The organism is Nitrosopumilus sp., assembly GCF_025698945.1.
Classification (GTDB): domain Archaea; phylum Thermoproteota; class Nitrososphaeria; order Nitrososphaerales; family Nitrosopumilaceae; genus Nitrosopumilus.
Genome location: NZ_JAILWM010000001.1, coordinates 167,367 through 392,255 on the forward strand (window position 1 = coordinate 167,367; position 224,889 = coordinate 392,255).

Genomic DNA, 224,889 nt, shown 5'->3' on the forward strand with positions numbered 1-224,889 from the left:
GGTTCTTCCATTTATAATGGAACAAGCTGAGGCAATGAAAGATGCAATTCCTGCATTTAAGGCAGGTCAACCTGTTGGAGATGGTATTGGACCTATGATTGTAGGAAAAATGATGCTTCCTTGTGAAAAAGAGATAGTTGCATTTCAAACAATTCTTGCAAAAACAGAATATAAAGAGCGAAATCTATTTCTATTAAAAGCTGAAGGACCTGGTTCTACTGTTGGAAGACCGGCCGATGCTTTGAAGGAAATTATTTCTAAAAATAAAATTGATGCAATAATTATGATTGATGCTGCGTTAAAGATGGAGGGCGAAGATTCTGCTACGATTGCACAAGGTTTTGGTGCAGCAATAGGTGGAATTGGAACAGAAAAATTCCATATCGAAGAAATTGCAACCACCAACAACATTCCGGTATTTTCTATAGTCATTAAACAATCAGTTAAAGAGGCAATCACTTTGATGACAAAAGAAATTGCGGATCAAGCAGATAATGTTTTATCTCAAGTTTATGAGATGATTGATGAAAATACCAACTCAGGTGATTCTGTATTGATAATAGGTGTTGGCAATACATCTGGGGTGCCTCAATAATGTTCTCAAAGAAAAAAATCACTATTGCTTATTCTGTTGAAAAATGTCAAAAATGCGGTATGTTAAGAAAAAGAAAATTTTCTGAAGGTGATGTTTTATTTGATATTTCTTCTAAATGTTCATCTTGTAATGGAACAACTAGAATAGAAAAAATATTTGCTGAAACCCTAGAACAATAAATTTTTAATTTGTCCTGAATTTTACATTACACTTTGGGCAAAACCATGACGTGTCTTCTCCTTGCTCTTTAAACATAAAACCTGCACATTTTGGACAAGGGCTTATCTCATCACTCATCTTTATTCTTTTTTTTAAATTGCCTTTGTTGTAATGGTTACTCCGTTCTCATTTGGAATGAATGTGTGTTCTGCTTGGGCAACTCTTTGCTCATTTACTTCAATTAAAACAGGATAGGCCTGAACAGCTTTTTTCTTTATTAAAAATCCTAATAACTCTCTAGCTTTTTTCTCATCCCATTCTTTTGTTAACCATCTTAATGCAAATGGTAGCATGTTGAAGTTATTCCAAATGAAATCTAGTAATTTATCTGCCTCATCATTTTTTGTTTTCTTTCGTGAGTTTAACGCAAAAATGTTTTTAATTTGTCCATTTCTAACAAATCCTCCACCTTGTTCAGTTGTAACAAAAGGCTCACAAGCATATGCTGAATTTGATGATAACGTAAATCCTCCAATTGACCAAATATTTGGAATTGATTTTCCCGCATGTATTGTATATTGCTCTAAGGAATGTCCGCTAAGATTTGCAATTGGTTTGTATCCCATTTGTTTTATTGTAGTTTCAATGGTTCGTCCAACATCGCTTGCTTTTACCCCTTCTTTAATCATCGACATTGCATTTCCCAATGCTTCTTCTGCAGCTTGCACTAATCCATCATACTGCGCATCATAACAAACAGTAACCGCTGTATCTGCAATGTATCCGTTAATTTGTGCACCAAGATCAATTTTTACTAAATCTGTATCTTTTATTGTAATTGGGTCGTTTGGTTCTGCAGTATAGTGCGCTGCAATTTCATTAATGCTTGCATTTACTGGAAATGCACATTTGGCACCTCTTTTTTTAATTTCACTTTCTACTTCTTCACAAATGTCAAAGACTGATTTTCCAATCCAGTCTTTGACTCTGACATTTTCTCTAACCTCTGCTGCAATTTTTCCTGCTTTGATATAGTCTTCAGATTGCACGTTTTTGATCCTTTGACTGCCTTTAAAATGATTATCTGTGAAGCTTAAATTGGGCGAGTTTCTGGGCTTACTGGGATTGTGGTCTAGCTTGGTATGATTCTGCGTTTGGGACGCAGAGATCGAGTGTTCAAATCACTCCAATCCCACCACTTAATTATTTTATAACCAAAAGCAATCTAATCTAATTGCCGAGCAATGAAGATGAGTTAGAGAATTGACTTTGATATGAAGTAAACTAATGGCACTGAGCTCCGGCATCTTTTTATCAATTCTTCAATTTCTTGATTCTATTGAAATTTGAAAAACGCGATATTGTTTTGATAGTTGGATTATTTCTTTTCATGATTGGGTTGATGCCCTTTATGGCTCCAATTTATGCTGCCATTATTGTAACTTTGATGTATTTTGGCATCAAATTCTATGTGGGCAAGAGAAAACAATCAATAACTCGTGAAATTGGTGAAGGCATTTGTTTAGAGTGTGGCGCTAAAATCGTAGAAACAAAATGCCCAAATTGTGACTATGCTAAGGAATAACTCCTACGTATGCCTTAATACTGAAAAAATAGATATTTTTTCATGGTTTTAAGATATATCACTTTAACAACTAGCTCAACTTTTCCTCAATTTCATTCTAAAATGAGTCCAATAGTCAACCAAATTAGGAAAATCATATGAAAAGCACTCTGTTAATTCTATTTTCAATAGTCTTACTTGCTGGAGTTCTAATTCCGGTATATGCTCAAACAAATCCTGATCATATTGTGATAAATGAGGTTGAGATTAATCCTCCTGGAGATGATGCGTTATCTGTCTCAGAATGGGTAGAGCTTTACAATCCTACAGACTCTGCTGTTGATTTGAGTGGTTGGAAGATTGCATCTACTACAGTTCTTAAAAAAACTATGACAATTCCATCTGGGACAATAATCAAACCAGGACAATTCTTGACATATTCGTATCAAAGTTTGTGGTTTACTGATTCAAATGAATCAGTAGAACTTCGGGATGTAAGTGGCACTGTAGTTGATAAAACTCCTATACAATCTGATATCTTTAACGATTTTAAATCCTGGCAGAGGATCTATGATGGATATGATTTAGATAGTTCTGCTGATTGGAAATTTGCAACTTCTACTGCTGGTTCTTCTAATGGTAAACTTGTAGTAAATCAAGATACAAACGAAGTAACAATAACTGTTTCATCTGATAAACAATCATATCTTTTTGGTGAGACCGCTATCATAAAGGGAACTGTTTCTAAAGAAGTCTTTATTGTAAAACCCACATTTCAACCTGAACCAATTTTAGTTAAAATTTCTGGTCCTAATTATGATAAAACTGTGAGTTTGTATCCTGATCTTAATCGAAATTATAAAACAACACTTAGTCTACATCAAGTTCTTGGAATTAATGAAGGTGTTTACAATGTATCCGTTAGTTATGCTGGTGCGATAGCAAAAACAAATTTTTCAGTTGGACATAAAATAATTGAACAGACTTTAAAGACTGATGCAGAACTTAGTATTTTTTCCGATAAATCACAATACATGCCAGGCCAACTAGTATCAATAACTGGATTCACATCAAAAGTAATTCCATTTGAAGGAATGAAATTAACTGTAAAAGATTCTGAAGGAAATTTAGTATCTGAAGGAAATCTATATCCTACTAAAGACAAATTTGCAACTAGTGTTTATCTAACTACTGTTAAACCTGTATATGGAACCTACCAAATCACTGCTGAATATTCTGGCAAATCGGTTGTTTCAACTTTTGATGTTGTAAAGGACATCAAGGAGGATGTCCCAATTTCATTATCGACTGATAAAAAAGCATATGGTTTAGGTGAGCAAGTTAAAATTTCTGGTAGAGTAAACCAAGTCTGGATTAGCACATTGGATTTGGAAATAATTCAAACTAAACAATCTATTGTTACCTCTGGAAGTGATTCAGGATTCAAAATTTTAGATAGTGTTCGAATAATGGGTGATGGTTCTTTTACGTATGCTTTTACAATTCCTGATAATAAAATCCGATTAGGTGATTACAAGATCACAGTTTCAAAAGAAATTGGTTCAGCAACCACCGTGGTTCATTCAGTTACAAACCCTGCTGAATTTATTGCAACAAATGAGCCTCTTACTGTAAATTCTGACAAGGAAGTATATGCATTTGGAGAAAGTATCAAACTAAATGGTTTCATTCAAGATCCTTCTGCTAATTCAAGTTATATTGCAGGTACCCCTATAAAAATTTCTATTTCGCACCAAGACGGTTCTCCTCTTGAAATAGTTGGACTTCCATCTACAGCAAAAACTAGAACCAGTGGAGGTGTTGTTGTAGCATATGATTTTACGGCAATTCCTTCCCTTTCTGGTAGCTATTCTCTTGATATTGCTGTATCAAAAAATATTTTCACTGTTGGAAACTATGTAATTAAATCTCAATATGCAGGACACACTGCAACTAAGACTTTTTCAATTATAGATCCTCTTGCAATTAAGGATGGTCCTCAAATATCTCTGGATAAAGAAGTTTATGGCTTATCTCAAACCGTCACCCTAAATGGATTGTTTCCTCCAACTGGAGACACTGCTGTTAAAATTACTTTGACCAAACCTGATGGTACAAAAGTACTCTCTGGTGCAACAATTAATGCTCAAAAATTCTCATGGACTTGGAAAACACCAATTGCTGACAAAGTTCAAAGTATTAAAACTGAAGATGCTAAAAATTCATTGAGCACCAATTTTGGTGTATATAAAATTAAAGTGGCTACTAGTAGTTACAGCAAAGATCTTTTCTTCAAAGTTTCTATAGATCCTCAAAATGATTCATTATCTGATACTCCTCTTTTTGTAACTACTGAAAAATCTCTCTACAAAGCAGGCGAAAAACTCAAAGTTCTTGGAAATGTGATTAAACGAGTACAAGGTGATGAAGGATTAGTGGTTCCAGATAGAGTTACTATTAAAATCCTTGATGGTGTTTTTCCATACAAGCAAATTCTAGAGTCTGCAGTTTATCCTAATCAAGGTGGAGAATTTAGTAGTTTCTTTGATTTACCAATAACTGTATTTAACGAAGGAACATATTCGGTAAAGGCTGTTTACAATAATGCAAAAGCTGAGTCTACATTTAGTGTAGCTAATGACTTTTCCTTTGGAAGTGATGCATCATTGACTTTATTATTAACACAAGATAAACCAGAATATTATCCAGGTGACACTGTAGTAATTAATGGCAAACCCAACAAATTGATCTATCTTGAAAAATATGATGTGAGTATGATTAAAAAATCAACAACAGAGATTACATGTGGGGCATTTTATTGTGGCAAACATACAGGTCCAATAACTACAATTCGTCCAAGTCCATCTGGTTCATTTACTTATGAATATACAATACCTAACAAAGAATCATCACTTGGTTCCTATGAGGTTACAGTTGATGCTGATTTTGAAACTAAATCCATCAAGTTCAATGTAGTAGAAAAACCACTTGCGCCAAAATTAGACACTATAGTTGAAAAAGAAAACCGAATAGCTGAAAAAATGATATCTGTTGTCACTGCCACAAAAACTATTGATAATCAAATTTTATCACCTAGAGTCATTTCTGGTTCTCTACTTACTACATCTATTGGAGATGAATCAAGTGTTAATCTGCAAGTAATGTATTCAGATAGGACGTGTGTAATTGGACAATCGGAGGAATGTCTAGTAAAAGAATCAACTAGAAAACAAGGCCAAATTTATGATGTTGTTGAAATTGGTGGTATAAATTACAACGTCAGATATAGCGGTCCTGATGTTAGACTAGAAAAATTTTCCATATTGCCTGAATCCTCAGATGGATTCTTACCTGACACTAATTGGAATGTCGAGATTCTCAAAGATGATCAAGTATCACGATTTTACTACAAAATTACATACAAATCTGTAGAGTAAATACAAAATACCCTTCTTCATAATACCAATTAAAATGAAATTACAGGTTTTGATGTTTTATCAGGATGATCCAAAAAAATGTACCGCAGCTAAGATGGTCAAATTTGGTCTTGCTCAAAGTATCAAAAAAATTGGTAATAAGGGAATGGTGTTAGATCCTTTTTCAGAAAAATTTCTTTTACCTAAAGATAAGACTACAATTAATTCTATAGTTGGAATTGACTGTTCATGGAATTTAGCAGATAAGGCCTTTTCTAAAAATTTTAATGGTATTAAAAGAAAACTTCCTCCACTATTTGCTGGAAATCCATTAAATTATTCTAAACTTAGTAAACTAACTACTGTTGAAGCCCTTTCTGCTTCATTATTTATTATGGGATTTCATGATCAATCTATGGAGTTACTTGATAAATTCAAATGGGGTCATACATTCTATGATCTAAATCAGAATCTTTTGGAGGATTACTCAAAATTAGAATCAGAGGATCAAATAGAACGAATTCTAAAAGATTATCGTTTGATATAATTTCTTTTTTTGCGAATAATGATAATTACAAAAATAATGATGATTGGAATTATTAAAAATTCTAACCATGTTTTATTTTCTTCAAACTTCACATCATCTAATTCACTTGATGGTAATTCTTGACTGCTTTTAGTTGCAAAAAAACTTGATTCAAAAAAATCAGGCTGTAAAATTGAATTTGAAATTGCAAATATTTTGATATTGTTTGCCCCAAGTCCTAATTTTTCAGAGTCTTCTGGAATAATCGTAATCAAAGTATTTCCATCATCTGCTTTGATATTTTTTGATAAAATCATGTTTCCTTCATTGTTAGTTAAGAAGAATAGGATTGAATCTGTATTTTCTGTTTGTATTTTTATTTGAAATTCATTTCCATGTTGTATTGTATTTTTTATATCTATTTTTTTGATAGTTGGAAATTCTACATTTTCAAATTCTGACCACTTTCCAATTTTGAATGGATATGATTCATCTACAAATGATTTTACTGTAATGGTTCTAGATTCAGGTGCATATGATTCTAAATAGAATGGCCCATTGCTAATCACTGCATGATTTCTATTCTCAATCCAATTAATTGATGATTCATATCTTTGATTGGAATTTACATTGGACTGGTTTAATCCTATTAGGGAAATTGGAATAAAGTTAGATTCTCTAAAATTAATTAGATACTCTTTGATCATTATTGCATCATTTGGAATAATTAGTGATAACCAGCTGATATTTTTGCTTGTTGCCCCTGATCTTGAAAACGATGCTTTTCCATCTAACACTGCTTGTTCCATTGCAGCAGTGATCTCCCATGGCATAGTATTCCACAAAATTGCCCAATCTGCAATTTCTCCTTCATCAAAATGCCAATAATCTACATACACTTCAATTGAATCTTGATCTACTTGTTTTACTCCTTTAATTGATTGAATACTTTGAGCAGCTCTTGGTGTAAATTCTGTATCAAAAGTTTTATCATTCTCGCCTGTTTTTGTTCCCCACTCTATGATAAAGTAAAGAGAATGTAAAATATCACTCATATCCATTGGTTGGCCATTATGCCAATTGCTGAACTCAAAATCAAATGTGACCTTGCTTATTGCAGATGCATTTAATCCAATATTCTCCCATTTCTGTAAATATGGATTCCAAAGAATTGCTTCTTGTGGAATTTCTATTTTGTTATCTGGTCCTGCTGATTCTACTTTCCATGAAGCTCTGACGGGAAATGTTTCTCCGGTAAATGGGTGCTTGAAGGATCCTGGATCTGAAATTATGCCCCAAATTTGTCTGCTATAACTATCAGTTAACCCCATAATGGGATTCCATGCTCCTTGGTAGATTTGTTTAACCCCGACAACTAATTCATTATTTTCCCCTCTTGCATTAATTGGAGTAAATCTACTTGGCACACCTGCTCCAAAATCATTTACCACTCCGCTGATCTTCTCATTTGTTACATATTGATCAATTTTACTAGCTAGAAAAATTCTGACAGACTCATTAACTCCTTCTATTGTTGCATCTTGAATTAGTTTTGATCTTTCTTCATATGATTCAAAACCTCCAGTGTATATTTTCTGAGTTAAACCATCTATCTTTTCATTTTTGTAATTCCAATATGAAGGGTCATTGAATCCTGGCATGTTTGAAAACCACGGAGAATACATTTGTCCTAATCCAACAGAGTCATATTTTACAAATGCTGAACGATTCCACCCCTCAGTGTATAAACTCCATTTCAAATCAGATGGGTTTGAACCATAAACAACTACAAACGCTTTATTCAAATCCCCAAAATCTTTTTTGACCGTAAACCCTATTCTTTGCAATTCTGCTGCCAAAATTTCCCCAATTGATTTTCTTACAGGATCGTCACTTCTGATGAATATTGTAATTTCAATTGGTTTTCCACCTATCTCCCATTTTCCTCCGTTCTTTATTGCTCCTTGATTTACTAGTTCTTCAGAAATGATTTGCTTGGCAAGTGTTGGATTGTATTTGAAATTAAATCCTTCAAGCTGCTCAATTACTGTTAGGTACTCTGGGTCTGTTGGACTATAGTATGAAATAATTGGGGCACCATAACCCCCCATTAACTCATTTACAATTAATTTTCTATCCACTAAATAATTTAGTGCAAATCTGACTTCTTTAATTGAAAATGGGTTGAATTCATCTGATTCAGCTGGATTTACGAGGATGCTATAAGAACCTCCTGTGGAATCGAAAACTCTTAAACCTTCCCTGTCTTGAGTATTTTCTAGTCTGTCTGATGAAATTCTAAAATAATAAAGATCAAGATTTCCATTTCTTATTTCTTCTAAAGCTGTATTCTCATCAAGATACTGGATGAATTTTACTGAATCAAAAAATGTATTTTTCTCAGCAAATGATTCATTATACATCAGCGATACAATTGAAAGCGCTAGCATGAAAACTAGCAATTTTTTCATAATCATAATTTTCGATGGTTGTAATAAAACCTATATCATAATACCCTGATGTTATTAGTTCTTAAAACCTATATCGATACGATGATTCAAGAAATTCATATGAAAATTCATCCTGGTATGATTAATGGACTACAAGGAATTATCCAAGGTGGAGTCTCAGTTGAGGATTTTTCTGCTGTCACTAAAATAACTGAATCAGAATCTGAAATAATTTTAGATGAATTTGTTAAAAACAATATTGGGACAAAACAAGAAAATTATTATTATTTTGAAGATGGTGATAAATTAAAAATCGCAATTTCTTTGATTGAGAAAGGATTTCCAATAGATGAAATCTCTATTGCTTTAGATTGGAGAGATTTTGAGGGATTAACTGCAGAGATTCTAACTTCAAAAAATTTTGCTGTAATGAAAAATATGATGTTAACAAAGCCAAGAATGGAAATAGATGTTGTTGGTATTCGTTTAGGAATCGCAATGCTAATTGACTGCAAACACTGGAAACGCTACAGCAGATCCTCTCTAACTAGTGCTGTAAGTAAACAGATTGAGAGAACAAAACAATATGTTGCAAAAACTCCTGGCGCAATATCTGTGCCTGTAATTGTAACGCTATATAATGATAAAATTGATTTTATTGATAATGTTCCCATTGTGCCTATCTTTCAATTTTCTTCTTTTGTTGATGAATTTTATGGTAACATTGAACAGATGAAAACTATAGAAACAGACTAGTGCTGAAAAATACCACTCCTCCAATTACAAATCCTTTTGTAATTTTTAGGGAATTATCTAGAGCTTTGGAATAATCTTCATAAATTCCTGTCCCCATTACTTTTACTTTAGTTTCATTTTCTAATATCTCAAATTTTGCTGAAGAAATATCTGATTCAGATTTTTTGGCAATATCCAAAAACCAAGACGATAACTTGTCTGCACTTGTAATCAATCCTAATTGATAATACCCATTTCTGTTTCTAGCCTTAACAGGAGCAAAATGTGTATCTGAGGTACATATCTCAAGTAACTGATAATCTCTTTTTAAAAAATTATCGATTATTTTCTCTCTTACTCCATTTTCCATATTGTTAGCATCTGCCCATCCTAGAAAATATTTTTTATCGTTGATTTTCAAACAAACAATTCCTAGTCCGCCCATTCCAAGATCTTCTGTCCATACATCCATATCATCAGAGTTTGCATAACCAAATTCTATTGAGTGACTCTCTTTTGTTATTAGAGTATCCAAACATGATTTTGCTGCCTTTAGCATATCTTCTCCATCTTCTTTAGAAATTTCTTCACCCATTGCATTATGGCAATCAACGATCATTGTTCTTGCATAATTTCGATTTTTTGCATACTGCTCAATTTCTGTTTTCATGTAACTTGGAATATCCTCCATTCCATGTGGTGAGAGTGATAAAAACAAAAGTGGATTATTTCCAAATAGTAAACCGATAACTCTTGCTTTGTTAATTTGAACCGTTACAGGTTCTGTACAGTGAATACCTTCTTCTTTTACCTCGCTATTTTCTAAATTTTTTAAATAATTTTCAACTTCGTTCCTTGATGGCAAATTTAGCGCATGATCTGAAATACTATGCATTACCATTGCTGACGATGACAAGTTTTTGTAAATAAGATATGGGATGTTGCTTCCTCCTACTGGATGATATGGTCCTGGATGAATTTCAGGCAAAACCATTCTGAACTCTTTTTGTCCATTTGATGATGACAATCTAATTTGTGATGTCGATACTTTAGTTTCATTTGAGCGCTGTTCCATGATCTCTTCAGCATCTGTGAAATCATTTCCTTGTGATGCAAGATATGCTTGAATTGTTTTATGTGTACTCTCCATTCCTGGTCTTCCTGCCCTATCTGTAAGATATGACCATACGCTTGCAATAATCATAAAGGATATTCCATAACCTAATGATAATGGATCAGAAAGCATTGGAATCCATAAATCTTGAGGAATTAAAACAAAAAACATTGCTAATGGCTGAACAAAACAGATTGCCCAAGCTTTTCTAAGACTTACTCCAAGCGTTGTAGTGTAAATTCCTATTCTAAAACTTGCAAAGAGAAACATTCCAAATGTGATAAAAAACAATGAAGTTTCTTTTGATAATACAATACTTGCTAGTAATCCCATTAGAAGTGTTACAACCCATAACATTATTCCAAAAAGTGATGAATGAAGAGACTTTGAGTATTCTTTCTTCTTTGAAAATCTTGTATCTAGTAATTGAGTGATTGCAAGTACTCCGATAATTATTGGAAGTCTATACCATACATCTTTTGAGAAAATATTATCTAGATATCCAAAATATGTTGCAAGAAAAATCACTGCTGAAATTGATAATGATCCAACTAGGGAAAAGTAATGTGAAGATGGATTGATTAGAGTAAGGGAGAACCTGTTATGTATGTTTGAAACATCATCTGAGGCTTTTTCCATTATTTTCTCACGTAGCTAGGAATATGTCTATTGCCCAAGATACTGCAATTAAACCAATAGGGATTGAAATGACTATTCTAGGATCCATCTTGAATCCTTTTGTCTCGTCTTCGAAAAATCTCATGAGACCCCCACTTGATGCTGGAAGTGGAGCTGATTTCTTTTTACTACTCATTACAACTCGACATCAAGGATTTTAACATAAAAACTTTATTCATCTAGAAAAAACAATAAAATCTGAATTTTTATGCCTAAGGAATGGATTTCAAACGATCATATGGGATTTTACTTGAAGTTTATGTTTTGATTTTTTCTAGAGCCTCTAAAATTGAATTAATTGATTTTAGAATTTTTTGTTGTTTTTCATGGTTTTTCTCATTTTCTAATTCTTTAGAAAGAGTCTCTAATTTATTATCCAAAGTTTGCTTTAATGATGATTTGAACGATTTTGGTGTTTTTTCAATTGGGATATCTTTTCTCTCGGGTTTTCTACCACAATTAATACATAAAGCAAATCCATCTTTCATTACTCTCACTCCTGCACAATATGGGCAAGGTGCACTTAACAAAGTAGCCCCGTTTAGTAGCATTTCAGCTGCCTTTTTGGTTAAATCCTCTGTCATAGTTTTTCATTAGTTTTCTATTTAAAAAATCCAATTATTTTGAAAATTTTATAATTCAAACAAGGCTTAATAGTGCGAATAATTGAAATTACTTAGAACGAATGGCAGTAATTTGTAATACTTGTGGTCTTCCAGAAGATTTATGCGCATGTGGTGAACTGGCCAAAGATAGTACCAAAATTATCATTCGATTAGAAACTCGCCGTTTTAAGAAAAAGGGCACTATGATTGAAGGACTAGATCCCAAATTAAACAATTTAGAAACTGTTGCAAAAGAACTCAAAAACAAGTATGCTTGCGGCGGTACTGCAAAAGAAGGCTATATCTTTCTACAAGGAGATCATAGGGATACAATTAAAGACACTTTGATTCATTTGGGTTTTCCTGAAGAAAGTATTGAATTACATTAGACAAATTGCCAAGATCAAATAAACTTCTCCAAGCTTTTGGAATTCCCTATACTGCTTTACTATCTGTGATTTTTGGATTATTATTAGTTTCATTTCCTGTTGGTATCTTTGTTGTTTTTGAAAGCAACATTGGCGGTGATATCAATTATGAATTTCCTGTAACGCATTTAGCATTATTTGAAAACACTTCTTTGTATGAGGCTCCTGTTGATCTTAGTCTTGGTGATGCCTTTGTTGTATTGTGGTCCTTTTATGCAATAATTTTCACTATAGCTATACTTGGTCCAAAACAGGGATTTTTCAAATCTATCTCTCCACTAATCTCTTTTGGAAAATATGATCCTAAATCAAATTATATGATTGGTGTTACAAAATGGATTTCAATTTTAATTCTAATTTCAGCTTTGATAACTTTCACACAAGAAAAATTTGGAATAGTTACAGTTCCCCCTCTTGGTGAAAATGATCTTGTTCAATTTTTTTATGTCACTCTGGCTCCTTTAATTGAAGAAGTTGGATTTCGTTTAATATTGCTTGGAATTCCGTTATTTGCACTTTATTCCAGAAAATCATCTCTAAAATATTTCATCAAATGTTTATGGACTCCAAATTCATTGGATATATTTGATTCTAAAAAAGCAATTTTTCTAATTGTATTTGTTGGTATGTTATTTGGATTTTCTCATATTGCATTTGGAGATTCTTGGAGTGAAGGTAAATTTGCACAAGCAACAGTTGGAGGAATTATTCTGGGTTGGGTATATCTGAAATATGGTTTTGTTGCATCTCTTCTAATACATTGGGCAACAAATTATTTTGTATTCTCGTATGGGAATTTTCTATCTCAAATTAATTATGTATCCCTTGAAGAAGCATTTTCTCATTCTCTAATGTCCACTTTAGAAATTTTATTTTTAGCTGCAGGATTATTGTCGATTTCTGTTTTAGTTTTGGCTAGATTTTATTCAAAAAAAGAATCTGCATTAAAGATTTAGGGCTACCTTCAATCCTTTGTATCTATTTCTTATTGTTACCTCAGTTACGCCTGCAGCTTCTGCTACATCTCTTTGTGTTTTATTTTCTCCATTTGTTACACATGCAACATAAAGTGCAGCAGCTGCTAACCCCATTGGATCTTTTCCTGCCGAAATTTTATTTTCTTCAGCAGTTTGTAATATCTGACTTGCTTTACGTTTAGTTTTTTCTGAAAGGCCTGCTTTACTTGCAATTCTTGAGATACACTTGATTGGGTCAACTACTGGCATCTTCAAATTTAATTCTCTTAATAACAATCTATAACACCTTGCAATGTCTTTTCGTTTGATATTACTTGCTTGTCCGATATCTTTTAGAGTTCTTGGTGTTTCGGTATCCCGGCATGCAGCATAAAGTGCAGATGCAATTAATGCTGAAATGGAACGTCCTCTTACTAGTCCTTTCTCTAGTGCTTTTCTGTAAATGTATGCTGCTTTTTCAATGACTGCATCTCCTACTGCAAGTTTGTCTTTTAATCTATCGAGCTCACTGAATGCTTGTCTGAAATTTCTATCTACTGGTTCATGAACTTGGCTTCTACTATCCCAAGTTCTTAGTCTCTCAATAGTACTTTTCATGGATGCAGTTAATGGCTTTCCTGTGGCATCTCTATTTTGAGGATTGATTACAGTTGCTAATCCCATATCATGCATTGCAAGGGATGTTGGAACTCCTGCTCTACTTTTATTTTCTCCCTCATTTGAAAATGATCTCCATTCAGGACCTGACTCTTCTACCTTATCTGTAATGACAAATCCACATTTGCCACAAAAATTCTCTCCTGTATTGGCATCTGTTACTAAAGTTCCTTGTCCACATCTTGGACATTTGTCCTTTGGATTTCCTGTTTTAACCATTTTAATATCTCCCAAAACCTTTTATGATGATATTTAACATTTTCTAATTCATCATTTATAAGTCTGTTGCTGATCGAAACTGCCAATTTTATGAGAAATCATTTTTTGTCAAATTTTAAGATGTATTTTTTGTTTATATGATGATATGATGTTAAGTGATTATGGCTGATCAAACCATTATACGTGGTGGGATTAGTTTGATCTTTTTTGCTGGGATTCTGATGATTTTAAAAGATGCATCTCAGATTATTTCTGATTATCTTCATGTCAATCTTGACTCATTTTACATCATGTTGTGGGTAGCTGTTTTTTGCGGTGTTGTATTGATCCTTATTGGCACAAGATCTAGAGAAAAATTCAGATAACTCCTGTCAAACATTCTTGAATCTGTTAATCTTTAAGAAATAAAATCAAAAATTTGATTATTTAAAATATATCTATTTTTACTCTAAAATTTTCTTGATTTTCTCAGCAATGTGTGGTTTTTCATTTTGTTCTAAAAGAAATTTCAAATCTTCCACATTATCTACATCCCACATAACTCTCTTGACAAAAACCATTGCAACATTTAGTGTGTGCTCTTTTGCTGTATTCATATGAATTTTGTAACTATCTTCATCATAATGTGTTTTCATCAAATCTATTGGCATTCTTACTAATGCATTAGTTCCATCAAATCTTCTTGATGGCACAATAATTGCAAAATTTGGATGTGTTTTGTATTGAAGCATAAAATCAATGTCTTGTGTTTTGATATATGGGATGTCTTGAGGAAACACAATTGATGCATCAAATCCATTTTTTAAAAGGTATTTGTCTGCTAATGCAATAGCACCATTTACACTCTCTTCATTTTCATCAATTATCACTGTAGCTTTGAATTTCTCTGCAATTTGAATTACCTTCTCTTCTTTTGTCACTAGAATGATTTTATCTATTTGTGGTGATATTGACACTGTATGTAAAATCTCTTCTAACATTACTTTGCATAATTCTTCTATTTTTTGTGGAGATAAATCTAAACGTGTTTTTGCTTTAGAGAAAGTCTTTACAGGAATAATTACTGCTATTTTCAAATTATACGTGAACTTGTTTTAGTATAAAATTGGCTAATGCATCTTCAGCAATTTTATTTTTCATGGTAATCTTTGTCTCAAATACTTTCATATCTAAACTCTGAATTTTTTTAATCAACAATCTATCTTTTGTATCTACGATGATATTGGAGCATACATCTGAATACATCTTTGCCAAGCCATATGCATTTGATTCTATTCCTGCAGCTTGCATGTATTTTGCAGCAGGACCGCTAATTGCATTGTCTCCAATTAATGGACTGACTGCTACAACTTTTTTCTTTATTTTAGATAATTCCTTTCTTATTCCTTTTATTTGTAACATGGGACCAATTGATGTTAATGGATTCCCAGGAGCTAAAATTATCATATCTGCATCATGTATTGCATTAACTGCTTCTGGATTTGGACGAGCTTTATCTGCACCAATATACTGAATTCCTTCCACAGGATCTTTTCCTCTGTGTTTTACCCAGTATTCTTGTAAATGTAGTTCTCCTTTGTCAGTGATGATTCTTGTTTCAATGCTGTTGTCTGTAACTGGAATAACATTTGCCCTTACAGCAAATTTCTCACACATCCATTTTGTAATGTCACTTAGATTTTTTCCATTCTTTAGCATGTTGGTTCTGATTAAATGAGTTGCTGCATCTCTATCTCCTACTCTAAACCATGTTTCTTCTCCAAATACTTCCATTTGGCGCAAAAAATTGAATGTGTCTTTTTTAATTCCCCATCCTCTTTCTTGATCAAGCAAATCTGCTAGTCCATAAACTATGGTATCAATATCAGGACATACATAGAGTCCGTATAGCCAATAATTATCCCCTACATTGCTAATGACATTGACTTTGGATTCTTGAGAAACAAAACCTCGAACCAGCTTGACTGATCCTGTTCCACCTGCTAAGACTGTTATCATACCATTTTCCCCTAAAACTGCAAAGTCTACATTTGATACTACATATTACTTTTTCAAAAAACACCGATCTAATTAATTGGGATAAGTTTATTACCTTAATTTCATGGATTTTACTCGTGTCTAGGGCTGTAATTCTGACTGTTTTACTTGCTAGCCTCATTGTTGTAGGTACTAGTTCTCCTGCATGGGCTGCTCAATTAGATGCTAGAATTAATCCAAATAATGACTCATCACCATTTAAGATGAGTTATCTAAAAACCGTATTTTTAGAATATTCAAATGGTGGAGAATTATTTGATGCATTACGTGACAAAGAATGGGTAGTATCTGGAACTGCTGATTCATCAGATCCTGGAGTGGTTCAACTCATCAAAAAACTCAATCAAGGTATTAAAGCCGATGGTAGCCAAGCAAGAATTTCTGATATGACTGTGACTTATAATTTTCATCTTAATGCTAGAAACATAAACACATCTATTGATTATCGAGTAATTTTAGAAGGTACACTGACTGATTATGTGATAACTAAAGATTCTCAGAGAACTCTTGTTGATTTGGGATGGAGAGGACTTTCTGCAGATGGTGAAATTATAGTTGATGGAATTGATATTAACTTACCCTTAAACATCTTAAGAGAGAAAGAACCAACAGCTTTTGCAATTATTGATACTCCTGAAGCTGAAGATGTATTGAAAAAACCTCTAATTAATGCAGACTTTATTTTAGCACAGCCATTGACAAACTGGCACTTTTTGTTTGACCCTACTGGAATCAATGTTGATGCTGGAACTTTTGGATTAGATAAAGAAATTTCAGGATTTGTTGTTTCTAGTTGGACAATGGGTGAGAGTAGTTTGAGAGAAGGAAGACAAGTTGAACGAGTATTTGAAGCAGAGATTAATGCTGATCAGAAATATGTAGTACGAAGTGTTCAATCATCTGATCAGGGAAACTTGTATACTATTGGATTTGGTGCATTGGATGTTTTAGATGGTGTTGAAATTGTTGGAGTAACTCCAAAACCTCCAGAAGGATATGCCACAACTTCAACAGGTGACTTTCCGATTATGATAGTTTATGGAATGGCTGGAATTGCAGCAATAGCTGGAATCGCATTCTTCTTTGTTAGTAGCAGATCACTCAAAAATGAAAAAGTTGGACAACAAGGAATTGATCCAAGTAGATTGGTAGGTTATCAGACTAGTGCTTCATCTGGTGGTTATCAGACAAATAGAGGAGAAGCCCAACTAAAAGATGATACTAGTTATCAGAAAACTCGAAGTGTTTATGAAAATACTGCCCCTCAGGAGACCGTTACACCCCCTCCAACTGATGCCAATAGAGAAGAAGCAGCATGTGGATGTGCAGCTTCTGCTGAAATGGGCTCTGAATGTGACTGTGCAATGCAAGGCTCTTGCTTATGTGATGCAACTTGTCAGTGTACTGCTGATCTGTGTAAAGAACAAGCTCATTCGATGAGTTAGAAATTTAAAAAATATTAAAAAATTATGTGTGCTGGGAGTAACCCTCCTTCTGTTTTCACGATATTGCGCTTTGCAGCCTACCTGAACTTAGTACAGGATCTTTGAGTTCTGTTTGGCTTTGCTCCATGTGGGTCGGCTTTTTTCATTCCTTCAATGGAAACCTCAGGTTTTCACCATCATAGTACGCCATATTGGATTCATTTCTGCTCCGTTGCCAATCATCTCTGATTATACATCTCCGTATCACATTTCCTGTATGGAGGGAGGAGTTTCCTCTGCCGTAGCAGCGTGTCGTGCTCCAGCTCACATAATTCTAGTAAATGTTAATTGAATTTGAATATTACTTTGGCTTTGTGCCTATGATAAACAGTGTTCCAAACTCTCGCTTCCACTTCTTTTTACTTGTTGTATCTTTGATATGCTTTGTTTTAACATTAAAACCTGCCTTTCTAAAAAATTCCTTCCATTCTTTTTCTGAATGCAAATGCATTTGAATCTTCATTATGCCCTTCCATCTTGCAGTTGCTTTGTTGTCTGAATAAAAATCAGTACCACAATAAAATATTCCTCCCGGTGATAACAGTTTGTGGATTTTCTGCAATGACTTTTCTATAGAATCAACATAGTATAATGACTCCATTGAGAAGATATAATCAAATTTACCTGAATACTTCCATGAATCGATGTCTGTATGAATATATCTCTCCTTGTTACTTGTGATTTTCTTTTTTGCTTGAATGATCATCTTTTTACTTTTATCAATTCCAATTGCTTTTTTACAATTTGTCTTTTCTGAAATCTTTCTTACTACCCAGCCATTACCACAACCAAAATCTAAGAATGTAAATGGTTTATCAAATGAAATTTTATCTAAAAATCTGGAGACGTTTTTTCCATGTTCAATCTCCATTATTTCTGCTCTGCCATTTTGGGCCCATTTATCAAAAGTTTTTCTAACCCCGTCAATTTTTTGTTGTTTTTTGTTTTGCAATTTAATAACCTCACTGATCTTTTGTATGAACGACTTCTACGTTCTGCTTATATCTATTTTTGATTTACTCTCATTGAATAAAATTGCCTGATGAATCATGTCGAAAGTGTGGTGGAAAAATAAGAGAGAATACAAAATGTTCTCATTGCATGCAACCTAACAGCATGATTTGTTTGTCTTGTGCACATTGCACAATTGAGCAATTTCATTCCATTTGCAAGTATAAATCGACCAACCAAACCAACGCTGTGCCAAAAGTCAAGTCTGGTAACTACCGCATGGTAGTTGCCATGGCTTGATTTTTATAAAAAAAGAGCAGTTAGGTATCTTAGCTGCCTAAATTTTATTAAAGATGAACAGGGGCTTTGATCTTTATGGGGAAAATTCCGCTAGTTTTTAGCCTGATCTTTCTCCTGTTTATGCCTGTTTATGCTTCTGCTCAAAGTTCTGATAGAATTACAATTCTTGATAATTTTGGTACTTATGATAATGGTGAACCCTTATTCCTTTTTGGAAAAGTCGCTAAAGTCTCAGATGATGCATTTCTGATAATGCAAATAATAAATCCCCAAGGTGATATGTGTCAAATTCAACAACTTATCCCATTGCCTGATGGTGATTTTATCACTGATACAATTCCTCTAAAAGGTCGAATTTGTGGAATACCCGGAAATTATGAGATAAAATTATTCTATGGCGATAATTCTAAAACTACAAATTTTCAAGTCTCCGGTAACTCCTTTACTGAAATTTCTGAAGAACAAAAAATCATTCTAGCAAAGCAGTTGCTAGAAAAACAATCATCAATTATTAATGATGCCTTTGACTTGTCATCTCCTATAACAAACTCTACTGCAAATACTTTGCATGATTTGGAAAAAGAATATGTTGCTTTCTGGGATGAATTTTTCACAGATGAATTAATCTTCGAAATTAATCCAATAATTAGACCAGCAGTTTCATCTTCATTGGATACAGTTGAGAAATTATTAGAACAGGGTGAAATATCCTTTGATATTGCAAAGTCTATTGATAGAACAATCTTTGCTGCAATATTTTATTATGAAATTGATGACAAATCTAAAGCAATTGATTTACTAACTGATGCATTTGTTGATATTAGAAATGTAAATCCAGAAAAAATTACTCAAAGAACTGCAACATTTGATGAATTAGAAGATACTCTTCTAAACTTGATGACTAAATCTGACACTGTGATGAGCAGACAAGTAAAGACTGAGGTTGGTTTTATTTTTGCAAGGGGAACTGCGCCTGTTTATGCTGATGAGATTACACAATTAATTGATTTACTTTCAAAGTCTAGATATCTCGATGTAATATCAAGAAAGCAAAGTGATCTGTATAGGTTTGTTCAAAGTGATTGGGACTCCCTGAAGAGTTCTATGATGGACAAAGAATCCATTGAGGAATTATTAGAGTCTCATTCACGTGTATCTAAACTACATTCTGCATCATTGTTATTGCGAGAACTAGATACTGTTGAACGTTTTATTTCATCTAATTCTACTGATAATAGTGAATTAGCAAACATAATCATGCCTGACTGGCAGGACTTGGAAAATAATTTAGCACTGGCAACATCAGTTGATGATATTCTAGAGGCAGAATCTGAAATCAATGTCATGTCTCAAGTCATTGATATTTCTGATAGGATAAACAAAAGCGTAGAAATTTCACAATCTACTGGTGTTAACTCTAGTCTTGTTTCTGATTGGAATGAATTACTTGACAGAATAAAGAATGCTAACTCTGTAGATGAGATTTTGGTTATTGTCTCTGAATTTGATAAATCCATGACCGAACTAAGAGAAAAACGTAACCCATTGATCGTTTTAGAGTATCAATATCAAGCAATGAAGGAAAAAGCTGAACTACAAGCAGATTATCAAAACTTGTATTTGATTGATAATGCACTTCAAATTCTTGACACTGCTAAACAAATGGAATCTGGCAATCCTTCTATCACTCGAATAGATAGAATTGAAGTATTACTAACGTGGGTAAGTGAGAAAGCACCACAAATAAAATTAGATCTTGATTCGTATGATAAAGACGCATTCAAAATACGTGCTAGTGATATTTTACAAAGAGCAAAATCAATTGAGAATCTAGTTGAGTTAAGCATAACAAAAAATAGATTCTTGCCAAATTATCTAGAGTTTACAGAAACATTTAATGAAAAAATTGACAAAGTTAGAGATCTTGTAATTCAAAATGAATTAGAAGATGCTGATGATCTTGTTAGGCAATTATTTGATGAATGGACTCAGGTATCTGATGCATATGCAAAGGATCCATATGGTTCTGATGTAGGATATACTCCTGATGAAATAAAACGAATCGAATTCCGCAAGAAATTAGATGGATTCTCAAATATGGTATCGACATTTTATAATGCTGAATTTTCAGAACATGTTGATGAGTATAACAGACTGATTGATGAGGCCTATCGATTAATTGAGATTGCAAATTTTGTTGATGCTGAGGCTAAAATTACACAAATCGGGAAATTTTTGAGTGAACATCTAGTACTGAGTAATCCCAGCATCATCTATGATATTTCTTTTGCACCTGAGAAAAATATATGGGTAATTTCTGGTGCAACTGAAAAATCTCTCTTTGATAGGAGGGAGAATCTTTATGTCACTGTTTACAACATGGATGGTTCAAAACATAGTAGTTTAGAATTTACTGATACTAAACAAGGTGACTTTTTTACACAGTGGATTGCACCCACAGATCCTGGTCTATATGTTGTAATGTTGCAATACAAAAATTCAAAGGCTACACAAATTGTTCACATTGAGGAAAAATTTGATTTCAAATATGATAAAGCAAATTTGAACATGGTTGATTTAGCTCGTGACTTTGAGGAACTTGAATCATTTGCAAAAAGATTTGGCGGTGAAAATATTGATGAAAATCCTAGATTCACAGATGTGATAAATGATATTGAAGCAGGATTTGCAAATAGGAATGTCGAAAATGTTAATGATAAACTTGATGAACTAAAATATCTAATTGATAGATACCTTCCAATTCGTTCTCGTGTTGGAGTTATTGAAGCAAATTATGATGATGATAAATTGTTATTATCTGGAGCCGTTCAAAAGACCATTGCGTTTAGAGAAGATCTATTTGTTGATGTTTTTAATCAAAAAGGTGAACATGTAGAAGAAATTGCACTAAAGGATAATTCTTCTGGATTATTCAATGAAGTTCTATCTCGTTCATTTGATTCAGGTGTATATGTCGTGCAATTACAATACCATGATGTTGTCGTGACTGACTTTTTTATTGTAAACTAGTATTTTCTTAAAATTCTGATTCGTTTAATTATACTACTTTCCTTTCACTAGATTAAACAACTGTCTAACTGCAAGCTTGGGATGATGTGTTGCAAGTTTTAACATGTTTGATAATCCAAAATCTGCTTTTATAAAATCAAGAAATTCTTCTGGCTTTAGTTCTTTGATTATGTCTAATTCCTTATCCCACTCTTTATCTGATAACCCAATCCATCTGTTTTGAACTTTGCCTGCCGAATTTATTTTGGATTCTATCTCTTTTCTCCAATAATCTTCGTATGGATAAAGAGATTTTTCATCTGTGTTGTTATTTTTTATTGCTTTTGATGCAACTTTACCTGCGATTCTTCCAAATCTAATTGCATATCTAATTCCTTCTAAAACTAATGGATTTGCTTGTCCTGCAGAATCTCCAACCAACATCAAATTGTTAAAAACTGTTTTTCTTGATAGTCCGTCATTTGGTATTAATCCATAATGAAATTCTATTGGCGTGATATCTCCCAGTTTTTTTATTGGGCCTAATTTTTTCTCAATAATTTCTTTTAGTCTCTGTGTAGGATCTACATTTGATTCTGGTTTTCCAACACCAACCCCAACTCTTACAACGTTATTGCCTAGTGGAAATATCCATGCATATCCTGCAGGAGAATATTCTTGTCCCACCATTAACCACCAAGTATCAGAATCTACATTTTCCACCTTGGCTTCGTATTCCGCACCTGCACCAAATCTTTCCCATTGAGTTGCAAATCCCATAGATTTACAAACAATGGATGGGAATCCACTTGCATCGATTACTACTTTGGAGTAAAAATCTACTTTTCCTTCAGGTGATGTTCCACTAACTCCTACAATATCTCCTTGATCATTTTTTATTACATCATTGATATTTACCTTGAGAAAAATTTCAGTTCCTTCTTTTTTAGCCTGTTCTGCTAACCATCTGTAAGTTTTTCTAACATCTAAAACTGCAGCTCTTGCAATTGAATCATTTATTGTGACTTCATTATTCGGTGAACAAAAGGAAAAATTCCTAATTGGATTATAACAATCATCTGGAATGCCAAACTCCTTGATACTCTGAATCCATGTAACGCCACTGGTTCTTACAGTTTCAGCAATTGAGTTTTCTTTTTCTAATAATGCCACTTTGATTCCACTTTTGGCTGCAGCATATGCTGCTGATGAACCTGCAGGCCCTCCGCCTACTATTACTAAATCATAATTGTATTTAGCATTCATTTCAATTAAAATGAAAATTATCTAGGATATAATTTTGAGGAAGTGGATTGGTTATTTTTTTAATACTGGATTACCTGTTGTATCGTTCTCTCTTTCTGAATCAAATGTTTCCATATGTGCTGGGTCTCTATGCATAAAACTATGTGTTTCTCCTTCTTTTTTCCTACAAAACTTTGAATGAATTGTTTCCTCTATCTTTAAGGTGACCTCATTTTCATGAAATAGACGTTTTCCGCAGTCTGGACATATAATTTCAGGCATAATTCCGGTTTGTATCAAATCTATTTAGATGTTTCAAACTAAAAATACGTTATTTTCAAATGAATTAAACCCAAACTTTAGATGTTGAATAATTCATTATTTTTCATGGATGAATCTGAAGTCTCATCTTTTTTAATCTGGTCTGGAATAACTGCAATCATAATGATTGTCTCAGGAATAACCTACCGTGCATACTTGAGGAAAAAGAACCATGAGATCTCTTCATCTTGAAAAAAAAGGATTGCGCGGTTTAGTCATTGCTGAAAGTTTTAAAGAAAATTCAAAAAAATCAATTTTTTCAGGAGTTGTAATGAGAAGGGATTTTTTAATCGATGGATTTGTTTTTGGAAGTTCTACATTAGAAGGTGATGATGCAACGGATGTAATTTTGAAAATGTTCTATGATCTCAAAAGATCTGACATTAGCTATGTTTTGATATCTGGATTGATAGTTTCAATGTATAATGTCATTAACATAAAAAAATTAGCAGACACTCTACAACTTCCTATTATTGGAATATCTTTTAATGACTCACATGGATTAGAAGATGCAATAAAACACCACTTTCCAAATTCTTATGAATCAAAAATAATTGCTTATAGAAACCTTGGAAAACGTGAAAAAATTCTTTTAGATAATTCTCATCTGTTGTATGTTAGGAAAGAAGGTTGTACTTTAAATGAAGTTAAACATCTTTTAAACAATTTGACATTGTATGGTTCTATACCTGAACCAATTCGTGTATCAAAATTACTTGCAAAAACTTTACTTCAGAAAGGATTATCCTTCTGAAGCTGTTTTACCGCCGTCTACATTTAGTATGGTTCCCGTTACCCAATTAGCTTCATCAGAAGCTAAGTAAAGTGCCGCATTTGCTACATCAACAGGCTCTCCTATTCTTGCAAGAGGTAATCTTTCTTCTAGCACTTTTCTTGCTTGAGGATCATCTAGATATGGTTTGATCATTCCTGAATTAATAATTCCTGGATTAACACAATTGCATCTGATATTTTTTCTTGCATATTCAACTGCAATTGATTTTGTAAACATTGAGATTGCAGCTTTGGTTGCTGAATATACTGCCAAGTGAACTCTTGGAATTGCTCTTTCGCTTGATATTGAACCTATATTTACAATCGCACCATTTTTTACATCAGACATTTTTGTAAGTACTGCTTTTGTCATGTGAAAAACTCCGAATAGGTTAATATCGATTAATTTCTTTATCTCTGAATCTTGCATATTATGAAAATGGACAGGATCATTAATTGCACCTGCATTATTTACTAGAATATCGATTTTTCCATATGTGTCCATGATTTGGTTTACTGTTTGTGATACTTGTGATTCATTTGTAAGATCACATGATATTGAAACTGTAGACTCCTCATTTCCTATCTCTTTTCTGGTTTTCTCTAAAACTTCCAAATTTCTTGCAATGAGAACCACCTTTGCACCTTCTTCAACAAATCTTTTAGCAATTCCTTTTCCAATGTCACTTGATGCGCCAGTAACAATAGCTACTTTATCATTTAATCGCATATTTTGATATAATTATCATAGCTTATAGAATTTTTGTTGAATTTCATTCGTAAAATTATTTTTAATTTGTTTTGTTGATTTTTTTGATATATTCAATGATCCCTGTATAATCGATATCTCCAAATCCTTCCTTAATGGCATTCTCGTAAACCTCTTCTGCACTTCTTAACATTGGTAATTCAATCCCCAAAGATTTTGCAGTGTTGGTCATAGTTGTGATGTCTTTTTTTAGATTTGATAGAGTAAACGTGGTCTCGTATTTTCCCTCAATCATCTTGTAAGCCTTTTTCTCACTCATGCCTGTTTTAAAATAAGTAGAGTTTAGAATTTCAAGGAAAATTCTTGGATCTACATTTGCCTTTTTCACCAAGGTAATCCCTTCTGCTAATGACAAAGCTAACATGGTGATTTGAAAATTCATTGCAAGTTTTACTGTGTTTGCAACTCCGTTTTCTCCTAGAAAGAATACCTTATTTGCAATCTTTTCAAATAGATTTCTACATATTTCGAATGATTCTTTATCTCCCGATGCCATCATTACCAAGTCTCCTGAAATTGCAACGTTAGGTCCGCCCATCACAGGAATATCTAATTTAGAAACTCCGTGTTTTTTAAAATTATTTGAAATGTCATTAGACTCGTTTGGAGAAATTGTACTCATGTCTGCAACAATGGTTTTTTGATTTTTCCCTTCAACAATACCATCTTTTTCAAAAGATACTCTCTTTACTGCATCTGCATCTTTGACAATTGTAATTACTATGTCTGAACATTCAGCGACCTCTTTTGGTGTTGATACAACCTTTGCACCTTTTTTTCCAACTTGTAATGTCTTTTCCTTTGTTCTATTGTAAACTGTCAATTCAAAACCTTCATCAAGTAAATTCAATGCAACTGCATTTCCAAGCATTCCAAGTCCAATTATTCCAACTTTCATTACATCATTCCTCTCAAATTGATTTTATATTAATGGCGTTCCTCATCTTGAATTTCCCATTGACTACCAAATCTTGAAGATACAAATTCTATTTGCCCAATTGTTTTCTCCCCTCTCTTTACTTTTGCAAAATCAAATTTTTTCATTCTGAATACTTTTTCTTTTGGTTTGTAACCTCCTTCTATTACTTTAATCTTGAAACGTTTACTTGCTTTGATAATCATCTTTCTTGCCATCTGAACATCTCCAATCCATGAGAACATCTCAAAGTCCCCAAAATTTTTTGTAGAAATAGCATAACCATATAGTCTAGCTTCCAATTTCATGCCTAGTTTTTTTGATTGCTCATTTAGCCATGTGATCACTTCTTCCCCATGCCCCTTTTCAACTCCAAATGTTTCAGAATCCCGCATATGTCAAAGTTCACCATTTAACAATAATAATCATTTTCAATTATGTTAGACTAAAATAATGATTTAGTCTCAAAACCTTATGCTCACCATAGATTGCAAAGATGTAACATCAATTCAAAATGAATTACTAGTTTATGTCGCTGATCAAGTTGCAGCAATTCCTACGCTGAAACATCATCAATTTACTTTATCTGCATTTGAGGATGATCAAAAAGTTGATAATACAACAGTGATTTCTGCGATCAAAGAATTTCTTGATTCCATTGGAGAGATTCATAATTTTGCCGTAATTTCAAACAATGATATGATCACTATCAAATCTATTTCTGGTAAAATAATTGAAAGAGAATCCACTCCTCAAGATGAGATGTTTTCATGTACTCATTGTGGATTTGTTACAAGATACCAAGTGGAACTTAATACTCATATGAGAATTCATTATCTTTGAACATATACTGATATTTTAAAAAATGAATTTTAGACAGGATCTTTATAAGTACAAGTAATACATGTGATTTGTGGAAAAATCATCTAAACACAAAGTAACAAAAGTCTATTGTGAAAAATGTAATATTGTCTTAGAATCAAGATCAAAATTTGAAAAGCATCTTCAAAGCCATTCATCTAACATAACTTGTGAAGTATGTCCTATTGATACTGTCATTTCTAAATTTACAAGTTTGTTTAAACGAAAATCTTCTAGGAATTTGGAATAAGTTTTTTTAACTGCTTTTTCAAGTTTTATTATTGAAAAAATTACCTCTAACTATTGGCGTCGTTGTAATTGCAATTATTATTGGTGTGGTTGCCTCATTGTCAGCCTCTACTGAAACTGTTAATTTGGATATGGGTAGGAGCCATGGAACAATTTCTACTGCAATGGGTTCTCCGATTCTAGGCGATCCTTCAGCTCCTATTACTATTGTTGAATTTGGAGATTATCAATGCCATCAATGCTATAATTGGTATCATAATACAAAACCTTCAATAACTCGTGATTATATTGAAACTGGAAAAGCCAATCTTGTTTTCGTAGATCTTGCATTTTTGGGAAGAGATTCTCCAATTGCAGCTCAAGCTTCTTACTGTGCTGAAGATCAGGGCATGTATTGGGATTATCATGATATGTTATACAATTCTCAAGAATCAAAAATTGATAATGGTTGGGCAAACTCTGAACGACTAAAGGCATTTGCATTTAGTCTAGGTCTTAATATGGATCTGTTTGAGAGTTGTCTGGATTCTGGAAAATATACAAAAAGAGTTCAATATAATATTCAACAAGCAAGGGAACATGGTGTCCAAGGAACCCCTGGCTTCTTTATTGTTGGTCCAAATGGACAACAACAGATTGGTGGTGCACAACCATTCTCTGTGTTTAAGCAAATATTGGATCAAATGATCTAAATGAATGAAGCAATAAAACTAGTATTTTCTAACATCCAATACCTTGTTTTGGCAATAAGCATTTTTACAATTATGGTTATTGGGCTGCTAATTATTTCAGAATACATCTTTTTAGAACCTTATTTTGTAGGCCACATTCCATCAGGAACTGAATTGGGATTTTTCTTAATTGTTATTCTTTCTGCTCTTTCTTCTTTGGTGATTCCAATGAATATATTTAGAATTAATATGCTGAAAAACTCTAAACATAAAATGAGTGGCGGTATATTTGGATCTATTATTGGTGCAGCTGCTGGTGCATGCAGTTGTGGCCCTATTGGATTTGCAGTTATATCGACTTTTGGCTCTGTCGGTGCCACAGCAACTGCATTTCTAACAAATTATGAAATCCCCATTCGTATTGTTGCAATAGTTATCTTGACAATTACCTATTTTACCACAATTAAATCCCTCAAGATTGAGTGCAAATTAAATTCTAGTGCCTAGGCAGAGAATCTTACTTTTTTAGGAATAAATTAGAAAAATTTGCTATAATTTTTAGATCTTTGCAAAAATTGATCTCTTTCAAAATTTTATTAATGAGAATTTGTAACTAAAAGTGATTAAATGGCAAAAATAAGAGTAAGAAACGCAAGAGGTACTGGGTATATTGAAGTTGACAGTGAAGATGGAAAATGGCAAGGAGAAGAATTCAAAAAAGAACAAGATGCCAGAAAGGCAGCATCCAAAGACAAGTATATCACAGTAGGTCGCGGAACAAGCAAAATAAAATTTGGTGATATTCAAAGTACACCAACCAAATCCACAAAAGGTTTGTGGGTTAGTTCTGGACGAGGTACTGGAAAAAGAAAATTAAGTAAATAGATGTTGAGTATACCTCATCAAACTTTTTTAAAACAAACTTGATGATGATATTAATTGTAGAAAAAATAAAAGAGGTTTGCTCACTTGAAAGAACGAACCTTTCTTACTACTTTGTTATGATCTAATGATGCAGTAGTAGTGACATACAAAATATGATTTTTTCCTGCTGGAATAACTATGCGTTTTACCTTATCATATTCTGCCACTACATATTTGCATGGTCCAAGAGATTTTAGAAGCTTTTTTCTTAAGCTCCAATCTTTTGCAGCAGCCTTCAGTGATGCCAAACTCTGTTTTTTTGACACCAAAAGATTGACTTTCTTTGAACGTGCTGAAAATACCAATTTGCCTTTTAGATCGCACACACTGACAACTCTGACAGATGGGCTTACCTTCAAAACTTTTTCAACAGCTTCTTGAATTTCCATAATTAAAAGAAATCATTCTAGGTGATAAGATTTTCTAATGATCTTAAATATCATGTATTATTTTTGTAATTTTCATTTATTTCAAAAAATTCAAACCACTTGAAAATAAATCAATTAATAGAAAGATGCTGATTCGATGATTTTCTTAACGAAAAAATGATGCCTGATTAATTTTTTGTATAAATTATACACTAAAAGGGCAAACTTTTACAACCTTGGAATGTATCAGGAACCTTTTTGAAATGTTCTTGTGACTTACATCTATGTGCCAATAAGACCTAGTAGAAGAGATCCAGATGATGATGATCATGAAAACTCTGAAGATTAGACTTAATTTTGCATGATGCCCACAAATGGTATGTTTTAAAAATTCTAAAGTCGACCTATTTATTTGCCATATTTCTGGTTAAATCAAATGAAAAATTGGAATTTGATATTTGGAATTTTGATAATATCTAGTCCTATACTATTTTCAATGATTGCATTTCCTGATTCTATTGCGTGGAGTTGGAATGAAGGGCGAGGAGGATATTTCTTTGCACTAGTTTTTATCATTGCTGAATTAATCGGTCTGAAAATTGTTATTTCAAAAAAACGGCTCTTATCGGTAATACCAATGGCAATAGCAACAATTGCATATCTTATTTCACTAGAGTACGGTTTACGAGAATACATTATTGCATCTGCAGAATCTTTTGATGTCCAATTAATTTTTTCGTGGACATGGATGTGGGATTTTATAGTCATGGCTATTTTTACAGTAGCAACTTTGACTATATTTTTTGGAAAACGTTGGATTCGAATTGCACCTGCAGGTCCTATCTTTCTAACTGGTACTGCAATTATTTTATCACTAGATGCGTTTTTCCCATATGATACTTTGGGACCTCTTCAATACATTGTACCCTATTTTGTTCAAGCAAATGTTGGAATAATTACCATGTTGGATCTTGGAACTGCAGTTGCAAGAGATAATGTAATGTTCTTGAGAGGTGATCATGGGTCAATAGCTCTGCAAGTTTTCTGGCCATCTGCAGGCGTTCATAGCATCATAATCTTCTCTTTAGTAATTGGGGCATTTATGTTGAAAATGAACATCCCTAGAAACCGAAAAATCATTTATTTTATTTTAGGTATTATTGGAACAATTACTGTAAATCTAATCAGAATTTTTTCATTATCTTGGTATGCTCTCAAAGTAACAACAGATCCTGTCGCGTGGGAGGAATATCATAAAATTGCAGGCGAGATAATGTTTTTGCCATGGTTATTTGCCTTTATTTTGGTAGTCATTTTGATTGAATCCCGAAGACTCAAGAAAATTGAATCTCAAAAACAAACTTAGAAAAAACTTGTAATATCTCTTTGACCTTGAATTTCTGAAAGTTCGGCCACTTTTACTCCTAATCTTCTGATTGTAATGGTTTGATTTTCTAATGCTTCTTTTAGTAACTGGACTGCATTTTTTTGCAATTCCTCATAATTGGAAGTAGGATTTCTAAGCATTCTTGATTTTGATTTATTTGATAAATCTGATTGAACAAAATGAATTCCTATTGATTTGAAAGTTTTATTATTTTTAATAACAACATCATGAACTTCCTTACATAACTCAATTAAATTTTCTAGTAGAAAATCATAGTCTTTTGAATCTTTTTTTAGTGTAGTAATTTTGCTAAATTGAATACTTGGTTCTCTCTCCTTTACTGGTTCGTAATCTGTTCCTCTGACTGCATTGTAAATATAGGTGCCACTTTTTCTACCAAATTCCTTATGCAGAGTAAAAACATCCAACTTTTTTAAATCCTCGATAGTCTCTAATTTCATTTCTGAAAACTTCTGTTCTGTTTTCTTTCCAATTCCAGGAATAGTTCTAATTGGTAATGCATCTAAAAAAACTTCAATCTTGTTTGGTGGTACAACTGTGAGACCGTCTGGTTTTTTATAATCTGAAGCAATTTTTGAAATTAATTTATTTGGAGAAATTCCAATTGAACAACTAAGTTTTACTTTGTCTCTGATAGAATTTTTTATTTGCTGTGCTAAATGCATAGCTTTATCAAAATTACTGTCAATTCTTTTTGTAACATCCAAGTAAGCCTCATCTTTTCCAACATATTCAAAAATATCTGCAAAGTCTTTCATGACCTGCATAGCTTTATCCGAAATTTCAATATAGTAATCAAAATCTACTGGCAAAAACACCGCATCGTTTCTTTCTTCTAGTCTTTTTTTGGCAAAAGCAATTGGCATTCCTGATTTAACACCGTACTTTCTAGCAGTATAATTTGCTGTAGCAATTGCTCCACTATCTCCTCCTCTATCAGAATACACACAAACACATACTGGTTTTGATTTTAATTCTGGATTTCTAATTTCTTCACATTGTGCAAAAAAATAATCAAAATCTATGTGGAAAATCACTCTTGATTCCAACACTGATCAAAGCATTTTTGCTTATTACTATTTTACGTATTCATCTAAATATTGAGTAGTATAACCTATCTTGTGGATTATCCAGTTTCAGTAGATGATAAGGGTATTAATTTGAAACCTGAAAAAATGGAAAAAGAAAAACTCTATCATTGTATTTTTAAAGAAAAAGCCATATTGATTTTCAAAGATTCTCAGGACGTCTTGAATTGTTACGAAATTGAGGAAAAAGAACTAGTAGATAAAATTCGAATTTGTAATAATGAAGTCGATCTTGAAAAATTATTTGATGACTATCTCAAATCTCAGAACCTCAAAAATTAAATAAAAGCGAAAGAAAATTTTGTTGTAATAGGAATTCAAAATTGAGCGACTCTAAAAAATCAAAAGATGCAGAAGATATTTTATCAGAATTTGATTCTAGAAAAAAATCAGAGTCTCAACCAGAACCACAATTAGATGCACCTGAACCAGAACCACAATTAGATGCACCTGAACCAGAACCACAATTAGATGCACCTGAACCAGAACCACAATTAGATGCACCTGAACCAGAACCACAATTAGATGCACCTGAACCAGAAAGCACTGAAGAATCTACAAAATCTCAATATGATAAAGCAAAATATTTTTCTGATTCACCACATTCTACAGAAGAACGTGATGTAATCTTTGTCGGTACCAAACCTATAATGACTTATGTCTCAGCAACATTAACTCAACTATCTACACAACCAACTGTTACCATCAAAGCACGTGGAAAAAGAATTACTCAAGCTGTGGATGTTTCACAAATGATTGTTAAAAGAATGGATTCTGTTGGATATGTAATCAGTGATGTAAGAATTTCATCAGATTCTCTTACATCTCAAGATGGAAAACAAAGAAATGTCTCTACAATGGAAATTGACATTTCAAAAAACTAAATTAAGTTATTTTATTTTAATTGCAATTGGAATATTTTTTGTCGGTATTTTTGTTGGTTTTAGTGGATATTCATGTGGTGTTGAACATATGTTAATAATTAATGAAATTTCATTGTATGAAAAATCATTAGATCCAAATTTTTGTGAAGAGATTATTGAAAAAATTGATTTATTTAATGATACTTGTGAACCTGAGATTGAAATTTTAGATTGTGGATGAAGAAAAAACATCTTCTAAGTATGTGATTCCAAAATAAACTAACATTATGCTAAGCCCAACCATCAATATTTTATAATTTTTATTTGAAATAATTTTTCTACTTTTAGATGCCAAATATGAAACTGTCCCTAACCAAACAAAGTCCATCCAAATATGTAAAACAAACAAAATAAAAATTCCAGCAAATGCCCAAATAAGCATTGCATCTGATATTAATTTGAATCCAATTGTAAGCCACCACATTATAAAAAATGGATTTAATGCACTAAGTGCAATTCCAACTATGATGGGGTCTCTTTTTGATTCTGAAAAAAACGATTTATCTTTTTTAAATATTGTTTTAATTTGAAGAAATGCAAATACAAAAAGTGCTATTGCTCCAAAAATTGAAATTAAGTCTCTAAAATTATTTCCAATGGTAAAATTTTCTAAAGAAAATACTCCTATCCCTAACAATATTACTAATGGCAACTCTACAACTGTATGTCCAATTGCCATTTTGAGTCCTGTTTTAGTTCCTCCACGTAATCCGTATGATACATTTGCTGCAAATAATGGACCTGGAGCCATTACTCCCGAAGCAGAAATTACTATAACTGTTAATGCAAATTGAAATATTTGTTCCATAATTAATTAATGATTTTGGTTATGAAATAAACTTGATTGAAATAATTTACATGTACATTGAATCTTTGAGATTCCCTGCTTCCACTTGAGTTGCCTTCATGATTAGTTCAGCTTTCTCTGCTTCACTTTGTAATGCTGAAATATTGCATGATGCCCCTGGAATTAATTTAGACATTGCATTACAAAGATCTGCACTTGATTTGAAATCAGGTCCACTACCGCTAGTGTGAAAAATAATCACTATTACATCCTGTCCTGTCATGATTCCTTCATTTAATAAAATTCCAGGTATGCCTGGAATAGTTCCATGTTCTAGTACCTTTAATCCTGCATCTTTGATTTTTTTTCTTGCAGAGTCAGTGTTTCCAACACCTATCATTTCTCCATCCCCATCTTTTGATTTTATTGCAACACTGCTTAGAATTAATCCTATTTTGTGTTTAGTTGCCCACTTTAACATTGTTTTAGCTGCAATTCTATGAAATGATTGATCTAGCGTAAGATATGACAGAAATACTCCGACTTTCAAATCATTATTCACAAAAATCCTTGTAGGATAACTTGGCATTCCATTTTTAACAATGCTAATGGGAGGGAAAAAATCCGAATCAATTACTGCAGCTACATCAAAATTTGATGTGTGAATCATCGATTCAGAAGCAATTGCACTGCTAAACCCAACTGATGGAAATCCATCGATTAGATATCCTCCTTCTAAATTCACTGGTTTAATTTCTCTGATTCTTATTCTAGGTAGCAATGAATTATTTTTACATCTACTGAATAATAGCTTTTATCTAATTTCTAATCTATTTTTAATTTTGAAAGTAAACCTGCATAAATAAATGGCAATATCGTGGTAACTTCTGCATGAAGTGTTGCTTGTTTAGCTTTCTGTGTGACTTTACCCCATGATATTGCTTCTCTTACTAGAGCACCACTCAAACTTCCATCAAATTCTTGTGCCGTGGTGATGTAAAATGCATAATCCAATCCTTCTCTGTACTGATTCCACCATAATGTGTGATGTTTTGAAATTCCCCCACCAATCATAAAAGCTCCTGATTTTTCTGCTTTGAAAATTAATCCTGATAATAAATTAGCATCACCAGTCATGTTTAGTTTAAAATCACTGTGTTTTTGCGAGAATAACCAAATCTGACTTCCTACCGCACCATCCATTATTCCTGGAACTATTACATTGACATTGTTTTTGTATGCCCAAAAAAGAAATGAATCTTCTCCTAGATGCTTTCCAATCATCTTGCATATTTCTGCAGTTGTCATCTCTTTAACTCCATTTTGATATTCTTCTTCTAAAAATGACTGCATCTTTTCTTCAATTAATGGACCGTAACTATCCATGGGAACAAGTATATTCCCTAATCTGTGAATGTTTTGATCAGCTAATTCCATATCATCCATTGTAAAGGATCCTTCTTTGTACTTTGAAAAATGTCTTGCAATGTCATGGTCTAGCGCACCACATGTAGTAATTACAACATCAAACCACTTGTTTTTAATCATATTTTTTATAATTCCACGTAGCCCTGTAGATACCACTGCACCAACAAATGATACAAATTTGAGGCATTCTTTATCAGAAATCATTTCTGATAAAATTTCCAATCCGTCAGATAGATTTACTGACTCAAACCCTCCTGATTGAGACAATTCATCAAAAATTTTTTCAATTGATGTGTTAGCATCAATTTCTATATCCTTGACAGGACGACCTGGTTCTATCATAAATTTTCATCGTGGATGTCATGTATAAAATTCTGCCTTAATCTCAATAATTTTTTTAAGTACTAAGAAAACTTTAAACCCGCCTAATAACACCAAATTTCGAATGGTAGACCGAATTAAAGTTGGGTTGGTAGGGATTGGAAATTGTTTTTCTGGTTTGATTCAAGGAATTGAATACTATAGACAAAATCCTTCTCAACAAGTTATTGGAATTATTCATGAAAAATTAGCTGGTTATGGAATTCATGACATTGATTTTGTTTGTGGATTTGATGTTGGCGAAAATAAAGTCGGTAAGCCGCTAATGGAAGCAATCTATGAATATCCAAACATGGTTGATTGGGTTCCTAAAGAAACAATGCCAAAAACTGATGCCAAAGTCTATGAAAGCCCTGTGTTAGATGGGGTAGGGCTGTGGGTTGAAAATAGAGTCAAGCCTATTCAAAGTACTAAAACAACAGAAGAAATCGCTGAAGAAGTTAAAAAAGTTCTAAAAGATACTGGTGCTGAAATTCTTGTATCTTATTTACCTGTAGGCTCTGATAAAGTTACAGAGTTTTGGGCTCAAATTTGTCTTGATACTAATACTGCATTTGTAAACTGTATTCCTTCCTTTATTGCATCTGATGAAAAATGGGCAAAGAAATTTGAAGAAAAAAATATTCCTTGTATAGGTGATGATATTAAAGGACAAGTAGGAGCTACAATTGTTCATAGAACCTTAGCAAAATTATGTAACGATAGAGGTACAAAAATTGAAAAAACTTACCAAATCAACGTTGGTGGTAATACTGACTTTCTAAATATGAAAGAACAAGATAGATTGGTTTCAAAGAAAATTTCTAAAACGGAAAGTGTTCAAAGTCAACTTGATGAGAGACTTGATGATGATCAAATCTATGTCGGCCCTTCTGATTTTATTCCATTTTTAGGAAATACAAAACTCATGTTCATGAGAATAGAAGGTCGTCAATGGGCAAACATTCCATATAACATGGAAGTTCGTTTGGAGGTTGACGATAAAGCAAACTCTGCTGGCATTGTAATTGATGCTGTACGATTAGCAAAAATTGCCCTTGATAGGGGAGTGGGCGGTCCAATAAAACCAGCTAGTGCTTATTTGATGAAACATCCAATAGAGCAAACATCTGATGTTGCTGCAAAAATTGCTTGCGAAAAATTTGTTGCTGGCGAATAATTACTGAAACTTTTTTGCGTCACTAAATCTAGTTTTTCTACTTTTCTCGTACTTTACTAAATTGAATTCTTTAGTAATGCCACATTCACCTTGAATTTTAGACATTTTTGTTGTTACTATTTTGTTATTTTCCTTCAAATCTATGATGATACTATTGCCTCCAAATCTTTGATTTTCTACATTTGCTGCTAGAATTGGAATTCGATTCTCAAGTGCTCTGACCTGTACATACATTTGCCATGGAGTGATGCCTCTCCTAACAATTCTGCTTGGTGAGAATAGGACTTGGGCTCCTTTTTTTACAAGTGTGTTTGCAACATTTGGAAAAACCATGTCATAACAAATTATCACTCCAAATTTACAGGCTGTGTTGAAGATTTTAGCCTCATTTCCAGGCTTGATAATCTCTCGTTCATAGTCAAAAGGATGTATTTTCTCTTGCTTCCCAATAATTTCTCCCTCAGGCCCAATAATTGGCGAAACAATAGTTTTTGTGTTTTTTACAGACTCATAAAATGCCCCTGGAATGATAGTCATGGAATAATCTTTTGCAATTTTTTTAAAATCTGAAAATTCATCATCCAACGAAACGATCTCATTTTGTTTTAGCCATTGTTCTGGTAGGCACACAATATCTGTCTCTTTTTGTCCTAAATTTTTTAAAATCTTGGAGATTCTCAAAATCCCTTCCTTGTTTGTTTTGCATGATGATGTTTGAACTATTCCTAGTTTTACCATGAATTTACAACACCTGAATAGTAATTATAGGTAGGCTCCTTTTACGATCTTTTTTATTCATTAATAATTTTAACATCAACCGTTACGAAAAATTTGATACTAAAACAAGAAAAATTATGCAATTCTGTCAACTAAACTTGTTAATCATCGATTATCCTACCTATTGAGAAAACAATTCTATTGGTTCATGTTAAAAAAGTAGAGATCTTTGGATTCAAGTCATTTGGTTTTAAGAATACCACTGTTCAGTTTGAACCCGGACTTGTATCGATCTCTGGTCCTAACGGTTCTGGTAAAAGTAACATTCTAGATGCCATTATTTTTGCAATGGGTGAAAATAAACCCAAAGTTATGAGAGTTGACAAACTTAGATCATTAATTCATGATATTGAAGGAAATAGGCGGGGACCTAAAATGGCAAGATCTAGTGTTCACTTTGATAATTCTGATAGAAAAATTCCAGTTGATTCGGACATTGTAGAAATTACAAGAGAGATGGATGAAAATGGAGAGAATAACTACTATCTGAATAAAAAGAAAACAAACCGAAGCCATATTTTAGATCTACTTGACATGGCAAATGCTGGATTGGGACAACTAAACGCCGTTCAACAGGGAACCGTAACAAGAATTTCTGAATTTACTTCTGAAGAAAAAAGAAAAACTATTGAAGATTTGATTGGGCTATCTTACTTTGATGAAAAAAAGACAGAAGCTGTAAAACAACTAGATGAAGCAGATAGAAGATTAGAAATCGCACTTGCTAAAATGGGCGAAATTAAAAAACGAATTGATGAGCTAGAAGAAGAAAGAAATCAAAAATTGAGGCATGATATCTTAGAACGTGAACTAAATAGGTACAAAGCAATCTCTGCTGCTAATAAAATGAGGATCATTTCCGGTCAAAAATCCCTCAAAGAAGATAATTTGAAGACCATTACGGCTGAAATCGCCCAATTAGATACCGAACGTGATGCTATTAGAACAGAAATATCTGCTTTAGAATCTGAAAAATCTAAATTAATGGCAGAAGCAAATGATTACACTCAAGCAAAAGCCTCCCTTGATGCAGAAATTAGTTCTGCTATGGAACAATATGAGATAGATAATTCTGCAATTTCAGCTTCAAAGAAACGAATTGAGCAAATCGATTTTAGAATTCCTGAAATAAAATCTGAATTAGAAGATGTCAATGCAGCAAGAACAGACATTGAAACACAAATTCAAAAAATCAAAGAATCGATTGAAGAAACTAACCAAAAGAAAAGTAAAATCAATTCTGATTTAGAAATTGTAGATGCACAAAGAAATAAAATTTTAACTGAACAATCAGAAGCAGCTGCTAAAAGATCTGAAGTTGATAATAAAATCAAAATACTTGTTTCACAATTAAATGAAGCAAAATTAAAACTCTCAAAAGTTCAACATGAAAAAGATGAGTCTATAATTAAAATAAAAACAAACACTACAAAATTTAATGAATTAGAACAAGATATTGAAAAACTAACTGGTTACAAAACTCAGTTAGAGAATATGGTGAAAAATCATGATGCATCAATTACTGAAATAAAATCTAGGATTTTAAAGTTACAAGAAAGAAAATCCAAAATTAACAATGACATGGATGAATTGGGATTGATACTGGAAAAATCTAGTACTGCTGCAACTCAATATGAATCAAAAATAAATACTGTGAAAGGTTTCATGCATGAGGATTACACTGTTGCTAAATTAAAAGAAGATGCAGAAAAACTTGGCATAGAAGGATTAGTTTATGAAATGATATCTTGGGATAAACAATACGAACGTTCTGTTCTTGCTGTAAGTTCTGATTGGATTAAAGCGATTGTTGTAAAAGATTTTGCAACATTACTTACTATAGCAGAAGTCGCAAGAAGCAAAAAACTTCCTAAACTAAAGATCATTCCATTAGATGCTATTCCAAAGTTTAAACTAACATTGCCAAAAGAAAAAGGTGTTCTGGGAATTCTGGCAGATTATGTGGAATGCAATCCTGCATATTTGGCACTCAAGACGTTCCTATTTGGGAACATTGTGCTAACTGAGACGCGTGAATCTGCATATAATGTATCGAATTTAGGCTACAAATCTGTGACTCTTGATGGTGAATTTTTTGAAGCCAAAGGCGGTACTGTCGTCATTGATATTAATTCAAAGATTTCAAAACTCACAAAATTAATCTCAATGAGTAGCGATATTGATGGACTATTTCAATCGATTAGTTTGATAAAAAAATACCTTCAAAAGAAAAAACACACATTAAAAAAACTTGAAGATTCCATCCAATCTTATGCAGATCGACTATCTATTTCTGAAAATTCACTTACATCCACAAATGAAAATTACTCTAATTTGAAATCAAGAATAACATCCGCAATAAATATGAAAGAACAACTTGCAAAAAGAATCTCTTCCTTAACCGAAAGAAACTCTTCTATAGAATCTGAAATATCCACAAATGAATCTCATATAGAATCCCTAAATCAAAGAATTTCTATAGTTGAGGAAAATTATGCTAGTGGAGAACAAGAACGTATTGCTAGCGAATTGTCTAGAATCAATAATAAGAAAGCAGAGATTGAAAAACTCTACACTACAATAATGAATGAATATAGAGACAAATCATCACAATTAACTACATTACAAACACAAGATAACCGAGAACAATCTCAATCCAATAGACTCCATGATGAGGAAAACTCATTGAATCTTGAACGCCAAGAATTAGAAACTAAGATCAGCGAATTAGAAATTCAAAAGGAATCCAAAACTGAAATTCTTGTAAAGCTAAGAGAAAAAGAACAAGAACTAATATCCACATCTGGTTCTTCCATAGGACAACTCAAAGAATTTGATGATAAACTCAAAGTTTTATCTGAAAAGGACAGAGAACTTACTAAGCAAATCAATACCCTAGAGCGTCAATCTGATTCTCTAAATCGTGATTTACATGATCTTAATGAAAATGAATCTAAATTGCAACAAATTCTTTCCACATTTGGATTCACAAAAGACATGGAGACATTTGATGTTGACTCTATCGTACAAGGATTAACTGCTGAATTGAACTCCCTTAACGCATTAAATGCAAAAGCACCAGAAACCTACCTTGAGGTTTCATATGGATACCGTTCCATGTCTACTCGAAAGAATTCTCTTGAAGAAGAAAGAAACTCCATTGTTAAATTTATTGAAGATATTGAAAAAGACAAGCGTCAAACATTCTTAGATGCATTTGATAAAGTCGATAAAGAAATTAGATTAATTTTTAACAAAATGACTGGCGGTAATGCATGGTTAGAATTACAAAACGAAGATGATATATTTAATTCTGGAATTTCTTATCTAATTCAATTCCCAAACAAACCAAAAAGAGAATCTACATCTATCAGTGGCGGTGAAAAAACATTAGCTGCAATCGTATTTGTTCTTGCATTACAAAAACTAAAACCATCACCATTCTATCTCTTTGATGAAGTTGATGCTCATCTTGACGCACCCAACTCTGAAAGATTGGCAAATATTTTAGAAGAACGTTCCAAAGAGAGTCAATTCATTATGGTGTCTCTAAAAGATTCAGTGGTACAACGTGCAAAACTAATCTATGGAGTTTTTCCAAAAAATGGGGTTTCAAATGTTGTCACATACAAAGATAAACGCATGCCTTCTGTTCGAACTTCCTAATCTAATTCTGCATAACATGCACAAAAATGTCCGTCGGCAATTCTTTCTAATTTTGGTTCCACTTTACATTTGTCCATAAGATAAGGGCATCTTGATCTAAACCTGCATCCTTGATACACATCAATTTCAATTGGTTCGTTAATTCTAATTTTTTTTTCTTTGTGAAGATTAGATGGATCAGGTTCTGAAATTGCGTCAATTAATGCCTGTGTATAAGGATGCCTTGGTTTCAATAACACGTTGTTGATTGGTCCTATCTCTACAATTTTTCCAAGATACAAAATGGCAATTCTTTGTCCAAAATATCTTGCAGTTGCCAAATCATGCGTGATGTAGATAAATGATATCTGATATTTTTTCTGTAAATCGTGCATTAATTCAAGCATCTCTGCTCTTATTGACATATCAAGCATTGAGACAGGCTCATCGGCAATGATTATTTTTGGTTTTACTGATAGAGCCCTTGCTAAAACTACTCTCTGTCTTTGCCCTCCTGATAACATATGCGGATATTTTTTGATAATCTCATCTGAAGGTTCTAATTTTACTTCCTGCAATACCTCTCTTACTCTTTGCAACCTTTCATCTTTATTTCCTAAATTGTGAATTTCAAGCGGTTCTGCTATGATATCCCCAATTTTCATTCTAGGATTAATAGAATCATAAGGATCTTGATGTATCATTTGACAATTCATTCTAATTTTTTTAAGATTTTTTTCATCATTATCTATCTCTTGATTCTCAAAAATTATTTTACCAGAATCTGGTTGAATTGATTTTAAAATTAATTTGGCAATGGTTGATTTGCCTGAACCTGACTCTCCGGCCAAAACAAACACTTCTCCTTTATAAAGTGAAAATGTAATGTCATCTACTGCCTTGACAGTAGTAGTTTTTGAACCAAAAATTCCTTTCTTGATAAAATATTTTTTTAAATGCTCTACTTTGAGTAATTCACTCATCAATAATTAATGAATGACGAACTATATCAAGAAATATGATTTATGCGTAAAATTTAGGATAAAGCATTTATGTAAAAGGATAACGAATTTAATACTTGAGTGACACCATTCAAAAAAATCTAAATTACAAAAAATATGTAATAGATTCTAGATTACAATATTTTAAACCTCATTCAACAAAAATTGAGAAGACTTTTGCTGAAGACATATCTTCAAGTTTGGATGGCACTCCTAAATTCATTAATCCAAAATACTTTTACGACAAAAAAGGATCTGAATTATTTGAAAAGATATGTACCCTGCCTGAATATTATCCTACACGTACGGAAATCTCCATACTCAAAAACTTGCAAGATGAATTACCTGACTTTCTTGATCACAATTTCCGTTTAGTTGAATTAGGTAGTGGTTCGTCGACTAAAACCCGTTTGCTTTTGGATATTTTTACTAATTTTCAGAAAAAAATTGAATATTTCCCTATTGATATTTCTGAAATACTTACAGAAAGCTCTGAATTGTTATTGCAAGATTATGATAATTTACACATCACAGGTATTATCGATACATACGAGGGAGGTTTAGAATTTCTTAAAACATACGATGACAAGAAAAATCTGATAATTTTCTTAGGTTCAAGCTTTGGCAACTTTACGCCAAAAGATGGTTATCAATTTTTACAGAAAATTAATTCCACAATGAAACCTGGTGATCTATTTTTGATTGGACTGGATTTGGTAAAAGATAAAGATCTTTTAGAATCTGCTTATGATGATTCACAAGGAATCACGGCTGAATTCAATCTCAATGTTTTATCCCGAATCAATGATGAACTTGATGCTGATTTTGATTTGAATAAATTTGCCCACCGTGCAATTTACAACGACAAAGATCAAAGAATAGAAATGTATCTTCAGTCTTTAGTCAATCAATCAGTTATTATATCAAAATCTAATTTAACCTTGAATTTACAAAAGAACGAACTAATTCATACTGAATATTCACACAAATACCGTATATCTCAAATTCATGATTTTCTAACTAAAACAGGATTTAAAATTAAACATACTTGGTTAGATGATAATAATCATTTTTCATTAACTCTGGTCTCAAAAAATTAAATGTCTTCTACACATCTAAAGCCTGAAAAAAGCCATCTCTCGTCTAATCTGAAAAAATTTCTGTAACTTGCTCTAATTGACATTTGTGGTGTTGCAAATGAACCTCCTCTCAAAACTTTTTGATTTGTAAACCATTTGTCATTATATTCATCAAAACCTGATTTGAATCCTGGATATCCCATAAACTCTGATGATGTCCATTCCCAAACATCGCCTATCATTTGGTTGCATCCTGTTGGACTTGCTCCGTTTGGATAAGCACCGATCTCTGAACACCCCCAATTATATGACTCAAGTAAGTTGCATCTATCATCTGTTGGTTGATCATTTCCCCAAGGATAGATTGTTTTTTCTTGTTTTTCCTCATTCCAACAAGCAGCTTTTTCCCATTCTGCTTCTGTTGGAAGTCTTTTACCTGCCCACTTGCAAAAAGCATCTGCTTCGTAATAGCTTACATGACAAACTGGTTCATTGGGGTTTATTTTTCTTATTCCTAGGAAATCTCTGACATGCCAATCCCCATCAATTTTTTCCCAGTACATTGGTGCCTTCCAATTGTTACTTTCGACTTTCTCCCATCCGTCTGATAACCAATACTTGTATGTCTCATACCCGCCATCCTCAATAAATTTTAGATATTCTTTATTCGTAATTGGAAAAATATCTATTTTAAAATCATCTAGGTATACTTTGTGTTCAGGTAATTCAATGTCATAGCAAAAATCTGCTCCATTGTAACCCATGGTGTATATCCCTCCTTTGATAAGAACAGATTTCTTTTCAATATGATTTGGTTTTGGAATTAAATTTTTAGTTACTGGTTTGTATTGTTCTGCAAGAAGATGCTGTAAATCATACACTAAAAGTTCTTGATGCTGACATTCATGATGAAAACCCATTACGATTAATCTAACTGCTTCCTTGGTAAGCGTTTGAGATTCAATAAATCGTTCCACTCTTTGATTAATTGTATTAAAGTACTGGAATATCTGATCAACTGTTGGTCTTGAAACAACCCCACGTAATCCTTTATCGTGGGGTTTTCCAAATTGTTGGTAATACGAATTTAGATATTCGGAAAATTCATTTGAATAAAATTCATAATTTTTATCTAATTTACTCATAATTGCTTCATAAATCCAACTTACATGGCCAATATGCCACTTTGGAGGACTCATAAACGATGCAGTCTGAACCACAAAATCATCTTTTTCTAAAGTCTTAACTAAATTCAAAGTTCTGATCCTTGTTTCTCTAAATAATTCCAGCAATGACTTTTCTTCTTTTAATTCTGGATTGTTAGTCATATTCACAATTAATTTTTTCCACTATTATATTTGATCCTGAATTCAACATTGAAAATCTAACCAGTCTTTTTATCATCTTGTTATTCATTACTCTCATGTCAAATGATTCATTAAATGAAAAATGTGAATTGTTATTACGCCAACCTGAAATCCGCTTTGCAGGATTTTTGGATATGATGGGAAATCTTATTGTTGGTTCATTTAGACCTGGAGTAGAACCTCTGAAAAATGAGAATGATCGAAAAAAAATGTTCATTGAAGCAGTTTTGAGAATTCGCACAAGACAGGAGTTTGATGAGAATCTAGGACCTGTTGTTTATGCTGCAGCAAGACGAACTAATATTGTAACATTTACTTTCTTGATGAATAACAAAGTACTATTTGTCTCAGCAGAACCTGATGTGGATATTGATAAAACTGCTAACAAAATAATGAATTTGTGCCCTTCGTCAGAGATTATCTAATACCCTCTGGCAAAAATTGGAACTGATACGCTTTGTTGCTGACAATAAATACATTTTTTGTCTGAATTTTCACTATCAAACGGAATCAATCTGATATCTGCTCCTGTCTCTTCCTTGATTTTTTCTTCACATTCTAATTTTCCACACCAAGGAGAATTGATGAATCCACCTTTTTCAATTTTTGATTTAAAATCTGAATAATCTGCAATCTCTATGGTGTTTTGCATCGACTGTATTTTGGCACTCTTGAACATTTCATCTTGAATTTCATCTAAAATTGATGGGATTTTTTCTATTTTAGAAAAATTTAGGCTTGATTTTTCTCGGGTATGGCGCTTTGCGATTACAATACTTTCTTTTTCAATATCTTTTGGACCAATCTCTATTCGTAATGGAACTCCTTTTAATTCCCAATCATTGAATTTGAAACCAGGAGATAATCCTTCTCTGTCATCAACATGAATTCTAATTTCTTGTAATTCTAAATTTGATTTGATCTCTTGAACTTTTTCAAAAACTTTTTCTTTACCTTCATCATTTTTGTATATTGGTACAATAACTACTTGTGTTGGTGCGACTTTTGGTGGTAAAACTAGACCTTTGTCATCTCCATGAACCATGATCATTGCTCCAATCAATCTCCATGAAACCCCCCAAGATGTTTGCCATGCAAAATGTTCTACATTATCCTTGTCTGCAAATTTTACTTCAAAGGGTTTTGAAAAATTCTGTCCTAGAAAATGAGATGTTCCCATTTGTAATGCCTTGCCGTCTGGCATAATTGATTCCATTGTAGTTGTATACACTGCACCTACAAATTTTTCTTTTTCACTTTTTTTACCCGTGATTACTGGAATGGCAAGTTCTTCCTCAACCGTATTTTTGTATATCTCTAGAATTTTCATTACCTCTTTTTCTGCCTCTTCTTGAGTTGTATGAACCGTATGCCCTTCTTGCCACAAAAATTCCGATGTTCTAAGAAATGGTTTTGTAGCTTTGATTTCTGCTCTAAGTGCTGTATTCCAAAAATTAATTTTTAATGGTAAATCTCTCCAACTTTGAATCCATTTTGAATACAATGTATATGCTAGTGTTTCAGAAGTTGGTCGTAGTGCTAATCTATCCCCTACTTCATTAGTACCAGAATGAGTTACCCAAAAAACTTCAGGATTAAAACCTGCAAAATGTTTTTGTTCTTTTCCAAGGAGCGACTCTGGAATTAAAATTGGAAGAAAACCGTTCCTAATACCATTTTTACTGAACTTTGAATCAAATGTACTTCGTAATGATTCCCATATGGAATACCCGTCAGGTCTTAGAACGATTAGTCCTTTAACAGGTGCATAATCTGCAAGTTTTGCCTTTAGCACAACTTGAGTGTACCATTCACTAAAATCCTCATTTTTTGTAACTGTAATTCCTACTTCCTCTTTACTCAAACTAAATTTCAAAAACTAATTTAACTAATGAGCCTTTCGTGACTAATTTTGTTTTAAAATTATTTTAATGGATCCCCTTTGCAGAGAACTTTTCCCATTACCCTACTTTGAAAATTTGGACAAACAAAACACTGGATAAAGTGAATGTCTTCTTTCAAAACTGGACATTCTACGAATTCTTGTTTCATTTTTTTGAGCATTTTTGGGCTTACACCTTTCAACTTTAACTTGCCTTTTTCATCCATCATTCCTGATGCTTTTAGTTCGTCTTTTACGTCGTCTGGAAGCTTTTGTCTTCCTTCTCTTTCTTTAATCTCCACTTCGTATTTGTGTTCCAATTCTGCCATATGCTATACAATAACACTCGGTGATTTATTACTAGCGTTTTTTGGATCCCAAAACAGTTTAAACTTTAATATAATTAGCATTTTTTTTGCAAATTAGATTTCAATTGCTAATAATTTTTGATGTTGAGGGAGTTTTATACGATGAAGAATACCTTCCAATCCTTGCAGAGAAACTCCATAAAGAAGATGAAATTTGGGAAATAACAAAACAAGGAATTCAAGGAAAAATTAACTGGGAAGATGGATTGAAAACTAGAGTAGCAGCTCTAAAGGGATTGGATGAAAAAATTTGTCAAGACGTAGCTGATTCTCTACCTATAATGACTGGAGCAAAAGAGGCATGTCGTGTTCTAAAGGCAGCTGGATGGAAACTAATGGCTGTTTCTGGAGGGTTTACTTTGATGATGGATAGATTAAAACAAGAATTAGGGTTGGATTATGTTTATTCAAATGAATTGATTTTCAAAGATGGAAAATTAGATGGCGTTAAAATTATTGTTGATTCTGATAAATCAAAATCCGCAAAAATCAAAATTGCTGAGTGGGGTGAAAAAAAAGAAGACATTGTTTGTGTTGTAGATGGGGCAAATGATGTCAAACTATTTGATATTTGTGGACTAGGCATTGCTTATAGAGCACAAGATATTGTAAAAGATTTGGCAACTACAACACTTGAGGAAAAAGATCTATCTAAGATACTGGATATTATTAATAGACACTACAAATTAGAGTTAGAAACTACAGCAGCCACATAAACAATTTTTTACTCCCATACTTGAGATAAGTAGTTTGCAAATCATCCCACTTCATTTGGATAAAGAAATTGATACATCTGATGATGTATCAGAAATAATTCTGAATCTCTCTGAAATAAGTGATGGTGATATTTTGGTCATAGCACAAAAAATTATCTCAAAACAAGAAGGAAGAATTGTTAATTTGGATACAGTATCCCCATCTTTGTTGGCCAGTGGAATTGGCTCTCAATATCAAAAAGATCCTAGGATAATTGAATTGATTTTATCTGAAACAAAACGTATTGTTCGAATGAAAAATGGAATAATCATTGTAAGAACAAATGATGATTTTATTTGTGCCAACGCTGGTGTTGATGAAAGTAATGTGAAGAATGGATTTGCCACGCTACTTCCACTTAATTCAGATGAATCTGCATATCGTATACGAAAGAAAATTTATGAAAAAACTAAAAAAAATGTTGGAGTGATAATTACTGATACATTTGGACGCCCATTTCGTATGGGTCAGACCAACTGTGCAATAGGAGTTTCCGGACTCCTACCAATCCTTGATTATGCTGGAATGAAAGATTCATTTGGAAAAATTATGCGTGTTTCGGCAATTGCTGTAGCTGATGAAATTTCTTCTGCAGCAGAATTGGTTATGGGTAAAGTTTCAAAATGCCCTATTGCTATTGTTCGTGGTTACTCTTTTAACGAATCTGACAATTCATCTAAAGAATTGATACGACCAGAAAATGAAGATCTCTTTAGATGAACTTACTTTTTTCAATAGGATTATAATCTAAAGAAGAAAATTTCATGTGAAAATGCCAATTAAAGCTGAACTGCACTGTCATAACTCTTTTTCAAATTTCCATGTAGGTGATGATGAGCCTCCCTATGATTGTAATATTTCTATAAGAGAACAACTTGAAAGATCCTATAATTTAGGATTAGATGCAATTTTTGTTACAAATCATAACACGCTTGATGGATATCATCAATTATTAGAATACAAAAACGATCACCAGAAATTCAAAAACATTGATGTTTTCCCTGCAGAAGAAATCACAACAAATACTGGCGCACATGTACTTGCTTATGGAATACATGAAGCTATTTCTCCTGGACTCTCTCTTGATGAAATAATAGACGAGGTGAGAAAACAGGGAGGTGTTTCATCTGCTCCTCATCCGTTTAGCCTCCTTGATGCTTTAAGAAATGATGCAAAAAAATGTGACATGGTTGAAGTTTTCAATAGTAATAATGTTGATGTTCTCTCAAATGCCAAGGCCACAGAATTTGCATTGGATAATAAAATGATTCAAGTAGCAGGAAGTGATTCTCATGTACTATCCACCTTAGGCAGATGTGTGAATGTAATTGATTCAGAAAATAATCTAGATGATATTTTATATTCCATGAAGCGAGGAAAAATCGAAATTTCTCAGACTGGGTATGCTTTACAAAATGAGACACTTGATCATCTCAAATACAAAATAAATAATTCTAAAGAATATCTTGTAGATTATATCTCTGAACATTACCCAAATGCTAAATGGCTTTTGACATTGATGTTGAGAATCTACGATTCAAATCAAAACAGTCATGTCTGGTCTTTGTTTTATAAAATTGCAATTTATTTAATGAAAAGAATTTCCAAAAAAATAAACTTTCAAAATCATGATCCTAGTTTTATGAAAGACAGAAATTTAGCTACTATGTTCAAAATGGCTTTATAATTTCAAGTAGGACAAGCTAAACTCGAATAGCTTTTAATATGACAAAACGGCCTTCTTGAATTAGATACTATGTCTGAATCAGCTGAAAAAAAATTAGATGCAACAGGATTATTTTGTCCTGAACCTGTCTTTAGAACAAAAATTGAAATCGAACGGATGCAAGTTGGTGAAACACTTACTGTGTCTGCCGATGATCCAGCTGCTGAAGATGATATTTCTAGATGGGTTACAAGAAATGGTCATGAATTACTTGATATGTCTAAAAATGGCGAAGTGATTACATTCAAAATTAAAAAGGTGAGATAGTCAACATTATGACTACTGTTGCTGATACTGATGTTTTAAATCGAGTTGGAAACACTCCTTTAGTCAAATTAGATTCTTTATCGCATAATTCCACTGAATTCTTTGCAAAATTGGAAGGTCACAATCCATTTGGTTCTGTTAAAGATAGAGCTGCATACTGGATGATTAAAGATGGTGAAGAAAGAGGAATTTTAACTAAAGGTAAAAGTATCATAATTGAACCAACTTCTGGAAACACCGGAATTGCCTTAACTGGAATTGCCAATGTATTAGGATACAAAGTTGAGATAGTAATTCCAGAAAAAGCTAGTAATGAAACTAAAGAAATCATTAGAAATCTTGGCGCAAAAGTTTTTGAAACCAGCGATGATTTATGTCCAAAAGTTGGTGCAGGAACTGATCAGAGTATAGCCTTAGCTACATCCATTGCATCTTCAAGACCTGACACATATTATTCTCCAAACCAATATGCCAATGAGGCAAATTTTAAGGGGCATTATGTTGGTACTGGTCCTGAAATATGGAAACAAACAGAAGGTAAGGTCACTCACTTTTTTACTGGAGTTGGTACTGGAGGAACCATAACTGGAATTGGAACTTTTCTAAAAGAAAAAAATCCTAATATCAAAATAATTGGATGTCAACCACAACAAAATCATCTCATTCAAGGTTGGAGAAATTTTGAAGAATCTGCAAAACCTGATCTATTTTTAAAAAGAGAATCTGTTGTTGATGATTGGATTTCTGTAGATAATTCAGAAGCATTTTCAGTGGTTAAGGAAGTTTTTGAAAAAGACAGACTTCTGATCAGCCCTTCATCTGCAGCAGTATATGCCTGCATGAAAAAGTATTTCATAGATGGAGATGCATGTGTAGTGGGAATTTTTGCTGATGATGGAAGGAAATTCAAAAGTGTTTATGATACACAAAATATCATGACTGAAGACGAATTTGAAAATGCTCTAAAAGAAGCAAAACACATGTCTGAGTTAGCCTATTAGTTTTGATTCTCAATTAATTTTTTAAGATTTTTTTCATAAAATTCTCTAAAAAATGTATTCATATCCATTTCATGATGAAGACATTTGTTACTTTGCTCTTTGATCTGATTTCTAATTTCTTTACTCCATTGACTTTGTTGTTTGTCTTTAGAATTTATTACAGATGGAGTTTCTTTGATTTTCTCCATTATTTCTATTAATGATAATCCTAGTTGACGAAATTTACTTGTGCGTAATAAGAAAATTTGTGATTCTTCTTTATTTACTAAATTCATTAATGTGTATACTTGATTATAGTATTCCATTCCTTTTTCATTATATTTTTTGAAATCTTGAATTCTTTTTTCCCAGTATTCTTTGGATGTTTTTTCTTCTACTCTATAACTAAACTGAATTTCACCTAACTCCATTCCTAATTTGGCAAGTTTTTCACTGTATTTTCTAGCCTCGTTTTTTAACTCATTTGGATCTTGGCTCACAATTTCTAATTTTTCTTCCAACAATAAAGAGTTTAGATCTGTGATTTTTTCCAAAAATTCAATGATTTTTCCCCAAGTTCATTAATGCATTTTTCACATAATGAATCCCATTCGTCTATTCCAATCTTTTCAAAATAATCTAATGACCACCTGTAAGTCGGAATTTTTCTATATTGAAATTGTTGTATTGTATAGATTTCTTTTTCTTTAAAATTCATCGAACATTTTTTGCATTGCGCATTCTTCATTCTTTCTTATCTGAACTTTCAGTAAGATACTTGTCTAAATCAATTGCAGCCATGCATCCGTATCCTGCTGCAGTAATTGCCTGTCTGTAATTTCTATCATGAACATCTCCGGCTGCAAAAACACCTTCTACATTTGTATGGGTTTTATTTTTAAGAACTATGTATCCTTCATCATCTAAGTCAATTTGACTTTTGAATAATTTTGTGTTTGGTTCATGACCAATTGCTACAAACAATCCTCCTACATCGAGAGTTGATTCTTCATTAGTTTTTAGATTTTTTAAAACTGCTTTTTGCATTTTTTGATCTCCTTTAATATCTACTACTGCTGAATCCCAGTGAAATTTTATTTTTTCATTATTGAATGCTCTTTCTTGCATCACTTTACTTGCTCTTAATTCATCTCTTCTATGAACAAGGTGAACCGTAGTTGCAAACTTTGTAAGAAAAGTAGCTTCTTCAATTGCAGAATCTCCTCCGCCAACTACAACTAGTTCTTGATTTCTAAAAAATGGACCATCACATGTGGCACAATAAGATACTCCTTTCCCTGCAAAGGTTTTCTCGCCTTCTAAACCGATTTTTCGAGGATTTGCGCCCGTGGCAATAATTATTGCACGTCCTTCATACTCTTCTGAAGCTGTTAACACTTTGAATGGCTTGTGTCTGAAATCAACATCTACTGCCTCATCATCTACAATCGTTGTTCCCATTCTTTGAGACTGTTTTCGCATTTCAATCATTAAATCAGGACCCATGATCCCCTGCTCAAATCCCGGGTAATTTTCAACTTCAGTTGTATTTACTAACTGTCCTCCTGGAAGTATTCCTGACAAAATTAAAGTATCATATCCTGCTCTTGAACAATAAATTCCTGCGGTGTATCCTGCTGGTCCTGCGCCAATTATTACTACATCAAATTTTGTTTTCTTTTTATCTGGCATTTTTGGATTATCGTCATTAGTTTCTAGAACTACTGCTCCACTGTCTGCTGCCATCATGATGATAAATCTCTTAAATTCAATAATTTAAGTGAATATCTTTTTAATTACTTGTCTTTCATTCTCAATAGTATCTGATCACAGACTCTTCGCATTTGTGAATCTGATCCTAGACTAGAAATTCTTACAATATCTGTTGTCGTAATTATTCCTATTATTTTTTCATCCTCTAATACTGGAAGTTTATGAATTGTTTTTTGTTTCATCATTTCAGATGCTTCCCAAATTGTTTCTTCTTGATCAATTGTTATTAACGGGGATGACATAACCTCTGAAATTTCAGTAAATAATGGCCTTCCTTCGGCAGCCACTTTTGTAACAAAGTCTCTTTCTGTAACAATCCCTACTGGTTTTAAGTCATCAGTGACAACTACACACCCTACATTGGATTTGTGCATTTTTTCTGCCGCCTCTTGAATTGATGTTGATTTATCTACAGTAAGTACATTTTTACTCATAACTTGATTCACAAATGTACTATCCATGAATACAATCTGGGAATCAATTATTTGAGATAAATTCTAAATTATCACTAGTGAAAATCAATTAAGATAATCATTGTAGCCTTTAAAGTTAAAACTTGATTAATTAATGCATGGCAATTAAAACTAAAAAAATTCTGGTTCCACTTGATGGTTCAAAAAACTGTTTGAGAGGATTGGACATGGCTATCCATATAGCAAGGCAATCTCATGGTGTAATTATTGGATTAGCAGTAAAATCAGTGCCTGGAATATATGCCCTTCATCCTCTTGGTTTTCTTGATTTCAACTCTATGAAAGAAATCAAAAAAATAATAGAGCAAGCAAAAGTCAAGGCTGCGAAAAAAGGTATTCAACTTACAGGCAAAGTAATCGCTGGAGATCCTGGATATGATATTGCTAGATTTGCAAACAATTCTAAAAACGGAATAGATATGATAGTTATTGGCGCTAGAGGACGAGGCTCTGCAAAAGAATTTTTCTTGGGAAGTGTATCAAACTATGTTTTACATAAATCTAAAAAACCGGTATTAATTGTAAAATGAATAGTTCCTCAAAAAATTCTTTTAAAAAAATTCTGGTTCCGCTTGATGGTTCAAAATATTCTATTAAAGCATTAAAACGCGCATGTGATTTTGTAAATTCCTTTGATTCCAAACTAGTTTTGATTTATGTTGTAGAAAAGTCATTATCCATTAATTTGCTTGATAGAAAAGAATATCTTGAAATTCTGAGAAAATTTGGAAAAAAAACCCTTGATCATGCAAATGATATTTTATTGAAAAAAGGAATTCATGCTAAATCTATCTTAAAAGAAGGAAATATCGCACATGAAATAGACAAAGTTGCAAAAAATGAAAAATGTGATTTAATTATAGTTGGAAATAAAGGATTGAGCTCTGTAAGTCGATTCTTCTTGGGAAGTGTATCAAATAAACTGGCACAATCATCTTCAGTTTCTGTTTTGATTGTAAAGTGATCTTATTCTGCTAATGATCTTACGATATCTGATTTTGTGATTATTCCTACAAGTCTTGAGTTTTTTACAACTGGTAACCCGCTAATATTGTGTTTCATCATTAACGTGACTGCTTTTTTTACATCCTCATCTGCTTCGACGGTAATTGGATTAGATGACATAATGTCTGTTGCATGAAATGGAAACAAGTAACTCATTTGATTAGCGTGAGATTCTGCTAATCCTTTTTTAAATTTGTAATCTTGCACTTCTTTAGGATCGGCTGAATCTGCTATCCACTGAGGAATCTTTGCAGGCACAAAATCCCTAAAAGTTATGATTCCAACAGGTTTATGATTTCTTTTAATAATCACCCTTGAGATCCCATATTTTAGCAGTAAATTCTCAACTAATAGAACTGGATCACTGGGTTCTGCTGTAATTAATTTTGTTTGCATTAATTTTGAGACTTTGTTTGATTGAACTTTTTTTGTAATGAAAACTCTCACAAGGTCTGTCTCAGTTACAATCCCCTCAAGAGTTTTATCTTTATTCAAAATTATCACGAGGCTAATCCTGTGTTTTTTCATCATTTTTGCACATTCTTGTACTGAATTGTCTCTCGTTAGTGTATACAATCTTTTTTGGATGAAATTTTTTGCTTTTACAGATTTAATGGGAACTGTTCCTAACTCATAAATTTTTTTTGCAATGTCTTTTTCTGTAATGACTCCAATCGGGATCTTTTTTTCTACAATGACAACTCGTTTAACTTTATTTTTTAATAAAATCTCACGTGTTTTTAAAAGTGATGTGTTAGGACCAACTGTAATTGGCAATGTAATTAATTCTGATATTTTTAAATTCTTAAAATCCACAAAAATTCTATATTAATGTCTGATAAATATATCATTAGTAATTTCAGTGTTGAAAATCATGTTTGGTAATTGTTGTGTTGCTTTTTAATTCAAATTTTGTATAATTTTGTTATGGGAGACAAAATACCTTTGTATGTTATAGGTTTGTCAAAGGATGAGCCTTCTAGTGAATACCTAATGTCCAAAATTGGCGCTGTGTTGGAAAAAACACAAAAAACAATCCCAAATATTATAGAGGCAAAAATTTCAGTAGAGTCGCAAAACACCGAAGGAACAAGAACTAATTACGATGTAACTGCTAACATTAATACTTCAAAACATCATCTGATTTTTACAGAATCTGGATGGGATATTTTTAAAATCTCTGATGAATTGTGTAGGAAAATTGAACGAGAGCTTTTCAAAGATGATAATAAACGTCAACGAGAGAGTATTCGTAAAAAAGGTGAATTTTAAAATTGTTTCAAAACATTCTAGTGCCTTTTGATTTATCAAGTCAATCTACACGTGCTTTCAAAGTAGCTTTGGATATTGCAAAAAAATATGGTTCTAAAATTACAACTCTGACTTGCCTTGAGGGTGATTCTTGGCATCACAAATATTATGATTCTAGAGCAGATGCTGAACTTATAAAAAAACAAAACAAAGCTTCTAAAAAATACATTGAGCAATTGGAATCTCTTGCTAGAAAAAACAGTGTTTCTATGAAATCCAACATTATAAAATCTAAATCCGTTGTAAATGATATTGTGATTTTTGCAAAATCTAGAAAACATGACCTTATAGTAATGGGTTCTCATGGAAGAACTGGTTTTGATAAAATGTTATTGGGAAGTGTTGCAAACGGTGTTTCCCAAAAAACTAAATGCCCTGTTCTTATTGTAAAATAAGTAAAATGTGGTATCTTTGATTTCAATTATCGGTAGCGGTCAAGTAGGATCCTCTATTGCATTTCTGTGCATGTCAAATGAAATTGATAATGTATTGTTGGTTAATAGAACCGAAGAAAAAGCAATTGGTGAGGCATTGGATATATCAAATTCAATTCCTTCCAGTTCAAAATTTTCTATTCGTGGTACATCTGATTATTCAAAATTGGTCGGCTCTGATATTGTAGTTGTTACTGCTAGTGTTGTTGGCTATCAAAAAGATAGAACAGAAAATATAAGATCTCAGGTAAACATGATTAAAGAAATTGCAAAAAATGTTAAAGAGTTCTGTCCTTCTGCAATTGTTCTTATTGTTTCAAATCCTTTGGATGTTTTAACATATTATTTTCAAATCGAATCATGTTTTTCTCGATTTCGTGTTATTGGTATTGCATCTAGTCTTGATTCAAGTCGATTTAGATATTTTATTTCAGAAAAATTTTCTGTTCCTCAATCCTCAGTTAGTAACGCATTGGTTCTTGGTGAACATGGTGATACAATGGTGCCTATTTTTTCTAAAGCTAAAGTCAGTGGTCGTAATCTCCTAGAACAAATAGATGAAACTGAAAGATCTTCTATTACTGGCAAGGTGAGAAATTATTGGAAACTATTAAGAAATTACAAGAGCAGATCTCAATTTGGAATAGCTAAAAATACCTATGATGTCATATCTGCAATAATTCATAAAAATGAATTAAAAATCCCTGCATCTATCGTCTTAGAAGGGGAGTATGGAGTAAATAATGTCTCAATGGGGATTCCAGTAAAAATTAATCATACCGGAGTTGTTGAAATAGAAAAGATTGCACTTGATAATTCTGAATCAGAACTATTAGCACTTTCTGCTAAAAAAATTCAGGATGATATTAAATCTGTCAAAATCTAGTTTTGAAATTTTTTTAGGATGTTTTGATGTTTTGCACAAAACTGTTTATTTTCTATTTGGGAGTACAAAAGATCTTTTTGCCAATGTGCATTAAATAATCTGCAATGATTTTGATTACAAAATGCCTCTCCTGTTTCATGATAGAAAATTGCTTGTAGCAGATATCCCTCAACAATTTCAGATAAGCGTGAATCGTGATATTCTAGAAATTCTCCTGCGTACTTTTTCTTTATTTCATCAATTTTATCATTGGAAAAATTAGTCATTAATTCTAAATAGTATTTTTTTGGTTTTGCAGGAGCTTCTATTATCCCAGTTGTTGAAATTATGGCTGGATTTGACCCGATTAAAGCTCTTGCATGATATCTGAAATCATTCTCGTCAAATGTACATGTTAATTTGTTTGTTAAAATAATATGCAAAGTCTCAAAATTCATTTCATTGATAGGAATTTGCCCCAAAACATTTTTTTGTAATTCGTATCCATCATACAGTGTCATCTCTTCTAAATTCGACATGTCTTTATTTTGAATTTCAATAAGCATGTCATTTTTTGCTGGCATATGTGGTGTAAATGGTTTTTTTAAATCAAAAATTCTTGTTTGAGCTATTTTTTCATACATTTTTTCATCCCCTGAATCAAAGAAATTTTTCCTAGTTTCAATGGTTATGGGAAAAGTTTCCTTAAGGAATTTTTTGAGCGATTCTAGTTTAATTTCTGGAACGGTAGGCTCATCATATAATATAATTTTTGAAATTTGCACAGCAAAATTATGATATTATTGCTTATCTTTTTAACGTTAGAATTTTTTAAAGGATTAGTGATATTTCCTAGATGTAATCTGATCTCTTTTAGGTGCTTACCACAAGTAAAAACTTATTCTAAAATTTTTGATTTGATTTCTAACAAAATAGAATTTTCAGTATATTCTGATTGAATATTTGCACCCATTTCAAAAAACACTGTATTGTAATAAGTTTCAAAAAATAAAGACCATTTTTCCCCCATATCATGATACATGACTAATCTTATTGTATCTCTTTCTTGATACTCTTTAAGAGTGAAACCTGATGATTTTGCTCTGTTTTTTAAAATAGATATCCATTCAATAACATTATATTTTCCTCGCATTGATAATGCGATTTCTTTTGAACCACTCTCTGCCGCATTTTTTGCAATTTGAGAAATTTTTTCATTATCTAAATTTTTAATGATTTCTTTTGATACTGATTTCAACATAACAACCCATCCTACTTCGGGTGCAAAAAGATCCCAGTTTAAATGAGAATCTAAAATACGATTAACATAAGTATTGAGACTAAGATGCTCTTCTCTTGAAACTTCCTTTAGTGATTCAAGGATTTTTTTGTTTATTCTGAAACTTGCATGTTCAGTTGGGAGTTTCTTTGGCATATTTTTCATAATTGTTTTTGAGAATATCATAAATTTTAATCTACATAAAAAACCGATTTTTTGTTACTTGTAAATATAGTATTGTGCAACAATGTGGCACAAGGTATACGCATTAATTATATTCATTAAATGTGTCTAGAATTTATGCTCATGTACAGTTTTGGACAAATTCAAAATTATGATTTCAAAAACATCAGATCCGACTCCCGATATTTAAAAAAACCTTTTCAGCAAACCAGGTGAAAAAAATGAATAGTAATGTACTATTAAATTCCAATTTTAAATTTGGATGTCCAAGATGTGGAAAAAAAGAAATTGTTACTGATTTAAATTCAGCAGAAATTTTTTGTGTATATTGTGGATTTGTAATTGATGAAAAACTTAAAAATTTTGGGTATGAATCATTTTTCACAGATTCTCAAAAAGATACACGTAGAACAGGAATGTCTAGAACTTTGTCTAGGAATGATTTTGGTCTTTCAACTGTGATTGGTTCTAAAAATAAAGATGTTCATGGAAACTCTCTCTCTTTTGTAATGTCTTCAACAATTAAACGGATACGAATTCAAGATAATAGAAGTCAATTATCAAAATATTCGGATACCAATTTCAAAGTCGCATTTGAATTTCTTGAACGAATTCAAGATAAACTAGGTGTATCTGATAGCGTTAAAGAAACTGCTGCATATATCTACAGAAAGGCAGTAGAACAAAAAATTACTGCAGGAAGACAAATCTACTCCGTAATTGCGGCATCTATGTATATTGCATGTAGAAACACAATGACTCTTCGAAATCTAAATGACGTTTCAAAAGCTGCAGATATAAAAAGAAAAAATCTCTCTCAAAGCTATCGTGCAATAGTAAAACAACTTGATTTGAAAATACCATTAGTAAATCAAACAAATTATGTCTCTAAAATTTCAAACACCCTCAAAATATCATCTAGTACAAAAAATCTTGCATTACAAATTCTCAAAAAAGCAGTTGAACTAGATATGATGGCAGGAAGAGATCCTGTTGGTATGGCAGCTGCTGCCGTATATTATTCTGGTGTGATAAGAGGGGATGGGGTTTCACAAATTCAAGTAGCTGATGCGTCGGGGATTACTTCTGTAACAGTTAGAAACCGATTTCATGAATTGAAGAAAGTCATTCAAATTCCAAAAAATAAGACAACTAAAAACACAATTACAAAGTGAAATCGATATGACAGAATTATCTAGTGTTGCATTTGTGTTAATAATGTGTGACTCTAAATTTGTGATTGATATTTTGAAAAAATGTGATGAAATAGATATTGTAACAGAAATTATTCATGTAGATGGGCCTTGGAAAATTTTACTAAAATTGGAATCATCACTAATGGATAAGATTAGAGATGTTGTCAGATGGAAACTAAGAAAGATGGAAGGAATTGAATCCACATTAACATTAGTTCAACACATGACATAAATGGATGAGAAAAACTATGACGAAAAACTATGAGAAATTCAATAATGTGATAAAGGAGTCATACATACATTGAGAACTTGTGTTGTATGCGGTAAAAAATTTGAACATTGGTGTGATGATGTCTGTTCCACAGAGTGTTTTAATGAATTAGGTGATTGAAAATGAAAGATTTAGTTTGTGGGAGGGAGATAGGGAATAAAGGAGAAATCACTATACACAATGGAAAACTGTATCAAGTTTGCAGTGTGGGGTGTAGATGGGCTTTTGAAATGAATCCAGAACAATTTCTGAAAAAAGATAAAAAACTTGAAAAATAAATCCGTAAAATCTTTTCTGATTATCTTTCTAACGTTGGAATTTTTTAAAGATTTATGCCGATTTTGATATATAAATGACTGATAATTTCACAAAAAATCTCTACAACAGTGGATTTTGGTATTGCAAATATTTTATAAAAAATATTCTTGAATTGAACATAAAACATCAGAAGCACTTTTCAATGACTAGTTATGGATTCCATATAGTATGAAATATCTCGTAATCCTTTTGGCTTTAATTGGCATTATGGGGAATTCTGATTCTTTTGCAGTACCCCCAATAGAGAGAGTGCCTTTACAGAATCTTGTAATTCAGGGCGCAGATGACTCTATGCCCATAAAATCAAATCACCAATATACAATCCGAACTGATTACCAATCAAATTTTCCTAATACTGAATATGTAATACTGTATCAGATAACTAATGAAAAAAACCAAGTTGTGTTGCTAAGTTGGCTTGAAGGATTCCAACAAAAATTAACTGATCAACCTGGCTCTTTTGTGTGTGGGGATAAAATATGCTACAATGAATGGACTTATTCTGAGCCATATGTTTGCGGAGATAAGATATGTGAAGGAAAATTTTATGCACAAAAGTTTGTGGAAACCTCTTGGCTTCCTACAGAACCTGGAAAATATAGGATAACAGCTTTTGCTTGGGAGAGTGTAGATAATCCAACTGCGTTATCACCTCCAATATCTACTGAAGTCTTTGTTCAAGATTAGAAAATGAAGACTAGGAATCTTGCTATTTTAATTGCAGTGATTGGAATTATTGTGGCATTAATCATTGGAGTAAACTATGAATCAAGTAATGATCCTGCGTTTCCATCAGACTATCCACTAATTTCTCAAAATGACATGTTTTGTTGGACACAGTGGTACATGCAAAGTACAGTAATTGATGAAAAGAAATTAATTTCATCCATAAGATCTGCAATCTCAATGTTTGGTTCTGATTTTGATATTCCAAATAGAGAAATTACAATATCTCACAATGAGGAGGAAACTATAATCTCAATTGGCGGTTCATGGACAAAAGATAAAGCCAATCATGAAAAACTAACAGCGGTAATTAAAAATCATATTGGTGATTCTGAATTAATCCGAGACGACATTGTTTTGTGTACTTGAAAATGAAACTAGAATATAGAATAATAGTGTCTGTTGGAGTTTTAGCATGCATATCTGTGGGACTGATTTTCATTGAGCCAAATACAATTCCACATTGGGAATCATTGCTTGACATAAAACAATTCCATGACATTGGATGTGACAAAGAATGCCAATTAAAATGGGAAGCAGATGGATTTTCTTGTGCTGAAACTACAAAAAATGAATATGTTTGTAGACCCCCTAGAGGGATTTTTTATCCTGACAGAGAAGTACAGATGCGTACTGCATTTCCCTCAGAATATGGTGAGTTTTTGTATTTTCCAGATGGTCTTACGACTGATGATGGACGACTCTTTGATATTGACAAAGTTGATTTGATCCATTCTGACACTAAGCAAATTAGAATAAAATTTGCAAATCATAACATGAATCCACCAGAACCTCAGTTTGAATACTTTGCAAATCTTGTTCCGGGTCAAACATTTGTGTCTCATTGTACCGGAACTGATAGAAAAATGGCTCATGTAGTAGAATATCTTGATACATTTGAAATGGAAGGAAGAACATACATTGAATTCTGGGGAAGTCATGTTAAGATGCCTGACGCATTGCTTCCATGTGAAGTTCCTGATATCATAGAACACTCCATTTCATATGACTTGAGTTTGGGGATAAATTTTGAGAGGAATTAGAAAATGAAAACTATCTTCCCTGGAATAATATCTGCAATTGTTGTTTTCTTTTTGATTCAAACTGTCATGCCATTTCCTTACGGGTTGATTTTGGGCATTGTGCTTGCTGTCGCAATTTTATGGTATACAAAAAAACATGCTTCTAGAGATAAAGACTCTCTTTTGAATTACAGACGGATAGATCCAATTAATGAATATGAAAAAGAACAAAACGATGAGGCCCTGAGAATATTAGAAAAAAAGTACATTGAAGAAAAAATCACCAAAGAAGAATATCTGAAAAGGAAAAAAGAATTTGAAGACTTGGAATACAATCCAAGAAGATGCAAGTTCTGTGGTTCTGAAGAGTTTGAGTTTATTCCCAAAGAACAAACTGGAGATACAAACGAATCTCACTCTGAATATGGATATTATGAATGCAAGAAATGTGGAAAAAAAGAAAATGAAAACTAGACTCTTGATAATAATATTGGTAATCGTTGCATTTGTTCTTATTTCATTTGCAATGCCAAATCTATCCAAAGTTTATGGTAGTTGTGAAATGACTAAAAATGGAACATTACAATTTGCCATAGGTTATCAATGGGCTAACGGCCTTCTTTACATTGATAATGCTGAATGTACTTGGAAGTTATTTGGTGTAATTCCTATAGCAAAACTATTTTCTTAAGAGTAATAAATGCGAAGTACTTATGAATGAAAAAATGTGGTGTTAATTAAATGACAAAAATTGACTGTGCACAAAATACTGAACTTGCAAAAGAATTGATAAAATTCCTTTGGGAAAAAAATTGCCATGTAAAACAAGAAAACGAATTGTTGATTGTAGATGAAAAAATACCCAAATCTTTACTGGAGACATTTCTTGAAGATACGAGTAGAACTAGACATAAAATCACCCTTACTGAACCTGACTCTTTTCTGATTTCTATTCCTGTTAGTATGGAGGAAATCGGATTGGAAACATGTGAATTTTGTGGATATACCAGTCATCATGACCTGGTTCAAGTTCATAGAAGAACACATCAGGCATTATAGAAAATGAAAACTAGGATTTTGAAAAAACCATCCTTATCTACATGTTTGATCATCTTTGGCTCTGGGTTGTTATTCACTTTCTCTGTTGTTTTTCAATTAATTGATGTTCGTTTGATACCTTACAATGATGTCATCCCTATGATTATTTTGTATGGAGGGTGGTTACTGTTAGGAGTAGGTATTGCAAAAAGATTCTATCGTCGAATGATGCTCAAAAATATTTGGAAATAAAATGAATTTTATGATATTAGTAGGATCAATAATGACAAGATTCACGTAAGTCATGTCAGAACAGGGTTCTGTCAGAAATGACTCTTTGTCAAGGCGTGACTTTTTGAAACTTTTTGGTGTAGAAACATATGTGATTCTAAACCTAATGTGTTTTGGACTAGTCTAAAATCTACTATCTACAAGTGATTTCATTCTACTCTGACATGATTTTTTTAAACTATTATCTAATCCATTGCAAAATTCTTCTGCCTTTTGGTCTGATACAAATCTTGTAAGTGACTCTATTGCGCCAATTACGCATTGCTCTTGATATTTTAGAGGAGTTGAATTGCACATTAAAAGTGCCTTATCTACAGCATCAAAACTATCTTTTGTCAAATGTGCAGCTACTCCCTTGTAACATATTGCAATGTATCTGGTATCTTCAATTCCAGAACACAGCGAGTATGTCTCTTGCAAGTTATAGTCTGTCTGAATCAGAAAATAATTTGCCTGATATCTGTGGCATAGTGTTGCAGCCTCTTTGTTTTCTGTGCCGTTAATTTGGTTGCATGGATAGTAAATATCTGATTTCTTAAAATCTCCACCTTTCTTTTTGGCATATTCTGCCATGTTTTGCATAAACAAGCCTCCGTTACACATGTAAATTTCGCTCCAGTCATCAAACTCATTGCATCTCTCAAGTGCCTTTGTGGTGTTGTAGTTGTAAATTTTAACAAGACTATGCCCCATTCCGTGTATGCATTCTTTTTTTGCCTCATCACCTAATGCGCTACTTACAATCTCACATGATTCTTTAATGCCCACTGATTCTATTGATTTCCCATCAAGCATGTTTTCAATCTGAATGGTATTCTCAAGCAGGCCATGCATGATTCCTGCGGCACATCTGTGATCAGAGAGTTCAGCTGCTTTTTGAAGATCTCTGTTTACGTACCCAAAAAGAAATTCCCCTACATGATGTGCTGATGGATGGCAGTAAAAATCTGATTCAACATACAAGTCTATCAACTCATCCAGCGTCAAAAATACTGTTTCTGTTGAATTGTTTTTTGATAATTCATACAATTTGTCAATAGTGCATTCATCATCATCGTAACATGTTTCAAATATGGAATCCGCATATGACACAGGTTTTGCTTGTATTTGATTAATCGATGATGATCCAATAATGCATATTACAATTATGACAATTACACTCACTATTGCTAAATTTAACTTGGTCTTCATATTCGTGCTATTTCTGATTCTAATCTTCTTTTGTTTGAACGAGTTGAATGCCTGACTCGAGTATTACAGCAAGGACATCGCAAGAATCTTTTTTTGAAATAATAATCACAAATTTTGCAGTAACATCCTCCTGTATGATATGCAACATGTCTAGTAGTTGATTCTGATTTTGTGCATCTGCCTTTGCACAGTGTCATTTTGCATGTCCTCTTGATTTTTTGTTTTCTTTTCTTTTGGTAAACCAATACGTTAGAATTCTCTCTAAGATTATTCCTCCAGCAATAATGCCCAGCGAAATAATGATTGCAAAAATTAATTGCTCTGTAGTATCACCGTTTACTCCTTCAAATGGCTGTGGATACACAGTCCTATCCAAAGAAACAGAACCTGTGTTAGTTGCGTCTGTATCTGCTGAAAAATCAAAATACTCTGTTCCAGAATGACTTGGTTCTGGTTGGGGTTCTGGCTCAGGTTCCGGTATTGGTTCCATTTGAGGTTCAGGTTCAACTATTGTGGATTCTCCTGTTCTTACTTCTAAATTGACTTCTGGATTTGATTCTGGTGGTATGTCTTTTGTAAATTGTTCTTCACTTGTGCTTGATTCAATTCCTGGTGTATGTGGCTGTCCTTCATAGTTTGCATTGTTTGGTTTTAATGTAATCCATGATACAAATCCTGCCAACCCAATTGCTGCAAATTTTGAGAATTTCTTTAGTGATTCAATTACAGAACTATTTGATTTTTCAGGTGTTATGAGAAATGTTTGGTTTGTAGAAACATAGTATTTCATTTCTTGACCCTTTGCAGATATTCCTGTTTTTGATACTTTGATCATTCCAGCTGTCTGCATTCTTTTGAGATGATGTATTGCCAATGCCAAAGACATGTTGCTTTCTTGTGCAATTTCATTTGCAGTCATCTCGTTGCCATCTGAGATCAGCTTTAATATTTTCCTGCTAGAGTCATTGCTGAATATTTCGCCGATAAGCTTTATCTTGTCATCATCAGTTGAAATGATTTCTATCTCATCGTCTTCACTATTCACAGTAAATACAGGTTTTATTATTTTATGAATTAAATGTTCGGTAAAATTGAAATTTAATCAAACGTTATAACCTTGATATTTTATAATTGGACAATGACTGTATCCTTAATACGAATCTTTTATTTACGTTGAGGAAAACCACAAAGAAATGAAAACCAAAACAGGCATTTCGTTTCTAGTTGCCATATCTTCTATTTTGTTGATTTTTGTATTTCCTCTACAGGGACTTTCTGCAGATTCTGTCTTTAGTTTTGTAAATGATCTTTCACGAACTCAAACCACTACTATCAAAGTTACAGGTCAGGGTTCTCTTGATATTCCGCCTGATGCTGTATTTGTAAGATTGGATGTGAGAAGCACTCCTTCTGAGGATCTTGCCAAAGTTTTAGATGATCAACAATATCTTGTAGCTGAACTGTTTGAATCCTTGGGTGAAACAGGAGAAAGCCTAGATGACTTTCAGGTGAGTAGGACCAATAATGGACGAATCTATGCACAACAACACAGAATGTCCGATCCTTCACAGTCAAGCTATTTGGTAGATTTTAGAACTCATCTAAAAGTTCCATATGATCAAACTCATTCAATATTCAAAGATCTTTCAAGTAATGGATTTGTTGTGGAAGGTGTAAGAATTGTACAAGAAAAAGATAATTCTGAAGCAATAGAGCCAACAAACTCTGCAACAATTAGCATTCCTCATGGAACTGCTATTCCATCATGTGAGGAATCAAACTCTTGCTATGTTCCTTATGAGATTGTAATATCCCCTGGTACTAAGGTTACATGGACAAATGACGATGATGCAGCTCATACTGTAACTAGTGGTTCTCCAGATGGTGGTCCTGATGGAATATTTGATAGTGCTTTGTTTATGGCAGGTGAATCCTTCTCTCATTCCTTTTTACACTCTGGAAGTTTTGAATATTTTTGTATGGTCCATCCTTGGATGCTAGGTAAAGTTACTGTCTCTGGAAACACTGGTGATGCAACTTCCTCATATGGATTGTTTGCAGAGTTTGATGTTTTTTCACAATCAGCTCCTGACACTTTTGATAATACCATTTCAGAATATGATGAATCTATGGCAACATTGAGATCTATCCTGGAAAAACATGGAGTTGATTCAAAGAGTCTAAATGATCGTCCAATTAGAATTGATGAGCGTTATAGTGGGTATGGTGATCCTTACTATTATGAAAGCAGAGATACTATAATGATTAGAACATCAATTGAGAATATAATTACCGTACTTGATGTTGCGATGAATCACAATATACGAATTCAAGAAATCACTCCTACATATCTTCCATCAACATTAGAGAACGCAAGAACAACACTTGCTAAACTTGCATTAGATGATGCCAAATCCACCATTATGGATTTAGTTGGACCTGATGGACTTGAAGTAAAAGGTGTCAAATCTATTGAGATAAACACTTCCCAGCAAATTAATCCTCAATACGAAGGAATTGTGATTAGTGGCGTTGGAGTCAATCTTGATAGAAATTATTATGATTTATCTCCTCTCTTCACTAAAGTTCAAGTAGAGTTTGAAGTTGGACGTTAACTGTTTCTTGACTCTGTTTTACTAAAAATGAAATCTATCTTTTTGATGATAACTCTGTTTGCATTAACTCCTTTGGTTATTCCTAATGTCTCAGCTATGTGTGCTGCAGAAATAAATTATGATAATGTATTAAAAGAATCTGAATTAGCATTTACAGGGACTGTTACACGTCTTGATAATTATGATGGACCACAAAAAGTCACATTCCTTATTCATGGTGTAGTTAAAGGAGAAGTTAATCTTCCAAAACATATTTTTGAAAATAATGGAATGATGTTTCTTGAAAATGATACTGTTACAAGTTCTTCTGTTGATGTAGATTATAAAATTGGAAAGACCTACAAAGTATACGTTATTGATGGTGAGACAAGTTCGTGTACTACAAAGATTACTGCTTCACCTGAAGGATACATGTGGGAACCAGGACCTGAGGATGGGAATTATTATTCAGAGAATTCAGTATATGTAGATCCTTGTGATGAGGGATATGGATTATCTGACGGCGTTTGTGTTACTTTTGAAGAAATGAATAAGGATCTTTCTTCCTGTGATCCAAATCCAAATCATGACTTTGGAAAATGCAAAAAGAATACAGAAGAACCAGACAATAAACTGCAAGACGTTTTGGATAATTGTACCTGCCAAGAATCTGGACAGGATTGCATAGAGCCTTTACTTAGATGGTGGAATACAACTCATTTTATTGATAACACTGACTGTGAATTTATAGACAGAGTTGAGGGTTCTCCAACATATGCCAAACCATTTAGTGATGATATTACAAAAATTCCTGAACCTGAACCAGAACAAAACCCTCTGGAATATGAGACCTGTGGTCCTGGAACAACGCTGCAAGATGGTGTATGTGTAGTAAACTCAGAAAATGAAAATGTTGAGACTGGAGTGAAATGGGGATCTGTTTATGAAAAATTACCTGCTCCGGATTTGGAACCTATACTCGATTATGATTATGAACTCATCTATTTGACAATTTTTGTAATTGTGGTAATTATTGGTGTGGCTGTAGGAAGTGTTATTTTTGTAATTAGGAGAAAGAGAAAATGAAAACCAAATACAGCATTCCAATTATCTGCATTGCTGTTTTTGTTGCATCTAGTATTATAATCACTGCATACACATATCCTGAATTATTTGGCTTGACGAAACCCTACTCTGAAATTGGCGAATATGATGGTATGATTTCAGAAATTGAATTAATGATTAGTGCACAATGCTCAAACAAAACCAAATTCAGTGATTATCCTTTTGCTAAAACATCAAACGGTTATTACTATATTGATAATGTGATATGTGAGCGAATCAATGTAGAACAAGGTGGATGTCTAGACCCGTTTAGCAAAGGATATCCTGATGAAACCTGTAAGAATCGTGTAACCTTTGATTATCCATATGGCGAAACAGGGCCAGAAATAAGTAAGGAATTCTGCAATCATGTAAACTATGAATCTCCAATTTTTACTAACACTGAAAAGAACAAGCGACTGTATGATGAATATCTTCACATATGCACAATTCGCGGCTTAATAGATGATACTCCGTTGCACGACATTTCACAAATAATGAATTATCAAGGAAAAAACTGTAATACGTACAGATTTGGCAGTGTTGATTGTTTTGCTAATTCATTTGACAAATGTGTTCCCGCAAAAATCGAGAATACTCATTTTACTGTGGAAGGTGATCCGATTACAATCATTGCAATGATACACACTGACTCTTGCTCAATTGATGTATTTCATGATTCAACACAAGACAAATTTGGAAAGCAAGAAATTACAAAGTATTCTTGTCCTGAAATTAAATTAGATGAGAATTATCTTCATCTAGTTTCATGCACAAGTGAATACGATGAATGGGAATATGGGTTTTCGATTAGAAAATGAAAACTAGACTTTTGATAATTATTGGTGAATAAATTGGAGATTTATTGGTATGTTCTGATTGGTGCAGGAATATTTCTGGGAATGTGGATTCTGCCAACCTTGCCAATATATGGAGAACCAGAACTTTGTGACATTGGTTTTGACTCCAAGTTCTTTGGTTATTGTTATACTAGAACCCCTTTCCATTTCTTATGTCTCTGTTGATTGGTATTTTTGTTCCAATTATGATTGAATGTCAAAAAAGGAAACTAGAAAATGAAAACTAAACCCTTTATAATTATTGTAATGATTATGGTCTCTTTGTTTAGTTATGTCCCACCTGTTGATGCCACCAATCTTACTGCAAACATAAACCCTCAAAGTTCTGAAATAAAGTTCACAATACAATACCAAACAACAGTTCACATTGAATACGAAAATGGTGGAAATCTAAAAGAACTATTAGACGACACAAACTGGACAATTCAAAAAACTCTCCTCTCCACACATCCTGACAGCATGAAACTTGCCAGTCAACTAAACCAAAAAATTTCCAACGATGGAACAAATGCCAAGATAACTGATTTGTCTGTGCAATACAACGCAATACTTTCAGGCAAAAATAACAATGCCTCAATTGACTATCAAATAATCTTAACTGGAATAATGTCTGATTTTATCATACGTTCTGATTCATCTAAATTAATACTTGATATGAATTGGAGAGGTCTGAGTACAGATGACTCTGTTTTGATTGATGGATATGACATCAATTTTCCAATGTCTGCAATTGCCGAAGAAGAACCTAAAGTCTACTCGTTAATGAAACAATATCCAGATGTGGTTGAACTGCTTTCACAACCACTAATTAATGCAGACGATATCATGCAAAAACCACTATTTGACTGGTATTTCTTATTTGATCCAACAGCCACACATCAAAATCCGTCAGGTGTTGCAACCACCCAATACTCCTTTACTAGATCTTATGAAACACAGGTGCCAAAAAATACCGAGTCAAAACCATTTTCGTCTGATTCTGATTATGTAATTAGGCTTGTACAACATGCCGATTCAGCAACCATACGCGTTGCAGGATTTGCAGCGTTGGATGTTTTAGATGGCCATGAAATTCTTGGAGTTACTCCAATGCCTCCTGACGGGTTTGCAGTGACTACAACTAGTGAAGTGCCTTTTGTTGTATCTTATGGACTGCCAATATTCTTTACAGTTGCAGCTGCAATCATTGGATACTTTTTGTTTAAAAAAGGAACTACATTTTTTTAGTAAAAAACACTGTGCATCTTCGGTAAACTGCTTCAAACCTTTATGGATTCAATGCAAAACATCAGAAGCACTTTTCAATGACAGAATGGGATTTCATATTGTATGAAGTATTTTTTGATTTTCATTATTTTGATTGGTTTTTTGATTCCTTCAATTACATTTGCACAATATCTGGGAGATGTTGAATTTTACCACCTTCCTTTGACCGTAGAGTCAAAACAATACTCTATTCTAGCTCAATCCAATACCAACCACTTCACTGATGTGGTATATGACAGCAAAGCACACTCTTTAATTTTTTTAACGTCCTTATCTGAGGATTTTATCGACACTTATACTATAACCATGAATGTACAGACATTTTCAGAAGTACTTGCCACAGATTATGCAAAAACTTCTGACTCTATGGTGGTGCTGGTAAATGGCGTGGATCAACCCTACAAAACCATTGAAGACAATGAAATTATTTCATGGATCTTTTATGCACCAATATCATCTGATGAAGTAGAATTACTTCCTTCTAGTCCTAGATTTGGTACTGGTACATACAAATTTGATAAAATTCCAAATGGATCTCCTAAAATTTATCCTCCATTAAAACAAGATCATGTTGGAATTGCTACTGAAAACATCCAATGCAAAGACGAATTGCTTTTACTCCAAAAATATGATGGTTCTCCTGCATGTGTAAAACCAGAGTCAATTAACATTCTTGTTCATAGAGGATGGGCTGATGAAAAATTCCGAACTCTGCCAATAATCGACTTTCAAAACCCAGATAGGATTTTTCGTGAGGTTGGGTATTTGGGATTGATGATGCTTCTTCCACACATAGAAGAAAACCAGACTGTAGCAATATCGCTTGAAGGTAAACCAAACATGATTTTACCGATTATTCAATACTATGAAATAGAAATTTTATCAGAAAAAACCAATACAAAAGAATCTTTTTCAAGCGTTTTTGGAAAAATTACCAAATCAAACCTCCAAAAATTCTTTGAGGAAAATCCAATGAATCTTTTTGTTAAACGTGGGGTACTAATGACATCATTAGGGGGATATCAAGACAATATTGGAACCTATGGACCATTCAACCAATTTCTTACCGATAACGAGTCTCAGATAATTGGGGATGCTTTGACTTATTATGAAAACAAGAGAACAAATGGAGAGGATGTACACTTTGATGATTTTGTCAAATGGCCAACCGGTAAACTCAACGAGTCATTTCTTCAAAAATCAAAACTGCTGGATATTGCCCGGATTGGAACTCCGTAAATCTTTGGGATTAGATGATCCAACAGCTGCATGTCTTTAGATTTATGTAAAAATATAGTTCAAACTATTCGTGATTTGGATTAAAGATTCGAAGTCCTTATGAGCATCATATGTAAAATTTGATTAATGCAAGTATATGTTCGCAAAGAAGTTCAAGCCTTTGAATATGTCTCTTTTACTGAATTTAAAAATGAAAGTGAATTAGACTTTTGCTGTGACAAACTAAGGAAATACGTATCAAGTGTAAGTGCTTGGAGCGGAAAAATTGGAAAATTCTGTATTGTGGAAAAAGATGTTCTGACCCCAATTGATTATTGTCCTTTTTGTGGTGAAAAAATAGAGTATGTATCTGTGGAGTAGAATGTGAAAATTGAATATGGAATTATTATAATAACTGGAATATCATTGATTGTTGTTGGAACACTTTACGTATTATGGAGATTAGAAACATGAAACTAGAATACGTAATAATTGCAGCAGTAGGAGTTTTGGCTTTTGTATCTCTTGGGTTGATTGCAAATGATCCAAATGACGTTGTCTCTTTTTCTGGTCTTGAAAAGATAAACCAAGATGCACAAGATGCAAAGGCATCAGAAAATCAAGATCTTCTTGACAAAAACAGATTAAAAATGAAAAAACATCTAGAAACAGTTACATCATCATCTCTTGGGGTGGATATAGACTCGATATATCTCAAAGAGGATTGGAATTTCCCATTTCGGGATTCATCTGAAGTAAAACACACTCTAGAAGAATACGAATCAACTCCTATCTGCAACATACTGCCAAACCTTTCTCTTCATCTCCAAAACATTCGCCAAACAGAACTTTTTCAAATGTATGGCGAAAAGTACCAGAACTATTTCATAGAACTTGACATTGCCGATGAGCGATACTATAATTCTACAGTTCATTATGGGTTTTCAGCCAAGTCTGGAAACAACCATGCATCAACTCACTTTCATGTGGATTCTTGCACTGGTCAGACATCTGACTATCTTTACCTTCGTTGTCATAACCCTGTGCTTGGAAACGGCACGGGAAGCAACTATCGCAACGAGGTCATTACCAGCCTTCAGAGCGATGAGTTTTGTAAAATTATTTTGGAGCCTTGGAAGGAAAAACTTGCAAAATACAATGAAAAAATCTCAAATGATGTTGACACCTATCTCGTAAAGATACAGCAACAAGACAGTAATAGTCCTGAGGATATGATTCCGATTACAAAGGATCTGCATCGATTAAACCAACTTGATAACATGGTGCGTCTTGCAATGGATGGCAATCATGATGGTGCAGAATTTTCTGAAAAAATGAAAAAATATGAACTACGGTATGGCTCTCTGCCTGATGAATTCTTGGAATTACTTGGAGAAATAGAAAATGAAAATTAGATTTTTGATAATAGTCGGAATTTCTATATCTGTAGGTGTGATTTTGTTGTCTAGCTTTTCGATACAAAAAGACGAACAAGCGTATGTTTTGTTTTGTAATCACTGGATATTTTCTGACCGCATCACCTGCGATGTGTTATGGAGCGAGTCAGACCGTAACACACCAGTAATGAAATACGACATCTCTGAAGAACCCTGGGAAAATCTTTTGTCTCATCCAAGAGAAGAATCCCTCAAAGAACTCCAAAAAATATTTGATGAGAACGGAAAGTTTTTCATGGATGTTAAAATCATTGGTTTGAAAGATTACTATGTTCTAGGCGAAAAACTGGCATTCACTGTTGTAGAAGCAGGTTATGGAATTCCGTGTACTCATCCAAAAATTATGGTTTCTAGAGATGGAGATGATAAACCTCATTGGGACTATAACTTTGTACATTCATGTCCTTTCTTCAAAGAAGGCCATCCGATTCTATCATACGTGAATGTTCCCCACAACAACAGAGTAATGCCTCCGATAACAGAGTCAGGACAATACACAATCACTGCATCATCTAGCTATGATTCGTTTACATCAAGACAATTTGCAGTATTGGAGTCTGATTTTGTTTATGATTATGATATATCTTACACTAAAAGTGGAAACAACACTGGATATACTTCATTGAACATTGATTTGAATAATGGCAACTATGTACTTGATCAAAATTCTAAACTAACCCGTGATGTATTATTTGATGAGGAATTAGAAGAATTAAAACAACTTGTTGATGAAAATGACTTGTTACGAGGACTCTCAAGTGTTTCTCACGATAGAGATCCTGCATGCAAAACCTGTATCAATTATGAGATGAGAATCTCTCTTGGTGATTATACGCATTTTGTACAGTGGCAAAATGATAAAGATCGTCTAAGAGAAAAACACATCTTTGTGATCGAAATGCTTGAAGAATTACTGGAAACCATGGGAGGTAGAAAATGAATACTAGATACAAAATAATTATAATTGCTGTAATAATTGTAGCTTCTATTCCTGGAATTATTATTTTTGGAGCTGTGCCTTTGATGATTGTAACAAATGCATATTCAGGTTTTATTATGTTTTCAACTTCTGATAAAGCATTTGAAGAAGATTTTGCAAAAATACCTGAAGTAAAGATCTTCATTGAAAAATATCCAAACTACACTACACACCATTCGGCAGATTTTCTGGGATGGAAAGTGATTTACTATGAAGCAATTGAAAATGAAAAAATTCTACATCTGTATGTCAAAAAGAGTGTTTTACATCACGGTGTTAAGATTAGTGCAGGATGTTCAAATCTTGGAAGCTATAGCTATGGATATGATATTTTAGATGAACAAGTTATGGATTATATAAAAAATGACCGGTGTGTGGGAAAATGAAAACTAGGCTCTTGATGTTAATTGTAGTTGTTATTGGATTGTCAACATTTGTTGTATTTTCAATAATACTTCATTATGTTCAACCTTCTAAAACAGATAAAATTGAAGTAGATTCGATATATGGATTTGCCATAGATGATGAATTTGGAAATGTAAGACATTATCCTATAGGTGAGTTAGATATTATGCCCTGTGAAGATTTTATCTCAATTTGGGATCCAGTATTCCTTGAACTAAATGAGGCAGACATGTTAAATGAAAAATTGTCTAGTTGTAGGGCCTCACTATTGGAAGTTATTCATGCAAATACAGTATGTTCACAATATTGGAGAGTAGAATTAATGGAAATGAATCAGGATCCAAAATATGATTTCCTAAATGATCCTATCTACCAAGAATGTTCAGAAGTATTGAATATGAAGAATCTATGTGAAGCAAATGGTGACACTTGGATTCGTGAGAAACTAGAGTGTGTAAAAGAAAATGAAAACTAGACTTTTGATAATTGGATTTGTTGTCCTGGCCGGTACAGTGTTTGGTACGTTATTCCTCTATAATGGTTTACCCCAAGACAAAACGATGAATGGAAATTCTATAGACAATGCAACTGTAAACAAGGATGATTTTGTCTTTTCATTGTATCACCAGATAGCCAAAGACAACAATACATCAAACTTCTTTTTCTCGCCATTTAGCATCTCGACTGCATTTTCTATGGTATATGAAGGTGCACGCGGAGACACTGCAACCCAGATAATGGATGCATTTGACTTTCCACAAGATGACAGAGAACGTTGGAATGGCATGTCAAATACTATGAAAAGACTAAACCATGAAAAAGGATTCTATGCCTTGAATGTTGCAAACGGCATATGGTTATCTGATGTACATGAAACAAAACCAGAATATGTTGATGTCGTGACAACCCACTATGACGGAACAGCAGAATCCGTCGACTTTGCTAGCAACGATGGTGTAGATAAGATAAACCAGTGGGCAAAAGAAAAGACAAGAGGCAAGATACAAAAAATACTAGAACATGGTTCTACTGATGATCTTACTTTGCTTGTCCTTACAAACTCAATATACTTTAACGGAGAGTGGGCCAACAAGTTTAGTCCAAGAAATACCAGCGAAGAACCATTCTGGACAGGCAATGGTAAATCAGTAAATTCACAGATGATGAAGATTCCAGCCGACGTGTTTAACTATGCAGAGACAGATACACTCCAGATTCTTGAGATGCCCTACCTTGGAAATGAAATATCCATGCTTGTGTTGCTTCCAAAAGACAAGAACGGACTGGATCCTCTTGAAGATTCTCTTAACTCAGACAAGCTAAACGATGTCAGAAACACAATGAAAAAGCAGCCTCTTACAGTTCACATCCCAAAGTTTGGATTTGAGAGCGATTATGACCTTATTCCTTTACTACAAAAACTTGGAGTACTTGATGCATTTGATGAGAAAAAAGCAAACTTTGCTGGAATGACAGACCAGCAGGCATTTTTGAGCAAGGCAAAACACAAGGCATTTGTTGATGTTCATGAAAAGGGAACAGAGGCGGCTGCAGTAACAGTAGCCATTGGTCAGTTGGAGAGCGGACCTCCTGAACCAAGACATGAATTCATTGCAGATCATCCTTTCATGTTTGTAATACAGGAAAAATCATCTAGAGAGATACTTTTCATTGGCCATGTAATGGATCCTACAAGTTAGAACATGAAAACTAGACTCTTGATAGTAATTGGATTGGGTCTTATGTCATTTTTAACATTTATTCCACATAATGCATATGCTTGCTCTTGTGATGGGTATCCTGATTATTTGCGACTTTTAATGGAATATGATACTGCATTTCAGGGAACTGTTACAAAAATAATACAAAATGATCACAATCAAGAAATCCATTTTGATGTTACTCTTCCACAAAAAAACATATCTCAAACCAATGAGTTTGTTCTTGAACAATCATTGTGGAACAGTTGTATTGTAAATTATAACGTTGGTGAAACCTATCAGGTCTTTGTTTATGGTGATTCAACAATCGGTAAAACAAACATGTGCAGCACAAAACAAATTACTGGATTTCATGAATATTCTCATGAAGATGAGAATGGTCAAATAGAACATTTCAGAGAAGATTATAACATTTTAACTCAATACAATCTTGGAACAATAATACTTCCCATAATAACTGCAATGATAATACCAAGCATTATTGTTTGGAGAAAGAGAAAATGAGAACTAGAATTAAAAACACAACTCATCAGAAGAATTAATCAATTATGAAATAATCCACATGTTTGATTGATGTTGTTCTTATATATCTCAAAAAGGATGAACAGGTATGAGTCCTGAACATGAGAAAATCACTGATGAACTCATCGAGAAATATTCCAAACTCTTAGATGATCTTGCTACTGATGATTGATTTCTAAATTCTCGTTTAGGGGTTTATTCAATTTTTGAATCCTTATACCGGCAATAATGTAAGTTCTCTACAATAACTTAAATTATTGAGTTAGGGTTAAACCATTAACTTTTTGTGCGTGTTTTGGAACTTAGTAGAATGATTTATCTTGTTTAGTTCTAAATTAAATTAAGATGAATTCACTTGCCACCAAATATTCAAACTGGCAGATTTACGGATTTTTTTCATTATTTATTAGCAATTCAATATGGACTTATTACGCACTAGTTATAGTAAAGGCAACTCCATTCCAAAATAACATTGTTGATTATTTGTATGAGACACTACCATTCCTTGGAATCTATGTTGGAATCCCACTGTTAGTTTCATTTTTGATTGGATATAGAATGTACAAAAAGACTATGTTGACAAAGAAAGATTATTCAGTTTTAATGATTATGGGGTTTGTAGTTAGCTTGTCAGCTGCTGTAATTGAAACTCTATTATAAAAATTGAAAACCAAATACAAAACATCAGAAGCACTTTTCAATGACGGAATAACTCATACTGTCATATAATGAAAGTTTTAGTGATTTTTGCAATAGCGTCTATAATCATGCTATCTGGACTCGTGCGACCTGTATCATCTCAAATGATGTGCGCAGGGGGTGATGAAGCGTTTCATTTTACTGTAAGTGACATAGTATTAATCGGAACCGTTACTGAAATCAATCCCTCTACTAATACAGAAAGATATGATTACATTACTTTTGATGTCAAATATCCATTGAAGGGATTAGGTAATGTAACGGATTTTACCGTGGCTACATATCAGGGTGGAAGTTATTCTTATGATTTTAAAATTAATTCAGAATATCTAGTACATGCAAACGAAAGAAAAGGAGTACAATATTTTACAGATCTTTGTAGTGCAAACCAGTTACTAAAAACTGAAAAAGACGTAGAAGATATGAAGGACAAACTGCTTGAAATAAACACACCTCCTCCATTAAAACAAAAACAATACGGTCTTGCCTTACATGCAATCAAATGCAAAGAAAATCTAGTTTTAATCCAAAAGTATGATGGAACACCAGCTTGTGTAACGGAATCGACCAAACAGAAACTGATTGAGAGAGGATGGACTTCAAAAGATAATTCGATATTAAAGATTGGTACTAGTACAAACTGTATGACACTTGAACAAAGTAAGGAAACTGCACCATTTTTCAAAATTCCAACTTATTTGCCTGAAGGATATGAAAATGTATGCTCACAGTCGGGAACACCCTCTGAGTCGTACATAGTGTATCATTATCAAGGAATTCCGTACTGGAATATACCTGAATTGATAAGTGATGGTGCAATTTTCATTTATCAGGTAGATGAAAAAAATATTGTACCGGCAGAAAAGTTGGAAACCCTTGGAACTGCAGAGCAACGAACCCAAGAAACTTATGATGATGTAATGAACAGAAATCCTTCACTATATCCACAACTGATCAGAATTAACGGAATACTAGCATATGCAGTTGACTCGTGTCCTGATTGTGGGATACAGACTGCAAACTTTACTGACGGAACATTTGTTCAAAAATCAACTTCTACAGAAACGAAAATCAAATTTATTGATGAAAATGGAGTTAATTACATGCTTAAAACGACCTTACCGTTAGACGAATTAATTTTGGTAGCAGAATCACTTCAGTGATGTTTTGGAGAAATAAAAGATGAAGTCTAGACTTATCATTGGGATAGTTATGATGATTTTAGGAACAACACTAATTCCATTTCTATCATTTTACTCGATCTTTGTTTCCATTCCAATAGTCATTACTGGAATCTGTATATTTGCATCTGGAAAAATCAAATTGTCACTAAGTAGAATTATCGTGGGAACTTCTTCTATTCTTGGTGTATATTATTTGGGGGTGTATTTGCTTCTTGTTTCAACACACGCCATAACTTAATTGTAATTTACAAAACATCAGAAGCATTTTTCAATGACTAGAATCAATTTTCATACATTATGAAATATCTTGTAATGTTTCTTGTGGTATGTTCTTTTTTTACGGCAAGTACTGCTTATGGGATATGGCTTCCACAATCACCTGAAGAACTGTTGGAAAAAAGTCAAGTAATCTTTGTTGGAACCATTATGTCTGTAGACAAGTTGGAACTCGAACAACCGGTACATGATGAGAATTTTCCATTGATTCTTGATGAATATACTGTATCTGTAGAAGAATCTATCAAAGACACACAAATTCCTGAAACCATTACTGTAAGACAACCAACAGTAAGCACTCCTGGTAGGCTTTTGCCGTATGAAGGATTTGAAGTGGGAGACAGGGTTTTGTTTTACATTGAATCATTTGATGGCATCAATACATATTCAAAAGAATCATTTCTGATTCCAGAACAGTGTAACACACGCTCTGTACTTGCAAAACCCCGCATGATTGGATCTGATTATACCGTGGTGCAAGACGGAATTGAAAAACAAGATAACTTTACTGCAAACTCTCCAATACAATTTACAGCTAAAAGAGACATGGGTACATTGTTTGGTGCAAGCTTGGAGTATGATGTGTTTATCAGCAAACAAGTAGGAAAAACATACAACAACATTGTGTTGAATCAAACCATTACTGCAGACTCACAACCATGTGAATGGTTGTCTGTAGCTGAATGGGAGTTTACACCTGATGCTGGAAACTATCTTCTAAATGGCAGAGTCTTCAAAGTAATGTCGAATTTCTCTATTAGCAATCAGTTCTTTTCTGTACTGGCGGAATCTCCATTAAAGCAGTTCAAGTCAGGTGTTTCTTTTGATGAAACACAATGCAAAGACAACTTGGTTTTAATCCAAAAATATGATGGTTCTCCTGCATGTGTAACTCTGCAAACAAAAGAAAAATTGATTGAGAGAGGATGGATTAACATCAATATTTCAGAAAACAAAAACGATTCTGAAAATGATACCTTGACAACTCAAATAGTTATTGATCCCTCAAACCATTTTTATTTTTCAGGTGATGAGATAGTTATTCGTGGCAATGTCTGGGATTCTGAAAAAACAGATCTGCAAAAAATTCCTGTTCTGGTCCAAATTTATTTTGGTGATGAATTAGTTGACGCTGTACATGCACAATTATCTGATGATGGCATCTTTTCACACAGTGTAATGGCCTTAGGGCCACTATGGCAGCAAAGTGGCATTTACACAATCACTGCATCATATGATTCTGAAACTGTTGCTCAGAATAAATTTGGTTTCTCAGCATACTATCAGAATACCTCTGAGCGATATTTTGTAAATTCTGATACTGATGATTATGAAGAACTGTGCGGATACCCTGTAACCCATGAGATGAGGAGAGACATTGTTGAATCACTAAAACATGCAGATGATAGAATTCCTCTTGTGGAATTGAACCAAGGGGTTTTCACACATGTGGAACGTTCTTTGTACTTGACAGACATGCCTCGTTTACAATATTGGTATGACATAAAAGATGAAAGACAGATGTACTTTGAGATTGAAGCATGTGCATTTGATGACTCTTTTATTATACACTATGTATATCCTGGTCCAAACCATGAGGAATCACAAGACATTGTTATTGACGGAGTTTATCACAAGATACTTTCAGCACCTGGCTCTCCCTTAATTTACAAAGATTCTCTTCTTCCTGTACTAGACGTTGATAATTGCAAAAGAGTTGCAGATAATTATACAAAAAAAGAAAGACAGGACTTGTATACACGTGAAAATGCACACCCTGAAGCATCTTGGAACAACCAGATATTTCTTTTAATGGATTACTGTACTACTATTGGAAATTTTGAGATGACAACTGTTGATGGACAAATTAATTGGATTTTTACAGAAAAATGAAAACTAGCCTTTTGATAATTGCAGTTTTGATTTTGCTTGGACTCTTTGTGGCTTCATTTTTTATTGTATCTAGTGAAGGGATTTTTTTGCCACTTCGAATATTCATAGATGGCATGCTGTCTGATTATGATGACTCTGTACGAAAGGCAAATTATGATGCATCAGATGTATTGGATTGCAATGACGAAAAAAATCCCTACAATGAATACGAATGTTTCAGAGATGCATTCTCTAATTGCTATAATGCTATAGTCAATCCTGAAATCTATACAATAGAAGGAGATCCTATCTACACCACTTTGAAAATCACACCTGAATGTACAATTCAAGGAACAGCAGATACAAGCACTGACAGATTTGCCGTTCCTGAAATTATTACAACTGAATGTTTGTCTGTAGGAAGAGGGGGTTACACGTGGTCTGTTGGAGCCTGTGATGCCAAAAATCTGCCTGAGATGCAGTTTAATTTTGAGATGCAATTGTATCCACTACATATTCTAGAGTCAGAGTCTGCAAAAGAAATTGCAATTGAAAACATCAAAGAATCTATTTTGACTGATACATCTTACGAACAATGGAGGCAAACTATCCAAAAAGAAGTAGATGAAAAAAACTTGGGATATTTTTCTCAAATGATGATTACTGATTTGAAAGACGAGTTGGAACAAGACGAAATCCCATCGTTTAGTCTGATTACATTTGGGTATCGCGATTGGTGTATAATGCCAAGCATCTTGGTTTATCATCAAGACCATGAAGAGCCTATCTATGAACATCAAATAGTACACACATGTCCTGCTCCTGATGGCAATCCAAACCCATACATCAGCATACGAGATGAAAGTGATTTTGGAACGTTTCCTTTATGCCAATTTGAAGGACAATACACCATTTGGGGAAAATCTTTTGAATTTGGACCTAAAGCAATAGGATCGTTTTACTGTAACAGTTCAGAGAAATTCAGGGCGCCTGAAACTTTTGAAATAATAATTCCTCAAGGCTCATCTAATTTGGATGTTAAAAATAACTTTGTTCCTTCTGAATTAGAGATCAGGTATGGAGATTCTCTCAAAATAACCAACAAAGACAATTCAATACATGATGTAATTTTGTTTATCAATAAACATGACGACACTGCCGTTTTTGGAATTCGTGTCAATCCTGGTGAAAGTTTTGTGGAAACTGTCTATCGTTTTGGAACTTTTGAATTAATAAGCTGGGATGAAAACGAGAAAGAATATCCTTGGATGCATGGAGTTGTAAGTGTCACGGAGAAATAGAAAATGAAAATTCAACTTTTAATAATTATTGGAATGATTGGACTGGGCATTATCGCGATAAATACGACATATGCTCAGTGTGTCCCTGATCCTGAAAACACACGTGCTCCATGCTATGACAATCCTACCACATTAATCATTAAACCACATGAAGCTAAAATTGAAAATATCGACGGACAATTGTTTTATGCCATAGGCCCTTTTTCATTACAAAAAGAGTCTGAGGATAGAATTCGTTTGAATGACGTGACTTTTACCTATCCTTCATATCCAAATCCTCCAGTGCCTGGAGGACCTGTATCTATCACAGTAACATTTGATGATGGAACAAGATATCATATTTCTAAAGTCGGCACACCTTTACCATTTGTTGAATTTAGAGAACATCAAGACCAACAGGCAGGAGTTAGGCGTAATACAGATGGCACTTTTAATTTTCTGCTAAGTGCTGACAAACAATCCCTATCTCCACTAAAACAAATCAAATCAGGGGTTCCATTAGTTGATGTTCAATGCTCAGATGGAAAACATGCTGTTTACAAATACAATAGAATGAGAGTTGCATGCGTAACAGAAGAGACACAAAGTGAATTGTGGAATAGGGGATGGGCAACAATGAGATTTTACACAGAAGAAAATACTTCGGCACATGCATTATGCAACAACTTTGAAGGAAAATGGCATCCCGAAAATAGAGGATGTCGAAATATTTCTGATCATCAGTGTTCTTTGATGGGGGGAGAATTTGTTCATGATGTAAGTATTTATTCCGCTGGCATATATTCTCCCAAAATTGTTTCTATGTGTGTAACCATGGATGCTTACGATGATGAAGATTTTAGTTTTTATCGTCTTTTGATGTCAGGTGAATCTTTAGCTGTGAATGCATCAAATTCTGATTTTATAGAAATACCATACAAAATTGAAAATGGCAAATTAAAACAAATGAAACATGAAGATGTCTCTTCATTGATACTGGATATTGATTCAGAGTATGGTGGAAATCTGACTATGGTCATTCCATTTGGAATAATTGATAGAATTCCAGAGGATGCACATCTAAGCATAATGGTTTTAGTAAATGGTGAGGAGATAGATTATCAAATATCAGAGTATAGATCTGGCGCACGTTCTATCTATATTGAATTTACTCAAGCAAATCCACAAATTGAGATCATAGGTGCTTGGTGGTAATAATTCAAAAACTAAAACCAAATGTTCAAACCTATTGGGATTTGAACTCAAGCAAACATAAAATGAATCCATCACACATTAAATGATACATGACACTTGATTTGAAAATATTATCTACGGGAATAGGTTTGAATTTTGGGAAGTTCTTTTCTTATGATGAATTCACATATGCATTAAAAAATGAAGGATTTGACCAGAAATTTTACACTATTGGTAGAATGATTGGAACAGACCCTCAAGGAAGACGACTCAAACAAAATTTAGAAAAAAACAATCTAGAGCAATCATCTGATAAATATAATATGATTGGAAAATATTGCTTAGCTCATACCTATGGAGACATGCTGTTTGTAGGTCAAAATTTTACTCAAGACGGTGGTCTAGAAATGAAGATAATTCCAAATCTTACAAATGAAATGCTGTTTGTTATCAACACATTTTGGAATACTGTAAAGATTTCCAAAGAAAGTATTACAGAAGGAACGTTACTGGCTGCCATAACCGTTTCAGATAATGAAAAACACTTGTTGTCAAATAGTGAAAATTCTGAATATGACTTCGAAGACATGAAAATAGAAAAATACAATGATGAAGTAATTCTAAATCCTGCATTTCATAGAGGATTACATCCAAAAAACATACATGAATACATACAATCCCATCCAGAGGTTACCAAAAAAACAGAAGGTTGGGGGGAAATCAAAGTAAAATACTCTGATCAGCAATACACTATATCATTTGAATATGGAACTAACAACATTGATAAAATGATAGATATGATAAAACATCCAAATAGTTACTGTGTTGGCATAATTCAAAAATTCAAGAGCAAGTACTAAATTTATTGGTATTTGAACCATAAGATCATTCAATCTCAATTCAATAAATAATATTTAAAAAAGTGGTTTTGTCAAAACATAATATGGAATGGTATGATGTTTTTGTTGCAATATTATTTGTGATTGGAGTTACTGCATATCCTGGCTGGAATCTTGTACTACGCTTAGAATTGAATTTTGAAAATCGGATTAAAATTAAATCAAAACCATCTAAACAAAGTAAAATTAAATCAAAACCATCTAACCAAGTTAGCGAATTAGAAAAGATATTTGGAGTTTAATCCTGCATGTCTTTAGAATTCATATGTTAAAATAATGACAGGAATCAAACACTCAACAATTTCCTAAATACAGTTCAAATCTGTATGGGTTGGTACATGTGATAGAATATTTTATGAATAACCTGATATGCAAAATAGAATATGAAAACTAAACTATTGATAGTTATTGGCATTGCAGTACTAAGTGTAATTGTCTTGGGTGCTAATTTCATGTCTGATAATACACAACAACGCGAACAAAAACTAGATCAAAGTCATCTTGCAACAGATAGCAAAGGACATTGTGGAGAAAAGTATATTGAAGTTGGAAATGGTGACTGTGTCCTAAATCCTGAATTCATTAAACCAAACACGATCATAATTTATGATGTATATGAAAAGAATGGTTCAAGATTATCTCTTGCCCCTCATGATATGGTGATTGATTTGAGAGATGGCAACACTATAACATTTGTCAATGACGGACTCAACACTGTTAATATTTTTGATAACTCTCAAGGACTATGGAGTTTTGAGAACGTAGAACCTTCATCTGAGAGGGAATTGGTCATAAATGGTACTGGATTTTATAAAATCCTGGTCCAAAATTCCAGAGAGGGAGAGAGCGGTAGAATAGTTGCATTGTCTGATAAGACAAACTATCTTCCAGTTGAGACAAAGGCTAAAATGGCACAAACAATTGTTGGCAGTGATTTTAGAAAAAATGTTGGTTTGCTTGGTGTTGGAAGCGGTGGTGCAGAGCCTGGAATTACAATTGGCATTCATGAAAAATTCCAAGATGAACCTAATGCAGAACAATTCTATTATGAAAAATACAAGAACATGATTCCATTTGACGTTCCCATTTGGATTAAATTTCATGCTCCAATAGTAGCGCAAACTGGATGATTAGAAAATGAGAACTAGATACAAAATTTTGTTAATAATTCTGGTTATCTTGTCCTCTTGGTATGTTTTAACATCTCCTATATATCCACAAGAAAGACCTTGTGATGTGGGCTTTGAGGATACAATAGTGGGATATTGTGTACCGCGTATTTTCATGATCAATTATCCTTCAGACATAATAGAATGGTTATGAATGAAAACTAGACTTTTTGTTTTTTGTATTGTTACAGTGTTGATCTCTATTGCGACTTTGTTTTTTGTGACAAATGATCTTGGTGGCTATTCTTACATTCCAATTGATTGTAAAATTAAAGACATGTTTGGATATTTCTCAGATTCTCCTGAATCTTTGGTAGGTTGTTTTAGGGTAAGCCACCCTGCACAATTCCAATAGTTTACAAATATTGGTTTCTGATTGGAGGCTGAAATAACTAATATTGGAAAGTGCCATTTTAATTCCAAATAAATTATTTATTCAAATCTTGACAGACCCATGCATTGACTTGTGATGTGTTTTCTAATTATTCCCTTTGTTTAATTGAACCGTAGTTTTCCAAGGACCTGAAATTATTAGAAATGAAGGAAACTTGTCTATCTTTGCATATTCAAATTTAGTTCCCCTCATAGGTTTACGTGACATCGCAAAGTTTGGATCCTCTCTTGGAAATCGTTCTTGAATGAGAATCTCATTCAGTGTTATGGTCAGATGTTTAGAATCAGAAGGTAACTGTTTACTGCTAAACTCATACTTGTATTCAAATCCCTCCTGAGAACTAGAGCCTCCACCACCATGACTTGACAGTTCGAATAAAGTCCCAACATCATCTTCCAGCGTGACCACTACTGATGTAGAACCATTGTGAATGGACTGATGCTGCTTGAAATTGCTTTTAATGTATATGAAAAATCGAATCCCCGTATCAAAGATTTCAAGTGACGGTATAGTGACATCAACATTATTCAAAGTTTCTTGATATACAATAGGAATCACGCTTTGTAGTTTTTCAAGTTTAGGGCTGGCAAAGTAAGAACTGAGTACATCTGGATTTATCTCTACAAACGCTATTGCGGTATCTTTGGTGATTTGAGAATAATCTTCTGGTTCAACACAGGTAATCATGTACCCAAAGTTCTTTTCTGGTTTAGAATCCATAAACCGTAATCTGTCGTTTTTACATACAATAAGATTCTCAAGATTGTTTTTTTCAAAACATTCATTGTTAGACCCAGAATTAAGCGACATTAAACAAACTTTGGTTGCATGACGAGTACCTTCACATACCTTTTCTACACGGACTGGAATTAAACCTGAACTAAAACGATTGATGTTTTGTGCAACAAACATTCCTACCCTTATTGGCGGCAATATTGTTGGATTATCAGACAGATATGTTACATCCGAATCATTTGGTAGTTTAAAATCATCCTCCATTGCATAGCACACTGCACCTGAGCTTTTCGTTCCAGTTATTTTGACTGTATCGCCCTCACATATTCCCATCTTTTCCATTTCACTTTTTTCAATGCGCACTATGGTTGTATCAAAATCATCCACAGTAGGAGGCAACATTCTAAAAAGATTCATGTGATGTGATACTCTATTGACTTTCATAAATTCTTATTATTTACTATTGAAAAAGTAATTAAATTCAAACCTTGACAGATTTGAACTGAAGTCATTGTACGGTACCACAATTTATTGTGTATTTCATTTTTGGGTGCTGTAAAATCTATGGGGCATAATCTTTCTGTAAACTCTCGGGACATGGTTATTTTTTCATATTTTTTGACAGAACTTCATTTATAATTTCTGAGAATGAAACACTCTTTGCTTCTTTTGCGATTCTGTCTGCCTGAATCTTTCTTAATTTCTTAACAATCTCATCGTCAAGCATTACTGTTATTCTTTGTGCCATTAGAAACCCCTACTTATTTTTCTCGTATGGCTTGAGTCATTTTTAACTGCTTCTTCAATTCGCTTCTCAATATCCAAAATATGCTCATCCCTACATTTGTCGTGACAGAACTTTTCATCCCCATTAAACGATTTTCCACAACGATGACACTTTCCCAAATATTTTCCCTCAATTATAACTCAGTAAACATCATTTAAAAAAACATGAGTGTTATTGTTACACAAAACTGTCAACATCAAGAAAATTCCAATATTGGTAAGAGGTCATATAATATAATCAATAACCATAAGGTTATCTTATACCCTAATCTAACTTATACCCTAATCTAACTTATCCATCTGTTACTTTTAGAACTAAACCTAGTGTTTGTTTTGCCATAACTTGGATACCTGTGTGTTTTTTTCTGGTACGTGTTTTTCTGATATGTCTTTGTATGATAACTGGTCTTTGATGAATACTGGATGTGAAGCGAGTCGGCAATCTCTTTTCCTGACTTTATCTTCCAGTCCATCTCTATGTGGTGAGGTTTCTCAAAGATATCCTCAATTACAAATACTGCAATTGGCAGTGCAATCTTGTACATTGTATTGTGCTGGTTTTTTGAGAATATTCCAAGTCCTGTCTTGACTTCTGACCAGCAAAACTCACTTGGCCGTTGCACTCCACTAGTTGCATCTCCTACCTTGCATGCCAAATAGTCAAATACAAAACTAGGATTCTCTACTGAGCCATTTGATGGCGTAGATATTGCCCTTACTTCAGACTTTATCGAATCAGGAATCTTTACGCGAATACGAGAAAATCCCTTCTTAAATGAGACAACATCCAATGTTGAGTTGTGCAAGTTTTCTAGTGAGCAGTACGCCCACCCTCTCTGATCACAGAGTTCTTTGTAGTATACCTCCCCAAGTGCCCCTTTGAGAGCATTGGTAATTCTAGGTCGCATAAAATGGTGTAATTTTTTATCTATCTAAGAGATAGTTTGTTCTTTTTGAACAGCACAATTTAGGATTTTAATTCATATAGTTTTAATTTTCAAATCTTTCAAAATCCAACAATTTCGATACGAGTATTGTTGTTTACATCTATTCGTAGTACATTGTTTTCTATTTCATATGGAATCTCTATACCATCGATAAGAATTACCAAGGAATCTAATTTTATCTCAAATCTTTTTTCCAAATTAGGCAATGGATCACACATTATGACATAGCCATGCAAAGTCGGCACAGGTTTTAGTATTAATGAATGAGCTACATCATCAACTCTAAATTCGCCAATTGGAACTGTATAAAAAATTGAAAATTCTTCCTCGATAGAATAATGCGGTTTGCCGTCATTGGGTCCTGAAACTGCCCTTCTTCTATCTACAAAATTGACATCCTGTGGAATGTCGCATTGCTTTGATAGCCTGTTCTCTGGTATAGTTGCAGGTGAAATAGAAAAATATGCCACTATGACAATGACTGAGATAATTATAGGGATAAGATATGTTCTCATTTTCTACATGCCTCTTGAAACAGGAACAGCCCAATGTCTGCCAATTAGCTTCTTTGCAGTATCTCCAGTAACACAAACAGGCTTTCGTGTTTCAGGTTTAAGCAGTAATGTAAATTCTTCAGTACATTGAATATTGTGTTTGTCTATTCCTGATTTTGTCTGCTCGTAGGGAGTTGAAAGCTTTTTCACCTTGCTAATTGGTTGAGATATCCCATCAGACTTTACATAGATATTTTCAAACAATCCTTTGGTTTCAGATGTTTGATCATCATAACCTATGGTATAACCCCACACAGGATAGCAAACCCCTTGTTGGTCATATGTCAAAACAAGCACTCTCAAAAGAAATATTCCATAATGAAACTCTGAATACGTACGGGGATTTCCTGGCTCATCAGGGGTCTTAAAGTGCTCAAATGTTGCAGATGGGTAACTTTGAAGGAATTGTTGTACCACTGGATCTTTGTACAACATAGCTTTTACTGCAATTTCATCATTTACATCACACCATGTTGGAGAATTATGATCAGATACTATGTTCAAGTAAACATTTCCCACCTGCTTGTACAACATAGTCTTGTAGACATCTAATGTAAATAATGAATTGCGTTTGTCATTTATTCCAACAGTAATAACTGAGTTTTTCGGATTAATAGACAGAGATGAAATTGGGATGCCAAACTCATCATCATTCATTATTTTGTTTAAGATATTAAATGTCTTGTCTGCTTCTCGGAACTGGTCGGACATGACATGAACAGTACCAATCAGATCCTGAGTTCTGTGTTCTGCCAGAAATAATTGAAATTCCCCAGGTTGGTAAAACAAAAATGAAGAGATTCTTTCAGGAATGATTATACTGTGAAATCTATCAGTAGAACTCCATCCAATACCATCCTTGTGTTCCACATAATTTCCAGTTGAAACACTACGTTTGTCAGGAGTCGTATTGTGCCATTCCACAACAGTTCCAACATCAATGGTTACCACTGAAGGGTCTGTACAGGCTACAATACAGTCACCAGAAGAATCAGAGTATATCAGGACTGTCTTTTTTGGATAGGTTTTGTTTTCCTCTAGTGCTGGAAATGTAACTATATCTAAAAATGGTTGCTTGTCATAAAAAATTCCTAAAACATAGTTCCCTTCGGTGGGTGGGACGAATTGATATGAAACAGTTGTAGTTTCGCCATATTTGAGAAGGATGTGTTGTTTTTGATGATCCAATATTTTGTCATTTACGGTACGTGTAGTGAATGCTATTTCAAAACTTTCAATATCTTCTTCATTGTTTGTAATAACAGTTTCAAAGATTATTGGTTGTCCGACAATTCCAGCAGATACAACAGTATCGTTTGCATTTCTTGCAATTAATGGCTCAAATTCCAATGCATTTGCTGGAGAAATTACAGTCAATCCAAGTAATGAAACAAATCCAATGAGAATCAAATGTCTAGTTTTCATTTTAGTTCCTAACCATTAAAATTAAAAACAGTATTCCGACAAAACTAAAAAAGATTCCAATTCCAGATAAGACCGTAAAAATTATTTTCAGTTTGTGATCTTTTGTTTTCATCCAAGTCAGTATTGGAACAATACCTATAATCACAAACGTTACAATAAACGCAGGAACTGCATAAACATCCATATTTGTTCGACATAGTTCTGTGGGATGATCACTTGGAGTATCAGTATGACACATAAGATAATTTAGAGTACCCCAAACAAATACGAGAATGCAAGTAGCTAAAACAACAAGCAAAAACAAGAATCTACCATTCATTTCTTTTTCTCCAAAGAAAAAATACGGTTATTCCTACAATGGGAAAAGCAATTCCAAGTGGCAAGAAGATATTGCGTACAAGTTTTCCAAATTCACATTCTTCTACACTGTGCAGCCCTGGACCTCTACAATCATGTGATTGTGAAAAATTGATCTCTCGTGCATCAATAAAAACATGAGTGGAACCCATAGTTTCAAGAACTTTAACATCATCATTTCTGCCATCCAAAAACCATGAACCATCGCATGTGGTAGTTTGCAAATTGTTTCCATCTATTTTGCCATAAATCAGGTATTCTTTATCTTGGATAAAATTTACCCCACAAGCTGTGCTAACTTTTGCAGTAGATACTATAACAAAACCGTTTTTAATTAAAGGAAAAACATCGCCACCTTTCCAAACTCTATGAACATCAAAACCTGTTGCAATAGAGTCATCTGAAAAACTCCATGGGCTGTCTTTTGCTGTTCCTGAAAAGACAACATCTGCTCGATTAATTCTTTGTTCAACAGTCAATTCATCACAAAGGCAAGCAGACACATCAGATATCGAAAATATGATTGACATTGCTGAGAACACAAATGTAAATATCAAAAGTCTAGTTTTCATTTTCTCTACGTAACACTATGCATTTTAAGAATTAACTTGTTCTTTTTCAAGCATTTGTTCTACTTCATTTCTGTGGACAGCACAATACAGTCCAGATTCCTTACATTTGGGACATTTTAGATACTTGTAATAGTTAATCATGGAGTAAAATACAAAATCATCAATAAAAGGAATTTCTATTGATTCATACCAGCAAAAGTATGAGTTTCTCATTCTAGGAAATTAGATTTGTACCAAATTATAAATAATTCAAAACAACCAAATGCGTATCTTCATGCCACAGACAAAGCCCATTGTAAGTATTGAAAATGTTGTGGCCTCAGCTACAATTGATCAGGACTTAGATCTTGATGTTATTCAGAAAAAATTTCCTAAAGTAGAGTACAATCCTGAACAATTCCCTGGCGCCGTTTTTCGACTTACAAAGCCCAAGACTGCAACATTACTATTTAGGACTGGGAAGATGGTTTGTACTGGCTCAAAATCAGAAGACATGGCAAGAAAAGCAGTCAAAACAGTAGTAGAGCAGCTCAGAGAAGGAAAAATCAAAATAAAAAAAGAAGCAATAGTCACCATTCAAAATATTGTAGCATCAATTAATCTTGGAGGAAAGATTCACCTTGAAAAAGCAGCAAGAACAGTGCCGCGAAGCATGTATGAGCCTGAGCAGTTTCCAGGATTAATCCACAGGATGCTTGATCCAAAAGTAGTGATCCTGATTTTTGCATCAGGTAAACTAGTTTGCACTGGCGGAAAGACTGCACAAGAAGTATACCGTGCAGTAAACTCTTTGCATGTTTTGCTTGAGGAGAAAGGACTGATGCTGTATGACAGTTAATTTGGTTCAAATGCAAGAAAAGTCAATTAAATCATGAGCGTTCCTATTATCAAAAATCTAGTTTTCGTTTTATGATCTCCCCAAATACAGGAGTATCAAAATCACCAGGAGTTCTCATCCAATGTGTTTTTCCAAACATACCATGAAACTCACAAAATTTTTCTTCTCGTGTGTTAAACTTGCCAGAAAATATACAATTATCAATACATTCAGATTCAGTTGTTACTCCTTGTGAAGAGGAACCACGAAAATCACCATCATCATTATAGTTTCCAGATTTTGTAGTACATCCACCTTGTTCTAGTTGTGGAATGACATACCCACTTGGCAGCAAAATTACAAGAATTACGATCACAGAGATTACAAGCAAGACAAGTTTTTTGTATTTTTCTTGTTTTGGAACAAGTGATGGTTTAACATAGACTAGGGCAAAATACAAAAACAATACCATAATTCCAATTCTCATACTGTTAAAGAAAAAATATGACGACAAAGGATCAGGCAATGAAGAAGGAACTAACATATGATAAAAAATTCCCAAGGGTATAATTCCAAAATAAGATGTAATGATTCCTAAAATTACAAGAATTATTCTTTTTCTTAAATTCTCTAATAGTCTAGTTGCCATGTTGATTCATCACAATCCAAAAATTTCCTGAAATGTATCCTTTGGTTTTTTGAATATTTTTTTGGATTGTCTGCTTTTAATGAAAATCAGAGTTGAAAATCCGACAATAATAGGTGAAAACCCCAAGAATAAGAACAACATTGCAACATATTCTGTTACAAGAGACATAATCAAACAAACAATACGATGGTCATAAAGTGTTCTAATCTTTTGTAGACAATTAACCAATCAGCCCTTAAGAGGATTTGAGTTATCCCAATACCATTTTTGAGTATAATTGTCTGGTTTTTCAGGATGAGCTTTATTATAATGTCGAACTAATCGGATCTCTTCAGTAAATGTCATTTGACATTTATTGCATTTGAATGGTTTATCTTTCATTTTTTCTTACACAGTTTCAATGGGAAATTCTAAATAATTTTTGTAGTGTAATTGCATACAATCCGTACACAAATTTTGTACTCTTTAGCATGTATCGCATTACAAATACATGATTCATCACCATATTTTCTTTAATTTTCTTGTATTCTAGGGATTTCATCAGATGTTCTGAATCAATTTTTGATTTACCAAAAATAGCCAAAATCTGGTCCACCTCTTGTTTTGTAGTGGATAGTGGTTTATCCAGTGCAAATAATACATCATCGCATGCCCAGAAATTTGCCTTTACAGCATGAGAGAACGCAGACTTTGGACTAAAAGGAAATATCACAAAACTCATCATTAAAAGCAACATTGCATTAAATGATGCCTTTACCTTCTCAAGTGCAGGAACAGTTTTTGGAATTTCCTTTCTGATGTCTTTTCCATACAAAATAACTCCAGTATTTTTAATTCGCTGCAAGAACAAACCAAGGGACGCAATAGTTCGTGTTCCAAGTTCTACTTTGAGATTTTTTCTTATCTTAAATCCTTTCAAATCAAGTTGATCTTCTGCTACCACATAAAATGGCTGTCCAAACATCATTTTATTTTCAGTTTTGAATATCAAGTTCAATGCAAAATTGTCGGTCTTTTTGTATGATGTACATGTCTCAGATAATTTTAGATCATACTTTGCATCAAGTTCAAGTAAAAGTTTGTTTAGATACTCTGTTATTGAGCTACAAAGTGTTTTATTTTTGATAATAACAATACAATCAATATCAGATTTCCCACGTATCCATTCTCCAGTTGTTGCAGAACCAAACAATACAAACGAAACTAATTCATCAGGAAATTGCGTAGTCAATTCTGCAACTAGTTCTTCCATGAATTGTTTTAGTTTTTGATTGCGAATGGACAAAAGAAATCAAAAACTCATTACTTGTTCATACTCATAAATCATTGCAGAAGTATATCATCAGCATCCAAATTCCTGAGCCCAAGATTCATCAGAGAATTCACTTGTAGAACAGTATTGTATCAGTATCTCTGCATGTTCAGAATAGAGTAGTTCTGCGTTAAGTATTTTGTTTTGACACGTTACTTTGCCAAGCAATCTATTATAGACATCATATGGTTGCTTGTCGTCTTGATCCACTGTTACAGTACTTGCAACAGGACACATCTCTGCAGTAAACTTGCTGGCATCATGGAACCCTATCTGGTGTCTTTCAGGAGTGTTTACAAGAGACAGTCTTACCTCATATCCACCGCTAAGATATATTGTATCTCCATCTACAATTCGCAGAATTGTTTCTGTTAGACATAATTGAGTGCCTCTACACAGAGGTTCATCATCAGGGGGTAACTGGATTGTCTTTTCGTCTGATACTGTAAAATAAATCTGAATTGGAGGAGATAAAGCAGTTGGATTATCTACACTTTCCCAAACAAACATTGTTGCCACATATTGACCTGCTTTTTGTGGAATCCAGGATGCAGATGGACTAAAAGAAGATTCAGGATTTAAGATACCATCAATCCATGCCAAAGATACAGCAGCATCAGTATCATCCTGAATCATTACAAGATATGCAAATTTCTGTTCTCGGTCCTGACCATTTGCAATATCAGATGTTATCTGCATTTGTTCTCCAACTACAGGAGAATCAATTGAATTTCCAAATACATCTAAAATTCTGGGAGATGATGCAGGAGCCCTTTCAAGAGGAGGGCCAGTAGAACCCAGTAAGGTGGTTGCAGCCATAAAAATTCCTTTAGAGTCAAAAGATGATACAGGATCATATAATGCAGTCATGGTGTCTCCTTGTCTTCCATACAGAATGTTTGGTGCAGAGCGTTTATCGCTAAATGCAAATGTGCGCTCAAAAACCCCAGAATCTTTGTTTGTTTCATAAAGATCAATAGTAATTCCTTCTATGGAACTATCAGAAATGATTTTGACTTTAACAGTATCAATGCTATTTGGGAATTTATTTTGTTGAAAATCAGTTACAATAACTTTGGCAGAGCTTGTACCATTTTTTGTTTTGTAATTTGCTTGACTCCATTCTATCTTTTTGTTATCTAGTTTTGCAAGTGGGAATGGTGGCAATTCCACCAAGATTTCCAAATTATCATCGACCCCATATGGTTTTGGAAGGGTGTAATCATCGTATTGCACATAAATTGTATCATTAGGCAGTGCAAACAAACGATTCCCATTAGAATCACGTTGGGTGGAAATTGAAAAACCAGCTACAAAGGTTCCGGGATCATCAGTAATCTCTCTTGCATCAATTACCAGTCCGGCTTTATCAGAATCAGAAAATACTTGTATAGGAACCTTGTCTCGGGATTCAGGATTAAGATTCATATCAACATCATGTACTTTGATGTAGATATACTCCCTAGAGTCAATAAACAACCTATCAAAATCAACAGTGCCAATATTCCAATTGATTTTTGCAGTTTTCTTAACCTCATCACCATCTGCAAATTTTATGGAAAGTGTAAAATCATCATCTCTTCCACTCTCAAGAAACCCATTGTTAGGACCACTGCCAACAGTCTTAGGATCAGTGTCGGATTCCCCATCTCCGGTGACATCATGAGAAAAACCAGTAAGAGTTATCTCTCCAGTGAATAATCCGTTTCCAGCCTTTGCCAGTTTGTAGTTTTTGAGTTCGTGATTTGAAGTGTGTATTTTTACTAGGGTATTTTCAGAATCCACACCATGTTCTGTGACTCTGATGTTAATTTTATCAGTCCAAGTGTATGCATCTTTATCAAAATAGATAGAAGCATGCACGTCATATACAAAAAGACTTGAAGTGGCAAAAATTCCAAGTACAGTGATTATCAAAAAATTAACTTTCATTTTCTTCCTCTACATAACCATCAAAAGAAACAGGACCACACCCATGCATAAGAAAATCACACTGAGTCATAGTCTGAGTGCCATTCTCAAAAACCCCAAAGCAAAGAGAATGAAAAGTACAAGCATTAATCATATGTATTCGCTCAAAATCATAATCATCAGATGAAGGTAAATTTGATTCATTATAGTTTTCAGGCAGTACAACTACAGTACCAGATATCCAAGGACCAGGAGTTCCATGATAACTAAAGATTCCAGTATTGTTAAAGGTCACAGATGCTGATTTGTCAGGTTCCATAACTCCAGTCCACCACATGTTATTTTCATAATCACTAGATAATCCATGTGCCACATCATCTCGGTTAACCCATGTCACAGTATTGTTTTTCCCCAATACAACAGTAATTACCTCAGGATCTAGACTTTTATTTCCTTCAATAACTGCACCTCGTAGAATCATTACAGTTGGATCAGATTTACCATATTGAGCAGTCCAACTAAACTCTTGTTCCCACATACACTTGTCTGTGTTGTAGATGTGGGTGTAATTTCTTATCTCTTTAACATCTGTCCACATGTTTTGACCAGGAATACAGTATTCGTCAGAGTTTGGGAATTTGGTTAACTTTTGCCATTTGCAAAGATTATTGTTAATGTAATGTGTGTCATTGAAATATTCAAAACCAATTGCGTTTTTCATTTCAGAAGCATCATTACAATAATCTAAAACCATTTGAAGTTGTTCGGGACCTGGTTTGTATGGTTTATTATTTTGTAAAACATCTCCAGAATCAAAATACACACACTTGACGACTCTGTCAAAACCCTCATCATTTATCTCACAAAATTTCTCATCATCCAAAGTAAAAGAGTGACTTGAAAAATACCACATAGGGATTATTGAAACCAGTAAGATAGATGAAATTATGATTGTTTTGTTGGTTTTCATTTTCTATTCCACCAAGATCACATTGCATGAAGGATTCAAATCCATTATCTCATCTGAAATATCCGAACCAAGATGTTTTGTCCATCCTTTTTTTGTTATGCTTCCCACAACCATAAGTTCAACATCATGGCTTGATGCAAATTTCACAAAAGCCTTGGCAGGTGACAGACGCATGTCAAGTACGTGAACATCCAGTTTGACTTTGGCAGAACTTGCTTCTTTCTGTAGTTTTGGCAGTATCTCGTCAAATTGGTGCATGTCATATTCACGAGATACCAAGTCAACCATTAGTAATTCATCCATTCCAATACCGGCAGGATAACTTATCACCTTGACTAGCGAAAGCAGGGAATTGTTTTGTTTTGCAATGTTTAGTGCATTTTGAAATGCTCGATAAAACACATCATCTGGCCTATATGGAATCATGACATGTTTCATTTTCTATGCCTATCCCTTTGATACATCATCAGTATTGCAAATATTGGAAGTATCATGTGCCAGAAGATAAAACCACTATTATCTTTTAGATCATCATATACTGTAGGTTGATAAATTTCTCCAGTCCCAGACCAAGCGCCAATGCCATCACCTGAATCCCAGTTATGATTTGAAATATGGATACTAGTATCCGGAAGCCAGAACATAAAACAATTTGGCCCATCATTGTACAAAGTCATACAAGGGTTAGTTATTCCACCATGAAACAAAATGTAGAGAATAGTACTTGTTGCAATGATTAGTGATGTTTTGTATCTAGTTTTCATTTTTTAGTTTCCTTTTTTGTTATTTTAATAATAATCGAAATGCATATCCCTACCAATAATGACATAAGAAATGGAAAGGGTGTTTTGGGTGAATAACATTGGCCAAAGAATCTAGATTCAAAAGCAGGACTGCAATTTTCAGATCCTTCATAAATTGGCAAGCTTGGCACTATCCACATTCCCAGAAATATCCCTGCACCGATTAGAACATACCCATAAACTTCCAATTTACTCACCAATTATTATCAAAAGTCTAGTTTTCATTTTCTAATCTCCCATTCGCAATACTGTCTATCAAGATGGTGCGTCCCGTTATCAAAGTAATCAGGACCAAAATACCAGTTCTGTTCTGCAGGCTTTGCCTCAAAGCAATGATAAGTTAGTAATTCAAGCGAATCGGCCCACTTGCAGGTATTGCTATCAATGTAATTTGTTCCATTATGATAAGCTCGAAGTTCAGCAGATATAGCATTGTAACTTCCATCAGGATTCTGTGCCGGAATTTCACCGGACCTTAGTTTTTGTGCATAATCACATTTTTCAAAAATTCCTTGAACCTGTATCATGGAATCAATATCCAAAACTTGTTCTCCTGTATCAGGATGATTTCTATAGATGGGGTTTTGGATACCTGTATGATTGGACATATGTATCCATCCAACACCCGGAAACAGTTTGTATCCGAGAGCAAGCATGCTGTTTCTTTCCTCATTTGAAATGTCAAGGCTGTCAGAAACACTGTTGATTCCACCAATCTCAATGTGTTGCGTGTTTTTTTCAAACGGAATTCTCAAAAGAATTGGAGAAAGTTTCTCAAATTTTGTGGGCTTGCCATCAACTGTTACAGAGTAAACAAATGGTGCATCTGAAGGAAGATACAACAATCCACTAGGCATGACAATTTGAAGATAACCTCCCTCAGATTCACCCAGCAAAAGAGTCAAGGAATTTGATTGTTCATCATACAGAACATCATTAACTGTACCACCGGAAACTTGATACTGGCTTCCATGAGTAGCACCAGCCGTGGTTTTTATTTTGTAATCAGATGAAGGGACAGAATCAAAAATATCTGAATCCCCACTTGCCGTGATCCAATTTCTCTCAATCAGTTTTTGTTTTGTTTTTTCAGACACACATGCAACAGAGCCATCATGTTTCTGTATCAAAAACAAGTTTTCTTTACATTGAATCTCATCAATTGGAACTCCTGACTTGAATTGATTTAGTGGAGATAAGGTAACATGGATTCGATTTTTTTCTAGTTCCATACATTTTTCTCCATAATAAGGCATGCACCATTCCATAAACTCGTCAAATGTTTTTTCTTTGATTTCTAGAGGAAGAATAATTGAGTGTTCAAGAGATTGATTTGGATCATGTTCTGCAAATGCAATGCCAATAAATCCAACTAAAACAAGTAATACAATATACTTCATACAGTATGAAATCCTAGTCTGTCATTGAAAAGTGCTTCTGAGGTTTTGTATCCAACTCATGAATATTTTTTATAAAATATTTGCAATGAAGAAAACACTGTTGTAGAGATTTTTTGTGAAATTGTTAGTTGTTTATATATCAAAACATCATTACCTAAAATATGAATCAAGAAATAAAACTTGGGCATTGGTAAGCAGTATCCAAAAAGATAAAAAATCAATTGATCTCAAAATGATTACTCCACAAATATCATCACTTGTAGATGAATGGTAATCATAGATGAAAAATAGGCATACAAAAGAACAGTAAAACTTATGAATTTATGAAAATTGTTCATTTTGTGTTGGGATTTTTTGCTTTATTCATAGTTGCAATTATGATCGGTTCAGTTTCAAACGCCTATGCAATCACTGATTTTACACCCCTTCAAAATATCAGTAACAATTCTCATGATTCTATTGCACCTTTTGTGGTAACTGACGGAAAAAATATCTTCATTACGTGGTCTGAATTCACATCTGCACATAAAAGTTCAGATATCCTTATTTCAAAAAGTACTGACGGCGGGGTTACATTCAGCACCCCAAAAAATATCAGTAACAATTCTGGTGCCTCTACTACTCCCTTTGCCATAGTGGATGGAGCAAATATTTTCATCGCCTGGACATACAGATATCAAGATGACAGTCATTCTGAAATCTACTTTTCAAAAAGTACAGATGGGGGCAATACGTTTAGCACTCCACAAAAAATAAGTAATGACTCATCTTTTTCATCTTTGCCTTTTTTGACTATTGATGGAAAAAATATTTTTGTCACGTGGTTTGATATTACATATTCTAACAACAGATCATACAAAAACATGGAAGTATCATTTTCAAAAAGTATTGACGGAGGAGATACATTCAGTGAGCCAAAAAATATTAGCAATAATGAGGGATTTTCCTCATTCCCCTCAATTGCAAGTGATGGCACAAATCTCTTTGTTGCATGGCAAGATAATACGTCCCTGAGCAACACAGACATACTTGTCTCAAAAAGCACTGATGGCGGTGCAACATTTAGCACTCCATTAAACATCAGCAACAGCGATGATGGCTCAGTTGGAGCTCATGTTGCTACTGATGGCACAAACATTTTTGTCACGTGGTTTGAATTTCACAATGGAAGTGGTGATGTGTTTTTTGCAAAAAGCACTGATGGCGGTGCAACATTTAGCACTCCCCAAAACATTAGCAATAACAAAGAAAACTCTGTTACACCATTTATGATTACGAACGGTACAACCATCTATATTACTTGGACTGATTCAACATCAAAAGACAGCTGGATAGTCTTGTCTAACAGCACTGATGGCGGTGCAACATTTAGCACTACACAAAAAATAAGTAATGATAATGGATTTTCAGATGGACAATCATTTACTACTGATGGCACAAATCTCTTTGTCACATGGGAGTATCGTCAGTTGTTAACATCCCCCTTGGATGTTTTTTTCTCAAAATCAAACCAGAATCAAATAGAGACACATGAAGAATCACCAGAAAATCCACTCCTTGATGAATTCTCGCAAATTTCTGATGCAGAACAAATCCCAGACTCGTATACAGAGATTCCAAACTACACAATAGGCACAGTAGAATGGGTTGACTCCACACCTCGTCTTGGAGGCTATGGTGTTGTAAAGATAACAGATCCTGACATGAACATCAATCCAGACAGAGTCGACATATTCACAGCAAAGGCATGGTCAAAAACAGATCTCACTGGAATCAATTTAGACATGATTGAAAGTGGACAAAATACTGGTGTTTTCTATATTGATATTGAATTCACCTCTGAAAAATCTGGCATACAAATGCTCAAAACCATTCCAGGAGATGTGGTGACAGTATCCTATCTTGATTCAACAACACCTGGAGGCAAAGAAATTGAATTGATTGATAGCATGGATATCACTTTAGATTATGTTTCACCACATAAACAGCTAAAATTAGGAATTTCTATTGATGAAATGCAATGCAAAGAAAATCTTGTTCTAATTCAGAGACATGATGGTTCTCCTGCATGTGTCACTGAATCAACCAAACAGAAACTAATTGAGAGAGGATGGACTGGCTTAACTCTGACAACAAAAGAATCTTTATTGAAACGTTACAGTAACCTGCCAGAAGTAATGGCATTTTATGAAACATATTCAGACGCAGAAGCTTCAGTAAAGAATGATCATGTATCTTATTTTGCAGGAAACGAAGATGATTTTCGCATTAGGATGGATTTGGAATTTAACAAAAACTTTAAGGTAGAAAATATGGAGCTTCATTGCTATGTGAAAAGAGTCCATCAAAATGATGTACCTCAATCATTCATTCTAAAATATTTGAAAGACTATACGTGTGATGAGAATGGTTCACAGAGAACTGGAAATATTCAGATTAGAGGAGACATGGCTGATCAAATCTGTTCTGTTATCGATTATGAATGTCCTTCATATTTCATTGGAAACATGCAAGAAGATGGCTCTATAATTGCGTTAATCACCTCTTGGGATGCAGATACAGAAACAGAAAAACAATTTGTGTTTATTATTAAAAATGACACTCTGAGTTACGATGTAACGACAAATGAAAACTAGCAATATTTTACTTGTAATTTCTGTTTTTGTAGTTGGTTTTATTCTAATATCCATAAACTATTCTGCAATATCTGACTTTTACACATATTCTGTTCCACTAAACAAAGCCAAAATAGTTCCAAACTTTCCTATACAACCAAATGAGTTCCAAGAGACACATGATGAAAAAGATTCCACATGTTATACCACTCCGTCAATGAACCAGTATTGCTACAAAAAACCAAAGATACATGACCCACAAAACAGAGACCACCTGAGTTCATTTATCACTGGAAATAACGGGATTAACGGCGAGCTTCACTTTGATAGAGTAGGTCTTGAAGGAGGAATATTTACAATAAAGAACATGAAACTCATTGATGAAAATACCGCACTGTTTACGTTTGCAGACAAGGACTATCGCATAGGAAACAAGGACAGAACAACATATGAGATTACTAAAGACTTTGAATTTGATACAATTGTTGAAAAATACGATTCATTTATCACGCATTGCGGAAACTTTGATGGCACTGGTGCAACCATAGTGCAATATCTTGGAACTACGACAATTGATGATGTGGATTACTTTTTGACCTGGCATGCTGTAATAGAGCCAGAAGACAGATTCCAGTGTGAGTATCCGGAGATCATTCGGTACAGCTTGAATCATGATTTTGGAGAGTTATAGAAAATGAAAACTAAATACGTGATCACAATTATTGGAATAATATTTGCGGGTGTATTTACAATCATTACTCCTATCGTTTATGCTCAATGTATCTACAATGATGACTGGCCTGATGCTCCGTGTTTTGATACGGGCCCTGTAAGTCATTTGGACTTCAATAAAGCATGGGCTCCGTATTATGATCACAAAGGTTCGGAATGGATGGAAACAAAAAGAATTGAACTCCATCAAGTCTTAGAACAAGGAACTATCGAAGAATGGGTTGAGAAATTAGAAAATCACAATGTTTACCAATATTATTTATCCAGAAATGAAATTCAAAGCAGTCTTCCATATGATAGTTTTTTTGTAAAATATGATCCTACTTTCATTCCTCCTGAATATATCTCAAATGAAACTCTGATCATTTTATTTACACTAATTCTAACTTTAATTACAATTGTAAGTTTCATTATGTGGAGAAAAAGAAAATGAAAAGTAGAGTTCAAATCTGTCGTGATTTGAATCATGAATAGTCTATCTTCGTCGTTTGCGTTTTAAATAATCAGATATTATCTTGCTTGCCAATTCATCAGGCAGGATATCTTTCTTGTTTGACTCACTTGCCAATTTTTTGGCATTTGTTTTGGATAACTTGAATGATATGTTTTGTTTTACGCGCATAGATTTTGCACACTTTAACAGTTTAGGGTGTGATGATTTTGGGGCTTGTGATAGTGCTACAAGATACTTTTTTCGTAGCGATGAATCTAAAGTAGATATTCTTTGCACTATATTTTCTGCCTTTGATACATTCGGCACAATGAAATACAGTCTTGTCATTTCATCTCTGGAAATAAGTGATGGGACTAACAATTTCAGTCTGTCTGGAACTCCTGCAAATCCGAGATACTTGTTCAATGTTGATGGTGACATGCCCATTGATTTGGCAGCTGCTGATTTTCCAATCTGTTCAGTTAGAAATTTGCAGGCATCGGCAATCTCTTTGTGATTCATGTCGTTTCGGTGTATGTTTTCAACCACTGATGCTGCCTTTGCATTTTCCAGATCATACTCTGTTTTTTTAGTAAGCAGGTGAACTGGGATCTTTTTTGCGCCCAGCCTTTTCATGGCAGCTAATCTTCTCTGACCTGACATTAGCAGGTATGTGTTCTTGCCTTGCTTTTGTACTAATGGTGGATTTAACAGTCCTTCAGTTCTAATTGATTTGGCAAGCTCTGAAATTCCTTCCCTATCTAATTTTCTTGCCTGTGCTTCTTTCCATACTTTAATTTGTTTAACCGGTATTTCTTTTAGTCTGTATGAAATGGTTGGTTTGTATCTTGCCACCGTATACTCATACTGATATCTTTCTTAAGTAAGATTGGGTTTATTCTAAATTATTTTGATGTTAATTATTTAAACTAAATATGATTCTGAACTTGTTTCTTTGATTCTAAACATTATACTCTAAAATATCTAAATTTATTATGCAAAACATAGATCTTATTGTATGAGTTTAATTCATTAATGATTATTTTTTTAAATTCACCGTATGGCATGTAGAGGATTGTGTATACGATACAAATCAAAATCAAATTCCGGAAATAGTCATTATGCATTGGGTCATAAACGATGCTCTATATGTGATATTTTTGTTAGTTGGGATGGAACCCATTGCCCATGTTGCAATATGGGTCTTCGAACCAGACCAAAAAATGCCAATGCACGAAATCAATTATTGCTGATAAAGCAATATAGAAAAAACAATGCTTGAAATGTAATTTTGAGTTAGAACGAGTTCAAATCCATATGGATTAGACACAAAACATCAGAAGCACTTTTCAATGATAGAATAAAATTTCATACAGTATGAAGTGTTTAGCTATTTTTTTTGGTCTTGTTGGTGTGATGGTATTTTCACCCGTATTTGGATCATCTGAGACTCCGGAAGAATTTATCTATGTTCTACAAGGAGCACAAAATGAAAGCTGCAAGTTCAATGATACATGCTTTAACCCCTCAACACTTGTAGTTTCGCCCAACACCAAAGTTACATGGGTTGCTCAGGAATCCGGACATAAGATATCTAGTGGCATTCGTACACAAACTGATGTTGGAATAAATACTGATTTTGATGGAGAATTTCAAAGTAATTATCTTAATGCAAATGATACGTTTTCACATGTTTTTACAAAATCTGGAAAATATTCTTTTCATAGCTGGATATTTGGCCATGCAAGTGGGCAAGTTATAGTTACAAAATCAAATGACTCTCCAGTTTATTCTGCTGAAAAATGTGATTTGCTTCACGACTTGAAAATTTATGAAAATCTTTTACATAATGACGTTGTTGTAAGGACGTTTCTTTCCAAATATCCAAACGCGGTATCTTTTGTAAATGGAATTGATGAATCCAGTCCACTAAAAGCACCTATTGTTTACGAAGATGGAACAGGTGACAAAAAAGTATTTCTTGTCGTATATGTCCGAGAAGAAGGTGTCCTGTCAACTGACTGCTTTTCGCCTGTAATTTACACATACAAGTATTACAAAGACAACAAACCTGCGAGTCTACAATACTATTACAATGAAAAACAACTCATGGTTGATTTTCTAAATAATCACATCATACACAGTCCATTAAAACAGCATACATTCGGAATCCCATTTGATGAAATACAGTGCAAAGAAAATCTTGTTCTAATTCAGAGACATGATGGTTCTCCTGCATGTGTAAAACCAGAGTCAATTAACATTCTTGTTCATAGAGGATGGGCTGATGGGTATTTCTAAAGATTTAGACTTACAAGCATTGTAATTTTATACCTAGTTTTCATTATCTGTCCCATTCATCATACATTACTATGTCTTCAAAATATTCTATTACAGTAAAATCCTTTTTCAAAAATGTATGACCAATTTCTATCTGAAATGTATAGTTGCCAAGAGTAGAAATTACCACGGGATTAATTTCATTAGATATTGTATATTGGAATAGTTTCGGTGTTGTAGGTTCTGTAACAACACATCCTGAGTGATATGTCTTCTTCCATATTGTGGAATTGTCTTTAAAATCAACTATTCGTGCATCCCATGAATCACACATATGATAACCCATCTTCTCAATCGTTATGAACATTGGTTCGTCAACTACCATACGTGAGTGCAGTCCTCTAATTTTGAATGTTGGTGCAATGTTTTCCCAAATCCAATCTTCATAGGATGATAGATGTGCCCACTCTGGAATTGAGAACGCACAACTCATACTTCGCCATTTAGCGAACTGTATTGAAGTTGGTATTATTTGGTCTTCTGATAATGGCTTTGATTTTGCATCAGTTGAATCGTTGTACTTTTCTTGCTCTTTTACAAACTCATTCATGGAATTGTCGAAAGTCCATGCACAGTGTTCCTCATCAGATAGTAAACTAATGTCTGTAGTTTGTACTGTTTGGTTACGGATTTTATTTTCTTTTATGTCAGATAGTATGGATTCTCGGATATCTCTCCATTCTTTAAGCTGTTTTAAATCCTGATTATACTCATACTGATTAATGCCATACACAATGCCAAAGATTCCTGCAACAGATAATCCAATAACAATTATCAATAGTCTAGTTTTCATTTTCTTTTCCACCAATAGATAATTCCAAGAATGAAGGACACACTAATACCACCAACAAGTAATGTCAAAATTATTACTTCTAAATTATTTCCAGACATTGTAACATATGGATCATGTGCTACAGGAGGTTGGCAAAGTGCTTGACCATTTCTACACCTTTCATCTAATTGATTAGTGGAGAGTGAGGATTCGCGTGGTGGCATTATTACCCAAGTATTTTCAGGTAATGGAATTATTTCAGGAGTATATTTCATGTATATCCTTAAAGATTCATCAAATATTTTGATTTCAGATCCATCAATCCAATCAAAAGAAATCTGGACTTTCATAATCGGAGGCAAAGAATCACTCATACTAATTGATGGGTGAATTTGCAAGGTATTTGGAATTGCATGATCTTGATAAAAACCCCAATCATCTACAAATTCTTTTGCAGATTCCATTGCATAGTTTTCCCAATCTAGGTGAATTCCTAACTTTCTAACATCATTTTCATTTAAATCCAAATCATAAACCGCCCTGCAAAAAATATTGCCTAGGGTTGCACTTCCATCATACCTTGGACTCCATAGAGTGTGACAGATTTCTAGCAGTTCATCAGGAGTGCATGATTCATCAGCATGTCCTACTTGTTTATCACAACTAGCATCTACATTAAGGAAAACAAATGGAACTAATGCAAGTGCAATAATTATCAATAGTCTAGTTTTCATATCAATCAAAATACTTCCTGTACAATGCTCTAACAGACGGTGGTTTTACAATTAACAGTATTCCAATTATTGTAAATGAAAACCCAACTATTGGGACATATATTATTGAAAAAATCACATCCATAGTTTGCACGGTTGGGATTGTTGTAAACATAAACAACAACATCAATCCCTGAAATGCGCTTGGAACTCCAAAGTATAGAAGATATCCTGCAACAATTAGCACAAGATAGGGCTTGCTAGGTCTTTTCTTTCGTTTAAGAATCAAATGTGCAATTAACAAAGATATGCCAACTATTCCAAGCATCATTGGAACAAACATGAAAATTGAATTCCATTCAAAAATTGACTGCCAATAGCTTTGGTATTGCGGTTGATCCATCTTATTTTTCTCCGCAATATCCAGTACAGGTTTCTAGTATTTCCCACATGCAAGTATCGTTGTTAAAAATATGAGTACCGTTTCTAATTCTATGTTCGTTGTTTTCTACGTGTTGCCAAGGTATGCAAAGACTGTCAGAATTTGGATAGTTTTCTAATAGTTGCCACTCACATGTGTTATTGTCAATGAAATGTGTCTGATTTGTATAAGAGAGATAAATATCAAGCACGCCAAGACCGATTGAATCGTTAAAACAATAATTATAGATTTTTTGAAGTTTTGAAGGTATAGTAGAATAACTACCCGAATCAATTCCTTTTAAATCAAGAATTTGTTTTGACAGATCTTCGGTATAGGAATAATATTGATACACATTCCAATGCGAGTGATCATCTTTAGTTTGATCAATCCACGCATGAAAGGTATTATTCAACATGGATTCAATCATTTCCTGTTTTTTTGTCTCCATCCACTCTTCTCCCTTGTATTCATAGAACTGAATTGATGTCTCAGGTCTGCATGGGACATGACGATTTTGTTCTTTGTCAAAACAAGGTGCAACGTCTGCAAATTGGATTTGAAGTAGAATAAGAAATAAACCAATAGAAATAATTGTAATGATTCCAATTATTGCTAAAATACTAGTCTTCATCTTCTTTTTCTCCAAAACAAAAGTAATCCAACCGTCAATCCGGATCCAACTAAAATTCCTACAAGTATTACAATCATGTTAAATTCAGGATCAACTTCCCATCCTCCTGTGGGGATTTTCTTTAAAGCTAATTGATATCGCTCGTCATCGATGTAGGGATCATGAATGGTGGAACTTTCATTTATCATGAACTCGTCAAATTGCCATCTATATTCACCTGTATTTGGAGCTCGTCCAGAAAAAAAGTAATATTCATACACATTTCTATTCTGAATCGACTCATCTACCCATTCTTGTAGAGTGTTTTCATTGATTGCGTTGTTTAGTTCTGTACGCTTTTGTTCCATGAATTCAGTCCCTTTGTAAGAATAGTATTGACTCCATTTGTTTATCTCTTCTTGATCATATCTTCCATTTCCTATAGAATCAAGACATGGTGCATCAAGCCAATCTTCGTTTTCAAAACAAGATGCAAATGAATTTGAAATTGGGGTTAACAATCCTGCAAACATGAGGATTATCAATAGTCTAGTTCTCATTTTCTATCGAACTATTTTCCCGTCAGCAACTTGAAATTCCAAATAGACTGTATAGTGTGGAATGTCATTCTGTTTTGCTGTAAATGTGTAAATGCCATCCTGACTCCATGAAGAATCTACAACAACACTAGTTCGAAACTCTCCCTCAACAGGGGCAAATGCTGTCCATGTGGATACATCATTGCCATCAGTAGTTATAACAAAAGTAATTTCTGAATCTACCCTGTCAGTCTTTCCTACAAACTCCAAGGAATAATCATCAAGATGGTTCATTGTGTAAAGCTCAATTCCGGAAATCTTTATCATCTCTGCATTCTCATCAATGGAAAATCGCTTTCCATCAAGAGTTCTGCATTCTAGTATTGGCCAGTTTGAGACATCGGTGAAATGGGAAGCCTCTTGGCACTCATAAAATGACTGGACATTTGGAGCAATACAATCTACAAAGACATTGGCGTTTCCAAATCTTGCAGAACCAAGATCCCCCTCAATTGGGTTATACAGGGAGACTGAGACGCCAGAATACCCGTCTACTGTAACTCTTTCAATGTGTTCCAAGTCTAAATCAAATCCGCGAGTGGGATAGTAGCCGCCATTAACCAGAATATGGGTTTTTTCAGAACATGTCTCTTTTATGGTACCAGATGTATGGCCATCAATTTTCCAAGATCCATGATTGGCATGAGGAAACGCCCATCCACGAGATACCAGTTCGCGTAAAGTATCAGGGGATACACATGCAGTCTTTGAGTTGTCTACTTTGTATGCTGTAAACATTCCAAAATTACAATCTCTTGCCAATGAGACATTTTCTACAATTACGTAATCATCAAGATTTGCAACGATTCCTCCATGTGAAGAGGATTCTTGAGCAAATGCAGTACCTGCAAAAATAGGAATCAACAATAATGCATACAGTAAACGGTTCATCTTTTGATTAATGAATTTCTGCAGAGTTGATAAGTAATTCTAATGAATTACAATGTAGAGTTTAACGATACCTTTACCGTGTAAGTCTTTAATTTTCAATTTTTTCATTCTTATGAATTGTCTTGTAATGTCTTTGCAAAAACCCTTCTCCCTGCAACATCTTGCCACAAATCTCACATTTTACCCTGTTTCGCATGTTCATACTATCATAATTCATAATTTAATTGTGGTTTAGTGCAATGTGTGCTCGCAGTCTTGTGATGAGAATCTTTTGGCTGCATTCTGGACAGTTTACTGAAAACATGCCGAACTCTTCTTCTGAAATTAGGTATTGATTAACATTACTATTCATTACTATAGATTACTATACATCACTCTCTTTTATGTATTACTTTAGATCATTTTTGATTACTTCCAAATTTGGGAGGCTAACGATAAAACAAATGGAGAAAAAGTGAAAAAATGAAAGAAAAATTTAGTGTCTCAATCGATGAGGACTTGTTGAAATGGGTGGATTCTCAGATTAAATCAAAAGTATTTGCAAGCAGATCTCATGGAATAGAATATGCTCTAAATGAGTTAAAGAAGAAAAAAGACTAATGGCAAATTCCCTTGATTTTATTACAAATTATTGTTATGGATTGGATTAATTGTAGCAATTTATCTTTGTTTTCCTCGTAAAGTATTTCCGAATTTGTATTCTCAATAATTGTGGGATATCGTCCAATTTCTTGATGTGGAAAAGTCAATAAACCATATTCATACCATTCAAATGCCGTATCAATCATTTTCATTTTTATCATGAAATCTGTTGCATCCTTCGATAACGAATTTGGTCCAGTTCCATAAAAATAAGGCTTAACTTCAAGCATAAATTTTTCTAAGATTAATTTTGCATTTTTTTGATCATTATTTTTTATTGCATTGAGATAATCTATTATAAATAATGGAAGTTTTGATTTTAATTTTACAGGTATTTTCTTTTTTAACAAATTAGCAAGAAATTCAGGTGAACCCAAATAATTATGTAAAACTGAAAGATATTTTTTTGTACTTGTATTATTTTTAATTCTAATTCCATTTAAAATATTTTGTTCATTTTTATTCAATTTTATTCCTAGTGAACTTTTCCAAAAAAGAATTTTATAATCATGGGATTGTTCTACTTTTTTAAAAGTTGTTTGCAAAGTAGTAAAATGTTCAATTGTTGATTCTAATACTCTTATTATGTTTTCATCCTTTTCATCATTTTTTTGATTTTCCAATATTGTGATGGCCTCTTTTAGAATTTCAAAATATTGTAAATGCCCTAATTTGTGTACTTCAGTTACAAGATTAAATTTCAAAAGATATGCTTTGAGGTATTTTTCTAATGCTTGTTGGATTGAATACGCTGCAAATCCATAATCTTCTATTTTGAATAAATACATAGAACGGTCTAAATCATATTCTGCCTTTTGCATAAAATCCCGAAAATCAATCATATTAATCTCCTATGTTGGAATGACAATTGGCACATCTCCTAGCATTTTTTTTAACAAATGCTCCACAATACGGACATCTACGTCGATCCTGTGAAATGGCATATAGGCCAGCTGCTCCAAGAATTAATGCTAATGCTGCCCATGACATATTGAATGATCATTTGAGTTTGTAATAGCAATTACGGGAAAATAATAAATGAAATTTATGCATTTGAAAATGTAAATTTTTCAAAAATATTCTAATTATTTTAATTTATTTAGAAAATGATCAGTCAGACCCTCAAAATCTAGAGTTTCTTTTTCATTATCAAGGAAATTTCGAATTGAAGACCAAGTTTCTTCTGAAAATTCATCAGTAGCTATAATTCCTGATAGCAGAACAGTATTGATTACTGTAGTAAAATTAACGTCTTCCCCTCGTCCAGCAATGAGCCCACCTTGAATTTTTCTTAATTGTTGTTCGATCTCCTTATTCAATGTAACTGTGATTCTATTCATCTTAAATTCAAAGAATCTTAGAATCTTTTCTATATAAGCATTCTTAAAAATGTAAATCTATCATTTTGCATTATTGACACTACTAATTCATTCGTTAATTACGGGAATAATCGTAATGATTTTGGTATTAGGAATTTCAATTTTTACTTTAAACACATCTTTTCAAAATGATAGTATAACTTGGATAACCTTAGTTCTTTCCTTAGGTTCAGGAATTATAATTACATTAATTGTAAATGATAAAGCAAAACTAGCACATCAAGAAGTTATTACATCCCAACAAACAATTACTGATTTATTAGAAAAATTGGAAGAGACTGATAAGAAACATCAAAAAGTTTTGAAATTGCTTCAAGATAGTACAGAAAGCAATGAACAAAGAGCTAAAGATGCAATTCTGATCAATTTAATATACATTAAAAATATGTTAGAAAAAATTTTCAAACATATTGATAAGAATAATATACAAAAAAAAGATTTTAAATTGATCACAGATGTCTTAAAACATCTGGAATCCTCAATTGATTTGACAATGCAATCACTTAATGTGGTTGGAGTACAAATTAATGAAAATAAGAAAAGTCAAATTAACTCATCGTTAGAAACTTTAAGAAAAATCATTATTGCATCATTAGTAATCACTGATGAAAATTGGAAAAAAACTGGAGAGTTATTGCATAAAAGTTTTAAAAACTTTGAACATATAGTAGATGATATGAATAATTAAATATAATATGTAATTTTATTTTTCATGTAATCTTCAACTAATTTGACATCCTTCACCCAAACTCTTGCGCCCATTGGATGAACATATTTTTTTGGTTTTTCAAAAACTTCTGCTACCTCTATTTCCCATGCATAAGAAGAAAAATCTGGAGATAAAAAAGAAACATCAGATTTATGCAAATCTTTTGTTTTCTTGAGTTCTTTGATTGATAAAGGCCCTTTTGAATTTTCAATAATTATTTTACCAAGTAAGTGTCCTTTAGATAATAACCCAATCTCTGTACCAATTTTTTCGGAGGGAGGTTTTCTTGAACGTAACTCCCATTTTTTTTGATTGTTTATTATCATATTTGCATATGGTTCATTAATAATTAATCCGTCCATTAAGTTATCCACCCATATTTTTTTCTCAATCTTTGAAGAGCTTTTTGTCGCATTTCTAATATCTTATTGTCAATGATATTTAGATATTCCATGCTTGTTTTACCAAGAATTTCTGAATCATTATTATTCTTTAGATAATTTTGAATTCCTACATACATATCAAGAGAAAATTTTTCAAGTATGGGGTATTTTTTAGCTAAATTTTCAAATCTCTCTTTCTCAATATTGTTTTTAATTTCATCATGTTGAATGATGTTTTTCCAAAATTCTAAACAATTAATCAAAATTCTAAAAGTTGTCATTCTACTTTCTTTTAATGTTGATGAGCTTATTTTAAATGGATTGTATAAATATCGAGAGTTTATATTTTCATCTAAATCTATTGCATAAAGAGATAGTATTCTAACAAAACATGCCATACATATTCCACACATTTTTGAAATACCTTGAGATGTGGAACAAGACCAAGTATGTTCGATCAATGTTTTTGTTTTTGACATCAATATAACTTCAGATTTTGTTTTGTTAATGAAAGGTGTTTGAACTTTGATCTTAGCATTTGTTATTTTTTTAAAAATCTCTGTCCATTTCTGAATCATATCTGGATTGGCTGTTCTAGTTGGAGAAACAGTTGATGCAACAGGATAATTAATCATTAAAGGTCCATTTTCAGGTATTATAACTTTAGTAATTCCATGTTCTGCTGCAATGCAAAGTAAATTTGTTAGAAAAGTTACACCGCGTATATGTAAAAGAGGAATATCTGCAGTACTTTCTAAATCAAGATTACTGAAAGAAATTTTATGATTTTTAGGAATACATTTTTGATATACTTCTCGGGCTACGTGATACATACGATGACTTGTATGTGTATGGTGTAATAATCCTCTAGAGTTTCTAAATTCATCAATTAATGGTAATGAGCCACTATCTAATCCACCAGAAAATAAACTTACAAAATCAAAATTAAAATCACCAAATATCATTGGTCTTTTATGTTTCGAAATTTCTGAAAATTCAAATTGTATTTGTCTGTCTGTTAACCATTCAAAAAATTCCTCAAAGATTTGTTTATTCTCATTAAATTTTTTAAAATTTTCAACCGGAACCAAAATCTTTGTAGGTTTGGTTTTTTGTTTAGATTCACCTTTATGTGCACCCACAATAATTCTTTGCATATCCGAAAAATCTTCATAAATGGGAAAATTACGTCCCTCTAAACCATATGTGTTTTTAGGTCTACTGATAGTCAATTTTTCTTTAATTCTTTTTCAATTTCTTCAAGTAAATCCTTTCCAAACTCCTCTCCACTATTATTTTCTTCATCTCCAAGAAATTCAGCAGATAGTTCTGAAAAAGACTTGTTTTTAATTTTGTTAACAGCTTTGCGTGCTAATTTTTCTGCTCTTTTTTCAGCTTCAAGTAATAAGTTATCTCTGATTTCTCTAACCTCTGGTTTTTCTATTTTTTTATAAAGTTCTTCAATTGTTATTTTATCATCATGATAAAATGCATTTTTATAAAGTTCAAAAAAATAGTCTTGTAATTCTTTAGATAACAAATTATTTTCTCCTTTTAGATAATGTTTCTGAAAGAGCAGAACGGATTGAGTCTCTACCAGCTAACGTGATCTGTTTACTGATATTTTTGGGAAGTTTTGAAATTGCTTCTCCTGAAATTCTAGTCCCTGATGCAGTGGGAGTTTTTTTAGATTCTTTGTATGCTATAATTCCAGCAACAAGAACTCCTGCAAGATAACTAGAACCACCACTTTTTCTTACAGCTTTTGTAATGTGTCCAGAGGCTTTTTTATAATCATCTTTATCAATTTCTTTTTTTACATTATTTCGTAATTTCCAAGAACGTATGTTACTTCCACGTTTAGCTAATTTTCTATTTGGTTGAGTTCCCACAAAATTACAAATTACAATAATTTAAAAAGTGTATCGTAAACTCATAAAATATGATATGATCGCATTTCTTAACTGATTTTAATCTATCTCAGAAAAATACACTTTCAATTGAAAATTGGTGCAAAAATTTAAGATGATGACTTGAACTTAGAGTTTGTTATGTGTTAGATATTTTAATCGCATATCATGTTACGCGATTTGTTGTTAACTCCAATTAGAAATAATTCAATAAGGTCCTAATTATTCGTAGTGATATATGTCATTATTGATCATAAGAGAAGTATTACAAAAATCAAATATGGCATTTGAGAAAATCTCACAAAATCCTAACTATTTCAGATTATCTATTATTTTGTTTATTGTTGCATGTTTTTCATCATTTTTTGCAGAAATATCTGAATTATTCTTTCAAACATCTCATGGTTTTAGAGGTACACCAAATCTAGCTTTCCATGTGGTGAATTTTGGTGGAATTGTATTGAATAATTTTCTGATAATTCTATTTGTTTTTTTCATTGGGCGAAAATTAGGTGGTAGTACTAGTTTTAGGCAAATATTCACAAGTATGTCGTTTTGTTTGATTCCTGTTATTATAGGGACAATGATCTTGGCATTAAGCACTTTTTTCTACTTTTTTAGCATTCCATCATATGACACATTATCTCCATCATATGCATCAACTTTCATGTTATCCCCACCAATGTTAAGTAATTTTATCATCATTCCGTTTTTTGTCTGGTCATTGATATTGTATTTCAAATCCATAAAAATTACAAATAATTTCACAAATTTCAAGACAATTCTTACTTTGGGTTTGGCGTTTCTTTTAATGTATTTGGAATCAATGTTTTATGATTTGACCACAAGTATTCCATTACAATTTCTGTATCATTAGATTTGATTTTCATTTCAAAACATACTCTGACACTACAAAATTGATAATTTTTTTACATTTTCTTTGAAATTAAATTATTTTCAATGTTTTTCAAATTTTTATAATCTCACAATTTTTTTCCATTTGAATTGATTTTTCATATCCATCTCAAAAAATCAAACAAAATCACAATTCATGCCTGAGACAATTGGACAAAAGTCCACAAAAGTTTGATTTTTGTCCAATTGTTTGTCTATTTTTGTGGATTTTCACGCCTGAAAAAAACCACAAAATGGACAAATCCACAATTTCCCTATATTATGGGTGGTTGTGTCTGTTTGTTTGTGATTATTTTTGTGAAATTATTGTTTTATAGATTAAATTAGTTTAATGTAATTGATAACGCGCGCGTCTAGACGAAATTGTGTATCTTCTTTGTAGTTTATTGTAATGTAGTAATTATTGTTATAATTTTTCTTTTTCTTGTAATTGCTTGATGTAGTTAGGATCTGAGAACTTTTTTGCTTGTTCCTCAAATAGTTTGACAACTGAACTCTCCCAATCCTTATCTCTGGTTTTCAGGTTATTTTGCAGTGTTTGTATTGTATTTTCAAGCTCTTCAATTTTTTGTGTGTTCTCTTCTAGTTCTGAGATTTTCTTGTTTTGCTTGTCTATCTTTATCTGGTTTCTAAAGTCCTCTCCAATTGTTATCTTTGGTTCAAGCTCAATGTATTTCTCTAATCTGTCCTCATTGCTTAGTCGATAATATTGCTCCATGTATCCGCTGTGTCCGATTAATGCATGTGCATATTCGAGTCCATGTGTGTTTGATGCTTGCGTCTCAAAAAATGCCCTAAAGGAGTGCAAAGTTATCTTGTGTACTGTAGAATTGTCATATTTTGCATCAAGTTCTGTTTTTTTCCTCAAATTCCAGAAATTCAGGATTTCATTGTCAACTGACTTTCTAATGTCCTTGTTTGCACTAAATACAAGCTCATCTTGATTCATTTTTTTAATGATTGGTAATAGGTAATGCTCTGCCTCCTTTGAAATGTATGTCTGGCGTTCTGTATTCTTTTTGGTGAGTTTTGCAGGGATGGTAATGCATATTCTTTCTTGAGAAAAATCAAAATCGCGCTTTTTTAACCCCATTGTCTCACCAATTCGCATTCCAGAACTAATCAGTACAGTATACAGTGCCTTTCTCTTTGGTTTTGAATTGTCAATTAATTTTCTGATTTCTGTCAGAGTAAGAGCATGTCTCATGTTTTTTGGATCCTCTGGTAGTGTAATGTCTCGTCTTAGATTGTAATGATTAATTCGTAACTGGTGATATGCAAAGTATTCTACTGCTGTCTGGTAGTATGCAACTGAAGTGCTTGCCTTTGAATCCTCGTGTTTCCAGTGAAGATACTTTTGAAACAAGTCAACCATTATTGATTCGTGTCTTGCCTCTGGCAGTTTCTTAATGTCCTCAATTACTTGCTCTGTAGAGTCCTTGCCAAACTTTGCAAATGCAAACTTGTCAAAGCTGAGCAGTGCTCCCTTGCAAAAATCAACTGTACTTGTAGACTTTGACTTGTTGAACTTGTTTGTGAGAAACTTGTCTCTGGATCTCAACACATCAAGATATCCCAACTCGTCAATCTTTTCTTGCTCAATCATTTGATGATATGGGGCGATCAAGGTATAAAAGAAATACTAACCCTTTAGAAAATTACTTGCTTATCTTTCTAACTCTTTGATTTTAGAAGCTGCAATCTCAGCTGCTCTTTTTCCAGAGTATAACATTGAACCAAATGTTGGTCCCATTCTTGCAAGACCATGTGTTTCTGTTACTGACATTCCTGCTGCAATTAATCCTGGGTATACCTCTCCTGTTTTGTGCACTACGTGTTCTTCTCCGTCATTTACAAACATTGGCTCCATTCCTTTCCATTTGGCCAATCCTCTATCCACTAATCTTTTTACTGCAACAGAATCATGACCTGAAGCATCAATGATAATTTTTGCTTCAAATGCAACTGGATCAACACATGTGATGTTTCGTGGCAATGCTGAAACTGGCATCCAATTAACAACAATCCCTGCTACTCTGCCATTTTTTAAAACTAAATCATCAAATTTTGTTAGTTGTAAAAATTTTACACCTGCATCACATGCTGCTGCAATTAATTTTGAAACTGCGTGTGGTCCTGGTGTCAAGTATAATCCATCTGCTACTTTTTTGTAAGGAACTCCCAACTCATCCCAAATTTTTTGAGCTGGTTCTCTAACTGTGACTGGATTCATCATATATCCTCCTAACCAATAACCTCCGCCAAGATAGTTGTTTTGCTCAATAACTAAAACTTTGTAACCCATGTTTGAAAGCTCTCTGCTTGCTGTCAAACCTGCTGGCCCTGCACCAATAATGATAACATCTGATTCTGCTCTATCAATTAACACATCATGAAATTCATTTGCAATTGCTCTTGTGATTTCAACTTCACGAACATCAGTAAATATTTTAGATGATTGTTCAGCAACTGTTGCTTCTTGCATGTCGATATTGTTTTTCTGAATAATTAATACTTTCCCACAAATTTTTCAAAAATTAGGTGATACTAATAATTTGATTGAGAATTCTTACTAACAATAGGAAAATTTAGTTCATTCCTGAAATTATTTCTCCTAAAACATCCCAATATCATAAATTTATAACCAAACAAAACCAATTTCAAATGTATTAACCGTGTCTGAATTAAAACAATCATCTCCTGAATCTGTAAAACCTAAAATTAATTGGGCAAGAATAGAAGAGGCAGATAACTTTGCTAAAACAGTAAAACTCTTCCGTCAAGGCAAATATGACGAAGATAGCTTTAGGCGTTTTAGACTCCAAAATGGGGCATATGGAACCAGAATGACTGGTGACTATGCTATGGTTAGAATAAAACTCCCAGCTGGTGAAATTTATCCTCAACAACTTGAAAAGATATCTCAATTAAGTGAACAGTATTCTATTGGCAGTGCTCATTTCTCAACTAGAGAAAATATCCAACTTCATTGGGTTATTCTTGAAGATGTTTCAGAAATTATGCGTGGTCTAGCTGACGTTGGATTGACATCCCGTGAAGCATGTGGTAATTCTGTTCGAAATGTAATGTGTAGTCCATTATCTGGTGTTTGCCAAGATGAAGAATTTGATGCAACCCCCTATGCACTAGCTACTGCAAAATTCTTTTTAAGAAATCCAATGGCCCAAAATCTCCCAAGAAAATTCAAATTCAATTTTACATGTTGTGAAAAACATGGAATGGTAAGAATGGTTGATGTTGGGTTAATTCCACAAACAAGACAACTTGATGGCTCTACTCAAAGAGGATTCAAAGTATTTCTTGGTGGTGGATTGGGAAACAGATCTTTTGTTGGTCATCAATTAGAAGAATTTACTCCAGAAGAAGACTTGCTCTATACTTCAATTGCTGTGATGAGAATATTTGATAGATTAGGGGATAGGAAGAATCTTGCCAGAAATAGAATGCGTTATCTAGTAAATGATATGGGATGGGAGAAATTCCAGAACCTTGTTCTTAAAGAACGTGCAATTGTTCGTGCAACACAGTCTATTGTAACACAACTAGATCTTGATCAAACCAAAGATGAAATTAAACGACCAATCCGAATCACTGATGAAAGTGGAAGTTCATTACCTGATGGTTATGCACGATGGCTAAAAACAACTACCGTGAAGCAAAAACAATCAGATTATCGTACAGTGTTTATCACTTTAGAAGCTGGTGATATTACATCAAATCAACTTCATGTGTTGGCAGATATTGTCAAGAACTTTTCCTCAGAAGGAAAAGCACGCGCAGGCTTTGTTCAAAATCTAGCATTACGCTATGTTCATGAAGATGATTTGCCAAGTTTGTACTCTAAACTTCTAGAGGTGGGATTGGCAAAGTCAGGATCATTAACAATGACTGCCCCTATTGGCTGTTCTGGAACCACCTCTTGTAACCTTGCATTGACAAACTCACATAGACTAGCCAAAGAAATCCAACGAAAATTCCTTGAACTAAAACTAGATGAAGATGAAGATTTGACAGATTCTTCAATTAAGATTAGTGGATGTCCAAATTCCTGTGGGCAACATGGAATTGCTACAATAGGATTCTTTGGTGGCGGGGCTCGTGTCGGAAAAGACATGTATCCAAATTATCAAATGTCTTTGGGTGGACGTTCTGATGGTGAAACAATGTTGGGTCTAACATGTTTGAGAGTTCCTGCAAAAAGAGTGATTCCTGTAATTCTAAAAATAATAGAAATATTCAAACAAAATAAAAAATCTGGTGATACTCTAAAATCCTGGGTTCACCGTGTTGTAAATAATAGTGAAGATTCAGAGATTAAATCCATCAATGATATCAAAAAAGTTTTGGAAACTATGGTCGTTCCTCCAACAAAAGAAGAAGATCCAGATTTTTATCTTGATTATGGCAGCGATACAAGTTATCATACCAAAACTGGTAAGGGTGAATGTGCTGCTTGACAAAATCTGGTAAAATAACAACTGATGTAGAAACTCTACGATCAGAAGTTCGAGACAAAAGTGTTAGAGTGATTGATGTTCGAAGAGAAGATGATTACAAACAAGATCATATTCCAACTGCAGTTAACTTGCCCTTGGCAACTTTGTTATCTGATGATAGTCCAGAAAAAGTTTTGAAGCTTGTAAATTCCATGGGAATTGATAATGAAACCCCTGTTGTAGTTTATGATGATACTTTTGGTGCTCTTGCATCAAGAGTTGCTTGGACACTAGAATACATTGGACATTCGGATGTTACTTTACTTGAAACTACTTATGGTAATTGGAAATCCATGGGGTTAGAATCTGATTCTCAAATCCCTGAAATTCAAAATAAAGAACACTCTCTAAATTTGCAACCTGAAATCTTGGCCACCTCTGATTACTTGGAGAGTGCAAAATCAAGAGATGATGTGATACTAATTGACAATAGAGAAAGATTGAACTATCTCGAGCAACATATCCCTGGAGCAATCAGCCTTCCATATAGAACTCTGGCCTCAAATGATAAAATTTTACGCTCAAAAGAGGACATGAAACGCCTACTAGATAATAGGGGCATTACTGGAAATTCTGAAATAATTACCTACTGTGGAAGCGTGGGCACCCTCTCTGGATTGGCATACTATGCACTAAAATCTGCTGATTTGCCAAATGCAAAATTATATGTACGCTCCTTTAAGGAATGGAAAAACCTCAACAAGCCTACTGAAAAACAGGCTGATGCAAACTATTGGGATTTATCTGCAGAATAATTAAGAGATCTCGTTTCTGAGTTTCTTTGTAATTGTAACTTCGACATTATCAAACAATACCAACATCTTATCTTTATTTTCAATAAGATAGTCTTGACCTCTGTCCTTTAATCTAATCTTCCATAATCTAATCTCTCTGTGTTCATCAAAGAAATTCTCAATCATTTGTTCTCCTGATTTACTTGGATCAATAAATTCATCAAAAATCTCAATTGTTTTATCTACATCTTCTTCTTCTATTGCTTCTCTAACTGATTGAATTGCTTGACTCAATTCTTTCAAATTCTTTACTGGTTTAGGTAATCTCTTCTTTGTAATTCCGAATAATCCTTTCTTTTCTTTTCCCATTTTTTCTGCAATGTTGGGTGCAAGATCATAAATTGGTATTTTACTTAGGCCATCACGTTTTTCATTTTGTATGATCAAACCTTTTTCTAATAATTTTCTTAATGCGCTTTCTGCATCTGCTTTATCAAGAAATGTTGTCCAGACAATTGCACCTAATGTATGGTATCCTTGTCTTATTGATTCCAAAACTACGACTTCTTGAATTCTCTTAAAGCCTTCTTCGATTCTGACATTTGCAAAGTCTTTATCTCTAATTGATTTTCTTGCATTTTTTACATCGATTTCTATCGAACGCTTTAATGCCTCAAGTGATTCTGGTACTTGATTAAGTAAAGAAAGAAAACATGCTTTGTTATACCATGCCATTCCGTAAGTTGGATCTGACTCTATAGCTTTTTCAACTGAATCAAGTGCTTTTGAATAATTTTTTTGTTCATAATGTACTAATCCTTTGAGATTCCAAGCTTCTGGATTTGTGACATCTATATCTAAAATTCTGTCATAAATTTTTAGAGCCTCTCCATGATCATCTATATGGAATCTGGCATATCCTAATTTCATCAAAGTTTCAACATTATTTGGATCAATTCTTAGTGCTTGTTCAAAAACTACAATTGCATCTTCTAATTTTTCATCTGCCATCAAATTGATGCCTTTTTTGAATAATTTTTTACGATTATAATCCGAATCAACTATGCTTGTTTCTTCAAATTCTTCTTTTTTTGAGATTGATTCTTCGGGATCCTTTGATTTTTTACTGAAAGGCTTTTTCACTAGCTCAAAATGCAATTTTATCTAGATAAATACTATCCCCAACGAGCCTACTGGTTCCCTTGCGTAAATCAATGATAGTCTTCAGCGATCTAAATACAGAAATACTTGGAATATACACAAACGTTTGTGTCATCTCAGTCACGATTAGAAATTCAAGGACAGGCACCATTTAAGCAATCAGGTGTTTATGAAGTTCAAATTGCAATTACAGATAGTAAACCATCTGATGAATCTGTAAGAACTAAACAATTTCAATCATTATGGAGAGGAAATTTTCATCTTAGAGTAAAGGATGGGATTTTTACTGAAACAATTGGCTCTCCTGAAAACCCTCTTCCCTCATCAATTGAATCATTAGATAAAATTTGGATTGTTGTAACTGATCTTTTCTCTTCATTACATTCTGTTTTCGATGTCTCTTTAGGAAAACCAAAAAGAACACCAAAACCTGAAACTGATTCAGAAACTGATTCTGAATCTATTACTGAAACTCCAACAAAACGTTCAACTAAATCTCGTTCTAGTTATGATGATTATCAAGGTTCATCTGGATTGCAAGGAAACAAAGGACCTGATGGTCCACGTGGTCCTCCCGGTGACAAAGGACCTATGGGTCCACCCGGCCCTCAAGGTCCTCCAGGTGGTAAAGGACCTGATGGTCCTCAAGGACCAACTGGTGACAAAGGACCAACTGGTGACAAAGGACCAACTGGTGACAAAGGACTTTCAGGAGAAAAAGGAATTACAGGAGAAAAAGGAATTACTGGTGATAAAGGAGATAAAGGTGACAAAGGACCAACTGGTCCTCCAGGAGATAAAGGTGACAAAGGTTCTACTGGTCCAATTGGTGACAAAGGACCCACAGGATTAAAGGGTCCAATAGGTCCACCCGGAGAAAAAGGACCAACTGGAAGTTCGGGTGACAAAGGTTCAACTGGACTTAGAGGTCCTCCGGGAGAAAAAGGAGATAAAGGTGCACAAGGACCAACTGGCGATAAAGGATTAACCGGACCAACTGGTCCACCCGGAGAAAAAGGCCCAACAGGACTTAGTGGTGTTCAAGGAGAAAAAGGAATTCAAGGTCCTCCTGGTCCCGTTGGCGAAAAAGGTCCAGTAGGTCCACCCGGAGAAAAAGGTCCAATAGGTCCACCTGGTCCACATGGCGATAAAGGATTAACCGGTCCAACTGGTCCTTTGGGTGACAAAGGTCCAATAGGTCCACCTGGTCCAATTGGAGAAAAAGGAAGTAAAGGTCCTGAAGGTCCTGTTGGCGAAAAAGGCCCACAAGGCCCACAAGGTCCAGCTGGGTCTAAGGGATTAACAGGAGTTCCAGGTCCACAAGGAGAAAAAGGAGAAAAAGGTCCAACCGGTCCAATTGGCGAAAAAGGTCAAACTGGTTCTACAGGTCCTCCCGGTGACAAAGGTCCACAAGGCCCACAAGGCCCACAAGGTGAACGTGGTACAACTGGTCCTGCAGGAGAAAAAGGCCCACAAGGCCCACAAGGAATTCAAGGCCCACAAGGAGAAAGAGGTCCTACCGGTCCAATTGGATCTGTTGGAGAACAAGGTCCACCCGGAGGACAAGGTCCAGTAGGTCCACCCGGTCCTAGAGGTCCACCCGGTCCACCCGGAGAAAAAGGTCCATCTGGAGGAATGTCTTCAGAACAAAAAGCAATCTTCAAAGATTTGTTAGAAATTTTAACTAACAAAAATATCATATCTACTGAAGAACAAATAAAATTGATGAGCTATCTTTACTAATTTTTTCTAATTTAAAATTTTAAAAAATATTTTCTAGTTTTCACTAGTTGCATATTTGAAAAAGAGAAAACAATTCGCCGTCTAGATGACGATTGTTAATTTGTTGACGATCTTATCGTCTTTTCTTTGCTGCAGTTTTTCTCTTAGGAGCGGCTTTGCGTTTTGCTGCCTTTCTCTTAGGAGCTGCTTTCTTTGCTGCAGTTTTTCTCTTAGGAGCTGCTTTGCGTTTTGCTGCCTTTCTCTTAGGAGCTGCTTTCTTTGCTGCAGTTTTTCTCTTAGGAGCGGCTTTGCGTTTTGCTGCCTTTCTCTTAGGAGCTGCTTTCTTTGCTGATTTTCGTTTAGTTGCAGCTTTTCTTTTTGTAGCCATTACTCCAACGACATTTTCATAGTTTTTCAGTGGTTAGACTAAAGAAAATTACACAAATTGATAACAATTAATGAAGTAAATTATTTCGCAAAATATTTTTCTGATCGATTATTTTTTTTAATAAACACTTTCTGCAGAAGGTCTTTTGCCCTGCAACCAACTTGATTTGCCACAAATAGTACATCTGTACTTTCGTCTACGCTTGTATGTTGCCATGTTTGGTAGAAAAATTAGTTCTTGTTTTGTTTTTGTAATGCAAAACTTACACCATCGTTGCTCCGTTTCATGTTCCATGATTTTCTTTTTTTAGACTCCGCGTCTCTTTATTATTGTCAAAACATCCTCATCAAGTAAAACATGATTCAATCCTACTCTCTGACCGCCAAATTTTACGCTTTTACCCCAAACCAAACCATATCGAAACTCTCTTTTCATTCTACGATGTAGTTTATTGCAAATATCTTCAACAGTATCTCCTTCTCTTGCAATTAATGGTTCTTTGAAATCCGTTTCTCCTCCTTTTGGTCTCATGTAAATTCTAATGAATTTTAATTTCTCATAGATCTTTTCTTTTAGTAATTCTATATTGATATCTGAATTTGCTGAAACCTCAACTACGTCTGATTTTATTTTTTTCTTTAGTTCTTTTAGGAATTTTTCATCAACTAAATCAATTTTGTTTAAAACTGTAAGTGCTTTTGAATAACTGATATTTCCTGCAATGTGATCTGCAAGTTGTTCTGATGTGACATCTTCTCTAATTACAACTCTGGCACTAACCAATCCATACAGATGTAAAATATCTTTAAGATGCTTTTCAGTAATTTTCGTTAATTTTACTTGTTGTGCAACTGCAATTCCTCCCATTGATGCTTTCTCTATTGTAATGTTTGGTGGTAATTGGTTTAATCTGATTCCTATGTTTCCTAATTCATTTACTAGCACATCTTCATGATATGGCTGAAATACATCTAAAATCAAAAGAACAAGATCTGCCGTTCTTGCAACTGACAAAATCCTTTTTCCTAGACCTTTTCCAGTTGATGCTCCTTTGATAATTCCAGGCAAATCTAAGACTTGAATTTTGGCTCCTCTGTATTCCATCATTCCTGGAACTACGGTTAATGTGGTAAATTGAAAAGCTCCAACAGCAGAATTTGCTCCTGTCATTTTGTTTAGAAGAGTGGATTTTCCTACACTTGGTAATCCGATAAAAACAACTGTTGCATCCCCACTTCTTCTAACATCAAATCCGTCTTGTTTGGCACCTGATTTTTTAGCAATCTCTGATTCTTGCTCTCTTTTTAATTTTGCAATCTTTGCTTTTAGTAACCCTATATGATGCTCTGTAGCTTTATTGATTTGCGTTTTTGCCATTTCATCTTGAATGGCCTTGATTTTTTCAGGAATTCCCACTAGACTTCAACTCTTGATGTATTTCTTTCAAATAAAATCGTACTATTTCTCTTTATTCTGTTGTTTGGTATGGGTAAAAATAATGAACTCATGATTTTCTTATCGTTTTTTAACAGTATCTTGTAGATAATTCATGTGAAAAAATTATTTATTTTGCCTGTTATTGGATTTGCTATCATTGTTTATTTTTTAATGACCGTTGTTGTATTGCCTGATCTTTTTCTATCAAATGAGATGCTAGTTCCTCAACCTTTCTTTGAGGCAAAATTATCTGATTCTGAAATTAGTTTGAGTGATTCTTTTCGTTTAGAGGTTGAATCTGAAAATAGGGGTGAATACGGAGACATTCACATTGTATCTGTTGCATTTCCTGATCTTAAAGAAATTGGAGATGTTGTCGATATTGTACGATATGATTTCACTCAATCTCCAAATTATATTGTAGTTGATGAAGAAATTGGTGCAAATTATAGTGGTGGATTGGAATCTACTACTGCAAAATATCCTTCAATTGAGGCAATGAGTAGACCCATTCATCCAGGAGATCTATACTTTATTGACATTGAAGTTACTCCCAAACACTCTGGGATTTTTAGAATTTATGTAAAATCCGTAGATATTCCACACACTAGTGATTTATCTCATTATCCCAAATCTGGATTCTTGGATCATCAAAATGAATATGTTCGGGTATATGCGGTAAATGTTAATCCTTGATATTTTGTGAGTGATAATTGAAATAATGACTACTTCCCAATCTGAACCCTCAAAGAAATTTGTTAAGATTCAATCTGAAAAAATTTTTCTGATTGGGAGTATTTTGACCAGTTTTGGAATTCTACTTGTTACTGTTGGTGGAAGTTGGGATATTACTAATCATTTGCTTAGCAAACCTGAGACATTTTTCTCTCCGCCTCATGCACTCATGTATTGTGGTGTGGCAATTTCCCTAATTGGTACTGTGGTATCCTTTATTGGATGGAAAAACTTACAAAAATTCTCTGATTCTTACTTTTTTCCATTAAAGATAAAGTTAATTGGAATTTCTTTATTGGTCGGAGCTGGCCCTTTTGATTTTATTTGGCACTCTAATTTTGGATTGGATGGGTTGCTTAGTCCTCCACACCTTACTTTGATCATGGGAATGTTTCTTTGTAGCATTGGTGGGATGATTGGAATTGCACGCCATTTGAAAATCAATAATTACAAAAATTCTTTGAGCTTGTTTCTAATTGTTCTTGGAGTTATTCCCGTATGGCTTTCATGCTCTGGAATTATTTCATCTCTCTCTTTGCCTTTCTCAAACACTGATTACTTTCAACTAAACCCTGAGCCCCACGTTGCATTTGTTGTGGCAACTCTGGCATATCCAATGTTAATTTCAATGTCTATGTTTCTAGTATATCGACTATCACATGAGAAATTTGGAATGATGAGTATTCTTGGAGGATTGTTTTTACTAATTTATAGCACTACTGCAATAGTTCCAAATTTTGCAATCTTTGATTCAATCCAATTCTATTCACTTAATCTAATCCCATTTGTAATATCTGATGTGATTTTATTATTTTACAAATCTAGAAAATCAATGATTTTTGTAGGAGGACTACTGGGGTCTGTATTTTACATGGTTTACTATCCTTACGTGATGTATACATTCAATGAAGTATTACTTGGAAGACTAGTATCTCCAAGTTTGATCTATTTTGTTTATTTTGAATTAATTGATGATGTGATGATGATTACTCTGATCCCTTCAGTAATTATGGGCATTTTGGCTGTTTTTCTATCTAAGAAATTCTCTAGAGGCATTTTGATGAATGATTAATTTGATTGAATTTTTTCGTAGCAAATATTATCCTGAATAAAAAACAAAAATCATGAAAAAGAAAACTTTTGCAGTAGATATTGATGGAACAATAACTGAAAATGGTGGTGGTAGAATTCATCTTGAGGCTTTGGAGGCTTTAAGGAGACTAACTAACATGGGCCATAATGTTATCTTTGTAACAGGCCGTTCATCCGTTGAAGGTTTCTTACTTTCTGTATTTGGAGGAACTACAAAAATGGCAGTTGGTGAAAACGGTGGATGTATTACACTTGATTCAAATGAACATATTTTGTTAGGGGATATCAAGGAATGTCAAAACGCTCTCAAAATTATTCAAAACAATATTTCTAATGTAAAAGAAAAAGCTGTTTTTCCTAGAATGACTGAGGTTGTATTACAGAGAACCTTTGATTTGGATCTTGCAAGAAAAATTCTTACTGAAAACAATATTGATGTAGAACTATCTGATAGCCAATATGCTTATCATATCAATTCATCAGGCATTGACAAGGGAAGAGGATTTTCTGAAATTATGAAAAAACTTTCAATTTTACGAGATGATGTGATTGCAATAGGTGATAGTGCTACCGATGTTCCCTTGTTTAAGGTGGCCAAAACTAGTATTGCATTGGGTAATGCATCTGATCTAGTAAAATCTGAGGCTACAATGGTTACTGATGCAAAAGCAGGCGATGGAGTTCTTGAAGCACTAGATAAATTAGCACCCAGATTCTCTGAGATGTAAGATGACATTCAAATCTATTATTGATGAAATTGAAAATAATCTCAAGAAGATTCTCTTAGAACTTGATATTTCTGATGTTAAATTTACAGTCGAACCTGCAAAACCTGGATTTGGTGATGTCAGCTCAAATGTATCCTTTCTCTTATCAAAACAACTCAAAAAAAGCCCAAAAGATATTGCTCAAATGCTATCTGAAAAATACCAAAAATGCATTTCAACTCTTGTTTTAAAATCTGAATCTCATCCATCTGGCTATCTTAATTTTTCAGCTGATTGGGACAAGCTCAATCAACTAATTCTATCTGAATCAAACCTTCCTGAATTTGGTGATGTTGATATTGGAAAAAATTCTACTATTGTAGTAGAGCATACTAGTGTTAATCCTAACAAAGCACTTCACATAGGGCACATTAGAAATATCATAATTGGAGATGTTTTGTCTCGAATTTTAGAAAAGGCAAACTACAAAGTCAATATCTTAAACTATATTGATGACTCGGGTTTGCAAGTAGCTGATATCATTGTCGGGTTTAATCATTTTGGGTTTTCCCAAGATCCTCCTAATGGTAAGAAGTTTGATCATTATTGCGGTGATGATGTCTATGTTAAGACTACAGAAAAATATGAGCAAGATCCTAGTCTTGAAGAGATTCGAAAAAATGTTCTAAAGGAGCTTGAAGATGGAACGTCTGATACTGCAAAATTTGCTGATAAAATTACCCGAAGAGTTTTAGCAGGACAGCTTGAAACCTGTTGGAACTTGTCTGTATTCTATGATTGTCTAAATTTTGAATCTCAAATAATTCGCTCTGGATTGTGGAGTAAAATATTTGAAAAACTCAAAGAGATGAATCTAATAGAATTTGAAAAAGATGGAAAAAATGCTGGTTGCTGGGTAATAAGAGGTGAGGATAAAGAAGAAGATAAGGTAATAGTCAGGAGTAATGGCACTGCCACATACATTGCAAAAGATATTCCATATGCTGCATGGAAATTAGGCCTCTTAGATGATCCATTCAACTATGAAAAATATGACAAAGTTCAGCCCTCACGGGAATTATGGCAAACTACACTAAATCACAATAATCCTATTTCTAAAAATTTTACTGGTGAGAAGGTAGTTACTGTAATTGATTCACGTCAGGAGAGATTACAAAAAATCATCACTAATCTAATGGGTAAATTCAAATCCGTTTCTGATGCATATATTCATCTTGGGTATGAATCAGTTACACTGAGTTCTGAAACTGCCAAAATCCTTGGATTAGATACAGATGGAAAACAGGCACAAATGTCTGGCAGAAAAGGACTCTATGTCAATGCTGATTCTGTTTATGATATCTTGAAGCAAAAAACAATCGATGAGACAAAAAAGAGGCATCCTGAAATGAGTGACTCAGAAATTGAAGAAATTGCCCACAATGTTTCAGTTGGTACACTTCGTTATGAGATGATAAAGCAAGACCTTGATAAAATCATAACATTTGATTTGACAAAATCTCTTAGTTTGGAGGGTGATACTGCACCATACATTCAGTATACTCATGCAAGGGCTTCAAGAATAATTGAAAGGTCAGGGCGTATTCCATCAATCGATGTTGATTTTTCATTACTAAAAGATGATTCTGAACTAGAATTAATCAAAACAATTGGGCTTTTTGATATTCAAGTCAGAGATGCTGCAAATAATTTTTCCCCCAAAGTTATTGCAAGATACTGCCATGATCTAGCTGTTGCATTTAATTCATTTTATGAGAAAGTCAAAGTATTGGAATTGGGTGATGAAAATCTGGAAAATTCCAGACTCTACCTTGTTTCATCATTTAAGATTACTGTTGAGAAAGCATTGGGTCTATTGGGTATCGTTGCACCAAATAGAATGTAGGTTATTTTAAAAAATGATAAAAAAGAAAAAATAATTCACACTAGAATTTCTGTGTGAATGAGGTTGTCCATAATTGGACTATATTTTTATTCAATTCAGCAAAGGCATCAATGTTGGTACTTAATGCTTTGATGTTTTGTACAGTAGTATCAATTGCTGTTTTTGCTAGCTGATTGTTAACAGTGCTTGCTTGAACAATTTGCTTGTTAATGTCTATGATTGCAGTTCTTGCAGCTTCTGGGATATCAGATGTGATACCTGCTTTTTTTGCAAATTCTTGCTGCACAGAGACTGAAGCATTGATTGTTTTCTCAACTGTCTTCATACATTCATCTTGCAATTGCGTAACTGCTTGGAAATACTGTGGAGTGATTTTTGAAATATTCTCAAAGTATTTTTGCACATTTTGCTTGTACATTGAATATACGTTGTTTGTTTGAGTTTGTGTGCTCATAACCTCATATTACAACCCCGCTATATATACTATTGGTAATAATTACCAATCAAAACCTATGAATGCCAATATTTGACATAACTATAAATGCCTGATTAAAATTGCAACTTCGTAATGAATATCGATAAATCAGCACATTGGAAAACTGAAAAATCTCAGAAGAAACTAGAAAAAATTGGTCTGGCACTTGGGATTACATTATTTGTTGCAAGCTGCTGTTCGTACTTTATTATTGATGCATTTGACTAAAAATAGAAAAAACCCGAAAATAGCCTCTATTTTAGAGAGAAATAGTTAGCCGAATATCTGCCAAAGCCTACCTCCGGCTAACATATGTTGGCGTGCAAACCAATTACTGATAAAAGAATAGTTTTAAGCCAATAAACCTTGCTTCTGGTGAGTAGATAATATCTGTCTAATACACCGGTATATATCACAGAGAAACAATATAGAGTATGTTAAAACAAATAATTGAAAAACTGAAATTTGGTGCTTGTAAAACCAAAAACGCTAGTAAGGAAACTTCACATGTTGAATCTGAGAAAAAGAAATCAGAGGATATAGAAAAATAAATGACATATCATTGTAAACACTGCAATTTTACTTGGGATTCATCTCAAGGAGATATTCAAAAATTACTTCTCCATGAAAAAACTCATCAAAAGAAGGCCTCTGATTAAATGTTAACTTGTAACAAGTGCTATAACGGACATCATGATCAATGTATGGGAAAAGCTGGGATGTATGATTGCGGCTGTGAATGTTTTAAAAAATGAAATATCAATGTGCTAAATGTGATTTCCATTGGATTGGAACTTCATATACTTTTGATGAGGTACGTAAACATGAAGCAACACATAAGAAAAAAAATGTGCAAAAACGCACTTCTAAAAAATGATTAATTGAGATGGATTCTTTTTATGAATAAGACAAAATGTGATAGATGTGGTTCTCTTTTAGGGACTGAAAGTAGGAAAACCAAGCAGCGCTTTTGCGGTAATTGTAAAAAGAAATTTCAATTATATCGAGATAAATAGATAATTTTTTGCTGTCTCTAATTACTTCACTCATAATTTATTTTTAGATAAATAGTAGTTTGCCCTAATATCGTGTATGGAAAAATTTGAACAATTATTGAATATGTTGATGGATTTTAATTCTGATATTAGATTTGCTGCTATTTGTGATAAGAATGGTGAAATTTTATGGAATAGTAAACGTAATAATGTTAAACCACTAGTTCCGATGGCTGATACTAAAAAAACACTTCAAAGAGCTATCAATGCATGGGAGGAACGTTCCAAAATTAAAAACATGGTTGGTGAAGGGCTGTATGTGATAGCAGCTTATGAAAAGATTAAGCGAATCACTATTCCTCTTGATAATAGACATATTTTGTTTTTAAGTGTAGATAATTCTCCTGACAAATCTTCTAACAAAAAGAGTTATGGTCATTTGGTAGAAATGGGAAAAATCATGTCTATTGTTGATTTTGTAAAATCCCAACAATAATTTTAGAACATGTTAGCCATACATGGATTTGTCTGTAGTTTCAGCACCTAAATTATTGGCTGATGCAAATCCACTAAAATTTGAACGTAATATTTTTTGAACATGACTTGATACACGTGAAACATCATCCCATGTATTATGAAATGTTACTCTATCTAGAACCTGCTCATCTACATGTGAGAAAATTGCTAAACCGACAACATTATCATTTTCTTTTATCCATTGATGTCCAACCCCTGCAATTGTACATATCTCACTAATCTCCATTACAGCTTTTGAAAATGACGGGTTCTTAATTACAAGTAACTTTGAATCATTTGGTGGGAATCTCATGTTTACATTCAGATGAATTCTGTCTTGTCTGTTGACATTTTTGCTTACGATAACATTTGTCCCTAAATGAAATTGCCATTCGATTAAATTACTTTTTTCTCTTACCTTATCTGTTTGATCTTCATATTTGACATTTGTAATTTTTATAAATTCTTCAACTAGTTTTTTCATTTCTTCTGATGTTTTTGCCATGAGTGAAATAATTACATGTTCAATATATGCCTGTTAGTAAAAAAAGAAATTAATGGCTGTGTCCACAACCGCAGGAATCATGACCGCCATGTCCTTCTGATTCCTTTCCTGCACATCTGGAACATTTGTCTGAACCCATTGGGGAAAAGAAACTAATTCCACATGACACACATTTCATATTTGACATGCTCTATCTGAAAAATAGTTATATTTATTGAATACGCATTTAGGCTCTACAAAATTATTCTGATGGTCTTGCTTTTCCAATATCGCCTGCTTCGTCGTTTTTCTTAAAGACACGATATTCTCCTATTGTGGCGTTGCATTTTTCACAAGTATACTGTCCTCTCTCAATTAGGATCAAATTATCTGCAACTTCTTCATTTGTATTTTCTTCCAAATGGATTTTTGGTGGGTTGTCAAATTCAGTTTCACACATGTTACAGTAATGCTTGAACATCTTCTTAGTCTCTAATTTTCCAATTGGTGCCAAGAATAATTTTCCCACTCCAAGATCTGCTTTCTTTGCCTGCTCTTCAGTCAAATCAGCTATTACGTATCCTCCAGATCCTTGCAGTTTGAATTCTGTCATTTTCACTATGATGTGATTTTTGGGATTAAAATACTATCTGGACACAAATTGTATGTTCTGATTTTTGTAATGAATATGTAGCCTGTTCTCCTTGATTCTTATGTAGGCAAATATCGTATCATGCATGTCAGAAGATAGAAAAATGTATCCTATGAAGTGCTCCGATTGTGGTGCAGCATCAGAGGTGCCTTTTGAACCAAAACCAGACAGACCAGTATACTGCAAAGAATGTCTACCAAAACATAGAACCAGAAGCTTTTAGGCTAGTTTTGTTTAATTAATTTTGAACTCAATTATCTCTCAGGTATTCTAAAAACCTCTTTTCTTTTTCATTTTCCTAAATTCTACGACTACGCTGGGTTACTCAGTTTAAATTATACGTAATACCTAATGCAATATGTTAAACAATACAAGAGATACAATTTTCATTGGTAAGAAACCACTAATGACTTATGTCACTTCTGCTATTATTCAATTAGCAACACTTCCATTAGTTACAGTCAAAGCTAGGGGATTGATCATCGCACATGCTGTTGATGTGGTACAGATAGTTCTCCAAAAAACCAACCCTGCATTTGTTGTAGGTGATGTAAAAATTGGTTCAGAATCATTAGAGTCACAAGATGGCAGAACTAGAAATGTCTCCACGATAGAAATCTCTATTAAAAGGAAGACTGCATGAGGGCAATTATATGGTAACTGTTAATGCAAAATCCAGTTGTCTGCGTTGTGGAAAAAATTCATTATTAACTGATGAAGTAACCGGTGAGCAATTTTGCTCAAAATGCGGTTATGTGATTAATGAAAAATCTCAAGAATCTGGACCTGAATGGAGATCATTTCAAAAAGATGGTGGTTCAGATCCTGCAAGAACTGGAGCTCCATCATCACTTACAATTCATGACATGGGATTATCTACTGTTATCAATCCATTAAACAAAGATGCCTCTGGAAAACCACTTTCCACTTCAATGAAAAGTACTATTGAAAGATTACGAACATGGGATAGCAGAAGTCAAGTTCATGAACCAATCGATAGAAATCTCAGACAAGCTCTAAGTGAATTAAACAGACTTAAAGATAAAATTGCAATATCTGCAAATGTTTTAGAGAAAGCAGCTTACATTTACAGAAAAGCTTTAGAGAAAAAATTAGTTAGAGGAAGATCAATTTCTGCAATGATAGCTGCATCCCTTTATGCTGCATGTCGCGATACTGAAACACCTAGAACACTAAAAGATGTTGCAGATGCAGCAAATGTAAAGAGAAAAGATATCGCACGATGTTATCGATTGCTTCACCATGAATTGGAACTAAAGATGCCTGTTGTAGATTCAATTCAATGTATAGCAAGAATTTCAAGCAAACTGGAAATTACTGAAAAAACAAAACGTTATGCAGTAAAAGTTCTCAAAGAGGCTCAAGAGCGTAAAGAATCTGCTGGAAAAGATCCAATGGGGCTTGCAGCTTCTGCATTGTATTTGTCATGTGTTCATAATGGGGTATCTGTAACTCAAAGAGATATTGCAGAAGCAGCTGGTGTAACTGAAGTTACAATCAGAAATCGATACAAGGGACTAAAGGCAGAGCATTCTCCAAAAGATGAATAAGAACAGTAGATTCTTATCTTAAAATTTTTGGTACAAATTATGGATAAAATTAAACAGAATTCTCCAGTGTTATTTTACTTTAACAGTTCTAAAAAATGGCTAGTAAAAATCTCAAAAAAAGAGTCCCTTCATACACACATTGGTGTTCTCAAACATGCTGATGCTATTGGAAAAGAATATGGTTCTAGACTAACAACAAACAAGGACAAGTATGTCTATCTTCTAAAACCAACCACATATGATTATGTTATGAAAATTCAACATGGCACCCAGATTGTTTACCCTAAAGATCTTGGTTACATTGTCGCAAGAGCTGGAATTGAAAGCGGTCAAAAGATTTTAGAGATTGGAACAGGAAGTGGCTCTTTAACTTCTTTTATTGCCAGTATTGTAAAACCTAGAGGACATGTCTACACATTTGATGTTGATGAAAATTTTATGAAAATTGCTGAAAAAAATATCAAAAAGGCAGGTGTTTCAAAGTATGTAACCCAGACAAATCTGGATATTAAAACAGCCAAAAAAATGCCTTTGGAGGATATGGATGCTGCCTTGATTGATCTAGGTGATCCTTGGACTGTAATTCCACAAGTTCGTAAAATGCTCAAAGGAAGTGGTGCTGTTTTTGCAATTTGCCCAACTATGAATCAATTGGAAAAATTAACAATGTCTCTAGTTGAAAATGAGTTTACTGACATAGAATCCACTGAACACATTATACGTACTATTGATGCTAGGGAAGGAAAAACCAGACATTCTTTTCAAGGAATTGGACACACCACTTACTTGTGTTATGCTAGAAAGGCATTTTTTGAAAGAGGATCAAAGACCTCAAAAACACTAGAATCAAAAAAATCTACGGCTAGCAAAACCAAGAAAAAAACTGTCAAAAAATCATCTTAATTAGTCTGGAAAACATCAAAACAAGATTTATTCCTGTATTTTTTAGGGTATATTGATGAGGAAAAATCTTACCGTTCCCATTGTTCGAAAGTTCATCCCCTCAAGAAAACTAAAATCCAGAAAAGGCGATAATGGGATTGTTCTGGTTGTTGGCGGAAGCTACATCTATCATGGTGCTCCGATTCTATCTTCAATTGCGGCATTAAGATCTGGAAGTGATTTGGTTTATACTTGTGTTCCAAAGATTAACGTAACTCCTACACGAGCCATCTCTCCAAATCTTATTGTAATCCCACTAGTTGATCAAAAATTAACAAAGGGTGCAGTAAACAAACTACTTGGTGCTATTCCTCATAATTTACATTCTGCTACAATTGGAATGGGCCTTGCAGTACAAGAAAAAAATTCATTGCTACTTCTTGTCAAATCCCTTTTAGACCGTGATGTTAGATTGTCCCTTGATGCCAGTGCTTTAATTCCTGAAGTCTTACCATTGCTCGCAAACAAAAATGTGGTAGTTACTCCACATGCTGGTGAATTTAAGAGATTATTTGGTCAACCACCATCAAACTCAAAAAATGAACGAATCAAAATAGTAGAAAAATTTGCAAAAGAATTTGGAATCACTGTTTTACTAAAAGGACCTACTGATGTAATCTCAAATGGCTCTATGACTTATCTTTATGAAAAGAAGATACCTGCAATGACTGTAGGAGGTACTGGTGATGTCTTATCTGGATTGGTTGCCGGAATTCTTTCACGAAATAGAAATCCATTGGAATCTGCAGCAGCAGCTACTTTCATTAATGGATTGGCTGGAAAAGCAGTTCAAAAGAAAATTGGCCTTCATATGACATCCATGGATTTATTGGATTTTATTCCAACTGTAATGAAGCCTTTTGATAAACTTGTGTGAATAAAATGAATGCACTAAAGCACGTCGATTCTCATATGGATAATTTAATATCTGATCTTCAGACTCTGATAAGACAACCAAGCGTTTCAGCAAAAAATGAAGGAATTGAGGAATGTGCATCTCTAGTACAAAAAATTCTAAAAAAATCTGGAATTCCATCTGAAATTCTACGACTAAAAAAAGGAATTGCACCAATAGTTTATGGTGAAATCAAATCAAAAAGTAATCCCAAAAAAACTCTAATGTTTTACAATCACTATGATGTTCAGCCTGCTGAACCCTTTGAATTATGGAATGATCCTCCATTCAGTGGAGTAAAGAAAGGAAACAAGATCTTTGGACGTGGTGCAACTGATGATAAAGGTGAATTAATTACAAGAATCAAAGCAGTTGAGGCTTGTCTTAAAACAACTGGGGATGTTCCTTGCAATATTAAATTTGTAATCGAGGGAGAAGAAGAAACTGGCAGTGCCCACATTGAAGATTATTTGAAAAAATACAAAAAGAAATTTTCATGTGATGGTGTTATCTGGGAATTTGGTTATGTTGATTCAAAAAATCGACCAATCATTGGATTGGGAATGAAAGGATTACTATTTGTGGAATTATCTGTCAAAGAGTCAAAAATTGATGCACATTCAAGTTTAGCTGTGTTGATTAAAAATCCTGCTTGGAGATTAATTGAAGCAGTAAAGTCTTTGCGTGATTCAAATGGAAAAATTCTCATTAAAGATTGGTATGAAGAAGTCACGCCGTTTTCAAAAAAAGATTTAGAGATTATAAACAAAGAACCATTTGATGAATCTGTTTTTAAAAAAGAATTTGGAATTACATCATTTGTTGGAGGCAAGAAAGGACTTGATGCCAAAAAAGCACTAGTTGGTGGTGCAACTTGTAATATTGCGGGATTTGTTTCTGGTTATACTGGTGATGGGGCCAAAACTGTTCTACCTGGCAGTGCTTTAGTTAAGATTGATTTTAGATTGGTTCCTAAAATGGAGCCAAAAAAACAGATAATGCGATTAAAAAAACATCTCAAGGAAAATGGATTTGATGATGTTACTATCAAAATATTTCACGGTGAGGCAGCTGCAAGAACTGATTCGTCAGAACCATTTGTTAATCAAGTAAAAATGGCAGCCGACAAGACTTTTGGTAAATCCATAATTAATGTCTCTAATGCTGGAACTGGTCCTATGTATCCATTTGTTGATCTTCTAAAAGCTCCATGCATATCAATTGGAAGTACCTACATGTTTTCAAGAATTCATTCACCAAATGAGTTTGCTAGAGTTGATTTGTTAAAAAAGACTACAAAATGTATTTGCTTGATTATGGAAAACTTTGGAAAATCCTAATGAAGACATCTAGGCATTTTTTTGATGATTTGTGCAAGTGATATTCTTCCTGGACCTACTATCATAATTACAAGAACTGATGCAAGTAGAATCAAATCAATTTCAAACCCTTTATCTCCTGTGAGACTCTGAGCGCCTTTGACATGAAATATTGCACCTAGCATAATGATGGATAGTAATGCTGCTGATAACCTACTAAGCACTCCTGCAATTAATAAAATTCCGGGAACTAGTTCTGCTAATGCTATGGGTATTTGCATTTCTGCTGGAATTCCTAGACTTCCCAAAAAGTTTGCAAATCCGGGATTAAATTTTCCAATTCCGTGAACAATAAAGATTACACCGATAGCAGATCTTAAACCCATAAAGACAACATCATTTAGGATCTTTGGTTTAATTTCTGCCAGTGTCATAGGCTTACATCTACTTTTCCGTATAACTATTTTGCTCATTAATTACGCGTGAAATGTAGAAAGCCCTTTATTATGCTGCAAAATTATTTGAGTTATGTCAATGTACATGCCAGGAGCAACTGCTGTTGGAATTACTTTTGATGGTGGTGTAGTTTTTGCCAGCGAGAAGAGGATCGCATTTGGAAACTTTCTTGTAAGCAAGTCCACAAAGAAAACATTTCCAATCACTCCTAAGGTTGGAGCAACGTGTGCTGGTCTTGTAGCTGACATGCAGATTCTTACATTGCAAATAGCAGCCCTTGCAAAAATTAGAAAAATGGAATTAAAGCGAGACGTTCCTCCAAACACTGTTGCTAAAATGATGTCAAATATGATGTATGAAAGAAGATATTTTCCATTGTTGACTCAGGTAATAGTTGGTGGAGTTGTTGATAAACCAATAATGTACACTCTGGATCCTTTGGGTTCTGTTCTTCCCGATGAATATGCTGCAGTAGGTACTGGTGCTGAAATGGCATTAGGTGTTTTAGATCCACAATTCAAACCAGACATGACTAAAGACGAAGCAGTTGATTTGGCAAAACGTGCAGTTCGTTCTGCAGCACTAAGAGACTCTGCAAGTGGTGATGGTTTAGACATTCTTGTTATCACCAACGAAGGAACTGAAGAGTTTACAGAAGAAATCAAATAATTAAAAATTATCTCTAATCGTAGATTGTTTTACCTGTTTCCCAAAATTTATCGGAAATATAATGTAAATTTTTAATCACTTCACCTTTTTCCATGGATTCCAACTCTGTGCTAGAAACTAGAGCTTTTCCAACTGCTAAAAATTTATGTTGTGACTCTTCTACTATGCATACTAATTTGTCCTTTTCAAAGTCTGTGAATGTTTTAATTCCCGGTCTCATAACATTTGCACCTTTACACATGAATTTAACAGCACCCATATCCACTGTAACATTTGGAAATCTTTCTAGCATTTTTGTCTCTGATAGAAATGGAAGATAGTCATCATTTACTTTTAGTATCTTCATTCCATTTCCAGTAATTATTTGGGCTTCATCTGAAATCTGATGAACTTTGAGATTTTTTATTTTTGGGAATTCCATTCCCCATCTCTCAGAAATTGTTTTTAAGAGTGAAGATGTTTCGCTCTTTGAAATTAAATTAGATTTCAAGTTCGTGCAATCTCTTGTCTTATTTCAAGCAAATCCCTTAGAATGGAGCTAGCAGTTTCCATGCCACCTGCACCCTTTCCGATAATGGTTTGTGTTCCTGAATGCTCTGATGTAAATGCAATTGCATTAAGTGTGCCATTCACACAAAGTGGATCATCTCTTGAAACTTCCTTGGGGGCTACAATTAGATCCTTATCACATGATGCAATTAATTTCACTGCACAATTGTTCTTTTCAGCCTTTTTGATATCTTCTTTTGTAATCTTTCTAATTCCTGTGCAATTAATATCTGGCATAGTTACTTTCATTCCCATAATCCAATTTGCAAGAATTACAAGTTTTGCTGCTGCATCTAATCCGTCTAAATCCAATGACTCGTCAGCTTCGACATACCCTTTATTTTTTGCATCTTTTAGGGCTTCATCAAACGACATTCCTGTTGCCATATTTGATAAAATGTAATTTGTAGTGCCATTGAGAATTCCTGCAAATGATGTTATTCTTTCACCCCTGAGACTTTTTTTAGCATAGTCTAGGATTGGGGTTCCTCCACCCACGGTTCCGCTAAACTTGAACATGACCTGATTGTATGTGGCAAGCTCCAATAGCGAAGGAAATGCTAGTGCTAGAGGTCCTTTGTTGACAGAAATTACATGCATTCCTTTCTTCATTGCTGTAGTGATGTGTGTCATTCCTGGCTCTGCATCTTTGTAGTTGCTGGCTGTAGTTTCAATTAAGACATCAGCTTCTACATTTTTTAGCATATCAATTCCTGACATGTTATTTTTTGAATTTGCGTAATTTTTTACAGTTCCATATTTTTTCTTCACTTCTACTAGTTTGTTAAATTCTAATCCTGATTGATCTACTGCACTGCCTTTACTATCAAATACTCCTACAACTCTTGGCTTTAGTCCGTACTTTGCATACAAATCCTCTGCCCTGGAATCAAATAATTTCACTAAACTTTGGCCTACTACACCAAATCCGCATAATATTATTCTCAAATCTTTTCAATCCTTTCTGGTGTGTTGTTTTGATTCATTTTAATTCTCTTTTGATTTTCTTATCATTAATTGTGTTTTATTAATAATTTTTGAATCATCTTTAACAAAATACAATCCTTGAATTTTGTGACTATGGTCATTCATCAGTATCTTTTTCATGTTTTAACGAAAGTGAATTAATACAATATCTCTGATTTGTGGGCTTTGGTCCATCATCAAATACATGTCCTAGATGTGCTCCACATTTGTTACAATTGACTTCTGTTCTGACCATACCGTATGATGTATCTGAAATGTACTCTATCTTTTCATCTGATATTGGTTTCCAAAAACTTGGCCAACCCGAGCCTGAATCAAATTTTGCATCCGATGAGAACAATTCTTCTCCGCAACAAACGCATTTGAAAGCACCTTCAAGCTTTGTGTTGTTGTATTTTCCTGAAAATGGTGGTTCTGTTCCATGATTAATACAAATCTCATATTGCTCTGGAGAAAGCTTTTCCTTCCATTCTTCTGGTGATTTTTTTATTTTTTCTGTCATGGTATACTTTGTATCTTTTGATATTAGAATATTATTCTATTTTTTCATCTTTTTTCTTTTCTCTTCTGTTCTTTTTTCAGATTCAAATCTTTCTAAATCATATTCTTTCATATCGACAAATTTCATAATTTTACTCAATACAGGATGAACTTTGTTAATTTGATTAAACATTTGTTGTGCAACACGTCTATAATCTACATGTCCTTGAGGAACTGTTCTTAACTCAATTAAATGACATGCCTCTCTTAGATTAAACTTCATAAAATATGGATAGTTGTATGCAAAATTTACTACATATTGTGATTGTTCTGGAAATTTTATTCTTATTTTTTCAAATGTATTTTTTGTTTTATTCATACATTCTTTGAAATCTTTGTCAATTCCTAAAACCCTGATTTCATTTGGAATATTATAACCATGATCAGTAGTGAGTAACTGTCTTTCCAGTGTTAATGCTCTATGTCTGTGAAAGTCTCTAAACATTCCAAAATTATTGCATAAATCAAATGTGTAATAGATATTCTCAAAAGCCCTTGATGGCCTATGCCGTCTATTTGTTCTAAGTTTTGCAAATTCATTAATGATGTTGATTTTTTCCTGTCTTGGTATTTTTTTTACTTGTTTGAAAATATCTTGGTATGATGTACTGGGGGATTGTTCATAAATTATACTAGTAATAATTTTATCAATTGCAGATTTTTCTGATTCATAATCGACTAGTTTTGTAAATGTTCCTTTTGTTGGATTTGTCTTGATGTGCTTTGATGCAATAACTTTTGATTTCTTTTTAACATCTTTTAGATATTTTTGAAATGCTTTTCCATATTTGTCATCTGCCCTTCTAACAAAAGACTTGATGGTTGTATCTAGCTCTTTTTTGATTTTTGAGGCTAAATCTTGCTCTTCTTTTAGCTCTGATGAGCCTAATACTGTTAGCAGATACTCAAACGCTCTACCATTTCCAGTTATCCCTACATTAGTTAATGTTGAAGCTGGAAGTAATCCTCTTAAGATGTCTAGTGCTTTAGCTTTAGTCGAACCTCTGTAAATCATATTTGCAGATTTTATGTCTGCATCAAGTTTTAATTTTGAAAATGATTTTTCTTTTCCGTCTGATGAGTCTTTAAAACTATATTTTTCAATTGGATATTTTTCCCTTACATAATTTATCATTGGTTCTATGTTTTCTGAATACACATCAAATGAAAAATTACAAGTCTCTTCATACATGTCAGCAAATCGTGATTTAGAAATTTCTGGGTCTCGATAAAATCTGTATTTTCCATTCTCTTTTTTATTCCATGCAACATAACGCGATGATTTTTCTAAATAAGACAATCCAATTCTTCTGTCTTCTATTTTTTTTACAGCGATATTTGATAGTCCTTCAATTGCTATTTGTGCTTCTCCTAACTCTGCAACAGAATCATCTCCGTACTCTAAGAGAACTCTGTTGTAAAATTCCTCTCCTCTATTTTTGTTTTTTAAAAATTCATCAAGAAATACCCGTCTCATGCTTTTGTCGGTTCTACTGTATCTTGACATGAGTGCACCGCGATCAACTTGTCGTGGGGTGATGATTGCAAATACATTATCATCTGTGTTTGAAAAATGATCTGATAGGATCTTTTTTTCTTTAATTGAAAACTCTGACAATACCAGTTTGATGGTTCTCAATTATTAATAGTCTATTTCTTTTTTCCAATTTGAATTAGATCGGGACCGTTGTCTTTGTTTTTTCCTTTGGCTTGCCATCTTAGCAATACCTCTTTGAATGCAATTGCATCTGCCTCATTTTCTGTATACATCAACGATGTAACCCAAAATCCTTTTTTTGCAGTTCTACCGCCAACAGAATTCATCCAAAAGTCATCTGGCAAATTCTCCATTAATTTACTGTCTGGCTCTTTTGTCACCTCAATCCAGCGATTTCCAACAAAATTCAAAATTTGTTCAAGCTCTTCTCTTTGTATCATGTGCCTAGTATTATGCCTCTAAATTTTAAAATTACTAAAAATCCACTCCTGAAAACTTTGTGAATTTAATCTTACTAAAACTAAAAACATTACTTACACTTTGTCGGTTATACAAATCCCTGAATTAGCACACATGACAAAAGACGATATCGAAATTATCGGTAAAAACGTCAAAGACATGTACGGAACATTCATGGGAAAGGTCATTGGAACAATAACAGACATCGACGGAAGTATACAATCTGTCGGAATTGATTGCGGTTCTCAGGGATTACAGCAAATCCAATATGAGCAACTTGTAGTTCAAGGTGATGTTGTTATTTTTATTCCAAAATGGAGACTAGACTCTCAAAGACTCATTAGAGAAAAACAACTAACTCTTCGTCGTCTAAAGGCATTGATTGACATTGTTTCAGAAAATGATGACATGAAAGCAGATGCAGAAATCATTCATGAAAAATACAAGTCTAAACTTGTATCATTAGATGAAACAGAAAAACAAATCAAAGCCAAACTTGAGGCAAGATTGACAGAGCTAGATGAACAAATGAAGTCTGCAAAAATGTTATTGTTTGATGCAAAAGTACAATTCAAGAGCAATGAAATCTCTGAGTCAACATTTGAGACTGTCAAGGCATGCACAACTGAGGTAATTGAGCATGTTACACACGAGACATCTGAAATCTCAAATGTAAAGAGTAGAATCGCTGACCTTGCGTTGGAAGTGCAAAACATAACTACTCCTTCACAGCCAAACATCCAAGAATCTGCCGTTTCATATCTGGAGACTTCTGAACAACAACAAGTAGTTCAGACAATACTTCCAGAAGCACCAACAGAACCTGTAGTTACATCTTCAGAATCAACTGAATCTGAGGCAAAACCTGCCCAACAGACTCCAACTGAAGCTGAAGTATCAATTGCATTCCCAGAACCACCCCAACAGGTGACAGCACAGACTTCAAATGATGATAACGACAATGATTGGTTAGCTAGAATGGAAGCACAATAATTTTTTTAATTTATTTTTTAATCTTTGACAAGAATTGATACTGTTCAGTATCTTAATCTCAGACTTTTAGAGTATTATGTTCAGTATCTTCAAGAATGTCTATGTCTTAAGTCTTACAGATAACTTGATTGTTTTGACTACCATCATACAATGAAATAATAGCATCGATGTTGCAGCCTGAAATGTAGGGATAATCTGTTCCTATGACTGGATGCATCAAATCATCAGGATCAGTAGAGTGTGCCAAACCCAAAGCGTGCCCCATCTCGTGTCTAATTATTGTGGCCAGATCTGAATCAGATAGTCTGTCAATACTATACACTGTAATGCTTGCCTTTAGTAATTGATTATTTGATTCATCTGCTATTGCTGTAGTGTACGCTGTATATCCGTCTGCATTTGCATCATTTGTCAGATGTATCAACACATCTCCAGATTTACTGTTAGTAGTACCAAACACAATGTCTGAAGGAATTGGGTATTTTGCATCTATCTGGATACTTTGAAGAGCTCCAGACCATCCCATATAGTATGTTGATGTTTTACCTTTTGGACCTTTATGCATTAACGCATCATCAATTTCCAATGTTTTTTGTGACATTAACGTGTCCTGAACTATCTTCAGTCGTTCTGGAGTGATCTCGGGGCTGTTTACAAGATTTATGTTCAGATTTCTGTCATTAATCTTCCATGCGATCCAAGTATCAATGGTATCTCCCCTAAGATTTTGTATTACAAACGATGATTTAATGTCAGATATCTCTACATTAGACTCTTCAAAATTAACATATCCAAACATGACTGAAACTGCTATGGCAGAAATGATTAGTGGATAAACTATCTTCTTATTATTACGTATATGTGGAAGTAATTTTTTATGTTTGTTTTTTACCATCAAAATGTTTTCTGATTGTTGTTTTTGGCTTATATTGATCAATTTAGATGTGGTTTCATTGAATGTTTGAGTTATAATTTTAGTAAATTTTTTTATTTCTTGTTCGCAAGTATCTGATTGGTTTTTGATTTTTAATTGATCATTTTTATCCCATGCTTCTTCTTTTAGAATTTCGTGTGTGTTGAATTTTCTGAGTCTTGTTGTGTTTTTTCCATTACTTTCGTAATTCTCTAATTCTTTTGATTGTTTTGCCATCATCCTTTTTCTAACTTTGGCGTGTTGTTCCTGTAGCATATCTAAGAATGATTCTTTTGTTTTTTCAAGGGTTTCAATTAGTATATCAGATACACATTCCATCTCCTTTTCTAGATCTTTTTGCTTTTGTATCATTTCCTCCAAATCGATATTGTCTGTTTTATGATTGTCTTTCAGCTCCGCCAAATTATTGTATTTGGTTTTATCAATATCTTTTTTTGTTTGGTGCAACTGGCCTGTTTCTTTGATGTGGTTGTTTTGTTTTTCAGGTGGTTCGTGAATGTGCTTTAGATTCAAAAAAAAATCATGGATATTCATGATGTGTACATACACTTCATAGTATTTACAATGGATCATTTCCCAAAATTGGGATTTACTATCTAGGTTTTGTCATATAGTGAGTCTAGTTTAGAATTAGTTGCAATAGTCGTTTCTTTTTAACTTAGTAAGAACATGGTAAAGTATGGACATTACCATATCAAATTCTAATATCATATTATTATATGATAATATGTCATTTGTTAATCTGTCCCTAGAGGTATTGTGACTTCTAGCAACACGGATAAGAAAAGCAAATATGCCTATTATTCTGTAAAACAGAAACGTATTGAAACTGCTACTCTTTTAGAACAAGATAGAATTGAAACTAAAGGATGTGTTTTGGGATTATAAAAATACGATTATTTCCAATTTTGATAGGTCTAGTAACATGCAGCATATTTGTTTTGTTTGCATATTATACAATACTGATAAATGTCAGTGAAGTAGATAAAGACAAAACAAGAATAACAGATCTTATAAAAACCGAGATTTCAATTCAGAATAGAGATCGGCATGTATTTGCAGATATGACTAATGCGTTTTACGCTGCTTCAGAACACATAACAGAAAAAGAATTTGAAACATTTGTTTCTTATATCATATCAGATATTACGGAATTAAGAAACATTGCGGTGATGCAAGACGAGCAGATAATTAACTCTTACCCAATAAAGAATATTTTATTGAATACTACAGATAATAGTTTTGATATGGTAATGGTTGATCAAAGACCTACAATTTTGATAAAACATACAGAAAGTGCAGATGATGTTACAGTTTTGTTGTTTATTGATCCTGATAGATTTATCTCATTTCCCGATATTTTGCATGATCCTTACAAGGTAGAGATACTTTTTAATGACAATACAATTTATTATCACACGTCATCAAATGATGACTTGTATTTTACTGATAATGAGTTTGAAAATACACTCACTATATATGAAAACATTAGTACATCAGAATACGATGACACACCCCAAATTATGACAATTAGAATTTGGGAGGGTGGTTTTGTCAATTATTTTCATGTGCCAGTAGGAATAGTATTGAGTGGAGTTGTGATGTCAGTGTTAACGTCTTTTTTGGCATATCAAAATACCCAAACCAAGACTAAACTGCAAGAAAAAAATAAAGAACTTTCTTACTACAACCATACATTGGAGGAAAATAAAAAACACATGAAACAACTCCAGTCTCGTTTGCTAGAATCTGATGAAAAACATCGTAATCTGTTTGAGTTGTCTCCATTAGGAATATTTGTACTAGATTTGAATGGATATTTCACTTCCTGTAACGGCAAGGCAGTAGAGATATTCGGATATGATAAAAATGACATGATTGGGAAACATTTTACTTTACTTGTGGCAGAACATGACATCGACAAACAGTCAAAATTATTTGCAAAAGTGTTATCAGATGGGATCATAATGGAGAAACCAGTTTTATGTAAAATGAAAAATGGAACTGAATTTCAAATGATAGTCAATGCTAGTGCCATGAAAGACAATAATGCAAAAATATCTGGCGTTATTGCAGTATTGTATTATTCGAATATGCATGAAGAACTTCAAACATCGCTTTTATCATCATAAAATTAAATTTTGTAATCCTGATTCTAATAAAACCTGCAAATTCAATCTGTTCTTTAACATTTAGAAAGATCCGAGTTCATACACTTTTTGATGTCTGAGAAATATGAGATTGGATTAGGCAATCACAATTCAGATATTCGAAAAAGCGCAAATTCTGATTTTGTTTCATTTTGGGCAGATCAGGCAAAGAATCTCTCTTGGTTTTCCACTTGGAATTCTACTCTTGATTGGAATCCTCCATTTGCTAGATGGTTCTCTGGAGGCACGATTAATGCCTCCTATAATGCTCTTGATATTCATCAGAAAAACAGGGCTTCAAAACCTGCCATATTATGGGAGGGTGAAGATGGCGAATCCCGAATTATAACATACCGTGAAATGTTTATTGAGGTTCAGAAATTCTCAAATGTTCTAAAATCACTTGGAGTCAAAAAAGGAGATAGAATCACCATTTATCTTCCAATGGTTCCAGAATTGCCAATTGCAATGCTTGCTTGTGCAAGAATTGGTGCAATCCATACGGTGGTCTTTTCAGGATTTAGTGCATCATCAATTAAAGACAGAATTGAGGATTCTCATTCCAAAGTAATCATCACTGCTGATGGTGGATACAGAAGAGGAAAAATTTTAAAGCTCAAAGAAGTAATTGATGAGGCAATTCAGGACTTTGATTTTGTTGAACATGTTGTAGTTCTAGAGCGAACAAAAAATGATATTACAATGAATTCTAAAGATAAGCTTTGGGATAAATTAATGAGTAATGCCTCTGAAGTTTGTGATGCTGAAAAATTAGACAGCACCCATCCTCTTTACATTCTGTATACTTCTGGAACTACTGGGAAACCAAAAGGGGTATTGCATGGAACAGGAGGATATCTTACTCATTTGTATTCTACATTCAAGTGGGCTTTTGACATAAAAGATTCTGATGTGTTTTTCTGTACAGCGGATATTGGATGGGTTACAGGACATAGCTATGTTGTCTATGCTCCGCTACTTCATGGTGCAACAGAGATTATGTATGAAGGTGCGCCTGACTATCCTGATCCATCAAGGATGTGGGAAATATTGCAAAAATACAAAGCTACAATTTTTTACACAACTCCAACTGCACTTAGAATGTTTATGAAGTTTGGAGATGATATTCCAAACTCTTTTGATTTATCATCACTTCGATTACTTGGAACAGTTGGTGAGCCAATTAATCCTGAAGTTTGGAAATGGTATTTCAAAACAATTGGGAAAGAAAAATGTCCAATTATTGATACATGGTGGCAAACTGAAACAGGAGGTATGTTAATTTCTCCTCTTCCTGGCCTGGAGACAATTCCGCTAAAGCCTGGCTCTGGAACTCTGCCTATCCCAGGTGTGGATATTGCAGTAGTTGATGAAAACGGAGAAGACGTTCCGGCAAACACAAAGGGATATCTTGTAATTAGAAATCCCTGGCCTGGAATGCTTTTGACCCTTTGGGGCGATGATGAGAAATATCAAAAAGTCTACTGGTCAAAATATGAAAATTGCTACTATCCAGGCGACTATGCACTAAAAGATGAAGATGGATATCTTTGGCTGCTTGGACGAGCAGATGATGTCCTAAAAGTTGCAGGACACAGAATAGGAACAGCAGAACTAGAAAGTTGCATTGTATCTCATGGTGATGTGGCAGAAGCTGCAGTTTGTGGAATTCCTGATGATGTAAAAGGTGAAGTAATAATTGCATTTGCAGTTCTCAAAGAAGGATTGACAAGCTCAGTTGAGCTTGAAAAGGAATTATCTGAAAAGATACGTAACGATATTGGTGCAATTGCAACTCCAAAACAAATCTACTTTGTTTCACGTCTTCCCAAAACACGTAGCGGAAAAATTATGCGAAGATTACTAAAGGCAATTGCAAACAATGAAAAAATTGGTGATATCAGTACACTTGAAGACGGGGCTGCAGTAAATGAGATTCAAATTGCATTTGATGAGATTAAAAAATCAATTGAAAAAAACACAAAATAGTTTATTTATTTTTTAATTCCTTTAGATCCACTGCAAGTAACATTTCAAACATTTTCTTTAATCCGTCATACTCTGACTTTGAACCCTTATCTAGATTATCGTATTCTTTTTCTTTAATTTCATCTAATCTGTTATTTGCATCATGAAAAAATTCCTCATATTCTTGAATTTTTTTTTCAGTCATCTCAGACAAATTAAAAATCACAGTATTACTGCCGATCAAATTATCATTTTCATCATAAAGGCTAGTTGCTTGCAGCAAGCCCGGAAAAGTTGTACCGTCTTGTCTTTTGAAGGTGATTTTTCTATCTGTGACTTTGCCTGTATCAAACCAAGTTTTAAGAGAATCATTCATCTCTGACCATGATTCTTTTGGAACATGCTCAAATATTGGCCTGCCTAATATCTCTGATTTTGCATATCCTAGGTTTGCCGCATATGTGGAATTGCAATCAAGAATTACTCCAATTGAGTTTACTCTCCTCCACATTATTGGAGCATCTTTGAGCGTCTTTCTTGCTTCTGTTTGAGGCATTTTATAAAATTGGAATGACTAGTAATTAAACTCAAATAATTTTAAAACCACTTATCCAAGTTCTGGCTTTTTTTCTCTAGTGCTTTTTTTAGTCTGTTAAGGGTTGATGCAACCCTGTCTTCAGAGAAACTCCTCTCTTTTACCAAATAGTTTGTAATTGCATCATAGTCGATTTTATCAAAAATAATTTCATCAACATCTGCAACATCTGGATTCAAAAATATCTGTCTGATTGCATCATAGTCAATCTCTTGTAGTTGCTCTTGAATTTGTGGAATATCTTCTAATCTTGAATACTGCTTTATCATCTTTAGTGCTGTCTTTGGACCAATTCTTTCAAAACCATTTGGATTAAAGTCTGTTCCAATCAAAATTCCAACATCAATTAATTCTTCTCGTGTTAGACCTAATTCATCTAGTGTTTTTTGTGTCTCTATAATTTCTGGCAAAATATCGATGTATGTGTTTCTATTTGGAATCTTTCTTCTTCCACTGTTTGTAAAATTTCTCACCAGTCTTTTTGCACCACATAAAATAGAATCAAAGTCCTGACTTGCAGATGCATATGCTTGTCCTGTGTTTGTTAGATGTGCAGCTGTTGCTTCTCCTTCTGATGGTGCTTCAATATACGGGATTCCAAAATAAGATAGCAATTCTTTTGATTCTTTGACCATTCCATCTTTCATGCTGGTTGTTTGCTGTGCATATTTTCTTGCATCCTCAATATTTCCTTCTGCAATTGCTTTTTCGTATTTTATAGTGGCATCTCGCTTAATCTGCTTTCTGCGTTCAATCTCTGCGGTTTTTAGAGATGGTGGCTTGCCATCAAACACATAGACTGGCTTTATCCCCAAAGACAAAAAGTTCACATTCCTGTAAAGCAATCCGCTCAAATGACTGGTGATTCTTCCTTCTGAATCTGATAATTGTAATCCGTCTGGACCTCTAATGCTTGCTAGAAACTGGTAAATTGCATTGTATGCATCAATTGCAATTACTTTGTTTGAGAATGCCTCAAGTGTGGTCTTTTCTCTTACAACTAAGTCTTTTAGGTTTAATCCCATTGAAGTTCATTGGATTTTTGTTCTATTTTGTGTTTATCCTTTTGAATAGATCGATTTTCCTAAAATCGTTTTTAATATGTGAGGAAATATTTTCAAAATATTGTGGCAAAGATGAACATCTCTTCCCAGTTGGAAGAAAAAATTTTTGATTTAAAGACAGATTCTGATGGAATGATTGCCAAGATTGTTTCCTATTTTCCTCTTTCTGAGAGTGAAAGAAAAGAAATCCTTTCATCTTTGGGATCTGATTCTTTTGTTAATTTCTCGTCTATCTTTTTAGACACTGTCTCTGAAGAAGAATGGAACAAAACTAAAGAGCAGATCATAAAAAAATTCCATGATGAACTATTTGATATTGATAACATCTAGTAAACTATTTTCTAATTTGCTTTATTATGGAGAAAATCTCAGAATAGATGCCGGGATAGCCAAGTGGTACGGCGGCCGTCTCGAAAACGGCTACGCGCAAGCGTGCAGGGGTTCGAATCCCTTTCCCGGCGCGCTTAACATCATAAAATATGATCTAAAATCTTGAACTAAAATGTATAATTATTTTTAAAGACTCATCTTTCATTGATTCCTGTCTTATCTCCTAACAAATTCTTACTAAATGATAGTCCTGATTGTTCAAAACCAAGACCTTTGTAGAACTTGTGAGAATCTTTTCTCTGATTGCCTGATTCTAAACGTATTCTATAACAGTTCTTCTTTCCTATCTCAATACATTTTGCAATTAATTTTTTACCTACGCCTGAAAACCTGTGCTTCTTTTTTACAACCAGTTCTGGAATATACATCTCAAACTTTGCATGATTTAATCTCCTAAGAAATATGATACTTACCAGTCCTACAATCTCTGAATCTATCTCTGCAATTAGGATGAGTTTTGACGGATCTAAAAAATAATCCTTAATCTTGTTCTTGAATACTGTGATTTCTTTATTGTCAATTGGTTCTGGTCTCCCTAACTCGTAGAGAAGTTCTAAAATTGAAGGAATGTCTTTTTCAGTTGCTTTTCTAATATTCAATCTCATATATTATTGTCTTTGAAATTTTTAAACTGCACCATTGATTCTATAATTGAATCAAACATAATTCTATCCATTTAGAACATCTGTACGTGTCTATAATTCCTTTAAATGGCTATTTTTTGACCTGTTTTTAATGAGAAAAATAACTACATCGACACTTCTAATGACTTCGATACTTTTCTCAACTATGTCGTTTGCTTTTGCTGACTCTGTTCAGGAAAAATTCGAGTTTGCTTTTTCCCTTGAGGAAACATTGGGTCACTTTTGGGCACGAGCAAAATCTTGATGATAAAAATGCTGAACTTGCATTGATTTATGATGGTGTGGATGTTGATTATGCTGGTGAATGCAAAGATTTACCAATTCGTGCTGGCCAATAATTGATTAACTTTTTTGCTCATCTTTGATGTTTTGTTTTAATTCTTCGTAGGATTCCAAATATTCTTTTTTCATAAGGTTCTCAGGCTTTGTCTTGTTATTTTTATTAATTTGTTGAGTCTGTTTGTTTTGTTTTTTTGTCATGGTTGCCTTACACACTTCTATCTAATATAGAGCACATATTCTATATGGCATGCTATCTAAATTTGTTCATTTAACACAAAATATGAATTTCTAAAAATATCATTTACATCATTCCTACAAATTTCTAAATTAACTCGAATCAACAATTGCATTCAAAATGTTTAAAATTGCATTCAAATCAGGGCAATCATGACTGATAAAACTAGTTCAAAAATTGAACAATCCGGCATTTCAAATGCTGAATTAATTGCACATTTTAGAGAAAAATGTAAGATTTGTGGTCATCATAGAATCATGCATGATGAAGCAGGAAAATGTGAAGGTGTAATGAATAAACCATGTACTAGTGGATGCGATTCATTTGAATCTGAATGAGGAATTAAAAATTTTTACAATCTTTATTAGATGATTTTTTCCATAATATTTGTGGATTCAGAAAAAAAAGAAGAAAAGATCTATCCATTAGGATATGAACCTAAAGTAATTCCTGAAACAACTGATCCAAATGTTCGAAATCAATTACTTGATTTTATTTTACAGTCAGGACCATCTGAAGTTGTAGACACTGATTTGTTTGCAGTAATGGCAAAGAGACGTTCTACTAGAAAATTTTTAGATAAACCTGTGGAGACTACAAAGATTGATAAGATAATTGCAGCAGCTGATACTGCTCCTACGGCAGGAAACTTTCAAGGGTTTGAAATTTTTTATGTCAAAAGTCCTGAGAAGAAAAAACTTCTAGTTGAAGCATGCAATAAACAACCATATGTTGATGCACCTGTTGTTTTAGTTTTTTGCAAAAATCCGTCTAGAGTTAAATTTGATTTTCCTGATTATGTTTTAAAAAAATTTGCAATACAAGATGCAACCCTTGCTGCAGGTTATTCTCAATTAGCAGCCCAAGCATTAGGATTAAGCTCAATCTGGATTGGAATGTTTGATGAACAGAAGGTAATGGATATTTTAGGAACAGACCTTGTCCCATCATCTGTTTTGTGTATTGGTTATCCAAAGCAAACAAAATTCCCCAAGCCAAGAAGAAATCTCAAAGACTTGGTACATGTTTCTTGGTAAGCTTTACCTAAAATTATTGATCTTTAAATAATAAAGAATATTTGCTAAATTTATGACGGATGCATATGTTATGCTAAATTGCGAGCTTGGTGCAGAAGCAGAAATCATTGAAAAACTCAAAGAACTTGAACAAGTCAAAGATGTCTTTGAAACTATTGGAACTCATGATATGTTGGTAAAATTACAGGCTGAAAACTTTGAAAAGATTAGGGAGATTATCTCCTGGAATATTCAAAAACTCGACAAAGTACGATCAACTGCAACCCTCATAAAAAAAGATAATTAAGATTAATTCCAAATTATTCCTATGGTTGATGAACAAAATGAGATTGAAAAACTCATTGACAATATGATTTCTAGTGGTGATGAACTTGTTGCTAATCTTAAAACTGTCTTACCTAATTCATTAGCTGAATCTATGGTGATGTTTCATGAATCAAATGTTACAAATCTTAAGAAAATAAAGGCATTTTTGAATAAATAATTACAAAGGACTCATTCCTATCAATGATACTATATCTTTTTTAATCATTATCTGCAATTTGGTCCATGACTAGATCTAGAACTATTACATTTACCGTAAATAAAAAAACAGGGGATGCTTTTGATGCAATACTGAATGTTCCTCCAAAAATGATGCCTGATGCAAAAATTAACGAAGATGGATGGTGGTTTTTTACTGGACCTCACGGAAAATCTCAATTAAAATTTAATGAAGACAAATCACGTGGCATTTTAGATCATCAATATATTGACGAAGAATCCTCATGGGATGTTCCTATGAGAGTTATTTCAAGTGGAGATTCTTCTGAAGTAACACTTACTCTGACAAAACCTGATAATTTGACTGACGAGCAATTTGATCAAAGAATGACTGAGCTAAGTGAATTGATGAATAACATGAAAAAAATCATTGAAAATGATTTTTAATTTTTTGCTCTAAAACTATTAGAAGTATGCCTAACGATTTTTAAAATCAAAATTATTTTTGGTTATGTTATTAGAAAATGATATTATGCCTTTTCATATATTATAACATAAACAATACTATTATCCCTCAAAAAACGTCATATTTTCTTCAAATCTGGGTATAACTAGAGTTCAAATCATTCTTCAAGCTTAAATGTAAATTTTACAATAATATACTAGAAAAAAAATGCCATATGAAGAAGTATATTTTCAAAGATTAGAGGAAGAAAATTCTGAGGAAGATAAACAAGCCAATCAGAATGTTTCTTCAAAAAAATCTGAGGATTAGATGATAGATTATTTTCTATCTCTTCCTTTTATGATACTTGAAAAATATCTAAAATTATTGTATTTCTAAAATCAAAAAACAGAAATAATTCTAATCTTTTTCAGGCTTGTCTGATTTTTCATTTTGAGATCCTCCTGGACCTACCATGTCTTCAGGTTTTACTTTGTTATCCCAGTCTCCTTTGACTCCTTTTACTAGTGATATAATTCCTGAACCAATAAAACCAATAACTAATGCAAAAAATAATGTTTGATCCATTATCTTAAATGAACAGTTAATCTCAACAGGTGGTTTGTCATCAAAATACTCATAGCATGTTCCAAATTCACTTGATTCCAAAGTTGCAGCTTGATAATTATGTCCTTGAGAACCTAGAATAATAAACCCAACAAAAATTAACGCAATTCCAATAATGGTAAATCGCATATCGCTCATATTTTGAATCTTAATTTATCATATTTACACTTTAATCCAAAATTTCACTAGTGTTATTTTTCTAGTGATTCTTTTAGATTTTCAAGTGATGCGACGTAAAATGAGCTCAGATATTCAACAAATTCTGTAAACTGTTTTTTTGTCATTTTTTTGCTATTCAGATATGATTGCCAAGTGAGCTCAATGAGATTTTTTGATTTTGTTTTAATTGAGATGGTGGCAACATATGCTCTTAGTGGCAATCCTTCGGTTGCTATGTATGTGAAATATTCTCCATCTTTCCATGCCACAACATGCTCTTCAATTTTATTTCCATCTGAAAAAGTAATTAATCTGACTGCACCTACTCCTTTTCTCTTCTTTGAAAGATAGATTGTTTTTTTTACATCTATAAGCCATGTTGGTAATCCAACCAGGTTACTCACTTTTCTCCAAACTTTATCTCTTGATGCCTTAATTTTGATTGTTTTTTTAACCACATCTGTATGAAATGATTTTTTTTCTATTTTTTTCATATATCTCCATTCTCATGAGACTGATTTTAAATTTTTTTGTACAACCATTTTTAATCCCCTGCAAGTAATGTTATCAAATGGTCTTTGGATGGGGTAAAAAGAAAAAAGAAGAATCACGGGAGGAATTCATTCAAAATAAAGAGATAAAATTATCTGACGTGCGCAAAGTAGTGACTGATCTTCTTGAACTAAGAACTTCTCAAACAATTTCTGAAATTAAAAATTTGAGAAACAGTACTGCTCCCCTAATTAATGAATTAATCAAAATTGGCAATCATTTAGAAAAAGATGATCTTAATGTGGATGATATCGATAAACATCTTGCAATTATTGTAGTTCGTGGAAAAAAACAAGTAATAGATATGATAAAAAAAGGTGTAACCCCATTACCTAAAGTTTCATCAATTGATGATGCCGTACAATTAAATGATTTATTGAATCACATTCTAAAAAAAATCGGTGATGTTCTAGGAAGACAAACTAGAGTTATCCATATCTTTGCAAAAAAATATGCTTCCCAACTAAAAGAAAATCTTGAAATAATGAATTCTAATCATGCAGAAATTCGTAAAATCCTCCAAAATTTTGATTCTACAAAAAAGTCATCTGAATATATCATTAATACTATGGATGAAATTACTTCTCTTAAACAAACAAAAATTGAGAAAATCCAAAAAATTTCTGATACAAATAATAACATAGAATCATTACAAGAACAATCCATTTCGTTGTTAAATTCAATACAAGAAATAAAATCCTCAGAAAGTTATCAAAACTATATAAAATTAAAACAAGACTTGGATGAATTTGAATCTGAAAAATCCCGAATAAAAAATGATATTGACGCTCAATTTACCAAAATTTCTAGACCTCTGAGTAGATACGAATATGCCTCCTCGCTAGAAAAAGATCAAAAAATCATCTTAACAAAACTAGTCAATAATCCCTTTGATGTTCTGAATCATACATACAAAGATTCTGTCATCCTTATTTTAGAAAATATTAGAAAAGCAATCACTTCTGATTCTATTTCTGTTAAAGATGTAGACAAGACCATGACTAATCTTACTGAAACCGAGATAGCATTAGATTCCTTTGTCAATAGAGTATCGGACTATCAAGAAAAACATGATAAAATGCTAAAGGATTTGAAATCTCTAAAGCCGGCAAAATTGGATTCGCTAGAATCTGAATTAACTAAAACGTCATCATTCCAAGAGGATTACCTTCAAAAGTCTAAAACATTACAAAGTGAAATTGATGAAATTGACTCAAAGATTCCAAAACTTTTCAAGGAAATAGAATCAAAACTACGGGAGTACTCTAATACAAAATATACCTTATTAACATCTTAAAATTAATTTATTTTGTAGATAAGGTGGTTCTGTGATTTTTAAAACAAAAAAATTTGATCGTAAAGTATCACTTCAAAAAGATGTTCTAGACAGCATATTGTCTTACTGTCAAATGAAACATCCCAATGAAGGCATCTTGATTCTTAAAGGAAAATCAAAAAATGGTGAAATTAAGATTGATGGACTTGTAATCCCTCCTTTTAATTATTCAGGACCTACATTTGCAGGATTTCCACAATCATTCTTGCCCTTTGATTTGAGCTATGTTGGTAGTGTTCATTCTCATCCTAGTGGCTCAGCTGAGCCATCTGTCACTGATCTTCATAATTTTTTTGGATTGATATCCATAATTGTAAAATCCCCCTATGATGAACAATCTATTTTTGCGTGGGATAGTAGTGGTAATGCTGTCCCACTATCAATTCAATAAACTAATTATTTCTAGGGTAAAAATGAAAAAAGCTGACAAAACTTTATAACCTTTTTTTGGGCTACTTTCATTGAATTGTTTAGTTATAAATCGTATTTGATATTCTTATTTGCCTCACTTGCCATAAGTATTGGCTTGCAAATGGTTCTTCCATTCCCATATGGATTGGGTGCAGCACTTGCAATTTTCATTGCATTTCCATTGTTGCTCCGAAGACGATACATGAGTCGTATGAGGGGATATGGGGGTGAATCTGGAACTGGTGGTGGTGGATTCTTTGGAATGGGTTCATCAGGTGGCTCGTCTGGGGTTAGATACGTCTGTCTTGTTTGTAATAACAAACACAAAGGCGGTACTTGTCCTCGTTGTGGTTCAAAGATGCAAAGAGCAGATTTTTAGTTGATACGAAATGGCATTAGAAGAATTAAGAAAAAAAGTACTTTATCAAAATTCAATTGAGATCTGGATTGGTATTAGTAAAGAAAAAAACATAGACTGGGTTGATACTGAAAATTATAAAAAATTCATTGCTTTTCTTTTAAAAAATAACTTAAACATGAAAAAAATGAATATTTGCTTTGATGAGTCCGATAAAGCGACTGAAGGTGGACACAGCAAAAAAGTATTTGCTAACAAATTGGCTGCAATAAATGATGAATATTCATCATGCTATTCCATAAAATTAAACGACAACGCCATAGAATTAATTCGTAAATTTGAACTCTAGTATTTTTACCTCTTTAATTTAGGGTTAACAATTGCATCTAGGGCATTTCCAATAAAAACAAAAGCTAATCCTGTTATTGCAATCATTACACCTGGTGGCATTATCCACCACCATAATCCTCTTGCAGCTGCACCAAACGTATTTGCATCATGTAGAATTTGACCCCATGTTGGAAATGATGGATCTCCTAACCCTAGAAAACTCAGACCTGCTTCTGTGGTAATTGCAGCAGGAACTGATATTGCAATGCTGGCAAATGCGTATGGTAGTAATTGAGGTAAAATATGTTTGAATATTATTTTTGATTTACTCTGACCCATCATTGTTGCTGCATCCACATACCCTCGTGTTTTGATTTGAAGAGACATGCTTCTTGCAACTTTGGCAATTCCTACCCACCCAAAAATCATCAAAAATCCTACCATTAGAAAAATACTGTTGCTGATTGTTACTGAAAGAATGATGAGAAATGGCAATGCTGGCAATGCATAGATCACATCATTGAATCTCATCATGACCTCATCTGTTTTTTTACCTTTATACCCTGCATAAACCCCATAGAGCAATCCTGCAATCACTGATGCAATTGATACTACTAAACCAATAAACAATGCAAGAGGAGTCCCCCAGAGGAGTCCTACGGCTAAATCTCGTCTTAACTCGTCTGTTCCCATAACCCCAAATGCTTTTCCACCTATGATGAGTTTTGATTCTTTAATTTGATTATCAGTGGATATTCCATAGAGATTAATCATAAAGACATAATCGCCCTTTAGTGGGGAATTACTTTGAGTTTGGGAAAAAATAATGTCTTCTGCAGACAATCTAGATAAATTATGATTGAAATATTCTGACTGTAATGATAGTTTTTTCTTTATAGATTCATCTGTAGAAAAAATCCTTTCACTGTGGATAGTTTTTGAATTTGAATAAGGAAGTGAAATTGAGGTGATATCTAACTTTATTCCATCTGGTCTTATAACTGAGATTTGTAGTAATGGAGTACCCGAATACTCTGCAGTATATTCATAGATGAAATCATTTGGAAAGTCATCATAGATGTAATTAAATCCAAATTGGTGTGATTCAAGATTAATTTCTCCCTCTGAAATTTTTTGAATAATTGGCGTGTCAATAATTTTGTGCTCTGGAATTTTTTCAGCTAGGAATACATTGACCCAAACTGGTATTGCCACTTTGGGATATGAAATCCAATTTCCTGGATTGTTCCACTCTTGAAACGTCTCAATTGGTATGATGATCATTGCAAGAATTGAAATTACAATTAATATAGACAGAATTAAAATTCCAACAATTCCTAGACTACTTTTAAAAAATTCCCTTTTGATTTCTTCAGGTGTTATCCCACTCATTGACCTGTCCTCACTCTAGGATCAAAGTAACCATAAAGTAAATCTGCAATGAAGATGCTCACTAGGAAAAATACTGTGAGAATGTATGTGGCACCAATAATTACTGGTAAATCCATCACTGTAATTGCCTCAAAATAGAGTCTGCCCATACCTGGCCAATCAAATACTGCTTCTGTAATGATTGCTCCTCCGAGTGATCCTGATAAGCTCAAAGCCAAAATTGTTACAATTGGTGGTGCTGCATTTTTTAGAGCATGTGTATAGATAATCTTTTTTTGATTAATGCCAATCGTTTTTTTTGCAATGATAAAATCTTCTTGCATAATTCCTACCATGAAATTCCTTACAAGATACGCCCATGATCCAAAACCAATCATTACAATTGTAATTAACGGTAATGCCATATGGTATAGTAAAGCTACCAGATATTCTGGGTCTGATGATGGAATGTCAGGTGTGGCTCTTGCTGGAAATATCTGATACATAAATGAGAAGAGAAAAATCATCAACATCCCAATCCACCATACCGGAAAACTGGAACTAATTATTGCAAAACTAGATGTAATTCTATCCACTACGGATCCAACCTTACTACTTGAAAATGCTCCGAGAAAAATTCCTATTATTGAAATTATAATTGTTGCAGTTGTGAAAAGTAAAACTGTTCTAGGGAGTTTTTCAAACAATATGTCTTTTACATTTGATGAACCGGAATCACTTGTAAGAAAAGTCGCATGTCCAAAATCTAGTAATAATATTTTGTACATTGTTATTCCTATTCTTTGAGGAGAATACCATGGCTCATCTAATCCTAGAATCTTGATTCTTTGATCAATTTGACTCTGAATGAATTCTTCGAATTCTCCAACTGATGAGAAGCTCTCGGCAACAGCGGGATTTTCTGCCATTTCAGCCCTTACCTGAAATACTATTCCTTGTTTCAAAATGGTGTCCATATTTGATCCAACTAGAAGTATGGTGATCAGCAGTGTTATCATTAAAACTCCAAACATAGTTGCCATTCTAGTGGCAACATATCTCTTCAAGCCCAATAGAGACAAGTAAGAAAAATAGTTTATAATTTTTTGATATGGTTTGTGCTCAAAAATCAAGAATTTCTGAACAGTCTGTTTCCCACAGTTTAATTACAGCAGGCTTTCACCCAAGTCAGAAATATGTCATACGATAGAGAACGAGAAATGTTTACTGCAACCTGTGGTGACTGTGGAAATGAATGTCAAATACCATTCAAACCAAAAGACGACAGACCTGTATATTGCAGAGAATGTTTCCAAAATCACAAACCAGCCCCACGAAGTGGCGGCTCTAGATTTGGTGGAAGATCTGGCGGAAGATCAAACTATGGAGACAACAGACGTTCCAGATTTGGATCACGAGATGATAGACCAAGAGAGATGTTTGATGCAACCTGTGGTGACTGTGGAAATGAATGTCAAATACCATTCAAACCAAGAGAAGACAGACCTGTATATTGCAGAGAATGCTTCCAAAATCACAGACAAAATTAGAATTTGTTTTGAGTCAATTCAAAACTTTTTCATTTTATTAAAAATTCATTATTTTATTATTATGATTAAAGATGACGAGAGTGAAACGAATTCCAGGCTCCACTGTTGGCAGAAAAGCAAATCTCTCGTCAAATATTATAGGTGATAATATAATTTAAATATTTTATGAAAATATGAGTTATTTTTAAAAATTAAACTGTTTTAACAAAGTTTATCTTTTAAAATATGTGAGTAAAAAACCCCCATTTGATCCAGACAAACTTGTTCTAACAAAATCTGAAATTTTAGAATTTTGTGATAGAGTTTTAAAAAAATGGAACAAAAATCCTACTAAAAATGCAAATAATATCCTTGCAATGAATGCAGTAAAGACTAGTATTTTGTGGACAGATGATGATTCTCTAAAAGCAATCTGGGGTGAAATTCTTTCATGGACCTTTGACTTACTATATGAGAATGCAATGGCTCAAGATGGAGAAGAATGGGCAAATATTAGAAAAAAATTAAAGAGTAAAAAATGATAAACTTTTGATAAAATAATGAGTGCAAATACCATTAGAAAGGCAAAAAAACTTGTAGAAAGTGGCGGAGTTGTAAAAATTGACGATGATCTATTTCAGATAAAATCTTCTTCGGATCCTACAAAATCCTATTTTGTGACTTCTGATACGTGTGAATGCCCTGGATTCAAAAATTTTTACAAGTTTCATCATGGAAAGGGACTTAAAGCAAACTGTTCTCATTTAGAGGCCATTAGAATTTTCAAAAAAGAAAACCAGTGAGATTATCTTATTATTTTTGAATCAATTTTTCCTACAAATACTTTATTTTCTGTAAGAATAATTGGACGCATTATCAATCCTGGATATTTTACCATTAATTGAATGATCTGACTGTCTGTTTTTTTATTGTTCTCCAAGTTTAGTTCCTTGTACATTTTGTCTCTTTTTCTAATCATCTCTGAAGGTTTTTTTCCAGTCATTTTGATTATTTTTGTTAGTTCTGTCACTGTAAATGGATCTTTGAAAAAATCTCTTTTTTCAACATCTGCCTTCATTCGCTCCATTTCTGAAATGGATTTTTTGCATGTAATGCAGCTTGTTTTGTGATATGCAATTATTTTTGATTTTTTTCCTTCCTTCTTTTTACTCAATATCATCCATTTGATGCAGTTGTATATACATCAAATTTTATCCCTTTGAATGGTTGATTAATTTTTGACTTTAAAATAAGTAAGATTGATCCTGTGTATCTCTATATTGGTGAATTACACATTAGTGATATCTTGAGTGATTCAAAAATTCCTAACATTGTTGATTTGGAAGAAAAAATTTCTGATTTATTAAAAAAAGAAGGATTGACTGACTCTCCATACTCTGATCTACTATCTTTTAGTTTAAACAAATTCAAAAAACAAAATTTGGATGAACAATACTATGGCTTTCATAATGTAAGTCATGAGTTAATTGTTACCTACAACACACTACTTGCATCCAGGGGAGAAGAATTCAAGTCTATTATTTTAAAAGATGATTTTAAACATCTTTTTGCTGCTGCATTATTTCATGATTATGAGCCAGATAAAAAACAGGATAAACCCCATGAAATTCTAGCCTCTAATTTTGTTACTACGGATAATTCTTTACTCCACTTATTTGAAAAATGTGGAATTGATCCTAACCTTGTTGCTGTCCTGATTTTAAAAACTACATACCCATGGGAATCCCAAAAAAGTGATATTATGAAAATCATCTCAAAACATTTTTCCGAATCTATTTTTGCCAATGATCCAAATAAACAAAAACATTATCTGTACTTGGGTTGGTTCTTATCTGTTACAGACAGAATAGGAGCATACGCTTATGGTGAATTTTTAGATTCCCTTGGGTTAGCTAAAAAAAATGCTCATTCAATGGGATGGAATCCTGAATATTTAGTGAAACATGCAGTTGCATATTTTGAACAATTGATATCCGATGAGAAAGAAATGACAGACAAAGTTCTTCGCTCATTACCAAAAGAAATGCGTGATAGATTTGTAAATAACGTATTGTCTTTTTCTAAACTTCGAGAAAAAGAGATACAAGTAAGGGCTAATGTTGTTTATGATAAAATACCATTAATTCCACATTTTGAAAAAGAAAAAGATTTTGATTCTGAATTCCAAAAAAGACTATTTGAAATATATGATGAAATTCCTGACACTTTGCAATTTAACAAAAAAACATTTTTTGAATCTCTTAAAGACTCTAAAACCATTTTGGTTACATTGCGATATGGTTCTGAATCTGGTATGATTGTTGGATTTGCAAAGGGAGGCCCACTTGAGAATTATTCTCTAATCAGGGACATCTCTGATGAGAATTTTGGAAAATCTAACACTGTGTTTTTGGAACCTCTGGCCCTTGAGATGGGTTATTGGGGTCATGGCGGTGGACCTAGTATGAGAAAGATGTTTAATGAAATTGCGAAGAATCAGGGGTATTCCTATTTGACCAGCTTACAATTACGTGATGTCATACAAAATAGAATAGACAGACATGAAAACATTGAATTTGTTCAGAAATTAAACCCAGAAAGATTGGATTACTATCGTGTTACCCTGTAATACGTACAAAATGAGTAATTTTTCAGAATTTACTCAAAATTTTACTAAATAAGCCAGTTCATATAGTGAATAAATTAACCAATATTGGTCATATTTTTGGTCTTAGAAACAATCAATGCCGATTCTGTATGTCGCAGATGTGGAAAAAAAGGAATGCTCACAGACAATGACACTGGAGAGCGATTTTGTGGTCAATGTGGATATGTAATTACTGAAACACTCCAGGATTCTGGACCTGAATGGAGATCATTTTCTAAAGAAGGAGGGGCTGATCCTACAAGAACTGGAGCTCCCACATCTTTGGCAATGCATGATAGAGGACTTGCTACAATAATTAATCCCATCAATCGTGATTCTTCTGGTAAACCTCTTACTTCTACAATGAAGAGTACTATTGAGAGGTTAAGAACTTGGGATAGTAGAAGTAAAGTAAATGCTTCTGCTGATAAAAATTTACGACAAGCCCTTAATGAGTTGGCTAGATTAAAAGACAAACTTTCATTATCTGATTCTGTAATTGAAAAAGCCGCTTACATCTACAGAAAAGCATTGGAGAAAGGTCTTGTTAAGGGACGTTCAATTTCTGCATTAATAGCATCTGCCCTTTATGCTGCATGTCGAGATACTGAAACACCTCGAACCCTAAAAGATGTTGCAGAAGCAGGTAACATAAAGAAAAAAGACATTGCAAGATGCTACAGATTATTACATAAAGAATTAGAATTAAAAATGCCCGTAGTTGATCCTACTCAATGTGTTTCAAGAATTGCAAGCAAGCTTGGAATTTCTGAGAAGACAAAACGATATGGGATTAAAGTTCTCAAAGAAGCACAAGAACATAAAGAGTCTGCTGGAAAGGATCCAATGGGATTAGCTGCTGCTGCACTATACTTGTCATGTGTAAAGAATTGTGAAGACCGAACTCAACGTGATATTGCTGAAGCTGCAAATGTTACTGAAGTTACTATTAGAAATAGATACAAAGGTCTTAGACTAGATCAGGATATGGAGATATAGGTAGAGAATAATTATACAAAAATGACTCAAACTAAACCCTTAATCTCAATTGTCAATGTTGTTGCTTCTGCCACAATAGACCAAAAACTGGATCTTGTAGATATCACAAAAAAATTCCCTGATGTTGAATACAATCCAGAACAATTCCCAGGAGCTGTCTTTAGACTACGAACTCCAAAGACTGCAACTTTGCTTTTTAGCACTGGAAAAATGGTATGCACAGGAGCAAAATCACACGAATTGGCCGAATCTGCTGTAAATAAGGTGGTAGGGATTCTTAGAAAAGGCAAGATCAAAATAAAAAATGAACCTGTTGTTACAATTCAAAATATTGTTTCTTCAATTAATTTAGGAGGGCGAGTCAATTTAGAGCAAGCTGCAAGAACCCTGCCTAGAAGTATGTATGAACCAGAACAATTTCCAGGATTAATTCACAGAATGCTTGATCCTAAAACTGTAATTCTGATTTTTGCATCAGGAAAACTTGTTTGTGTTGGAGCAAAACTTGAAAAAGAGATACATCGCTCTGTTCACCAAATTCACAGTCTACTTGAAGAAAAGAACCTAATGGTCTATGATTAATTCTGTAATTCTTCTCCGTTGAAATCATTATTGTAATGTTGGTTTTTTAGAATCTTTAATACGTTCATTGGGGCCCTTTATTGTAATGATTCACAAAATTCGTTATTTTGAAACAAAGCAATTATCGCAAGGCGTTTATCTGCAAGATGTTGTAAATGATTTTCTTGCTGAAAAGGGTGATAACATCATAGCAGTTCATCCTGTAATGGATAATACGCTTATAGTTCATTACACCGAATAATCTTTTATTTTTTCTACTCTGACGTTGACTGTTGATAAATTATAATAGTTGATTTCTGAATCATTGTTTTTGAAAATTATGCCGTATTGATAAACAATCATTGTATTATACTGGTAATTATCATTGAATGTATGGCAAATTATTTGGGCGATAAGAACAAAAAACAAGTTCATGATTTACTTAATGAAACTGACAACTGTTTGATGGATGAGATAATGATGGTTCATAAGAGATATTTTATTCCAGATACCTCTTCCCAGGCAAATTCTGAAGGGTATCAAAGCTGTATCTACTGTATTGTGAACTCAAAAGAATAATTTTCCTCGATTTTGTCTAGTCGTCTTTGTTAATGGATACAGTACATGGCAAAAAATAGAAAATGCTGTTATGCACAGCAAATGGATTTTTTAAAATCTTCAGAATTTCTTTCAAAACTGCATTCTTTACACACTTGCCAACTTCGTTTTTTTAGGATTGAAAATGCTGATTCGTAGCATATTGAATACATTTTACCCCCGCAAGTTGGACATGGTAATGGAATATCTATTTTCATCAATTATTTTTATGTAATTTTGAATATAAGGCCCGCGTAGAAATTATCAATCGTTCATTGATTTATGGATTTGAATTTGTTTGATTGTCATCAGAAAAATTTTCAGCCTTTTCGTTTAGTTTGTTTTGATTAAATTCTTCTAGAACTTCTTTTGGAATGCTTATGATGCTTAGATATGCTGCTCTTGCTTCTTCATACGTTCCACCATTTTCAATAATTTGTTCTCTGATACTTTGTGCTTGCTCAAAACTATTTTTTGTAAAGTTTAGTTGGCTTACTATTAATTCACGTATCTCTGGGTTCACCCCGTTAATGTAATCCTCATATTGATATCCTGAATACACTCCAGGACCTGGATTGAACTCTTCAATTGCTTGATCTCGTAGTACATTTGAAATTTGGCGTTGCTGTTCAATGTAAACTTGGTCTGCAACTGGTTTTATTGCCTCTTTTTGTTCTAAAATTAACTCATACAGTAAACCGTGATAATATTTGAATAATGTTTGACCAATTGGGTCTTTTGCAAAATCACTTTCATCTGCACTTAGATATCTTATTGCTTGTTCGGTGTTTAATTTTTCTTGAAGTGATGATATTTGTGAAATCTCTCCTTTAACTTGAAACTGTGTACTTGTTAACCCTGTCATTCCATACCATGATGCTACTACATTGATACTGTAAATTCCAGGAGTCTTCTGTAAGTCTTTGAATTCTCCTCTAAAAACTCCCCATGGGTCTGTAAATGTTTTAGTGGTGTCTGAACCAGTTCTGATTAAAACTTCTGCGCCTTGAATTGGTTTGTAGGCATGATCAACGACTTTGCCTGTAATTACTAATGATTCTCCTGAATAGATGGCTGCTTTTTCTACGTTCATATCAATAATTAGTTCCCATAACTTTGCCTCCGAATTTGGAATAAATGATGATAGAATCATTATTGAGAATAAACCTACAATTACAACCTTGTTTTTGAGCACAACATATCTGCTAATTTTTGCTGTTAAGACAAGGTATGAATAAAATTTCGCTATTTTTCAATTTAATTTGAGTAATTTTCTTCTTTGCAAGGGATAACTCTACTCCCAGCTCATTCTTAAACCCCTAAAATTATCTTACCTTGAATCATGGATTTGGAAAAATTCCGAAATGATGTAAACAAGATGTGTGAAAATCTGTCACCAAATCTTAATCAAAAAGACATCCCAAAATTGAACTATGTTCGGAATCAACTAATTGACATGTATCAAAAAAACTTGGTAAAAATCAATCATTCTATATTGGAATTGATTTGTGCTTCTAATCTAATTTCTAGAGGATATGTCGTTGATGTTGAAAAAGAGATTTCCAAAATTCTTGTTTGTGATATATTTGCCAAAAAGGGTGGAGGAAACACAATAATTGAAATTGAAACTGGTTTTACCCCTCCTGAACACGCAATGGATACTTTGGATTATTATGCTGCAAGAATAATGAGCAAGATTGCAAGATATAGCCAACACTGCTCCAAGTTTTCATTAGCAACTCCTGCAGTGGGAATATTGCCTATCTCTAAGATTTTTTTGTTGCCCCCAAATGCAAGAAAGAAAGAAGATATTGATAAAATCAAGAAGTTATGTGATCGTTACTACAAGAATCCGCCAATAGAATATGATGATATACTTAATGCTCATCTTCATTCAATTTATCTGATAAACATAGACAAGGGATTTGCAAAAGAATTAGATCCACAGGGCTATGTTGATTTGACAGAAAATTTGCTTGATAGAAGTGAAATAAGCTATTGATTTGCCTCAAATATAGAAAAAACTCAAATTCCTCTATTGTTTATGTGAGATAAGATGATTTGTGCAGCTTGTGAGGGAAGAAAACATTACGAATGCATTGATTGCATGAATAATCATAAAGCACATCTTTGTTCATGTGATTGTCATGATGAAAATACACAACCACATCCAATAGGAAAATCCCACTAGTCTTTAATTTTTGAATTTTCTTTCAATCTCTTGTGCCATGGCCTCTAGTTGACTGGTATCTCCGAATTTTCTATATGTCAATTTTTCAAGAGTCTTAATTATGCTAATTGCTGCTCTGTATTGAGGAATTTCAGGCTCATTTAGCTCTCCATACATTCCTATTCCTTGAATGGAATTCTGTTTTGCAAATCCTAGTATCAAACCATTAAATCCTGTAATGATTGATTTTTGGGGAGTAGTCTCTACATCTAATCTTTCCATCTGTCTAGTTAATTCAATATCTGTTGTAGTGATGAATGTCTTTGGATTTTTATCTAAATATCTATTTGTATGAAAACCACCAAGGGTGTAAATGAATTTTGCAGAATATTTTTTTGCAACATCAATTACATCTTGACATAATTCATTTAATTCACTTGTGCTTTGCGGTTGACCTTTTCCTCCTCCAAATATAATTAAATCCTCAGTGAATTTGTATTCCCAACTTTCATTTGGAAGATCAATGTATCCGCCCCTGTCTACAACATATGTGGGAAATGGTGTTTTTGCAATTCTAAAAGTTCTAGTTTTCAGAGAATCATTGATAAAATTTACAACAATACTTCCTACATTTCCCATGTCTTGCATTGCAGCAATGATTATTGGTTTTTCAACATTTGGTTCTTCCTTTTGATCAAAATCCACGTCTTTTCTGATATCTTATGAATTTTAAACATATATCGCAGTTTGAATCTTTAAAATCTTAAAATTATTAAATAAACATGTTTTTTCTAAATATTTTATTTTGACAACTTTAATTTGTTTTTCAAATTATTTTGAAATTCAATTATTGTACTAGGATCTCTATTTTATAAAATTTAGAAGTAATTTGTCAAATCAGATTTGATCTAATGTAGGATTTTTTAGATTGAAGAAAATGATCCACAAACTCCAATTGAACGCAGTATTCTTGTTTATTGTTTTTTCATATTGTTAATTTTTGATAAAACGAGCCTGGCTTCAAGATTGAAATTTTTCCCAATAGGTGACAATTCTATCATATTTTAACTCTTGCAGATTTTTCTCTGATTATTTAATGATCGTCAAAAACATGAAGATTCATAAGGCAAAAAAACATTCTATCGACAAATTATGGAAACATCCATGGAAAATATTGGAACATTGGAATATGTTCTTGACAAATATTCCAAAATTTGGAGCTGGAAGATCACTGGTGAGCGTGCCGTCAGTATGATTTCTAGGCTGGTTCCTGAGGCATGGTATGGCGAAACTGCCAATGAGGTCATTGTTCCTGACAGCACTGAGAGTGTAAAGCAAATCAAACTAATTCTTGACCGTTATCCTCTTGAAATACTATCAAAATCTGCATGGCAGAGAAAAATTATCAAAACATTTGCTCCAAAACCCGCCCTGCCTCCAATCAAACACAAATTAAAAAAAGCAAAAACTGGGGAGCAATTTCGTGGTAAACTCCTAAACTTCCAAAAAGAAGGATTGGATTTTTTGCTCAAATCCTCCGGAAATGCTTTACTTGCAGATGAAATGGGTTTGGGAAAAACTGTACAAACATTATCTTATGTGGCAACTGAAAAACAAACTTTCCCTCTGCTTGTAGTTGCCCCCCTTGTTACTCTGAATAATTGGGAAAGAGAAATTCAGAAATTCCTAAAGAAGAAAAGCAAGAATGGCAGAATACTGGAATCTGAATCTCCTAGTGTAACTTTGATTAGAACTGGAAAATCAAAAGAACTTCCAAAGACTGACATTTACGTAATTAATTATGAATTGCTATTCAAAAGACAAAAAGACATTGCAAAACTTGGAATCAAAACAATTGTTTGTGATGAGGTCCACAACTTAAGATCAAAAACTACACAAAAGTACAAGTCTGTTAAGAAATTAGCTGCTCTTCCATCTGTTTTGTATAGGATTGGTCTTTCTGGAACTCCTATTTACAATCGAGGTTCTGAAATCTGGCCTATTATTGATATTATAAAGCCTGGACTGCTTGGAAGCTTTAAGGAATTTTGTGAATACTTTTGTTATGTTAATGAAAAAGGCAAAGCAATTGTTTTAGAAAATAAACGTGATTCGCTTAGAAATGAATTGCAAAAACATGTAATGCTGCGAAGGAAAAAATCTGATGTACTAAAAGAACTAAAAGACAAAGTTCGATACAAAGAGGTTATAGCATCTGATACTGATTACTATCTTGAAGAACTTGATAAAATCTGGAAAAAACTAGAGGAAGAACAAAAGGTAGCTGAGACTGAATTCTCAAAATCTGCTTCGTATCATAGGGCAATTCAAAGTGAAAGACAGATTGCAGGAATTGCAAAACTGCCACATGTAATTAATTTTGTAAAAAATATCATGGAAATTGAAGAAAGTGTGGTGGTGTTTTGCCATCACAAAGTAATCCACAAATTATTGCATGAGAGCCTCCAAGAATTTTCACCTGTCTCAATAATTGGTGGACAAACCGATAGTTTTAGACAGGATCAGATTGATAAATTCCAGAAAGGCGAGTCAAAACTCATGATAGCTGGACTTCGTGCAGGAAACGTCGGCATTAATTTGACTAGGGCAAAATATGTGATCTTTGCAGAACTTGACTGGAGTCCTGCAATTCACCGACAAGCAGAAGACCGTTTACATAGGATAGGGCAAAAGAATACTGTCTTTGCATACTATTTGATTGGAAATGGAACTCTAGATGATCATGTCGCAAACATTCTAGTCGATAAGAGTTATGAGATTGATGCTATCATGGATGAGACTGCTGATAACTATGAGAACAAGAACAAGGCCGAGTTGATCCTTGCTCAAATTCAAGACAAAATACGCTCAAAGTAATTAAATTTCTAATTTTCCTTTTAGTTTGGATAGTTTTTCTACCATGCTGTCCTTTTTTGGAATCTCTAAGTTTGAATTTTGAATTTCTCTAATTACTTCATCAATTAAACTCATTATCTCTACACTTGTTTTTGATTCCTCGAAATTTATTTTATCAAATCCTTCAGTTTCTGTCTTGTCTATTTCTTCGATTCCTTCTGGTAATATTTCAAAAACCTTCACTAGTTTTTCTTCTTGTCTTTGGGGTGACATTAAAACAAACTGGTTCTTCCTTAATTTTTCAAGATCTTCGGATATCTTCTCTTCATTTATGTTTAAGGTATCTGTAATTTCATTAATGCTGCATGATTTTATTTGAAGCAGTCTCAGGATTTTTGCCCAAATTGGAATATCATTACTCCAAAGAATCTCATTTGCTAGCTGAGTCATGGTAAAAGAGCCATCATCATTAAGTGAAATCATTTTTCTGTCTTTCAATGATGCTAATGCATCAAGGATTCTTCCCACTCCCAATCTCTTTAAATTTGAATTTTCTAGATTTTTTTCATTAAATGTTCCGTTTTCTTTTTTTGCCAAATGCAAAATTTCTAAATCAACAGTTCCTAGTTTTCTCATATCGTATTCTTGCCTCCAAGACTAATCATTCTTTGCACCTTTTGATTTCTTCGTGAATTTTCTCCAAAGATTTTCTTGTTTCTTTTAGGTTGGAGATGTTTGAAATTACCCATTTTTGGTATTCTTCTACTGAACTAAGGTTCGTTTCTGGATTTGTTAATTGCTTTGCTAAAAACCATGTTTCTCTGTATGCAAATATTATTTTTCCAATCAGTAATCCTTTGTTGTTATGAAAAATTTGTAAAAGCTCTTCAATCTCTTCTTTCCTGTCTTTGTTTTCATCTATGATTTTTTTAAACTCTGTATCTTTTAGATGATGAAATCTCTCAAAAACTTGATTGCTTGTATTTCTCATTTTACGAATCCTTTCCTCATAATTTTCTAAAAACTTGACTGCCCAATCTTTTGCAATTTTATTATTTGATAAATTGATGTTTTGTGTTTTGGTAATCTCGTTAATTGTTTGATTGATAATATCCAAATGCCATGCTACAAACTCGTTTAATTCATCGACATTGTCCATCTTTTTGCATATCCATGAAAAGAGTGAAACTGTCTGTTGGCTATTTGGAAAAACTATACTGATGCTAGGATGAATCATATTTTTTTCAGATGTTTTTTCAATAAAAACTTGATTCAGAATCTACTTCAAAAATATATGTGGATACTAATTATTTGACTTATGGTTCATTACGAACTTCCAAGATTGCCATATGGTTATGATGAACTTGAGCCCTTTATCGATAAAGAGACAATGCAAATTCATCACAAAAAACATCACCAGTCATATGTTGATGGTTTGAACAAATCACTTGAATCAATTGGCGGAGATGCTCATCCAAAGTATATCTCAGCTATACTCTCAGATCTGAATAGTGTTCCTGAATCTGCAAGAAGTACAATCAATTTTTTTGGTGGTGGTTTTGAAAATCATAGATTGTTTTGGGAGACAATGAATCCAAAAAATGATGGAGTTCCTGGTGGAAAATTAGAAGATGCCATAGATGTGTATTTTGATAGCTTTGATAATTTTAAAAAAATATTTTCAGAGAATGCTTTGTCTATTCAAGGAAGTGGATGGTGCTGGCTTGTTTTTAATCCAACATACAACAAAATTGAAATTATGACAACATCCAATCAAACTAGTCCTTGGACTGTACAAAAAACTCCTTTGCTAGGATTGGATGTTTGGGAGCATGCATACTATCTAAAATATCAAAATAGAAGACCAGAGTATGTTCAGAATTGGTGGAATGTTGTAAATTGGGATTATGTAGGTAATCGCTTTTCTGAGCTTGCATGAAATTGTCTAATTTGGATAAATTCTTTTAAATTAAAATTCATTTTTGCACCTCATGAACAAGACTCTAAGATATATTGCAATTCTTGCAATTCTTCCCTTGTTTACAGCAGGATTGACAACTGATTATTTTGCAGATGCCAACGCTCTCAAAAGTAAAGGTACTAGCACCTCTCAATATGGTTCAAGTACTGGTGTCTGTGGAGTGCAGCTGTGTTCTGAAATCCCTGGTGGTAAAGCCGCATGGATGGAACAACAAAAATCAACTCCTGTAACACCAGCTCCTGAAAAAGAAGCCATGGTGGAAAAAGAAGTCATGATGAAAGAAAAAGCCATGATGAAATCCACTATGGAAAAAGAAGCTGATGTTAACATGGGATCTGAACTTAGATTATCAAGAACAAATGTTCCTGCAACAATCCCTATGCATCATGGATACTATAATGGTGAAGATGTATTTTTCATCATCACTGATTCTAGTGATCCTACACATGCAGATATCATAACAAAGAATCAAGGCTGGCAAGTTGAACTTGCGCCTTTATTGAAAAATGCACCAAAATCTGCCCTTTCAAAAACATTCATGTTTACAAACGGCGTTGAAGGCGATGGCGTACACGGATACCAAAGTGAAGTTTTTACCAGTACTCCTGCACAAGCAGAAAAGTATAGTGCATTAACATCTCATGTACATGTTACATGGAATGAAGGTACCACACCAAGAGTACTTGATTCTGAAGAGATGATCATGGATGCTGCAGAATCTGAAGTAACACTGACTCCAGTTGATGTTGTATTGAATATGCCGCAAATTGTTTGGCCAGAAGGACAAATGATGGTTAAAGAAGACAAGACATTAACTGATGAAACACCATATGGTGGTGGACAAGTTCTTGATATCGACAAAGAAGAGATGACAGTAACTTTCATTGCTCATCGTGGATGGGGGCCTGATGGTAGAACAATCTATTACATTGTAACAGATGCTACTCCTAGCGGTCCAGCTGAGATGATGGGTGTTGTTAGTTCACCAACATCTGCAAAATTAATTGCAAACTCTGCAGCAGTAGATTTGTATCAATTCAAAAATGGTCTAAAGGGAACTGGTCCATTAGGATTCCAACCAGGAATTGCCACAGGTGCACCTGGCGATGCAAATTATTCTCCAATGTGGAGAATATTTGTAACAGGATGGACAAATCCCGATGAGGCACAATTGCTAGAAACAATTGATGATTTGAATGCATACAGAGAAGCAGGATTGATCGATATTGGTATTGCTCGTCCAATGGACAAAGATCACATTGTGAACTGTCCATTCATTGATCCATTCCAATAAGTTCCAATTCTTTTCTTTTTTATTCTTTACATCTGTTAATTTTATTGTGTTTTAACTTACAAATTTTCAGAGAATTTACTTACTACTTTATCTCTGATAATGAGTATAGTATGATATGAGCATCACAGGAATGTACATGCTAAACACTGGGGGATATGTTCCAGAAAAGATTACACAAGCACTTGACATGCTATACGTGGATAGAAAAAATGAGTTTCGTGAACTATCTCAAGTATTGCTAAATGAAAAAGCACTCAAAGCAATGCCTAACTGGAAACAATTTGTCATGAATTTTTGTCTTGATGTAGAGGAGGCATTTAAGACATGGTCTGGCAAGAGTCGACTTTTGCCCAGTTCTCCCCAAAAAGCACTAACTATCTTAAGACAATTAGGACATGACAAGACATCGATGAACCAACTGGCACATCTGTTAAACATGTCTTACAACTTGTCAGTTGAATTCAAAGAGATCTATAGGCGACTAAAATAACCTCTCTTTTTATTTTCACTTGGGATTTTTGTGACTCTGCATAAACTTTCATCTAGCAATACTTAACACTGAATACTCTTCTTAGTAATTATGATTGATGTAAAAGATTTGAGAGTGTGCACTGATTGCGGAACCGTGTATAATGATAAATTTTCTAGAGGGTTATGTCCAAATTGTCATACTAACAACTATGAGCAAATATCTGCTGATAGTGGTGTAGGAAATTTAGAACGATAAAATAGAATCAAAAAACTAAATAAATTTGAAATCTATTCTGTTTTGCATTTTTGTTGTTTTTCAAATCTAGGAAACTTTAGCTTGTAGCATATTCTGCAATACAGTTGATTTGACACACATATTAGGGCCTGCCCTAGTATATCATCTTTTAACTGACGAAATTGTTTTTTCTAAAACTTTGAATTAATTATGAAGCAATAACGCATCCTTGGGAATCAAGTAAATTCCCACACGTTTGGCATTCCCACTTTTCATCATTACTTGATTGTGTGTTTTTTACTGCATTGCAAACCCTACATCGAATAGACATTACTTTGTTTTTCTCCTCGATGTTTTTACTTTGATGAGATTGACGACATGTATCTTTTCATGATCACGAACTTTGTCAAAAGTGTATGAAGTTCCTTCCCATTTGAAATTGCATTCTTTACAACTGTATTTCATTTCACTGAATTTTCATCTTTCTTTTGATGTTCTTTGAATGAATCTACATCATCTATTTTTGCAGTTTTACAAGAACCGAATTTGAGTTTTTTAATTATTTTTTCGAACATACTTTTGATACTGTTCTTACTGATATATACCAGAGTAATTTTCTAACTTGTACCTATTTTTCTATATTTATTTTAATTAACTATAGATTAATGTGCATGGGTATATATTACAGATAAGACTCTATATAGTATGACAAATGAAACAAACCCAACAATAGTCGTCGCAAATGATGGCAAAAAAGAAGAACCAAAGAAAGAAGAGCAAAAGAAAGATGCTCCAAAATCAGACAAATAGAATAACATCCTATTACACCCTTTTCATGGGATGAAATAATTTTAAAAATTAAAATAAATAAAAACACAATTACAAACTCATCATTACTGTTGGAATTTTGATAATTACTTTTCAGACCACCAATAATGTTTCTCAGATATATTGTGGTGAAGGAACACGTGGAGAATTTTTTTAAGATAAGGATTAATTTTGAAATTCATTAAATGGATTCCTTTTTCCAGACGTTGCATGCAGGACATCTGTTTACTTCGTTTTCGTTGATTTGCTTCAAGAATACGTTGCCGCATTTTCCACAAGATCTTAGATTATTCATTTCAAGCATGATTCTATTACACGTTACTCACTTAAGAACTAGCGCAATTTGTCGATGTGGGTTAATTAGGATGAAGTGACTACTAGTATTATGAATACCGCCCCTTCATGGAGACAAAAAATCTGTATTGACTGCAAGAGAGTTAGATGTCAGAATGGATGCAATTGCGATTGTCATTGGGAACCATGATAATATAATGAACTATTTACTAAACTTGGTTCGAGATTATTTAATAATAGAAAAAAACAGTAGGAATATTTTTGGATAATATTTCAAACCTTTTCTTGCAAATATCTGCAAATATCGATTTACCTATAATTGCAATTGTGGTTAGTTCCATAACTGCATCTATGTTTGTCTCAATGGTTATAATTACCTGGAAGAGCATTCATGAAAATACAAAGGCCTCCTATGCCCAACTGCTAAGGGGATTTCATGAAGACTTGACCACCCGTCTTAACAAAAATTCTGTTCTCAAAACCACTGAGGACTGTAAACGATATGCCTATGATTATCTGAATACCCTCGATAAGATTGCGTTTTTAGACATTAATGGCAAAATTCCGCAGGGAATTGGGAAATATCTTAGTAGGTTTTTTGCATATGGTCTGAACATTATAGAGTGGCATGATGATATGATAGGGGAGAATTTTTTAGAATCTGCAAAAAATAACTGGCCAAACTATTTTCTATATTGTAAAAAATACGACATATCTAAAAATCCCGGAGATAAGCTTCCGCAAATTATGCTCGAGTATAACAAACTAAGTGATCGGGAATTGCAATGATTTGAGATAATTTCTTCTACTTTACATGCTGTAAATACTTCAAAGATCCAACGATCTCATCAATTATTGGCTCTATCTTTGTCGTGGATTTAGCAGAAACTAATACCACATAATTGCTCACTGGAATCGTAATAATCTTTATGCTCTTTCTTTTTGATATGATGTATTCTAGCTGCCCTAAAACACTATCAAGATCCTTTTTCATAAATAATTCTAATGCGTGTCCCATACAGATCTTGTATTGTTCTATTTCTGCAATTGGAATGATTCCCTTTTTGTAATTGCCTGCAATAAGATTGCCCATGTTATTTATAACTCCGACAAATCTGATTTCTGGAAAATTCAGAATATGCTTGCTTGTAGCTTCCCAATGCACTGTATTTTCAAATGTTAATTTTGACATCATATTGTTTGGTTGTTGTTTGTATTAAGGTTATAATGGACTGATTTGGAAAATTATGAAACTGATTTGACACAATTCATTGGTATTTGTATCTGTAAACATGGTAATTTTTCTCTTGATCATTTGAATAATGCTTCAAAGGATAATTCAATTCATCTGTCATGTCCAAGAAAAACTCTTGCATGTATGGGTCTAGTTTATTGTAAATGTCTTGACCAACTATGATCTGGTTTGGCTTTGCCAAATTTTGTATCTTTGCTGCTACATTCATTGCAGGTCCAAGCAAATCGACATATGCCTTTTGTTCATCCGCGCCATATCTGACTACCGTATTATTGCCAAAATCAATTCCAATCTTTATGCTAATCTCAGAGAGCGCCATTTTTTCAATTAGGATTGGGTTTATTCCTTGTTTTACTACCTTTATCATGGATTCTGCACAGGCCACTGTGTTATATGCAGCAGGAATCTGGTCTGTCTCGTTTTCTACAAAATATCCTATAACTGCATCACCTACAAATTTTAGAACATATCCATGAAACTTTTCAATCATATACGACATTTCTTGAGAAAATGAGCTTATTATTGTCGATAGTTTGTCAGGGGGCAATGTCATACTCATTTTAGTAGAACCGACAATATCCACATACAGTACTGCCATGTTTATTTGCCCAAACACATTTTTTCTCAGAAATTTTTCAGACGAATCAATCACTCTGGTGTATTGATATCCTTTTTCCAATGCATTGTTGATTCTGTCTTGCACATTTTTTATCAGCGTGTCTGAATCAATTGTTTTATCCGGATTTTTGCTCAAAAGCATGTCTATTATGTTGGGCGTTTTTTCTTTGCCTGATTTAAAACTCATTGATTTGTATTGTATTACTAGTATATACACCATAATTTTCATTTGTTTTTTCATGCTTACCTTTTCACAATTTTGATAAGTTTGATGCTCCTTATCTTTGGATACTGTTTTCCAAATTATTTGTAGAATAGATATCCTAAAGAGTACTAAACTATATTCAGATACTATGAACAAAGAAAAAGTTATGAAGAATTTTATAAAATGTACCTTTTGCGGCAAGTCTGATAATGTTGAATATTTGGGTGGACTTGATTGGTTTTGTAATAAGAGATGTCATTACAATTTCAGGCATCAAAAGATTGATCAAGAATGATCATAATATGACCATACTGACAAACTTGTCTACAAAACTAACAAGTATGTCAGCGTAGGTTAATACTCTATAAAATAAGATCATGTATTGTCTATATCATCTAAATTACATACAACAAAAATGAATTTTACATATGGCTTTCTTATTGCAATTGTTTCTGTGTTAGTTATGTCTAGTTTCAGTGAAAATACTTTTGCTCAAGAAGTCATAATCCCTTCCCCTTTTAGTTTAGGTGCAAACCATGGGGGTTCTATGATAAAAATGGAAACCGTTTCAGATGATGGTTCTACCTGGATATTAATTACATCTACAGAACCTGTGGAAAGAGAACACATGACAATCAATGTTAGATTCACTGATAAAAATGGACTAGAGATTTATGATGTAAACTATGATATTTTGGTGACTCAAAACGATCAAGTGATTTTAGATAAAACAATGATTAATCAAAAAATTGCAATTGGTGATCATCTTACAGAAGCATTACCCAGCAATGAGAATGTGAACATCAAGATTACACTGCAGGGAACTGGGGTAAACATCCCTTTGACTGGCCCTCATGGAGAATCCCTTGAGGTTAATGTGGTTCCTGAATTTGGGACGATAGCAATGATGATTTTAGTAGTTTCAATTGTAAGTATAGTGGCAATTAGTGCCAAAAGCAAACTATCTCTCAAACTTTAGACTTTTCATGCCTGTTAATTGAGATAGGTTATAAACAGTGATTCTGTTAAATAATTGGTTTCAATATTGGGAAAATCTGTCAATCCTAAAGTAATACAAATTCTAAAAACAAAATCTCTTGCAGCTACTTTTGATCCTAGTATGAAAACTCTTATGCGTATAGTAAAATTCATGATGGAACACCCCTCTGGCGGGAAAACACAGTTAGCCCTTGATACCAAACTAAACTATGCAAGACTTGCAAAACACATAGTATGGATGGAGAAAAAGGGCCTAGTTGAATCTACAATTGAAGAAAATAAGATCAACATTACTCTGACAAAAACTGGTAGAGATTTTGCAAAATTAATTTCAAAGATTATCTAGATCACACATTTACAAAAACGTCTACTATACTATCACATAGGTACATTAAACACACCATCATGTCAGCGTTGGTTAATACCGTAAATCTCATTTAACATACAATGACAAAAATAAAACAAATTCTAATACTTCCTGTATTAGCAGTATTGATTTCTATGATTGCTTTTTCTGCTCAAGACGCAGAAGCATTAGTTTCTACAGTCAATAGTGAAATATCCTGTGAAGCTCCAGCAGTAGGTGGAACATGGAACTCTGTTACTACAACATGTACAGTAGCAACTTTGGTAATTGGTCCAACTGATAAAGTAACAGTTGGAACTGGTGTTAATTTTGACATTGGAACCGTAACTAGCAGTGGTGTGATCCAAAATAACGGACAAATTAACATCGCAAGTGGCGGTGTAATTACAACTTCAGGCAAAGTTATCAATAATGGTGTTATTGATAGTGTAACTGGTACAATAACAAACAGTGGACTATTCTATAACTATGATGCCATAACCTCATCTGGAACAATCACTAATGGTCCAACAGGTGTGATTCAAAATTTCGGTCACATTGATAGTACTGGCGTGATTACCTCCTCTGGTACCATAAACGTGAAAGAAAGTGGTATCTTGAGTAGTAGTGGTGTATTTACCAACTCTATGTATGTGACTAATGATGGTACAATCATGACAACTGGCACATTTACTAATAGCGGTCCTGTTATGAACAATGATACAATCCTAAATCAAGGCTTGTTTACCAACAGTAATACAATCACAAACTGGGGTCAGATAATCAATCTATGTGGTGGCTCTATCACAAATTCAGGAACAATAGAAGTACACACAATAATACAACTCTGCATAGCATAACCACTTTTTTATTTTTTTTAGATTAGATTTTATTCAAATTCTTTATCGTAAAGAGCAACTTTTTGGTCTCAGATATTTAGTATATGCAGTATCTTGGTTATTTTAGGATGTATTTTTGATTTGTTGAATTTCCTACATACTGGAATTCAAAAATAAAACACTGAATACAACTAAATTTGCAGTTCTTTTAGTGCCATTCTTGCAGCGATTCTAGCTGTTCTTGAAGCTATGGTAGCTTTTTGTGTTTCCTTTTCAGCAACTTTGGCAGCACGTATTGATGCTTCTATCTGAATATTGTATGTCTTTTGATGCTTGTTTACAAGTTGTGGATTTGTCATTTTCTTTGATGTAATCAATGCAGCATTGGCTGATTTTTGTGAAGCGATTGCAGCATATTTTGCATTTCTAGTATGGGTGATGGTTTTTGCTATTTCTTTTTTTACTGCTTCTAATCTGGATTTTGCTCTAGATTCAGCTAATTTAGCTCCCTTCATTGCTTTGCCTGTACTTGAAATTACACTTTGCATAATTTTGCTTAATTCTATAATATGTTCAGGATGGATATTTGATTTTTTTATTAGAAGTTTTTTTGATGTATTTCTAACCATTTTTGCATTATGAATGGCTCTTGCGGCATTTTCAATATGAGAATCTATATTCATATGTAGTTTCAAATCTTGAGAATGGAATTTATGCTTATAGGTTAACGTGAACTGTCTTAGTTACCCATTGTGTAATTACAAAATAATTTTTTTATTAATGGAGTTTTAAAAAACATGAATAATTAATTTCCAACTTTGATTAAAGGGAATTTTAAAAAAGTCTAAATTATTCATGTAAATCCATTGTTTGTATTGGATTTCATGCTAGAAGAAGAACTCATTGATCTGATGACTTTTTGTCTACAAAACCCTGACTCTGATGAGATTGCTGAAAAGCACAACAGAATTTCAGAAATCGGGAAAGAATTGTATGCTGATGGTGGAATTGATGCATTGGAAAATTTCTTTTTTGTATTAAAAAATCGCATAACAGAAGAAATAGAAAAAGATCCATCCCCAATGCGTTCACTATGGAATGGTCTCACTGATGAATGGCAGTACTAAAATTCTCTTGTGAGAATTTTATCCTCTACCAATTCTGAATATGGCTGTGCTGCATTTTGGGCATGTGCCTTTGATTGCAGGTTTACCATTTTTCATGGTGTATGGTTTTGCGCCACCGATTTCTCGTTTGTCTCGGCACTTAACACAATATCCTATTGTCATAACTGCAATAGGCTCAAACTTCTATTAGCGAGAACTTGTTGAACTTTTTTCACTAAGAGGCAAACCTCAGATCTTAATACGAACAATTTCAAGCTAAATTCTCTATATTGAATGTATTTTGGACAGTTTTAGGAACAAATTCTTAGTATTGTTAAATAAATTACATCTTTGATTATTGAATATCTTTTCAAAAACTAACTGACGTTGATTTTCAATGTTGTATACTCTGCTAATGCTTTGTGATTAATTGGAAAACCTTCCCAAACATAAATCTCAGCTGTAAACTCTCCTTCAGATTTTGGTGACCAAGAAAGAGATGGACTCAGTTTTTGATCTGGTGTTAGTTGTCCACTAATCCATCCCAACGAAACAACAAAACCTGTTTTATCTTTTATCTGAACAAGATAGACAAATGTCTGTGATTTGTCTTGATTGTTTGTAATATCAGCTGAGATCTGCATTTGGTGATTGACATTTACATTGTCAGAAATTTGCAATCCAAATGCATTCTCTAATCTTGGATTGTTAACACTTGATCTTTCTAATTCTGTTAACGCAAATGCTGGGGTAAAACTAATTGTAATTACTAATAGTGCTATTGCAAACCCGATGCCCTTACTTACCACGATATTTTGGACAAATTTTTTGTTAATAAAGCGTTTCTGCGTTGTTATTTTTGATTCTGAATCTAATTAGTTGTATAGTTTTCCAAATTATTGACAATTGTGCTTTTTTTGGAAATTTTTTTCCCTGGATTTAACAGGTTATCTGGATCAAAAAACCTCTTTAGATCCTTGAATATTTTGTAGTTTGCATCTCCGTATTGCTCACGCACAAACTCTGAGCGTGCCAAACCATCACCGTGTTCAGCAGTAATTGTACCGCCATTTTTGAGAATTTCATGAAAATACTCTTTGGCAATCTTCTTTATCATGCCGATCTTTTTTCTATCTGAAATCAATCTTACATGAATATTGCCATTGCCTGCATGTCCATAGGCAATTGATTTTGTATGGTACTTTTTATTGATTTTATTTAGGATCGAAAATAGTCTTGGAAGCTTTTCCAAAGGAACAGCTGCATCCTCAATTACATGTGGGATTCTGTTTTCTTTTTTGATAGTCTTTAGGCTATAGTATAATGATGAATCTCTGTACTTCCACCACTTTTGAATTTCAGATTTTTTTAGTAACGTTTGAACAATCTTTCCAGTATTGATTGTTTTTAATTTTCTTTCATTGTTTTTTATATTTTCATCATACTCTACAAATAGCAGGCATTTTGTTTTCTTGTTAAATTTGAAATTGATTTGATTCAGAGTTGGCTTGTCTACAAATTCTATTGCAGAGGGATTTGTTTTGTTAATCTCGATACAGTTCTCTGCTGCATTATTAACTGAATCATATTCAATGATGAACAAAATTCTTTTTTTAGGAAGTGGTTTTATTTTTAGTGTAGCTGAAATTATAATGCCTAGTGTTCCTTCAGAGCCAATGATTATTTTGTGAGTATCATTGATGGTTTTTATTTTATCTAGTCTGTATCCTGAAGAGTTTTTAGAAACTTTGGGAAATTTTTTCAGTTCAGTTCTTTTTATCTGATTTAAAATTTGATTTGAAATTTTTTTGTTTTTTGGCAGTGTGATTGTTTTTCCATTGCCGTTTACAAATTTTATTTCAGAAACATTATCAATTACACTTCCGTACTTTAGACTTCTACTTCCACTGGAATTATTGCCAAGCATTCCACCAACAGAACAAAAAGAACCAATTGATGGGTTTGGTGGAAAGAACATTTTTTTCTGATTCAGTATGATGTCAAGCTTGCCCTTAATCACGCCTGGCCCTACCTTGATGTGATTTTTTAAAACACTGTGGGAATCTAGATTTTTCAAATCAAGAATTATTCCATCATTTAGCGCACTTCCAACAAGCCCAGTTCCAGCACCTCTGACTGTTACAGATATCTTGAATTTTTTTGCAATTTTGACTGTATTGACAACATCATTTTCATTTTTTGCAATCACTATGATTTTTGGAATTATTTGGTAAGAGCTGGCATCAACTGAATAGAATCTTCTAAACTCTTTGCCATCTTGTACTTGTCCTTTGATTGATGACTGTAGTGCTTTGAGAATAGTTTTCTTCATGTGTTAAAATTAGATTTTGATTCTATAGTAATCCCATCTTTCAGGGTCAAACAAAGTTACAAATTCGGCTTGCTCTCTATCTATTCTTGCCCTAATTACATCCCTCAAGGCAAAACTTGTGAGGTACTTGTACTTCATGGAATGAGCTTGCATGATAAACAAATGGCGCATCTCACTTCCTCCCTTTAATCCCCAGTAGCCCATCTTTAATGCAAGGGGCTCTAGAAATATTGTATTTCCTAAACCGTAATTCTCGTCTCTTATCTCTTCACGAAGATTGTATGATTCAAGCGGTCCACCTTTGGAAAATCCTACCACTTCACCTTGTTTGTTATTTAGTCTCAGTGTGTTTAGAATTACCTCTGGATCTTTGACTGAGTTTTCAAAGTCTTTTTTTCTAAATTGCAATGGGGTTGGAAGCTCTAAAAATATATCATAAAGATCTTTTATGAAATCAGGATCATTTCTTGTTGCCATTTTTTCTATTGTGGGAACTAGCTTGAGATTATCATATGCATAATTTGCTTGAATTGTTATCTCCTGCTGGCGTATTCTCATAAATGATAACACAGTATCAAAAAAATTCTTTCTCATTTCTTTTGGAAGGACCTTGAGAATCTCTTTTGCCATATCTGTTTCTTTGTTTAACAATTCTTCAAAATATGCAACTGCACTTCGTACAATTAATGATGGCATCCAGGCAAGTGCATGTGCATTCATCTTTGCCATCTCCATTGCTTTTGAAAAATCACCTAGTGCATATCCGCTAATTCTATCCACAACTGATAGATACCATCCCATTTGCATTATATGCTCTTGGAACTGTTTGTTATTTCGTGTCAGCTCGCAATTTTCAAAACACTGTTTGATTTGCAACAATGCATTTTTCTTTAGTTCACCACTCCATGGATATGTTGTTCTCAAAATCAACACTTTGATAATTTCTAAATCAACTTTTGCAGATATTAGCAAATCTCTTAGCTTTTTATCCATTGAGATAAATCTCAAGACACTTTCTTCGTGTGGCTTGTCTACATTTTTTTGTGGATCAAAATCATGAAACAAAGCTGCAATGTATAGGTATTTTATATCTTCTAGAGTAAACTTTACTTTTTCTTGTGATGCAGCTAAAAGCGAAATGTATGTCACCTCTAATTCGTGATTGATGTTATGATATCCATAGTAATCAGTACCAAGTCCCTGGCTTTCAAACAAGTCAATTGTATAATCTAGCATTTCAACATAGCAATCATCTTCTAATCCGTTTTGTACCATCAAGTTGAGAATCTCATTTCTCATTGAAATCGTGGTTGCAAACTGCTGCAATACCAAAAAGACAGGATAATTGTTTTTAAAGATGATCTATTCTTGAGCAAAAATTCATTTGTTTTTCTTGGCTTTCTTAGAAAGATTCAATAGAATTACGAAGTGGGTATCACTTGAATGTCAGTCAATCCAGATTTGCTTGAAAAACTAATGAAATCAAATGAGATTTCACCTCTGAAATTCACACTATCCCTTAATGATAAGAAATACCCAATTACTGGTGTATCCATTACAAACTCTCCAACTCCTGTAAATGAGCCTACCACACGTGGAGGTGTCTACTTTTCAGACAAATTTGCCTACAAGATGAAGGGTGTGATAGAAGATCTCTCAGTTATTCCATTATTGACCAAAAAGATGCTTGGACCAAACACAGAGTTTGCAGATCTTAAAATTGAAACTAGCATTGACTCTTTGAATCTTGAAATTATTACAAATCTTACAAACAGTGTACAGACTCCAACATCAATTGAGCTAAGTATGATTATTGTAAAAATAGAATCAGTCTAGATTACTTTAAAGTATTTATCATATCTTTCTCTGCTCTCTTTGTCTGATAGTATCTCGTAAGCTTTGTTAATTTTAGCCATCTCTTCTTCAGAATCTGCTTTTGTTTTGTCTGGATGAGTTTTTTTTGCCAATTCTCTGAATTTACTTTTAATCTCATCTGGTGTTGCATCTGGTGTGACTCCTAGAATCTCATAGTAGTTTGGCAGCTCATCATTTAGTGCAGCTTCTCTGAATTTTTTATCCTCTGATGTGTTCTTTCTTTTCCCCAACTCCTCATAGTCATCTCCCCAGTCAGAATGATACTTTTCAAATGTCTTGTCTTTTTTTGATTCAAGATCGTCCTTGTCATATTTTGTCTTTTTTCTCAGTATGATGTCTCTAGCTAGAAACAAAAACACTGCAACTATTGCAATGATGAATCCTGAGAAGAGCATAATTTTTTCTTCATCAGTTACCTCTAATTCCATATCCAAAGTTTTTTGTGCATTGGCAGTTTGTGTAGTTGCAAAAATAATCATTACAAATATGAAGAGACTGAATTTTTTCATTGGTTTCTCCCTATGTTAATCTAAAATCTTCTTTGGTAGTATTTAGAACAACATGTGTTATGGTGTTCTCTACATTTGGAATTGCTGCTAGACTCTTGACAAAACTGCTCAGCTCATTTCGTTCCTTGAATTTTGCAATAACTATTGTATCTGTGGAACCAGTAATATCATAAACTCCGCAGACATTTTCAAACTTTGATATTTCATCTTCTATTCCCAGAATCTTGTCATTTTTTGCCATCACCTCAATTATTGCAGTCAATGTGTATCCCAACTTTTCATGGTCAATTATTGCAGTGTATCCTCGAATGATCTTCTCTTTTTCTAATTTTTTTATTCTAGATAGAACGGTAACTGTGGACATTCCTAGCTTTAGCGCCATTTGTCTTGCTGAGAGTCTTGCATCTACCATCAAATTTTTGAGTATCTTTTCATCTGTTTCATCTAAATTCATGAAATACCTATATTGAAAAATTTATTTAAATTTATGCTGATTGGCTGAATGTTTGTTTAGTTTTCATATGTAATTTTTGGTGTCATTTCAGATTTAATAGAAATGACTTTGGTTGTATTTTGTGGATGAAATAAAAGAACTGGTCTCAAAGGGCCAGAAGTCACTTGATGATGGAGATTTTAATGCAGCACTTGGTTATTTTGAGCAGGCATTGCTGCTAAATCAGGACGATCCTGACCTTTGGAACCACAAGGGTGTTGCATTGCGAAGTCTGGGAAGATATGAGGAATCAATGGAGTGCTTTAACAAGTCACTGGAAATTGATCCAAGGGATAAACATGCATCTTAATTCTATATTGTTTTTTAAAATCATTAATCAGGAATAATGAATTTGTTGTTAAAGTTGACCTCAAATGTATGACTTTTTGTGGCTTTTTCATGCGTAAAATAGAATTTTTTGGCTTATATGAGATCCGCATAATTCATTCTTAAACTAGCCCAAAAACTTCAGAGAAATCTAAACTAGAAATATCATAAAATTTCAAAAAGATTTTTCAAATCATCAGAAGATATCGGAATAGTGAGAGGTAAAAAGAGATATTTTTTATAACCTTCACTTAAGGTGTTTAATTCATCAAGACCTTGCTGAAGTGAATTAATTGAAAGAGAAGATACATTAGCATATTTTGCATTATCAGCTAAATCACCATAAGATATAATCAAAATATTTGAGTTTGTGGCCTTAAGTAATTTTTTTAGAAAATCAACAGAAATATTTTCACAGATGATAATATGTTCTAATTTATGACTTTGAGCCCCATTGTAAGTCAACTCATTATGATGGAAAGTAGCATTCGGGATTCCAGAAGCAGTCAAAACACCCCTACTTATATCACCCAAAGTTGCTCCAATTTGCAAATTTGTAATTTGTTTACCAAATAAGCTAGTCAACAAAGTCAAAAATCCTTTCTTGAGTTGAACATAACCATTTCTAATTTCAGCAGTCATTTTTTGTAATTGTTCGGATGGATAAACAGAAGGATCATCCCCTACCAAGTCAAAATATATCACTCGATGTTCGGCCAAAGTTGTTATGTTAAAGTAAGGAGTTATGCAATCAACGAATGAATTCCATTTACTGTTAATATTTTCAATAGAAAAAATTTCTCCCAAATTGTTTATATGATTATTATGGGAGTTTGCCATGTTAATAGCAATATTTAACATATGTTCATATTCTTCTATGAATTTTCTTTGTTCTTCAACAAAAACTCCACCTTTTGTTTCATTGATGGAAGATATTGTTCCTATTTTTTGAAATTGGAAATCATTTATTTTTTGCAAATAGCCCTGACTAGTTAGAAAAATTAACAAGTCCATTGTTGCAGAAAATAATTTGGGATTAGTAAGATTAATCGAATTAACATTAAATTTGAAAGTGGTTTTATCAACCGTCACATTATCTAAAATAGGCAAATTTTCAAGTTGATCACAAACATGATACAAAGTACTTAACAACAGATCATTTTCAGACCACAGTGAAGGAGAAGAGAGTTTTTTTCTGTCATAAACCCATTCGATTGATTTTTGAAGATTTGCTTGAGTAATTTTCTGCCCATTAAGAGTTAAATCAATCACAGGACCTTCTATATCATTAGTTATAATACAATCTCGTATCACATCATACAAATCAAAAAAACTAGTTTTAGATTTATAACATAAATAATTTTGAAAATTATTGTAATCTTCTCTTGAGGTTAATTCTTTACCATTCAAGATAATTTCAGTTACAAATTCCTTCATTTCATCAAACAAAGGGCGTTTTAGAAACAACAACTGTGAAAATAATGTACTACTTGGACTAGACTTGTCTTTAATCGTGGTTAAAAATTTTGGATCTGTAATAAAGATGAATAATGCATTACCTTGATTGATCAACATTTTCAAATTTGAAATAATTTCAAATGAATCATCTCCAACTTTATCAAGTTCATCTAGAATAAACAAGATTTTGAAATTCTCCTCTTGGAATTTTTCTAAAAGAGATTCTAATTCAGATTGCATTGTAGAAAAATCATAATCATGTAGATAGTAATATGATGCTAAATCAGATGAAGTCTTTTTGACAATTTTGGAATAATCAAATAAAAGCCAACCACCACCTAAAATGGATATTAATGGAAAAAGCCATGAGTAATCAGAGAGTAATCCCAAAAAGAAAAGTGAGCTAACTACAATAATAGATATTGCAGAAATTAGATTCACATGAATACGATAAGTTTTTTTACGAAAAATTTTTTCTTCAAATAATTTTTCATTTTTTACTTGTGAAGCTATTGCTTTATTATACAATTGAGATGTTTTTGATTTTAAATCACTACTAAAGTTTGAATCTTCTTTAGATATCTTATACAGTGATCTGATAAAGCTTCTCAGAATATTCTTTTTTTTCTCTTCTTCTAAATTGATAGATGTTGCTTTAATCAAAATGGGTTTTATTTTTGGATTCATAGTGACAGATTCATTAACTGCTTTGAAAACAGAACTGGTTTTACCTGCTCCTCTATGTCCACTAATTAGCATAGACCCCTCACTTCTACGAGAAATAAAATCAAGTAAAATTTGGTGTTCAGATTGTCTTGTTACATGATGGCCAAGTTCACTACCAATTTTTGGTTGATAATCCCAATGATTTTTCAATATAGTTTTTGGAGCATCTACAACATCAGATTTTATATTTTCACTAGACATAGATTACACCTAAAATTACTCATAAACTCATACAATTTAAGCATCAGGATAATGTGGAGACAAATCAGCTATAGATCAAAATTACAATTCATACAATATACTTGTCCATCGGCAGTTGTGTCCCTCATCTTTTTAGGATGATTGCAGTTAGGAATCAATTCTTTTCGAATAACTTCAAGATTTAAAATTATTGTTTTCTCTGAATGCAATAGTGCTTTTTCAACACCATAAGCATCATCAGAGTTTAGCCATTTATTTTGAAGCTCTTGGATTGTTTGTTTCTTTTGTCCAATCCACCAATCTATAATTTTGATTGCCTTTTGCACGGTCATAAATAAGAAAAATTTTCAATATATTTTTGAATTTGGTATTATCATATCCCCATACTAAAAATTATGATTTTTTCAGTTTGGATATTTGTTCATCAATATCTTTGATTTGAGCCTTGAGATCTTGTTCTTTTTGCTCATTTTCTGCAGCCATTTTATTAAATTCGGCAGCTTTTCTATTTACAAAATTTTGTATTGATAGAAGAATGCATTTCACTTCTTCCATTGCATTATTTATTCCATCATAATCTAAATGAATTTTTTTATCGCCATCATAAAGAAAAACCCCTTCTTTCGTAATATCATAATCTTCATGTGCCAAAGAATTTCTGAAATTTACATAGAGTTTATCAAATAACATATCTTTGTAGGATTGTTCATATTTTATCTCATTACAAATTTTTATGATTAGTGTTCCATATGTCGTTTTGTCATTAAATGAAATTTTTGAATCATCAAGTAACAATGACAAAAATACTTTAGATAGTTCCAAAGTTGAATTAACAATATTCATTGTATTCCAATACAAAAAAACCATTCGTTCATCAGAAGTAAGAATCTCTTGTTTTTCTGTAGATTGAGATATTTTAACATAAGAACCAGATATGATCTTATAACGTTTCAAAAACTCCTTTATCTTTAGAGATTTTTTTGTAAATCGTTCATCATTAAACTGAAAAATATCGTGTTCTTCAAGCGATTTAAGAAAGTCATCAGTAATTTGTTCAACTGTTTGAGACAAATTTTATCTCCATTTTTTCTTATCCCATTGGTCTTTATTTCTATGACATTTTAAACAAAGTATTCTTAGATTTGTAATACTGTTATCGGAAGGTATGCGATTGATATGATCCAAAGTCAAATTTTCAGTAGTTCGAATTCCTTCCTTATGACATTGTTCACAATATGCATTGAGGTATTTTAGAAGCGTTGTACGTGAAAATAATTTCTTTTTTGATTTCTTTTTTTGGTTCATTTCTTTTTGAACAATTCCTTAGAATGAAGTTCCAGCCAATTAATTTTGTCTTGAAATTTCTTATCATGAGAATACAACAAACTCCAAAATTTACTAGAATGGTTTCTAATTTTCAAATGACACAATTCATGAATTATCACATAATCAATAATTCGTGGAGGAGTTTTCAATAGAACTTCATTAAGTGTGATTATTCCTGTTTTTCCAGCACTTCCCCATCTCGATTTTAATTTCTTCACTACAACTTGTGATGGTTTGACGCCTATTTTTGAGGCTAATTTCCATGTTCTTCTCTCTAAATATTCAAGAGTCTTTGTTTTTGTTTTGACTCTCTTTCTATTTTTTTTATCTTGAAACTCTAATCTTTTTTTGAAGATCCATTCTTTCTTGTTTGTAACCATCTTTTTGATTTCAGAATTTGTTTTTGATAACGGAGTCTGTACTTGAACGCCTTTAGAATCCACAATAATTTGTGATGTTTTTCTTCTCTTGCTTTTAGAAATAGTATATGTTATACTGCTATTACCAAATCTAATTTTGTCTTTCATAAATCATTCTTTGCCAATGTGATTACTGTATCAGATAATTCATTAATTTTATCATCTTCAAATTTAGCACTACTTAGAACTTCATACAGTACTGCTCGTATGTTTTTCTCCACACTTGTTTTATTTTTCCAGCCTACAAGTTCTGTCTCGCTTTTTATTTTTGAGAAAATTTCTTTTGTTAGTTCTATGGAATCCTTTCTGTCTTTGTCTTTGTTTAGCTCACCATACAATGCAAATTCAAATGGAGTTGCCTCATAATCACCAAATACCTTCTTTCGCTCTTCTTCCTCAGATAGGGCCTTGTTGTAAATTTCCTCATATAATGCAGGATTTGTAAAATAGCCAGCATTCTTTCTTCTTCTCTCGGTTTCCTCATCAATAATTCTCTGTAATCGCTCACGCAAACTCTCATAGAAGGCAGGATTATTGGGAGTGAGCTCATCAATTACAGATATTGCCCTTGTTTTGATTAGTGCAGCCTTTGCTTTGTCGCTTTTTACATCCTTTTTGACAAATGCCATGAAATTCTCATATGATATCTCCATTAGGTTTACCAATCCAGTTACATGCAATGATCGAATATGATCATCAATTAACTGCTGAATCTTTTTGGCATATGGGCGTGTACTAGGCTTGACACCATCGTATCTGGTGCGTATTAGTTGCCTTGCCTCACTTGCAAACTTGAAATCAGCAAGATATGGGTCTGCTGTCTTATCAGGCATTACAGCATCAAGGGCCTTTGAGAACATTTTAAAATCATATTCGTATTTTTCTCTCAAGTCAACTGGTTCAAATTTTTCAATTATACTATCATAGTCTTTCTTGTCAATTCCTTCAAAGTATGCCATAACATCAAGATGTCGTTCATGTAGTTCATGTAACAAATCTTCTAGAGGGTCTAGTGCTCCTTCAATGTCTTGTTCTTCAAACATCTCAAGTGCTTTTTGTAGTTCTTTGGTGATTCCAGAATAGTCTATTATCAATCCATATGTCTTTGCTTCATCGTATGGACGATTAACTCTTGCAATTGCTTGAAGCAAGTTATGCTCTCGTATTCCCTTATCTAAATACAAGACTTGACATACTGGAACATCATATCCTACAAGTAACATGTCTACTACAATGAGAATCTTTGTTGGATCTTCTGAACTTTTGAATTTCTCAGACTCTGCTTCTCGTTGTTCTGGAGTAAGAAAATATTCATCCCAGCTCAAGTCATCTTTTCCTGTCTCACCAAGACTTGATGTCATAATTATTTTTGATACAGGTGCGTTTAGCTTGTCTAGTTCCCTCTTGTACAACACAGCTGCTTCTCTTGATGTTGCAACTATCATTGCCTTGTATCCATTTGGTTCAATGTGTGATGTATAGTGATTTACAATATCTAGTGAGATTCTCTTTATTCTTGAAGGTGCTTCTGCAATTTTGCCCTTTGTAACATATTGTTTTTTTAGTTTTTCTTGAAGTTCAGAAGTAATGGTAGGATCTTTTCCTATCACTCTATCAAAGACTTGCTCTATGGTATCGCCGCCTTCAACAAATAATTCTGGAAGTCTTCCTTCATATCGAATTGGTAGTGTTGCCCCATCTGCTTGTGATTCTCTAAACCCATACTTGTCAAGCATTGGTCCAAAGACTCGGTATGTACTTCTGTCATTCTTATCAATTGGCGTGCCTGAAAAGCCAAAGAATACAGCATTAGGCATGGCTACACGCATCTGTTCGGCATTTACCTTGAATTGAGAGCGATGAGCCTCATCTACAAGACAGATTACCTTCTCATCAGTATGAATTTCTGTTCCTGCTGAGAACTTGTCAATTATAGTCATGATAGTCTTGCCTCTAGGGTTTTGCAATAATTCTCCTAGATGTTTACCACTTTTTGCTCTGATAGGAGTTGGAAATCCGCAACTCTTGAATGTCTCATGAATTTGTTTGTCTAGTTGTTTTCTATCTGTAATAATCACAATAGGAGGATTTCCAAATTTATACATCAGTTGTGATGCAAACCAAAGCATTGAGAGGGATTTGCCAGAACCTTGAGTATGCCATATAACACCACCCTTGTCTTTAATTTCTTCAGACTCTTGTAGTCTTGAAATAGATTTTGTAACTGCTCGGAATTGCTGATGTTTAGCAATTTTCTTTATTTTTTGTCCATTAACTGTTTCATAAATTACAAAGTTTTGTAAGTGATTAAGTAAATTTTGTTTTGATAGTAATCCCGCAATAATTATTTCTTGTTCTCTTGTTCTACCATTGCACATCTCTTTGACATCTTCTTCAGTGAAGGGATAAGCTTCTGCCCATCTCGCATAATAGTTGATATGGGATTGTAATGTTCCAACTCTAGCTAATGTACCACATGTTGCAATCATACAATGGTTATAAAAGAATAATTTTTCGTATCCTTGTCCAGGATTTTGATAGTGTGTAAAGTTTTTCTCATAAGCTTGCTCTATGGGTCTTGGAATTGTTGGATCCTTGCATTCTATAATTACAAGAGGAATTCCATTTACAAAAATCATAACATCAGGAAATATTGGATTTTTAAATCCTTGAACTTTGAATTGATTTGTTACAACAAAGTCATTGTTATCCACATTTTCAAAATCAAAAACTTTTAGAATCTTTTGTTCAGGACCATCACCAAAGTTTTGTGTAACTACTACAGGTTCTAATCCTCCTGTTTGGGATAATCCAATTAGTTTTGCTCGAAGTTTTTCATTAGTATCAACTGGTGGCAAGTGATGTGGATATCTGTCTTCTTCTAGTTGAGAAATCGCATCACGAATTCCATCATCATCAACTTCAGGATTTAGTCGTTTTAGTGCCTCTTCTAGCCTATCATAGAGTATAACTTCACCATATTTTCTTCGTGATTTGTTGAGTTCTGCCTGAGTTTTGTACTCATAACCCATTGCTACTAGTTGTTCCAGTGCTGGAAGTTCAGACTCAGATGCCTCTTTACCTGCACCAATATCAAAGTTCATAAATTATGAGAAATTGGATGATTAAATAATATTTTGTGGATATGTAATGCTCTTATTTTTCTAAAAATTAGAATACTATAATAAAGTATGAAGTAATGAAAGATTTTTTTAATATGATATAAAAGGATAGGAATTGAGATATTATTACGATGTAACTACGGTTCCATCATCAAAAGAGAAAGCTACCAATGAATTAAAGGAGGAATGGGAGACTGAAGCTGAAAAACTTGCAAAAATCATTAAAAAGAAGATTCCAGATGTAAAGTATTTTTGGACACGAAGAGATACCTTAGGATTTGTCTTTACAGATTTTGAACCAAAAGATGAAAAAAAGATAATTGGTGCAGGGGCCACAGGTTTAAGGAAAAAAATACAAGAGGATTATGATTTTGTGTTATTAAGTGGAAATGTAACAGGTAAACATAGTGAAATTAAAAGTGAAGGAAAAAAAGGAATTAAAATCAATATAGAGTATTTTAACAACATATTCAAAAAAGCTGGCAATACCGAAAAAGTTGTAGAATTATTTTTATCAAAACCTGTTTTAGATGAATTCGAAGAAGATGCCATTAAAAAAATCATCCATGATGATCCTGAAAAACTAAAACAATACATGGATTTTGAATCAACTTTAGATACACTACGATTACATGGTGCTGATAAACCAGAAGAATTTTCAAAAATGATGCAAGAAATGTTGCAGTTTTCTAAAGAGCATGAAATTCAAAATTATAAAGATTTTCAAGAGATTTTAGAAAAAGCAGTAAGATTTTTTGAATTATATAAAATTAGTAATCCAGATGATTTTACTAATGTTGCAAATTCACTTATAGATATTTTAGAAAAATACGATATTGGTACTGTTAACACTGAAAAATTTCTTTCTGCAATGTTAAAACAAATTAAAACACAAAAAATCAGTAGTGTTGATGATCTTGAAAAACTCATAGAAATTACAAAAGCAACTGAAAGAAGTATAATAAATGGGCATACATATTTTGAAGAAATATTAGAAGAATTCAGAAAGAAAATTGACACTGATATAGCAGAGATTGAAATCAGAAATTTTGTTTTTAAACATATATGGTTATTAGATTTTCGATATTATGGATATAGAAAACTAAAAGAGGAGCATCTTGAAATTGGAAACACAGATTTAACTTTGTATGATGATCAATTAGGATTAAACACGATAATCATTAATGAATTCAAACGACCGGATGAACCAACTGTCACACAAAATGACAGGCCAAACAAAGATGCAGTGCTATCGAAAGTAGGGAGAGCAATATCTCAAACAATTCACTATATGGAAGAAATTAAAGATAAGAAAAACCATGTTGAAGGATATGTAATAATTGGGAGAAGAAAAGAGTCAAAAGATTATTTTTTGACAAAATTTAACGAATATCTACATGGGATTAAAATCAGAACATTTGATGATCTGTATGACGATGCCAAAGCCACCATTGAAACATTCAAACAATTTTCAAAAGTAGAAAAACCTGACTAAAAGACACAGATATAGAATTTTCACAATTTATTGACTTTATGAAAGAAGTAGGTCATATCTTTACTCTGATTTGACCTGTTAGGAGTTTCTGCATAAGTCTTTTCTTGAGGGATTCAAGACTAGTCTTTTTGCCTTCTAATTCATTAATTTTTGAATCAATATTGGAAAGAATGGAAGCAATTTTTTGCTGTTCTGATATTTCAGGATGAGGAAATAAAATTTCCAAAATTTTTTTTGTGGAAGTATGAATTACCCCTGTTCCTGCAGATGTTCTTTTAATTTGTTTTTTATAGAAACTGGAATTTAGAAATTGATTAAGATATTTTTTATTTATTTTTTCTTTTAACAACACTTTTGCTATACGTTGGTTGTGAAGAATTGTATAATCACTCTTTAGAATTATCGCATTACCTAGAATCACTCCATCTCGTGTAAGATCAGTCATCACAATTAACAAATCATTATTTTCTAAAATAAATCCTGATGGAATAGGACCCTCATAAAATGTAGTATTTCTGTCTTCAAAATATAATTTCTTATCCTTATGAAAATTTCCAGGGGTGATTACCACTTTATCGGAGCTAGTGACAAAATAATCACTTTTAAATGCAAAACCATTTTTGAGTTCAATTAAATCAGATAATGGAACAAAATACCATTCTTCAGGAATTTCAATCTCTTTTCCAAACAACCATTTCACTTTCTTGAATTTCTTGTGACCAATTCCTTTAGTCAGTAATGTCTGCATCAGACCTTTCTTAAGCTGCTTCGTATGTTCTATGGTTTTATCATATGATGAAATCAAATCATCGACATTACTTAATGTGGATGCAATTTTTTCTTGTTCAGGAATAGGAGGTAAGAATATCAAAAACTCTTTCCAGGATCCAACGTTTACAACTTGTTGAGCCCCACCTGCTTGGTACATTGTAACCTGTTTTGATATTAATTTTGAATTTGCTAGATACCCAAGAAATTCAGATACAAATTTTTTATTTTTCCTTGTGATAATTACAGATGCACAATTAATCCCATCATGTTCCTTTCTGACCACACTTGTTCTTCCAGGGTAGCCAACTCTCATGGTAACCAAGTCACCAAGCCAAATTCTAGTTGGCTCTAATAGACGGTTATTTTCTTCCGTGATAAAATCCACCCCATCCAATACAATCCCATTTTCTGTTACATGTTTACCTGTGATCATTGGAACTGTTCCATGATCATCAAAGTACGTTGAAGGATTTATGACTAAACCTACTGATACTTTTGTAAGTTCTTTAATTTTTTTTAATTCCCATTCTTCAGGAATTTCTTCATATTTTCCAAAAAGTGACTTTACTAGCTTGTATCCAGGTCTAGGTTTACGCACAAATTCCTTCAAATTTCCTTTGTATTAAGCCATTTTACGAATCAGGATCAAAAGAAACGCTATATGATACTCATATGATGAATTTCTTATTGTCTGATAAAGTATCACTAGAATTTCTTAAAGGTCATTTATGGAAGGCAGCTGATATTCTCAGAGGATCACTTGATGCTTCGGACTATAGACAACCAGTAATGACTTTATTATTTCTTAAAAGACTAAACGATAGATTTGAAGAAAATATTGAGGTGTTAATCAAGAAAGGAAAATCTGAAAAAGAAGCAAAAAAAGAGTTTCATCATGACTTCTACATCCCAGATGATGCCAGATGGGAGAATCTTTCTGGTGTTAGAAGCAAGGTGGGAGAAGCTATAGATAAAATTTGTAAATTAATTGAGGAAAAAAATCCAAAACTTGAAGGTGTTTTAACCAATACAAAATATGCAGATCCTAGAAAATATCCAGACAATGAACTTGCAGAACTAATTTCTCATTTTAATTCGCCAAGATTAAGAAATTCAGATTTAGAAAAAGAAGATATTTTTGGTGATGCATATGAATATCTCTTAGAAAAATTTGCAGATGCAACAAAGAAGAAAGGAGGAGAATTTTTTACACCAAGAGAAGTTGTGCAATTATTAGTAAACATTACACATCCAAAAGAAGGGATGAAGATTTGTGATCCTACATGTGGTTCTGGAGGTATGTTAATCATGTCAAGAAAAGAAGTTGAAAAACACAAAGGAAATCCCAGAGATTTAGTTTTAGATGGTCAAGAATCAAACTATGGAAACTTGGCAATGTGTAAAATGAACATGGTATTACACGGAATTGTTGATTTCAACATTACATATGGAGACACACTTGCAAATCCGCAATTAGTGAAAGGAGGAAAACTAATCACATATGATAGAGTACTAGCTAATTTCCCATTTTCAATGGATTGGGACAATAAAGGAGCTGAAAAAGATCCATATAACAGATTCAGATTCGGAGTTCCACCTGCAAAAGACAAAGCAGATTTTGCATTCATTCAACATATGTATGCTCAACTTAATGACAAAGGACAAGCTGCAATTATCTGCTCACAAGGAGTGCTGTTTAGAGGAAGTGTTGAACAAAAAATACGAGAAGGACTGATTGCAGAGGATGCCATTGAGGCAATTATTGCAATTCCAGAGAAACTCTTCTTTGGAACAGGCATTCCTGCCTGTGTTTTGGTATTAAACAAGAACAAACCAAAGGCAAGAAAAGACAAGATAATTTTCATTTATGGTGCCAAAGACTACAAAGAAGGAAAGAACAGAAACACACTACGTGAAGAAGATATTAAAAAAATTGTAAAGGCATTTGATGATTTCAAGGATATTGACAGATACTGCCATGTTGCAGATCTAGAGGAGCTCAAAGAAAACGAGTACAATCTCAATGTTCCAAGATATGTCGATATCTCTGAACCTGAAGAAGAGATTGATATTCAGGCAACAATAGACGAACTCAAGAAACTAGACAAGGAAAGAGACGAGCTTGAACTAAAAGTCAAACAAGATCTCAAGGCATTAGGATTCAAGATTTAGATTGAAAAAACCAAAACCCGGATACAAGTTTGTAGAAGGTCTTTTCGGAAAAAAAGAGGAAATTCCTGAAGATTGGGATTGGCAAAGAATTGGAGAAAATTCAATTCTTAAAGGTAGAATAGGATGGCAGGGGTTAACAACAGCTGAATATCGTGATGAAGGAGAGTTTTATCTTGTTACTGGAACTGATTTTAAAAATGGAAGAATAGATTGGGAAAATTGCGTATATATTGATAAGGAAAGATATGATCAAGACACAAATATTCAATTGAAAAAAGGAGACGTCTTAGTCACTAAAGATGGAACAATAGGGAAGATTGCATTCATAGATAAGATTCCTATCCCATCAACGTTAAACACAGGAGTATTTGTCATTCGTCCATTAAATAAAAAATACCATTCATTATTTTTATTTTACATTCTTTATTCAAACTATTTTACAATATTTTTGAATAGATTAAAAGGAGGATCCACAATTAACCATCTTTATCAAAAAGATTTTGTAAATTTTCATTTTCCAATACCTCCCATTAAAGAACAAGAAAAAATTACAAATATTTTATCAAATATTGATTCATTAATAGATATTCAGAAAAAAATCATAGGAGTTAATTTAAAATTCCCAAACTTACAAAATGAAAAAAGTTTAGAAATGATAAAAGTGGGATTAATGCAAAAACTCCTAACGGGCCAAATTAGAGTCAAAGTTTAGTTATTTCATTGAGAATTTTTTATTTGTAAACACGCAATAAAGATCACTTGGCACATTTATCATGATACCAATATTTTGAAAGATATTTTCTTGCATCTACTAACGGTTTTCCGTCCATCTTGATTGCTTTTCCACATTTAGAGCAATCAAAGAAATATTTCTCTGAAGCAATGGAATGATTGACGGTTTCTTCAACAGAATCTAACATGTTTTTTAGATTGTTGACAGGAGCCCATTGAAGACGGATGAGAATATCTTTTAGTCTGTAAAAAAAGGATTTTGGAACTAATTCCATATTGTTTAGTTCAGCATACTCTTTTAGGCATTGCTTGACAAAATCTGGACTGAATTCGTTTTTAATGATAATTTGTATTGCAGAGAAACCTTTGTAGAATAGACGAAAAACTGCAGCTTTGTCAGAATCAGTTCTTTTTTCCTCATTTTTAGGCTCAAATTCAGCCTTTATTTGGTTGATTTGTGATATATTGAATGTCTTGGCAGTACCATCAATGTCAAACTTTGTTTTAACAATGTCTCTATAGTTTATTCCGTTTTGTATATCTGAGTAGATTTTTTCTTTTGCTTCTTGTAATGTTTTGACAGCAAAAATAGAATCAACATCTTTTTTCTTTTTTGAGACAGTCTTGGTACTCATGATAAGGCAAACTTATCATATTGAAGTACTTAAGCTTTTGAAGTTTTTCTTGTTTTTCTTAACTAGTTCTTGAATATTCTTAAACCATCTTAAATCATCTTATTATTTCTTAAATTATGTTAATTGTGTAACACACAGACAAACAAAACCACGCCTGTATACAAATTACACCGAGTCAAGTTCTGGTTTCCAAGTTATACAAACAGTACTTACAATCTTGAGTCTCATATAAATTCCAGCAGAAGAACATACTTTGTCCAGATATCTCTTAATAGTTACTGGAGAAAGGTCAAGTATTTCAGCACATGAATTAATGATATCATTTTCAGGTATTTTGTTATCTTTGGATGAATTAATCTCTTGGGCCAATAATCGTTTAAATTGTGGTTCTTTAGTGCGATTAATTTGTAATTCAGAAAATTCATGGCTCTCACTTTCACACACACTGTCGACTGGTCTTGGATTTTTTAGATAATTACATCTTCGGCATAATAATTGCAAGTTTTCTGAATGGTTGTGATTATTGTTATTGTCATTATGATCAATTACTAATTGCCTTTCAACACCTGAAACACCACATCTCTTACAAAATTCACCGTCACGTTTTACAAGTAAGAAATATACTCGTTTTCTAGTTCTACCATTCATCCTACTCACACACAACACCTCCAGACCTTGTGCCACTCAGTTGAATTGAGTTGCTCTGATGTCAAATGATTCTCTAACTCAGAAAGATGTGTAAAGCAGAGCCACAATTCCTCATTAAAGAAAAAATATTGCTTTTTATGATCTTCGTCTTTGTAAACATATTTCATTTAAAACACCTCTCTCTAGGCTTTGACCTAAGACATACACCGCAGCACATACATCGATTTTGATTAGTTACAAAATAACAGGCACAAAATCTACAGAATTTTCGGCCTCCAGCATATTTTTTCTCACCATATGGCGGAATAACCATGTATTTGATGCATTGATTCTTACAAATTGCAACCATTTTTCTTCAATTTTATTGATATTGATTCATAATATCTAGGATCTCAAAACCATACTAGTATGAATAAACCAGTCCGTTTTCCAAGACATAGTGAAAAAGAAAGGACAGTATACAAAATAATTGATGAAAATGAAAGAATAAGATATAATGAATTACGACGCAAAGTTGTTGAAGATGGCCATATGGCCAAAAACTCATTTGAAAGATCCTTAAACAATTTGTTGCAACTAGAATTAGTAAAAAGAATTGAGATAAAAAAACAAAATGTATGCTATGTGACTTCAGAAGAATTCAACAATGAACAAATTGTTAAATGGATAACCAAACTTGTTGTAATGCACATCAGAGTACAGTTTAAAAAAATTAAAAAAAATTATACAAAAATGAATTATATGCAAAAAGCACAAGCAATATCACATTTAATGTCAGCAATGAATCCATTAGAATTTATTTTTTCACCAATAATGAATAAATTGAAATTCCTAAAACCAGATAAATCATTAGAAGAAGTTCAAAAAATAAAAAAAGAGATGATTGAAATCATAATTGATGACTCTGACTCAAAAAAACTACTCAAGACATTGTCTGAAATTGTAAATAACAATTCTATTCAAGACATAAACGAAATTAAAAAAATTCTAAAAGAAATTTAGTCACATATACAAAAAAACAAGATCAAACATTTGGAACCGTGTTATTGTTTTTCCATTCATGAAATGCTTTTAATTCTAGCAATTCTTTTGGTTCTCCAAATCTTGAATAAAATGGTGAATAATTTTTCAAACTCTTGATTGTCTTTACAAATTACTAATCTATTAACAAAATATCGTAAAATAATAAAATAAATTCTCGCAATTACACATCTTTGCTTAGTGTCTTTAGTGCAAAATTGCCACATTTTGGACATCGATGTTTTTTCAACAATTCACCATGAGTCTGCATTGACTTTTTAGAATACATGATGTTGTGTCCACAATCCACACATATGCCAGGTATGTTGCCCTTTGGAATCATATCTTACAAAATCTTAAATGACCTTAAGAATATTGATATTGTCAAAAGTATCTAGTCTTTACAAATCCAAAAATAAAATAATTCTATCATACCAAAATGTCCTTTTCAGGATCTAACTTGTACTGATTTGGAATGTCATGAATCTTAAGTGATTCTAAATATTGCAGCTGCTCTGAAATCTCTTCTGAATCACCAAATGAAATCAAAATTCTATCATTATGCTTTATCTCATATGAGGAAATCTCTGAATAATATTTTCCATTAATCAAAAATGTCATAGACTTTTCTGAATCAGCACAAAGCAACTCGCTAGCAAGATAACTCAAACCAATACACTCTGAAGTAAGATCCAATCCAATTGATGAGAACAGCATATCTAATGGAACACCAGTTGCATGCTTGTGAATCAGATATGGATTGTGATTCTCAAAGTGAATGTACTTGCTTTGCAGCTGAAAATCAGGCAGACCAAAGTTTAGCTGCACCCCGTCTACAAAGACTGCTATTGCTGCATGTGCATGATCACTGCCAAACTCTCCAACCCCGTACTGGCTGACCATCTTTTGTTCAGCAGTTAATGGCAAGGTATTATCTAAAATCTCTGAATCAATCTGATTTTGGTTCATAAAATAGTATGAAAAGAATCCTGCCGAAACCAGTACAAATGCCACCGCAGCTATTCCTAGGGTTTTGCTTTTTGATTTGACTGGCACATCATAGTATCCAAAATTACTCTCCTCTGCTCTTCCAGGCAAATTGCTATCCGAATTATCAGAAGGTAGGGTCTTCTCAGACAATAATACACATAGTCATTGCATCGTATAAATTTCCAGTGTCAAGACCTAATCTGGCTTTACAAATTCTCATCAGTTCTGCAATCCTCGCAGGGACAATGCCAATGACACTGAAGATTCTGGCGTCGTTTTAACTCCTTTTTCTTTTGTGCCATGAATGGAATCTAAAATATGCCAACTTAAGGATATTGGAATATAAAAAAAGGAAAAAATAGAATATCTAAAATTCTATTACAGAACCTGCCGAAATAGTGAATCTCTGGCTTTGTGGTTCTCCATGGACGTCATACCATGATACGTTCAGATTTACCTTGTTTCGTAGTGCTGACTCTACTGTAATGCTGCTTGCGTGTCGCAGTCTATCTTGAATTGGTTTTTCTTGTATTGTCTCTTCTATTGATTTTGTCATGTGTTATGATTAGAAGTGGAGATTTAGCCCCAGGAGTGAATATTAATTTTTGATCGCCAGATCAATTTTGACAAAACCTGAATGGCACAAATACAATTGAATCAAATTTGATCTAATGTTAACTCTAAACTTTTCATATGTTCATTAATGGTATTTCCACTCCAAAACACATTCATGAAATTTTGCTCAACTTGTGACACTAAACTAACTCAGAACTTTGAAGATCTTGGAGGTCCTGGAATTTGTCCCAAATGCAATCCAGAGATGGTTACTCCAAAAAGACCAACGTATGGCATGAACTATACTGGAAGAACAAAACCTTGCTCCAAAGGATGCGGAGCTGAAATCTACTGGGATGACCAGTTCAAATCAGACAGTGGAAAGTTTATCCCAATTGATTCGCGGACTGATGAGCCACACCAGTGCAATGGTCCGGAAGAGTCTGGCACATACTATCCAGACGAGATAAAGAAATTTGCAAAGAAAAAAGAGACTGTACAAAACAAGATTCCAATCCCTGAAGAAATACTATTTGATATCTCTAAAATTCCAAAATCGCTAGCTGAAGATGATTATATCCTTCGTGAAATAATTCAGGGGCACAAGGAGGAATCCCTGGCAATAGTCCACTATGAGAATATGGTCTCTGACGAGCCTGAAAAGATTCCAACTGAGACCCTAAGTGACGTGTTATCTGAGGATATCCTAAAGGGAATCAAAAAGTACGGCTTTACTGGACTTCTTTCATTTCAAGATGAATCAATTCGCTCAATCCTTGCTGGAAATAATTCTATAATTTCAGCTCCTACTGGTTCTGGAAAGACTGAAGCATTTAGTATCCCGATTTTGCAAAAAATATCCCAGGAAACAAAACCTGGTGTCTTTGCATTGCTTGTCTATCCACTTAATGCACTAATTGATGATCAGGTATCTAAAATCTCAAAACTCATTGATGCATGTGGACTGCAAAACAAAGTTGGTGTCTTTTCAATTCATGGGGGACAAAGCTCAGAATACAAAGATTTGATAGTTGAGGATGCTGCAAAAAAATCCCTAATCATTGCAACAAACTTTGATTTTATCAACTATCACTTGATTCTACAAGACAAGAAATGGAATGAGTTATTCAAAAATGCAAAAATAATTGTAATGGATGAGGCGCACTCTTACACCAGCTTTCATGGCTCTAATGTGTATCATGTGCTAAATAGAATGAAGCGATACATGGGAGATGTTCAGTTTGTTGGCTCTTCAGCTACACTTGACAACTCTAGAGAGTTTTTCTCAAACATGTTTGATTTGCCCCAAGAGTCATTTTCATACATCAAAAGTGATACGGGAAGAAAAAAGAACATGCACATGTTATTTGTAATGCCGCGAAAGTTTGGACAGAGAACTACAATGGAGATGTTAGCATCAATTTGTTACAAGAATAATTCAACACAACTAATCTTTAGCAACTCACACAATGATTCGGAATTTCTTGCATCAAATGTAGAGTCTGCAAATGAGGGAATACGAATTCAGATTCACAGGGGAGGTCTTGACCAAAACAATAGAAAACTCTACGAATCTCAGATGAAGGCAAGTGAACTTGATGCACTATCTTGTACCCCTACACTTGAGCTGGGAATTGATATTGGGCATGTAGATGTGGTGATTTCAGCCTTCAAAAACGAGTATGACTCCTTTGTGCAGAGAATTGGTAGGGCTGGCCGTATGGGCCAGAAATCATATGCCCTCTGTGTCTTTGATCCTGATGATGCAGCATGCCACTATTTTGCACGCCACATTGACCAGTATCTCTCACAAGACCATGTAATTCCAATTAACAAGAAAAATCCCATCATTTCAGAGAAGCACACTGAATCAATAGAGATTGAAGCAGAATCTTCCCAGACCTCTGAGAAATCTCAGTTCTTTGATTTTGCAAACAGTGTCAATCTTCGAGGAGCATCAGGTGAGATTGCAATTTATCTCAACTCTAAAAAAATTGGAACACGTAATGTGCCAGTTGGTTACTATCAATTACATCAAAATGCAATCTATCACTTTAACAAGCAAAACTATGAGGTAATCTCTTTGAGAAAATCTCAAAACGGTGCAAGAGCATATCTGAGAAGATCCTATGAGAATCAGAAAAGAACAATGCCAATAGTTAGAACTTCAATTCTGCAGACATCAGAGCGAAATGCAATACACAGAGAAATAGTTTCAGGTTCTAGGAAACTATCAATACGTTATGGAATAATTGAGCTTAGCAGAACCATTACTGGCTATCTCAAAGGAAACTATAATGACTCAGCAGATACATTCCAGACATTTAATGGAAACAATGTTTCGTCTTGGAGGAACTTTAACTGGAAGTCAAAGCACTCTTCAGTTAGTATTGTAATTCCTTCAGAGTTTTTGGCAAAGTCATATTCAGATTCAAAAAGCCAGATGTCCATAGACCCTAGAATTCACACCATTTCTCATGTGTTGATTAATGCTGCTAAAATTATCACAAAATCTGAATCAAGTGATATTGATGTATACTATGATAATGGCATTATCTATCTGTATGACAATTCTTCTGATGGTTTCAATGGTTGCAGCAAGATAATCTATGAGGAGTTTGAAAAGATTCTCAAGACCTGTCATTCCCTGCTATCTGATTGTGATTGTCCAACTGATCCTAAACAGAAAAAACTAGTCTCCCAAGGGGAAAGGTGGGGTGGATGCCCAAAATGTACATTTACAAATAATTATTGTCAGACAAAAAACAAGGAACTATCAAAAAAAGATGCAATGGATTTTTTTACAATTTTTTTGAAAAATTAATTCCCTAAGAAATTGATTCCATTTGTTATGGTATTGGGATGGAGATAATTCCTTTTTGAATTAAAAATTCTAGTCCCTGAACAAATGTCTCATTGCCAATATAGCCTTCTGCCCACCAACCTGCATTGTTTTTAATCCATGATGGAATTGATTGTAGTTCTGTTGTTTCTTTTTGAGTTTCAGGAATTACAATTATTTTATTTTCAATCAAGTACTCTATTCCTTGAATGAATGTGGAATCATCAATTTGTCCATCTGCCCACCATGCAGCAGTGTTGCGAATCCAATTTGGAATCACTGGCATGCTTTCTGGATTTTCCAATTCTATAATTTCAGATTCAGTAATGGTGTTTTTAAAATAAAATCCGTTTGGATACATATCGATGACATTTTTTACATCTCCTGTAGTTATTTTGCCCTTGTAGCTAATCAATTCAAAAGTTGGATGCATCAGAGATGTATTGATATTCACATGACCCAAACCAAGTGCATGTCCGAACTCATGGCGAAATATGGAACCAAACTCTTCGGTGGTAGCAAGATCAATTGGGCTTCTGCAAATTCCATAATAGATGTACTCTGAATCTCGATTAATCTCACAAGAATATGGTGTAAAATAATACATGTTGATTATTCCCACAGAATCGATTCTCTGAAAAGTTCCTAGTGTTAGTTTACTGTCCTCACCAACAGGTTTGTCTTTGAATTTTACGATAATGTTGCAATTGATATCGTCTTGATAGTCTACAATGTCAATATCCCATTTCCAGTTATCTGCTCTTGGGAGGGGAGATTGTTGTTTTAGCATGTTTACCCATTCAGTAATTCCTGCCCTGATTTCTTTGATGTAGAGTTCTTTTTTTATCTGCGATAGACTCGAGTCTTCTGGAAATGGCTCCAGGCATACCTGGGGCGCAGAAGCTGCATATGATGGAGTGAAGAAAACTGCAACACCGAGCAGTCCTGCAATAACTATTCCAAGAATCATTACAGATTTCATTATGATCAAAATGCTTGGTTCGTATAGTTATGTTTTGATCTATGGTATAGTTGATTGTTCATTAACTACTGGTGAATCTATATTATTAACGAAATATTATCAGTCACATTGGATGAGAGATTAGTCAGTATGCTTGCTCAAGCTTTTGAATACGCCGAAGATGGAAATTACGATAAAGCACTCAAGCTATATGATGATGTCTTAAAAGAAGATCCAAAAAATGTCTCAGCACTAATTGACAAGGGTGCAACACTGCAAAACATGGGACGAGTCAAACTTGCTATTCGCTCATATGACAAGGCCTTATCAGTAAAACCAAATCATCTGGATGCATTGCTAAACAAGGGGGCAGCATTACACTCTAATCAAAAGTACCAAGAGGCAATTGATTGCTATGATGCTGCATTGAAAATTGATAAAAAATGTGCAATGGCACTAGCTTACAAGGGATTATCCCTAGGTGAGATGGGGGAGTTGCAAAAAGCAATCACTCATTTCAAAAAGGCATTATCCATTGACAAGCACTATGACTTGGCACATATCTCAAAAGAGATTGCTCAGGAATTATTGAAATCCATAAACCAGAAAAAATCTAAAATACAGTAACATCGCCAGGTGCAGGCTCTCTTTTGTTTTGTTTCTCGTTTTCTTTGAAATAATCCTTGTGTGCCAAATTCTGGTGTTCACGCAGTTTCTCTATGTTTTCAAATCCTTTATGACACAAGTAACATTTTGGCTTGTTCTCATCAACTAGTGGTAAGACCATATCTGAAATTACCGCACGGATACTTATCTCTTGAGACTAGAAGGAATATATCATGATGAGTGATGCATAGTTCATGCTTGAACAACTAGTAGGAGAATCTCAAGCTTTAGATCGTGCATTATCTGGCGAAGAACTATCCTACAAAGATGGAATGGATCTGATGAATTATGATAATTTACATTTGCTTGCTGCAGTGGCTGACAATGCAAGAAAAAAACTAGTAGGCGATACTGTAACATTTGCAGCATCATACTACATGAACTACACAAATGTCTGCGCAGCTAGCTGCCAGATGTGCGCATTTTACAGAAAAGATGGCGCAGATGATGCATACACCCTAACTCCACAAGAAATTGAAGGACGAGTTGCAATTGCAAAACAGATGGGTGCAACCGAAGTCCACATTGTTGGAGGATTTCATCCAAAACTTCCGCTGGAGTATTATGAGGATATGATGAGGACAATAAAAAAGAGCCATCCACAATTAAACATCAAAGCACTTACTGCAGCTGAGATTTACTATTTATCAAAACTAACAAAAAATTCCACTAAAGAGATTTTATCTCGTCTCAAAGATGCAGGACTTGATTCAATGCCAGGAGGTGGAGCAGAACTGTTCCATCCTGATATTCGTGATAAGATTGTAAGAGGAAAATGCACAGGCCAGCAATGGCTTGATGTAATTGAAGAAGCACATACTATGGGAATTCAAAGTAATGTGACAATGCTTTATGGCCACATAGAAAAGCCAGAGCACATCATTGATCATCTCATAAAGATTCGAGACCTTCAAAAGAAAACAAATGGTTTTCTAACTTTGATTCCTTTGAAATTCAGTCTTGACAATACAGAGCTTGAAAAAGAACATCTGGTAAATAATGAATGCTCATCAGTATATGATTTGAGAATTATTGCACTATCAAGATTGATGCTTGCAAATGTACTAAATAACATCTCAGTTTACTGGGTTGCATATGGCAAGAAACTAGCTCAAGTTGCACTGTCAAATGGCGGCAGTGACTTGGTTGGAACTGCTTTTTCTGAGGAGATTTACCGAGCTGCAGGAAAACCAACTGCATCATCAGTTGAGGAATTGGCAACAATGGTAAAAGAGGTAGGTCGAGTGCCAGCTCAGAGAAATACTCATTTTGAAATATTACGAAAATTCTAACTCAAGTGCTTCTTTATAGAATCAAGCTTCTCTTCCATCTTGACATGCTTGTCACGTCTTGAATCAATTTTAATTATCACTTCAACTCTTGCAATCCCGAGATTGTGAACTGTCTCCATCATCTTTTTGGCAGCTGAATTTATCGTATCCATACTATCTGACTCTAGAATTGTTCCCATTGGGTTTATCTCGTATCTGAGATTATCCATTTTTTGAATAGATTCAATGGCTTTTGCAATGTAGAAACTAGCACTGGTAGTCTTTGTAGCTATTGGATAGATGCTAATCTCTGCTTGGATCATCAGATGTTTTTAGAATATTTAGATTAAAAGCTTTGATTCACTCTGCAGGTTTCTTCTCTTCTTTTTTAGCAGTGCCTTTTCTTCTTCTAGTACCAAAACTAATCAAAACTAGTAAAAACCCAACACCGATTAAAATTCCTGATAATGTGTTATAGTCCTGCGTCTCTTGTTGGGCAATCATCAAATCAATTATTTCTTCTTCGGTCATTCCAGATTGTCCTGCAGGCATGTTTGAGCTAACACTTACTGTAAGAACAATTCCTACAATAATCATTGCAAGCCCTCCACCTAGAATTTTTTTATCTACTAAAACCATTTTACTAATTATTTCTATTTCATCATATATTAGGTATTTTGCATTAGAATCCTTCTGGTGGTTTTTGCACAAAGACATTGCACACTAGTGCATCTGTTTTTGAATCTCTATACTGGACATTGCATGAAACAAATTTTCCTTTCAGTGCTCGCTCCAAGTCTTCTTTTGTAGTCTCACCATATTGTGGTTGTTGCGGATCATCAACTTTTCCAATGATTATCTTTTCTGTTTTACCGTAATCGTCTTGATTGTCTTTTCTTGTGTGGCTGACTAGCAGTTCAAATGCATTGTTTGTCAAAATTCCAATAACTGGACCGCCGATACCGTCTCCCATAATTTCTAAATTTTTTTTGTACTATAATTACTTGGTGGCAATGCTTAACTCAAAGTCTGGAACTAGATTCTTTTCTTTTGCCATCTCAAAGAGTTTTCTAATTGATTCTTCACCAGGATCTCCCATGTTAACAGTAACTTGATTCACATACATTTTGACAAATTTCTCAATCAACTCCCTTGGCTTTCCCCTAGAATACTGCATTGCATATTCTATTGCATCCTCAAAGTTCTCCAAGCCAAACTCTATTGAGGCCTGCAGATACTTGTCAAATTTACAGATAGTATCCATGCCCAGGTCTGTCCTCATCACATTGATTCCTAGCGGTACTGGAAGACCATTAGTTATTTTGTTCCACCATTCTCCAACATCTAGGATTTTGACATTGCCTTCTTGCTCATAAGACAGCTGGGTCTCATGAATTACAAGACCTACATCGACTTTACCTGTTTTTACAGCTTCTGGGATATCGCTGAAATTCATCTCGACATAATCAAACTTTCCAATCATTAATTGCAATAGCAAAAATGCAGATGTCATCTTTCCTGGAATTGCAATCTTGCATTTTTTTATCTCATCAATACTCATCATCTTTTTTGCAGTAACTATTGGACCATAACCTATTCCAAAGCTTCCACCACTTCTAAGAATAGTATATCCTGGAATGTATGCACATGCATGAACTGATACTGCAGTTACATCTAGCTGCGGATCAGTTGCTTTTCGATTTAATTTCTCAATGTCCTCAATCACGTGATTTACTGTAAAGTCTGGAGATGGAACTTTGCCTGTAAACATTCCATAAAACATGAATGCATCATCTGAATCAGGAGTATGACCTACAGAAATTTCCATATTTTTGCCTAAAATGGTCGTAATAAAAATCAAAACCCAAACTGAATAGTTTTTCTAATATATGTCTGAAATAATTTGTTGTTATGAATTCAATTGAGGCCTATGAGAAAGATATTTTCCTGCAATTAGATTTTCTAAAAAATTTTCAAAAACAAAAAACAATTTCAGATGCTCAACAAAAAAATATTCTATTTTCTGGTAGTGGGGACTCTTTGGTCTCTGCAATGTTGGCAGAATCATTCTCTCATGGAATGGTAAAGGCAATGGATCCACTGGATCTTTTCAAAAATAAACATCTGGCAAAATCAAAGCATGTCTATTTTGTATCCATTTCTGGAAATACCATTACCAACATCAGGGTGGCAAAGCTTGCAAAAAAATCCACAGCAATAACTGCCCAGCCTAAAAGCAGGCTTGCCAAAGTCTCAGATGAAATAATTCCCCTTGACTCCCCTAATAGTGGAGTCTTTACTGCTGGCAGTATATCATTTTTAGATAGTACACTAACATGTATTTCACTTGTAAAAAAAATCACAATTCCTAAAAACAATACAATGTTTTCTCAGGCAAAGTCTGATGCTGCAAAACTAAAAATCTCAAATAGACTATTCATTCTTGGCAACTATGAGACATTCCCACTTGCAATGTATTGTGCTGCAAAGTTTTATGAGATTCTAGGATATGATGCGCACTATTGCAGAATTGAGCAGTTCTCTCACATGGAGCTCTTCTCTGCAAACAAAGGTGACACTGTAATTATCTTTGAGGAAAAAAATCCTCACTCTAAACAACTCACAACAAGTCTGAAAAAAATCGGAATTAACGTAATTCATCCCAAGATTCCAAAAGATAAGATCTCCCAAACACTATACTGTATCTTCTTCTCTCAATTTCTAACATTGTTTGAGGCCAAAAGGAAAAAGAAGAATGACTGCCATTTTGTTACGTCAAAAAAGATTCGCAATGTTAGTAACCAAATGATCTATTGAAGATTTGCAAGGCTAAGGTTTAATAGCTGAATCCTAGGGTTTGCGAATATGGTAAAATTCAAGTCAACTGGTGAGGTTCTTAAGATCATTAAGAATAAGGATCAGATTAGAAACTTTGGTGTTATCGCTCACGTTGACCACGGAAAAACTACCATGAGTGACAGCCTTTTGGCAAACTCTGGAATCATTGCTCCATCAGCTGCAGGAAAAGCATTGGCAATGGACTTTGATAAAGAAGAGCAGCAAAGAGGAATTACAATTTATCAGGCAAACGTAACATTACACTTTACACAAAAAGACAAAGAATACGTCATTAACATGATCGATACACCTGGTCACGTAGATTTCAGTGGAAGAGTAATTCGTTCACTGAGGGCAATTGATGGTGCAGTAGTAGTTTGTGATGCAGTTGAGGGAATCATGACTCAAACTGAAACTGTAACTCGAATGGCATTGGAGGAGAGAGTGAAACCTGTTTTATTTATCAACAAAGTTGATAGACTCATCAAAGAACTCCGTTTAACTCCTGAAAAAATGCAGCAACAACTTGCCGAAGTTGTATCAAACTTTAATCAACTAATTGACACATACGCTGAACCTGAATACAAAGAGAAATGGAAAGTATCTATTCAGAATGCCAGCGTGACTTTTGGATCAGCCAAAGACAAATGGGCAATTAACTTGGATGTTATGAAAGACAAGGGAATTACATTCAAAGATGTAATTGATGCATATGTCAATGAAAAAGTAGATGACTTGGTAGCAAAAGCACCATTGGCTGATGCTGTTCTTGGAATGGTAGTCAAACATCATCCAGCACCTCATGAGGCAGTAAAGTATAGAATTCCACAAATTTGGAAAGGTGATTTGGAATCAGATGTTGGAAAGGCATTGCTTGCATGCAGTGATGATGGTCCCACAATTATGATGATAGTTAACATGGTTTTAGATCCTGCAGCTGGTCCTGTTGCAATTGGAAGACTATTTTCTGGAACTATCAAAGATGGTCAAACTATCAACATTATTGATTCAAAACGAGAAGGAAGAATTCAATCAGTTAATTTCTTTATGGGAAACCAAAGAGAGCAAGTTGGAGAACTTGGTGCAGGTAACATTCCTGCATTGTTGGGACTCACTGAAGCTCGAGCAGGAAACACATTATCTTCTGTTAAAGGAATTCCAATGTTTGAAGGTGTCAAATATGTTTCAGAACCTGTTGTACAAATTGCAATAGAGCCAAAACATCCTAAAGATTTGCCAAAACTTGTAGAAATTCTCAAACAACTAACCATTGAGGATCCAAACCTTATTGTAAAAATTGATGAGGAAAGTGGAGAGACTATTGTTGCTGGAATGGGTGTGTTGCACTTGGATGTTGCAACACACAGAATCCAAGATGCAAAATGTGAAATTGTTACTTCTGAACCATTAATCAATTACAGAGAAACTGTAAAGGGAGGATGTGAGCCAATCATGGCAAAATCTCCAAACAGACACAATAAGATTTTCATGAAAGTGGAGCCATTAGAGCCAAAAATTGCCAACATGTTGCGAACTGGTGAAATCAGTGACATGAAAGACAAGAAAGTAGTAGCCGATTTACTCAAAGAAGCTGGCTGGGATACTGATACAATTAAGAGAGTTATGAAATTTGATTCACGAGGAAATGTTTTGATTAATGGAACAAAAGGTGTTCAATTTGTTCAAGAATCAACTGATTCTATCAATTCTGGATTTGAAGAAGTAATGAAAGAAGGACCTCTGTGCAAAGAGCAGATGAGGGATTGCAAGTTTATCTTTACTCACTTTGTTCCACACGAGGATACAGCACACCGAGGACTATCCCAATTGGGTCCTGCAGCTCGTAGAGCATGTATGGGTGCATTACTCACAGCTGGAACTGCAGTATTGGAACCAACACTTGCAATTGAAGTTAGAGTTCCTACTGATTTAGTTGGAAATGTTGCAACTGTTCTTTCTGGTAAACGTGGTAAAGTGTTAGACATGCAGCAAAAAGGCGCATCAAGTATCATTGTTGGTGAAATTCCAGCCTCTGAGACATTTACTTTGTCTGAAGAGATGAGAGGACAAACTGCAGGACGTGCAACATGGAATACATCCTTTAAGGCATGGACTGAAGTTCCAAAATCCATGTTGGCAGCAGCAGTAGCTGACATTAGAAAAAGAAAAGGACTGTCTCCTGAACCACCAAGTGTTAACGAATTTATCGACAAAGAGTAAAAAGGCAAAGCCCTTCACTTGAACGTGGAAATAGACATAACTAAAGAAAAATCTTAAGTTTGTACAAATTATTCTAAAAACATGGTAAAATTAACTGATAAACAACATGAGCAACAACAAGAACGCAGATTAGCAAAATTAGAGAAAAGAGCAGATAATGATGATATTTTAGTAAAGAGACTAAAATCAAGAATTGAGAACTTGGAAAAAGAAGTCAAGAATCTAAAAAAGAAAAAATAAGAAAAACACTATTTCTTATTTTTAGTATACGGGATTGAAATACACTTACTACAAAGAAAAGCTGGATCGGTAAGAAGATTGATACTAGCTTGCAAATTATCTTTAGATTTACAACACATACAGAATTTTTCTTTTATCACTTTCTTTTTTTCCACGTTTCAATTTCCTCTTTATGCTATAAAGGCAAGTCCCTCTGTTTGTGAGAGAATTTAGACCGCATACTATCCAGACTTTGCAATTATTGTTTTTTAAAAATTCTTTAAGATCATTCTTAAGTAATTTAAACGCGTAATGAAATTTGGATGAAAATCAAAAACTTGTATTATGTGGATATTATAGAATAATGTCTACAATAGAAGAAAAATGTGAATTTTGTGGCTGTAGTGAAGGAAATACAATTTGTTATTATGATTGCGGATGTCATAAATCAAAAGATACCAAAATTCCTGACAGGGATTTGAAAATTACAGCAATCAAGGAAGAAAAATGTGAATTTTGTGGCTGTAGAGGCTCTAGTACAATTTGTTATTACAACTGTGGATGCCATAAACCAAAAGCTGAAAAAGTATTGCCAAAAAAATGACTCCTCTAGAATGCTTCCTTTTCTTGGTATTTCCTGATAATGCAGATGTTAAAATAATCCATTTAATCTAAAATTATGACTAGAAAATTAATGCAAAATAATAATGAAGAACCAGATAATCTTACAAATACTCTAAAGAAAAAACAAACCAAAGTTTTTGATGATGTTTCAAAAAATTATGAACAAACATTAGAAGTAGGAAAACATCTTGGAAAAGAATCATTTGATAAAATTAATGAGCTAGCCTCAAATGGCACTAATTATATAAAATCAAAACCTTACTGGAAAGCAATTAAAAACAATTCTCTAAAAATTAAAGAAAAAAGTTTTGATTCTGGAACTGCCATAAAGAAGAAGAGCCCAAAATTTTATAAAAAAATTAGTAATGCATTTTTCAGTTTCTTTGAAAAATTTGTAGGTAGAATAAAAATAGGAACACAATATGGTCTGGAAAATCTTGAAATTTTAGAAAGATTGGCAAAGCTAAACGAGCTTGGAATTTTAACTGATGAAGAGTTTTTAAAACAAAAGAAAAAGATCTTAGAGAGGATATAATTTGTCTAAAAACCTCACAATTACGATTTTAGCATTAGTGATTTCAATTTTGGTTGGAATTGTAATTGCATCAAATTATTCTTGGTTTACGCAAGAATGGTCAATTGGGTTTGGCATCATTATTGGTGGGCTAGTTGGAATTGGACTAGTGATTTATCTCAAAATTATCAGAAAATAATATTTCTTGAATCTTTTTATGATGATATAATTACAATAAAGTATGGAAATAAAATCAGAAAAATCAATTAAAGAATATCTTACAAAATTACCTGATGATACAATAATCAAATATTATCTTGATGTTGAATATAGCCCATTTCCGGTATTAATTATTGAAGAATATACTAGACGATTCAAAAGAAAGACCAAAAGTCAGATAATCAAAGATCTGAAATTTCAAGCACATCTTGCTAAAAAGAAAACCAAAGAAATAGGCCATATGGCAAAACGAAAAAAATTCATCGACGATGTAACAAAAGAAAAAACCGATGAAATAATCCACCAAGCAAAGAAAAAGGGTTATGTAATTAGTGAAAAATTAGCTAAAAAAAGTAATGCATTTGGTTCTGAATTAAAAAATAGAACAAAATCTGGAATAAAAAGTGGCATTAAAGTTAGCCAAAAATTAACAACTCCTACAAAAGCAAAACTAGGTTTACTTGAAAAATTAAATGAGCTACAAAAGGCAGGAATAATCACTAAAAAAGAATTCGAAGAAAAAAAGAAAAAGATACTCTCTACAATATAAAATTCCTGGGATTGATGTTTTTTCATCAACACCCATGAATTGTGTTAGGTAATTTCTCTGACAAAATTTGTATTTAACACAAATGGATGATTCCTTAGTGAATTCTTTATGTGAGTTTTTAATTTTTTGAGCATAAAGATATTCGAAGTGCTTATTTCTTAGCACCACGACTACACATTGTATTCAAATGGTCAAAAACTATTGGGAAAAAAAATTCAAAAAAGAGCTTGTCGAAGAAGAAGAGAAGCTAAAACAAGAGATTGCTCAGGCTGTTAGAAAAAAATTAGATGAGATTAACGATTCTGAATCTCAGTCATAACTGTAAAGACATTTGATTCCTAATTCTATTGGGTGAAATTTTTTACTGTGCTCAATTACGCGAAGTTTTATGGTTTTGATAGTTTGTTGTATATCTACAATTTGTAATCTAAATGAATTAAAACGATGGATGGCTTTGCGAGTCTTACGGAATTAGATTCTCCTGTATTGGGGGATTGGATTTTTTATTGAACATGAAAGATAATGTTTTATAGTTGACCTGTATTATATAGGTCGACCTAGTTAGAATGAGTCAATATGAGCCTCGTAAAAATCAGCATGAGCGTGAAAGAATACTTTTCCAGACAATAAAAGATAATCCGGAATTGCATCATAATTTACTCATAAAAAAAATTGTTCCAGAATTTATGGCCAAAACAACATTTGAGAAAACAAGAGATGCTTTGCTTCAAAAAGAAATAATTTTAGTAGAGAAAAAAGGAAACATGAAATTCTATCGTCTATCTGAAAATTATGAATTAAATTCTCAGCACCACATAGAACGAGATACTCATAACACTTTTCATGATTTGAAGATGAAAATTAAAAAAATTGACACTGATTTTTCACACAAGGATATTGATGAGAAAATTTCTTTTGCATCCAGGCTTTTGTATGATTTAATTCTGGTAGATAATGGGTTCACTGTTCTCGATTCTATCAAAAATCCTAATAAGACACTATATCGGGATGAGCATCTTACTATCCAACAATTAATCTTTCATGTTTTTGAAATAATTAGAAAAGACAAAGACTCTCAGATCTTATTTCCAGCCATTTTTAGTAATGTTGGGACAATCCTGCCAAAACCATCCTTTGAAACATAGTATATTATCTAGTTATTTATTCGGGGTTATTTTATAGTAATTATGGGATTGCTTTATACAAAATTTTACATGGATTTTGATGAAGAAGAATGGAAACAAATTTCAAATGATCCTATAGTATTTCAAACTCTAAAAGAAAATGTTTCGTTGGACATTGAAGACATCTCACATAAATCATACAAACTAATCTTCAAAGAAGGTGGGAAAATTAACATGTTTAGGGTCACTGGAAAATTCCGCCTTACTTGGAATGATGATGATGTGCTAAAGTAAACAAAATAATAATGGCAAAATCATTTTTAGGACATGTCCATAGAGGTGCAAATAAAAAAGATTTTAGATGATTATGAAAATTCATCCCCTGAACAGATCTTTGCTATTTTAACTGAAATCATTCCTAAATTTCGCAGTAATTTGACGTCAGAATATCTGCTGGAAAAAATTAAAAAAATTCAATCAATTAATGATCTGGTTGAAAAAAAGAAACAATGTAAAACCTTACTTCCTTATTTTGATTGGTATCTTCAAGGATTGTAAGCTCAGTCTGAATATTGTTTGATTTTAATTAATGCATTTTTGATTAAATCTAGTTGATTTTGTGATTTGCTCATATCACCTATTAGTTTCACAAAATACTCATGTCCAGTATCTTGGGCTTTGTGAATATCTGCCTCATAACAACAAAGTGCTTTTTCTAAAAATGGTACTTCTTCTTCTAATTGTCTAGCTGATTCTATGCTGTGTAGGTTCTCTTGAATTTTTTTAATGACCTCGTTGATTTTTGGAATAGTTTTCATTGCTTGAGAATTTAATACTGATGCAAACATTGCAGCAGCATCTTTTAACTCTGGACTGTTTCCTAGAGTTTTTAATCTATTTTTATAATGGTTTAATGATCTTAGGATAATTTCGTACCCTCCTTCCTCCTTGAGAAAAATTGCCCCCAGCCAAATCTTATTGCTCATTTCTAATGCTAGTTTGTGCTATTATTATAATTTAAATTCTAAACTTGCCACTAGTATAATTTCTACTTGCTGCTAATATATCAGAAAGTCATATTATGAATAATGAAATTAAAAAATGAATTTGGGATGAAGAGATTGTTGGCAAGTTGTCCTAATTGTAGTTTAACATCTCTTTACTGTGGAATGATTCCAACTGAGATCAAATCTTTATCTAACAAAGAAGTGTTGTTTTGCAAGAATTGCAAGTTTGTTATCCCTGTGGATGAATTCAAAAATGCACTATTATCTACTTAGGCATCAAAGTTTTCTTTAATTGCAGGCTCGTTTCGATTAATTAGGTATAATAGAATTCCAGCCAAGGTAACACCCATCCCGCTAAATCCAATAAATGTCCCCATATTTTTAATAAATCGTAAAAGATGATCTTTTTGTCCTAATTCTATAGAATAATACAAAATTAAGCCTGTGACAAACATGATAACGCCTACAGAAATAATTATCATGCCAATTTTCATGATTGAGGTTTTTCTTTCTAATTAATAAACAAAAAGAACAAAATTGTATTGTGTGACGAATACAGCAAACTCTTTTAATTATATTATTTCAGTAATCTGTATGAAGATGCTTTTTGGATTTTTAATACTTGGACTCTTACTTACAGTTACCATACTTCCTGATGCTTTTGCAGAAAATACATATTCAGTTAAAATCCCTACTGGTGCTGCAAGTCCTGATGCTCCATATTTTTGGCAAAGTGAAAAAGATGGTGCCACAAATGGGATAGTTGAAATCCTTGTTGGTGATACCATTAAATGGCAAAATGCCGATACTGCAGCTCATACTGTAACATCCGGAAGTGCAACTGATGGATCAAACGATATTTTTGATAGCGGGTTATTTCCACCAGGACAAACATTTTCTTACACTTTTGAAGAAATTGGAACTTATCCATATTTTTGTATAGTTCATCCATGGATGGAAGGTAGTATAATTGTCACCGCTGGATATTCAGTAATACCTGATGTTGGAAAACAAGTTGGTGATGGTAAAACATTATTTGATGTAGAATACAAGTTTAATCGATTACTGACGATCTCGGCAATCAATGTAGACCAGAAATCTCTAATGTTTAGTGTAGTTGGCAATCCAAAATCTGATAATCATAATTTAGAAATTAAATTAGACTCTGAATTAATTGATGGTCCCTTTGTTGTTTGGTTGGATGGTAATAAGATATCTGATTTTAGTTCAGTAAAAGATGGAAATTACAATATTTTATCAATTCCTTTATCTGCTGATTCTAAAACTTTGACAATTGTCGGTACTACTATAGTTCCGGAATTTGGATCATTAGTGATGATGATTTTGAGCATATCAATCATTTCAATTATTGCCATAAGTAAGAAATTTGGAATGAGAGTGAAATTTTAACAAATTATCTTATAATCCCAGAAATTTCTAAATTTGTTCAAAAGTTCAAATTTGAGCCTGTTTTTTTATTTTTTAAATTAAAATTTTACTTTTTTTAGATCTGAATCACCTAAAATTCATGTCTGTGTTAATTTTTTTTAAAAAGTTATTTTTACTATGTTCGTAGAGAATCATCAAAAGAAAGATGATCTAATTGATGCAATTGACATTAACTGAAACCATTGAAAAAATATCTTCATTAATTGACTCTGGAAATGGGGATGCGGGAAGACTGTATCATATTCTTGAATTTCTAAAAAATAATAAACCATTATATCATTCAGATCAGATTTATCTTGAAAAAAAACTAAATTCTTCATTCTCATTACAAGATGAAATCTATGAAGAGAATCCTAATCTTCCTAAAATTAAAAATTTAATTGATTCTGGGACCGGGGATGCGGGAAGATTACAACATATCTACGATATGCTTGCCAGCAACAAACCCCTGTACCATTCAGATCAAGTATACTTGGAATCCAAACTAAAACCTCATACTATTTCCCAAAATATTACATCACCAAAGAGTAAAGTCTCACAACAATCTGGCCCTCAAAAGATATCCTCTTCACAAGTTATTTCTAAACCTGTAACTTCAATCACTCGAGGTAGTATGCCTAAGGGTTGGTCAGCAAACGTCTCTGACGAGTTGATACAAATTTCATCGCAAATAAAAGATGAAGAAAGTAAAATAGAAAAACAAAAAATGGTTTCAAATGAAATAATTATTCAACGAACAAAGCTATCTGAATTAACGTCTCACCGAAAAGAATATGAACAAAAAATTATGCAAGAAAAAACATCACTTGAATCTGAGATAAAAAATGAAAGACTAAGAATTGAAACCCAAACTAGATTATCTAATGAAATTATTGCACAAAAAGAAGAACTTGAAAAAATAAAAAAAGAAAGAAACGAAATTATTAAAAAAATTGATTCAGAAAAATCAAAAATATCAAAAGAATTAAACTTGCAAAAAAAGCAACTAGCACAAGCTCAGTTAGAGCAAGAAAAAATAGAACAACAGGTGCAAAATGAACAAATTTTATTGGCAAAAATGGCTCTTGAACAAAAGAATAGGCTTGTTGAACAGGCAAAAATAGCACATGAAATTAAATTAAAACAGGCAGAACTAGAAAAAACAAAGCAAGATTATGATGAAATAGTCTCTCAGGTAACCCAAGAAAAAGCAAAATTTGCTGAATCTGAAAAACTCAAGAAATTGATAAAATCGCAAGAACTTGAATTGATCAAAGCAAAAGAAGAACGATTGAATCTCATCAACACTATTGCAAGAGAAAAAGATGCAATTGCAAAAAAAACTCTTGAAGAAAAAGAAAGACTTCGTTCCCAGTTAGATCTTAAAAAACAGCTTAAGAAAGAAGAAAAAACAATTGAATCTCTTAAAATAAAACGAGAAAAAATTGAAAATCAAATAAAAACAAAAAATAAAAAACTAAAAGAACAACAAGCAAAAATTAAAAAACAAATTATGATAAAAGATAAAAAACTAAAAACATTAGATAAGCAATCTGCTGATAAATTAAAAAAATCTAATACAAAATCTGTTTCTAAAAAAATATCTAAAAATTCTGCTCCAAAAAAGACTAAGAATATTACCAAGAAAAGTAAATAACTGCTATTGGATTTTCATCGTAATTTCTATTCCATTCCCTATTGGGGATGTAATTGTTATTAAATTGGGATTTTTTTTCAGATACTCTGAGAATTTCTTCATTTGCTCTCTGTATTTTTCTGGATATAGCATGTTATCTGTAATTATAATTCCATTCTTTGCTATTAATGGCAAAATTAAATCAAAATATTCAATAACATTTTCTTTATCGGCATCAATTAGAGCACAATCAAAAAATTCCCCATATTCTTTCTTTAAACTAAGTTCTGTTAAAATTTGAAGAGCCTCTCCATTCATTATTGAAATAGTATCTGCTATCCCTGCTTTTTCAAAATTTGTTTGAGCCCTTTTGATTTTATTTGGGTTTTTTTCAATTGTTATGATTTTGCCTGATTTTTCGGATATTGCTTCTGCACACCAAATAGTTGAATATCCTACTGACATTCCAACTTCAAGCATATTTTTTGCTTTTTTTAACCTTAAAATCATGTTAATCAACTCCCCTGTCTCTTTTGTTATTGCAAGCATTCGATCTTCTGGTGGCACATCAGCCTCTCTTGACTTTTCTTTTCTTGACTGCTCTGATAATTTGTCGAGAACTTGGGCAATGAGATTTTTCATTATATGATATTTATTTAAAATAATTTAACCCTGTCTAGAGCTATTCTACGTTTCAAAAATTTTTAATAGATTATATTTAGTAATTTTTGGCTTTAATAGCAGTCATGTCTGCAAAACAGAAAATTGATCTACTAAAAACAGTGCAACATATTCTCAATTTAGATCCTAAAATGCGATTTGCAGCAATAATTGATTCTAAAGGAAATATACGCGAAGCCATTATGAAGGCAGGAAAAACTAGTCTTAAAACTCAAAAAGAAGAAGAGCATTTCTGCAAACAAGTTGCACAACGACGTGCAATGCGAAAAGAATTTGACAAATCTCTTGGCAAGGTCAGATATGTTCATGTAGAACGTGAAAAAGTATCTCAAATGGTGATTTACACTAAAAGAAATATTGTATATTTTACAATGGAACCTGAGATGCCAATTAATACAAAAATTAGATTAATAACCAAAATCAAGAAAATTACTGCTGATATATAGATAATATTTAGATAATTTTTAATTTCTACAAATATGACATTTCACAAATATCTAGGCGACTCAAAAATGTTTGAATATGATAAACATTATAGAGAATGCCAACAACTAAACAAACCTTTCATCAAGGCAAAAATTGATCCTAGACATGGGAATTATTTTGTCCAAATCGACTTAATGACTTGTGATTATGATTTTTCTGAAAAGGAAATTGACACCATTCAAAAACTTGTAGATGCAGAATCTTTATTTTTAAAATCTAAATCTAATTCCATTATGCATGGATATCATATTGATAAAGAAATAGCTTGGTTTGATGGCATTTCTACTGAGAATGTTCATGAATTTTGTGAAAAATTGTATGACATTACACAAGAAAATCACCCTTGAAATCTAATTAAATTTTTTAGGATTTTATCAATTACTAATAATTCCTGCTTTCTCTCTTTAATTGTGGTTTCATTCCATTTTTTTGCAAACTCGGATTGCTGGTCTAACTTTTCCAATCCTTCGATATTCTTTACAAGGTGAATTTTGTACTCTTGAAGTAAGTCTAGGTGTTTGTTGTGATTTTTTTCACCTTGTGTTATCATTCCATTTGTCCTCATTCATGTCTGGAAACATATCTTTGATTCTTTTCTTATCTTTTTCCATAGCTTCAATTCTGCTCTCTAGATGACTTTTTATGGTAGAATTTAATTCGTTATCCATCTCACTTTGAATTTCTTGAATAACTTTGCATAGTGATCTATAGTATGTAATGTGGTTTTTTCGGGATTCTTCTGATTTGTCTTCATTTTTCTCATCCATTGTGATTCTTTAAATTTTTGAAAATAAGTACTTGTTCATAAATTGAAGATTTACACTAATATTGAAATGTGGTGTTGACAAAATATGAAAATTTTAGTCGATGAAAATTTAGATGGAATGGATGAAAGACTAAAAGAAAAAGGCTTTGAAGCATATAGTGTAAGAAAATTGCAACTAGAAGGCAAGAAATTAGGTTCAGATTATTCAATCATTAATTATGCTCGTGAGAATAACATGATCATCGTTACCAAGGATACTGAATTCCGTAAAGCAAGTCAAGAAAATGATTTCCCATTAATTCTCTTAGATGATGAAGAAATGCTTAAAGTGATTTTAGAAAAATTAAAAATTTTTTAATTCATGTTTTTTACATCATACTGAGAAATTCTCAGATTTCCAAGAACCTCATTTAAAAAATCATCTTCTGGCTGATGTGCAATAATGTTCATAATTGCATGCCAACAATCATTAATTTTTCGATTAATTTGAGAATACATTTTATCTTTTTTAAATGTAGGATAAAATGACAGCACTTTCATAATGCCATCTGTTGACTGAACCATGTGAATTAGATGTATTAGCCCTCTTAGTCTTTCATGAAATGAATATTTGTTTTCCTTGTTTATAATCTCAAAATTTACTATTTCTTCAAAAATTATTTCGATCTCTTTATGTAAATTTTTAAGTTGATTGTTAACAGATTCGTAAAGATTGATCAATTCATATTCAATATGAGATCTACTGTGGACTTTTTTTTCAACTTCCCCTGATTCAACCAGTGCACTAATTTCTCTATAAACTGTTTTTTCATTACCGACCTTTTTGATTACTCTTTTTGCAAGATCTGTTCCACGAATTTTTCCATTTTCATTGAGTATTCTAATTATCTCTGTTTTTATAATTTCTGAATTTTTATCCATTGTATTTCTAAGACCTTATTTCTGATATTTCTCTAGTACTGCTTTTTCTCCTATCTCATTAATCTCTCTTACTAACTGTTCCAAGTACTTTATTCCATTTTTAATTGGCTCTTTTTCCAAATTTTTATATTCTAATTTTTGTTTTAAAACTAGTTTCTCATTGTTGATAAAACTCAATAAACTAACGTTTGATCCCATGTTGAGTTTAATGAAAAAATCAACATATTCATCAACTGATTTTATTCCCATTAGAGTATCTACAACTTGCCAATATTTGTTTGAAACACAGTTAATCTAGGTTTATTTACGATTTTGAGGTAATTTTGTCATGGATAGTTGTGATAGAAGAGTTCGTGCTTATAAAAATGGGAAAACTTTTGATCAATGCCGGGACATTGCTGAATCAATGAATCCTGATTTTAAAAGACAGATTGATGAAAATGGCAAAGTCTTGTGGACTGAAATTCTGGAGCAAGTAGACCATGATGAATTAATTTACAAATTAACTTTGAAATTCTTACGTCGGGACGGGTATGATATAGGTAATCACAAAATACCGGAAGTTAAAAAATTTACTTAGTTGGGTCTATCTTACAACTTCCATCTGAGTTTTGTAATTTTTTTGCCATAATGTATGGAGTGAATAATAAAACTGGAATCGATATAGCAATGAATAATGTCTGCAATTGAGTTAATGCAATTGATAATGCTATGCCACTTGCCGTTCCAATAAAAATTGAGAGAAAAGTTCCTGCACAAGTAGGACATGCAATAAATAATCCTGTAGCTGCTCCTATTGTACTTACACCCCTGCCTTTTCTTGAAATTGTGTAGGCATTTACTGCAATTGCTGTATTCAAAGCGACCAAATACGATACAATTACTTGTAAGACTAAATTGATCGGAATTATTTGCAGCCCAACATGTTCAGTCAAATAGATTATTATTTTTGGCATATATCCTGGCCCATCGCAACATGGCGCTACAAACCCAGAAGGAATTTCTGCACCATAATGAATTGAAAAATTAACTTCTGGTTGGTACACTAATGTCCCAGATACAAGAGAGAAAAAAATTCCATATAGCATAAACGTTAAAACAAAAATTTTTCGTGCTCTCAGGTTCCATACGGTTAGTGCTATTGTAGTTGAAATGTCGTTTTTCCTTTTTTCTACTTTCTCCTTTTGATATCTGTATAATCCAAATCCAATTGCTCCAAAAGATACCATAAGTGTGATGTAAAATCCATAAGCAATTCTTTGAATAGAATCCATGGCACTAGGCGTAAAAACTTCTGGATCTTGATATCTTCCATATAAGAAAAACAAAATTACTATTGAGATAAATCCAATTACAATCAATTTTTTTCCTTTGTGATGACTTTCAGTCGTGTTTTTCATAACCTGATTTTTTACTATAGAAATTAAATTCTATCTAACTTAGTTTAGGAACAAAGATGTAGATAATTGCAATTATCTCTAATCTTCCAAATATCATTAAAAATCCAAGAACAATCTTTGTTGCAGGGTCTGTATCAAAATCAATCACACCGGCTGAAAGCCCACCGGTGGTGATAACTCCTACAGATTCAAAGAATGCATCCTGATATGAGACATTTTCTGAAGATGCAAGATGGAATCCTGTTATTCCTGCTATGGTTGGAAATAATGCAATAATAATCAAAGTGGCAATGACGTCTTTTTTTGCAATGCTTGACATCTCATCTCTTCTGATTTTACTGAAAAGATTTCTACAATCCCTCAAATGGAATAATCTAAATATTTTCAAACCTCCTGCAGTTGAAAATCCACAACCGCCGATGAGCATCAATATAATCAAAATTGTATGTGCAGCTCCATTTAGACCTGCTAAACTTTCTTGTTGTAGTCCTGCAGTTGTACTTGCAGATACTGAATAAAATGCACTTTGTAATGGATCTAATCCACTAACTCCGATAAATAAAGCCGTGGCACTTCCTAAAATTGCAAAATAAGTAAGAACTTCCTTACCAAGTTTTGGTGCAAGAAATTTTTTTCTTACAAATGCATAATGGAATGTAAATGGTAAAGCTCCTAAAATCATCGCACCCATTAAAATTATTGTTTCCTGCCAAAGCAAGTCATCAAGAATTTCTGAATGTGGCAAGAAACCTCCTGTTGCAAGAGTACTCATCGCCAATGAAAAATTATCAAGGATATTCCTTTCTCCAAAAAAGTATAGTAAAACTGCTACAATTACAATGTACACTGCAAAAATGATTGTAATTGTTGAGAAGAGCTCTTTCATGTGGAGGGTTCTGCCAGAAATAAATCCACGCATGGATTGTAATTTTGATTCTGGATAAAATGCCGTAATGACTAGATAAATGAAACTCATTCCTCCTACCAGTTGGGTGTAACTTCTATAGAATGTGAAACTCTGAGATAAGTCCTCGGGATTTTCATATAATGATATGCCTCCAGTTGTAAATCCTGCCGCACTTGAAAAAAATGCATTACCAAATACTTCGATACTTGATTCATCACCGGGTTGGACATACAGATACGGGACAGTCCCAAATAATGTTAGCAAAAATAGACTTGAAAATACCAAAATTGACGCTTGTTGAAGGTTAAGACTTGATTTCTCACCATACGAGTTTAGAAAAAAACCTGTTACAAGTAAAAGAACGGTTGTAAGATAAATTCCAGTTGCAGTGGTTGTGTCTTCTAA

General features: G+C 33.4%; 283 protein-coding genes, 2 tRNA genes, 1 other RNA gene and 1 pseudogene (2 of these 287 running past the window's edge). 153 read left to right on the forward strand and 134 right to left on the reverse strand.

The features are described from left to right. Positions 1–595, forward strand: partial view of a DUF1512 domain-containing protein gene (locus K5790_RS01105; RefSeq protein WP_297591880.1) — the 3' portion only. It extends 527 nt beyond the left edge of the window; only the last 595 of its 1,122 coding nucleotides appear in the window; the start codon falls outside the window, past its left edge; the stop codon is at positions 593–595. After that, positions 595–774 carry a hypothetical protein gene (locus tag K5790_RS01110; RefSeq protein ID WP_297591881.1) on the forward strand — a complete coding sequence of 60 codons (180 nt, stop codon included), beginning with the start codon at positions 595–597 and terminating at the stop codon, positions 772–774. The genes K5790_RS01105 and K5790_RS01110 overlap by 1 nt, the downstream gene beginning before the upstream one ends. A gap of 132 nt (positions 775–906) precedes the next feature. Here the strand turns inward: K5790_RS01110 and map are convergent, their stop codons facing one another. Further along, complete coding sequence (map, locus tag K5790_RS01115; RefSeq protein WP_297591882.1) at positions 907–1,803, reverse strand: type II methionyl aminopeptidase; 897 nt, start codon at positions 1,801–1,803, stop codon at positions 907–909. 72 nt (positions 1,804–1,875) lie between these two features. Here map and K5790_RS01120 point away from each other — a divergent pair. The 4 genes from K5790_RS01120 (at position 1,876) to K5790_RS01135 (ending at position 6,281) form a co-directional block, all read left to right on the forward strand. Further along, positions 1,876–1,952: transfer RNA gene (locus K5790_RS01120), tRNA-Pro, on the forward strand. A gap of 141 nt (positions 1,953–2,093) precedes the next feature. Beyond that, positions 2,094–2,339 carry a hypothetical protein gene (locus K5790_RS01125; protein ID WP_297591883.1) on the forward strand — a complete coding sequence of 82 codons (246 nt, stop codon included), beginning with the start codon at positions 2,094–2,096 and terminating at the stop codon, positions 2,337–2,339. A 137-nt stretch (positions 2,340–2,476) separates the two neighbouring features. Next, positions 2,477–5,755 (forward strand): lamin tail domain-containing protein, encoded by a 3,279-nt coding sequence (locus tag K5790_RS01130; protein ID WP_297591884.1) that lies wholly within the window; start codon positions 2,477–2,479, stop codon positions 5,753–5,755. A 34-nt stretch (positions 5,756–5,789) separates the two neighbouring features. Continuing rightward, the gene (locus tag K5790_RS01135; RefSeq protein WP_297591885.1) at positions 5,790–6,281 is read left to right on the forward strand and encodes a DUF367 family protein; all 492 of its coding nucleotides are present in this window, start codon (positions 5,790–5,792) and stop codon (positions 6,279–6,281) included. Here K5790_RS01135 and K5790_RS01140 read toward each other — a convergent pair. Continuing rightward, on the reverse strand, positions 6,266–8,731 hold the full coding sequence (locus K5790_RS01140; RefSeq protein ID WP_297591886.1) for an ABC transporter substrate-binding protein: 2,466 nt from the start codon (positions 8,729–8,731) through the stop codon (positions 6,266–6,268). The genes K5790_RS01135 and K5790_RS01140 overlap by 16 nt on opposite strands. An 81-nt stretch (positions 8,732–8,812) precedes the next feature. On the opposite strand from K5790_RS01140, the gene K5790_RS01145 reads away from it, so the two are divergent. Beyond that, a complete protein-coding gene (locus tag K5790_RS01145) occupies positions 8,813–9,466 on the forward strand; it encodes a hypothetical protein (RefSeq protein ID WP_297592954.1) in 654 nt (217 codons plus the stop codon). On the opposite strand, the gene K5790_RS01150 is transcribed toward K5790_RS01145, so the two are convergent. From K5790_RS01150 to K5790_RS01160, 3 genes are all read right to left on the reverse strand, one after another. Further along, on the reverse strand, positions 9,450–11,198 hold the full coding sequence (locus K5790_RS01150; RefSeq protein ID WP_297591887.1) for a DUF2070 family protein: 1,749 nt from the start codon (positions 11,196–11,198) through the stop codon (positions 9,450–9,452). The two genes, K5790_RS01145 and K5790_RS01150, sit on opposite strands and share 17 nt — an antisense overlap. A 7-nt stretch (positions 11,199–11,205) precedes the next feature. Beyond that, a complete protein-coding gene (locus K5790_RS01155) occupies positions 11,206–11,373 on the reverse strand; it encodes a preprotein translocase subunit Sec61beta (RefSeq protein ID WP_297591888.1) in 168 nt (55 codons plus the stop codon). Positions 11,374–11,494: 121 nt separating this feature from the next. Continuing rightward, complete coding sequence (locus K5790_RS01160) at positions 11,495–11,821, reverse strand: Sjogren's syndrome/scleroderma autoantigen 1 family protein (protein WP_297591889.1); 327 nt, start codon at positions 11,819–11,821, stop codon at positions 11,495–11,497. Positions 11,822–11,922: 101 nt separating this feature from the next. On the opposite strand from K5790_RS01160, the gene yciH reads away from it, so the two are divergent. Then, the gene (gene yciH, locus K5790_RS01165) at positions 11,923–12,231 is read left to right on the forward strand and encodes a stress response translation initiation inhibitor YciH (protein ID WP_297591890.1); all 309 of its coding nucleotides are present in this window, start codon (positions 11,923–11,925) and stop codon (positions 12,229–12,231) included. 5 nt (positions 12,232–12,236) lie between these two features. After that, on the forward strand, positions 12,237–13,226 hold the full coding sequence (locus tag K5790_RS01170; protein ID WP_297591891.1) for a CPBP family intramembrane glutamic endopeptidase: 990 nt from the start codon (positions 12,237–12,239) through the stop codon (positions 13,224–13,226). Here the strand turns inward: K5790_RS01170 and K5790_RS01175 are convergent. Further along, positions 13,215–14,123: a TFIIB-type zinc ribbon-containing protein gene (locus K5790_RS01175; RefSeq protein WP_297591892.1), complete on the reverse strand. Its 909-nt coding sequence runs from the start codon at positions 14,121–14,123 to the stop codon at positions 13,215–13,217. The genes K5790_RS01170 and K5790_RS01175 overlap by 12 nt on opposite strands. Before the next feature lie 161 nt (positions 14,124–14,284). Here K5790_RS01175 and K5790_RS01180 point away from each other — a divergent pair, with 161 nt between their 5' ends. After that, positions 14,285–14,488 carry a hypothetical protein gene (locus tag K5790_RS01180; protein ID WP_297591893.1) on the forward strand — a complete coding sequence of 68 codons (204 nt, stop codon included), beginning with the start codon at positions 14,285–14,287 and terminating at the stop codon, positions 14,486–14,488. Positions 14,489–14,566: 78 nt separating this feature from the next. Here K5790_RS01180 and cofC read toward each other — a convergent pair whose 3' ends face one another. Together cofC and cofD are read right to left on the reverse strand one after the other, a co-directional pair. Continuing rightward, entirely contained in the window at positions 14,567–15,199 is a 633-nt protein-coding gene (gene cofC / locus K5790_RS01185; protein ID WP_297591894.1) for a 2-phospho-L-lactate guanylyltransferase, read from the reverse strand. A 1-nt stretch (position 15,200) separates the two neighbouring features. After that, the gene (gene cofD / locus K5790_RS01190; protein WP_297591895.1) at positions 15,201–16,121 is read right to left on the reverse strand and encodes a 2-phospho-L-lactate transferase; all 921 of its coding nucleotides are present in this window, start codon (positions 16,119–16,121) and stop codon (positions 15,201–15,203) included. A 116-nt stretch (positions 16,122–16,237) separates the two neighbouring features. On the opposite strand from cofD, the gene K5790_RS01195 reads away from it, so the two are divergent. Continuing rightward, a complete protein-coding gene (locus tag K5790_RS01195; protein WP_297591896.1) occupies positions 16,238–17,605 on the forward strand; it encodes a hypothetical protein in 1,368 nt (455 codons plus the stop codon). 26 nt (positions 17,606–17,631) lie between these two features. Here the strand turns inward: K5790_RS01195 and rnpB are convergent. Beyond that, positions 17,632–17,912, reverse strand: an RNA gene (gene rnpB, locus K5790_RS01200) — RNase P RNA component. A gap of 33 nt (positions 17,913–17,945) precedes the next feature. Next, on the reverse strand, positions 17,946–18,572 hold the full coding sequence (locus tag K5790_RS01205; protein WP_297592956.1) for a bifunctional 2-polyprenyl-6-hydroxyphenol methylase/3-demethylubiquinol 3-O-methyltransferase UbiG: 627 nt from the start codon (positions 18,570–18,572) through the stop codon (positions 17,946–17,948). Positions 18,573–19,015: 443 nt separating this feature from the next. Here K5790_RS01205 and K5790_RS01210 point away from each other — a divergent pair, with 443 nt between their 5' ends. Then, entirely contained in the window at positions 19,016–21,925 is a 2,910-nt protein-coding gene (locus K5790_RS01210; RefSeq protein WP_297591897.1) for a hypothetical protein, read from the forward strand. Between the two features lie 33 nt (positions 21,926–21,958). Here the strand turns inward: K5790_RS01210 and K5790_RS01215 are convergent, their stop codons facing one another. Further along, on the reverse strand, positions 21,959–23,170 hold the full coding sequence (locus tag K5790_RS01215; protein ID WP_297591898.1) for an NAD(P)/FAD-dependent oxidoreductase: 1,212 nt from the start codon (positions 23,168–23,170) through the stop codon (positions 21,959–21,961). Positions 23,171–23,221: 51 nt separating this feature from the next. Beyond that, positions 23,222–23,431, reverse strand: a complete 210-nt coding sequence (locus K5790_RS01220) for a hypothetical protein (RefSeq protein ID WP_297591899.1) — start codon at positions 23,429–23,431, stop codon at positions 23,222–23,224. Positions 23,432–23,642: 211 nt separating this feature from the next. Between K5790_RS01220 and K5790_RS01225 the strand changes: the two genes are divergently transcribed. Continuing rightward, positions 23,643–24,224 (forward strand): DUF99 family protein, encoded by a 582-nt coding sequence (locus tag K5790_RS01225; RefSeq protein ID WP_297591900.1) that lies wholly within the window; start codon positions 23,643–23,645, stop codon positions 24,222–24,224. Here the strand turns inward: K5790_RS01225 and K5790_RS01230 are convergent. The 3 genes and pseudogenes from K5790_RS01230 to K5790_RS01245 all read right to left on the reverse strand — a co-directional run bounded on the left by K5790_RS01230 (position 24,213) and on the right by K5790_RS01245 (position 26,324). Beyond that, the gene (locus K5790_RS01230) at positions 24,213–24,974 is read right to left on the reverse strand and encodes an SDR family NAD(P)-dependent oxidoreductase (protein WP_297591901.1); all 762 of its coding nucleotides are present in this window, start codon (positions 24,972–24,974) and stop codon (positions 24,213–24,215) included. The two genes, K5790_RS01225 and K5790_RS01230, sit on opposite strands and share 12 nt — an antisense overlap. 61 nt (positions 24,975–25,035) lie before the next feature. Then, positions 25,036–25,932 (reverse strand): annotated as a pseudogene (locus tag K5790_RS10745) (NAD(P)-dependent oxidoreductase); the annotation flags it as partial. An 8-nt stretch (positions 25,933–25,940) separates the two neighbouring features. Next, positions 25,941–26,324: a hypothetical protein gene (locus tag K5790_RS01245; protein ID WP_297591902.1), complete on the reverse strand. Its 384-nt coding sequence runs from the start codon at positions 26,322–26,324 to the stop codon at positions 25,941–25,943. Between the two features lie 79 nt (positions 26,325–26,403). Here K5790_RS01245 and K5790_RS01250 point away from each other — a divergent pair, with 79 nt between their 5' ends. The 4 genes from K5790_RS01250 to K5790_RS01265 all read left to right on the forward strand — a co-directional run bounded on the left by K5790_RS01250 (position 26,404) and on the right by K5790_RS01265 (position 28,595). Beyond that, positions 26,404–26,772, forward strand: coding sequence for a C2H2-type zinc finger protein (locus tag K5790_RS01250; protein WP_297591903.1), 369 nt, complete (start codon positions 26,404–26,406; stop codon positions 26,770–26,772). A gap of 299 nt (positions 26,773–27,071) precedes the next feature. After that, a complete protein-coding gene (locus K5790_RS01255; protein WP_297591904.1) occupies positions 27,072–27,731 on the forward strand; it encodes a DsbA family protein in 660 nt (219 codons plus the stop codon). Then, positions 27,732–28,217 (forward strand): hypothetical protein, encoded by a 486-nt coding sequence (locus K5790_RS01260; protein WP_297591905.1) that lies wholly within the window; start codon positions 27,732–27,734, stop codon positions 28,215–28,217. Positions 28,218–28,337: 120 nt separating this feature from the next. Then, complete coding sequence (locus K5790_RS01265) at positions 28,338–28,595, forward strand: hypothetical protein (RefSeq protein ID WP_297591906.1); 258 nt, start codon at positions 28,338–28,340, stop codon at positions 28,593–28,595. A gap of 80 nt (positions 28,596–28,675) precedes the next feature. Here the strand turns inward: K5790_RS01265 and K5790_RS01270 are convergent, their stop codons facing one another. Continuing rightward, positions 28,676–29,023, reverse strand: a complete 348-nt coding sequence (locus K5790_RS01270) for a hypothetical protein (RefSeq protein WP_297591907.1) — start codon at positions 29,021–29,023, stop codon at positions 28,676–28,678. 415 nt (positions 29,024–29,438) lie between these two features. Between K5790_RS01270 and artG the strand changes: the two genes are divergently transcribed. Next, positions 29,439–30,368, forward strand: a complete 930-nt coding sequence (artG, locus tag K5790_RS01275) for a thaumarchaeosortase (protein WP_297591908.1) — start codon at positions 29,439–29,441, stop codon at positions 30,366–30,368. Here the strand turns inward: artG and dinB are convergent. Further along, positions 30,365–31,459 carry a DNA polymerase IV gene (gene dinB, locus K5790_RS01280; RefSeq protein WP_297591909.1) on the reverse strand — a complete coding sequence of 365 codons (1,095 nt, stop codon included), beginning with the start codon at positions 31,457–31,459 and terminating at the stop codon, positions 30,365–30,367. The two genes, artG and dinB, sit on opposite strands and share 4 nt — an antisense overlap. A gap of 72 nt (positions 31,460–31,531) precedes the next feature. On the opposite strand from dinB, the gene K5790_RS01285 reads away from it, so the two are divergent. The 3 genes from K5790_RS01285 (at position 31,532) to K5790_RS01295 (ending at position 32,602) form a co-directional block, all read left to right on the forward strand. Continuing rightward, complete coding sequence (locus tag K5790_RS01285) at positions 31,532–31,780, forward strand: hypothetical protein (protein WP_297592960.1); 249 nt, start codon at positions 31,532–31,534, stop codon at positions 31,778–31,780. Between the two features lie 344 nt (positions 31,781–32,124). Next, entirely contained in the window at positions 32,125–32,382 is a 258-nt protein-coding gene (locus K5790_RS10750; RefSeq protein WP_367182850.1) for a DNA-binding protein, read from the forward strand. Beyond that, positions 32,363–32,602 (forward strand): hypothetical protein, encoded by a 240-nt coding sequence (locus K5790_RS01295; protein WP_297591911.1) that lies wholly within the window; start codon positions 32,363–32,365, stop codon positions 32,600–32,602. Before K5790_RS10750 ends, K5790_RS01295 begins: the two co-directional genes overlap by 20 nt. Here K5790_RS01295 and K5790_RS01300 read toward each other — a convergent pair. Genes K5790_RS01300 through K5790_RS01310 form a run of 3 tightly spaced genes read right to left on the reverse strand, consistent with a single transcriptional unit; the run spans position 32,588 to position 34,978 of the window. After that, positions 32,588–33,229 carry a LysE family transporter gene (locus tag K5790_RS01300; protein WP_297591912.1) on the reverse strand — a complete coding sequence of 214 codons (642 nt, stop codon included), beginning with the start codon at positions 33,227–33,229 and terminating at the stop codon, positions 32,588–32,590. The two genes, K5790_RS01295 and K5790_RS01300, sit on opposite strands and share 15 nt — an antisense overlap. A 46-nt stretch (positions 33,230–33,275) precedes the next feature. Next, positions 33,276–33,989, reverse strand: a complete 714-nt coding sequence (locus tag K5790_RS01305; protein WP_297591913.1) for a PAC2 family protein — start codon at positions 33,987–33,989, stop codon at positions 33,276–33,278. Positions 33,990–34,033: 44 nt separating this feature from the next. After that, positions 34,034–34,978, reverse strand: coding sequence for a deoxyhypusine synthase (locus tag K5790_RS01310; RefSeq protein WP_297591914.1), 945 nt, complete (start codon positions 34,976–34,978; stop codon positions 34,034–34,036). Positions 34,979–35,081: 103 nt separating this feature from the next. On the opposite strand from K5790_RS01310, the gene K5790_RS01315 reads away from it, so the two are divergent. Beyond that, complete coding sequence (locus K5790_RS01315) at positions 35,082–36,176, forward strand: inositol-3-phosphate synthase (RefSeq protein ID WP_297591915.1); 1,095 nt, start codon at positions 35,082–35,084, stop codon at positions 36,174–36,176. Here K5790_RS01315 and K5790_RS01320 read toward each other — a convergent pair whose 3' ends face one another. Further along, the gene (locus K5790_RS01320; RefSeq protein ID WP_297591916.1) at positions 36,177–36,914 is read right to left on the reverse strand and encodes a carbon-nitrogen hydrolase family protein; all 738 of its coding nucleotides are present in this window, start codon (positions 36,912–36,914) and stop codon (positions 36,177–36,179) included. Positions 36,915–37,094: 180 nt separating this feature from the next. On the opposite strand from K5790_RS01320, the gene K5790_RS01325 reads away from it, so the two are divergent. Next, positions 37,095–40,619 (forward strand): chromosome segregation SMC family protein, encoded by a 3,525-nt coding sequence (locus K5790_RS01325; protein ID WP_297591917.1) that lies wholly within the window; start codon positions 37,095–37,097, stop codon positions 40,617–40,619. Here K5790_RS01325 and K5790_RS01330 read toward each other — a convergent pair. Then, positions 40,616–41,581 carry an oligopeptide/dipeptide ABC transporter ATP-binding protein gene (locus K5790_RS01330; RefSeq protein ID WP_297591918.1) on the reverse strand — a complete coding sequence of 322 codons (966 nt, stop codon included), beginning with the start codon at positions 41,579–41,581 and terminating at the stop codon, positions 40,616–40,618. The two genes, K5790_RS01325 and K5790_RS01330, sit on opposite strands and share 4 nt — an antisense overlap. A 95-nt stretch (positions 41,582–41,676) precedes the next feature. Between K5790_RS01330 and egtD the strand changes: the two genes are divergently transcribed. After that, positions 41,677–42,699: an L-histidine N(alpha)-methyltransferase gene (gene egtD, locus K5790_RS01335; RefSeq protein WP_297591919.1), complete on the forward strand. Its 1,023-nt coding sequence runs from the start codon at positions 41,677–41,679 to the stop codon at positions 42,697–42,699. Here the strand turns inward: egtD and egtB are convergent. Beyond that, entirely contained in the window at positions 42,696–44,006 is a 1,311-nt protein-coding gene (gene egtB / locus K5790_RS01340) for an ergothioneine biosynthesis protein EgtB (RefSeq protein ID WP_297591920.1), read from the reverse strand. The genes egtD and egtB overlap by 4 nt on opposite strands. Before the next feature lie 95 nt (positions 44,007–44,101). On the opposite strand from egtB, the gene K5790_RS01345 reads away from it, so the two are divergent. Then, on the forward strand, positions 44,102–44,470 hold the full coding sequence (locus tag K5790_RS01345) for a DUF6659 family protein (RefSeq protein ID WP_297591921.1): 369 nt from the start codon (positions 44,102–44,104) through the stop codon (positions 44,468–44,470). Here the strand turns inward: K5790_RS01345 and proS are convergent. Next, positions 44,467–45,909, reverse strand: coding sequence for a proline--tRNA ligase (gene proS, locus K5790_RS01350; protein ID WP_297591922.1), 1,443 nt, complete (start codon positions 45,907–45,909; stop codon positions 44,467–44,469). The genes K5790_RS01345 and proS overlap by 4 nt on opposite strands. 59 nt (positions 45,910–45,968) lie before the next feature. Continuing rightward, positions 45,969–46,256 (reverse strand): hypothetical protein, encoded by a 288-nt coding sequence (locus tag K5790_RS01355; RefSeq protein WP_297591923.1) that lies wholly within the window; start codon positions 46,254–46,256, stop codon positions 45,969–45,971. Positions 46,257–46,360: 104 nt separating this feature from the next. Between K5790_RS01355 and serB the strand changes: the two genes are divergently transcribed. The 5 genes from serB (at position 46,361) to K5790_RS01380 (ending at position 50,045) form a co-directional block, all read left to right on the forward strand. Further along, entirely contained in the window at positions 46,361–47,011 is a 651-nt protein-coding gene (serB, locus tag K5790_RS01360; protein ID WP_367182851.1) for a phosphoserine phosphatase SerB, read from the forward strand. Between the two features lie 34 nt (positions 47,012–47,045). Next, a complete protein-coding gene (gene cofE, locus K5790_RS01365; RefSeq protein ID WP_297591925.1) occupies positions 47,046–47,771 on the forward strand; it encodes a coenzyme F420-0:L-glutamate ligase in 726 nt (241 codons plus the stop codon). A gap of 52 nt (positions 47,772–47,823) precedes the next feature. Continuing rightward, entirely contained in the window at positions 47,824–48,738 is a 915-nt protein-coding gene (locus K5790_RS01370) for a PHP domain-containing protein (RefSeq protein ID WP_297591926.1), read from the forward strand. A gap of 69 nt (positions 48,739–48,807) precedes the next feature. Beyond that, entirely contained in the window at positions 48,808–49,044 is a 237-nt protein-coding gene (locus K5790_RS01375; RefSeq protein ID WP_297591927.1) for a sulfurtransferase TusA family protein, read from the forward strand. Between the two features lie 8 nt (positions 49,045–49,052). After that, a complete protein-coding gene (locus K5790_RS01380) occupies positions 49,053–50,045 on the forward strand; it encodes a cysteine synthase family protein (RefSeq protein WP_297591928.1) in 993 nt (330 codons plus the stop codon). On the opposite strand, the gene K5790_RS01385 is transcribed toward K5790_RS01380, so the two are convergent. From K5790_RS01385 to K5790_RS01395, 3 genes are all read right to left on the reverse strand, one after another. Next, a complete protein-coding gene (locus K5790_RS01385) occupies positions 50,042–50,578 on the reverse strand; it encodes a hypothetical protein (protein ID WP_297591929.1) in 537 nt (178 codons plus the stop codon). The genes K5790_RS01380 and K5790_RS01385 overlap by 4 nt on opposite strands. Positions 50,579–50,768: 190 nt before the next feature. After that, complete coding sequence (gene trxB, locus K5790_RS01390) at positions 50,769–51,773, reverse strand: thioredoxin-disulfide reductase (protein ID WP_297591930.1); 1,005 nt, start codon at positions 51,771–51,773, stop codon at positions 50,769–50,771. 47 nt (positions 51,774–51,820) lie between these two features. Next, positions 51,821–52,258 (reverse strand): CBS domain-containing protein, encoded by a 438-nt coding sequence (locus K5790_RS01395; RefSeq protein WP_297591931.1) that lies wholly within the window; start codon positions 52,256–52,258, stop codon positions 51,821–51,823. 110 nt (positions 52,259–52,368) lie between these two features. Here K5790_RS01395 and K5790_RS01400 point away from each other — a divergent pair, with 110 nt between their 5' ends. Further along, complete coding sequence (locus tag K5790_RS01400) at positions 52,369–52,800, forward strand: universal stress protein (protein ID WP_297591932.1); 432 nt, start codon at positions 52,369–52,371, stop codon at positions 52,798–52,800. Further along, complete coding sequence (locus K5790_RS01405) at positions 52,797–53,234, forward strand: universal stress protein (protein ID WP_297591933.1); 438 nt, start codon at positions 52,797–52,799, stop codon at positions 53,232–53,234. The genes K5790_RS01400 and K5790_RS01405 overlap by 4 nt, the downstream gene beginning before the upstream one ends. 2 nt (positions 53,235–53,236) lie before the next feature. Here K5790_RS01405 and K5790_RS01410 read toward each other — a convergent pair whose 3' ends face one another. Beyond that, on the reverse strand, positions 53,237–54,091 hold the full coding sequence (locus K5790_RS01410; protein ID WP_297591934.1) for a CBS domain-containing protein: 855 nt from the start codon (positions 54,089–54,091) through the stop codon (positions 53,237–53,239). A 111-nt stretch (positions 54,092–54,202) separates the two neighbouring features. On the opposite strand from K5790_RS01410, the gene K5790_RS01415 reads away from it, so the two are divergent. The 3 genes from K5790_RS01415 to K5790_RS01425 are packed head-to-tail and all read left to right on the forward strand — an operon-like array spanning position 54,203 to position 55,906. After that, positions 54,203–54,547, forward strand: coding sequence for a hypothetical protein (locus K5790_RS01415; RefSeq protein WP_297591935.1), 345 nt, complete (start codon positions 54,203–54,205; stop codon positions 54,545–54,547). Continuing rightward, entirely contained in the window at positions 54,541–54,981 is a 441-nt protein-coding gene (locus K5790_RS01420) for a universal stress protein (RefSeq protein ID WP_367182852.1), read from the forward strand. The genes K5790_RS01415 and K5790_RS01420 overlap by 7 nt, the downstream gene beginning before the upstream one ends. Positions 54,982–54,997: 16 nt before the next feature. Beyond that, positions 54,998–55,906 carry a lactate dehydrogenase gene (locus tag K5790_RS01425; protein ID WP_297591937.1) on the forward strand — a complete coding sequence of 303 codons (909 nt, stop codon included), beginning with the start codon at positions 54,998–55,000 and terminating at the stop codon, positions 55,904–55,906. Here K5790_RS01425 and K5790_RS01430 read toward each other — a convergent pair. Both K5790_RS01430 and K5790_RS01435 read right to left on the reverse strand, forming a co-directional pair. Further along, positions 55,903–56,670 (reverse strand): DUF6775 family putative metallopeptidase, encoded by a 768-nt coding sequence (locus tag K5790_RS01430; protein WP_297591938.1) that lies wholly within the window; start codon positions 56,668–56,670, stop codon positions 55,903–55,905. The two genes, K5790_RS01425 and K5790_RS01430, sit on opposite strands and share 4 nt — an antisense overlap. A 113-nt stretch (positions 56,671–56,783) precedes the next feature. Then, a complete protein-coding gene (locus tag K5790_RS01435) occupies positions 56,784–57,329 on the reverse strand; it encodes a hypothetical protein (protein ID WP_297591939.1) in 546 nt (181 codons plus the stop codon). Positions 57,330–57,568: 239 nt separating this feature from the next. Here K5790_RS01435 and K5790_RS01440 point away from each other — a divergent pair, with 239 nt between their 5' ends. The 10 genes from K5790_RS01440 (at position 57,569) to K5790_RS01485 (ending at position 62,170) form a co-directional block, all read left to right on the forward strand. Further along, complete coding sequence (locus K5790_RS01440; protein WP_297591940.1) at positions 57,569–58,522, forward strand: transcription initiation factor IIB; 954 nt, start codon at positions 57,569–57,571, stop codon at positions 58,520–58,522. Positions 58,523–58,529: 7 nt separating this feature from the next. Continuing rightward, positions 58,530–58,775 carry an Lrp/AsnC ligand binding domain-containing protein gene (locus K5790_RS01445; protein WP_297591941.1) on the forward strand — a complete coding sequence of 82 codons (246 nt, stop codon included), beginning with the start codon at positions 58,530–58,532 and terminating at the stop codon, positions 58,773–58,775. Positions 58,776–58,936: 161 nt separating this feature from the next. Next, entirely contained in the window at positions 58,937–59,092 is a 156-nt protein-coding gene (locus K5790_RS01450) for a hypothetical protein (RefSeq protein WP_297591942.1), read from the forward strand. Between the two features lie 208 nt (positions 59,093–59,300). After that, on the forward strand, positions 59,301–59,819 hold the full coding sequence (locus K5790_RS01455; RefSeq protein WP_297591943.1) for a hypothetical protein: 519 nt from the start codon (positions 59,301–59,303) through the stop codon (positions 59,817–59,819). Between the two features lie 3 nt (positions 59,820–59,822). Beyond that, the gene (locus K5790_RS01460; protein ID WP_297591944.1) at positions 59,823–60,227 is read left to right on the forward strand and encodes a hypothetical protein; all 405 of its coding nucleotides are present in this window, start codon (positions 59,823–59,825) and stop codon (positions 60,225–60,227) included. Between the two features lie 2 nt (positions 60,228–60,229). Then, positions 60,230–60,901: a hypothetical protein gene (locus tag K5790_RS01465; protein ID WP_297591945.1), complete on the forward strand. Its 672-nt coding sequence runs from the start codon at positions 60,230–60,232 to the stop codon at positions 60,899–60,901. Between the two features lie 3 nt (positions 60,902–60,904). Continuing rightward, the gene (locus tag K5790_RS01470; protein WP_297591946.1) at positions 60,905–61,354 is read left to right on the forward strand and encodes a hypothetical protein; all 450 of its coding nucleotides are present in this window, start codon (positions 60,905–60,907) and stop codon (positions 61,352–61,354) included. Continuing rightward, entirely contained in the window at positions 61,344–61,571 is a 228-nt protein-coding gene (locus K5790_RS01475; protein WP_297591947.1) for a hypothetical protein, read from the forward strand. Before K5790_RS01470 ends, K5790_RS01475 begins: the two co-directional genes overlap by 11 nt. A gap of 50 nt (positions 61,572–61,621) precedes the next feature. After that, the gene (locus tag K5790_RS01480) at positions 61,622–61,939 is read left to right on the forward strand and encodes a hypothetical protein (protein WP_297591948.1); all 318 of its coding nucleotides are present in this window, start codon (positions 61,622–61,624) and stop codon (positions 61,937–61,939) included. Between the two features lie 3 nt (positions 61,940–61,942). Further along, entirely contained in the window at positions 61,943–62,170 is a 228-nt protein-coding gene (locus tag K5790_RS01485; protein WP_297591949.1) for a hypothetical protein, read from the forward strand. Between the two features lie 162 nt (positions 62,171–62,332). On the opposite strand, the gene K5790_RS01490 is transcribed toward K5790_RS01485, so the two are convergent. From K5790_RS01490 to K5790_RS01500, 3 genes are read right to left on the reverse strand one after another with little or no spacing between them, the layout of a single operon-like run. Beyond that, on the reverse strand, positions 62,333–63,400 hold the full coding sequence (locus K5790_RS01490; protein WP_297591950.1) for a hypothetical protein: 1,068 nt from the start codon (positions 63,398–63,400) through the stop codon (positions 62,333–62,335). Continuing rightward, positions 63,397–63,597, reverse strand: a complete 201-nt coding sequence (locus tag K5790_RS01495) for a hypothetical protein (RefSeq protein WP_297591951.1) — start codon at positions 63,595–63,597, stop codon at positions 63,397–63,399. Before K5790_RS01495 ends, K5790_RS01490 begins: the two co-directional genes overlap by 4 nt. Next, the gene (locus tag K5790_RS01500) at positions 63,594–64,445 is read right to left on the reverse strand and encodes a winged helix-turn-helix domain-containing protein (protein WP_297591952.1); all 852 of its coding nucleotides are present in this window, start codon (positions 64,443–64,445) and stop codon (positions 63,594–63,596) included. Before K5790_RS01500 ends, K5790_RS01495 begins: the two co-directional genes overlap by 4 nt. A 148-nt stretch (positions 64,446–64,593) precedes the next feature. Here K5790_RS01500 and K5790_RS01505 point away from each other — a divergent pair, with 148 nt between their 5' ends. From K5790_RS01505 to K5790_RS01605, 21 genes are all read left to right on the forward strand, one after another. Continuing rightward, the gene (locus K5790_RS01505) at positions 64,594–66,015 is read left to right on the forward strand and encodes a plastocyanin/azurin family copper-binding protein (protein WP_297591953.1); all 1,422 of its coding nucleotides are present in this window, start codon (positions 64,594–64,596) and stop codon (positions 66,013–66,015) included. 27 nt (positions 66,016–66,042) lie between these two features. Further along, positions 66,043–67,080 carry a hypothetical protein gene (locus tag K5790_RS01510; RefSeq protein WP_297591954.1) on the forward strand — a complete coding sequence of 346 codons (1,038 nt, stop codon included), beginning with the start codon at positions 66,043–66,045 and terminating at the stop codon, positions 67,078–67,080. After that, entirely contained in the window at positions 67,077–67,919 is an 843-nt protein-coding gene (locus K5790_RS01515) for a DUF4362 domain-containing protein (protein WP_297591955.1), read from the forward strand. Before K5790_RS01510 ends, K5790_RS01515 begins: the two co-directional genes overlap by 4 nt. 255 nt (positions 67,920–68,174) lie before the next feature. Then, positions 68,175–69,185, forward strand: a complete 1,011-nt coding sequence (locus tag K5790_RS01520) for a hypothetical protein (protein WP_297591956.1) — start codon at positions 68,175–68,177, stop codon at positions 69,183–69,185. Positions 69,186–69,287: 102 nt separating this feature from the next. Then, the gene (locus tag K5790_RS01525) at positions 69,288–70,463 is read left to right on the forward strand and encodes a hypothetical protein (RefSeq protein WP_297591957.1); all 1,176 of its coding nucleotides are present in this window, start codon (positions 69,288–69,290) and stop codon (positions 70,461–70,463) included. A 126-nt stretch (positions 70,464–70,589) separates the two neighbouring features. Beyond that, positions 70,590–70,823, forward strand: a complete 234-nt coding sequence (locus K5790_RS01530) for a hypothetical protein (protein ID WP_297591958.1) — start codon at positions 70,590–70,592, stop codon at positions 70,821–70,823. Positions 70,824–70,912: 89 nt separating this feature from the next. Then, positions 70,913–71,857 carry a hypothetical protein gene (locus K5790_RS01535; protein WP_297591959.1) on the forward strand — a complete coding sequence of 315 codons (945 nt, stop codon included), beginning with the start codon at positions 70,913–70,915 and terminating at the stop codon, positions 71,855–71,857. Further along, the gene (locus tag K5790_RS01540; protein WP_297591960.1) at positions 71,847–72,839 is read left to right on the forward strand and encodes a hypothetical protein; all 993 of its coding nucleotides are present in this window, start codon (positions 71,847–71,849) and stop codon (positions 72,837–72,839) included. The genes K5790_RS01535 and K5790_RS01540 overlap by 11 nt, the downstream gene beginning before the upstream one ends. Then, positions 72,836–73,264, forward strand: coding sequence for a hypothetical protein (locus K5790_RS01545; protein ID WP_297591961.1), 429 nt, complete (start codon positions 72,836–72,838; stop codon positions 73,262–73,264). Before K5790_RS01540 ends, K5790_RS01545 begins: the two co-directional genes overlap by 4 nt. Further along, on the forward strand, positions 73,261–73,758 hold the full coding sequence (locus K5790_RS01550) for a hypothetical protein (RefSeq protein ID WP_297591962.1): 498 nt from the start codon (positions 73,261–73,263) through the stop codon (positions 73,756–73,758). The genes K5790_RS01545 and K5790_RS01550 overlap by 4 nt, the downstream gene beginning before the upstream one ends. Continuing rightward, the gene (locus K5790_RS01555; RefSeq protein WP_297591963.1) at positions 73,748–74,983 is read left to right on the forward strand and encodes a serpin family protein; all 1,236 of its coding nucleotides are present in this window, start codon (positions 73,748–73,750) and stop codon (positions 74,981–74,983) included. The genes K5790_RS01550 and K5790_RS01555 overlap by 11 nt, the downstream gene beginning before the upstream one ends. A gap of 3 nt (positions 74,984–74,986) precedes the next feature. Beyond that, entirely contained in the window at positions 74,987–75,508 is a 522-nt protein-coding gene (locus K5790_RS01560; protein ID WP_297591964.1) for a hypothetical protein, read from the forward strand. A 363-nt stretch (positions 75,509–75,871) separates the two neighbouring features. Further along, a complete protein-coding gene (locus K5790_RS01565) occupies positions 75,872–76,186 on the forward strand; it encodes a hypothetical protein (RefSeq protein ID WP_297591965.1) in 315 nt (104 codons plus the stop codon). A 68-nt stretch (positions 76,187–76,254) separates the two neighbouring features. Next, entirely contained in the window at positions 76,255–77,388 is a 1,134-nt protein-coding gene (locus K5790_RS01570; protein WP_297591966.1) for a hypothetical protein, read from the forward strand. A 19-nt stretch (positions 77,389–77,407) separates the two neighbouring features. After that, positions 77,408–77,647: a hypothetical protein gene (locus K5790_RS01575; protein ID WP_297591967.1), complete on the forward strand. Its 240-nt coding sequence runs from the start codon at positions 77,408–77,410 to the stop codon at positions 77,645–77,647. 59 nt (positions 77,648–77,706) lie between these two features. Next, on the forward strand, positions 77,707–79,578 hold the full coding sequence (locus K5790_RS01580) for a hypothetical protein (RefSeq protein WP_297591968.1): 1,872 nt from the start codon (positions 77,707–77,709) through the stop codon (positions 79,576–79,578). Next, entirely contained in the window at positions 79,575–80,858 is a 1,284-nt protein-coding gene (locus K5790_RS01585; protein WP_297591969.1) for a hypothetical protein, read from the forward strand. Before K5790_RS01580 ends, K5790_RS01585 begins: the two co-directional genes overlap by 4 nt. 3 nt (positions 80,859–80,861) lie before the next feature. Further along, the gene (locus K5790_RS01590; RefSeq protein WP_297591970.1) at positions 80,862–82,052 is read left to right on the forward strand and encodes a hypothetical protein; all 1,191 of its coding nucleotides are present in this window, start codon (positions 80,862–80,864) and stop codon (positions 82,050–82,052) included. Positions 82,053–82,141: 89 nt separating this feature from the next. Further along, positions 82,142–82,891, forward strand: a complete 750-nt coding sequence (locus tag K5790_RS01595; protein WP_297591971.1) for a hypothetical protein — start codon at positions 82,142–82,144, stop codon at positions 82,889–82,891. An 83-nt stretch (positions 82,892–82,974) separates the two neighbouring features. Then, positions 82,975–83,172, forward strand: a complete 198-nt coding sequence (locus K5790_RS01600) for a hypothetical protein (RefSeq protein WP_297591972.1) — start codon at positions 82,975–82,977, stop codon at positions 83,170–83,172. Between the two features lie 141 nt (positions 83,173–83,313). Beyond that, positions 83,314–84,060 (forward strand): hypothetical protein, encoded by a 747-nt coding sequence (locus K5790_RS01605; protein WP_297591973.1) that lies wholly within the window; start codon positions 83,314–83,316, stop codon positions 84,058–84,060. On the opposite strand, the gene K5790_RS01610 is transcribed toward K5790_RS01605, so the two are convergent. Continuing rightward, complete coding sequence (locus K5790_RS01610; RefSeq protein WP_297591974.1) at positions 84,061–84,216, reverse strand: hypothetical protein; 156 nt, start codon at positions 84,214–84,216, stop codon at positions 84,061–84,063. It abuts the gene before it with no gap. Between the two features lie 37 nt (positions 84,217–84,253). Between K5790_RS01610 and K5790_RS01615 the strand changes: the two genes are divergently transcribed. Next, positions 84,254–84,454, forward strand: coding sequence for a hypothetical protein (locus K5790_RS01615; protein ID WP_297591975.1), 201 nt, complete (start codon positions 84,254–84,256; stop codon positions 84,452–84,454). Positions 84,455–84,577: 123 nt separating this feature from the next. Here the strand turns inward: K5790_RS01615 and K5790_RS01620 are convergent, their stop codons facing one another. The 9 genes from K5790_RS01620 to K5790_RS01655 all read right to left on the reverse strand — a co-directional run bounded on the left by K5790_RS01620 (position 84,578) and on the right by K5790_RS01655 (position 90,082). Further along, positions 84,578–85,672 (reverse strand): hypothetical protein, encoded by a 1,095-nt coding sequence (locus K5790_RS01620; protein ID WP_297591976.1) that lies wholly within the window; start codon positions 85,670–85,672, stop codon positions 84,578–84,580. A gap of 157 nt (positions 85,673–85,829) precedes the next feature. After that, positions 85,830–85,976 (reverse strand): hypothetical protein, encoded by a 147-nt coding sequence (locus K5790_RS01625; protein ID WP_297591977.1) that lies wholly within the window; start codon positions 85,974–85,976, stop codon positions 85,830–85,832. Further along, positions 85,976–86,134 (reverse strand): DUF2116 family Zn-ribbon domain-containing protein, encoded by a 159-nt coding sequence (locus K5790_RS10755; RefSeq protein WP_367182824.1) that lies wholly within the window; start codon positions 86,132–86,134, stop codon positions 85,976–85,978. The genes K5790_RS01625 and K5790_RS10755 overlap by 1 nt, the downstream gene beginning before the upstream one ends. 167 nt (positions 86,135–86,301) lie before the next feature. After that, positions 86,302–86,922 (reverse strand): hypothetical protein, encoded by a 621-nt coding sequence (locus K5790_RS01630; RefSeq protein ID WP_297591978.1) that lies wholly within the window; start codon positions 86,920–86,922, stop codon positions 86,302–86,304. Between the two features lie 98 nt (positions 86,923–87,020). Continuing rightward, the gene (locus K5790_RS01635; protein ID WP_297591979.1) at positions 87,021–87,476 is read right to left on the reverse strand and encodes a hypothetical protein; all 456 of its coding nucleotides are present in this window, start codon (positions 87,474–87,476) and stop codon (positions 87,021–87,023) included. Positions 87,477–87,479: 3 nt separating this feature from the next. After that, positions 87,480–88,940: a hypothetical protein gene (locus tag K5790_RS01640; protein WP_297591980.1), complete on the reverse strand. Its 1,461-nt coding sequence runs from the start codon at positions 88,938–88,940 to the stop codon at positions 87,480–87,482. A gap of 1 nt (position 88,941) precedes the next feature. Then, positions 88,942–89,259, reverse strand: a complete 318-nt coding sequence (locus tag K5790_RS01645) for a hypothetical protein (protein ID WP_297591981.1) — start codon at positions 89,257–89,259, stop codon at positions 88,942–88,944. Beyond that, positions 89,249–89,869, reverse strand: coding sequence for a cobalamin biosynthesis protein CbiN (locus tag K5790_RS01650; RefSeq protein WP_297591982.1), 621 nt, complete (start codon positions 89,867–89,869; stop codon positions 89,249–89,251). The genes K5790_RS01645 and K5790_RS01650 overlap by 11 nt, the downstream gene beginning before the upstream one ends. A 24-nt stretch (positions 89,870–89,893) precedes the next feature. Then, positions 89,894–90,082: a hypothetical protein gene (locus K5790_RS01655; protein WP_297591983.1), complete on the reverse strand. Its 189-nt coding sequence runs from the start codon at positions 90,080–90,082 to the stop codon at positions 89,894–89,896. A 61-nt stretch (positions 90,083–90,143) separates the two neighbouring features. Between K5790_RS01655 and K5790_RS01660 the strand changes: the two genes are divergently transcribed. Continuing rightward, positions 90,144–90,707 carry a TATA-box-binding protein gene (locus K5790_RS01660; protein ID WP_297591984.1) on the forward strand — a complete coding sequence of 188 codons (564 nt, stop codon included), beginning with the start codon at positions 90,144–90,146 and terminating at the stop codon, positions 90,705–90,707. 49 nt (positions 90,708–90,756) lie between these two features. Here the strand turns inward: K5790_RS01660 and K5790_RS01665 are convergent, their stop codons facing one another. The 7 genes from K5790_RS01665 to K5790_RS01695 all read right to left on the reverse strand — a co-directional run bounded on the left by K5790_RS01665 (position 90,757) and on the right by K5790_RS01695 (position 97,731). Next, positions 90,757–91,335, reverse strand: a complete 579-nt coding sequence (locus tag K5790_RS01665; protein WP_297591985.1) for a hypothetical protein — start codon at positions 91,333–91,335, stop codon at positions 90,757–90,759. 397 nt (positions 91,336–91,732) lie between these two features. Beyond that, positions 91,733–92,620: a nucleotidyltransferase domain-containing protein gene (locus tag K5790_RS01670; RefSeq protein WP_297591986.1), complete on the reverse strand. Its 888-nt coding sequence runs from the start codon at positions 92,618–92,620 to the stop codon at positions 91,733–91,735. 57 nt (positions 92,621–92,677) lie between these two features. Beyond that, positions 92,678–94,579 (reverse strand): thermonuclease family protein, encoded by a 1,902-nt coding sequence (locus tag K5790_RS01675; protein WP_297591987.1) that lies wholly within the window; start codon positions 94,577–94,579, stop codon positions 92,678–92,680. Further along, positions 94,569–95,528: a plastocyanin gene (locus tag K5790_RS01680; RefSeq protein ID WP_297591988.1), complete on the reverse strand. Its 960-nt coding sequence runs from the start codon at positions 95,526–95,528 to the stop codon at positions 94,569–94,571. The genes K5790_RS01675 and K5790_RS01680 overlap by 11 nt, the downstream gene beginning before the upstream one ends. Before the next feature lie 3 nt (positions 95,529–95,531). Next, positions 95,532–95,966 carry a universal stress protein gene (locus tag K5790_RS01685; protein ID WP_297591989.1) on the reverse strand — a complete coding sequence of 145 codons (435 nt, stop codon included), beginning with the start codon at positions 95,964–95,966 and terminating at the stop codon, positions 95,532–95,534. After that, a complete protein-coding gene (locus tag K5790_RS01690) occupies positions 95,963–96,292 on the reverse strand; it encodes a hypothetical protein (protein ID WP_297591990.1) in 330 nt (109 codons plus the stop codon). The genes K5790_RS01685 and K5790_RS01690 overlap by 4 nt, the downstream gene beginning before the upstream one ends. A 260-nt stretch (positions 96,293–96,552) precedes the next feature. Beyond that, positions 96,553–97,731: a hypothetical protein gene (locus tag K5790_RS01695; RefSeq protein WP_297591991.1), complete on the reverse strand. Its 1,179-nt coding sequence runs from the start codon at positions 97,729–97,731 to the stop codon at positions 96,553–96,555. Positions 97,732–97,846: 115 nt separating this feature from the next. On the opposite strand from K5790_RS01695, the gene K5790_RS01700 reads away from it, so the two are divergent. The 4 genes from K5790_RS01700 to K5790_RS01715 are packed head-to-tail and all read left to right on the forward strand — an operon-like array spanning position 97,847 to position 101,511. Beyond that, positions 97,847–98,005: a hypothetical protein gene (locus K5790_RS01700; RefSeq protein ID WP_297591992.1), complete on the forward strand. Its 159-nt coding sequence runs from the start codon at positions 97,847–97,849 to the stop codon at positions 98,003–98,005. Between the two features lie 49 nt (positions 98,006–98,054). Continuing rightward, the gene (locus K5790_RS01705; RefSeq protein ID WP_297591993.1) at positions 98,055–100,367 is read left to right on the forward strand and encodes a sialidase family protein; all 2,313 of its coding nucleotides are present in this window, start codon (positions 98,055–98,057) and stop codon (positions 100,365–100,367) included. Then, a complete protein-coding gene (locus K5790_RS01710; protein ID WP_297591994.1) occupies positions 100,357–101,037 on the forward strand; it encodes a hypothetical protein in 681 nt (226 codons plus the stop codon). The genes K5790_RS01705 and K5790_RS01710 overlap by 11 nt, the downstream gene beginning before the upstream one ends. A gap of 3 nt (positions 101,038–101,040) precedes the next feature. Then, entirely contained in the window at positions 101,041–101,511 is a 471-nt protein-coding gene (locus tag K5790_RS01715; RefSeq protein ID WP_297591995.1) for a hypothetical protein, read from the forward strand. Between the two features lie 42 nt (positions 101,512–101,553). On the opposite strand, the gene K5790_RS01720 is transcribed toward K5790_RS01715, so the two are convergent. After that, a complete protein-coding gene (locus tag K5790_RS01720) occupies positions 101,554–102,366 on the reverse strand; it encodes a ParB/RepB/Spo0J family partition protein (protein WP_297591996.1) in 813 nt (270 codons plus the stop codon). A gap of 522 nt (positions 102,367–102,888) precedes the next feature. On the opposite strand from K5790_RS01720, the gene K5790_RS01725 reads away from it, so the two are divergent. Continuing rightward, positions 102,889–103,812: a hypothetical protein gene (locus K5790_RS01725; RefSeq protein WP_297591997.1), complete on the forward strand. Its 924-nt coding sequence runs from the start codon at positions 102,889–102,891 to the stop codon at positions 103,810–103,812. 43 nt (positions 103,813–103,855) lie between these two features. Here K5790_RS01725 and K5790_RS01730 read toward each other — a convergent pair whose 3' ends face one another. The 6 genes from K5790_RS01730 to K5790_RS01755 are packed head-to-tail and all read right to left on the reverse strand — an operon-like array spanning position 103,856 to position 107,860. Continuing rightward, positions 103,856–104,644, reverse strand: coding sequence for a hypothetical protein (locus tag K5790_RS01730; protein ID WP_297591998.1), 789 nt, complete (start codon positions 104,642–104,644; stop codon positions 103,856–103,858). Then, positions 104,641–105,357 (reverse strand): hypothetical protein, encoded by a 717-nt coding sequence (locus tag K5790_RS01735; protein ID WP_297591999.1) that lies wholly within the window; start codon positions 105,355–105,357, stop codon positions 104,641–104,643. The genes K5790_RS01730 and K5790_RS01735 overlap by 4 nt, the downstream gene beginning before the upstream one ends. A gap of 1 nt (position 105,358) precedes the next feature. Continuing rightward, the gene (locus tag K5790_RS01740; RefSeq protein WP_297592000.1) at positions 105,359–105,739 is read right to left on the reverse strand and encodes a hypothetical protein; all 381 of its coding nucleotides are present in this window, start codon (positions 105,737–105,739) and stop codon (positions 105,359–105,361) included. 1 nt (position 105,740) lies between these two features. Further along, positions 105,741–106,391: a hypothetical protein gene (locus K5790_RS01745; protein WP_297592001.1), complete on the reverse strand. Its 651-nt coding sequence runs from the start codon at positions 106,389–106,391 to the stop codon at positions 105,741–105,743. Then, positions 106,388–106,930 carry a hypothetical protein gene (locus K5790_RS01750; RefSeq protein WP_297592002.1) on the reverse strand — a complete coding sequence of 181 codons (543 nt, stop codon included), beginning with the start codon at positions 106,928–106,930 and terminating at the stop codon, positions 106,388–106,390. The genes K5790_RS01745 and K5790_RS01750 overlap by 4 nt, the downstream gene beginning before the upstream one ends. 3 nt (positions 106,931–106,933) lie before the next feature. After that, positions 106,934–107,860, reverse strand: a complete 927-nt coding sequence (locus tag K5790_RS01755; RefSeq protein WP_297592003.1) for a hypothetical protein — start codon at positions 107,858–107,860, stop codon at positions 106,934–106,936. A gap of 462 nt (positions 107,861–108,322) precedes the next feature. Between K5790_RS01755 and K5790_RS01760 the strand changes: the two genes are divergently transcribed. Then, positions 108,323–108,460 carry a ribbon-helix-helix domain-containing protein gene (locus K5790_RS01760; protein WP_297592004.1) on the forward strand — a complete coding sequence of 46 codons (138 nt, stop codon included), beginning with the start codon at positions 108,323–108,325 and terminating at the stop codon, positions 108,458–108,460. Here the strand turns inward: K5790_RS01760 and K5790_RS01765 are convergent. The 3 genes from K5790_RS01765 to K5790_RS01775 all read right to left on the reverse strand — a co-directional run bounded on the left by K5790_RS01765 (position 108,457) and on the right by K5790_RS01775 (position 109,842). Then, positions 108,457–109,344 (reverse strand): HEPN domain-containing protein, encoded by an 888-nt coding sequence (locus K5790_RS01765; RefSeq protein ID WP_297592005.1) that lies wholly within the window; start codon positions 109,342–109,344, stop codon positions 108,457–108,459. The two genes, K5790_RS01760 and K5790_RS01765, sit on opposite strands and share 4 nt — an antisense overlap. 1 nt (position 109,345) lies before the next feature. Further along, positions 109,346–109,492 (reverse strand): hypothetical protein, encoded by a 147-nt coding sequence (locus K5790_RS01770; protein WP_297592006.1) that lies wholly within the window; start codon positions 109,490–109,492, stop codon positions 109,346–109,348. A gap of 95 nt (positions 109,493–109,587) precedes the next feature. Next, on the reverse strand, positions 109,588–109,842 hold the full coding sequence (locus tag K5790_RS01775; RefSeq protein WP_297592007.1) for a hypothetical protein: 255 nt from the start codon (positions 109,840–109,842) through the stop codon (positions 109,588–109,590). A 121-nt stretch (positions 109,843–109,963) separates the two neighbouring features. Between K5790_RS01775 and K5790_RS01780 the strand changes: the two genes are divergently transcribed. After that, positions 109,964–110,569, forward strand: a complete 606-nt coding sequence (locus K5790_RS01780; protein WP_297592008.1) for a hypothetical protein — start codon at positions 109,964–109,966, stop codon at positions 110,567–110,569. Here the strand turns inward: K5790_RS01780 and K5790_RS01785 are convergent. Genes K5790_RS01785 through K5790_RS01800 form a run of 4 tightly spaced genes read right to left on the reverse strand, consistent with a single transcriptional unit; the run spans position 110,566 to position 112,865 of the window. Next, positions 110,566–110,952 (reverse strand): ASCH domain-containing protein, encoded by a 387-nt coding sequence (locus K5790_RS01785; protein ID WP_297592009.1) that lies wholly within the window; start codon positions 110,950–110,952, stop codon positions 110,566–110,568. The two genes, K5790_RS01780 and K5790_RS01785, sit on opposite strands and share 4 nt — an antisense overlap. Then, positions 110,952–112,205: a 7-cyano-7-deazaguanine synthase gene (locus K5790_RS01790; RefSeq protein WP_297592010.1), complete on the reverse strand. Its 1,254-nt coding sequence runs from the start codon at positions 112,203–112,205 to the stop codon at positions 110,952–110,954. The genes K5790_RS01785 and K5790_RS01790 overlap by 1 nt, the downstream gene beginning before the upstream one ends. Beyond that, entirely contained in the window at positions 112,202–112,513 is a 312-nt protein-coding gene (locus K5790_RS01795; protein ID WP_297592011.1) for a hypothetical protein, read from the reverse strand. The genes K5790_RS01790 and K5790_RS01795 overlap by 4 nt, the downstream gene beginning before the upstream one ends. A 1-nt stretch (position 112,514) precedes the next feature. Next, positions 112,515–112,865 (reverse strand): hypothetical protein, encoded by a 351-nt coding sequence (locus K5790_RS01800; protein ID WP_297592012.1) that lies wholly within the window; start codon positions 112,863–112,865, stop codon positions 112,515–112,517. Positions 112,866–113,163: 298 nt separating this feature from the next. Here K5790_RS01800 and K5790_RS10760 point away from each other — a divergent pair, with 298 nt between their 5' ends. Then, positions 113,164–113,760 (forward strand): YIP1 family protein, encoded by a 597-nt coding sequence (locus K5790_RS10760; RefSeq protein ID WP_367182825.1) that lies wholly within the window; start codon positions 113,164–113,166, stop codon positions 113,758–113,760. A 444-nt stretch (positions 113,761–114,204) separates the two neighbouring features. On the opposite strand, the gene K5790_RS01810 is transcribed toward K5790_RS10760, so the two are convergent. Both K5790_RS01810 and K5790_RS01815 read right to left on the reverse strand, forming a co-directional pair. Continuing rightward, entirely contained in the window at positions 114,205–115,404 is a 1,200-nt protein-coding gene (locus K5790_RS01810; RefSeq protein ID WP_297592014.1) for a site-specific integrase, read from the reverse strand. 60 nt (positions 115,405–115,464) lie between these two features. Further along, entirely contained in the window at positions 115,465–116,283 is an 819-nt protein-coding gene (locus K5790_RS01815) for a sulfide-dependent adenosine diphosphate thiazole synthase (protein ID WP_297592015.1), read from the reverse strand. Between the two features lie 190 nt (positions 116,284–116,473). On the opposite strand from K5790_RS01815, the gene K5790_RS01820 reads away from it, so the two are divergent. Further along, entirely contained in the window at positions 116,474–118,276 is a 1,803-nt protein-coding gene (locus tag K5790_RS01820) for a nitrite/sulfite reductase (protein ID WP_297592016.1), read from the forward strand. Then, a complete protein-coding gene (locus tag K5790_RS01825) occupies positions 118,273–119,070 on the forward strand; it encodes a sulfurtransferase (RefSeq protein WP_367182826.1) in 798 nt (265 codons plus the stop codon). Before K5790_RS01820 ends, K5790_RS01825 begins: the two co-directional genes overlap by 4 nt. Here K5790_RS01825 and K5790_RS01830 read toward each other — a convergent pair whose 3' ends face one another. Beyond that, positions 119,071–120,192, reverse strand: coding sequence for a tetratricopeptide repeat protein (locus tag K5790_RS01830; protein WP_297592018.1), 1,122 nt, complete (start codon positions 120,190–120,192; stop codon positions 119,071–119,073). 126 nt (positions 120,193–120,318) lie between these two features. On the opposite strand from K5790_RS01830, the gene K5790_RS01835 reads away from it, so the two are divergent. Next, complete coding sequence (locus tag K5790_RS01835; protein WP_297592019.1) at positions 120,319–121,953, forward strand: collagen-like protein; 1,635 nt, start codon at positions 120,319–120,321, stop codon at positions 121,951–121,953. 112 nt (positions 121,954–122,065) lie between these two features. Here K5790_RS01835 and K5790_RS01840 read toward each other — a convergent pair whose 3' ends face one another. The 3 genes from K5790_RS01840 to K5790_RS01850 all read right to left on the reverse strand — a co-directional run bounded on the left by K5790_RS01840 (position 122,066) and on the right by K5790_RS01850 (position 123,736). Next, complete coding sequence (locus K5790_RS01840; protein ID WP_297592020.1) at positions 122,066–122,320, reverse strand: hypothetical protein; 255 nt, start codon at positions 122,318–122,320, stop codon at positions 122,066–122,068. A 117-nt stretch (positions 122,321–122,437) separates the two neighbouring features. Then, on the reverse strand, positions 122,438–122,614 hold the full coding sequence (locus K5790_RS01845; protein WP_297592021.1) for a hypothetical protein: 177 nt from the start codon (positions 122,612–122,614) through the stop codon (positions 122,438–122,440). Positions 122,615–122,626: 12 nt separating this feature from the next. Next, positions 122,627–123,736, reverse strand: a complete 1,110-nt coding sequence (locus K5790_RS01850; protein ID WP_297592022.1) for a GTP-binding protein — start codon at positions 123,734–123,736, stop codon at positions 122,627–122,629. A gap of 135 nt (positions 123,737–123,871) precedes the next feature. Between K5790_RS01850 and K5790_RS01855 the strand changes: the two genes are divergently transcribed. The 4 genes from K5790_RS01855 to K5790_RS01870 are packed head-to-tail and all read left to right on the forward strand — an operon-like array spanning position 123,872 to position 128,197. Beyond that, positions 123,872–124,453, forward strand: coding sequence for a hypothetical protein (locus K5790_RS01855; RefSeq protein ID WP_297592023.1), 582 nt, complete (start codon positions 123,872–123,874; stop codon positions 124,451–124,453). Between the two features lie 25 nt (positions 124,454–124,478). Continuing rightward, complete coding sequence (locus K5790_RS01860) at positions 124,479–125,564, forward strand: hypothetical protein (RefSeq protein ID WP_297592024.1); 1,086 nt, start codon at positions 124,479–124,481, stop codon at positions 125,562–125,564. Between the two features lie 52 nt (positions 125,565–125,616). Beyond that, the gene (locus tag K5790_RS01865) at positions 125,617–126,312 is read left to right on the forward strand and encodes a phosphoglycolate phosphatase (protein ID WP_297592025.1); all 696 of its coding nucleotides are present in this window, start codon (positions 125,617–125,619) and stop codon (positions 126,310–126,312) included. 1 nt (position 126,313) lies between these two features. After that, entirely contained in the window at positions 126,314–128,197 is a 1,884-nt protein-coding gene (locus K5790_RS01870; RefSeq protein ID WP_297592026.1) for an arginine--tRNA ligase, read from the forward strand. Between the two features lie 40 nt (positions 128,198–128,237). On the opposite strand, the gene K5790_RS01875 is transcribed toward K5790_RS01870, so the two are convergent. Then, positions 128,238–128,651: a hypothetical protein gene (locus K5790_RS01875; RefSeq protein ID WP_297592027.1), complete on the reverse strand. Its 414-nt coding sequence runs from the start codon at positions 128,649–128,651 to the stop codon at positions 128,238–128,240. A gap of 114 nt (positions 128,652–128,765) precedes the next feature. On the opposite strand from K5790_RS01875, the gene K5790_RS01880 reads away from it, so the two are divergent. Next, positions 128,766–128,900: a hypothetical protein gene (locus K5790_RS01880; protein ID WP_297592028.1), complete on the forward strand. Its 135-nt coding sequence runs from the start codon at positions 128,766–128,768 to the stop codon at positions 128,898–128,900. An 864-nt stretch (positions 128,901–129,764) separates the two neighbouring features. Continuing rightward, positions 129,765–130,163 carry a hypothetical protein gene (locus K5790_RS01885; protein ID WP_297592029.1) on the forward strand — a complete coding sequence of 133 codons (399 nt, stop codon included), beginning with the start codon at positions 129,765–129,767 and terminating at the stop codon, positions 130,161–130,163. A gap of 12 nt (positions 130,164–130,175) precedes the next feature. On the opposite strand, the gene K5790_RS01890 is transcribed toward K5790_RS01885, so the two are convergent. The 3 genes from K5790_RS01890 to K5790_RS01900 are packed head-to-tail and all read right to left on the reverse strand — an operon-like array spanning position 130,176 to position 131,280. Then, positions 130,176–130,688: a hypothetical protein gene (locus tag K5790_RS01890; RefSeq protein ID WP_297592030.1), complete on the reverse strand. Its 513-nt coding sequence runs from the start codon at positions 130,686–130,688 to the stop codon at positions 130,176–130,178. Positions 130,689–130,737: 49 nt separating this feature from the next. Continuing rightward, entirely contained in the window at positions 130,738–130,875 is a 138-nt protein-coding gene (locus K5790_RS01895; protein ID WP_297592031.1) for a hypothetical protein, read from the reverse strand. A gap of 54 nt (positions 130,876–130,929) precedes the next feature. Continuing rightward, positions 130,930–131,280 (reverse strand): hypothetical protein, encoded by a 351-nt coding sequence (locus tag K5790_RS01900; RefSeq protein ID WP_297592032.1) that lies wholly within the window; start codon positions 131,278–131,280, stop codon positions 130,930–130,932. Positions 131,281–131,404: 124 nt separating this feature from the next. On the opposite strand from K5790_RS01900, the gene K5790_RS01905 reads away from it, so the two are divergent. From K5790_RS01905 to K5790_RS01930, 6 genes are all read left to right on the forward strand, one after another. Further along, a complete protein-coding gene (locus K5790_RS01905; RefSeq protein WP_297592033.1) occupies positions 131,405–131,542 on the forward strand; it encodes a CxxC-x17-CxxC domain-containing protein in 138 nt (45 codons plus the stop codon). Positions 131,543–131,677: 135 nt separating this feature from the next. After that, a complete protein-coding gene (locus K5790_RS01910; RefSeq protein WP_297592034.1) occupies positions 131,678–131,962 on the forward strand; it encodes a DNA-binding protein in 285 nt (94 codons plus the stop codon). Positions 131,963–131,972: 10 nt separating this feature from the next. Then, positions 131,973–132,890: a TFIIB-type zinc ribbon-containing protein gene (locus K5790_RS01915; protein ID WP_297592035.1), complete on the forward strand. Its 918-nt coding sequence runs from the start codon at positions 131,973–131,975 to the stop codon at positions 132,888–132,890. 39 nt (positions 132,891–132,929) lie between these two features. After that, positions 132,930–133,793, forward strand: coding sequence for a tRNA (adenine-N1)-methyltransferase (locus K5790_RS01920; RefSeq protein ID WP_297592036.1), 864 nt, complete (start codon positions 132,930–132,932; stop codon positions 133,791–133,793). Positions 133,794–133,845: 52 nt separating this feature from the next. Further along, a complete protein-coding gene (locus K5790_RS01925; protein WP_297592037.1) occupies positions 133,846–134,709 on the forward strand; it encodes an NAD(P)H-hydrate dehydratase in 864 nt (287 codons plus the stop codon). A gap of 5 nt (positions 134,710–134,714) precedes the next feature. Beyond that, positions 134,715–136,067 carry a M20/M25/M40 family metallo-hydrolase gene (locus K5790_RS01930; RefSeq protein ID WP_297592038.1) on the forward strand — a complete coding sequence of 451 codons (1,353 nt, stop codon included), beginning with the start codon at positions 134,715–134,717 and terminating at the stop codon, positions 136,065–136,067. Here K5790_RS01930 and K5790_RS01935 read toward each other — a convergent pair. Next, positions 136,064–136,480 carry a DoxX family protein gene (locus K5790_RS01935; RefSeq protein WP_297592039.1) on the reverse strand — a complete coding sequence of 139 codons (417 nt, stop codon included), beginning with the start codon at positions 136,478–136,480 and terminating at the stop codon, positions 136,064–136,066. The two genes, K5790_RS01930 and K5790_RS01935, sit on opposite strands and share 4 nt — an antisense overlap. 94 nt (positions 136,481–136,574) lie before the next feature. Between K5790_RS01935 and K5790_RS01940 the strand changes: the two genes are divergently transcribed. Continuing rightward, positions 136,575–137,171 carry a proteasome subunit beta gene (locus tag K5790_RS01940; RefSeq protein WP_297592040.1) on the forward strand — a complete coding sequence of 199 codons (597 nt, stop codon included), beginning with the start codon at positions 136,575–136,577 and terminating at the stop codon, positions 137,169–137,171. Between the two features lie 13 nt (positions 137,172–137,184). On the opposite strand, the gene K5790_RS01945 is transcribed toward K5790_RS01940, so the two are convergent. From K5790_RS01945 to K5790_RS01965, 5 genes are all read right to left on the reverse strand, one after another. After that, the gene (locus tag K5790_RS01945; RefSeq protein WP_297592041.1) at positions 137,185–137,661 is read right to left on the reverse strand and encodes a PUA domain-containing protein; all 477 of its coding nucleotides are present in this window, start codon (positions 137,659–137,661) and stop codon (positions 137,185–137,187) included. Further along, positions 137,658–138,668, reverse strand: coding sequence for a homoserine dehydrogenase (locus K5790_RS01950; RefSeq protein ID WP_297592042.1), 1,011 nt, complete (start codon positions 138,666–138,668; stop codon positions 137,658–137,660). Before K5790_RS01950 ends, K5790_RS01945 begins: the two co-directional genes overlap by 4 nt. 136 nt (positions 138,669–138,804) lie before the next feature. Continuing rightward, positions 138,805–139,209 carry a peptide-methionine (R)-S-oxide reductase MsrB gene (gene msrB / locus K5790_RS01955; RefSeq protein WP_297592043.1) on the reverse strand — a complete coding sequence of 135 codons (405 nt, stop codon included), beginning with the start codon at positions 139,207–139,209 and terminating at the stop codon, positions 138,805–138,807. 36 nt (positions 139,210–139,245) lie between these two features. Next, a complete protein-coding gene (locus tag K5790_RS01960; RefSeq protein ID WP_297592044.1) occupies positions 139,246–140,865 on the reverse strand; it encodes an FAD-dependent thymidylate synthase in 1,620 nt (539 codons plus the stop codon). Positions 140,866–140,897: 32 nt separating this feature from the next. Beyond that, entirely contained in the window at positions 140,898–141,185 is a 288-nt protein-coding gene (locus K5790_RS01965; protein ID WP_297592045.1) for a hypothetical protein, read from the reverse strand. Positions 141,186–141,318: 133 nt separating this feature from the next. On the opposite strand from K5790_RS01965, the gene K5790_RS01970 reads away from it, so the two are divergent. After that, on the forward strand, positions 141,319–142,197 hold the full coding sequence (locus tag K5790_RS01970; RefSeq protein ID WP_297592962.1) for a CdvA-like protein: 879 nt from the start codon (positions 141,319–141,321) through the stop codon (positions 142,195–142,197). A gap of 106 nt (positions 142,198–142,303) precedes the next feature. Here K5790_RS01970 and K5790_RS01975 read toward each other — a convergent pair whose 3' ends face one another. Then, positions 142,304–143,665 carry a matrixin family metalloprotease gene (locus K5790_RS01975; RefSeq protein ID WP_297592046.1) on the reverse strand — a complete coding sequence of 454 codons (1,362 nt, stop codon included), beginning with the start codon at positions 143,663–143,665 and terminating at the stop codon, positions 142,304–142,306. Positions 143,666–143,890: 225 nt separating this feature from the next. Here K5790_RS01975 and K5790_RS01980 point away from each other — a divergent pair, with 225 nt between their 5' ends. The 3 genes from K5790_RS01980 (at position 143,891) to acs (ending at position 147,270) form a co-directional block, all read left to right on the forward strand. Next, complete coding sequence (locus K5790_RS01980; RefSeq protein WP_297592047.1) at positions 143,891–144,019, forward strand: hypothetical protein; 129 nt, start codon at positions 143,891–143,893, stop codon at positions 144,017–144,019. 20 nt (positions 144,020–144,039) lie between these two features. Then, positions 144,040–145,263: a PAS domain S-box protein gene (locus K5790_RS01985; RefSeq protein WP_297592048.1), complete on the forward strand. Its 1,224-nt coding sequence runs from the start codon at positions 144,040–144,042 to the stop codon at positions 145,261–145,263. A gap of 90 nt (positions 145,264–145,353) precedes the next feature. Then, on the forward strand, positions 145,354–147,270 hold the full coding sequence (gene acs / locus K5790_RS01990; protein ID WP_297592049.1) for an acetate--CoA ligase: 1,917 nt from the start codon (positions 145,354–145,356) through the stop codon (positions 147,268–147,270). A gap of 1 nt (position 147,271) precedes the next feature. Here the strand turns inward: acs and K5790_RS01995 are convergent, their stop codons facing one another. Both K5790_RS01995 and fen read right to left on the reverse strand, forming a co-directional pair. Next, positions 147,272–147,805 carry a PAS domain-containing protein gene (locus tag K5790_RS01995; protein ID WP_297592050.1) on the reverse strand — a complete coding sequence of 178 codons (534 nt, stop codon included), beginning with the start codon at positions 147,803–147,805 and terminating at the stop codon, positions 147,272–147,274. A gap of 41 nt (positions 147,806–147,846) precedes the next feature. After that, positions 147,847–148,869 carry a flap endonuclease-1 gene (gene fen, locus K5790_RS02000; protein WP_297592051.1) on the reverse strand — a complete coding sequence of 341 codons (1,023 nt, stop codon included), beginning with the start codon at positions 148,867–148,869 and terminating at the stop codon, positions 147,847–147,849. A gap of 111 nt (positions 148,870–148,980) precedes the next feature. Here fen and K5790_RS02005 point away from each other — a divergent pair, with 111 nt between their 5' ends. Both K5790_RS02005 and K5790_RS02010 read left to right on the forward strand, forming a co-directional pair. Beyond that, positions 148,981–149,238, forward strand: a complete 258-nt coding sequence (locus tag K5790_RS02005) for a hypothetical protein (protein WP_297592052.1) — start codon at positions 148,981–148,983, stop codon at positions 149,236–149,238. Between the two features lie 49 nt (positions 149,239–149,287). Then, a tRNA-Ser gene (locus K5790_RS02010) sits at positions 149,288–149,369 on the forward strand. A gap of 63 nt (positions 149,370–149,432) precedes the next feature. On the opposite strand, the gene K5790_RS02015 is transcribed toward K5790_RS02010, so the two are convergent. Further along, positions 149,433–149,903, reverse strand: a complete 471-nt coding sequence (locus tag K5790_RS02015; RefSeq protein ID WP_297592053.1) for a GNAT family N-acetyltransferase — start codon at positions 149,901–149,903, stop codon at positions 149,433–149,435. Positions 149,904–150,130: 227 nt separating this feature from the next. Between K5790_RS02015 and K5790_RS02020 the strand changes: the two genes are divergently transcribed. After that, positions 150,131–150,280, forward strand: a complete 150-nt coding sequence (locus K5790_RS02020) for a hypothetical protein (RefSeq protein WP_297592054.1) — start codon at positions 150,131–150,133, stop codon at positions 150,278–150,280. Between the two features lie 4 nt (positions 150,281–150,284). On the opposite strand, the gene K5790_RS02025 is transcribed toward K5790_RS02020, so the two are convergent. Next, on the reverse strand, positions 150,285–150,422 hold the full coding sequence (locus K5790_RS02025) for a hypothetical protein (RefSeq protein WP_297592055.1): 138 nt from the start codon (positions 150,420–150,422) through the stop codon (positions 150,285–150,287). 189 nt (positions 150,423–150,611) lie between these two features. Here K5790_RS02025 and K5790_RS02030 point away from each other — a divergent pair, with 189 nt between their 5' ends. From K5790_RS02030 to K5790_RS02050, 5 genes are all read left to right on the forward strand, one after another. Next, a complete protein-coding gene (locus tag K5790_RS02030; RefSeq protein WP_297592056.1) occupies positions 150,612–150,797 on the forward strand; it encodes a hypothetical protein in 186 nt (61 codons plus the stop codon). 51 nt (positions 150,798–150,848) lie between these two features. Beyond that, positions 150,849–151,496, forward strand: coding sequence for a nitroreductase family protein (locus K5790_RS02035; RefSeq protein ID WP_297592057.1), 648 nt, complete (start codon positions 150,849–150,851; stop codon positions 151,494–151,496). Positions 151,497–151,548: 52 nt separating this feature from the next. Continuing rightward, entirely contained in the window at positions 151,549–151,782 is a 234-nt protein-coding gene (locus tag K5790_RS02040; RefSeq protein ID WP_297592058.1) for an Lrp/AsnC ligand binding domain-containing protein, read from the forward strand. 21 nt (positions 151,783–151,803) lie between these two features. Further along, the gene (locus tag K5790_RS02045) at positions 151,804–151,980 is read left to right on the forward strand and encodes a hypothetical protein (RefSeq protein ID WP_297592059.1); all 177 of its coding nucleotides are present in this window, start codon (positions 151,804–151,806) and stop codon (positions 151,978–151,980) included. Positions 151,981–152,045: 65 nt separating this feature from the next. Next, entirely contained in the window at positions 152,046–152,426 is a 381-nt protein-coding gene (locus K5790_RS02050; protein WP_297592060.1) for a hypothetical protein, read from the forward strand. A gap of 418 nt (positions 152,427–152,844) precedes the next feature. On the opposite strand, the gene K5790_RS02055 is transcribed toward K5790_RS02050, so the two are convergent. Both K5790_RS02055 and K5790_RS02060 read right to left on the reverse strand, forming a co-directional pair. Continuing rightward, the gene (locus K5790_RS02055; RefSeq protein WP_297592964.1) at positions 152,845–153,180 is read right to left on the reverse strand and encodes a hypothetical protein; all 336 of its coding nucleotides are present in this window, start codon (positions 153,178–153,180) and stop codon (positions 152,845–152,847) included. Positions 153,181–153,242: 62 nt separating this feature from the next. Continuing rightward, positions 153,243–153,704 carry an SRPBCC family protein gene (locus K5790_RS02060; protein ID WP_297592061.1) on the reverse strand — a complete coding sequence of 154 codons (462 nt, stop codon included), beginning with the start codon at positions 153,702–153,704 and terminating at the stop codon, positions 153,243–153,245. 77 nt (positions 153,705–153,781) lie between these two features. Between K5790_RS02060 and K5790_RS02065 the strand changes: the two genes are divergently transcribed. The 4 genes from K5790_RS02065 to K5790_RS02080 all read left to right on the forward strand — a co-directional run bounded on the left by K5790_RS02065 (position 153,782) and on the right by K5790_RS02080 (position 156,216). Further along, a complete protein-coding gene (locus K5790_RS02065; protein ID WP_297592062.1) occupies positions 153,782–155,059 on the forward strand; it encodes an exonuclease SbcC in 1,278 nt (425 codons plus the stop codon). A 31-nt stretch (positions 155,060–155,090) separates the two neighbouring features. Then, on the forward strand, positions 155,091–155,489 hold the full coding sequence (locus tag K5790_RS02070) for a Mov34/MPN/PAD-1 family protein (RefSeq protein WP_297592063.1): 399 nt from the start codon (positions 155,091–155,093) through the stop codon (positions 155,487–155,489). Between the two features lie 141 nt (positions 155,490–155,630). Continuing rightward, positions 155,631–155,888, forward strand: a complete 258-nt coding sequence (locus tag K5790_RS02075) for a hypothetical protein (RefSeq protein ID WP_297592064.1) — start codon at positions 155,631–155,633, stop codon at positions 155,886–155,888. A 10-nt stretch (positions 155,889–155,898) separates the two neighbouring features. Continuing rightward, a complete protein-coding gene (locus K5790_RS02080; RefSeq protein WP_297592065.1) occupies positions 155,899–156,216 on the forward strand; it encodes a hypothetical protein in 318 nt (105 codons plus the stop codon). 5 nt (positions 156,217–156,221) lie between these two features. Here the strand turns inward: K5790_RS02080 and K5790_RS02085 are convergent, their stop codons facing one another. Next, on the reverse strand, positions 156,222–157,589 hold the full coding sequence (locus K5790_RS02085; RefSeq protein ID WP_297592066.1) for an ABC transporter permease: 1,368 nt from the start codon (positions 157,587–157,589) through the stop codon (positions 156,222–156,224). Beyond that, entirely contained in the window at positions 157,586–158,635 is a 1,050-nt protein-coding gene (locus K5790_RS02090) for an ABC transporter permease (protein WP_297592966.1), read from the reverse strand. Before K5790_RS02090 ends, K5790_RS02085 begins: the two co-directional genes overlap by 4 nt. A gap of 129 nt (positions 158,636–158,764) precedes the next feature. Here K5790_RS02090 and K5790_RS02095 point away from each other — a divergent pair, with 129 nt between their 5' ends. The 3 genes from K5790_RS02095 to K5790_RS02105 all read left to right on the forward strand — a co-directional run bounded on the left by K5790_RS02095 (position 158,765) and on the right by K5790_RS02105 (position 159,900). Then, positions 158,765–159,118, forward strand: a complete 354-nt coding sequence (locus K5790_RS02095; protein ID WP_297592067.1) for a CxxC-x17-CxxC domain-containing protein — start codon at positions 158,765–158,767, stop codon at positions 159,116–159,118. A 227-nt stretch (positions 159,119–159,345) separates the two neighbouring features. Further along, positions 159,346–159,639, forward strand: a complete 294-nt coding sequence (locus K5790_RS02100) for a hypothetical protein (RefSeq protein ID WP_297592068.1) — start codon at positions 159,346–159,348, stop codon at positions 159,637–159,639. 18 nt (positions 159,640–159,657) lie between these two features. Then, entirely contained in the window at positions 159,658–159,900 is a 243-nt protein-coding gene (locus tag K5790_RS02105) for a hypothetical protein (RefSeq protein ID WP_297592069.1), read from the forward strand. A gap of 2 nt (positions 159,901–159,902) precedes the next feature. Here the strand turns inward: K5790_RS02105 and K5790_RS02110 are convergent, their stop codons facing one another. Then, on the reverse strand, positions 159,903–160,271 hold the full coding sequence (locus tag K5790_RS02110) for an arsenate reductase family protein (RefSeq protein WP_297592070.1): 369 nt from the start codon (positions 160,269–160,271) through the stop codon (positions 159,903–159,905). A 132-nt stretch (positions 160,272–160,403) separates the two neighbouring features. Here K5790_RS02110 and K5790_RS02115 point away from each other — a divergent pair, with 132 nt between their 5' ends. The 4 genes from K5790_RS02115 (at position 160,404) to K5790_RS02130 (ending at position 163,566) form a co-directional block, all read left to right on the forward strand. Further along, complete coding sequence (locus K5790_RS02115) at positions 160,404–161,726, forward strand: hypothetical protein (protein WP_297592071.1); 1,323 nt, start codon at positions 160,404–160,406, stop codon at positions 161,724–161,726. Positions 161,727–161,822: 96 nt separating this feature from the next. Then, positions 161,823–162,743, forward strand: coding sequence for a TFIIB-type zinc ribbon-containing protein (locus K5790_RS02120; protein ID WP_297592072.1), 921 nt, complete (start codon positions 161,823–161,825; stop codon positions 162,741–162,743). A 21-nt stretch (positions 162,744–162,764) separates the two neighbouring features. Then, positions 162,765–163,325, forward strand: coding sequence for a TATA-box-binding protein (locus K5790_RS02125; RefSeq protein ID WP_297592073.1), 561 nt, complete (start codon positions 162,765–162,767; stop codon positions 163,323–163,325). Between the two features lie 85 nt (positions 163,326–163,410). After that, entirely contained in the window at positions 163,411–163,566 is a 156-nt protein-coding gene (locus tag K5790_RS02130) for a hypothetical protein (protein WP_297592074.1), read from the forward strand. 385 nt (positions 163,567–163,951) lie between these two features. Here K5790_RS02130 and K5790_RS02135 read toward each other — a convergent pair whose 3' ends face one another. Next, on the reverse strand, positions 163,952–164,119 hold the full coding sequence (locus tag K5790_RS02135; protein WP_297592075.1) for a hypothetical protein: 168 nt from the start codon (positions 164,117–164,119) through the stop codon (positions 163,952–163,954). Positions 164,120–164,181: 62 nt separating this feature from the next. Then, complete coding sequence (locus K5790_RS02140; RefSeq protein WP_297592076.1) at positions 164,182–165,096, reverse strand: carboxypeptidase-like regulatory domain-containing protein; 915 nt, start codon at positions 165,094–165,096, stop codon at positions 164,182–164,184. Positions 165,097–165,243: 147 nt separating this feature from the next. Between K5790_RS02140 and K5790_RS02145 the strand changes: the two genes are divergently transcribed. Together K5790_RS02145 and K5790_RS02150 are read left to right on the forward strand one after the other, a co-directional pair. Continuing rightward, positions 165,244–165,903: a hypothetical protein gene (locus K5790_RS02145; protein WP_297592077.1), complete on the forward strand. Its 660-nt coding sequence runs from the start codon at positions 165,244–165,246 to the stop codon at positions 165,901–165,903. A gap of 54 nt (positions 165,904–165,957) precedes the next feature. After that, positions 165,958–166,092: a hypothetical protein gene (locus tag K5790_RS02150; protein WP_297592078.1), complete on the forward strand. Its 135-nt coding sequence runs from the start codon at positions 165,958–165,960 to the stop codon at positions 166,090–166,092. 3 nt (positions 166,093–166,095) lie between these two features. Here the strand turns inward: K5790_RS02150 and K5790_RS02155 are convergent, their stop codons facing one another. Further along, entirely contained in the window at positions 166,096–166,776 is a 681-nt protein-coding gene (locus tag K5790_RS02155) for a PAC2 family protein (protein WP_297592079.1), read from the reverse strand. Positions 166,777–167,223: 447 nt separating this feature from the next. Here K5790_RS02155 and K5790_RS02160 point away from each other — a divergent pair, with 447 nt between their 5' ends. Next, positions 167,224–168,948 (forward strand): DEAD/DEAH box helicase, encoded by a 1,725-nt coding sequence (locus tag K5790_RS02160; RefSeq protein ID WP_297592080.1) that lies wholly within the window; start codon positions 167,224–167,226, stop codon positions 168,946–168,948. Here K5790_RS02160 and K5790_RS02165 read toward each other — a convergent pair whose 3' ends face one another. Further along, on the reverse strand, positions 168,949–169,563 hold the full coding sequence (locus tag K5790_RS02165; RefSeq protein ID WP_297592081.1) for an ArsR family transcriptional regulator: 615 nt from the start codon (positions 169,561–169,563) through the stop codon (positions 168,949–168,951). 25 nt (positions 169,564–169,588) lie between these two features. Further along, a complete protein-coding gene (locus tag K5790_RS02170; protein WP_297592082.1) occupies positions 169,589–170,164 on the reverse strand; it encodes a hypothetical protein in 576 nt (191 codons plus the stop codon). Between the two features lie 81 nt (positions 170,165–170,245). Here K5790_RS02170 and K5790_RS02175 point away from each other — a divergent pair, with 81 nt between their 5' ends. The 4 genes from K5790_RS02175 (at position 170,246) to K5790_RS02190 (ending at position 172,929) form a co-directional block, all read left to right on the forward strand. Then, complete coding sequence (locus K5790_RS02175; RefSeq protein WP_297592083.1) at positions 170,246–170,866, forward strand: superoxide dismutase; 621 nt, start codon at positions 170,246–170,248, stop codon at positions 170,864–170,866. Between the two features lie 52 nt (positions 170,867–170,918). Beyond that, entirely contained in the window at positions 170,919–172,202 is a 1,284-nt protein-coding gene (locus tag K5790_RS02180; RefSeq protein ID WP_297592084.1) for a hypothetical protein, read from the forward strand. Positions 172,203–172,317: 115 nt separating this feature from the next. Then, positions 172,318–172,692, forward strand: coding sequence for a hypothetical protein (locus K5790_RS02185; protein WP_297592085.1), 375 nt, complete (start codon positions 172,318–172,320; stop codon positions 172,690–172,692). 90 nt (positions 172,693–172,782) lie between these two features. Further along, positions 172,783–172,929 carry a hypothetical protein gene (locus tag K5790_RS02190; RefSeq protein ID WP_297592086.1) on the forward strand — a complete coding sequence of 49 codons (147 nt, stop codon included), beginning with the start codon at positions 172,783–172,785 and terminating at the stop codon, positions 172,927–172,929. A 988-nt stretch (positions 172,930–173,917) separates the two neighbouring features. Here the strand turns inward: K5790_RS02190 and K5790_RS02195 are convergent. Beyond that, complete coding sequence (locus K5790_RS02195; protein WP_297592087.1) at positions 173,918–174,040, reverse strand: hypothetical protein; 123 nt, start codon at positions 174,038–174,040, stop codon at positions 173,918–173,920. 251 nt (positions 174,041–174,291) lie between these two features. Here K5790_RS02195 and K5790_RS02200 point away from each other — a divergent pair, with 251 nt between their 5' ends. After that, on the forward strand, positions 174,292–174,819 hold the full coding sequence (locus K5790_RS02200) for a hypothetical protein (RefSeq protein ID WP_297592088.1): 528 nt from the start codon (positions 174,292–174,294) through the stop codon (positions 174,817–174,819). 16 nt (positions 174,820–174,835) lie between these two features. Here the strand turns inward: K5790_RS02200 and K5790_RS02205 are convergent, their stop codons facing one another. Both K5790_RS02205 and K5790_RS02210 read right to left on the reverse strand, forming a co-directional pair. After that, complete coding sequence (locus tag K5790_RS02205) at positions 174,836–175,222, reverse strand: DUF6659 family protein (RefSeq protein ID WP_297592089.1); 387 nt, start codon at positions 175,220–175,222, stop codon at positions 174,836–174,838. Positions 175,223–175,298: 76 nt separating this feature from the next. After that, positions 175,299–176,090 (reverse strand): adenylate/guanylate cyclase domain-containing protein, encoded by a 792-nt coding sequence (locus K5790_RS02210; protein WP_297592090.1) that lies wholly within the window; start codon positions 176,088–176,090, stop codon positions 175,299–175,301. Between the two features lie 433 nt (positions 176,091–176,523). Here K5790_RS02210 and K5790_RS02215 point away from each other — a divergent pair, with 433 nt between their 5' ends. The 3 genes from K5790_RS02215 (at position 176,524) to K5790_RS02225 (ending at position 178,313) form a co-directional block, all read left to right on the forward strand. Then, a complete protein-coding gene (locus K5790_RS02215; RefSeq protein WP_297592091.1) occupies positions 176,524–177,087 on the forward strand; it encodes a PEFG-CTERM sorting domain-containing protein in 564 nt (187 codons plus the stop codon). A 66-nt stretch (positions 177,088–177,153) separates the two neighbouring features. Further along, positions 177,154–177,453, forward strand: a complete 300-nt coding sequence (locus tag K5790_RS02220) for a winged helix-turn-helix domain-containing protein (protein WP_297592092.1) — start codon at positions 177,154–177,156, stop codon at positions 177,451–177,453. Between the two features lie 101 nt (positions 177,454–177,554). Next, complete coding sequence (locus tag K5790_RS02225) at positions 177,555–178,313, forward strand: transporter (RefSeq protein ID WP_297592093.1); 759 nt, start codon at positions 177,555–177,557, stop codon at positions 178,311–178,313. Between the two features lie 170 nt (positions 178,314–178,483). Here the strand turns inward: K5790_RS02225 and K5790_RS02230 are convergent, their stop codons facing one another. Further along, a complete protein-coding gene (locus K5790_RS02230; RefSeq protein ID WP_297592094.1) occupies positions 178,484–178,975 on the reverse strand; it encodes a hypothetical protein in 492 nt (163 codons plus the stop codon). Positions 178,976–179,167: 192 nt separating this feature from the next. Here K5790_RS02230 and K5790_RS02235 point away from each other — a divergent pair, with 192 nt between their 5' ends. Beyond that, positions 179,168–179,419: a hypothetical protein gene (locus tag K5790_RS02235; RefSeq protein ID WP_367182829.1), complete on the forward strand. Its 252-nt coding sequence runs from the start codon at positions 179,168–179,170 to the stop codon at positions 179,417–179,419. An 18-nt stretch (positions 179,420–179,437) separates the two neighbouring features. Here the strand turns inward: K5790_RS02235 and K5790_RS02240 are convergent, their stop codons facing one another. The 4 genes from K5790_RS02240 to K5790_RS02255 form a co-directional block, all read right to left on the reverse strand. Further along, entirely contained in the window at positions 179,438–179,581 is a 144-nt protein-coding gene (locus tag K5790_RS02240) for a DUF5679 domain-containing protein (RefSeq protein ID WP_297592095.1), read from the reverse strand. A 194-nt stretch (positions 179,582–179,775) separates the two neighbouring features. Continuing rightward, complete coding sequence (locus K5790_RS02245) at positions 179,776–180,207, reverse strand: hypothetical protein (RefSeq protein ID WP_297592096.1); 432 nt, start codon at positions 180,205–180,207, stop codon at positions 179,776–179,778. A 62-nt stretch (positions 180,208–180,269) separates the two neighbouring features. Further along, positions 180,270–181,730 (reverse strand): FAD-binding oxidoreductase, encoded by a 1,461-nt coding sequence (locus K5790_RS02250; RefSeq protein WP_297592097.1) that lies wholly within the window; start codon positions 181,728–181,730, stop codon positions 180,270–180,272. Positions 181,731–181,739: 9 nt separating this feature from the next. Continuing rightward, complete coding sequence (locus K5790_RS02255) at positions 181,740–183,029, reverse strand: HD domain-containing protein (protein WP_297592970.1); 1,290 nt, start codon at positions 183,027–183,029, stop codon at positions 181,740–181,742. Between the two features lie 144 nt (positions 183,030–183,173). Here K5790_RS02255 and K5790_RS02260 point away from each other — a divergent pair, with 144 nt between their 5' ends. Further along, a complete protein-coding gene (locus tag K5790_RS02260) occupies positions 183,174–183,566 on the forward strand; it encodes a hypothetical protein (RefSeq protein WP_297592098.1) in 393 nt (130 codons plus the stop codon). On the opposite strand, the gene K5790_RS02265 is transcribed toward K5790_RS02260, so the two are convergent. Beyond that, on the reverse strand, positions 183,563–184,114 hold the full coding sequence (locus K5790_RS02265; RefSeq protein WP_297592099.1) for a DnaJ domain-containing protein: 552 nt from the start codon (positions 184,112–184,114) through the stop codon (positions 183,563–183,565). The genes K5790_RS02260 and K5790_RS02265 overlap by 4 nt on opposite strands. Positions 184,115–184,124: 10 nt before the next feature. Then, complete coding sequence (locus tag K5790_RS02270) at positions 184,125–184,568, reverse strand: Lrp/AsnC family transcriptional regulator (RefSeq protein WP_297592100.1); 444 nt, start codon at positions 184,566–184,568, stop codon at positions 184,125–184,127. Between the two features lie 121 nt (positions 184,569–184,689). Here K5790_RS02270 and K5790_RS02275 point away from each other — a divergent pair, with 121 nt between their 5' ends. Further along, positions 184,690–184,917, forward strand: a complete 228-nt coding sequence (locus K5790_RS02275) for a tetratricopeptide repeat protein (protein ID WP_297592101.1) — start codon at positions 184,690–184,692, stop codon at positions 184,915–184,917. A 182-nt stretch (positions 184,918–185,099) separates the two neighbouring features. On the opposite strand, the gene K5790_RS02280 is transcribed toward K5790_RS02275, so the two are convergent. The 6 genes from K5790_RS02280 to K5790_RS02300 form a co-directional block, all read right to left on the reverse strand. Further along, positions 185,100–187,319, reverse strand: a complete 2,220-nt coding sequence (locus K5790_RS02280; protein WP_297592102.1) for a hypothetical protein — start codon at positions 187,317–187,319, stop codon at positions 185,100–185,102. Between the two features lie 68 nt (positions 187,320–187,387). Next, positions 187,388–187,651 (reverse strand): hypothetical protein, encoded by a 264-nt coding sequence (locus K5790_RS02285; RefSeq protein ID WP_297592103.1) that lies wholly within the window; start codon positions 187,649–187,651, stop codon positions 187,388–187,390. Between the two features lie 61 nt (positions 187,652–187,712). After that, positions 187,713–188,390 carry a hypothetical protein gene (locus K5790_RS02290; RefSeq protein ID WP_297592104.1) on the reverse strand — a complete coding sequence of 226 codons (678 nt, stop codon included), beginning with the start codon at positions 188,388–188,390 and terminating at the stop codon, positions 187,713–187,715. 3 nt (positions 188,391–188,393) lie between these two features. Continuing rightward, positions 188,394–188,624, reverse strand: coding sequence for an HNH endonuclease signature motif containing protein (locus tag K5790_RS10765; RefSeq protein ID WP_367182830.1), 231 nt, complete (start codon positions 188,622–188,624; stop codon positions 188,394–188,396). Beyond that, positions 188,621–189,172 (reverse strand): M48 family metallopeptidase, encoded by a 552-nt coding sequence (locus K5790_RS02295; RefSeq protein ID WP_297592105.1) that lies wholly within the window; start codon positions 189,170–189,172, stop codon positions 188,621–188,623. Before K5790_RS02295 ends, K5790_RS10765 begins: the two co-directional genes overlap by 4 nt. After that, positions 189,169–192,168 carry a type I restriction endonuclease subunit R gene (locus K5790_RS02300; RefSeq protein WP_297592106.1) on the reverse strand — a complete coding sequence of 1,000 codons (3,000 nt, stop codon included), beginning with the start codon at positions 192,166–192,168 and terminating at the stop codon, positions 189,169–189,171. The genes K5790_RS02295 and K5790_RS02300 overlap by 4 nt, the downstream gene beginning before the upstream one ends. A 133-nt stretch (positions 192,169–192,301) precedes the next feature. Between K5790_RS02300 and K5790_RS02305 the strand changes: the two genes are divergently transcribed. After that, positions 192,302–193,681, forward strand: a complete 1,380-nt coding sequence (locus tag K5790_RS02305; protein ID WP_297592107.1) for a Shedu anti-phage system protein SduA domain-containing protein — start codon at positions 192,302–192,304, stop codon at positions 193,679–193,681. A 52-nt stretch (positions 193,682–193,733) separates the two neighbouring features. Here the strand turns inward: K5790_RS02305 and K5790_RS02310 are convergent, their stop codons facing one another. Then, complete coding sequence (locus K5790_RS02310) at positions 193,734–195,050, reverse strand: restriction endonuclease subunit S (RefSeq protein WP_297592108.1); 1,317 nt, start codon at positions 195,048–195,050, stop codon at positions 193,734–193,736. Between the two features lie 89 nt (positions 195,051–195,139). On the opposite strand from K5790_RS02310, the gene K5790_RS02315 reads away from it, so the two are divergent. Continuing rightward, entirely contained in the window at positions 195,140–196,624 is a 1,485-nt protein-coding gene (locus K5790_RS02315; RefSeq protein WP_297592109.1) for a type I restriction-modification system subunit M, read from the forward strand. A 1-nt stretch (position 196,625) separates the two neighbouring features. Further along, positions 196,626–197,336 carry a restriction endonuclease subunit S gene (locus K5790_RS02320; RefSeq protein WP_297592110.1) on the forward strand — a complete coding sequence of 237 codons (711 nt, stop codon included), beginning with the start codon at positions 196,626–196,628 and terminating at the stop codon, positions 197,334–197,336. Between the two features lie 43 nt (positions 197,337–197,379). On the opposite strand, the gene K5790_RS02325 is transcribed toward K5790_RS02320, so the two are convergent. The 3 genes from K5790_RS02325 to K5790_RS02335 form a co-directional block, all read right to left on the reverse strand. Then, entirely contained in the window at positions 197,380–197,991 is a 612-nt protein-coding gene (locus K5790_RS02325) for a hypothetical protein (RefSeq protein ID WP_297592111.1), read from the reverse strand. Positions 197,992–198,156: 165 nt separating this feature from the next. Then, positions 198,157–198,648 carry a hypothetical protein gene (locus K5790_RS02330; RefSeq protein WP_297592112.1) on the reverse strand — a complete coding sequence of 164 codons (492 nt, stop codon included), beginning with the start codon at positions 198,646–198,648 and terminating at the stop codon, positions 198,157–198,159. After that, positions 198,645–198,806 carry a hypothetical protein gene (locus K5790_RS02335; protein ID WP_297592113.1) on the reverse strand — a complete coding sequence of 54 codons (162 nt, stop codon included), beginning with the start codon at positions 198,804–198,806 and terminating at the stop codon, positions 198,645–198,647. The genes K5790_RS02330 and K5790_RS02335 overlap by 4 nt, the downstream gene beginning before the upstream one ends. Positions 198,807–199,047: 241 nt before the next feature. Here K5790_RS02335 and K5790_RS02340 point away from each other — a divergent pair, with 241 nt between their 5' ends. Continuing rightward, positions 199,048–199,641, forward strand: a complete 594-nt coding sequence (locus K5790_RS02340) for a hypothetical protein (RefSeq protein WP_297592114.1) — start codon at positions 199,048–199,050, stop codon at positions 199,639–199,641. Positions 199,642–199,843: 202 nt separating this feature from the next. Here K5790_RS02340 and K5790_RS02345 read toward each other — a convergent pair whose 3' ends face one another. The 3 genes from K5790_RS02345 to K5790_RS02355 all read right to left on the reverse strand — a co-directional run bounded on the left by K5790_RS02345 (position 199,844) and on the right by K5790_RS02355 (position 201,205). Then, a complete protein-coding gene (locus tag K5790_RS02345) occupies positions 199,844–200,002 on the reverse strand; it encodes a hypothetical protein (RefSeq protein WP_297592115.1) in 159 nt (52 codons plus the stop codon). Positions 200,003–200,088: 86 nt separating this feature from the next. Beyond that, positions 200,089–200,799 (reverse strand): hypothetical protein, encoded by a 711-nt coding sequence (locus K5790_RS02350; RefSeq protein WP_297592116.1) that lies wholly within the window; start codon positions 200,797–200,799, stop codon positions 200,089–200,091. Positions 200,800–201,016: 217 nt separating this feature from the next. After that, the gene (locus K5790_RS02355) at positions 201,017–201,205 is read right to left on the reverse strand and encodes a hypothetical protein (protein WP_297592117.1); all 189 of its coding nucleotides are present in this window, start codon (positions 201,203–201,205) and stop codon (positions 201,017–201,019) included. Between the two features lie 147 nt (positions 201,206–201,352). Between K5790_RS02355 and K5790_RS02360 the strand changes: the two genes are divergently transcribed. Then, on the forward strand, positions 201,353–204,028 hold the full coding sequence (locus tag K5790_RS02360) for a DEAD/DEAH box helicase (protein WP_297592118.1): 2,676 nt from the start codon (positions 201,353–201,355) through the stop codon (positions 204,026–204,028). Positions 204,029–204,053: 25 nt separating this feature from the next. On the opposite strand, the gene K5790_RS02365 is transcribed toward K5790_RS02360, so the two are convergent. Continuing rightward, complete coding sequence (locus tag K5790_RS02365) at positions 204,054–205,028, reverse strand: matrixin family metalloprotease (RefSeq protein ID WP_297592119.1); 975 nt, start codon at positions 205,026–205,028, stop codon at positions 204,054–204,056. A 129-nt stretch (positions 205,029–205,157) separates the two neighbouring features. Here K5790_RS02365 and K5790_RS02370 point away from each other — a divergent pair, with 129 nt between their 5' ends. Continuing rightward, a complete protein-coding gene (locus tag K5790_RS02370) occupies positions 205,158–205,634 on the forward strand; it encodes a tetratricopeptide repeat protein (protein WP_297592971.1) in 477 nt (158 codons plus the stop codon). Here the strand turns inward: K5790_RS02370 and K5790_RS02375 are convergent. Continuing rightward, the gene (locus K5790_RS02375) at positions 205,621–205,794 is read right to left on the reverse strand and encodes a hypothetical protein (protein ID WP_297592120.1); all 174 of its coding nucleotides are present in this window, start codon (positions 205,792–205,794) and stop codon (positions 205,621–205,623) included. The genes K5790_RS02370 and K5790_RS02375 overlap by 14 nt on opposite strands. Positions 205,795–205,867: 73 nt before the next feature. On the opposite strand from K5790_RS02375, the gene K5790_RS02380 reads away from it, so the two are divergent. Next, positions 205,868–206,965 (forward strand): radical SAM protein, encoded by a 1,098-nt coding sequence (locus K5790_RS02380; RefSeq protein ID WP_297592121.1) that lies wholly within the window; start codon positions 205,868–205,870, stop codon positions 206,963–206,965. Here the strand turns inward: K5790_RS02380 and K5790_RS02385 are convergent. The 4 genes from K5790_RS02385 to K5790_RS02400 are packed head-to-tail and all read right to left on the reverse strand — an operon-like array spanning position 206,962 to position 208,772. Then, positions 206,962–207,267 (reverse strand): MTH1187 family thiamine-binding protein, encoded by a 306-nt coding sequence (locus tag K5790_RS02385; protein ID WP_297592122.1) that lies wholly within the window; start codon positions 207,265–207,267, stop codon positions 206,962–206,964. The two genes, K5790_RS02380 and K5790_RS02385, sit on opposite strands and share 4 nt — an antisense overlap. Before the next feature lie 37 nt (positions 207,268–207,304). Next, entirely contained in the window at positions 207,305–207,583 is a 279-nt protein-coding gene (locus tag K5790_RS02390; RefSeq protein WP_297592123.1) for a hypothetical protein, read from the reverse strand. Positions 207,584–207,626: 43 nt separating this feature from the next. After that, positions 207,627–207,917, reverse strand: a complete 291-nt coding sequence (locus tag K5790_RS02395; RefSeq protein ID WP_297592124.1) for a hypothetical protein — start codon at positions 207,915–207,917, stop codon at positions 207,627–207,629. A 27-nt stretch (positions 207,918–207,944) separates the two neighbouring features. Then, positions 207,945–208,772, reverse strand: a complete 828-nt coding sequence (locus K5790_RS02400; RefSeq protein ID WP_297592125.1) for an MqnA/MqnD/SBP family protein — start codon at positions 208,770–208,772, stop codon at positions 207,945–207,947. Between the two features lie 83 nt (positions 208,773–208,855). On the opposite strand from K5790_RS02400, the gene K5790_RS02405 reads away from it, so the two are divergent. The 10 genes from K5790_RS02405 (at position 208,856) to K5790_RS02450 (ending at position 215,546) form a co-directional block, all read left to right on the forward strand. Beyond that, complete coding sequence (locus tag K5790_RS02405; protein WP_297592126.1) at positions 208,856–209,761, forward strand: sugar isomerase; 906 nt, start codon at positions 208,856–208,858, stop codon at positions 209,759–209,761. Between the two features lie 48 nt (positions 209,762–209,809). Next, positions 209,810–212,002 (forward strand): elongation factor EF-2, encoded by a 2,193-nt coding sequence (locus K5790_RS02410; RefSeq protein WP_297592127.1) that lies wholly within the window; start codon positions 209,810–209,812, stop codon positions 212,000–212,002. Between the two features lie 81 nt (positions 212,003–212,083). Further along, complete coding sequence (locus tag K5790_RS02415; protein WP_297592128.1) at positions 212,084–212,242, forward strand: hypothetical protein; 159 nt, start codon at positions 212,084–212,086, stop codon at positions 212,240–212,242. A gap of 298 nt (positions 212,243–212,540) precedes the next feature. Continuing rightward, on the forward strand, positions 212,541–212,825 hold the full coding sequence (locus K5790_RS02420) for a hypothetical protein (protein ID WP_297592129.1): 285 nt from the start codon (positions 212,541–212,543) through the stop codon (positions 212,823–212,825). 90 nt (positions 212,826–212,915) lie between these two features. Then, entirely contained in the window at positions 212,916–213,380 is a 465-nt protein-coding gene (locus tag K5790_RS02425) for an SHOCT domain-containing protein (protein WP_297592130.1), read from the forward strand. A gap of 1 nt (position 213,381) precedes the next feature. Further along, positions 213,382–213,558 carry a hypothetical protein gene (locus tag K5790_RS02430; protein WP_297592131.1) on the forward strand — a complete coding sequence of 59 codons (177 nt, stop codon included), beginning with the start codon at positions 213,382–213,384 and terminating at the stop codon, positions 213,556–213,558. Positions 213,559–213,600: 42 nt separating this feature from the next. Continuing rightward, on the forward strand, positions 213,601–214,128 hold the full coding sequence (locus tag K5790_RS02435; protein ID WP_297592132.1) for a hypothetical protein: 528 nt from the start codon (positions 213,601–213,603) through the stop codon (positions 214,126–214,128). 187 nt (positions 214,129–214,315) lie between these two features. Then, a complete protein-coding gene (locus K5790_RS02440; protein WP_297592133.1) occupies positions 214,316–214,447 on the forward strand; it encodes a hypothetical protein in 132 nt (43 codons plus the stop codon). A gap of 247 nt (positions 214,448–214,694) precedes the next feature. Beyond that, on the forward strand, positions 214,695–215,273 hold the full coding sequence (locus K5790_RS02445; protein WP_297592134.1) for a hypothetical protein: 579 nt from the start codon (positions 214,695–214,697) through the stop codon (positions 215,271–215,273). 42 nt (positions 215,274–215,315) lie between these two features. Then, positions 215,316–215,546, forward strand: coding sequence for a hypothetical protein (locus tag K5790_RS02450; RefSeq protein WP_297592135.1), 231 nt, complete (start codon positions 215,316–215,318; stop codon positions 215,544–215,546). Positions 215,547–215,812: 266 nt separating this feature from the next. On the opposite strand, the gene K5790_RS02455 is transcribed toward K5790_RS02450, so the two are convergent. Continuing rightward, positions 215,813–216,238: a hypothetical protein gene (locus K5790_RS02455; protein ID WP_297592136.1), complete on the reverse strand. Its 426-nt coding sequence runs from the start codon at positions 216,236–216,238 to the stop codon at positions 215,813–215,815. 102 nt (positions 216,239–216,340) lie between these two features. Here K5790_RS02455 and K5790_RS02460 point away from each other — a divergent pair, with 102 nt between their 5' ends. Further along, positions 216,341–216,532: a hypothetical protein gene (locus K5790_RS02460; protein WP_297592137.1), complete on the forward strand. Its 192-nt coding sequence runs from the start codon at positions 216,341–216,343 to the stop codon at positions 216,530–216,532. On the opposite strand, the gene K5790_RS02465 is transcribed toward K5790_RS02460, so the two are convergent. Continuing rightward, positions 216,529–216,753, reverse strand: coding sequence for a hypothetical protein (locus K5790_RS02465; protein ID WP_297592138.1), 225 nt, complete (start codon positions 216,751–216,753; stop codon positions 216,529–216,531). The genes K5790_RS02460 and K5790_RS02465 overlap by 4 nt on opposite strands. Positions 216,754–216,853: 100 nt before the next feature. Between K5790_RS02465 and K5790_RS02470 the strand changes: the two genes are divergently transcribed. Further along, the gene (locus K5790_RS02470; RefSeq protein WP_297592139.1) at positions 216,854–217,669 is read left to right on the forward strand and encodes a PEFG-CTERM sorting domain-containing protein; all 816 of its coding nucleotides are present in this window, start codon (positions 216,854–216,856) and stop codon (positions 217,667–217,669) included. Between the two features lie 196 nt (positions 217,670–217,865). Further along, on the forward strand, positions 217,866–219,344 hold the full coding sequence (locus K5790_RS02475) for a hypothetical protein (protein ID WP_297592140.1): 1,479 nt from the start codon (positions 217,866–217,868) through the stop codon (positions 219,342–219,344). 3 nt (positions 219,345–219,347) lie between these two features. Here the strand turns inward: K5790_RS02475 and K5790_RS02480 are convergent, their stop codons facing one another. After that, positions 219,348–219,965, reverse strand: a complete 618-nt coding sequence (locus K5790_RS02480; RefSeq protein WP_297592141.1) for an O-methyltransferase — start codon at positions 219,963–219,965, stop codon at positions 219,348–219,350. 104 nt (positions 219,966–220,069) lie between these two features. Here K5790_RS02480 and K5790_RS02485 point away from each other — a divergent pair, with 104 nt between their 5' ends. Together K5790_RS02485 and K5790_RS02490 are read left to right on the forward strand one after the other, a co-directional pair. Continuing rightward, entirely contained in the window at positions 220,070–220,450 is a 381-nt protein-coding gene (locus K5790_RS02485) for a DUF6659 family protein (protein ID WP_297592142.1), read from the forward strand. Positions 220,451–220,483: 33 nt separating this feature from the next. Next, positions 220,484–220,837: a hypothetical protein gene (locus tag K5790_RS02490; protein ID WP_297592143.1), complete on the forward strand. Its 354-nt coding sequence runs from the start codon at positions 220,484–220,486 to the stop codon at positions 220,835–220,837. Here K5790_RS02490 and K5790_RS02495 read toward each other — a convergent pair. Together K5790_RS02495 and K5790_RS02500 are read right to left on the reverse strand one after the other, a co-directional pair. After that, positions 220,828–221,040 (reverse strand): hypothetical protein, encoded by a 213-nt coding sequence (locus K5790_RS02495; protein ID WP_297592144.1) that lies wholly within the window; start codon positions 221,038–221,040, stop codon positions 220,828–220,830. The genes K5790_RS02490 and K5790_RS02495 overlap by 10 nt on opposite strands. Next, the gene (locus K5790_RS02500; RefSeq protein ID WP_297592145.1) at positions 221,024–221,257 is read right to left on the reverse strand and encodes a hypothetical protein; all 234 of its coding nucleotides are present in this window, start codon (positions 221,255–221,257) and stop codon (positions 221,024–221,026) included. The genes K5790_RS02495 and K5790_RS02500 overlap by 17 nt, the downstream gene beginning before the upstream one ends. An 84-nt stretch (positions 221,258–221,341) precedes the next feature. Here K5790_RS02500 and K5790_RS02505 point away from each other — a divergent pair, with 84 nt between their 5' ends. Further along, complete coding sequence (locus K5790_RS02505; protein ID WP_297592146.1) at positions 221,342–221,614, forward strand: DUF5615 family PIN-like protein; 273 nt, start codon at positions 221,342–221,344, stop codon at positions 221,612–221,614. Here the strand turns inward: K5790_RS02505 and K5790_RS02510 are convergent. Further along, positions 221,611–222,177, reverse strand: a complete 567-nt coding sequence (locus K5790_RS02510) for a hypothetical protein (RefSeq protein WP_297592147.1) — start codon at positions 222,175–222,177, stop codon at positions 221,611–221,613. The genes K5790_RS02505 and K5790_RS02510 overlap by 4 nt on opposite strands. A 15-nt stretch (positions 222,178–222,192) precedes the next feature. After that, the gene (locus K5790_RS02515; RefSeq protein ID WP_297592148.1) at positions 222,193–222,426 is read right to left on the reverse strand and encodes a hypothetical protein; all 234 of its coding nucleotides are present in this window, start codon (positions 222,424–222,426) and stop codon (positions 222,193–222,195) included. Between the two features lie 79 nt (positions 222,427–222,505). Between K5790_RS02515 and K5790_RS02520 the strand changes: the two genes are divergently transcribed. Further along, positions 222,506–222,757, forward strand: coding sequence for a hypothetical protein (locus K5790_RS02520; protein ID WP_297592149.1), 252 nt, complete (start codon positions 222,506–222,508; stop codon positions 222,755–222,757). On the opposite strand, the gene K5790_RS02525 is transcribed toward K5790_RS02520, so the two are convergent. Further along, complete coding sequence (locus tag K5790_RS02525) at positions 222,750–223,577, reverse strand: hypothetical protein (RefSeq protein ID WP_297592150.1); 828 nt, start codon at positions 223,575–223,577, stop codon at positions 222,750–222,752. The two genes, K5790_RS02520 and K5790_RS02525, sit on opposite strands and share 8 nt — an antisense overlap. Before the next feature lie 34 nt (positions 223,578–223,611). After that, on the reverse strand, positions 223,612–224,889 hold the 3' portion of the coding sequence (locus K5790_RS02530; protein WP_297592151.1) for a potassium transporter TrkG. Its footprint extends 537 nt past the window's final position; 1,278 of the gene's 1,815 nt are visible here — the last part of the coding sequence; the start codon falls outside the window, past its right edge; its stop codon occupies positions 223,612–223,614.

Excerpts from the sequence above, each read along its gene's own strand:
- K5790_RS01110 (WP_297591881.1), top strand. The coding sequence starts at position 595 with ATGTTCTCAAAGAAAAAAATCACTATTGCTTATTCTGTTGAAAAATGT.
- K5790_RS01130 (WP_297591884.1), top strand. The coding sequence starts at position 2,477 with ATGAAAAGCACTCTGTTAATTCTATTTTCAATAGTCTTACTTGCTGGA.
- K5790_RS01135 (WP_297591885.1), top strand. The coding sequence starts at position 5,790 with ATGAAATTACAGGTTTTGATGTTTTATCAGGATGATCCAAAAAAATGT.
- K5790_RS01140 (WP_297591886.1), bottom strand. The coding sequence starts at position 8,731 with ATGAAAAAATTGCTAGTTTTCATGCTAGCGCTTTCAATTGTATCGCTG.
- K5790_RS01145 (WP_297592954.1), top strand. The coding sequence starts at position 8,813 with ATGATTCAAGAAATTCATATGAAAATTCATCCTGGTATGATTAATGGA.
- K5790_RS01150 (WP_297591887.1), bottom strand. The coding sequence starts at position 11,198 with ATGGAAAAAGCCTCAGATGATGTTTCAAACATACATAACAGGTTCTCC.
- K5790_RS01155 (WP_297591888.1), bottom strand. The coding sequence starts at position 11,373 with ATGAGTAGTAAAAAGAAATCAGCTCCACTTCCAGCATCAAGTGGGGGT.
- K5790_RS01160 (WP_297591889.1), bottom strand. The coding sequence starts at position 11,821 with ATGACAGAGGATTTAACCAAAAAGGCAGCTGAAATGCTACTAAACGGG.
- yciH (WP_297591890.1), top strand. The coding sequence starts at position 11,923 with ATGGCAGTAATTTGTAATACTTGTGGTCTTCCAGAAGATTTATGCGCA.
- K5790_RS01175 (WP_297591892.1), bottom strand. The coding sequence starts at position 14,123 with ATGGTTAAAACAGGAAATCCAAAGGACAAATGTCCAAGATGTGGACAA.
- K5790_RS01180 (WP_297591893.1), top strand. The coding sequence starts at position 14,285 with ATGGCTGATCAAACCATTATACGTGGTGGGATTAGTTTGATCTTTTTT.
- cofD (WP_297591895.1), bottom strand. The coding sequence starts at position 16,121 with ATGATAACAGTCTTAGCAGGTGGAACAGGATCAGTCAAGCTGGTTCGA.
- K5790_RS01210 (WP_297591897.1), top strand. The coding sequence starts at position 19,016 with ATGCCTGTTTATGCTTCTGCTCAAAGTTCTGATAGAATTACAATTCTT.
- K5790_RS01215 (WP_297591898.1), bottom strand. The coding sequence starts at position 23,170 with ATGAATGCTAAATACAATTATGATTTAGTAATAGTAGGCGGAGGGCCT.
- K5790_RS01220 (WP_297591899.1), bottom strand. The coding sequence starts at position 23,431 with ATGCCTGAAATTATATGTCCAGACTGCGGAAAACGTCTATTTCATGAA.
- K5790_RS01225 (WP_297591900.1), top strand. The coding sequence starts at position 23,643 with ATGAGATCTCTTCATCTTGAAAAAAAAGGATTGCGCGGTTTAGTCATT.
- K5790_RS01230 (WP_297591901.1), bottom strand. The coding sequence starts at position 24,974 with ATGCGATTAAATGATAAAGTAGCTATTGTTACTGGCGCATCAAGTGAC.
- K5790_RS01245 (WP_297591902.1), bottom strand. The coding sequence starts at position 26,324 with ATGCGGGATTCTGAAACATTTGGAGTTGAAAAGGGGCATGGGGAAGAA.
- K5790_RS01250 (WP_297591903.1), top strand. The coding sequence starts at position 26,404 with ATGCTCACCATAGATTGCAAAGATGTAACATCAATTCAAAATGAATTA.
- K5790_RS01260 (WP_297591905.1), top strand. The coding sequence starts at position 27,732 with ATGAATGAAGCAATAAAACTAGTATTTTCTAACATCCAATACCTTGTT.
- K5790_RS01265 (WP_297591906.1), top strand. The coding sequence starts at position 28,338 with ATGGCAAAAATAAGAGTAAGAAACGCAAGAGGTACTGGGTATATTGAA.
- K5790_RS01270 (WP_297591907.1), bottom strand. The coding sequence starts at position 29,023 with ATGGAAATTCAAGAAGCTGTTGAAAAAGTTTTGAAGGTAAGCCCATCT.
- artG (WP_297591908.1), top strand. The coding sequence starts at position 29,439 with ATGAAAAATTGGAATTTGATATTTGGAATTTTGATAATATCTAGTCCT.
- K5790_RS01300 (WP_297591912.1), bottom strand. The coding sequence starts at position 33,229 with ATGGAACAAATATTTCAATTTGCATTAACAGTTATAGTAATTTCTGCT.
- K5790_RS01310 (WP_297591914.1), bottom strand. The coding sequence starts at position 34,978 with ATGATAGAACCAGGTCGTCCTGTCAAGGATATAGAAATTGATGCTAAC.
- K5790_RS01315 (WP_297591915.1), top strand. The coding sequence starts at position 35,082 with ATGGTAGACCGAATTAAAGTTGGGTTGGTAGGGATTGGAAATTGTTTT.
- K5790_RS01320 (WP_297591916.1), bottom strand. The coding sequence starts at position 36,914 with ATGGTAAAACTAGGAATAGTTCAAACATCATCATGCAAAACAAACAAG.
- K5790_RS01330 (WP_297591918.1), bottom strand. The coding sequence starts at position 41,581 with ATGAGTGAATTACTCAAAGTAGAGCATTTAAAAAAATATTTTATCAAG.
- egtB (WP_297591920.1), bottom strand. The coding sequence starts at position 44,006 with ATGACTAACAATCCAGAATTAAAAGAAGAAAAGTCATTGCTGGAATTA.
- K5790_RS01345 (WP_297591921.1), top strand. The coding sequence starts at position 44,102 with ATGTCAAATGATTCATTAAATGAAAAATGTGAATTGTTATTACGCCAA.
- K5790_RS01355 (WP_297591923.1), bottom strand. The coding sequence starts at position 46,256 with ATGGCAGAATTGGAACACAAATACGAAGTGGAGATTAAAGAAAGAGAA.
- K5790_RS01370 (WP_297591926.1), top strand. The coding sequence starts at position 47,824 with ATGCCAATTAAAGCTGAACTGCACTGTCATAACTCTTTTTCAAATTTC.
- K5790_RS01375 (WP_297591927.1), top strand. The coding sequence starts at position 48,808 with ATGTCTGAATCAGCTGAAAAAAAATTAGATGCAACAGGATTATTTTGT.
- K5790_RS01380 (WP_297591928.1), top strand. The coding sequence starts at position 49,053 with ATGACTACTGTTGCTGATACTGATGTTTTAAATCGAGTTGGAAACACT.
- trxB (WP_297591930.1), bottom strand. The coding sequence starts at position 51,773 with ATGATGGCAGCAGACAGTGGAGCAGTAGTTCTAGAAACTAATGACGAT.
- K5790_RS01395 (WP_297591931.1), bottom strand. The coding sequence starts at position 52,258 with ATGGATAGTACATTTGTGAATCAAGTTATGAGTAAAAATGTACTTACT.
- K5790_RS01400 (WP_297591932.1), top strand. The coding sequence starts at position 52,369 with ATGGCAATTAAAACTAAAAAAATTCTGGTTCCACTTGATGGTTCAAAA.
- K5790_RS01405 (WP_297591933.1), top strand. The coding sequence starts at position 52,797 with ATGAATAGTTCCTCAAAAAATTCTTTTAAAAAAATTCTGGTTCCGCTT.
- K5790_RS01415 (WP_297591935.1), top strand. The coding sequence starts at position 54,203 with ATGGGAGACAAAATACCTTTGTATGTTATAGGTTTGTCAAAGGATGAG.
- K5790_RS01435 (WP_297591939.1), bottom strand. The coding sequence starts at position 57,329 with ATGAAAAATATGCCAAAGAAACTCCCAACTGAACATGCAAGTTTCAGA.
- K5790_RS01440 (WP_297591940.1), top strand. The coding sequence starts at position 57,569 with ATGAATAGTAATGTACTATTAAATTCCAATTTTAAATTTGGATGTCCA.
- K5790_RS01445 (WP_297591941.1), top strand. The coding sequence starts at position 58,530 with ATGACAGAATTATCTAGTGTTGCATTTGTGTTAATAATGTGTGACTCT.
- K5790_RS01450 (WP_297591942.1), top strand. The coding sequence starts at position 58,937 with ATGAAAGATTTAGTTTGTGGGAGGGAGATAGGGAATAAAGGAGAAATC.
- K5790_RS01455 (WP_297591943.1), top strand. The coding sequence starts at position 59,301 with ATGAAATATCTCGTAATCCTTTTGGCTTTAATTGGCATTATGGGGAAT.
- K5790_RS01460 (WP_297591944.1), top strand. The coding sequence starts at position 59,823 with ATGAAGACTAGGAATCTTGCTATTTTAATTGCAGTGATTGGAATTATT.
- K5790_RS01465 (WP_297591945.1), top strand. The coding sequence starts at position 60,230 with ATGAAACTAGAATATAGAATAATAGTGTCTGTTGGAGTTTTAGCATGC.
- K5790_RS01470 (WP_297591946.1), top strand. The coding sequence starts at position 60,905 with ATGAAAACTATCTTCCCTGGAATAATATCTGCAATTGTTGTTTTCTTT.
- K5790_RS01475 (WP_297591947.1), top strand. The coding sequence starts at position 61,344 with ATGAAAACTAGACTCTTGATAATAATATTGGTAATCGTTGCATTTGTT.
- K5790_RS01480 (WP_297591948.1), top strand. The coding sequence starts at position 61,622 with ATGACAAAAATTGACTGTGCACAAAATACTGAACTTGCAAAAGAATTG.
- K5790_RS01485 (WP_297591949.1), top strand. The coding sequence starts at position 61,943 with ATGAAAACTAGGATTTTGAAAAAACCATCCTTATCTACATGTTTGATC.
- K5790_RS01490 (WP_297591950.1), bottom strand. The coding sequence starts at position 63,400 with ATGAAGACCAAGTTAAATTTAGCAATAGTGAGTGTAATTGTCATAATT.
- K5790_RS01495 (WP_297591951.1), bottom strand. The coding sequence starts at position 63,597 with ATGACACTGTGCAAAGGCAGATGCACAAAATCAGAATCAACTACTAGA.
- K5790_RS01505 (WP_297591953.1), top strand. The coding sequence starts at position 64,594 with ATGAAAACCAAAACAGGCATTTCGTTTCTAGTTGCCATATCTTCTATT.
- K5790_RS01510 (WP_297591954.1), top strand. The coding sequence starts at position 66,043 with ATGAAATCTATCTTTTTGATGATAACTCTGTTTGCATTAACTCCTTTG.
- K5790_RS01515 (WP_297591955.1), top strand. The coding sequence starts at position 67,077 with ATGAAAACCAAATACAGCATTCCAATTATCTGCATTGCTGTTTTTGTT.
- K5790_RS01520 (WP_297591956.1), top strand. The coding sequence starts at position 68,175 with ATGAAAACTAAACCCTTTATAATTATTGTAATGATTATGGTCTCTTTG.
- K5790_RS01525 (WP_297591957.1), top strand. The coding sequence starts at position 69,288 with ATGAAGTATTTTTTGATTTTCATTATTTTGATTGGTTTTTTGATTCCT.
- K5790_RS01530 (WP_297591958.1), top strand. The coding sequence starts at position 70,590 with ATGCAAGTATATGTTCGCAAAGAAGTTCAAGCCTTTGAATATGTCTCT.
- K5790_RS01535 (WP_297591959.1), top strand. The coding sequence starts at position 70,913 with ATGAAACTAGAATACGTAATAATTGCAGCAGTAGGAGTTTTGGCTTTT.
- K5790_RS01540 (WP_297591960.1), top strand. The coding sequence starts at position 71,847 with ATGAAAATTAGATTTTTGATAATAGTCGGAATTTCTATATCTGTAGGT.
- K5790_RS01545 (WP_297591961.1), top strand. The coding sequence starts at position 72,836 with ATGAATACTAGATACAAAATAATTATAATTGCTGTAATAATTGTAGCT.
- K5790_RS01550 (WP_297591962.1), top strand. The coding sequence starts at position 73,261 with ATGAAAACTAGGCTCTTGATGTTAATTGTAGTTGTTATTGGATTGTCA.
- K5790_RS01555 (WP_297591963.1), top strand. The coding sequence starts at position 73,748 with ATGAAAACTAGACTTTTGATAATTGGATTTGTTGTCCTGGCCGGTACA.
- K5790_RS01560 (WP_297591964.1), top strand. The coding sequence starts at position 74,987 with ATGAAAACTAGACTCTTGATAGTAATTGGATTGGGTCTTATGTCATTT.
- K5790_RS01565 (WP_297591965.1), top strand. The coding sequence starts at position 75,872 with ATGAATTCACTTGCCACCAAATATTCAAACTGGCAGATTTACGGATTT.
- K5790_RS01570 (WP_297591966.1), top strand. The coding sequence starts at position 76,255 with ATGAAAGTTTTAGTGATTTTTGCAATAGCGTCTATAATCATGCTATCT.
- K5790_RS01575 (WP_297591967.1), top strand. The coding sequence starts at position 77,408 with ATGAAGTCTAGACTTATCATTGGGATAGTTATGATGATTTTAGGAACA.
- K5790_RS01580 (WP_297591968.1), top strand. The coding sequence starts at position 77,707 with ATGAAATATCTTGTAATGTTTCTTGTGGTATGTTCTTTTTTTACGGCA.
- K5790_RS01585 (WP_297591969.1), top strand. The coding sequence starts at position 79,575 with ATGAAAACTAGCCTTTTGATAATTGCAGTTTTGATTTTGCTTGGACTC.
- K5790_RS01590 (WP_297591970.1), top strand. The coding sequence starts at position 80,862 with ATGAAAATTCAACTTTTAATAATTATTGGAATGATTGGACTGGGCATT.
- K5790_RS01595 (WP_297591971.1), top strand. The coding sequence starts at position 82,142 with ATGACACTTGATTTGAAAATATTATCTACGGGAATAGGTTTGAATTTT.
- K5790_RS01600 (WP_297591972.1), top strand. The coding sequence starts at position 82,975 with ATGGAATGGTATGATGTTTTTGTTGCAATATTATTTGTGATTGGAGTT.
- K5790_RS01605 (WP_297591973.1), top strand. The coding sequence starts at position 83,314 with ATGAAAACTAAACTATTGATAGTTATTGGCATTGCAGTACTAAGTGTA.
- K5790_RS01610 (WP_297591974.1), bottom strand. The coding sequence starts at position 84,216 with ATGAAAATACGCGGTACACAATATCCCACTATTGTATCCTCAAAGCCC.
- K5790_RS01615 (WP_297591975.1), top strand. The coding sequence starts at position 84,254 with ATGAAAACTAGACTTTTTGTTTTTTGTATTGTTACAGTGTTGATCTCT.
- K5790_RS01620 (WP_297591976.1), bottom strand. The coding sequence starts at position 85,672 with ATGAAAGTCAATAGAGTATCACATCACATGAATCTTTTTAGAATGTTG.
- K5790_RS01625 (WP_297591977.1), bottom strand. The coding sequence starts at position 85,976 with ATGGCACAAAGAATAACAGTAATGCTTGACGATGAGATTGTTAAGAAA.
- K5790_RS01630 (WP_297591978.1), bottom strand. The coding sequence starts at position 86,922 with ATGCGACCTAGAATTACCAATGCTCTCAAAGGGGCACTTGGGGAGGTA.
- K5790_RS01635 (WP_297591979.1), bottom strand. The coding sequence starts at position 87,476 with ATGAGAACATATCTTATCCCTATAATTATCTCAGTCATTGTCATAGTG.
- K5790_RS01640 (WP_297591980.1), bottom strand. The coding sequence starts at position 88,940 with ATGAAAACTAGACATTTGATTCTCATTGGATTTGTTTCATTACTTGGA.
- K5790_RS01645 (WP_297591981.1), bottom strand. The coding sequence starts at position 89,259 with ATGAATGGTAGATTCTTGTTTTTGCTTGTTGTTTTAGCTACTTGCATT.
- K5790_RS01650 (WP_297591982.1), bottom strand. The coding sequence starts at position 89,869 with ATGAAAACTAGACTTTTGATATTTACATTTGTGTTCTCAGCAATGTCA.
- K5790_RS01655 (WP_297591983.1), bottom strand. The coding sequence starts at position 90,082 with ATGAGAAACTCATACTTTTGCTGGTATGAATCAATAGAAATTCCTTTT.
- K5790_RS01660 (WP_297591984.1), top strand. The coding sequence starts at position 90,144 with ATGCCACAGACAAAGCCCATTGTAAGTATTGAAAATGTTGTGGCCTCA.
- K5790_RS01665 (WP_297591985.1), bottom strand. The coding sequence starts at position 91,335 with ATGGCAACTAGACTATTAGAGAATTTAAGAAAAAGAATAATTCTTGTA.
- K5790_RS01675 (WP_297591987.1), bottom strand. The coding sequence starts at position 94,579 with ATGAAAGTTAATTTTTTGATAATCACTGTACTTGGAATTTTTGCCACT.
- K5790_RS01680 (WP_297591988.1), bottom strand. The coding sequence starts at position 95,528 with ATGAAAACCAACAAAACAATCATAATTTCATCTATCTTACTGGTTTCA.
- K5790_RS01685 (WP_297591989.1), bottom strand. The coding sequence starts at position 95,966 with ATGAAACATGTCATGATTCCATATAGGCCAGATGATGTGTTTTATCGA.
- K5790_RS01690 (WP_297591990.1), bottom strand. The coding sequence starts at position 96,292 with ATGAAAACTAGATACAAAACATCACTAATCATTGCAACAAGTACTATT.
- K5790_RS01695 (WP_297591991.1), bottom strand. The coding sequence starts at position 97,731 with ATGAAGTATATTGTATTACTTGTTTTAGTTGGATTTATTGGCATTGCA.
- K5790_RS01705 (WP_297591993.1), top strand. The coding sequence starts at position 98,055 with ATGAAAATTGTTCATTTTGTGTTGGGATTTTTTGCTTTATTCATAGTT.
- K5790_RS01710 (WP_297591994.1), top strand. The coding sequence starts at position 100,357 with ATGAAAACTAGCAATATTTTACTTGTAATTTCTGTTTTTGTAGTTGGT.
- K5790_RS01715 (WP_297591995.1), top strand. The coding sequence starts at position 101,041 with ATGAAAACTAAATACGTGATCACAATTATTGGAATAATATTTGCGGGT.
- K5790_RS01725 (WP_297591997.1), top strand. The coding sequence starts at position 102,889 with ATGAAGTGTTTAGCTATTTTTTTTGGTCTTGTTGGTGTGATGGTATTT.
- K5790_RS01730 (WP_297591998.1), bottom strand. The coding sequence starts at position 104,644 with ATGAAAACTAGACTATTGATAATTGTTATTGGATTATCTGTTGCAGGA.
- K5790_RS01735 (WP_297591999.1), bottom strand. The coding sequence starts at position 105,357 with ATGAAAACTAGACTATTGATAATTATTGCACTTGCATTAGTTCCATTT.
- K5790_RS01740 (WP_297592000.1), bottom strand. The coding sequence starts at position 105,739 with ATGGATCAACCGCAATACCAAAGCTATTGGCAGTCAATTTTTGAATGG.
- K5790_RS01745 (WP_297592001.1), bottom strand. The coding sequence starts at position 106,391 with ATGAAGACTAGTATTTTAGCAATAATTGGAATCATTACAATTATTTCT.
- K5790_RS01750 (WP_297592002.1), bottom strand. The coding sequence starts at position 106,930 with ATGAGAACTAGACTATTGATAATCCTCATGTTTGCAGGATTGTTAACC.
- K5790_RS01755 (WP_297592003.1), bottom strand. The coding sequence starts at position 107,860 with ATGAACCGTTTACTGTATGCATTATTGTTGATTCCTATTTTTGCAGGT.
- K5790_RS01760 (WP_297592004.1), top strand. The coding sequence starts at position 108,323 with ATGAAAGAAAAATTTAGTGTCTCAATCGATGAGGACTTGTTGAAATGG.
- K5790_RS01765 (WP_297592005.1), bottom strand. The coding sequence starts at position 109,344 with ATGATTGATTTTCGGGATTTTATGCAAAAGGCAGAATATGATTTAGAC.
- K5790_RS01770 (WP_297592006.1), bottom strand. The coding sequence starts at position 109,492 with ATGTCATGGGCAGCATTAGCATTAATTCTTGGAGCAGCTGGCCTATAT.
- K5790_RS01775 (WP_297592007.1), bottom strand. The coding sequence starts at position 109,842 with ATGAATAGAATCACAGTTACATTGAATAAGGAGATCGAACAACAATTA.
- K5790_RS01785 (WP_297592009.1), bottom strand. The coding sequence starts at position 110,952 with ATGGACGGATTAATTATTAATGAACCATATGCAAATATGATAATAAAC.
- K5790_RS10760 (WP_367182825.1), top strand. The coding sequence starts at position 113,164 with ATGGCATTTGAGAAAATCTCACAAAATCCTAACTATTTCAGATTATCT.
- K5790_RS01810 (WP_297592014.1), bottom strand. The coding sequence starts at position 115,404 with ATGATTGAGCAAGAAAAGATTGACGAGTTGGGATATCTTGATGTGTTG.
- K5790_RS01815 (WP_297592015.1), bottom strand. The coding sequence starts at position 116,283 with ATGCAAGAAGCAACAGTTGCTGAACAATCATCTAAAATATTTACTGAT.
- K5790_RS01840 (WP_297592020.1), bottom strand. The coding sequence starts at position 122,320 with ATGGCTACAAAAAGAAAAGCTGCAACTAAACGAAAATCAGCAAAGAAA.
- K5790_RS01845 (WP_297592021.1), bottom strand. The coding sequence starts at position 122,614 with ATGGAACATGAAACGGAGCAACGATGGTGTAAGTTTTGCATTACAAAA.
- K5790_RS01860 (WP_297592024.1), top strand. The coding sequence starts at position 124,479 with ATGACTACTTCCCAATCTGAACCCTCAAAGAAATTTGTTAAGATTCAA.
- K5790_RS01865 (WP_297592025.1), top strand. The coding sequence starts at position 125,617 with ATGAAAAAGAAAACTTTTGCAGTAGATATTGATGGAACAATAACTGAA.
- K5790_RS01870 (WP_297592026.1), top strand. The coding sequence starts at position 126,314 with ATGACATTCAAATCTATTATTGATGAAATTGAAAATAATCTCAAGAAG.
- K5790_RS01875 (WP_297592027.1), bottom strand. The coding sequence starts at position 128,651 with ATGAGCACACAAACTCAAACAAACAACGTATATTCAATGTACAAGCAA.
- K5790_RS01880 (WP_297592028.1), top strand. The coding sequence starts at position 128,766 with ATGAATATCGATAAATCAGCACATTGGAAAACTGAAAAATCTCAGAAG.
- K5790_RS01885 (WP_297592029.1), top strand. The coding sequence starts at position 129,765 with ATGGAAAAATTTGAACAATTATTGAATATGTTGATGGATTTTAATTCT.
- K5790_RS01890 (WP_297592030.1), bottom strand. The coding sequence starts at position 130,688 with ATGGCAAAAACATCAGAAGAAATGAAAAAACTAGTTGAAGAATTTATA.
- K5790_RS01895 (WP_297592031.1), bottom strand. The coding sequence starts at position 130,875 with ATGTCAAATATGAAATGTGTGTCATGTGGAATTAGTTTCTTTTCCCCA.
- K5790_RS01900 (WP_297592032.1), bottom strand. The coding sequence starts at position 131,280 with ATGACAGAATTCAAACTGCAAGGATCTGGAGGATACGTAATAGCTGAT.
- K5790_RS01905 (WP_297592033.1), top strand. The coding sequence starts at position 131,405 with ATGTCAGAAGATAGAAAAATGTATCCTATGAAGTGCTCCGATTGTGGT.
- K5790_RS01910 (WP_297592034.1), top strand. The coding sequence starts at position 131,678 with ATGTTAAACAATACAAGAGATACAATTTTCATTGGTAAGAAACCACTA.
- K5790_RS01915 (WP_297592035.1), top strand. The coding sequence starts at position 131,973 with ATGGTAACTGTTAATGCAAAATCCAGTTGTCTGCGTTGTGGAAAAAAT.
- K5790_RS01920 (WP_297592036.1), top strand. The coding sequence starts at position 132,930 with ATGGATAAAATTAAACAGAATTCTCCAGTGTTATTTTACTTTAACAGT.
- K5790_RS01930 (WP_297592038.1), top strand. The coding sequence starts at position 134,715 with ATGAATGCACTAAAGCACGTCGATTCTCATATGGATAATTTAATATCT.
- K5790_RS01935 (WP_297592039.1), bottom strand. The coding sequence starts at position 136,480 with ATGACACTGGCAGAAATTAAACCAAAGATCCTAAATGATGTTGTCTTT.
- K5790_RS01940 (WP_297592040.1), top strand. The coding sequence starts at position 136,575 with ATGTCAATGTACATGCCAGGAGCAACTGCTGTTGGAATTACTTTTGAT.
- msrB (WP_297592043.1), bottom strand. The coding sequence starts at position 139,209 with ATGACAGAAAAAATAAAAAAATCACCAGAAGAATGGAAGGAAAAGCTT.
- K5790_RS01965 (WP_297592045.1), bottom strand. The coding sequence starts at position 141,185 with ATGATACAAAGAGAAGAGCTTGAACAAATTTTGAATTTTGTTGGAAAT.
- K5790_RS01970 (WP_297592962.1), top strand. The coding sequence starts at position 141,319 with ATGACAAAAGACGATATCGAAATTATCGGTAAAAACGTCAAAGACATG.
- K5790_RS01975 (WP_297592046.1), bottom strand. The coding sequence starts at position 143,665 with ATGAATATCCATGATTTTTTTTTGAATCTAAAGCACATTCACGAACCA.
- acs (WP_297592049.1), top strand. The coding sequence starts at position 145,354 with ATGTCTGAGAAATATGAGATTGGATTAGGCAATCACAATTCAGATATT.
- K5790_RS01995 (WP_297592050.1), bottom strand. The coding sequence starts at position 147,805 with ATGCCTCAAACAGAAGCAAGAAAGACGCTCAAAGATGCTCCAATAATG.
- fen (WP_297592051.1), bottom strand. The coding sequence starts at position 148,869 with ATGGGATTAAACCTAAAAGACTTAGTTGTAAGAGAAAAGACCACACTT.
- K5790_RS02005 (WP_297592052.1), top strand. The coding sequence starts at position 148,981 with ATGAACATCTCTTCCCAGTTGGAAGAAAAAATTTTTGATTTAAAGACA.
- K5790_RS02015 (WP_297592053.1), bottom strand. The coding sequence starts at position 149,903 with ATGAGATTGAATATTAGAAAAGCAACTGAAAAAGACATTCCTTCAATT.
- K5790_RS02025 (WP_297592055.1), bottom strand. The coding sequence starts at position 150,422 with ATGACAAAAAAACAAAACAAACAGACTCAACAAATTAATAAAAATAAC.
- K5790_RS02030 (WP_297592056.1), top strand. The coding sequence starts at position 150,612 with ATGACTGATAAAACTAGTTCAAAAATTGAACAATCCGGCATTTCAAAT.
- K5790_RS02040 (WP_297592058.1), top strand. The coding sequence starts at position 151,549 with ATGACGGATGCATATGTTATGCTAAATTGCGAGCTTGGTGCAGAAGCA.
- K5790_RS02045 (WP_297592059.1), top strand. The coding sequence starts at position 151,804 with ATGGTTGATGAACAAAATGAGATTGAAAAACTCATTGACAATATGATT.
- K5790_RS02050 (WP_297592060.1), top strand. The coding sequence starts at position 152,046 with ATGACTAGATCTAGAACTATTACATTTACCGTAAATAAAAAAACAGGG.
- K5790_RS02055 (WP_297592964.1), bottom strand. The coding sequence starts at position 153,180 with ATGCGATTTACCATTATTGGAATTGCGTTAATTTTTGTTGGGTTTATT.
- K5790_RS02060 (WP_297592061.1), bottom strand. The coding sequence starts at position 153,704 with ATGAAAAAAATAGAAAAAAAATCATTTCATACAGATGTGGTTAAAAAA.
- K5790_RS02065 (WP_297592062.1), top strand. The coding sequence starts at position 153,782 with ATGGTCTTTGGATGGGGTAAAAAGAAAAAAGAAGAATCACGGGAGGAA.
- K5790_RS02075 (WP_297592064.1), top strand. The coding sequence starts at position 155,631 with ATGGTTCTTCCATTCCCATATGGATTGGGTGCAGCACTTGCAATTTTC.
- K5790_RS02080 (WP_297592065.1), top strand. The coding sequence starts at position 155,899 with ATGGCATTAGAAGAATTAAGAAAAAAAGTACTTTATCAAAATTCAATT.
- K5790_RS02085 (WP_297592066.1), bottom strand. The coding sequence starts at position 157,589 with ATGAGTGGGATAACACCTGAAGAAATCAAAAGGGAATTTTTTAAAAGT.
- K5790_RS02095 (WP_297592067.1), top strand. The coding sequence starts at position 158,765 with ATGTCATACGATAGAGAACGAGAAATGTTTACTGCAACCTGTGGTGAC.
- K5790_RS02105 (WP_297592069.1), top strand. The coding sequence starts at position 159,658 with ATGAGTGCAAATACCATTAGAAAGGCAAAAAAACTTGTAGAAAGTGGC.
- K5790_RS02125 (WP_297592073.1), top strand. The coding sequence starts at position 162,765 with ATGACTCAAACTAAACCCTTAATCTCAATTGTCAATGTTGTTGCTTCT.
- K5790_RS02130 (WP_297592074.1), top strand. The coding sequence starts at position 163,411 with ATGATTCACAAAATTCGTTATTTTGAAACAAAGCAATTATCGCAAGGC.
- K5790_RS02135 (WP_297592075.1), bottom strand. The coding sequence starts at position 164,119 with ATGAAAATAGATATTCCATTACCATGTCCAACTTGCGGGGGTAAAATG.
- K5790_RS02145 (WP_297592077.1), top strand. The coding sequence starts at position 165,244 with ATGGATTTGGAAAAATTCCGAAATGATGTAAACAAGATGTGTGAAAAT.
- K5790_RS02150 (WP_297592078.1), top strand. The coding sequence starts at position 165,958 with ATGATTTGTGCAGCTTGTGAGGGAAGAAAACATTACGAATGCATTGAT.
- K5790_RS02160 (WP_297592080.1), top strand. The coding sequence starts at position 167,224 with ATGGAAACATCCATGGAAAATATTGGAACATTGGAATATGTTCTTGAC.
- K5790_RS02165 (WP_297592081.1), bottom strand. The coding sequence starts at position 169,563 with ATGAGAAAACTAGGAACTGTTGATTTAGAAATTTTGCATTTGGCAAAA.
- K5790_RS02170 (WP_297592082.1), bottom strand. The coding sequence starts at position 170,164 with ATGATTCATCCTAGCATCAGTATAGTTTTTCCAAATAGCCAACAGACA.
- K5790_RS02175 (WP_297592083.1), top strand. The coding sequence starts at position 170,246 with ATGGTTCATTACGAACTTCCAAGATTGCCATATGGTTATGATGAACTT.
- K5790_RS02180 (WP_297592084.1), top strand. The coding sequence starts at position 170,919 with ATGAACAAGACTCTAAGATATATTGCAATTCTTGCAATTCTTCCCTTG.
- K5790_RS02185 (WP_297592085.1), top strand. The coding sequence starts at position 172,318 with ATGAGCATCACAGGAATGTACATGCTAAACACTGGGGGATATGTTCCA.
- K5790_RS02190 (WP_297592086.1), top strand. The coding sequence starts at position 172,783 with ATGATTGATGTAAAAGATTTGAGAGTGTGCACTGATTGCGGAACCGTG.
- K5790_RS02195 (WP_297592087.1), bottom strand. The coding sequence starts at position 174,040 with ATGCTTGAAATGAATAATCTAAGATCTTGTGGAAAATGCGGCAACGTA.
- K5790_RS02205 (WP_297592089.1), bottom strand. The coding sequence starts at position 175,222 with ATGTCAAAATTAACATTTGAAAATACAGTGCATTGGGAAGCTACAAGC.
- K5790_RS02210 (WP_297592090.1), bottom strand. The coding sequence starts at position 176,090 with ATGAGTTTTAAATCAGGCAAAGAAAAAACGCCCAACATAATAGACATG.
- K5790_RS02215 (WP_297592091.1), top strand. The coding sequence starts at position 176,524 with ATGAATTTTACATATGGCTTTCTTATTGCAATTGTTTCTGTGTTAGTT.
- K5790_RS02225 (WP_297592093.1), top strand. The coding sequence starts at position 177,555 with ATGACAAAAATAAAACAAATTCTAATACTTCCTGTATTAGCAGTATTG.
- K5790_RS02230 (WP_297592094.1), bottom strand. The coding sequence starts at position 178,975 with ATGAATATAGATTCTCATATTGAAAATGCCGCAAGAGCCATTCATAAT.
- K5790_RS02240 (WP_297592095.1), bottom strand. The coding sequence starts at position 179,581 with ATGACAATAGGATATTGTGTTAAGTGCCGAGACAAACGAGAAATCGGT.
- K5790_RS02250 (WP_297592097.1), bottom strand. The coding sequence starts at position 181,730 with ATGAAGAAAACTATTCTCAAAGCACTACAGTCATCAATCAAAGGACAA.
- K5790_RS02255 (WP_297592970.1), bottom strand. The coding sequence starts at position 183,029 with ATGAGAAATGAGATTCTCAACTTGATGGTACAAAACGGATTAGAAGAT.
- K5790_RS02260 (WP_297592098.1), top strand. The coding sequence starts at position 183,174 with ATGTCAGTCAATCCAGATTTGCTTGAAAAACTAATGAAATCAAATGAG.
- K5790_RS02265 (WP_297592099.1), bottom strand. The coding sequence starts at position 184,114 with ATGAAAAAATTCAGTCTCTTCATATTTGTAATGATTATTTTTGCAACT.
- K5790_RS02270 (WP_297592100.1), bottom strand. The coding sequence starts at position 184,568 with ATGAATTTAGATGAAACAGATGAAAAGATACTCAAAAATTTGATGGTA.
- K5790_RS02280 (WP_297592102.1), bottom strand. The coding sequence starts at position 187,319 with ATGTCTAGTGAAAATATAAAATCTGATGTTGTAGATGCTCCAAAAACT.
- K5790_RS02285 (WP_297592103.1), bottom strand. The coding sequence starts at position 187,651 with ATGACCGTGCAAAAGGCAATCAAAATTATAGATTGGTGGATTGGACAA.
- K5790_RS10765 (WP_367182830.1), bottom strand. The coding sequence starts at position 188,624 with ATGAACCAAAAAAAGAAATCAAAAAAGAAATTATTTTCACGTACAACG.
- K5790_RS02295 (WP_297592105.1), bottom strand. The coding sequence starts at position 189,172 with ATGAAAGACAAAATTAGATTTGGTAATAGCAGTATAACATATACTATT.
- K5790_RS02300 (WP_297592106.1), bottom strand. The coding sequence starts at position 192,168 with ATGAACTTTGATATTGGTGCAGGTAAAGAGGCATCTGAGTCTGAACTT.
- K5790_RS02325 (WP_297592111.1), bottom strand. The coding sequence starts at position 197,991 with ATGAGTACCAAGACTGTCTCAAAAAAGAAAAAAGATGTTGATTCTATT.
- K5790_RS02335 (WP_297592113.1), bottom strand. The coding sequence starts at position 198,806 with ATGAAATATGTTTACAAAGACGAAGATCATAAAAAGCAATATTTTTTC.
- K5790_RS02340 (WP_297592114.1), top strand. The coding sequence starts at position 199,048 with ATGAATAAACCAGTCCGTTTTCCAAGACATAGTGAAAAAGAAAGGACA.
- K5790_RS02345 (WP_297592115.1), bottom strand. The coding sequence starts at position 200,002 with ATGATTCCAAAGGGCAACATACCTGGCATATGTGTGGATTGTGGACAC.
- K5790_RS02355 (WP_297592117.1), bottom strand. The coding sequence starts at position 201,205 with ATGACAAAATCAATAGAAGAGACAATACAAGAAAAACCAATTCAAGAT.
- K5790_RS02360 (WP_297592118.1), top strand. The coding sequence starts at position 201,353 with ATGGTATTTCCACTCCAAAACACATTCATGAAATTTTGCTCAACTTGT.
- K5790_RS02365 (WP_297592119.1), bottom strand. The coding sequence starts at position 205,028 with ATGAAATCTGTAATGATTCTTGGAATAGTTATTGCAGGACTGCTCGGT.
- K5790_RS02370 (WP_297592971.1), top strand. The coding sequence starts at position 205,158 with ATGCTTGCTCAAGCTTTTGAATACGCCGAAGATGGAAATTACGATAAA.
- K5790_RS02375 (WP_297592120.1), bottom strand. The coding sequence starts at position 205,794 with ATGGTCTTACCACTAGTTGATGAGAACAAGCCAAAATGTTACTTGTGT.
- K5790_RS02380 (WP_297592121.1), top strand. The coding sequence starts at position 205,868 with ATGCTTGAACAACTAGTAGGAGAATCTCAAGCTTTAGATCGTGCATTA.
- K5790_RS02385 (WP_297592122.1), bottom strand. The coding sequence starts at position 207,267 with ATGATCCAAGCAGAGATTAGCATCTATCCAATAGCTACAAAGACTACC.
- K5790_RS02390 (WP_297592123.1), bottom strand. The coding sequence starts at position 207,583 with ATGGTTTTAGTAGATAAAAAAATTCTAGGTGGAGGGCTTGCAATGATT.
- K5790_RS02395 (WP_297592124.1), bottom strand. The coding sequence starts at position 207,917 with ATGGGAGACGGTATCGGCGGTCCAGTTATTGGAATTTTGACAAACAAT.
- K5790_RS02400 (WP_297592125.1), bottom strand. The coding sequence starts at position 208,772 with ATGGAAATTTCTGTAGGTCATACTCCTGATTCAGATGATGCATTCATG.
- K5790_RS02405 (WP_297592126.1), top strand. The coding sequence starts at position 208,856 with ATGAATTCAATTGAGGCCTATGAGAAAGATATTTTCCTGCAATTAGAT.
- K5790_RS02410 (WP_297592127.1), top strand. The coding sequence starts at position 209,810 with ATGGTAAAATTCAAGTCAACTGGTGAGGTTCTTAAGATCATTAAGAAT.
- K5790_RS02415 (WP_297592128.1), top strand. The coding sequence starts at position 212,084 with ATGGTAAAATTAACTGATAAACAACATGAGCAACAACAAGAACGCAGA.
- K5790_RS02425 (WP_297592130.1), top strand. The coding sequence starts at position 212,916 with ATGCAAAATAATAATGAAGAACCAGATAATCTTACAAATACTCTAAAG.
- K5790_RS02435 (WP_297592132.1), top strand. The coding sequence starts at position 213,601 with ATGGAAATAAAATCAGAAAAATCAATTAAAGAATATCTTACAAAATTA.
- K5790_RS02440 (WP_297592133.1), top strand. The coding sequence starts at position 214,316 with ATGGTCAAAAACTATTGGGAAAAAAAATTCAAAAAAGAGCTTGTCGAA.
- K5790_RS02445 (WP_297592134.1), top strand. The coding sequence starts at position 214,695 with ATGAGTCAATATGAGCCTCGTAAAAATCAGCATGAGCGTGAAAGAATA.
- K5790_RS02450 (WP_297592135.1), top strand. The coding sequence starts at position 215,316 with ATGGGATTGCTTTATACAAAATTTTACATGGATTTTGATGAAGAAGAA.
- K5790_RS02455 (WP_297592136.1), bottom strand. The coding sequence starts at position 216,238 with ATGAGCAATAAGATTTGGCTGGGGGCAATTTTTCTCAAGGAGGAAGGA.
- K5790_RS02460 (WP_297592137.1), top strand. The coding sequence starts at position 216,341 with ATGAAATTAAAAAATGAATTTGGGATGAAGAGATTGTTGGCAAGTTGT.
- K5790_RS02465 (WP_297592138.1), bottom strand. The coding sequence starts at position 216,753 with ATGAAAATTGGCATGATAATTATTTCTGTAGGCGTTATCATGTTTGTC.
- K5790_RS02470 (WP_297592139.1), top strand. The coding sequence starts at position 216,854 with ATGAAGATGCTTTTTGGATTTTTAATACTTGGACTCTTACTTACAGTT.
- K5790_RS02475 (WP_297592140.1), top strand. The coding sequence starts at position 217,866 with ATGCAATTGACATTAACTGAAACCATTGAAAAAATATCTTCATTAATT.
- K5790_RS02480 (WP_297592141.1), bottom strand. The coding sequence starts at position 219,965 with ATGAAAAATCTCATTGCCCAAGTTCTCGACAAATTATCAGAGCAGTCA.
- K5790_RS02485 (WP_297592142.1), top strand. The coding sequence starts at position 220,070 with ATGTCTGCAAAACAGAAAATTGATCTACTAAAAACAGTGCAACATATT.
- K5790_RS02490 (WP_297592143.1), top strand. The coding sequence starts at position 220,484 with ATGACATTTCACAAATATCTAGGCGACTCAAAAATGTTTGAATATGAT.
- K5790_RS02495 (WP_297592144.1), bottom strand. The coding sequence starts at position 221,040 with ATGATAACACAAGGTGAAAAAAATCACAACAAACACCTAGACTTACTT.
- K5790_RS02500 (WP_297592145.1), bottom strand. The coding sequence starts at position 221,257 with ATGGATGAGAAAAATGAAGACAAATCAGAAGAATCCCGAAAAAACCAC.
- K5790_RS02505 (WP_297592146.1), top strand. The coding sequence starts at position 221,342 with ATGAAAATTTTAGTCGATGAAAATTTAGATGGAATGGATGAAAGACTA.
- K5790_RS02510 (WP_297592147.1), bottom strand. The coding sequence starts at position 222,177 with ATGGATAAAAATTCAGAAATTATAAAAACAGAGATAATTAGAATACTC.
- K5790_RS02515 (WP_297592148.1), bottom strand. The coding sequence starts at position 222,426 with ATGGGAATAAAATCAGTTGATGAATATGTTGATTTTTTCATTAAACTC.
- K5790_RS02520 (WP_297592149.1), top strand. The coding sequence starts at position 222,506 with ATGGATAGTTGTGATAGAAGAGTTCGTGCTTATAAAAATGGGAAAACT.
- K5790_RS02525 (WP_297592150.1), bottom strand. The coding sequence starts at position 223,577 with ATGAAAAACACGACTGAAAGTCATCACAAAGGAAAAAAATTGATTGTA.